This is a genomic window from Methylotuvimicrobium sp. KM1 (assembly GCF_044788715.1).
Classification (GTDB): domain Bacteria; phylum Pseudomonadota; class Gammaproteobacteria; order Methylococcales; family Methylomonadaceae; genus Methylotuvimicrobium.
In genome coordinates, this window is sequence record NZ_CP173170.1 from 1,268,050 (window position 1) to 1,498,735 (window position 230,686).

Here is a 230,686-nt window from a genome sequence, read left to right on the forward strand (position 1 = left end):
ATCCGAACCGAATCGTGGAAATTCAGCCGGCGGATTTACCGAAAGAAACCTGGCCTTATCTCTACCCGAGCCGCTTCTGTCAATCGGACCGGCTAATTAATCTTGCCCTTTCGGAGTTTGGTGGAGAGTTGATGGGTTATTCCAGAGTCACGGCCATCTGTAATTGGATTTTTGATAAAGTTTATTATCAATACGGTGCCAGTAGTTCGCATACTTCCGCATTCGATACCGCTACTGAGCGAATCGGGGTGTGCCGGGATTTCGCGCATTTGGGCATTGCGTTTTGCAGGGCCTTGAATATTCCGGCGCGGTTTGTCTCCAGTTATGCTTATGGGTTGGCGACACCCGATTTTCATGCCTGTTTCGAAGCCTATTTGGATAATCGATGGTATTTATTCGACGCCACCCGTCTGGCGCCGCAGAACGGTATCGTGCGTATCGGCACGGGGCGCGACGCGGCCGATGTTTCGATAGCCACAATCTTCGGAAATGTTTCAATGAACGATATGCGTATTTTTATCGAGCATGTTCCGGATCCGGATTGTCCCGGAATTCCGGAGCCGACGACCGAGGCCATTGCGATTTTATGAGGCTGAATTCTGCCGGGATTTTCAGAATAATCGAGTTGTTTGGTCTTATTGCTCGCCATAAACCCTTTTTATCAGTGTCAGGAACCATTGCGGGCGGAAGATGACGATGAACAGCGCGATTAGACTGACAGTTGGGATAGGTCCGATATCGAGCAGCATGAACACGATCATCGCCGATAAAAGTTGAAGCCGGGCGACGGCTGACGCAAGGTTTTTTTTTCGCCCCGGATTGCCATCGGATGCGCCGGAGCTATCCGGCAAAGTTGGATTTTGCCGCGAATTTCGATAGATATTATCGACAAGGGTCTTAAACCAGCGCGGGCGGAACAAGGCAACGAACGCACCAATCGGTGAGGCGATCGGAAACGGTCCGATGCTTGCGATTACGATCAGAATCAATGCAAAAACGCACTTCAAGCGTATCGTTGTCATTTTCTATGTCCTATTGTCACGATTTTGTTCGATGGCTCGGAAATGGCTAAATCAATTAATATCAGCGTAACTTGGAGTGTTGGTACCGTCAATTTACGATTTAAGTATTGATCCTAAAAAGAGCAGTTGAGAGCCTCAAACTACCGTTCGCCCTGATCCCTTCGGCTACGCTCAGGAGAGCCCCTTCGGCTACGCTCAGGAGAGCCAAGTCGAAGGATGAGCGGGAGTTTGAGGCTTCACCCGGTCGGTGAAAGTGTTGTAGCCCCTTCATGCTTCGGCTTGGCTCAGCACGAACGTTCTACAACACATGTCAATAGCTCTTTTCAGGTTGATCGTTCATTAATTCCACACTTTAAGTATTGTGTAGCGAGGCATTGTGGTGGTTTATGTTCGGATGGTGCCTCAAATAAATTTAATTTAAATCGTTGCAAAAAATAAATGCTTCGATATAATAGCGGGCCTGAACACAAAGACCTTAGGCGCGTAGCTCAGTTGGTTAGAGCACCACCTTGACATGGTGGGGGTCGTTGGTTCGAATCCAATCGCGCCTACCAAATTTCAAAGCACCGTATATCGGTGCTTTTTTGTTAGTGAACCTTGATCAGTCTTAAATTAACATGCCGGTAATCACACTCCCCGATGGATCACAGCGTGAATTCGACCATTCCGTCACAGTTATGGATGTGGCCCGGTCTATCGGTTCCGGATTGGCAAAAGCTACATTGGCCGGTCGTGTTGACGATAAGTTGGTCGATGCCGAAACGGTCATCGAACAAGATGCCCATTTGCAGATTGTAACTGCTAAAGATGAAGAAGGCATCGACGTAATTCGTCATTCGGCTGCGCATTTGCTGGCGCAAGCGGTTAAGCGCTTGTTTCCGGATGCGCAGGTAACGATCGGTCCGGTCGTAGAAAACGGATTTTATTACGACTTTTCCTATAAAAGACCCTTTACACCGGACGATCTTGCAGCGATCGAAAAAATGATGCAGCAAATCGCCGCCGAAGATGTCGCAATCAAGCGCTTTCTGTTGTCGCGCGACGATGCGGTTAAGTTTTTTAAGGATCAAGGCGAAGCTTATAAGGCCGAGATCATCGAGTCGATTCCGGACAATGAAGATTTGTCTTTGTATGCCCAAGGTGAGTTTACCGATTTATGCCGCGGACCTCATGTGCCGAGCACAGGTAAACTAAAGGCCTTCAAATTAATGAAGATTGCAGGCGCTTATTGGCGCGGCGATTCCAACAACGAAATGCTGCAGCGTATTTACGGTACTGCCTGGGGCGATAGCAAAGAGCTGAAGGCCTATCTGCATCGCCTGGAAGAAGCCGAGAAGCGCGATCACCGTAAGTTAGCCAAATCTCTCGATTTGTTTCATGCTCAAGAAGAAGCGCCTGGTATGGTGTTCTGGCACAGCAAGGGCTGGACGCTTTATCAGCAGATCGAACAGTATATCCGCAATAAACTACGTATTAACGGCTACCAGGAAGTCAAAACGCCGCAAGTCGTCGATCGATCGTTGTGGGAAAAGTCCGGGCATTGGGATAAGTTCGGCGATATGATTTTTACGACGCATTCGGAAAATCGCGATTATGCGATCAAGCCGATGAACTGTCCTTGCCATGTGCAAATTTACAATCACGGACTAAAAAGTTACCGCGATTTACCGATTCGCATGGCCGAATTCGGTTCCTGTCATCGTAACGAGCCTTCAGGGACCTTGCATGGCTTGATGCGGGTTAGAAACTTTGTGCAGGACGATGCGCATATTTTCTGTACCGAGGATCAAATTCAACAGGAAGTCTCGATATTTATCGACTTATTATTTGAAGTTTACAAAGATTTCGGCTTCCGCGAAGTCATTATCAAATTATCGACCCGGCCGGAAAATAGGGTAGGTGACGATTCGGTCTGGGATAAGGCTGAGGAAGCGCTGGAAGTCGCATTGAACAACAAAGGTCTGGACTGGCAGTTGCAGCCCGGTGAAGGCGCTTTCTACGGACCGAAAATCGAGTTCTCGTTAAAGGATTGTATCGGCAGGGTCTGGCAATGCGGTACGATACAAGTCGATTTTTCAATGCCTGGTCGACTCGGTGCGAGTTATATTGCCGAAGACGGTTCTAAACAAGTACCTGTGATGTTGCATAGAGCAATACTCGGTTCGCTCGAACGTTTCATCGGTATCCTGATCGAACAGCATGCCGGTACCTTCCCGCTCTGGCTCTCTCCGGTACAGGTTGCTGTACTGAATATTGCCGACAGACAAGCCGAATATGCCGAACAAGTCGTACGTAAGCTGGAGAAACAAGGCTTCAGAACGATAATTGACTTGAGAAATGAGAAGATAGGCTTTAAAATTCGCGAACACTCTATGCAACGGGTGCCGTATCTTCTGATTATTGGTGATAAAGAAATGGACAATCAGTTAGTTACGGTTAGGACGCAAAAGGGTGAAGATTTAGGCAGTCTTTCAATCGATCAATTGACCGAACGGCTAGGTAGCGAGATTGAAGACAAAAAATAATCATTGTTTGGAGGATTAGGGTATCTCAGCGAAAAAAGACGAAGTGCGCATAAATGACACGATCACCTCGAGAAGGGTGAGAGTCGTTGGCGCAGATGGCGAAGCGCTCGGCATTATATCGATCGATGAAGCAAAGCAGCTGGCTTATGATAACGACCTGGATCTGGTGGAGATTTCACCGAATGCGGATCCGCCGGTTTGCAAGGTCATGGATTACGGCAAGTTTCAGTTCGAGCAAAATAAGAAACAGCAGGCCGCCAAGAAAAAGCAAAAACAGATACAGGTTAAGGAAGTCAAGTTTCGTCCGGGCACCGAAGAAGGAGACTATCAGGTTAAATTGAAAAACCTGACTAAGTTCCTCGAAGAAGGCAATAAAACCAAAATTACACTCCGTTTTCGCGGTCGTGAAATGGCTCATAAAGAGTTAGGCATGGATTTATTGAAGCGTATCGAAAAGGATTTGGAAGAGCTGGCCTTAGTTGAACAGTTCCCTAAAATGGAAGGCCGTCAAATGGTTATGGTCATGGGGCCGAAAAAGAAAAAATAAAAGGTCGTCGTTTGATGCGTCCTTGTTGCTAGGAAGGCAGCAGAAAGCGTTGCCTAGAGTAATGCGACACAAATTCTTCAGGGCCTTGCATTTTGCCTTGTCGGGTTTAAATCTCAAGGAAACTTACTATTTTAATCGGAGCAAACAAATGCCAAAAATTAAAACTAATCGCGGTGCGGCAAAGCGTTTCAAAAAAACCGCAGGCGGATTTAAGTGCGGACAATCGCATCGCCGTCATATTTTGACAAAAAAGTCCACTAAAAGAAAAAGACAGTTGCGTAAAGCGGCTCATCTTCACCCGTCCGACGTGCGCATGGCGACACGTATGATGCCTTACAGTTAAAACGACAGGAGAAGAACAGTGGCAAGAGTTAAACGTGGCGTAACAGCCAGAGCAAGACATAAAAAGATTTTAAAGCAAGCGAAAGGATACTACGGCGCACGTAGCCGGGTTTATCGCGTTGCTAAGCAAGCAGTAATCAAGGCAGGCCAATATGCCTACCGTGACCGCAAACAGAAAAAACGTCAATTCCGCGCATTATGGATTGTTCGTATCAACGCCGCTGCGCGTCTGTGCGGAATGTCCTATAGCCGTTTCATCAATGGTTTGAACAAAGCCAATGTTGCGGTCGATCGTAAAGTTTTAGCCGATTTGGCCGTGCGTGACATGGAAGCTTTCGCGGAATTGGCTAAAATTGCGCAAGCTAACTGCAGTAAGCCCTAAAAACAGAAAGACCGGTCGGGTCGGTTCATTCTAGCTTTTCGCTATTTACGAAATGGCTATGACGCAGGGTGCGCATCGCGCACCTTCCTCAATAGCGACCGATCCTCAAGTGTTTTTCTTTAAAGTGCGCGTTTCTTAGTGCGGCCGCTTTAGTAATGAAGCGGCCGTACTTTTTGGATATTTCCCATTCATTTCTAATAGCGAGTTGAGCAGTGTCGGCTACTCTCGAAGATCTCCTGGCGCAAGCTTTACAAGAACTTGCGAATTCTCAAGACCTCAATCAGTTGGATCAGGTGCGCGTTCATTATCTAGGCAAAAAAGGCCTATTTACGCTGCAGATGAAAGAATTGGGCAGGCTCGATCCGCAGCAGCGACGAGAAGCCGGGCAGGTCATCAATCAAGCTAAAAACCAATTTCAAGAAGCGCTTGAAGCGAAGAAGCAAGCGTTAGAAGCAGCAGCGCTGCAGCAACGGTTAGCGAGCGAATCTATCGATGTGACATTGCCGGGACGAGGGCAGCAGGTTGCGGGGTTACACCCGGTTAGCCGAACCTTACGCCGTATCGCCAAGATATTCGCCGGCGTCGGCTTCGATGTCGTCGAAGGTCCCGAAATCGAAGACGATTATCATAACTTCGGGGCATTAAACATTCCGGATCATCATCCGGCGCGAGCAATGCACGATACCTTTTATTTCGATGCTCATACGGTACTCCGCACCCACACTTCACCGGTACAGATTCGTGTCATGGAAACGCAGCGTCCGCCGTTGAAAGTCATCGCGCCGGGGCGGGTCTATCGTTGCGATTCGGATATTACGCATACGCCGATGTTTCATCAGGTCGAAGGCTTTTTGGTCGATAGCGGAGTAAGTTTTGCCGATTTAAAAGGCGTCGTTTATGAATTTCTGAGTGCCTTCTTCGAAAAGGACATTCAAGTCCGCTTCCGGCCATCCTATTTTCCGTTTACCGAGCCCTCCGCCGAAGTCGATATCGAGTGCGTGATGTGCGAAGGAAAAGGCTGCCGCGTTTGCGGACATACCGGTTGGCTCGAAGTGATGGGTTGCGGCATGATTCATCCCGAAGTGTTTAAATCGGTGGGTATTAACGGCGAGCTTTATTCGGGCTTCGCATTCGGTATGGGGGTCGAGCGACTGGCGATGCTGCGTTATGGAATCAACGATTTAAGGTTGTTTTTCGAAAACGATCTGAAATTTTTGCAGCAATTTAGGTAGGTTAAGGTCGGATCATGCAATTAAGTGAAGCTTGGTTAAGGGAACTGGTCAATCCGCCGATTACGACGGCGGAACTGGTCGGACAATTGACAATGGCCGGTCTCGAAGTCGATTCGGTGACGCCTGCGGCGGCTGATTTTGGCGGAGTTGTGGTTGGCGAAGTGATGGCGATGGAGCCGCATCCGGATGCCGATCGATTGCGAGTCTGTCGGGTCGAGGTTGGTGAGGCCGAACCGTTGCAAATCGTTTGCGGGGCTGCAAATGTTCGCGTCGGTTTGAAAATTCCGGCGGCACTGATCGGTGCGGTATTGCCCGGCGATTTCAAAATCAAAAAGTCGAAACTGCGCGGCGTCGAATCGTTCGGTATGCTGTGTTCCGAAAAAGAGCTGGGTTTGGCAAAAGATGCCGAAGGCTTGATGGAATTGTCGGTCGACGCGCCGGTGGGTGCCGATATTCGAGATTACTTGTCGCTAAACGACAATATGATCGAGGTTGATTTGACGCCTAACCGGGCCGACTGCCTGAGCGTCGAAGGTATTGCCCGTGAAGTGGCGGTGTTGAATCGCTTGGATTTTAAACCGGAACATGTGATGCCGGCATCTGCGGTTCATCAGGAGACATTAGCGGTCGCGGTGTCGGCAGCCGAATATTGCCCTCGTTATACCGGTCGATTGATTAAGAATGTGAATCCGGACGCTGAAACCCCGTTATGGATGCAGGAACGTCTGCGAAGATCCGGACTGCGTAGTCTCGGGCCTTTGGTCGATGTCACTAACTATGTGTTGTTGGAGATGGGGCAGCCTTTACATGCCTTCGATGCCGATAAGTTGACCGGAGGAATTCGGGTGCGTTTAGCCGAAACCGGTGAAAAATTGAGCCTATTGAACGATCAAGAAATCGTGCTCGATAACGAAACGCTGGTTATCGCCGATGATAGCCGTGCGTTGGCCTTGGCTGGCGTAATGGGCGGCAGCGAAAGCGCAGTCGGCGATACAACAAACAATATCTTTTTGGAGTGCGCTTTTTTCTCGCCGGATACCATCATGGGCAAAGCGCGCCGATACGGTTTGCATACCGATTCCTCGCATCGCTTCGAACGTGGTGTCGATCCTTATTTACAATCTCGAGCTCTGGAAAGAGCGACGCAACTGATTCTTTCGATTGTAGGCGGCAGCGCCGGTCCTGTTACGGAAGTTAAAGCCGAAGCGGCCTTACCGAAACGCTTGCCTGTTTTATTACGCAAACAACAGATTTTGGACATTCTTTGCGTCGAGCTTGAAGATGAAGTGATTGCCGATATTTTCGAGCGTTTGGGCATGTCGGTTGAAACCTCGGAAGAGGGTTGGCAAGTTACCCCGCCTGGATTTCGTTTCGATATTGCCATCGAGGCTGATTTAATCGAGGAAGTGGCCCGTATTGTCGGCTACAACAATCTGCCGCAAAGTGAATTATTCATGCGTTCGGAATTAAGCAAGGCGCCGGAAGCGATGCTTGAACTCGATAGAGTTAAGGATTTTTTAGTCGATAGAGGTTATCAAGAAGCGATCACCTACAGTTTCGTCGATGAGGCGATACAAAAAATCATAGCACCGGATGATGAGTTCATTCCATTGCAAAATCCGATTTCATCGGAATTGGCCGTGATGAGAACCACGTTGTGGTGCGGATTGCTGCGTGCCGCCTTGCATAATATCAATCGGCAGCATACTCGGGTCCGGTTATTCGAAACCGGCTTGCGTTTCGTGCGCCAGGATGGTGTGATTCATCAGCAAAAAATGCTGGCAGGTCTCGCGATCGGTGATGTGTGTGCCGAACAATGGGGCGATAAAAGTCGTGCAATCGATTTTTTCGATGTTAAGGCCGATCTTGAGGCGCTGTGTGCCTTAACCGGTATAACTATTCTGTTTGAGGCGGCAATTCATCCAGCATTACATCCCGGCCAGTCGGCGCAAATTCGCTCTGCATCAGGGGGGGGTATAGGCTGGATGGGTATGTTACACCCGTCGCTGGAAAAACAATTAGATTTCGATTCGAGAGTTTTCTTGTTCGAATTGGATCAAGATTTACTATTGGACAAGGCCATTCCTTCGTTCAAGCCTTTATCGAAATTCCCTTCGGTACGCCGCGATATGGCCTTGATCGTCGATGAAAAAGTGACGGCCGGTCAAATCATCGATGCGATAAAAAGCTGCAATGAATCGGTTGTTCAAGACATTCTGATTTTCGATGTGTATCGCGGGCCAGGTGTAGAAACCGGCTACAAAAGTATTGCCTTAGGGCTGGTTTTTCAAGATTTTTCACAAACTCTTACCGATTCGCAAATAGATGCTATATTTAGCAGACTGTTAGCGGCTTTAGCCGATAAGACCAATGCAAAACTGAGGGATTAAATTTATGGCATTAACGAAAGCTGATTTTGCCGAGAGGCTGTTTGACGAGCTTGGATTAAACAAGCGCGAAGCGAAAGACATGGTGGATTTGTTTTTCGAAGAAATTAAAGGATCTTTGGAAAACGGAGAGCAGGTCAAATTATCGGGATTCGGCAAATTCGAACTTCGGGACAAAAACAGTCGGCCGGGTAGAAATCCGAAAACAGGTGAAGAGATACCGATTACCGCCCGTCGTGTGGTAACATTTAGGTCCGGTCAAAAACTAAAAGCCCGAGTAGAAGCTTATGCTGGAACCGAGTAATAATAATGAACTGCCGCCGATACCGGCGAAACGCTATTTTACGATAGGTGAAGTCAGCGAATTATGTGCGGTCAAGCCGCACGTGCTAAGGTATTGGGAGCAGGAGTTTTCAGAACTAGCCCCTGTAAAACGGCGGGGTAACCGTCGTTACTATCAACGGCACGATGTATTGATGATTCGTCAGATTCGATCGCTCCTTTATGAGCAAGGCTATACGATAGGCGGCGCGAGGGCGCACTTATCAAGCGACGATGCCAAGGAAGATTCAACTAGGACCAAGCAGTTGATTCATCAAATGATCGGCGAGTTAGAAGATATACTGGAAATTCTTAAATAATTAGCAAGCTTTAATTATTCAATAGATAGGCCGGAATAGTAAAGTTTGTATTCACTTTTTAACGAATATCCAGTATCATTCGTTTCTTTTTATATTGTCGGGGCGTAGCGCAGCTTGGTAGCGCACTTGCATGGGGTGCAAGGGGTCGAAGGTTCAAATCCTTTCGCCCCGACCAATTGAATCAAAGGCTTGTGATTTTCGATTAAATCATAATGCTATCATTTCGAGGTGCCAATTATAGGTGCTTCAATTTTTTATGTTTTGCTCGGATTATCGATCGTCAGTCAATGACGACAGGTCCGGTCCAATTGAGTTCGTCGATCGCTCTTTGAGCCGACTCGATTGTTGGATAGGATGTGTTTAATACATGTCCCGCTTCGCTTCCGATAACGATGAATACCCGAATGAGATTTGAATCGTTATTGATCCTAATAGAGCACACTATCCCCCGTCTAACGAGCCTACGCGCTTCGTTGGCCGTAATTTCAATCATAAAACAATCATTCATATTGATACCTGTGTTGGACAGTCTAGTTTAAGGCTCATTTTGGCACACTTTGGTTTCGTCTGTCTGTTTCCGGCTAATTACAACGATTATTTTTCGCCAAGCACACTTCTCGCTCTTGTTGATTGCCAAATTGGGTATTGCGGGGCTGTCCTATTACCTAGGATTACGCTGATTTGCTATGTAGCGTTTGCATGGCTTGATCGAATTGACCTTGAAGCAATAATGATAAGACTGAAGCGCTTTCGTCTATCGATTGCTCTATAACTTGCAGTTCGTTTTTTGAGGGTGTGTGTAGCACGTAATTGACAACGGCATTTCTATCGCCTGGATGACCTATGCCGAGTCTTAAGCGCCAGTATTCATTGCTGCCTAATTGCGCATTGATATCTTTCAGGCCGTTATGACCGCCGTGACCGCCGCCCTTTTTCAGCTTGCAAGTACCGGGAGGAAGATCAAGTTCGTCATGAATGACTAGGATTGCTTCGGGAGGGATTTTGTAAAATTTAGCCAGCGCGCTAACCGAACGGCCGCTGAGATTCATGAAGGTTGAAGGTTTCAAAAGCCACGCCTCATGACCCGAAGTGTTTAGTTTGCCGGCGTTTCCGAAAAACTTGGCTTCGGCGTTCATTCGAGTATCATTGAGTCGTCCGATATGGTCAATCCACCAAAAACCGGCATTATGTCTTGTATCTTCGTATTGCTTGCCGGGGTTGCCAAGGCCGACAAAAAGTTTGATTCCTGTCATTGAAAAAAATAATTTATGAAAAAAGTGGAAGTACTGTTTTTTTAGTAAGGCGCTATTATACCCTTTGCGAGTTAAATTTTGGCGCCGGGCGAATACGTTCTTGTAGACTCTATGGCATAATTCATGCTGTCCCCTCACCTAACGCTAGGTGAGGGGCCGCACAGCCCGGCGCATCCTCAGGCACTGCCGAAATTTGAGGTGCGAAAGGTATAACTGTTATTTTTGTTAAATCGTATCGGGTTGCGGTTCAGCAGGTTGTTTCGAAGGAAACTTTTTTTCTAATTGGCGGCCGAATTCTTCCAGTTGTTTTTCCAATTGTTTGCTGAACGATTCGATCTCTTTTTCAAGCAAGGGCAGTTGTTTTTCGAATTGGTTTTGGAATTTTTCGCCGAGGTTTTGCAGGCTTTTGAAAAAACCGTCGAATGCGGTTCCTGCCATGTTTTGCTGGGTTCGGCGGTAGTCGATTCGCCATAATTCGTTTTCGATGACCAGCGCCGTTTCAAACGGTCGAGGCCTAAGGCTTGAATCTTCGGAGTTAAGGATCGTTTCGACGGAGGCAATATTGCCGTTGATGATCACTTTGCCGGTTTCGAGCGAGGTGATGTTTGAAAAATCATGAGGGGGTGCAGCAAGCAAAGCAAGGCTGTCATCGGTTACGTAGCTTTCGGCGGTAGCTAAGTCGTTATCGATTAGAGCCGTCCAGAAAGAGCGGGTGACTTGGTCGGGGGTTTTTGCGCTTTCGCAGCCGCTCAATGCGAATACAATAAACAAAAGCCCGGCGTATACCGGGCTTTTGGCGCGCAGTGTGTTTTGATCAATCATCGCCGCCGAAGACGCCAAGCAATTGCAACAAGCTCAAGAACAAGTTGTAAATAGACACATACAACGAGACCGTCGCCAGAATGTAATTGCTTTCGCCGCCGTTAACGATGGCGCTGGTTTGGAACAAAATCATGCCCGACATCAGCAGAATGAACATCGCGGATACTGCCAAGGACAGTGCCGGCATAGAAAATACGACCGCGCCGATTCCGGCCAAAAAGGCAACCAGAATGCCGACCATCAGGAATCCCCCCATGAAGCTGAAATCTTTGCGGGTCGTCAGCGCGTAAGCGGAAAGGCCCAGAAAAATTACGCCGGTGCCGCCTAGTGCCGTCAGAATTAATTCATGACCGTTGCTGAACGCATTGATATACATGCTTAAAATAGGTCCCAAGGTCAGTCCCATGAAACCGGTCAATGCGAATACAAAGACTAGGCCAAGACTGCTGTTACTGAATTTAGTCGTCAGAAACAGCAAACCGAAATAGCCGATCATCGAGACGATCATTCCGGGGTGGGGCAGGTTCAACGTCATTGCCAGACCTGCTGTCAGCGCGCTGAACAATAAGGTCATCGACAACAGCATATAAGTGTTTTTCAGCATTTTATTGGTCGCCAGAATGCTGGCTTCCGGGCGTGAAACTGCGGTATTCAATCTCATGTTTAATGACTCCTATGTCAATTAATAACTTACGGATTATACAGACCTTCCAATATTACAAGAGTTTCATTGTGTTTGTAAGTCATTTGCAGCGAAATGTGTAGTCGGCTCATTATTAAAGCTATGTATTCGGTAATTTTTGAAACCACCCGCCACTACCGGAAGCGCTTATAAATCCAAAGTGAATCGTAGGTGTACGCTGCGCGTACCTACTGTCGGCAAAAGGCAACACATGAAGACACGTTAAACTACTGGTGGTACTGCCGTGGTTCGCATAGCCTAGCTTTATGTTTTGAGATTGGTTTAGTATTAACGGCCAATGGATTAGCCTTTTTAAAATGCTGAATTACAGTAAAATACGTTATTTTCCATTAAACCTTCTATTACATGTCAGAACCTACCGGATTAACGCCTTATGAGTTGATCGGCGGAGAAAAAGCCTTGTTGAGCTTAGTCGACCGATTTTATTTTTTTATGGATACCTTGCCCGAGGCCGAAGGTATTCGAGCGATGCATCAACCGGATTTGTCCGGCGCGCGCGACAAACTATTCAAGTTTTTGTCCGGTTGGTTTGGCGGGCCGGATTTGTTCATTCGCGAATACGGACACCCAAGGCTACGTGCCCGGCATTTTCCGTTTGCGATCGGCGAGTCGGAACGCGATCAATGGATGCTGTGTATGAGCAAAGCCTTAAGCGAACTGCCGATGGATGCTCGGCTCAGAGTCGAATTGAGCGAAGCGCTTCAACAGTTGGCGACTCATATGATTAATGTTGAAGGTTGAAGGTTAAAGGTTAAAGGTTAAAGGTTAAAGGTTAAAGGTTAAAGGTTAAAGGGGAAAGGGGAAAGGGGAAAGGGGAAAGGGGAAAGGGGAAAGGGGAAAGGGGAAAGGGGAAATTAGGGCTTGACAAGTGTTTTAAATGCAGCATCATTTTGCTAACTGCTAACTGCTAACTGCTAACTGCTAACTGCTAACTGCTAACTGCTAACTGCTAACTGCTAACTGCTAACTGCTAACTGCTAACTGCTAACTGCTAACTGCTAACTGCTAACTGCTAACTGCTAACTGCTAACTGCTAACTGCTAACTGCTAACTGCTAACTGCTAACTGCTAACTGCTAACTGCTAACTGCTAACTGCTAACTGCTAACTGCTAACTAACTCGAGACACAACCATTTCCAATTTACCTTTTACTTATCAAATTCGCCGCAGTTCTAGGGCAACCAAAGCGCGGATTACGGTGGCTCCCGGAAAGGTGCAAGTCGTCGCGCCGGCCGGGATTTCCGAGCGAACGTTGCATCGTTTCGTCGAGCAAAAACAGCAGTGGGTTGTTCAAGCGCTGAACCGCTTGGAAGCACGCGTCCAACAGGTGGAAAGTTTGGCGCCGGAATTTTATATAGACGGTGCGGAGATTCCATACCAAGGCGAGCGTTATCGGCTCAACGTCATGCCGACTCGTTTGAAGCGAATCAAACTCGAATTTTCCGATCGTTTCATTGCGCATATACCGGAAACCTTGCCTTCAGGCGATCATAGCGAAGCGATACGGGATGCTTTGATTCGTTGGATGAAGGTCGACGCCAAGCTCAAGACCGAATATTATGTCGAAAAACATGCGCACAAATACTTGTTGTCGCCCCGGTCGATTTCGATCCGCTCGCAAAAAAGCCGCTGGGGTAGTTGCGGCATTCATAACGATATTCATCTCAATTGGCTGTTGATTCTGGCTCCGCCCGAAGTATTCGAATATGTCGTCGTGCATGAATTATGTCATATTAAAGTCAGAAATCATTCGAGCCTGTTTTGGCAGTTGGTCGCTGACCATTTACCCGATTACCGGCAGCGGCGGAATTGGCTCAAAGAGCAGGGTAGCCGGCTGATGATGGGGCTATAAGGATTTCGATAAAAATAACTTTCTGGAGTTATAAGCTTTGTTGAGGGTTCGGTAACTCGCCTGGCAGGACGCCGTGAACCCAGCACCTAAATTATCAAGATAGTTAACCATAGCTAATGGCTTATGGAATTTAGGTGCTGGGTGAATACGTCCTTGTAGGCTTGACGGCGGCGACTGATTGCCAAGGATGGCATGAATGCAGATTTTGCAGGAGCAAAAATCTGCCCTGCCGCCGACACCTGCCAATCGAGTTACCGAGCCCTCTAAAATAGGGAAGTTATTTATGACCAAATCCTAAAGACCGATGACGATCAAAAAAATTTTGTTTTATAGCGCGATTGCCTGCCTTTTGTTCGCCGGACAGTTTTTATACAGCCGGGGGCTGGCGACCGGAAAACCGCCTGAATTGGCGCAAACGACAATTCAGGGCGAGCGTGTTTCCGACCGAATTGCGACCGGCCCCGGCTTGATTTATTTCTGGGCCGAATGGTGCCGAATATGCGCGATGATGCAGGCGCCGGTTAGTGCGGTACTGAACGACTTTCCGGGCGTGACTGTGGCTTTGAGATCGGGTGATGCGGATGAGGTGAAGGAATATCTCCATAAGAAAGCATTAAATTGGCCTGCGATCAACGACGAAGACGGTTTGATTGGCGATCGCTTCGGGATTCGCGGAGTCCCGTCGGTTTTCATTTTAAATCCTGAAGGCGAGATTGTTTTTACGTCGGTCGGCTACAGTACCGAATGGGGCTTGCGTTTTAGGCTTTGGTTGGCTGCTTGGTTTTGAACTTGAAAGATTCCGAGATGAGGTCATCAAGTCGGCCGCTCGCGTCTGTCGCTGTGCTGTTTTTCCTGACCGGCATGGCGGCGTTGATTTACGAGGTGCTTTGGCTGAAAGAACTGGGTTTGTTGTTCGGCAATACCAGTCAAGCCATGGCGACGACATTGGCCGCATTTTTTTTGGGACTAGCCGCCGGCAGTCATTATTGGGGACGGAAAGTTGCTGCTTTCCGGGAGCCGCTAAAACTGTACGCCGGGCTCGAGGCCGCGGTTGCCGTTTGCGCGGCGGGTTACTTCATATTACTCGCGGCCTATGGCCGGCTCTATCCGTGGATATTCGATTGCTGCGGCAATCATGCCGGATTGTTTACCGGCGTCAAATTCGCCTTGTCGCTGACGATATTGTTTCCGCCTGCTTTTTTCATGGGCGGCACGCTGCCGGTGCTGAGTCATTTCGCGGCACCGAATCGTAATGATTTAGGTCGTAACACGGCTTTGCTATATGGCGTCAATACCTTGGGTGCCGTGGCCGGTGCGCTGTTGGCAGGGTTTTGTTTGCCGGTTTGGCTAGGTTTCAAGGCCAGTTACGGATTAGCGATGGCGATTTCGTTGACGGTCGCGGCGGGCGCTTATGTCTTATCGAAACCGCACACTGAGCAAAGTCGAGCGCCGATTGAAACCGGCGGCATCGCTTTTCGTCCGCTCGCCGTCATCGCGTTCATGTCGGGGCTTTCGATGCTGGCCCTGCAAGTATTATGGGGGAGGATGTTCGCGCAGGTATTGCAGAATTCAGTCTACACCTTCGCGTTGATTCTATCGGTATTTCTTATTTGCCTGGCTTTGTCGGGGTTTCTGGCGCGCTGGTTGATTGCCGTTCGTTTTGATGCCGGAAAGCTGTTGTTCGGGTCGCTGATTATCGGCGGCCTTTTGGTTAATCTCGGGCCTTTCGTGTTTTTGGCGTGGACTGACGAACTGCACTATATCGGTTCGGATGTCGGTTGGTATGCTTATTTGCTGCAAATCGCGGCGCCGGCGGCGTTTATCATGGGGCCGCCATTGCTGCTGTTGGGGATGGCTTTGCCGCTGTCGATTCGTTTGGCGCAAAATCACCGACCAAGCGGTGGAACGCTGGTCGGGCAATTGGTCGGGATCAATACCTTGGGCGCGATAGCCGGTTCCATCATCGCCGGTTTCTTGATATTGGAATGGATGGGGCTATGGGCCGGAATTCGATTGATTGCGGTGCTGTATTTTTTGACGGCCACTTATTGGTTTAGTCGGGCTACGGAGACGGCTTCCAACTGTCGACAGCCTAGCTGTTCCCATAGTCAGAAATCATTTGAATCGGACTGGCGTCGGCGGGGAGGGTTGTATTTACCGGCAATCGGCATTTTATTGGCGGTTTCAGTATTCGATACCGGCAAATTGCCCCTGGTCAAAGTCGACCCGGTCAACGAAGAAGAAAGCCTGCTGGAGTTTTGGGAAAGCAGCGCCGGAACAGTCGCGGTGATTCGGCGTGGTGAACATTTGAAAATCAAGGTCAATAATCATTATACGTTGGGTGGAACAGGGTCTTTCGAGCTCGAGCAATTGACCGGCTCGTTGCCGGTTGCCTTGCATCGTGAGCCGCGTTCGGTTTATGTATTGGGCCTCGGTACCGGTATCACGGCGGGCGGCGTATTGAAACATCCGGTTCAGAGACTGACCGTGACCGAGTTGCTGAACGATGTCGTCGAGGCATCGGATAAATATTTCGGCGCTTATACCAACGGCTTGTTTTACGACCCGAGAGTGCGTGTCTTGCATGAAGATGGGCGTAATTATTTACGCGGCGCCCGTGAAAAATTTGATGTGATAATCGGTGATTTGTTCGTACCCTGGGAAGCCGGTACCGGAAGTCTTTATTCGCTCGATCATTTTAAGACAGTCTCCGAACGCTTGAATGAAAACGGTTTGTTCATGCAATGGTTGCCGGCTTATCAATTGTCGCAAGTCGAATTCGATGTAATCGCCAAAACGTTTTTGGAAGTGTTTCCTTATGCGACAGTGTGGCGCGCCGATTTCGGCGCATTAAGGCCGGTTTTGGGTTTGTTGGGGAGCAAGAGTAACCAAGATCTTGCGGCATTATCGGTGGGGCATCATCAAAAACTTCTGCTGCATTTTGCCGGCGATTTGGTTTCGATAAGCAGTCGTTTCGAACAGGCGCGACTGAATACCGACGACAGGCCTATCATTGAATTTTCCGCGCCGGTGAGTCAACGCTCGATTAAAACCGGACGGCAGGAGTGGCTGGTCGGCGCGGAGTTGATTGAATTAATGGAGGCGCTACAATCTAGCGTTTCGGATTATATAGTCGATGTGTCGGAGCCTTCGAAGCAATGGCCGCAAGCCGGTTTCAACTTGCAAAAGGCGCAATGGTTTCGCTATCAGGGTCGGCTTAAAGAGGCCGAGCAAGCCATGGCGAACTATCGGGAATTGCTTGGCGAAGAAGAACAATAGCGAGAAACTCGCTTGTTTTTCTCGTTTCCACTTCGGCTTCGATATCATCTGTTAGTTATCTTAAGCTTCCGGGCTTCGATGATCGCGATCTGGGGATCGCTCCCACAGGGTGTTGTGGGCACTCCAAGCCGCCCTCTGTGGGAGCGACGCCTTCGTCGCGATTTCGAAGCCGGGAGCGTAGGTGACAACAAACGGTATTGAGGTAAAATTAGCTAAACCTCTTAGGATACGCAGTGAGTTCCATAGCCGGGTAGGTCCGGGTTACGCTAGCGCTAACCCGACCTACGCCACTGAATGGTTTCATCCTAATAACATATCAAGGAGTTTTTATGCACGTCACTTTGGTTCATGTTCACGTTAAAGCCGATTATATCGATGATTTTATCGCCGCCACGAAATGCAATCATGAAGCGTCGATTCGCGAAGCCGGCAATCGCCGCTTCGATGTGTTGCAATCGCCCGAAAATCCGGGGCAGTTCGTTTTATACGAAGCCTACGTTTCTGCCGAAGATGCCGCAGCCCATAAACAAACCGCGTATTATTTGGCTTGGCGCGATACGGTCGCCGATTGGATGGCCGAGCCCCGTCAAGGGATTCGTTACGAAGGACTTTTTCCGCAGGGGTAAACGATGCAATTTAAACCATTTTCGATTTCACGCCTGCCGCGCATTAGCTACGGCAGGGGCCGGCTCAGCGAAGTGCCGGCCTTGACGGCTAGTTATGGTGGCAAAGCCTTGTTGGTTACCGGTAAGCAATCTTTTTGCGGTACGGAACGTTGGCCGTCGTTTATCGAGTCCTTGGAAATGCAAGGCGTTCGCTGGTTGCATGTCACCGTTTCGGGCGAACCGTCGCCGGATCTGGTCGATCAAACGGTTAGCCGGTTTGGCGGCGAGGCGATTGCTGTCGTGATCGGCATCGGCGGCGGTAGCGTGCTCGATGCCGCGAAAGCGATAGCGGGGCTTTTGCCGCACGGTAATTCGGTCATGGATCATTTGGAAGGCGTCGGTCGGAATATTCCTTATCGGGGGCCTAGTACGCCGTTCATCGCCGTTCCGACCACGGCCGGTACCGGCAGTGAAGCGACCAAAAATTCGGTGTTGAGCGTACAAGGACCGGAGGGGTTCAAGAAGTCTTTTCGTGACGAATGTTTGATTCCCGAATATGCAGTGATTGATCCCGACTTGCTGGAAAGCTGCCCGCGCGACTTGATCGCGGCCGATGGTATGGACGCCTTCACGCAATTATTGGAATCCTATGTTTCGTTAAAGGCTAATCCGTTCATCGATGCGTTGGCTTGGAGCGGGATGTGCGCTTTCAAGGAGGGCTTTTTTGCCGCTTGGGAAGGCCGGGAACCTGAAGCCGCTGAAGGCCGTGCCGCGATGGCGTATGCTTCCTTGCTTTCCGGTATCACGTTGGCGCAAGTCGGTTTGGGTTCTGTGCATGGCTTGGCTTCGCCGTTGGGCGCCTTTTTCCCGATACCGCATGGCGTGGTTTGCGGAACGATGGTTGCCGCCGCCGCCGAAATCAATATTCAAGCGATTGAAGCGCGAGAACCCGATAATCCGGCGTTGGCTAAATACGCGCAAGTCGGGCGTTTGCTGATCGGGCGTAACGATATCGGCGATTCGGTTGCGCGCGATTTATTGATCGAGTTGCTTGCCGAATGGAGCGAAACCTTGCAATTACCGCGCCTTGGCAATTACGGCATCAGAGAGGCCGATTTTGCAAAAATCGTTGCAAATAGCCGGGGCAGCAGCATGAAAACCAATCCGATCGTGCTGACCGATGCCGAGATAGAAGCGATATTGCAGCGGCGGCTTTAAACTTAACAATCATGAAGGCTTGGTATCGCCCTGCCAAATGAAAGTTCTCTGGTGGCGGAGGGTGCGGTCACTCGCCCGACAGGACGCCGTGAATACGTCCATGTAGGCTCGACGGCGGCTATCCTTGCCGCCGACGCCTGTCGATCGAGCAACCGCACCCTCTCCGGAACCGGTATTTTCTCTGCCGAGCTTCTTATATCGAAAAATTAGATTAAGATTTCAAATCCGCGAACTTTCACAGTAACGATCAAAGGTAGTGGTTTTCGCGACTTATCCCAGGCGCGAACCGGATCGGCTTTTTTTCGATTTCTTGAGTTTTTTTTCAGAGCCGGCTTTTTTAAGGCGTGTCTGGGCTAAGTTAATCAGCGTTTCTTGGGCTCCAACGGTGTCCTGTTCGTTTTTCGGTTGGCGCTGAACATAACTGCCGTCGGGCTGCATCTCCCAAACGCTTCTTTGGTTATTCAATTGTACGTTCAATATTTCTCGTAGCTCGGCTTGTAATTCGGGTTTCTTAACCGGCGTCACGACTTCCACGCGGCTTTCCAGATTGCGTTTCATGCAGTCGGCCGAACCGATGAAATATTCTTCGTCTCCGCCGTTTTGGAAATAAAAAATCCGCGAGTGCTCAAGAAAGCGGCCGACAATGCTGATGACGCGAACCGAATCGGAAATTCCCGGAATGCCGGGTCGCAGCCGGCAGGTATCGCGGACGATCAAATCGATTTTGACGCCGGCTTGAGCGGCCCGGTAAAGCGCGGCCGTGATATCGGCATCTTCTAAGGCGTTCATCTTGAATTGAATCAAGCCGGGCGCTTTTGGCGAATGCTTGGCGATTTCGCGTTCGATTTTTTCGATTAAAGCGGGTTTTAGGTATTTCGGTGAGGTGAGTAGACAATTGTATTGACGCTTCGGAACCAGGCCCGTCGTTAAATAATTGAATAACTCGGTAAGGTCTTGGCCGATGTCTTGGTCGCAGGTCAAAATGCCGAGGTCGGTATAGAGCCTGGCGGTTCCGGCATGATAATTTCCTGTGCCGATATGCGCGTATCGGCGTAGACCGTTGTAGTCCTGGCGAACGACATAAATCACTTTGCTGTGCGTTTTGAGTCCGACCACGCCGTAAGTGACATGAATCCCAGCGCGCTCCATGCGTTGCGCCCATTGGATATTGGCCGATTCATCGAAACGTGCTTTCAATTCCACCGATACGGTAACCTGCTTGCCATTTAATGCGGCGTCGATCAAATATTGGACAATTTTAGTGGCAGCCGAAGTGCGGTATAGCGTCATTTTAATGGCCCGAACATTCGGGTCGCGGCTGGCTTCCTTGACGAAGCGTTCGACCGTTGTAACGAAAGACTCATAGGGGTGTTGCAGCAGTATCGTTTCTTGTTCGCGAATGGCATGGAAAATATTCGGCGCACCGGCTAATTTAGGGTGATCGCAGGGGTGATGCGGGGCGTCGAGCAAGTCCGGGCGGTCGATCGCGGCGATTTGAAATAAATCGGACATCGCCAAGCGCTCGTCGACGATGAAGACATCATGCTCGTTCAGATTAAGTTCGGCTGTCAACATGCCGCGTTGTAACTCACCCATCGTTGAGGCGACTTCGAGTCTAACGACAGAGGCGAATTTGCGTTCGCGCAATTCCGACTCGATCATTTGCAGTAAGTCGTCGGCCTGGTCCTCGTCCTTTTCGGTGATGGCGTTGCGAGTTACACGAAACAAATCCGCAAAAGCGATATTCATGCCCGGAAACAGTAAATCTAAATTGTTCGCGATCAAATCGCCCAGCGCAACATAAACAAAATCGTCGCTGACCTGAATGAAACGCGGAAGTCTGGGGCCGACCGGGACTTTGATCCTGACGAGCGTGACGAGTTCGGGGTCCGTGCAATAGACGCCGGCCAGCAGGTTCAACGCCAGATTCGAAATGAACGGAAACGGATGCGCCGGATCGATCGCCTGAGGCGTCACTAGCGGAAAAATATTCTGAATATAGTAATCGCGCATTTGTTTTTGTTGAGCGCGCGTTAACTCGGAGAAAGGAAGGATACGGATGTCTTGCGACTTGAGATGCCCCATTAATTCGACGAATAGTTGCTGTTTTTTCGCTTCGATTTCGCGTACGACCGCGTAGCATTCGGTGATTTGTTGTTGTGGGCTGCGACCGTCCACGCTTAATTCGGTGATGCCTGCGCCAAGTTGTTGTTTCAGTCCGCCAATGCGCTTCATGAAAAATTCGTCAAGATTGGAGCTGACGATCGCGATAAATTTGACTCTTTCCAGTAGCGGCGTTCGCTCGTCCTCGGCTTCGTGCAAGACGCGTTTATTGAACTCGAGCCAAGTCAATTCGCGGTTTAGGTACCATTCCGGGGAATGGCTATCGAATTCTGGAGCTATCGGGGCAGGTTTCGGTTCGGTAAGGACGGTGGGTTGTTTCATTTTTAACGTTATTGGCAAGTGGTTAAATGGATTCGCAGCATAATCCTTAATTCGGCAATATAACCATGAAGCACATGAAGTTCTTGAGGTTTTTCAAGAGAATGTTCATAAACTTTGCGTAACCTTTCAGGAGATCAAAACTGTTATACAAAAGCATGGCAAGTTATTGAATCAACTTCTTATTCTTCATGGTGAAATGCTTTTTAGGATAATCATTCGATGTTGCGAGCAATGCTGGTTCGGTTGCGTCCTTCCCGTTTGGCTTGATATAACGCGTTATCGGCGATGGCAAGGAGCTCAGTTCCGATTAAACGAGGAAAGTGCGCCGAGTCTGCCAGGCCTATCGAGACCGTGCAATTGAATCGTTGATTTTGATCTTGAAAATGAATATTGGTAAATTGATTGCGGATGTCGTCCAGTAGTCGATAGGCATCGTCTTGATCGCACTCCGGTAGGACAGCTGCGAATTCCTCGCCGCCGTAACGGCCGATGATGTCCGAATGGCGAAGGCGTTGACGTAGCAGCATGGCAAGCGAAGTGATGACATTATCGCCGACCGTGTGACCGTAAGTGTCGTTGACTAATTTAAAATTATCGATATCCAGCATCGCGATCGAGACCGGTTTGCCGTTACGTCGAGCTTGGGCCGTCTCCAAATCGGCTGCTTCCTTGATGCTGGCATGTTTCAATAAACCGGTAAGGCTGTCTTTAGCGATGAGCGAAGTCAAGCGGCGGGCTCTTTCGATACGTGCGCGTGTCGCGGCAATCAATTGCGCATCCGATATCGGTTTCATCAAGAAATCGTCAGCGCCCTGTCCCATAGCCAAAATTTGTATGTCGAGATCGCTTTCGGAGGAAAGAAAGACTATCGGCAAGCCCGACCATTCGTCGTATTGACGAATGACTCCGGCAAGATCGAGACCGGTAAAGTTGGGCATATGCAAATCCAACAAGATTATTTCGGGTCGGAAACTCGCGATTTTGGTCATAACCGCTTCGGGATTCTTCAAGATTTCCGCTTGCATGCCCGCGACAGTCAGGACTAATTGATAGTGGGCGGCCAGATCGTTGTCGTCGTCGATGATCAAAACACGCTGGGGAGGCGCTCTTCTTTTTTCCAGAATTTGCATCATGCGGTTGATCAAAACCGTGATGTCGACCGGTTTGACAAAATACCCCTCGGCGCCGAGCCGAGCCGCGCGAACCCGCGAGTTAAAGTCGTCGGTCGACGAGAGGAACAAAAGCGGACAGTCTAGCGACTTTAAGGTGATTCTATCCTGAAGAAGAATGGGATCCTGAGCGGAAGGGCGGTGTAACCTTACGTTCATGATCAGCAAATCCGGGCGCTCGAATTGCGCGGCGGTTTCCGCATCTCGGATAGAGTTAAACAAATGAACTTCGAAGTTAAAAGACTCTATCTGGCGAGCCAATTCTTGTTCGAATGCCGTATCGTCTTCGATCAGCCAGACCCGCACGGTCTTATCGATAGGCATGTCCGATGTCATCGCAAGCGCGGCGACCGAATGATTTTCAGGCGGCCCAATGACATTTTTAAGCGCGCCAATATCTTTAATAATCGATTGTCGGATTTCATCGTCGATCTCGCCTGAGCGGTCTTCAAGCCATGCTTGGAGGCGGATTTCCAAACCGCGCGCAGCATCTCCGAGAGCAGGCACTCCGAATGTGCCGCATGAACCTGAAAGTTTATGTAGGCGATGATGTAATTCGTTAAGAGCGGCGACATCGAAATCGCGCTCGATCAGATTTTCGGCGATGGCCTTTAAGCTGTTTAATTCGACCGGTAAACGCTTTAAAAACTGAGCGCGTAATCGCGATAGTTGTTCCTGGGCATCAGACGGGTTGGATAGAGGCATTTTGTTCTCGTTTTTCCCAAATTATGCGGATTTGGTCGGCTAGAGTCATCGGGTCGAACGGTTTGGCGATGACATCGATTGCGCCTAACGATCTGTAATCCGCAATTTCGGACGGCTGAATCTTGGCGGTCATGAAGATAATCGGAATTTCCGCGATGATAGGCTGTTCGCGTAAACGATTGAAAGTCGTCGGGCCGTCCATACCGGGCATCATAACATCGAGTAGGATTAAATCCGGCATGAAATCGGCCGCTTCGGCCAAGGCTTCCTCGCCGGAAGAGCAGGTTTTTACCGTGAATCCGCCTACCATTTCCAATGCCAGTTTCGCCACGGTCTGAATGTCGGGTTCGTCTTCTACATAGAGTATGCGTTGAAATGTGCTCATAAAAGAATTTCTTGGATGGTATGGGTTATATATGTATAGCGAAGGCGTTTTGATTTTATACGTTTGTTCAATCGTAAACGGGAATTTTACACTTTTCGTATCGGCAATTCGAAATAGAAACTCGCACCTTCGCCTTCGATAGACTCGAAACCGATTCGACCTCCCATGCGTTCGATCAATTCTTTGGAAATGGCCAGGCCCAATCCGGTGCCGCCTTTTTTTCGTGTGTCCGAAGCATCGGCTTGGGCGAATTTCTGAAAAACACGATCGCGGAAGCCGTCCGGAATACCGGGGCCTCGGTCGGAGACCGTTATTCGTATGGATTCGTTAATTTGTTTTACATTAATTTTTACGTCGCCACCATCGGGAGAAAATTTAACCGCGTTGGACAATAAGTTCGATAATACTTGTTGCAGTCGTTGCACATCCACATGGATATCGCCCTTCGGTCTTTCACCGGTCAGTATCAACGATACTCGACGCCCGATGCCATAGGTTCGATTGGCATCGATTGTTTGTTCGATTAACGGCATCAAGGCTTGCTTTTTCATATTGAATTGGAGCTTGCCGCCTGCGATTTTCTCCATGTCGAGCAAATCGTCGATCAGGATGGCCAAGCGCCGGCTATTATTATAGGCAATGCTTATTATCTCAAACACAGGCTTGGGTAATTCGCCCAGAACACCGCCATTCAGCAAGCCTAAGGCGCCGGATATCGACGTAAGCGGTGTGCGCAGTTCATGACTAACGGTAGCAACGAATTCGTTTTTCATGCGGTCGACTCGCTTGCGCTCGGTAATGTCTCTTACCATGCCGACATACATGGCCTGATCCTGAAGAGTGATTTCGGAAATGGCCAGTTCCATTGGGAATAGCTCGCCGTTTTTTCGAAGGCCCTCGACTTCTCTTCCGATACCGATGATTCGGGCGATGCCTGTCGATTGGTGATTGCGTAAATAACTATCGTGGGCGTCGCGGTGCGGATTCGGCATCAATATTTTGATATTACGGCCGGCAATCTCGGCGGCTTCATAGCCGAAAATTTTCTCTGCGGCAGGATTGAAAGACCCGATTTTACCGGTTCGATCAATCGTGATAATACCGTCCACAATAGTATCGAGAATGGCTTTGGTGTGCCGGCTTTGTTCCTTGAGTGCGGCTTCGGCATGTTTGCGTTCGGCGATGTTTTGAGCAATGCCGAGAAATCCGGTAATGCCGCCCTTATCGCTACGCATAGTTGTGACGACAAGCGATACCGGAATGTGCCGGCCATCTTTGCGGATATAAGTCCACTCGCGATTTTCCGAGCCCTCATGTTCGGGTTTTTCGGTAAAGACTCGAAATCCTTCCACCGGGCGACCGAATTCCTGGCTTAATTCCAGGCCGCGTGCCAAGACTTCTTCAGCCTTATGAAACAGCGCGGGCGTTTTTTTGCCGATGACTTCTGCCGAGGAAAAACCCAGCATGCGTTCGGCTCCCGGATTAAAAGTCGTGATGATGCCTTCTATATCGGTAGCGATAATTGACATTTCCGAGGCTGCATTTAATACGTTAGTCAGCAAATGAGTCACGCGTTTGCGCTCGCTTTCGGCAGCTTTGCTCTCAGTGATATCCACGGCACGTCCGGCATGCCGGATAATTTGTCCGTTACTGTCTTTAACAGGAAAGGACTGTGCGTGTACCCAACGGATATTGCCGTTCGGTTTCGTGATACGGTATTCCAAATCGAACTGGCCGCTGTGCCGGTATTGGTTCATTTTTTGGAAAAAAACCGGTTTGTCGTCTTCAATGATGGATTCGGCGAATGAGTTTGGGTTGTCGTATAAGCTTTGGCAGCTTCTGCCCCATATCTTTTCGTAGACCGGGTTGATGTAAATCAAACGGTCGTTATCCGCATTGCGGAGCCAAAATACTTCTCTGATGTTTTCGGTTATATGGCGTTGTTTTTCTTCGCTTTCACGAAGCGCGGCTTCGGCTTGTTTACGGTCGGTGATGTCGAGAACGAAACCGTCGAGATAATCGATATTGCCGGAAGGGTTGGCAATAGCCGTTCCTTTCTCGTAAGCCCAGCGGATCGTTCCGCCTTTATGAAGGATTCGGTATTCCAATTCCCATCCGGTTCCGGATGCAACGGCCTCATAAACCGACCGCTCCACCGGTTCGGTGTCGTCGGGGTGGATGATGCTGGCGTAACTGCGCACCGAGTTGCCGATAAAGTCGCTGGCCGGGTAGCCGCTCATGCTGTCGACGATGGCGCTCATATAGAGCATTGTCCAATTCTCGTCCAATTTGCAGCGGTAAACGATGCCGGGAATGTTGCTAACCAACGACTGATATTGGTCGCGATTCTTTTTTAAATCGGCCGTTCTGGCTTGAATTTGTTGTTCAAGGTTCGCGAGGATTCCGGATTGCTCGTTAAAACTGTCCGTCAAGCGTTGCGCCATCTGATTCAACGCCTTGCTCAGGTTGTCGTATTCCATGATGGGACTGGCCGGCAGATTCGGTTTGAGACCGTTGCCGATGGCATCGGCCAAACCGAAGCTGGCGGCCTCGAGATTGCGCAGCGAATGCGTCAGCCAGCGGCTTAGTAAGTAGGAAACGATAATGCTCGACAATAGCAGCACCGCTAATGACAAAAACAGCGGTAGGCGGCCTTTTTCGAAATCAAGCACCAAGGATTCGGCATCTTGTTCGATATACACTCGAGCGACATCCGAAGCCCTGGTAACGGGTACGCTGGTTAGGTAACGCCCTCGTTTCCATCGATCCATGGCGGCCAATTCGCCATATGGCAGCCAGATGGACAGACCTTCGTTGAGCTGTCTGGTTTCGCCGGCTTGCTTGTCGATGGCGGTTAATCGACCCTGCTTTATTAATATGCGTCCATCGTGGTCTAACAAGGCCAGGCTCGTTTGCGGCGATAGTTGTGCTCGAGCCAGATCGGTTTGCCGGGTTTTAATCCCGGCGTCAGGCACGGAAGCGATATCGGCGGCGACCCGTTGCGTGATTAGTTCCAACCGTTCGAGCATGAACGCTTCATGGCGATTTCGCTGGGCGTTGCTTTCGACAATAATCGGTATGGCGCCGGCCAAGAGTATCGAGCATAACAAGACATGAAATAACAATTCGAATAACGATGGCTTAAACCGACCGGTTAGCATTGTAGGCCGGAATGCTGTCTGAACGGCGAGTAGAATAATACCGGCAACCAAGGCGTTGAACAGTCCGTTCAACGGTTGTTTAAGCGCAACCAATAGCGTCGATTGCCATTCCATGCCGATAATGCGGTGATAAAACAATAAGATCAACGGCAGGCCTAGAAAAAACCAGAACACGAGATCGGCTAGGATTAAATTACGCAGTCCGCGGCGATAAAGCAATGCCACGGTCAATGCTTCGGCGGTAAAAGTGATCAGAGCGTAGGGTTGATTCCAGAGCGCCAAGGTATAAAGACCTCCGGTCGCGGCAATGACTGTTGCAGCGGTCGGGCCGAGCAAAGCCGCCGCAAGCATTGCCGCGATGGACCCGAAAATGAAATCGACGCCGTAAAAAAGTGGCATATTCAGCCAGTTGCCGATCCAGGCCAGAAGAGCGAAAATCGCAGAAAGCGCAAGGGTGTTACGATTGATCGAAATCATGATGCTATTTTTGATGAATCGTTGGCGATAATCGGTAAGGTAATAAAAAAAGTCGTGGCTTTATCCGGTTCGGATTCGAATCCGATGCTTCCGCCCATGCGTTCGACCAATTCTTTGGTAATCGCCAGTCCGAGCCCTGTCCCACCTTTTTTTCGGGAATCGGAGGCGTCGGCTTGAGCGAATTTTTGGAAGATGTGTTTGCGGAATGTCGCCGGTATACCGGGGCCTCGGTCGCTGACTTCGATTCTAGCCAGATTGCCGGTACTTAGAACGGCGATATCCACGGTTCCGCCTTTCGGTGAAAACTTGGCCGCGTTCGATAACAAATTGGCGAATATTTGTTGAAGGCGCTGGGCATCGACATCGACATGCAAGGCATCATCGCGTTGCGTTATTCTTAGGATAACGCCGAATTGGTCCGCATAGGTTTGATTATCATCGAGAGCTTGTTCGACCAGAGGCATCAGTGTTTGCGGGCGAAGATCGAAATTTAATTTGCCGGCGATCAATTTTTCCATGTCGAGCAAATCGTTAATTAGCAAGGACAAGCGTCGACTGTTTTTGTAAGCAATCGCTACGATTTCATCAACGTTGCCGGGGAGTTCGCCCAAGGCGCCTCCAGCCAGCAATCCGAGCGACCCGGCTATTGCGGTCAATGGCGTGCGCAATTCGTGACTCACGGTCGAGATGAATTCGTTCTTCATTCGATCGTTGCGTTTGCGTTCGGAGATGTCTTCGATAATCGACCAAATCATTTTCCTGCCCGACAAGTCTTCGACGACCATGCCGTTCAGCAAAACCGGATATCGGTCGCCGTTTTTCTTGATGTATTCTTTTTCGAAGGGGCCGTAGCGACCGGTGTTCTTCATGCTTTCCGATTGCTGTTTTTCTTTCGCTTCGTATTCTTGAGGAGTTATTTCAAAATAACTGAGCGACAAAAATTCTTCGCGGCTGTATCCGGTAGGCATCAACAAGGCGTTGTTGACCTCGACGAAACGGCCGGTGGCGTAATCGTTGAGCGCGATACCGACCGGTGAGAGTTCGAACAGACCGCGTAGCCTGGTTTCGCTGTCGTTCAAAGCCTGCATGGCCATCTTTTGCTCGGAAATATCGGCATGCGTGCCGTACATCATCAAAGGCTTGCCGTCGTTCGTCCGGTTAACGACGCGGCCGCGATCATGGACCCATACCCAATGACCTTGTTTATGCCGCATTCGGCATTGCGCGTCATAGAATTTAAGCTCTCCGGCAAAATGGCGTTGCAGTAAGCGCTCGGACTGCTGCAAATCGTCGGGGTGAGTTAATTTAAGCCAGGTTTCGATACTAATCGGCTCGAGCTCGCTCAAGGTATAGCCAACGATTTCGGCCCAGCGTTCGTTGAAGACGGTTTGGCCGGTTTGAACGTTCCATTCCCAGGTGCCGATGTGGGTCCCTTCAATAATCGCCGTTAGCCGGCGTTGGCTGATCAAAATGCGTTCGGCATCGTTTTTTTCGCGGCTGATATCCGACTCGATCGCCATGAAACCTTGTAACGCGCCTTGCGTATCGTAGAGAGGGTTGCATTGAATACGCACCCAATAGGTTTGCCCGGATTTATGATAATTGACGACATCGACAGTGAAGGATTGTCGTTCTATCAACGCTCGATGCATTTCAGCGGCGACCTCTGGGTTGGTTGCTTCTCCCTGGAGTAGATCGCCGGGTTTGCGCCCGAGCATTTCCGCCAACCGATAGCCTGAGAGTCGGGTGAAGCCTTCGTTGATCCATTCCACGCGCCCTTCGGTGTCGGTGATGATGACGCCGTTGGTGGTTTGGCTGGCGACGCGCGATAGGCGCGTCAATTCGGCTTGATCTTGATCATGCAGACGTTTGACGCGCGCGGCCTCGATTAACTGACCCAGCGTCGTCAGCAATGGGTGCAGGAATTTCAGCCATTCGCGGTCGTAACCGCCGGGGCGGTTGGCAATGCCGATCATTGCGACGAGCTTGCGGTCGTAATGAACCGGAATGCCTAGAAAGGCTTTTAACGGAGGATGGCCGGGAGGGAGCCCGCAGCGTCTCGGGTCATGCTCGGGATCGTTGGCGATCAGGGGGTTTCCCGAAGTGATGACGGCGCCGAACAAATTCTTGAGGTTGGAAAACTCCATGCCTTGCGCCGCATTCGCCTCGTAAAATGCGCGCGTTTCGTCGTTCCAAGCGATGTTGGTAATCGCCCGAGTCTTTAAGTAGGGGCTTCCGTCTACGTGATGTAATATCTCGGCAATGAATCCGTATTCGCTGCCGGTGAGATTGAGTATGTCCGACAACAATTCGTCGAAAGCCCGGCTACGATTCGATTCGAGAATAAATTGAGATTGGGCGCGCGAAATGATCTCGGCTATATGTTTTTGGCGTTCGAGAGCCGCTTCCGCCGATTTTATTTCGCTAATGTTACGGCAAATCAGCAAAGATCGAGCGACGAGTCTCACAATTTCTTGAGCGCAAGCGCTAAGGTCGCTCAATACTTTGCGTTGTTCGGGCGTTAGCTGTTTCGGCTCGCGGCTCATGATACAAAAGGTTCCGATAGCCAAGCCGTCTTCGGTCAACAACGGTGCTCCTGCATAGAAGCGGATATTGTTGGAGCCGGTGACTAGTGGATGTGCGTTAAAACGAGAATCGATCCGGGCATCCGGGACTTCGAAGATTTCGTTTTTGAGGAGGGTATGCGCGCAAAACGAGAGTTCGCGTGGCGTTTCGGTGATATCGAGCCCCAGGCAGGACTTGAACCATAGCCGATGTTCGTCGACTAAAACGATCAACGCAATAGGCGCGCCAATGCATTGCCGAGCCAGGCGGGTCAGCCGGTCGAATCGTTCTTCCGGTCCGGTATCGAGAATGCCGAGCGCGTGTAAGGCTTTTACTCGCTCGATCTCGGTGCGAGGCTTTTTCTTTATCAATGCGCTGAGGATTCCGCGAAACGTTCACGGATTTCGAGGATGGCCGGAAACTGTTGTTCGAAAATGTCAACCAGATCAGGGTCGAAATGTATGCCGCGATTTTCCTTGATTAAATTCCATGCCGCCTCGACGGTCCAGGCTTTTTTATAGGGCCGTTCCGAAGTCAAGGCGTCGAACACGTCGGCCAATGCCGCGATGCGTCCGGCTTGCGGAATATTTTCGCCGGATAAACCGTTGGGATAACCGCTGCCGTCCCATTTTTCGTGATGCGTCAATGCGATTTCGCGTGCCATGCGTAGCAAATCCGAATCGTCGCCTTCCAATAATTTCGCGCCGATGACGGCATGCGTTTTCATGACTTCCCATTCCTGCGGTTCGAATTTGCCCGGTTTTAGCAGTATCGAATCGGGAATACCGATTTTGCCGATGTCGTGCATCGGGCTAGCATTTAGAATCAAGTCGCATTGTTCGTCGTTCCAACCGATGGCGCGCGCGAGTAGGGCACAGATATGGCTCATGCGTAAGATATGGCTGCCGGTTTCCTCGTCGCGGTATTCGGAGGCCATACCCAAGCGCTGTACGATTTGCAGGCGTGTTCGGTATAGTTCTTCGGTGCGCGCCCTCACCATGTTTTCCAACACCGTTTTTTGATCATGCAAAAGCCTGTGCGCCAAATGCGCCTGCAGCAAATTATGCACGCGCATCAATAATTCGTTACGGTCGAAAGGTTTGGTGATGAAATCGCGCGCGCCGGCCGTCAATGCGCGAAGTAAAAAATCCTTACCATGCTGTGCGGTCAAAATCACGATCGGCGGTAACAAAGGATCGTTCAATGCCATGAGTCGTTCCATTACCTGGAAGCCGTCCAGATAAGGCATATTGATGTCGAGTAGAATCAAATCGGTTCGCGCTTCGCGGAAGCGATCGACGACTTGGCGCGGGTCGTCGACTAAAATCCGATTTCGGTATCCTTGTTGTCCGAGCAATCTGTCCAATAGCTTGAGATTGGCCGGTTCGTCGTCGACGATCAGAATGCGTTCGTTGCTCAGAGTATCAGGGGGCATGAGGATTTCCGTCGGGGGTGAGTTTAAAACGGTCTATGCATTGAAGAAATTTTAGCACATCGAAAGGTTTCGTCAGATAATCGGCAAAGCCGGTCGTTATGCCGCGTTCGATATCGCGGCGCATGGCATTGGCGGTAACCGCGATCACCGGAATGTATCGGGTGGTGGGGTTGCTCTTTAAACGGCGCAGCGCTTCGAATCCGTCTATATCCGGTAAATTGATATCGAGCAGGATCAAATTCGGATGTTCATGTGCGGCGATGGCTAATCCGTCCATTGCATTGACGGCAGTAAACAATTCCATGTTTTGGCGAGCAGCGAGAATTTTTTGTACCAGCCTCAAATTGGCCGGATTATCTTCGACATAGAGCAGTTTGCATCGGTTAGGGATGTTTTTCGAGGCGGCTATTGCCGACGGTTTAGCGGGAACGGTCGAGGTTTCGGTATCGAGCAAAACGGCCGACGGCAATTCGAACCAAAATCGGCTGCCTTCGCCGGGTGTGCTGTCTACCCCGATCTTGCCATGCATGGATTCAACCAGTTTTTTCGCCAGCGCCAGACCGATTCCGGTACCTTCGATATCCTGATAAGCCGATTCCAGGCGCTCGAAAGGCTTGAACAGACGGGGCAACGATTCCGCGGATATGCCGTAGCCGGTGTCTTTAACACCGATCCGAAGTCTATCGGGGCCGGCGTAGATACAATCGACGGCTATCCATCCGCCGTCGCGGTTGTATTTAACCGCATTGGACAGTAGATTCAGCAACACTTGTTTGAGTCGAGTTGAGTCGGCGAGAACTGAACAATTGTCGATTGATTCAAAGCGGATTGCGATGCCGCGTTGTTCGGCAAGCGGTTTGATCTGTTTGACGCAGGATTGGAGGATCGGGCCGACAGCAATGACATCGAGGTCGAGCTCGATACGACCGCTTTCGATGCGGCTCAGGTCCAAGACTTCGTTGATTAGCGTCAAAAGATGGCTGCCGGCCTGGAGTATTTCGTGGAGGTTGTCGGCCTGGATGTCGGTCAACGCTTGTTCGGTGTCGGCTTCCAATAATTGTCCGAAACCGAGAATGGCGTTGAGCGGCGTGCGCAATTCATGGCTCATGCGCGAGAGAAATTCCGATTTAGCGGCATTGGCGCGCTCGGCTTCTTCGCGGGCTGCGACCAGCATGGTTTCGGAGCGTTTGCGTTCGGAAATGTCGCTGACAAAGGCGAAAAACAGGCGCTCTCCGCCTAGCTCGTTCAATGTGACATTAACTTCCACATCCAGCAAAGTTCCGTCAAAACGGCGGTGGCGGGTGTCGAATCGATCTCTGCCTAGCTCTATTACTTGAGCGATATGAGCCTCGAGTTGTTTCGGGGTTTCCAAAGCTTCGATGTCGGCTATGTGCAAACCGAGCAGTTCGTCTCGGGTGTATCCGAGCATCACGCAATAAGCATCGTTGCAATCGCGGATTTTGCCTTGTAGATCGGCGGTGAAAAAGCCGTCGATCGCGGCGTCGACGATCATCGCATTACGGCGGCTTTGTCGTTCCAGTTCCGCAGTGCGCTCGAGCACGCGTTGTTCGAGCTCGAGGTTGAGCCGTTTCAGTTCCGTTTCGGCGCGTTTACGTTCGGTGAGATCGGTGATCACATTGGCGAAAGCGATGGGGTTGTCGTCGCTATCCTTGATTAAGAAAATGCTGTGGATAGTCGATATCACGCGTCCGTCGACGGCGGTAATGTCAAATTCGCCTGTCCAGAACTCGTTTTGCAATACTTCCGGTAAAATCCGGGATTTCAATTCCATCAATTGATTTTCTTGATAGAAATCGAAAAATGTATAATCGCCGACATCGGCATTTTCCGGAACTGCCAACAGGCGTCTCAGGGCTTGGTTGAAATAATTGACTTTGCCTGTAAGATTCGCCCAGCCGATGCCCTGCGCCGAGGAATCCGCCAATAGCTGCAACATCTCGGCGCGTTGTTGTATCGTCCGGCGTTCGGTTACGTCTTGGCCGGTACAGAGTAACCCCGTAATCGTTCCATTGGCATCGCGCATCATCTCGGAATGCCATTCGATGTCCCGTTCTTCGCCGTTTCGAATAACGATGGGGTTGATGTTGCCTTGTGCCGGTTCTTGATGAACAGAACGGCGGAATATTTGGCGAATTCGATCTCTGTCGCGCTTCGGTAAGAATGATGCGAACCATTCTTTACCGATCACTTCATGAAACCGATAGCCGGTCAATTGTTCGAAATAGCGGTTGACATGCAGAATGAATCCTTGCGGGTCGAGTAGTAGTACGATGACCGGTGCGGTGTTGATCAAGCTGTTAGTAAAATCGCGTTCCTGCAAGAGTTCTTTTTCCGCCTGTTTGCGGCCGCTGATGTCGAGAAACGAGGCCATCATGCACAAAGGCGCGCCGTCTTGGTCGTTTACCATGCTGGCCGATAGCTGTACTTCAACCGTCGAACCGTCGAAGCGTTTGGCGATTAAGTCGCCTTGCCATTGGCCCTTGGCGGACAGATTATCGATGACCGCTTCCGCCTTGTCGTGATCTTTCCAGAACTCGAGCGCCGAGCGGCCTAGGACCGATCGAGTGTCCGGTAAATGCCATAGTTCGGCGAAAGCCGGGTTAACATAGGAAAGCTTGGCGTCCGGTCCCGCGATCGCGATCGGTGTGATCGAGGCGTCGACTGCGGCATTCTTGATATGCAAACCGGCCTCGGCTTGCCGGCGAGCGGTATCGTCGGTGATTCGACCTTCGATAAAAAGTAGCTTACCGTTTCCGCCGAAGACGCCCTTTCCGTATTCGCAGACCCAACGAATGTCTCCGTTTCGAGTCAAAATTCGATAATCGATTTCAAATTCGCGGCGCTCGCTAATAGCGGCCTGAACTTCGTTCCAAACGCGCTCGGTGTCGTCTGCATGAATCAGTTCGTTATAATTTAGGCTTCTCGGCGGTAGAAGGGCCTCTGGAGAATATCCGGTAAGCTGTTCGACGCCGCCGGTCATGAAATCCAGAGTCCAAGCCCGGTCGTTGCGGCAGCGGTAGACGAAGCCGTTGAGCGTATCGAGCACGCGCGACAGCGTATCGTTAGTCAATCGACCGGTCGTACGTATCAACCACGCAAACGAAAGTGCAATCGAAATCGCGCATAGCGCTTTCGGCAATTGCACCGGCAGTCCTGTGGTTTCGGCAAAGTGTTTTGCGGTCGGTAGCCATGGCAGCAAAGACAAACCGTTTGATACGAATAAGGTCAAGAAACCGTAAACGGCGAATGCCGCGGCTCCGGCAAATAACCAACAAATGTTTATTTCGGCTTTGTCGCCGTAAGCAGGATCTTGACGGCTTGCCAATAGCATGAAACTTGCCAAAAATGCTCCCGGAGCACCGGCAAAATAGCGCAGACTAAACTCTATTCCCGAGAATGGGTCGTTTGAATTGACGGCGAAAGCCGCGCTAACGGCCGTTAACATGCCATAGAGCGGTAATGCGGGTAGGCGTATTGCAGTGGATATCGAATTCAATCCGCGCCGTCCGAATTCCAAGAGCGCGCAAAATGAGCCGGTTAAGAGTAAAGCGCTTGCGATAGTTAGCCAGTTCGCATCGTTGTGTATGCGTTCCCCTTCGATGAGCTCCAGAAAGCCGTGCGAAAAACCGAAGCCCGCCAGCCAATTTAAATGCCGGAAAACAAACAAGGGGTTGTTTGGTTTCGGTAATACGGAAACTACCGCGCCCAAGCAAAAAAAAGCCAAACCGTAAATTTGAAAGATCAGGCCAAGATAGGTTTCGCTCCACGCGTTCATGATGAATTCCGGTCCTTTTTAATGCGGTTAAGCAAATCGTCCAATATGCCGTTGAATTGCGCGATGTCCAACGGCTTGGTTAAATAGTCGGCGAACCCGGCCGCTTTGCCCCGTTCGATATCGCGTGGCATCGCATTGGCGGTGATCGCGACGACCGGTGCGGACTTAACGATAGGGTCGTTTTGAAATATGGATAATACCTGAAAGCCGTTCAAATTCGGCATGTTGATGTCGAGCAGAATGAGGTCGGGGCGATGCGCTCGGGCTAATTCGATGCCCAGCTCCGGCGTATGGGCAGTAATCAGACGAATGTGCCGTTGTCTTTCGAGTATTTGAGAGACGAGCCGGATATTGGATGGATTGTCTTCGATATAGAGCACGAGCTGTTGCCTCGAGCGACTCTGGAATGTCGGCGGCTCGATGGCTGCGGATGTTTTAGGCGATTCCAATAAGGCCGGGCTTGAGGCCGCCGGAAGCGTGATCATGAAACGGCTGCCCACGCCGACTTCGCTTTCGACCTCGATCGAACCGCCCATCATTTCAACGATACGACGAGAGATGGTCAGTCCGATGCCGGTACCTTCGATCGCGCTGTATTCGGCGTCGAGACGGTTGAACGGTTGAAAGAGTTCATGCAAACGTTCCTTTGGAATACCGCGTCCGGTATCGGTTATTTGTATTGACATGTATTCGCTGTCTTTAGGCTGGGCCTCTATGGTCACTAAGCCGCCTTCGCGATTATATTTGATCGCATTGGAAATCAAATTGAGTAGCGTTTGTTTGAGCCGTGTTTGATCGGCCTGTACTGAAAAGCCTTCGTGCGTATGGTTGCGGAGGCTTATTTTGCGTTTATCCGCTTGTGTGGATACCAGGCTCATGCATTCCACAATAATCGGTGCGATCCTTACGGGTTCTATGGATAGCGAAATCCGGCCGGACTCGATCTTGGCTAAATCCAATATTTCGTTGATTAAATCGAGCAAGTGCCTGCCGGCCTTGAGAATTTCCTCCACATCCTCTTTTTGTGTATCGCTCAAGGTTTCGTCGTATTGCATCAGTTGGCCGAAACCGAGAATCGCGTTCATCGGTGTGCGCAGTTCATGACTCATGCTGGAAAGGAAGTCGGATTTGGCCTGGCTGGCTCGGTCTGCGGCGACTCGGGCGGTAATTAATTCCTGTTCGGCTCGTTTGCGTTCGGTAATGTCTCGCGTGAGACCGACAAAGAGCAAGTCGTCGGACAATTTGATTTCGCTGACGGCAATTTCGAGTGGAAAAATGCTCCCATCTGCCCTGAGCCCAGCCAATTCAAGTTGTTGATTGAAGATTTTGCTTCGGCCTGTCGCAAGGTAACGCTCTATATAACCGTCATACTTAGATCGATAGGGTTCCGGTATCAGAACTTTAACCTTACGGCCGACGATATCTTGCTCCCGATAACCGAAAGTCGCGCATGCCGCCGGGTTGAAGGAGCGGATAATACCGTTGGCGCCGATCGTGATGACGCCGTCGACAGCCGCGCCGACAATATGCTGAAAGATGCGCAAATACTTTTCGCGCTCGGCCAGTGCGAGTTCTGCACGTTTGCGGTCATCGATGTCTTGTACCACACCGAGCATTTGCGAGGGACTGCCCTGATCGTCGCGCACCACGGCTCCGCGTTCGAGTAGCCAGCGCTCGGTGCCGTCCGGCCAAATAACGCGGTGTTCGATGTTGTAGGGAACGTTGCGTTTCAGACAGGCGTCGACGGCATCGACGACTACTTGCCGGTCGTCGGGGTGTATCGCGTTAAGGAAGTTTTCATAGGAGGTTTCTAAATTGCCGTCCGGGTAGCCGAACAGCGGCGCGATGCGTTCGGACCAATAAAGATCGCCGGATTGGATATTCCATTCCCAGGTGCCGATGTTCGCGAAAATTTGTCCTCGGCGCAGTCTTTCTTTGTGATATTCCACGGCGCGTTCGGCGCGTTTGATTTCGGTGATGTCGTGAAAGCTCCATACCCGACCGCCGATTTTTCCTTCCGAGACGAGCGGTTTCGAGTGACGCTCGACTATTCTGCCGTCCGCAAACTCCAATATATCTTGCGAATCTTGGCCGAATCGATAAATGTCTTTTACAGTCTTGCGGAACTCGAGCGGGTCGGCAAATTGATGCTCAACAGTATCCAGTAGCTGCTGGTCCGGTTGGCCGGGTAAAGCGAGTTCTTCCGGTATGCGCCACAAATCGATAAATTGCCGGTTAGCGAAAAGAATCGAGCCGGTATCATCGACGGCTAGAATGCCGTCCTGGGTGGATTCGAGCGTCGCGCGAAGTTTTTCCTCGCCTTTTTTTAGCGCTTCGTTGCTGAGCACGCGTTCGCTAACATCCTTGATAATACCGATGAAATGCGTCAGATTGCCTTGTTCGTCATGGACCGGCGCAATACGCAACTCGTTCCAAAACATCGATCCGTCTTTGCGGTAATTGCGTAATACGCCTTCGACTTTTTCGCCCTTTGATAAAGCCGAGCGCACAAGATCCAGTCCGGGTTGATTGCGGTCATTGTTGTTGAGAAATCGACAGTTTTTGCCTAATATTTCTTCGCGCGGGTAGCCTGTAATACGCTCGAACGCTTTATTGGTAAAGATGAGAGGGGTGTCGGGTTGGTTGGCATCGGCGATTACGATACCACTGGTGCTTGATTCGACCGCACGTTCCAGTAATTTCAGTTGTTGTAGGGACTTTTTGACATGACTGATATCGGTGCGGATCGAGACATATTGATAAGGTTTTCCATCGCTGCCGAGAAAGGGAGTAATCGTGGATTCGACCCAATAAAGCCCACCGTCCTTGCACCGGTTGCAAATTTCGCCCTGCCAGACCTGGCCGCCGGCGATGGTTTGCCATAAGGCTTGATAAAACTCGGGCGGATGTTCGCCGGATTTGACAATACGATGATCTTGTCCGATCAACTCTTCACGCCGGTAGCCGCTGATTTGGCAAAACCTGTCGTTGACGTAGGTAATATTGCCGGAGCGGTCGGCGATGCTGACGATCGCGTGATGATTGATCGCCAGATGTTCTCGATCGCGTTCGTACAATGTGGTTTCGAGGCGTTGACGCAATGCGCTGTTTTGCCGTGCCCGGCGTGCCCTGGCCGAAACGGCGGCGACCAGATGCCGGGGTTGCACGGGTTTTACTAGAAAATCGTCGCCGCCCAGGCTGAGCGCCAACAATTGTTGGGTCATATCGGTTTCGCCGGATAGAAATAGAATCGGTAAATGCAGATACTCGTCGCGCTCGCGTATGATAGCGGCCAGTTCCGGACCGCTGGCGTCGGGCATGTAAACATCGAGAACCGCAACATCGGGCGAAAAATTGTCCAGAAGGTTCAATATGTCGAGTGGTTGAGTCGAGGTTTTGACTTCCATTCCGGCCGCTTGCAATACGGCTGCGTGGGCATTAAGCATTAGCGGGTCGTCGTCTATTAATAATGCCCGGTAAGACTTGGACGGTAGGCGTCCGGTCAGCGTATCCAATATATCGACGATGCGTTCCGAATTGACCGGTTTTACAAGATAGCGGGAGGCGCCAGCGCGAAATGCGGCGAGGCGTCCCGCGATATCGTCGCGTACCGAGACGATAATTACCGGGATTTCGGATTCTTTGCCAAGATTGAGATTGCTGATGGCTTCCGCGCCTGCAAGGTCCCCGTCGGGGAATATCAGATCCATGATCACGGCGGCCGGTGGCTCAGCGTTTGGTTCCATGAACAGGGTTTGAAATTGCGAGGGTTCGGAGAATATGCGTGTACGAAAACCGTTTTGCTGTAAAACGTTTTGCAAATGTAGCGCTTGGCCTGCATCGTCTTCAATCAAGTCGATCAAAGGCGAGCGGTTGGCGCGTTTCGGTGTTGGCGGAGGAGAAAGAGTGGGGGCGTTGGTTTGCAACCCTAGGCTGGCGAGACGGCTTAACCTGTCGAGCGCTAGGCCGACGGCTTGCCATTCCGTATCGATAGTGGTGTTGCCGGATCGAAGTAAATCCGATAAGCGTAATTCTATATCGCGCGCGGCATCCGAGAGCGACTGCATGCCGAATGTACCGGCCGAGCCGCTTAGTCCATGAATCAGCCGATGTAAGGTTTCGGCTTCTTCGGAGCGCCATGCTGAAGCATCTATCTTCTGAAATTGCGAACGAATAGCGCCGATTCGTTCCGGCAGTCGGTCGATGAATTCAGCTCGCAATTCGTGCAGGGCATCGGAAAATTGGGATTGCATGGCTTGGTTTTAGAAATACTTTTGAAAAACGGCTCAACTTTTAATGGTGTGGAGTGTGTCTGTCGAGTAACCGAAACCTCCTTCACCTTAGATAGCATTTCACCATGAAGATCATGAAGAATAAGAAGGCGAGTTCAATGGTTTATTCTGTATATGTAAATCATTTTTGCTCCCTAAAAGGTTATTCAATATTTTAGGATAAGCGGTTGAAAGACTTTATGATCTTCATGTGCTTCATGATTAAACTGCCGAATTTAGGTTTTTACACTTATACGACATTTAAAAAGGGAAGTTGTTTTGAACCATATCCTAGATTGTCGAAAAAAGCCATTTTGCCTAATCTCAAAATATCTTGGAAATTGTTGGTGATCAAAGGCTATAAAGCGTCTGGTGTAGGGTGCGCATCGCGCACCTGGGTCGGGACCTGTCGTCGGGTTAGGTGCCGTGGAATGGTGCGCGATGCACATTCTATTGGATTTTCGGCTTAAACGGCTATGCCGACTTCCAATCCTTCGAACCAATCCAAAAAGCGTTTAACGTTATCGCCCTTAAAAATGCGCCCGTGTTGCGGCGCCATGATTTCGATATCGAGTTTACGAACGCGCTCGATCCAGTCTCTCTTAGCTTGATTCGATGGCATCCAACGTTGATGGAAGAAGCGCATGTGATCGATGTGGCTATCGAAATTATCGACATAAATCGGCGCGCCGGACGCTTCGAGTGCCGCACCGACATCGCCGGACATCAGGATTTTCGCTTCCGCATCGTAAATATGAAAATTGGCCGATGAGTGCAGGTAATGTGCCGGGATTATTTTCAGCTCGGTAGAATCCAGCTTGATCTTGCCGCCGTTATCGGGAATGCCGACATAGTCGATCGATTCGCAACCGAAGTGGCGGATGAAACCTTCCCAAAGCGATGAGGCATGCAGTTTGGCTTTCGGCAGGGCTTGGTCCCACAAACCCAGCGAGGAAATGATGTCGGGGTCTTGATGCGATGCGAATAGGTCGGTGATTTCCTCGACCGGCGCATGATGCAAGACGGCTGCCAGCATCGGTGCGAACAGTTCGATACCGCCGGGGTCCATTAATAAACAACGGTTCGCCGTTCGCACAATATATTGATTGGTATCGATAATGTTGGCGGGTTTATTGGTATCCCGACCGAACATGATCCAGCGGTGCGCTCCTTCGTATATTTGGGTCATCTTCATGGTTTGCTCGCCTTAATTTTACTTGATTACGTATAAGCTTCAGTCTAATTGAAGTCCGAAGAAGGTTTTGTGTCGCTATCGCGACGCTTATGTGTAGTCGGTTCGCGGACCGACAACCGCGATACTTTTCTTTGCTTGTCCAAAGAAAAGTATCCAAAAGACCAATCCGCCGGGAGCGGATTGGGACGCCAAAGGCGCACGAAGTGCGAGCGCCCGGATGGCGCGAGTCAGCAGACACCCGGAGGCCGCTGTATCCTGCGCGCTGACGATTTTGTCGAGGGTTTTCGGAAGGGCTATCCTTAGCCCTCCGAAAACGAGCGGCATCCCTGCCGCTCCCCTAGCGGGCTGTTCTCGGCAAAATCGTCAGTGCTCGGCGCGGCCTAACGGGACCCAGGCGGGCACCCTTAGCCAAATCAAATAGGCTGAATGTTCTAAGTAATCAGGTAATTTTATGCGGCTATTCGGTAATGTTAATGACATTTAATGCGCTGCGGCAGCGCTGTACGTTATTGTGAATGATTTGCGCGGCGCGATCGACGCTTTCGGCAACCGCCTGTAAGCTAAGTAGGTATTCTCCCGCTTGCGACGCTTCTATTCGGGAATTGGCGGCAATGACGCGCGCGGCTCGGGCCGGATGCATGACTTCTTGTAATTGATCGAGCAATTGCCCGACATGCCGCTTAAATTGTTTTCGGCACTCCAGCATTCGTTGTTCGACAGCTTCGGTCGAAGTTTGCAGTGAGGATTGATACTGTGCGCCTTCCGCCATTTTTGTCGCGGTTTGGAATTTGTCGAATGCGGTCGAAGTCCGATATTCATTGACGGTCAAACGGTAAAGCAATAAGGCGTGTTCGTTGATGGCATTGACCAATGTAATCGTTTCCTTGGCCAATTCGTTGATGAAATCGGTGATTGGCTGAAATCCTCTGGCTTTTTCTCCTGCTCGAAAGGCGATAGCCTTGGCGTTTGCGGCGGCCAGCGAGATTTCTTTCGCAACTTCCATCACTGCGCTCAACTCCGCGGCAATGGATGCAACGGCAACGAATTGGGATTTGGTTTGTTGAACTGTATCGGTCATGGCGCTTGAACTGATTGATGGTGTTGGGAATAAAAAGAAATCGGTTTTGTTTTACGATGGTCGCACACTCGTTGTTTTATACTCATCGTAGATCAAAATTCGGCACCGGGGGCCCGTCAAAGGACGCCGTGAATACATCCATGTAGGCTCTATGCCAGCATCCATGCTGGCAAAGCCTTTGCCGAGCACCCCGGCGCCTCCTTAGTCACTGCCGAAATTTGAAGTGCCAATGGAGGAAGCCTGGGTGTCACCTAACGCTAGGTGAGGGATCGGACACCCAGGCGTCGAATTTTGATCTACGACGGGTATAAATCGAATAATCAAGCACATAAGTTGCCTTGGTTTTTTTTCTTATGATACCAATCATAGACTGCTTTGACTCGATTGCCGCAAGGGTTATATTCGATGGTGCTGCACAATTGCGTGACTAATTGAATACCCCGGCCGAAAAAACTTTGGTTGTTATCGAGATCGGAAAAGATGTTGTCAATATTGAATCCTTCACCGCTATCTTGGACGTCAACGATGAATTGGCCGCCGTTCGATTTAGGAATAGAGTCGATCGCTATTTCTATCGTGCCGGACGTGGCGCTGTTCAACCGTTCCTGGCGAAGCTCGTAGAAATGTAAAAAGTCTTCGGGCGTTTGTTTTTGCAGGGAATCCATTCGGAGCAGTCCATGGTCCAGCGCATTGGTAAATAACTCGCTGACAATAGTGAAGATCATTTCTCGTTGTCCCTGCAATCCCTGCAATCCCTGTAAGTCCGTTAATCCGTCGACAATAGCCGGAATCGGATTCATTAGGCGTAATCCTTCGATATCAAATTGCATCGCGATGGCCCATTGGCAATTGCGAAGCTCGGTAGGCGAATTTGTTGTTTGCCTGAGCCGATGGCGGAGCAGTCTGGCTATTTGATTCTCGATAAATTCGGGATCGAACGACAGGGCGTCAGTCTTTTGGTTATCGTTTTTTAGGCAGCGATCCAGTATCGCTTGCGAGCCGGCCGGTTCAACAATGAAGATTGCTTGCGCGATAGCCGGTGTTAATGTCGAAATAATTGGTTCGTCGGCGCTACTATCGGAGCGATGAGGTAACAATGGGGCGGTGACGATCAGATCGAGGTCTTGCGTGGCAATGAGACTAAGGGCTTCTTTATGCTCGTGTGCAATAGAGACAAGGTATCCTTGATTAACTAAATTTTTTTGTAGGGTTTCGGAAAAAGCTTGGTTCAGGGATGCTATGAGAATTCTTGCAGATACGGAAACCGGAGCAAGTTGATTGTGTGTCATCGAAGAAGCATCCAATTTAATGAGGCGTTATCGGTTTTATACTAACGTAAACAATTTCTGGAAATTAGCAATTTCCAGGATTTTTTTGACTTCCGGTTTGGCATTCAGTAAGCGAATAGCAGATGGAACGTTATTCATTTTATCTCTCAATATCAACAGCATGCCTAATGCTGAGCTATCCATGTATTCGGTATGCCTTAAATCCACATTGATGGTTTTAACGGTATCTCGATCCCATTCGGTTGCTTTTCTAAAGTCTTGATGAACGCTGAAATCGAAGCGCCCTGAAATGCGGACGGTCAATTCTTTTTTTTCCGGATGATGAATGATTTCTAATGCCATTGCTTGTTTCCTATATGACCATCGTTAAAATTGACTGAGTGCTTTCGGTTAAAATAATTCGATGTCGCCTTCATTCATCGAGCCTTGCATAACAGCCTTATGGGTTTTTGTGTGCCATTGTTGCTTCATATCGTTGAGTCGCTTGATGCCGTGATTGAGTTCATTAGCGATATTTTCTTGATCGCTCGACGTCAATATTTCAAAACCGATGCGCATTTCATCAATCAAGGCCTGAAAATGCTGCGTATTGGCTTGCATGTATTCGATTAATTGCCTTGTCATGTCTTCAAATTGAAGGGCTCTGACCGCATGGTTGACATTATTTTCTATCTGTTGGGTTAGCTCTGAAACATCTTTGACTTTCCGATCGATTAAAGTATTGAGTTTGGCAATCTCAGTCATCATTTCATCGATATGGGCTTTTGAATGGATCGTTGTTGTCATGTCTTTCGATGCCATCGACTCGATCATACGCTTGGCTTGACCGATATTGGTTTTCGAATCGCTGACGACGGTTTTGATTTCCTCGCTGAATTTATCCGAGTTTTTAGAGAGTTTACGCACTTCGTCGGCGACTACCGCGAAACCGCGCCCCGCTTCTCCAGCTCTTGCCGCCTCGATCGCCGCATTCAGTGCCAACAGGTTGGTTTGGTCGGCAATACCCTGAACATCGGCCAATAATTTGCCGATGACTTCCATGTGCGATTCGACATCGTTGACGACATTGACCATTTCGATGCTTTGTTTGCTGACCGCAAGAATATGGTTGATAAAATCGGTCAGTACGATATCGGTTTCCTTGGCGAATTGCTTAAAACTCAGGGTGTCCGACTCTTGTTTATCGCTCGATTCGCCCAGGTTATTTATCAGCGATAGCATGGTTTCATTTTGCCGAGAGGCAAGTGTGTGCATGCCGTTGAAGCTGTCGGACATAGTCACGACCGCGTCCGATACGACCGATTTGACTTGTTGCAATTCTTCGTTAAAGGTATTGAGTTCTTGCGCGGCACAGGCTTGCAGATCGTTGATATAACGTTCGAGCAATCGATTAGCCTCGTTGTTATCCGTTTGTCGTGAATTCGATTCATCGGTTTTTGCCGAAGATTTAGCGGCATAGATCGTCCACAACCAGCCTAGTGATAGGATGGGTAGGAATATCCAATACAGAGTCGTTACGGCAAATAGAGCCGGTGAAATTCCCGCGACGATGGCCAATACGATGGGTAAGACGGGTTTTTTCAGCAAATTATCCATTGATTATCTCCTATTGGATTAAAGCCATAATTTGATCCGCGACTTGGTCGAGGGGGAGAACGACATCGGCGGCCCCGATTTTATAAGCTTCGCCGGGCATACCCCAAACGACGCTGCTGGCTTCGTCTTGTACGATGTTGAAAGCACCGGCCTCGTGCATGGCCTTCATGCCGGCCGCGCCATCGACCCCCATACCGGTCAGCATGACGCCGATGGCTTGATCGCCGACTTGTTTCGCAACTGAGTGAAACATTACGTCGACCGAAGGTTTATGTCGGTTGACAGGCTCGGAGTCATCGAGTTGGCAGAAATAAGCCTTGTGATCCCGAGTTATCTTTAAATGCCTATCGCCCGGTGCAATATAGATATGTCCGGACTCAATTTTTAACCCGGTTTGGGCCAGCGAGACCGTCATCGCCGATATCTCGTCGACATGTCTGGCAAACGAGGCGCTAAACGCTGCAGGCAAATGCTGCGAAACGATAATGGGCGGGGTATTTACAGGAAGAAGACCTGCTATCCGTTTGATTGCTTCGGTTCCGCCGGTGGATGCGCCGAGCGCAATGAGCGGTTGTTGTCGAGTGCTTTTACGGTTCCGATTGATAAGTCCGGGTTTTACCGGCATGGAATTGGGCGCATTATCCTGAATTCGTGCACCGGCAGCCATGATGACTTTGCCGATCATTTCTTCGGTGTATTCTTTCAGGGTGTGCGTCAGATCCAGTTTGGGTTTTGCGACAAAATCGACCGCGCCGAGTTTCAATGCTTCAAGTGTGACTTCGGCGCCCTGTTCGGTCAATGTGGAAATCATTACGACCGGCATGGGCCGAAGACGCATCAAGTTGCGCAAAAACGTCAAACCATCCATGCGCGGCATTTCAATATCCAGCGTCAAGACATCGGGGGCGAGTTGCTTGATTTTTTCACGGGCTATGTAAGGATCTGCGGCGGTTCCAACCACTTCGATATTCGGTGAGCTGTTGAATATTTCGGTCAACAGCGCTCTGATCAAAGCCGAGTCGTCGATTATCAATAATCGTATTTTTTTCATGCCCTGTTTCCTAAAACAACTCGATTTCGCCTTCGACAGCGGCATTTTTAATTTGGCTTCGATAATTGTTTTCGCGTAATGCGATCGTATCGTTGTGTAGATTTTTGATTTTTTTCATGCGGACCTTCCCTGTTTTCGGATAAAAGTTCACTTTGCGTGGATAAATATCGCCGAGATCCTGAGCCAATAAGTTCAATGCTTCGGTATCGATATAATCGAGCACGAAACCGATGTTGCGCAATCCGACATCACTCAAGCTCGGGATGATTTTTCCGCCGCCGAAAACTTTGACTTCGAGGTTTTTACGTTTACCGCCGGAGGCTAGTATGGTGTTGATCAGGTGCTCCATTGCGTAGTTGCCATAACGTGTTGCGCTACCGAGCAGCGAATAACCGGCGCTTTTCGCTTGTTCAGTCGAGGTTTCCGGCAACATGAAATGATTCATTCCGCCGATACCGAGGACGCTATCCCGAATACAAGCAGAGATGCAGGAACCGAGAACTGTGGTAATCATTTCATTCTCGTTGGTTACGTAATATTCGCCGGGAAGCAGTTTGGCCGCGATGATGTTGTTTTCACGGTCCCAATAACGATTGATTGATGTGAAACCGGGCAGGGCAGGGGGGGTGATTTCGTTAGACATCGTCATCCGATCTTACGATAAATCGTGTTACCGATTAATTCGAATTGATCGGTAACTTGTTGCAATGATTCCGAATGACCGATAAACAAACAGGAGCCGATAGTTAATAAGTTCGAGTATTTCGCGGCCAATGTTTTTTTGGTTTCACGGTCGAAATAAATAAAAACGTTACGGCAAAAAATAAAGTCGAAAGGCGTTTTAATCGGCCAATCCTGCATCAGATTCAGTTGCTTGAAGGCAATCATTTGCCGCAACTCCGGTTTAACTTTGACTTTGTTAATTTGCGAGCCGGTGCCTTTTTTGAACCAACGTTTCAGACGTTCCTCGGGGATACCGTTGACGCGGTTCAATTCATATACGCCGTTGGCCGCAAAATCCAAAACTTGGGTGTCGATGTCTGTTGCCAAAATCTTCGCGGTCCAGCCGGCAGGCAAATTTTCCAGTAGCGTCATGGCTATCGAATACGCTTCTTCGCCGGTCGAACAACCTGCCGACCAGGCTCTGATTTGTCGAGAGGTTTGATTTTTTTCGATCAATTCCGGGATTACGGTTTTTTTCAAATAGTCGAAATGATGGTTTTCTCTGAAAAATGCGGTCAGATTAGTCGTGATTGAGTTGATGAAGTTCGTGAATTCCTGCGTCGAATCGTCCTCTAGTAGTCGGCAATACTCCTTGAAACTGTTTAGTCTCAGTGCTCTGATGCGCTTGGTAAGGCGTGAATAAAACATGTCGAACTTGTCGTCCGGAACTAAAATGCCGGAATGCTTGTTCGACAAAGCTCTTAAGCGATCGAAGTCCGCACGAGTGTATTCGAACTCTCGAAATTGTTGTAGTGAGGACGGCTCTTGTCGCGGCGGTACGCTCATTTTTAGAATAAACCGGATGCGGGGTGGTCGATTTCGAGCAGTTCGGCCAAGCCGAGTAAGCGAGCGCTATCGATGAATTTTTCCGATGGAAAGTCGAAAACAACGTGTTTTCCCGATTTGACGGCTTCCTGTTTTAACACGGTGAGTAATTGTAATGTTGCAGTATCGACAGTGGTAACCGCCGATGCATCGATTTCCAGTGTGTCACGGGATTCGAAGGCCTTGAGTAAAGACTCGTGTAGTTCGTTGATGTGACGGATATTTAATACGGCGTCCAGTATTATCGGACCTTCGTTTAGTGTTGCTATATCCGCTGCATCGGTCGTGTTTGTGTCATCGTTCATGGCTGGCTTTTCAATGTGGAGGCGTTTTTAAAAATATCGCTCATAGCAAATGGCCGATTTGATCGAGTTCGTCCGGATTCAGGAGTTTATCGGCGTCGAGCAGCATGATCATGCCTTGCTTGGCGACATACATCCCACGCATGTAACGAGTATCGATGTTAGTGCCTAGGTCGGGCGCTTTTTTGATGTCGTCATGACGAATATCCAATACGTCGGACACAGCATCGGCGACGACCCCCATGACCATTTGTCCGGAGGCCGTTGCGACATTAATGACGATGACGACGGTCGTCGGCGAATAGTCCACGGCGGCGATATCGAAGCGTTCGCGCAAGTCGAGAATCGGCACGATGGCGCCGCGAAGGTTTAGTGCGCCTTTGATATAGCCGGGCGTTTTGGGGATTTTGCGTATCGGTTCCCAGCCCCGGATTTCTTGGACTTTGAGTATTTCAACGCCATACATTTCGCCGGCCAGTTCAAAAGTCAAGAACTGTTCGGAGTCGGATGTTTTGTTCTCGTTGATAGGATTGTTCGTCATAATTTTTTGAGCCTTTTTTCCTGGAAAAAGCATTTCTTGTGCGGGACAGGTTATTTACCCCATCCCCAACGTTTCGGATTGTCCTTCAAATATCTCGGCTTGTTTTAGCCACAGTCGAAACGTTTAGGACGGAGTTGCAAACCCCGTACTGCCAAGTGCTATTCAATACGCGTCGCGAAACTCAAATTGATCCGTCCTCGGAGTCTGTTTAAGGTTTAAAACTCTTCCCATTCATCGTCGTCTTGTACCGGTGTATTGAGTGTGGGCGCCGGTTTTGCTTGTTTTGAATGTTGTATCGACTGCGCTGAGGTTGTTGTTTTTCCAGTTGCGGGTTTAGACTTATCCGTAATCGTTTCGAAAGTCTGTTCAGATTTGTTCATGTTGTGCCCCAGCTTGAAAAAACTCAATAAATTTGCCATCTGAGTGGCTTGATCGGTCATCGACATGCTGGCGGCAGATGCCTGTTCGGCTAGTGCGGCATTTTGTTGTGTGATCTCGTCCATTTCGGAAACCGCTTGATTGACTTGCAGGATGCCTTGCGATTGTTCCATGCTGGCGGCGGCAATTTCCGAAACGATATCGCCGACTTTTTTGACACCTTGCACGATCTCTTGTAGTGCGGAGCCGGTTTCATTGACGAACTCGGTGCCGGTTCTTACTTTTTGCACACTATTTTGAATCAGCTCTTTGCTTTCTTTTGCAGCGACGGCACTTCTTTGCGCCAAGTTCCGCACTTCGGTGGCAACGACCGAAAAGCCGCGTCCTTGTTCGCCGGCTCTTGCCGCTTCGACTGAAGCGTTCAAGGCAAGCAGGTTGGTTTGAAAAGCGATTTCATCGATGACGCCGATGATTTCAGCGATTTTATTGCTGCTGTCGTTGATTTCGGCCATAGCCGAGACGGCAGAAGCGACTACGGTTCCGCCTTTTTCCGCGAGTTGCCGGGCATTTCCGGAAACCAGATTGGCTTGTTGCGCATTGTCGGCATTGTTTTTGACGGTGCCGGTTAGTTGTTCCATGCTCGATGCGGTTTCTTCGAGACTGGCCGCCTGGGTTTCTACCCGTTGCGATAGGTTGTTGTTGCCGCTCGCGATCTGTTGAGAGGTGTTGCTGATAAAGTCGGCCGAACTTCTAATTTGTTCGAATATTTCGCTGAGTTTATCAAGCGTTTCGTTGATATCGTTTTTACATTGCGCATAGACGCCTTCATAATCGTTCGTGATGCGTTGCGTCAAATCGCCGGACGACATGCTTTGCATGACGCTTGCGACATCGCTGAAGGCGCGTTCGATGACGTCTGTTAATTCATTGATACCCTCGCTCAAGGTTTCGAAGAAGCCTTCCTTGCCGTCCATGTTGACGCGGCCGCTAAGTTCGCCTGACTTGACCTGTTGTACGATTTCGGCGATTTCATGCTGAATGCTGACTTCGTCGCTACGGTCGATCCATTCGACGACCGTGCCGAGCCGTGTTTCGCCGGCGAATACCGGTGTTGCGATGACCACCATCGTGCGGCCGCCAATCATCAATTCGGCTTTGTAGGTTTGCGTCAATTTTGCCAGCAAGCCGCGTTGATGGGCCGGGTTTTTATGAAAGCTATCGATATTCGTGCCGATCAATGTGTCGGCATTGAAGTCGGGCAAATCTCTTCGGAAGTCGTTTTCATTACGTTTGAATAGGAATTTCGCGGCATGATTCATATAGATAATGTTGCACTCCGCATCGGCCATCATGACATTGCCGGTCACTTGGTCCAGCGCTTGCTTGAGTCTCTCGGTGACGGCTCCGGCTTCGAGTGTCGCGGACAGGTCGGCATTCAGTTTGACTTGCATCGATTGCAGTGCCCGATTGAGGTCTCCGATTTGATCCAAGCGGTCGATATCGACCTTATTACGGAAGTAACCGCTCGCGGCATTATGGCAAAATACGATCGACTGCTCGATTGAGCCAAGCATCAAACGGAAGGTGTGAGTGCCTAATATCAAGCCCAACACGGACGATAGCGAATAGCCGGCAAGAGCGATAATGTTGCCGTCGATCATGGCTTGATAGCCGGCATGAAGTGACGGCAATAACAGCAGCAAAAGGGCGAGGCCGGCTTTTTTAGACAATCCGCCTTGTTTGATCGCGGCCAGCTTAGCCGCAATTCCGGTCGGTCTGATGGTGGCTCGATCTGCGGCGATCTTCTGATAAAGCTCTTCCGCGTGATCGATTTGATCGCGAGAAGGTGCTTGGCGAACCGACAAATAGCCGGCAACCCGTTTATTTTCGAAATACGGCGTGACGTTGGCTTCGACCCAATAATAATCGCCAGTTTTGGTACGGTTTTTGATGAAGCCGATCCACGGCCGTCCGGCTTTGATCGTTTCCCATAAATCTTTGAATGCAGCGGGGGGCATGTCGGGATGACGAACGATATTATGGTTCGAGCCGACGAGTTCGTCACGGCTGAAACCGCTGATTTCGACGAAGGCGTCGTTTGCATAGATGATGCAGCCTTTCAAGTCGGTTTTGGTGACCAGGATCGTGCCCTGCTTCATCATGATTTCACGATCGGTGACAGGCATGTTCATTTTCATTGTAAGCTTTCCCCGTAAACTGTGGCATTCAATCGAAAGCGGTTAATTTTCATCGTTATCCACGCCTTCTAATTTAAGTAATTTGTTGACATCCAGCAGCATCACCATGCGTTCGTTGAACGATGCTAGGCCGTTGATGAATTCGGTGCTGACTTTGGCGCCGAAATCGGGCGCGCTTTGAATTCTGGTTTTTTCAATGTCGATTACGTTTGAAACCGAATCGACGACCACTCCCATTACCCGGGGTTTACCGCCGATGAAGGCTTGCAGGACGACGACGACGGTCAACGGCGTATAGTGGGAGTGGCCTAGGTTGAAACGTTCGCGCAAATCGATGATCGGCACGATTGCGCCGCGCAGATTGACGACGCCTTTTTCATAAGCGGGGACATTCGGAATTCTGGATACCGGTTCCCAACTGCGGATTTCTTGTACCCGCAAAATATCGACGCCATATTCCTCGTCGCCGAGTGTAAAACTCAAATATTGCGCCATATCGGACGGCTTTTTGCTGTCCATCTGTTGTTGGGACTGATCGTCTGTGTTTGCCATTTTGGTATTCGTTCGGTCAATGGTTCGATAAACGGACGAGCCCTGGAATATCCAGGATCAAGGCAACCGAGCCGTCGCCGAGAATGGTTGCGCCCGATATGCCTTCGACTTGTCGGTAATTGGCCTCGAGCGATTTAACGACGACTTGTTGTTGCGTTAAAAGGTCGTCGACGAAAAGGCCGCAACGGATGCCTTGGCCTTCGACGACTACCAGCAAGCCTTCGGTTAATTTGGTCGCTTTCGCATTCGGAACCGAAAAAATTTCATGCATGCGGATAATAGGCAAATACTCCTGGCGTAGCCGGAAGGTTTCGCCTTTGCCTGCCACGCGATTGATCATGCGCTCGGTGACATTGATCGATTCGATAATAGAACCGAGCGGTATGATATAGGTTTCATCGCCGACCGCGACCGATTGGCCGTCCAGGATCGCCAGCGTCAACGGTAAATAGATCGCCATGGTCGAGCCTTTGCCCAACTGCGAAACGATATCGATATTGCCGCCGAGCGATTGAATATTACGTCTAACCACGTCCATGCCTACGCCGCGCCCAGATACGTCGGTTAATTGTTCGGCGGTCGAAAATCCGGGCATGAAGATGAGTTCGTAGGTCTGTTTATCGCTCAACACGGCATCGTCCTGGATCAGTCCCTTTTCCAGTGCTTTGGCCCGCAATTTGTCTTTATCCAGTCCGCGGCCGTCGTCACTGACTTCGATAACGATATTACCTCCTCGATGATAGGCTTCGAGTGTTACGGTGCCGGTTTCTTGTTTTCCTGCCGCAATGCGTTCATCCGGTGTTTCGATGCCGTGGTCGAGGCTATTTCGAACTAAATGTACCAAGGGGTCGCTAATGAGTTCGACAACGGTTTTATCGACTTCGGTATGTTCGCCGATGAGTTGTAGCTCAATTTTTTTGCCCAGTTTTGAGCTCAAATCATGAACCAGGCGAGGAAAGCGGCTGAACACGAAGCTGATCGGCAGCATTCTGATATTCATGACGCTTTCTTGCAGTTCGCGCGTATGCCGTTCGAGTTGTGCGAGGCCGTTTTTGAGTTGATCCAGTTTATTTAGGCTGAAATGTTCGCCGATTAAGCTCAGCATCGATTGGGTAATGACCAATTCGCCGACCATGTTAATCAGTGTGTCGATTTTGGCGGTATCGACACGGATCGAGGCGGAGCTTTTGCCGGCGCTTGGGGTTTTGTCGGCGTTTACTTTTTCGTTTTGACCCGATTCGCTGACAATGGGAGGGTTGGTTGCCGAAGAAGAAGGCGTTGTTTCAATTGCAGCGGATTGAGGTGGTTCGTCGAATGCCGGTGAGGAAGCCTGTGTCGTTTGTTCGATGTTTTGCACGGCAAGGTCGCAATGTTCCTCGACCCAATCGAAAATATCGTCGATTTCCGAGCGAGGGATGTTGCCATGCACGGTTATTTGCCAGGAAAGATGGCATTCCTCGGGGTCGAGTTCGTAAAGCCCGGGTACGCCGTGTAGGTCTACGGTAATATCGATTTCCCCCAGTTCGGCCAATTCACGAAACATTCTGACCGGGTCGTTGCCGGTTTTAAGCAAATCGGCATGAGGGCTAAAGGCAATACGCCATCCTGCATTATCGTTGTTGAGTTCGATAGGTTGCTTAGGTTGTACAGGGGGCGATGCAGTATTGTCGGCACCGTTTAATTCGGTGTCGAGCGCTTTTTTATGCTGCGTGACTTTTTCTTGATCTAAGGTTTTTTCGTCTTGAATCGCGGTTAGCATTTCACGGAGGCAATCGACCGACCCTAGCAACACATTGATAGCCGGTTGAGTAACTTTTCGGCGGCCGTCGCGCATTTCATCAAGCAGTGTTTCCATTGCATGCGTGAAGTCGGCGACTGCGGAAAACCCGAATGTTCCACTTCCGCCCTTGATGGAATGCGCGGCTCTGAAAATCGTATTGATGGTTTCGGCGTCGACATCGCCCATGTCTAGATTCAATAGGCCGGATTCCATGATATCGAGTCCTTCGAAGCTTTCTTCGAAGAAAATCTGGTGGAATTGCGCCATATCAATAGACATTGAGTGGTCCGTATCTGAAGGTTGTTGTTAAAAATGATGTTGATTGAAACGGATGCGACAGTAGCAAAAGAAAACGTCAATAGCTGATATCTATTTGTTACGAATTTCGTCTCGTTAACTATGGCCAACGGTGTGTAGACGATTAGTAATCGAATCGAGGCCGCTTAACCAAGCACTTTTTGGATCGTTTTCAGTAATTGATCCGGATTGAATGGTTTGACGATCCATCCGGTTGCTCCCGCTTCCTTGCCTTGTTGTTTTTTGTCAGTGCCAGATTCGGTCGTTAACATAAGCATAGGCACGAATTTGTAATCGGGCAAGGCTCTCAAGTCTTTGATCAAGGTGATGCCGTCTTTATTCGGCATGTTGACATCGGTTACGACACAGTCGAATTTTTTGCTTTTTGCCTTATTTAACGCATCCACGCCATCGACGGCTTCGACAACGTCGTAGCCGGCCCCTTTTAATGTAAACGAGACCATTTGTCTCATCGATGCGGAATCGTCGACTGCAAGAATACTCGCCATGATGTTCTCCTAAAGTGTAGTAGTCGGATTTGATTGGACTAAGGAAAAATAGTGATCCCTAGTCTTTAAGAATTATACCTTTCGCACTTCAAATTTCGGTAGTGCCTCAGGAAGGCACCGGGGTGCCTGGCAAAAGCTCAACGGCGGCTGTCCCTGCCGCCGACGCCTGTCGATCGAGCAACCGCACCCGCTTCGGTTCGCATACTTTCACAGTAATGGACGAATAATAACTAAAAACGAGTTCGTTTATTTCAATATGATGTCTACAGGGCCTTGTTGGGTGTGAGGTGGGTAAGGCAGCGCTCGAGTTTTATACCTATTATCCATTCCTATTGGATAAAGTTTTTCGGCATTTTAGCGCTTTTTGTTTGGGAAGCGATTGCCATATCATCGATTTTTTGGGTTATTATCAAAAAATGCGATTCCTGTCTCGTTTTTTGCAATGAGATTGATAAGGCGTTTAGGATTTGCTCGTAAATAACCTCCCTATTTTACGGAGGGTTCGGTTGCTCGTTTGGTAGGTGTTGGCGGCAGGGAAAACCGCCGCCAAGCCTACAAGGACGTATTCACGGTGTCCTGCCAAACGAGTTACCGAACCCTCAACAAAGCGCATAGTTCCAGGACGTTATTTATCACGAAATCCTTAGTTATTAAAATAGCTCAATGTCTTCGTTTTCGCCGGCGTTTTTGATGAGCGTATCGGTGTTTTCGTAGATCACGGCTCTATTTCTTCCGTTTTCCTTAGCGTAATACAGTGCTTTGTCGGCGCGATCGAGTAGCGTTGTCGGCATACACATGCTGTCGATATGCGTAATGCCGATGCTGACTGTAATGCGTCCTACCGTCGGAAAGTTATGGTTGGCGACCGTTTCGCGAAATCGGTTAAACGTGTGCTCGGCACCTTCCATATCGGTGAGGTTGAGAATGACGACGAATTCTTCGCCGCCGAAGCGAAATAAAAAATCGTTATAGCGAAAGCATTTTTCCATCAGCTGGCTGAAAATCAAGAGGACTTCGTCGCCGTATAGATGGCCGAAATCATCGTTGACTCGCTTGAAGTGATCGATGTCGAGTAAGGCAATCCAGGAGCTTTTTTGATGGTTTGTATCGGTGACCGGGTATTTCAAATAATGTTCGCAAACTTGCAATAGACGAGTATCGAACGATTGGCGGTTAGGCAACTTAGTCAATACGTCGCGTTCCTTGCTGTCGTGTAATATAACTTGGTTTCTAAATATCGAAAGGAGTTGACGGAATAATTCTATCGTTTGTCGGTCGAAAAGGCCGTCTAAAGCAATCGCGCGATCGGGGCCTTTCGTCTCTTTGAGCGAGAGATAGACTTGGCGATAACGCCCGTTGGCATCGGACATTTTCGGGATGACGCGTGATTCGTTGTCGAGGATGTTGATTAAGTCGTTATGATCGTTGCTTTCGTCACGAGTAAAGTCCAATGGGAAGCGTCTCACCAATTGTTCGCAAGGTGCTACGGCTTCGCCGGTTTTCTTTCGGCTCCGGTTGTAAATCTCATAAGCCGCAGCTTTTTTCACCCCGGGTATTTCAAGCAGAATGTCCAGAAATTGGTGTGTCAGCGCCTGATAATCGGGCTGCTCGGTTAGCGAAGCAGCCCAGGCAAATACTTGTTCTACGGAAAGGTTGATAGTCATCAAGCGCTTATTATGGCATTAAAATATAACTTTTTCGGATTTTAATGTGGCATAAATATCATCGATCGAGTCGGCCTCGCTATCGAATTCAATATCGGCAGCTTCGTAATTCAAACCGATGCATAGGGCGATCAAGCCGGCATTATTAATAAGTTGAGCAAATTCGTCCGGTTCGCTGAACAGCGTTTCGACGACCGTTGCGGCATGACCATTGTCGAATAGCTTCCTTTCCAACAAATAAGCTGTTTCATGTGCCTTATGGCCTTTCAATAAAATGACTGTGGCTTTTTGTCCGAATCGTGCAGCGCGGTCTTCCGGTGAAACCGGTTGCAGATTGAATTCATCGGCATTGTCGGTGATCATGCCTGCGCCGACCGTGACATTGCTTAGTCGGTCGATGACGATGAACGAGCCGGTGCCTTTGCTGCGTTTGTATGGGTCGAAGACGACCGGTGCGTTCAGGTTGACCGTGCATAGGCCGATTTCATTGAGGTTGAGCTCGCTTGCATCGTGATGTTCCAGCGTGTTGACGTCGACTCGGTGATGAATCATCGATATCGATCCCGAAGCGGTTCGCGTCGCGAGCTTGATAATGTATTGTCGGCCCGGTGTCAGAGCTTTTTCGGTCATCCAGACGATCATCGCTTTAAATTTGTCGGCAACGGTCGGTGATGCCGTTTGTTTGCTGATGATCATGTCGCCACGGCTGATGTCTATTTCATCCTCGAGCGTCAAGGTAACGGCCATCGGCGGGAAGACTTGTTCCAGTTCACCGTCGTAAGTCACGATGGATTTAATTTTGCTGGATTTTCCGGAGGGAAGAGCAGTAATACGATCGCCTTTGTGAAAAACGCCTGATGAAACAGTGCCGCAGAAACCGCGGAAATCTAAATTGGGTCGATTGACGTATTGCACCGGAAAACGCGCGTCGCTGAAATTGCGATCGGAGGCAATTTCGATCGTGTTCAAGGTTTCCATCATTGGCTTGCCGGTATACCAAGGCATGCTTTCGCTGGGGTTGACGACATTGTCTCCGTTCAGCGCCGAAATTGGGATGAAGCGAATATCTTGCAGATCCAGGGCTTTGACGAAATTCAGATAATCTTCTTTAATTTGATTGAATTTCTCTTCGCTGAATTCGATCAGGTCCATTTTGTTGATAGCGACGATAATCCGTTTGATGCCGAGTAACGAAACGATGAAACTGTGACGTTTGGTTTGTGTTTGCACGCCATAGCGGGCATCGATCAAAATAATCGCCAAATCGCAGGTCGATGCGCCGGTCGCCATGTTGCGCGTGTATTGCTCATGCCCCGGTGTGTCGGCGATAATGAATTTGCGCGTCGAGGTGGAGAAATAACGGTATGCGACATCGATCGTGATGCCTTGTTCGCGTTCGGCCTGCAAGCCGTCGACCAGCAAAGCTAAATCGATCTGTCCGGCGCCGGTGGTACCGGATTTGACGCTGTCCGCTTTTACTGCGGCCAGCTGATCTTCGTAGATCATTTTTGAGTCGTGCAACAAGCGGCCGATCAGCGTGCTTTTGCCGTCATCGACATTGCCGCAGGTTAAAAAACGCAATAACTCCTTGCGTTCATGTTGGGCCAAATAGGCGTTGATATCGGTGCTGATGAGTTCTGATTGGTGGGACATGGGTTAGGTTCAAGGTTCAAGGTTCAAGGAATAAGGTTTGGGATGCGTGAGTTAAGCTGAGCGGGCTTTGATTAGGCCGGATATCATCATCGATATTTCTTGGGCTTCTTCTAGCCAACTTGATCCAGTTTGTTTGTGGATACAACCGATTTCCATGCCAATATAAATTTGGGTGCGCAATTCGCCTGCTGAGCCTTTTGCATAATAAAAGAACTTTATAGCATCTTTGTTGGTGTTTCGTTCATAACCTTCGGCTATGTTGCAGGGTATGGATAACGCGCTACGGGTTATTTGGTCTTTAAAACCGAGGTCTGTGCATTCTTTGAGGTGCCGATAAACATTAACACACAACCTACACGCGCGTTTCCATACAACTAAATCTTCAAAGCTCATGGGTTTTAAGGGCAGGAGATAAGGTTGAGGATTCTTTCCCTTTCATCTTTCGTCTTTCTCCTTGCCTCTCAGAAATACCCTTCGCGCTTTTTTTGTTCCATCGAGCCGGCCTGGTCGAAGTCTATCAGTCGTCCTTGACGTTCGGAACTGGTCGTCAACAGCATTTCCTGAATGATTTCGGGTAGCGTTGTGGCAGTCGATTCGACCGCACCGGTCAAGGGATAGCAGCCTAAGGTTCTAAACCGAACCATTTTCATTTCGACTTTGTCTTCAGGGCCTATCGGCATGCGGTTGTCATCGACCATGATCAGCATGCCGTCTTTGTTGACGACAGGGCGTTCCTTGGCGAAATAGAGCGGTACGATCGGGATGTTCTCGAGATGAATGTATTGCCAAATATCGAGTTCGGTCCAGTTCGACAACGGAAAGACGCGGATGCTTTCGCCTTTGTCGATTCTGCCGTTATAGATGTTCCAAAGTTCGGGTCTTTGATTTTTCGGATCCCAACTATGGTTTTTATCGCGGAACGAGTAGACGCGTTCCTTGGCGCGGGATTTTTCTTCGTCGCGACGAGCGCCGCCGAATGCCGCGTCAAACTTGTATTTATTGAGTCCTTGTTTGAGCGAATCGGTTTTCATTACTTCGGTGTGCTTCTTGCTGCCGTGTGTAAAAGGTCCGACGCCTTGTTCGACGCCATCCTGATTGATGTGAACCAGTAACTCCAGGCCTAAATCTTTCGCTAATTTGTCGCGAAACTCGATCATTTCCCGGAATTTCCAGGTAGTGTCGATATGCATCAATGGAAAAGGCGGTTTTCCGGGATAAAAGGCTTTTAACGCCAATTGCAGCATGACGGCCGAATCCTTGCCGATCGAATACAGCATGACAGGTCGTTCGAATTCGGCCGCGACTTCACGGATGATGTGAATACTTTCGGCTTCGAGCTGCTTGAGGTGGGTGAGTTTATAGTCAGTCATCAATGATCCGTTATTTATATTCCACGGTTTATCCGTGAAGAGTCAATGTGAAAATAATTTACATTTTAAGTTGAAAGCGGGCAATTTGCCATACTAGTTATGAATTTAGAAAAATGCCGATGGGTTGTTTCTATTCCTTAAGAATCAAAAATTGACTCACCATTTATTTTTTGACGGTTTTTCGGTCAAAAAGTAGTAGTTATTTATTGGCTCTATGATCGATGATTTCATCTACAACCGATGGGTCTGCCAGCGTAGAGGTATCGCCTAAGCTGTCGATTTCGTTCGAGGCGACTTTTCTTAAAATACGCCGCATGATTTTTCCTGAGCGCGTTTTCGGAAGGCCCGGTGCCCACTGAATGATATCGGGGTGGGCGATGGCTCCGATTTCTTTTCTGACCAGATCGACCAATTCCTGCCTGAGAGTTTCGCTCGGTTCGACTCCGGCGTTCAGCGTAACATAAGCATAAATACCCTGGCCCTTGATAGGATGCGGGTAGCCCACCACGGCGGCTTCGGCGACGTCTTCATGCAAGACCAGCGCACTTTCGACTTCTGCGGTTCCCATGCGATGGCCCGAAACATTAATTACGTCATCGACACGGCCGGTGATCCAGTAATAACCGTCCCTGTCGCGGCGAGCGCCGTCCCCGGCAAAATAATAGCCCGGAAAATTTTTAAAATAGGTGTCGATAAAACGGTTGTGATCGCCGTAAATACTTCTGGCCTGGCCCGGCCACGGGCGGCTCAATACCAAAATGCCTTCCGCTTCGCCTTCGAGTACATTACCGGCATTGTCGAGAATTTCCGGTTTAACGCCGAAGAATGGTAGCGTCGCCGAGCCCGGTTTCAATGGAATGGCGCCGGGCAGCGGCGTGATCAAAATGCCCCCGGTTTCGGTTTGCCACCAAGTATCCATGATAGGGCAGCGTTCGTTGCCGACGATGTGATAATACCATTCCCATGCTTCGGGGTTGATCGGTTCCCCGACCGTCCCGAGGATTCTTAAACTGCTGCGGTCGGTGCGATTGACAAAGTCGTTTCCTTGCGCCATCAAGGCGCGAATTGCAGTCGGTGCAGTATAGAAAATATTGACTTGGTGTTTATCGACGATGCGCCAAAATCGGTCGGGCTCGGGGTAGGTCGGAATACCTTCGAACATCAAAGTCGTCGCGCCGTTGCAGAGCGGTCCGTAAATGATGTAAGAATGGCCGGTGACCCAGCCGATATCGGCGGTGCACCAATAAATATCGCCGTCGTGATAATCGAATACATATTTATGCGTCATCGCGGCGAATAATAAATAACCGCCCGTGGTGTGCAGCAGGCCCTTCGGTTTACCGGTAGAACCCGATGTGTAAAGAATGAATAACGGGTCTTCGGCAGATAGGGTTTCGGGCGGGCAGTTGTCCGATGCGTTTTTCATCGCTTCGTGATACCAAATATCGCGTTTCGGTGTCCACGGAATATCATTTCCGGTGTTTTTGATGACGATGACAGTTTTGGCATTCGGACAATGCGATACCGCTTGGTCGACACTGGTTTTGAGCGGTATCTTTTTGCCGCCGCGAAGCCCTTCATCGGCGCAGATAACAGTGTGGCAGTCGGCGTCTTGTATGCGGTCGCGTAAAGATTCGGCGGAAAAACCGCCGAATACGATCGAGTGGACTGCGCCGATTCGGGCACAGGCCAGGGTGACGACAGCGGCTTCAACGATCATCGGCAGGTAAATACAGACCCGGTCGCCTTTTTTGACGCCTTGGCTTTTTAGAACATTGGCGAATTTGCAAACTTCTCGGTGTAATTCGCGGTAGCTGATTTTTTTGTCTTGAGCGGGATCGTCGCTTTCCCAGATAATCGCAGTTTGGTCGCCTCGTGTGGCTAAATGCCGGTCTAAGCAATTGTAGCTGACATTGAGTTCGCCGCCTTCGAACCAGCGGATGTAGCCTTTCGAATAGTTGTAATCCATGACGTTATCCCAAGGCTTGAACCAGTCGAGAAATTGTTCGGCTTGTTCTGCCCAAAAGGATTCCGGTTCATCGATCGATTGTCGATAAAGTGTTTCATAGCGTTCCGGTGTAATGTGAGCTCGGGCTGACAGTTTGGGATCGACAGGATAGGTTTTCACTTCAGTCATGATGAATCCTTATGTTCTTTAGACGTACGAGGCATCGAGGTCGGCGGCTGGGCAGATAGCGGTCATCGTTGATAAATGCCCGGGTTGCCAATGGCTGATGGCCCAGTCCAATATTTCGGATAAAGACGCATCGGCCAGTTCTTGCGGCGGCGCTTGCTTTAGTAATTCCAGTAAACTAAATATAACACGCGACGGATGGTCGGTAGCAACAGGCCGAGCAAACGATTGCTTGCTGAGTTTGATGCCGTTCGAGTCGGTAATTAACGGAACATGCATATAGCTCGGTTGCTTAAAGTCCAGCTTTTGTTGCAGAAAGACCTGTTTGATCGTCGAGTCCAGTAGGTCGACACCGCGAACGATATCGGTAACGCCTTGTAGATGATCGTCGATGACGACCGTGAATTGATAGGAGAAGATCGCATCTTTTCTTCTTAAGATAAAGTCGCCGTGTTGGGTGGCGAGATTTTCGGACTGCGTGCCCTGCAAGCGATCGTTGAATGTCGAATGGATAGCCTCGACCCTAATGCGAACGGCATGAGGCGATTTTTCCGGAAAAGTTCGGTGTCGGCACAATCCGGGATAAATTGCGGAATGTTTTATCTCTGCGAGCGATTTACGGCTGCAGAGGCACGGATAAAGTAATTCTTGGTCTTTTAATAGATCGAGGTAGTAGCGGTAGTGTTCAAGATGGCGGCTTTGGTAATAAACATCGCCGTCCCAGGTTAAACCAAACCTTTCTAATGTCTTGAGTATCGAGTCGGCGGCGCCTGCGACATTGCGTGGCGTATCGATGTCGTCGATTCTAACCAGCCATTGTCCTTCTTGATTTCGAGCATCGAGAAAGCTTGCCAAGGCTGCATAAAGAGAGCCAAGATGAAGAGGGCCGGAAGGCGAGGGCGCGAACCGGCCGATATAGCGGGTGAGAACGGGGGAAGCCGGGGTTATCCCATTTGCTTTTCCCGAATTTCGTCGAGTGTTTTACAGTCGATGCACATCGTTGCGGTGGGGCGGGCCTCCAGTCGGCGTATACCGATTTCAATGCCGCAAGACTCGCAAAAACCGTAATCGCCCGATTCAATATCCTTTAACGCCTGATCGATTTTTCTAATCAGCTTGCGTTCGCGGTCGCGGGTCCTCAATTCCAGGCTAAACTCGGACTCTTGCGTCGCTCTATCGTTAGGATCCGGAAAATTCGCGGCATCGTCTTGCATATGATGCACAGTTCGATCCACTTCCTCCATTAAATTGGCTTTCCATTTATTGAGAATGCTTTCGAAATGACGAAGCTGGGCTTCGTTCATATACTCTTCGTCCGCTTTTTCTTGATAAGGTTTAAAACTGAAAGGTGAGGAATCAGTTTTATTGCTATCGCTCATCCGTTAACTCCCGGGAAGATTCAATTAAAAAACTGCGCATTTTTATCAGAACGGGAAGCGCATAGCAAGAATTATTGATATTATTTGTCGGTTTGTAATAAACCAAGAAAAAATGAATAAACAACCGGCGGATCGAACCGAAACAATTAGCGCTTTTTATGTCATGGCAATTTTAGAGCGCGCCAAGGAATTAGAACGGCAGGGCAGAGATGTCATTCATATGGAGATTGGCGAGCCTGATTTTTTGACGCCGCGAAGCATCACCGATGCATCGATTGCTTATCTTGAGGCGGGGAATGTCAAATACACGCCTGCCGCCGGACTTTCAGAGCTTCGGGCAAGCATTGCAAAATTCTATCGCGATCGCTACGGCGTGACTGTCGATGACGGGCGAATTTTTATTACGCCGGGGGCGTCCGGTGCCTTTTTGCTGGCCTTGGGCGCGAGTCTCAATGCCGGCGAAAAAATATTGATGGCCGATCCTTGTTATCCGTGCAATAGCAATTTCGTTAAGTTTTTGGGAGGCCGGGCGCAAACGATTCCGGTCGACGCGTGCAGCGATTTTCAATTGAATTCGGCGTTGATCGAAAAACATTGGTCGAACGATTGCAAAGGTGCGGTTATTGCCTCGCCGTCGAATCCGACCGGTACCGTGATTGCTCCGGATGTTTTGCGGCAAGCGATCGACACGGTTCATGAGCGTAATGGTGTGTTTTATTCCGATGAAATTTATCACGGTCTGGTTTACGACGGAAACGATGCCGTTAGCGCATTGCAGTACAGCCCCGATGTTTTTGTGATCAACAGTTTTTCGAAATATTTCGGCATGACCGGTTGGCGGGTCGGTTGGTTGATCGTGCCTGAAGCTTATGCCGAAGTTGTCGAAAAGCTTGCACAAAATATTTTTATCGCGACTGCCAGTCATTCGCAATATGCGGCATTGGCGGCTTTTGAAACCGCGACTTTGGAAGAATTGGAAAAGCGCCGATTAGAGTTTCAAAAAAGAAGAGATTTTCTCTACGGGCAGTTGCACGATTTGGGATTTAAACTCCCGGCCAAGCCGGACGGCGCATTTTATATATATGCCGATTGTTCGCCATTTACCGATGATAGTTATCGGTTCGCCTTGGATTTACTCGAAGCCGAAGGCCTTGCGGTGACGCCAGGCAAGGATTTTGGTGTTAACCAAGCGGAACGTTTCATCCGCTTTGCTTATACGACGTCGATTGAAAGAACGGGCGAAGCAATGACGCGTTTGGCGCGTTTTATAAATAAGGTTAAAGGTTAAAGGTTAAAGGGGAAAGGGGAAAGGGGAAAGAGGAAAGAGGAAAGAGGAAAGGGGGGCGCAATTGGAATGGGCGCCAACTTAAGGAAAAAACGCGTCATTCCGCCATGGATTCACTCCGGGCTATCCTGCCCGGAGCCCTTCGGGTAAATGCAAATCCGCTCCATACGGATTTGTGGCGGAATCCAGGGCCAGGGATGGCAATGCATCGCGTCGCGTCCTTTGCAGGACGGGGGTTGCAACCGCTTCCTAATCGTTTCGACCATGGTCGAAGTAAGGATTCGGTTATAAATAACTTCCCTATTTTTAATATAGGGCAGGCAGGTTCGGTAGCTCGATTGACAGGTGTCGGCGGCAGGGCAGATTTTTGCTCATGCAAAATCTGCATTCACGCCATCCTTGGCGATCAGATAGCCGCCGTCAAGCCTACACGGATGTATTCACGGCGTCCTGTCAAGCGAGTTGCCGAACCCGCTACAAAGCTCATAGCTAAAGGAAGTTATTTGTCACGAAATCCTAAGCCGAAATGTTTAGGGCGAAACGAAACGTCAGGGACGGGTTAAATAACCCGTCCCGCAGAAGATTAGGACTCCTTATCTTCATGGTGAAATCCTTTTTCTAGGGTCAAAGTTTTTTAACTTTCTCCAGCACCGCTTGCGCATGCCCTTCGGGGCTGACTCCGTATTCGACATCGGCCAAATTGCCTTGTTTATCGATAATAAACGTCGATCTGAAAATCGCCATGCTCTTGACGCCGTTTTTCTCTCTCTCGCGCCAGACGCCGTAACTTTCGCAGAGTTCGCCGTTGGTGTCGGCCAGTAAATCGACCTTGAGGCCGAATTTGTCGATAAACGCTCGATGGCTCTCGCAGTTATCCTTGCTGACGCCGATGACGACCGTATCGTATTCGGCGAATTCCGATGCCTTTTGAGTAAATTCATTGGCTTCTATCGTACAGCCGGGTGTATCGTCCTTTGGATAAAAATAAAGAACCACGTTCTTTTTGCCGAGATAATCGGACAGACTGACGGGTTGATCGTATTGATTAACCGATTGGAAATCCGGTGCTTTTTGCTGTGCTTCTAACATGCGTTACCCCTTGAATTTAAGTTTGGTGGAATATATTTCGCGTACTGTGTGCAAATCGATTCGCGCGGATTAAGCGCCCAAGTAGGATGCGCAGTGCGCAGCCTACGACTGATGATACTCGATAATCCGGTCGACTTCGCTTTTAGAACCCAAAATCAACGGAACGCGTTGATGGAGGCCTTTCGGTTGAACGTCGAGCATGCGCTCACGTCCGGTTGAACAGGCCCCGCCGGCTTGTTCGACGATAAAGGCGACCGGATTGGCTTCATACATCAAGCGCAATCTACCTGGCTTAGCAGGATCGCGCAAATCATAGGGATATAAAAATACGCCGCCGCGGGTTAAAATCCGGAAAACTTCGGCCACCAAGGATGCCACCCAGCGCATGTTGAAGCTTTTGCCGCGCGGGCCATTTTCGCCCGCCACGCATTCGTCTATATAACGTTTGACCGGCGCTTCCCAAAAGTGTTGGTTCGACATATTGATTGCGAATTCGGAGGTTTCGCTTGGAATGGTCATATTGGGATGCGTCAGAATGAACTCGCCGATGTCCTGGTCCAGCGTAAAGCCGTTGACGCCGTGACCGGTTGTCAAGATCATCATCGTTGACGGACCGTACAAAACGAATCCGGCGCAGACTTGTTCGCTGCCTTTTTGTAAAAAGTCGTCGAGTTGCGGCTCGTCGGTTCCGTTATAGCGCAAAATGGAAAAAATGGTTCCGACAGTCAAGTTGACGTCGATGTTGGAGGAGCCGTCCAGCGGATCGAATAGCGCTAGGTATTTACCACGCGGATAATGATCGGGAATTCGGATGATGTCGTCGACTTCCTCGGAAGCCATACCCGATAGGTGTCCCGTCCAAATAAGCGAATCTACCATGATGTCGTTAGTGATGATGTCCAGTTTTTTCTGTACTTCACCCTGTACGTTTTCCGAATCTGCGCTGCCCAGAACGCCGATTAAGTCTCCTCGATTAACTAGGTGCGATATCTGTTTGCAAGCTTTGACGATGTCGTTCAGTAATAATGTAAACGTTCCTGATACGCCAGGGAATTCGCGTTGTTGCTCGATGATGAATCGGGTTAGGGTAACATTTTTGGTCATGTTCTTTTGGTCTCCATTTGAGTAGGGTTATACCCATCGTAAATCAAAATTCGGCACCGGGGTGCCCGTCAAAGGCCCAGCACCTAAATCCAGCACCTAAATTCCATAGGCCTTTGGCAATAATTCAAAATCATGGCTTATTTAGGTGCTGGATGAATTATCCAAGGCAGTTAACCATAGACAATGCGCTATGGAATTTAGGTGCTGGGTGAATACATCCATGTAGGCTCTATGCCAGCTCCCTGCTGGTAAAGCCTTTACCGAGCACTCCGGCGCCTCCTTAGGCACTACCGAAATTTGAAGTGCGAAAGGTATAAAACCCGTAAGCTACTGTCTGCCGCTTAATGTATTGTAGACTTTGAAAGACAGTATCGATAAAGCCAATAAAAATGTTATTGAATTAGCGAAGATAATAGCCTTGTCTGAAATCGACAACCCATAGATAAGCCAAAGTAAAACGCCGGTCGTAAAGAGGCTATACATGCTTAATGATAGCGATTCGGTATTGCGCGTTTTGAGCGTCAATAGTGCCTGAGGTAAAAAAGACAGGGTAGTGAGTGTCGCGGCAATATAACCGATGACTTCAGTTGTTATTTGCATGAATTTTATAGGATTTGCCGGTTAGCGGGTCGGCGTTAAAAACGTAATTATTCAGCCCCCAAACATTTTAGGACAATAAGCCTGGGAGCGCGGGCGTCCCGCCCTCGCTGAATGCGCCCAGGATGGCCGCATTCTCAGGAAAATGTTCAAGGAGTATGAATAATTACTTAAAAACAGTTTATTATCGACATTATAGGTTTTTCGGTTCAGGTTCGAAACAACTTCTCGCGAAGTATGCTAATCCAAGGCTTCGAGCCAGGCGGTTTGGTATGGATACAAAACCAGTTCGGCGGTATTTTTATGGATTGCGGTGCGTTCGATCAAATCCCGCCACAATCCCGACCCTTCAGGGCGGGGATGATTAGGCAAAGTCATGGTTTGTCGTTGCGGCGTAATATTGCTTACGACCAGGATGCGTTGGCGATGATCCGGGCTAGTACGCCAAAATGAAAACAATGCCGGGCTATTGCTTAGCGTTTCCTGAGCCGAGTCCGGATGAAAGGCGGCTTGCCTTCTTCGAATGCTGAGTAACCGTTTGAATTCATGAAATATAATCGCATTTGGGCTATGAGGGTTATTTAACAAGTCCATCAATTCGCTATATTCCCATTTATGCCGGTTGATCGATCGCGTTTTGCCCGATTGCTCGACGCCATGATAATCATTAGCGGTTGCAATCAGGCTATTGATGTAAATGGCCGGAATCCCCTGCAACGATATCATGATGGTATGCGCGCAAATAAATCGTTGAATCTGCCATTGATCCAGGCCTAAAGAAGTACCTTTAAGGGCGTCGAACAACGCGATATTGATTTCGTAAGGTGCGGGGCGCCCATCCAAACCGGTGCGCGTGCTGACATAGCCGCCGTATTCGTGCATCGCATCGACCAAAACCTTGACTTCCTGCTCAGGCAATATGCCTTCCGCCGGACGTAGGCCAATGCCGTCGTGAGATGCGATAAAATTCAAATAGGTGCAATTTTTTTGCGGACGTGGCATATCCTTAGCCCAACGGGTCAAGTAATGCGAGTTACCTTGGTACAGAGCATGCAATAATAGCGGCGGTAGCGTGAATTGATAGACCATGTGAGCTTCGTCGCTGTTGCCGAAATAGCTTAGGTTTTCACCGTTCGGTACATTGGTTTCGGTGATCAATACCGTGCCGGGTGCAATTAGATCGACAATGTCGCGTATTAACTTGACGATTTCGTGCGTTTCGCGCAAGTTGATACAGCGGGTTTCCAATTTTTTCCATAGAAACGCGACCGCATCCAGACGAATGAATCGGGAGCCTTTTTGGATATACAACAGCAAGATGTCGATGAATTCGAACAACACGTCGGGATTGGCGAAGTTGACGTCGATTTGGTCTTCGCCGAATGTCGCCCAAACATAGCGTAAGCCCTGATGGGTATGAGCAGGCACTAGCACCGGCGTGCTGCGCGGACGCACGACTGAGCTGACATCGGTATTTTCCGGCAATTCGATAAAATAATCGCAGGCCGGTTTTTTATGACTGAGGTAATCGATAAACCAAAGATTTTCGCGGGAAACATGATTGATCACCAAGTCGGTCATCAAGCTAAAGTCTTGTGCAAGACGCTCGATGTCCCGCCAGTCGCCTAATTGAGGATCGACCGTTTTGTAGTCGATCACTGCAAAACCATCGTCGGAACTAAACGGAAAATAAGGCAAAACATGAATGCTATTGATGCAATCTTTTAGATGGAGTAATGAAAATTCGTAGAGCGTCGCTAAAGGTTTTGCGTCGGTTTGCCGGATGTTATCGCCGTAGGTGATCAGAATGACATCCTGCTCGTTCCAATATTCGGGAAGAGGTTGCGCCTTCGGGACCGAAAAATGCTGCATACGGTCGAGTAAACGGTTCATCAAGTCTTTCGTACGTTCTTCGCCGTAAAGAAATATAAGCCGTGATTCCGCGCGTTGCGTGAACCAAAAAGGAAATTCTTGGATAATGGATTGAGATTTCGCCACGCTTTCACCTGTTTCAGTTAACTATCTTTTCCGTCTCTGCGGGACGGGTTTTTTAACCCGTCCCTCCAAATCGAATGTGCGGTTCCGATTTTAATCAAGTTTAAAAAATCATTGTTGCTTAATATTATCTACGTAAGCAGTATTCATGCCTGCGGCCGAACAAATAAAATGGTTAATTATTTGCACTAAAAATGTGCGTTAATAGTTTTCGTGCTCTATTTTAGGGATATGATAAATCTAAAAAAATCAGTTCAGTATTCTAAACGCCATTCGACCTGAGTCTAGTCGAAGGGTCAATGGGTGACGAGTAGAATCCGCTAATGCATGCCTTTATGATGTTAGCCATTTGTTTGAGTATAAAAAAAGGAGTAGCTTTAATTAGGCTATGTTTGCGGCCATAGTTGAAAAATTACTCGTGATTACCGGAAACACTTAGAAATTCAAAGTGAATTGTAGGTACGCTACGCGTACCTAATGTCGGCATGAGGCAATACATGAAGGTACTTTAAGCTATGGACGGTATTGCTGTACCCTTCAGTCTTCAAGTTTCGAGATTGGTGTGGTATTAATAGTTGATACTCAGTTGACTCAAAGTCAGCAGAAACCAAAGGATATAGCTCTAAATAACTTGCTTTTTTCAATATTGAGCGAATTATTGAAAGGAGGGTACGGTTGCTCGATTGACAGGTGTCGGCGGCAGGGCAGATTTTTGCTCCTCGGCAATTGCTCCTGCATTGCCCTAATACACGCCATCCATGGCGTAATGCAAAATCTGCATTCACCCAGCACCTAGATTAACTATGAAGCACATGAAGTGCATAATTTATTTAAATTACGTTATCTACAGACTTCGCATAACCCTTAAGGATTGCAAAAATGTTTTGCAAAGGCATAGCAAGCTATTGAATTAACTTCTTATTCTTCATGATCTTCATGGTGAAATGCTTTTTCTAGGGTTAACAATGCTTCACTTTCAAGAGCGCATTCCGTACAATCAATATTAGCATTTAATTATAGACTGACTCATTGCTTCGGAGACTCGCCATGATTTTTAGACAACTTTTTGAACCCGATACCTTTACCTACAGCTATTTGTTGGGTTGCGAACGTACCCGAAAAGCCATTATTATCGATTCGGTCGAAAGCGAAGCCGATATGTACATGGAATTATTGGGCGATTTGGATTTAACGCTGATCAACACCCTTGAAACACACGTTCATGCCGACCATATTACAGCGGCCGGCTTGTTGAGAGATAGGGTGGGCAGCAAAAGCATCGTGCATCGCGATGCCGGAGCGATGTGCGCAGATTTACTCGTTACCGACGGTGTGGAATTGCAGGTCGGCGATATCGAAATCAAAGTTTTGCATACGCCCGGCCATACTTCAGGTTGTGTCAGTTATGTTATCGGCGACCGAGTATTTACCGGCGATGCTTTGCTTATCAACGGCTGCGGACGCACGGATTTTCAGGAAGGCGATGCTGCTACCCTGTACGACAGTATTACTAAAAAATTGTTTTCGTTGCCGCCCGACACGCTGGTATTTCCCGGTCATGATTACAACGGTAAAACCATTTCGACGATACGCCAGGAGATCGATTCGAATGCCCGGCTCGGCGCAGGCAAAAGCAAGGCCGAGTTCATCACAATTATGCATAATCTGGATTTACCGTACCCTAAGTATATCGATGAAGCGCTACCGGCCAATCAGGCCTGCGGTCAACCGGGCAGGGATGCTTTGATTCGGCAGGGCTAATCATGTATTTGCTGATCGCGCTGGCGACACTGATCGGTATTCTGCTCGGTTTGTTGGGCGGCGGCGGTTCAATTTTGACCGTGCCGGTGCTGGTTTACTTTGCCGGTTTGGAGGCAAAAGAGGCGATCGTCACTTCTTTGGTCGTGGTCGGTTTGACTAGCATCATTGCGGTAATCAATCATGCTCGGCATGGGTTCGTGTGCTGGAAAACCGGATTCACGTTCGGTGCGGCCGGTATGGCCGGCGCATTTTTGGGCGGGCGCAGTTCCGCTTTTATTCCCGATCCGATTTTGTTGGTCCTGTTTGCTGTCGTGATGATTGCTGCTTCGTTTTCAATGTTAAGGGGAAAGCGCGTGGCATCCGAAACTGCCGTAGAGGAGGCCGATGCCACGAAAAACCTTTGCCCGATTCATTTGCCGGTCATGGCGATTTTGTTCGACGGATTTTTGGTTGGGTTCGTGACCGGCTTGGTTGGCGTCGGCGGCGGCTTTTTACTGGTTCCGGCATTGAACTTTTTGGCCGGTCTGCCGATGCACGCCGCGATCGGCACTTCCTTATTCATCATCGTGCTGCAAGCCGGCGCAGCGTTGGCGGGGCATGCCGATCACATGCATCTCGATGTGGAATTAACTGCATTGTTCGCTGGTTTTGCAATACTCGGTAGTCTAATCGGTAGCTTTGCTTCCAGCAAAATCGACGGCCGATATCTAAAACCGGTCTTTGGCTTGTTCGTTTTGGGACTGGGCAGTTTTATTTTGTATCGTGAAACGGATATGGCCTTGATCGAGCAAATCCGTCAGCTAGCCGAAAAACACCAAGATTTTTTATTCGGCGGTCTGGCTATGATAGCTATTATGCTTTTCTACCGGCTTTGGCTTTTTCTGCATTCATTTCGAAGTGAAAAATGATGACAAAATTACTGATTGCCGGATACGGCGATATTGGCGCTAGGCTCGCCTCGATTCTCGATAGTAAGCATTATCAAGTTTTCGGCCTTAAAAGAAATCCACCTTTAAGCGATGCCGGTGGAGCCCGTTTTCTCAAAGCCGACCTGACTCGGCCGGAAGATCTCGAACGGCTCGATTGCGATTTCGATCAGGTACTTTACTTACCAACGCCCGGCGGACGCGATGCTGAAGCCTATCGTGCCGTTTTCGATACGGCATTAAACAATCTGATACAACGATTTAAAGCCGACGGCCGCATGCCGCAATGGTTTTTTGTTTCATCCACCGGCGTTTACGGGCAAACAGCCGGGGAATGGGTGGATGAATCTTCGGATGCCCAGCCGAATACCGTAACCGGGCAAATCATCCGTAAGGCCGAGCAAACGCTCTTGGAGCATGATCCCAGCGCGGTCATCGTGCGGTTTTCCGGTATTTACGGCCCGGGTAGAGAACGCCTTTTACAAATGGCGTCACGGCAAGCCGCCATTCAAGCCGACCCGCCTTATTACACGAACCGAATTCACCAATATGATTGCGCAGCTGTGTTGGCTTTTTTAATGAAAAAGCACGTTGAAGGAGAACGTCTCGACAATCTTTATTTGGCCAGTGACGACAATCCCGCGCCAATGTGGGACGTGATTTCATGGCTCGCTCAACAAATGAACAGCCAACCGCCGATTGCAAAACCTGCCGATAATGTTCCGGATCAAAATAAACGATGTCGGAATAGTCGCTTGAAGACCTTGGGATTCCGGTTTAAATACCCGACTTATCGGGAGGGTTATGGGGAGATGTTTAATTAAGGTTAAAGGGGAAAGAGGAAAGAGGAAAGAGGAAAGGTGGATGGGGTCCTTTGTGGGAGCGATCCCCTGATCGCGATTTCGAAGTCGAGCGTGTTAAGTAGCAATAAATGGTATCGAAGACTCATTGGCTAAGATTTACTGCCATCAAGTTAAGGACTTTTCCGTTCGCCCTGAGCCCTTCGGCTAAGCTCAGGAGAGCCGAAGGGCTCAGGGCAAGAGCTTGCTGAGACCGATACAACCTCAATCAACTCCGACTCGCTCGTTCAATTTTCCTTAGGGCATTGTTTTTTATGTCTGATCTTTATCAAGCACAGCCATGGTTTCTCGGGCAATTTGCAATTCTTCGTCAGTTTTAATGACTAGAATACGGGTTCGACTTTCCGCATGCCCGATTTCGGCGATAGCTCCGGTCACGCCGCTATTGGCCGCTTCATCAATGGCGATGCCCATACGCGACAAGCCTTCGCACGCTAAACGGCGTACTTCGGCCGCGTTTTCGCCGACGCCGCCGGTAAAAACCAGAGCGTCGACTTCGCCGAGTACCGCGTAGTAAGAGCCAATATATTTCTTGATTCGATAGCAATACAGATCGAGAGCCAAGCGGGCTCTTTCATCGCCTGCATTTGTTTGTTCGAGCACGGTTCTTAAGTCGTTGGTGCCGCACAAACCTTTTAATCCGGATTCGCGGTTCAAGGCCCGGTCGATAACGTTCGCCTCGGTATTTTCGGTTTGTTCGACAAATAGCGGTATCGCCGGGTCCAAATCGCCGCTACGCGTGCCCATCACTAAGCCTTCCAATGGTGTAAACCCCATCGACGTGTCGACGGAGCGGCCGTTTGCAATCGCCGTTGCGCTTGCGCCATTGCCCAAATGCAAAGTAATCAGATGGCTGCAATCGAAAGGTTTACCGATAAATTCGGCGGCTCGTCTCGCCACATAATGATGAGAGGTGCCATGAAAACCGAATCGGCGTATGCCGTAATCGCTGTACCATGTTTCCGGAATCGCATAACGATAGGCGTGAGGCGGCATCGTTTGGTGAAATGCCGTATCGAATACCGCCACCTGAGGGACGCCCGGGAAATGAGCCAAGCAACTCTCGATGCCAAGCAAGTTAACCGGATTATGCAGCGGCGCTATTCGGCAGAGCGCGCGTATCGACTCGATCGTATCGTCATCGACGAAGGCAGGACCGGAAAACCGATCGCCGCCATGCACGACGCGGTGGCCTATTGCATCGACCGAGCAATTTCCGCCCAAAATCTCGAAGACTGCCTTAAAGGCTTGGTGATGATCGGCAGCGGCGACCGACTGCTTGATTTCATTTAAACGACCCGAGTCGCCGGCGGTTTTATGAATGATCCGGCTTTCCTGTTCTCCGATGCGTTCCAGCAAGCCGTCTGCCAGTACCTGTTCTTGCGGCAGAGCAATCAATCGATACTTGATTGAGGAACTGCCGCTGTTGATAACGAGAATGTTGCCCTTTGGTATCGTCATATCCTTAAAATGATTTTGGTGAACGCCGTTTTACAAATAAAAATCAAAAATATAGACATTTGCCGTTTCTATTAAAACGGCCATTGCCAACCGGTGATTTCGGGTTTATCGGTGCCGTGTTGATGCGCATAACGAAGATTCTCGATGATTTCGTTTTTCATGAGCTCCTTGAGATGGGCCGCTCTGATTTGCAATTTCGGAACCCGATCGATCACATCGATGACTAAATTGAAGCGATCAACTTCGTTCAGAATCGCAAGCTCCATCGGCGTATTGATATTGCCGCGCTCCTTATAGCCGCGCACATGCAGATTTTCATGGTTCTTGAAGCGATAGGCCAGTTTATGGATCAACCAGGGATAGCCGTGGAAATTAAAAATCACCGGCTTATCGACCGTGAATAGGCTGTCGAATTCGCGATGACTCAAGCCGTGGGGGTGCTCGGTATTCGGTTGTAATTTGAATAAATCGACCACATTGACAAAGCGGACTTTAAGATCGGGCAAGTGTTCGCGCAAAATGGCCGTGGCCGCCAGCGCTTCTAGGGTTGCGACATCGCCGCAGCAAGCCATGACTAAGTCCGGGATTTCACCCTGGTCGTTGCTGGCGCGTTCCCATAGACCGACGCCCTTGGTGCAATGGACAACGGCTTCTTCAATCGTCAAAAACTGAAGATGTTTTTGCTTGTCCGCGACAATGACGTTGATATAGTCGGTCGAGCGCAGGCAATGATCGGCGACCGACAGCAGGGTGTTTGCATCGGGCGGCAAATAAACGCGGGTTACCGACGGGCTTTTGTTCGTAACCAGATCGATGAAGCCGGGGTCTTGATGTGAGAATCCGTTATGATCCTGGCGCCACACGGTCGATGACAACAAGATATTTTGCGAAGACACCTTCGCTCGCCATGGCACATGGTTTTTGCTGGTGTCGAGCCATTTTGCATGTTGGTTGAACATCGAATCGACGACATGGGCGAAGGCTTCGTAAGTATGGAAAAAGCCGTGTCGTCCGGTCAACAAGTAACCTTCGAGCCATCCGACCAGGGTATGTTCGGAGAGCATTTCCATGACGCGCCCGTCCCGGCTCAATTCGCCGCCGTCTTCGTCTTCGGGTAAAAAATCCGCCATCCAAGTCTTTTTAGAAGCGCCATAGACTGCTTGCAAGCGGTTCGATGCGGTTTCGTCCGGGCCGAAAATCCGGAAATTGTTCATGTTGTTTTTGAGAACGTCCCGTAAAAATTCGCCCAGCGGCTTGGTGTTTTCGTGCTCGGTTTGGCCGAGCCGGTTGACTTCGACCGCATAGTCGCGAAAGTCGGGTAATTTGAGCGCCTTGCGCAATAAGCCGCCGTTGGCGTGAAGATTGGCGCTCATTCGGCGCTGGCCTTGTGGAGAAAGTTCTTTGAGTTCTTCCACTAGGCGGCCGTTGTCGTCGAATAGCTCTTCCGGTCGATAGCTTTGTAGCCATTCCTCTAGTAAGCGCAAGCCGGACGAACTGGTGCCTGCGTCGGCAAAAGGCACTTGATGAGATCGCCACGAGCCTTCGGATTGATGGCCGTTGATTGTTTTCGGTCCGGACCAGCCTTTCGGGGACCGTAACACGATCATCGGCCAACGCGGACGCTCTGCGATTCCGCTTTCTCGGGCGGACTTTTGAATGGTTTTGATTTCGGCGATGGCTTCATCCACGACAGAAGCCATTTTTTGATGCATTTCGGCCGGATCACTTCCTTCGACGAAATAGGGCCGATAACCATAACCGATAAACATGGCCTCCAGTTCTTCGTGACTGATACGGGCAAGGATTGTCGGATTGGCGATTTTGTAGCCATTCAGATTGAGGATGGGCAAGACCGCGCCGTCGCGAATCGGATTCAAAAATTTATTCGAATGCCAAGCAGTCGCCAATGGCCCCGTTTCCGCTTCGCCGTCGCCGACCACACAGGCGACGATCAAATCCGGATTGTCGAACGCCGCGCCGTAGGCATGTGCGAGACTGTAGCCCAATTCGCCGCCTTCATGGATCGAGCCGGGCGTTTCCGGCGTGACATGTGAGCCGATCTGGCCCGGAAAGGAAAATTGTTTGAAGAATTTACGCATGCCTTCCGTGTCTTCGCTTTTATCGGGATAGACCTCGGAATAAGTGCCTTCCAAGTAACTTGGCCCTAAAACGCCGGGGGCTCCATGACCGGGACCGGCGATAAAAATCACATCGAGCTCGTCACGTTTGATCAAACGATTGAGATGCGCCCAGGCAAACGACAACGCGGGACTGGCTCCCCAGTGGCCTAATAAACGATGTTTGACGTGTTCGGTCGACAAGGGTTCTTTCAGGAGAGGATTGGCTCGGAGATAAATCATGCCGACCGACAAATAATTGCAGGCGCGCCACCAAGCATCGATTTTTCTTAATTCTTCGGCATCGAGAGGGCCGGAAACAGATAATGATTCATCAGTGCTCATAGAGTTTCTCCTAAGGTTTAGGGTTGTCCGAAAATTTCAGGAAACAGAGATTCAACTCATTTTTCAGGTTCACGGCTACAATATAACGCAGATGTGACCGCAATGTGACCGTTTTGATGTATCGTGCGTCGAATGTTCGCTATGAATCTTCTGTCTGAAGCATCCCGCTCGATGCTTTGTAAAAGTCCGTTTCATGGATTATATGGAATAGTCTACAATGCATCATTTAGATAATTCACAGGAACGCGAAGTCTGCGGTAGCGTTGCTGTCTGATGAGAATTTTAGTTGGCACTATGAAAAAATTAAAATGTGCGGTTATTGGAACCGGTTATCTCGGTAAGTTTCATGCCGAGAAATATGCAGCGCTGCCCGACTGCGAATTGACGGCAGTCGTCGATATCAACGAAACGGCCGCGCGTAATGTCGCTGAAAAACATGGTGCAAGGGCCTTGACCAAATATCAGTCTTTGTTGGGTCAGGTCGATGCGGTCAGTATCGTTGTGCCGACGACCTTGCATCATCGGGTTGCCAAAGATTTTCTCGAGGCTGGTGCGCATGTGTTGGTCGAAAAGCCGATTACCGTGACAGTCGATGAAGCCGATGACTTAATCGCCATTGCCGAGCGCAACAAAGTCATTCTGCAAGTCGGTCATCTGGAACGCTTTAACCCGGCTGTACTAGGTCTTGGGCAGGCGGAGGAAAAACCGCTATTTATCGAATCGCACCGCTTGTCTCCATTCAATCCGCGCGCCAACGATGTTAGCGTCGTACTGGATTTAATGATTCACGACATCGATATTATTTTGGCTTTGGTCGATTCCGAAGTCGAGCGAATCGATGCGAGCGGTACGTCGGTTTTGACTTCCGATATCGATATCGCCAATGCCAGGTTGGTGTTTAAGAGCGGTTGCGTCGCCAATGTTACGGCCAGCCGGATTAGTATGAAAATGGAACGTAAAATGCGTATGTTCAGACCGAGTTCTTATATATCGGTCGATTTCCAAAATCGGGTGCTAACCAAGCACAAAACGGGACCAAAAGAAATGTTCCCAGGAATCCCTGAGATATTGACCGAAGAGTCGGTGTTCGAAAACGGCGATGCGCTGCTTGAAGAAATCAAACATTTCGTCAATTGTATTCGTTCAGGAAGCAATCCGCTGGTACCGGGTGAGGCTGGTAGACGCGCATTGGCGACAGCATTGGAAATTTCCAAGGCGTTGAGTAAATAACAGTAACGTTCATGAAGGCCTATCGTCCCGGCAAATAAAAGTTCTCTGGTGGCAGAGGGTGCGGTCACTCGCCCGACAGGACGCCGTAAATACGTCCATGTAGGCTCGACGGCGGCTCCCTGCCGCCGACACCTGTCGGTCGAGCAACCGCACCCTCCTCGGAACCGACATTGTTTTTTCATATCGAAAAATTAGATAAGGAATGCAAAACTGCGAACTTTCACAGTAAGATGTGCGTACAGAGGCGCGCAGATTTTTGTCCGGTCTATTCGGCCTGAGCGATTCAAGTTAAAAAAAATTATAGTTCTACGAAGAGGCGTTAATCGACATGATCCCTATGGTAAATTTGAAGGCCCAATATGCCGAAATCAAAGATGAAATCGAGCAAGGGCTTGCGCAAACGATTGAAAATTGTTCCTTCATATTGGGGCCGAATGTTCAAGGCTTCGAGAAGGAAGCGGCCGATTATTTGGGGGTCAAGCATGCCATCGGCGTGGCTTCAGGAACCGATGCGCTGCATTTGGCGTTAGCTGCCGAAGGCATCGGCGCCGGCGATGAAGTGATTACGACGGCTTTCACATTCATTGCCACGGCCGAGGCGATTTGCTATGTCGGCGCAAAACCGGTCTTCGTCGATATCGATCCGCGCACCTTCAATATCGACCCGGAAGCGATCGAGCAGGCGATCACGCCGAAAACCAAGGCCGTGATGCCGGTACATTTGTTCGGACAGCCGGCCGATATGGCAAGAATTAAAGAAATTTGCGGCAAGCACAATCTAAAATTGATTGAAGATTGCGCGCAATCGTTCGGCGCTCGCATCGATGGTAAACAAACCGGCAGTATCGGTAATGCGGCCGGTTTTAGCTTTTTTCCGAGCAAAAATCTCGGTGCATTCGGCGACGGAGGCCTGGTCACGACGAATTCGGACGAGACTGCCGCGAAAGTCAAAATGCTGCGCAATCACGGCTCCGATGTGCGCTATTATCACGATGTGATCGGCTATAACAGCCGGCTCGACGACATGCAGGCCGTGATTCTGCGCGTCAAATTGAAACGCATCGAACAATATAATCAAGGCCGCCGCCGCGCCGCGCACTTGTATTCGAAATTGATGGCCGATTTGCCGTTGACCGTGCCTTATGAAGACGGCTTAGGCGAGCATGTCTATCATCAATACACATTATTATGCGATCGGCGCGATGACGTGTTGAAAGCCTTGCAAGATAAGCAAATCGGCTGTGCGATCTATTATCCGGTGCCCTTGCACCGGCAAAATGTCTTCAAAGAAGCCTATGCCGATGTATCTTTGCCTGTGACCGAATCGGTTGCCGCGAGCTGCATGGCGCTGCCGATTTGTCCGAATTTGTCGGATGAAAACATCGAAACCATCGTCGGCGTGATTCGCTCCGTGCTGACGGCTTGATCAATCGCTGAGAGACCTGCTTTTGACAACTTCCCAGCCTTTTAAGGTCATGCTCAGCGCCGGCGAATCCTCCGGCGACCGTCATGCTGCGCATATGTTTCTCGAATTGAAGCGCCTGCATCCCGGCATCGAAGGACTTGGCATGGGCGGTGCGGCGATGCGCGAAGCCGGAATCGATATCCGCTGCGATTCGTCGAATATCGGGGTGATCGGCGTTGTTGAAGTGCTTAAGCATTACCGGGAAATCCGGCAAGCCTTAAAGCAAATGCAACGTTTATTGGTTGACGAACGGCCCGATTTGCTGGTTTGCGTCGATTATAAGGAATTCAATTTCAAATTGGCCAAATTTGCCAAAAGCATCGGCGTTAAAGTGTTGTTTTATGTAAGTCCTCAAGTTTGGGCTTGGCGTCCTGGGCGAGTTAAGCAATACGGTCGAGTGATCGATAGGATGGCGGTGATTTTTCCATTCGAAACAGCCTATTATGAAGCGGAGAACGTGCCGGTAAGTTATGTCGGACATCCGTCGATCGACAAAGTGCATCCTCGCTACACGAAACATGAAGATTTGGAGCGTTTCGGCCTAGACGGCGAGCGCCCCGTCATTGGGTTGATGCCCGGCAGCAGAAAACAAGAAATTGAACGATTGCTGCCGGTGATGCTGGACACCGCGTCGATTGTGCTTTCCCTTGTGCCCAGTGCGCAATTTATTTTGCCGCAAGCCCAAAGTGTCAGCGACGAACTACTTCGGTCATATCTCGATCGTTCCGAGTTGGCAATTAAGGTTATTAAAAACGAAACCTATGATGCGGTTCAATGTTGTACGGCGATTATGACGAGTTCAGGAACCGCTACGCTGGAAATTGCGTTACTACAGGTACCAATGGTCATCGTTTACAAACTATCCGAATTGACTTACTGGCTCGGAAGGTTGTTAGTGAAAACTCCTTTTATCGGTTTGCCCAATATCGTTGCGGGTAAGGCGGTGGTAAAAGAATTGATACAGCACGAAGCTAACGCGAAAAATATTGCCGATGAAATCGTCAAGCTATTGAGCGATCGAGCTTATTACGATGGAGTAAAGTCCGATTTGATTGGAATTAAAAATACGCTAGGCAGCGGAGAAGGGTCGAAAAAAATGGCGATCTTGGCTTTAGAAATGTTGACCGACAAATAAGAAAGACGGTTCGGTTTTAGCTATCGAACAATGATTGGAGTCTGTATTTCCTAGTAAATTACTAGGATTTGCTTATAACGCAGTGCGCGATAAACTATAAGACAAATTTTAGTTTCCATGACTACTGCGTTAAATTCGGTAAAAAGCTAGGAGTAGAGGATATGAGTCATCTGTTCGACAGCATCAAACAAACGGTTTTTGCACGATTAAACCATTATAGCGGTGACATAGATAATGAGTTGCCCGAAGAGTCGTCACAAACCGCCGCGGTAACTTGTCGCGCTGAGTCGAAGGCATTACATCCGGGCAGAAGGCGCTTAAAAGAAAACTATACCAGTCATTGGGATTTGGATTATTTGCCTAGAGAAGAAATGAATCAATTGATTGAAAAGTCAAAAGATAAATCGGATATTAAGCCTGATTGATTCATTGTTGGGCCGGGGCTGTAAAAGGTTGGGGTGCAACCATGAAACCGGCACTGAGATTGAATGAGGAGATGGCGGTCTAAGAAAGGCGTTAGGATGCGGTAAAAAATAACGTCCCTAAATGTTTCTGACGGCTTGTGCACATCCCACAAGTTTATCGTTCCCATGCTCTGCGCTCACCGTTATACACAAGTATCGGTAAACTTGCTAAACAGAGGTCATCGTAGACCTGGAAACGGTGCTGTTTGATAAATCTGCGGATATTGAACATCAGTGGCTTCGAAATCGCGACGAAGGCGTCGCTCCCACAAGGGGGCGGATGCTCTGTGGGAGCGATCCCCTGATCGCGATCTCGAGGTCGAAAGTGTTAAGTAACAATAAATGGTATCGAAGACTCATTAGCTAAGATTGCAAAACGGTAATTTTTGACTTATGTATAACGATGAGTTCTCTGCGTGGGAATGCCGCTTTAGACGCTCCGCGTCGACTGCGGTGGGTCGTTGGATTGAGGAACTGTAGAGAGTGTATTCGTTAGCTCTAACTTGTATTATCGACCTCTGGTGACGCAGAGCGTCCCCGGGATGCATTCCCACGCAGAGCATAGGAACGATGAATAATCGAGAAGTTATTTGTTACGAAACCCTTAGTTGCAAAGTATCGTTCGCGCCTTGAATACGAATAAAAATCGTGGCGTCGGTTGCCTAGCTTATTTCATGCTCGTTCCTAAGTCATTTAAATTGAATGAGGCACATTAGCTATGCCAAATAAAATACGCTATGTCATAATAAGCCCTTTTTAGCGATGGCTGTTATCGCTTAATTGAAAGACGATGACTAGTAATACCGCTCCTTCCAGTGGCAAAGATCGGATAGGTGGTTTTTTTAAATTTATACCCATCGTAGATCAAAATTCGGCACCGGTGGCCCGTCAAAGGACCCAACCCTAAATTAGTAAGACTATTAACCATGACCGATGGGCTATGGAATTTAGGGGCTGGGTGGATACATCCATGTAGGCAAAGCCTTTGCCGGCACCCGATGCCTCCTTAGGCACTGCCGAAATTTGAAGTGCGAAAGGTATAGTATGAATTTTACTTTTGGAAAGAAACAGCGAACGCCTAATAGAAGACATTTAGGCGCAGAGAGTTTTCGAAATAGAAACCAGAAACCAGTTTTAATGAGGGCAATATAAATGGATGAGAACAAGAAAAAAGCGTTGGGTGCGGCGCTGATACAGATCGAAAAACAATTCGGCAAAGGCTCGGTGATGCGCATGGGCGATGTGGCTGCTTCTCGAGATATCCAGGTTGTCTCGACCGGTTCTTTATCCTTGGATATTGCTTTAGGATGCGGAGGTTTGCCGCGTGGAAGGGTGATTGAAATTTACGGCCCGGAGTCGTCAGGTAAAACCACATTGACTTTATCGGTTATCGCGCAAATGCAAAAACTGGGCGGAACCGCCGCGTTCGTCGATGCCGAGCATGCGCTCGATCCCGGTTATGCCGAAAAGATCGGCGTCAACGTCGACGATTTATTGGTTTCTCAACCCGACACCGGTGAGCAGGCGCTCGAAATTACCGATATGCTGGTTCGTTCCGGAGCAGTCGATATCGTCGTCGTCGATTCGGTTGCGGCGCTCACCCCGAAAGCCGAAATCGAAGGGGATATGGGCGATTCGCATATGGGCTTGCAAGCCCGCTTGATGTCTCAGGCGCTCAGAAAGTTGACCGCTAATATCAAGCGTTCGAATACCTTGGTGATTTTCATCAATCAGATTCGTATGAAAATCGGCGTCATGTTCGGCAGTCCGGAAACGACGACAGGCGGCAATGCCTTAAAATTCTATGCTTCGGTGCGCTTGGATATTCGACGTATCGGCTCGGTTAAAAAAGGCGACGAAGTGATCGGCAACGAAACCCGCGTCAAGGTCGTTAAAAACAAAGTAGCGCCCCCTTTCAAACAGGCTGAATTCGAGATTCTTTATGGTGAAGGCGTGTCCTTTTATGGAGAATTAGTAGACTTAGGCGTGTCTTACGGTTTTATACAAAAGGCCGGTTCATGGTATAGCTACAACGATGAAAAAATCGGGCAAGGCAAGGATAATGTTAAACAGTTTTTGAAAGAGCATCCCGAAAAAGCGGCGGATATCGAAGCGAAAATCAGAGCCGAAGCTTTTGCTGCGTTGCGCGTGCCGGCTGAAAAAGCCGATGAAGAGGTTCTTCCGGAAAAATAAAATTGGGCGAATTACTGAGGGGGCTGTCACGCCTCATGCCTTCATAAAGCCAGCTATTATTTTTTGAGTATAAAGGGAGTAGCATGGACGCCGAGCTTAAGTCGATTAAAGATGTATGTTTACGATTGTTGGCGCGTCGCGAACACAGTCGTCTGGAATTGAAAAACAAATTGTTATCGAGAGGATTCGATAACGATCGGATAGAGCGCGTACTTGACAATTTGGTCGAGCAAGATTGGCTGAGCGATAGCCGTTTTGCCGAATGCTACGCGCGTCAACGAATCGAAAAGGGCTTCGGCCCGAATCGTATCGATTATGAGCTTCGGCAATTAGGAGTAGAAAACTTTGATTTGCAAGAAACCGTTACGGAAACAGCGGGTAGTTGGTTAAATGTTTTGCTAGAGGTGTATCGAAAAAAATATCGGCAAGAAGATGCGATAACGTTGTCGGAATGGAGTAAACGAAGCCGGTTTTTATTGCAACGAGGGTTTTCCGGTGGCATGATCGCCGTTTTGCCCGAACACTTGAACATTAAAATTAACCCAGCTTTAACATTTGGAGATGGTAAGGCATTGAAAAATAAATGATAATATTTAATTCTATAGTCCTGGTCACTACACTTGTTAAAGCTGGGTTAAGTAATTCCAAGAACATTTAGTATTCGAAGATGATGAAAAACATGAGCAGTTCGGAATTGCGTTCCGCATTCCTGGATTTTTTTCGCCAACGCGGACATTCCATCCAACCCTCCAGTTCGCTGGTTCCGGGTAACGACCCGACATTGTTGTTTACCAATGCCGGTATGGTGCAATTCAAAGATGTGTTCCTCGGCCGAGAGCATCGCGACTACACGCGTGCCGCGACCAGTCAGCGTTGCGTTCGTGCCGGCGGCAAGCATAACGACTTGGAAAATGTCGGTTATACGGCGAGGCATCATACATTTTTTGAAATGCTCGGAAACTTCAGTTTCGGTGATTATTTCAAACAGGATGCAATACACTTGGCCTGGGATTTTTTGACCAAAGAATTAGGCATTCCGGCTGAAAAATTATGGGTGACGGTTTTCGATGAAGATTCCGAAGCCGAAAAAATCTGGCTGGAAGACGTCGGTGCCGATCCGAAGCGTTTTTCCCGTATCGGCTCCAAAGACAACTTTTGGGCGATGGGCGATATTGGACCTTGCGGCCCATGCAGCGAAATTTTCTATGACCACGGCGAATCGATTCCTGGTGGGCCGCCGGGATCGCCGGACGAGGATGGCGATCGCTTCATCGAAATCTGGAACCTGGTGTTCATGCAATACGATCGTGACAGTGAAGGCAATCTGCATGCATTGCCGAAGCCGTCGGTCGATACCGGCATGGGCCTGGAGCGAATCGCCGCAGTCATGCAGGGCGTGCATAGCAATTACGAAATCGATTTATTTCAAGGCTTGCTGAAAGCGGCCGCAAAACTGGCCGGCATCGAGGACCTGAACAAGAGTTCGTTACGCGTGATCGCCGACCATATACGCTCCTGCGCGTTTTTGATCGTGGATGGTGTCTTGCCGTCTAACGAAGGGCGGGGCTATGTGCTACGACGGATTATCCGAAGAGCTATTCGACACGGTTATCGTTTAGGTATCCGTGAAGTTTTCTTTTATCAATTGGTAGCGCCGCTTGTCGAGCAAATGGGCGAGGCTTACCCCGAATTGAAAAATGCTCAAGAACAAGTCGAGCGTGTACTAAAAAAAGAAGAAGAGCGCTTTGCCGAAACACTCGAGCAAGGGATGAAGATTCTGGAGGCTTGCGTGGCCAAGCTGGAAGGTTCGACGATACCCGGAAATATCGTGTTTCAGTTATACGACACCTACGGATTCCCAGTCGATTTGACCGCCGATTTCGCGCGCGAACATCAGTTGACGATCGATCACGCCGGCTTCGAGACCGAAATGGCCGAACAGCGCAATCGGGCGCGGGCGGCAAGCAGTTTCGGCGCCGATTACAATCAAACCCTAAAACTGGACGGTCAAACCGAATTCACCGGCTATCAATATCTTGAAGACAGCACCAAGATCATCGGCTTGTTTATGGAAGGCGAAGCGGTAGAAAGCTTAAACGAAGGCGATGAAGGCATTGTCGTCTTGGAAAAAACGCCGTTTTATGGCGAGTCCGGCGGACAAGTCGGCGACTGCGGGCGCATTTCGACCGAGCAAGGCGTATTCGAAGTCGTCAATACGCAAAAGCAAGGCGGCGACTTGTTCTTGCATCGCGGCAAGCTGTTGTCGGGAAGTTTGTCGGTGGGTGAAAACTGTACCGCAAGCGTCGATAAGATCAAACGTAAAGCGACCGAGTTGAACCATTCTGCGACACATCTATTGCATGCGGCCTTGCGTGAAGTCTTAGGCGATCATGTTGCGCAGAAAGGCTCCTTAGTGAATGCCGAACGCCTGCGTTTCGACTTTTCTCATTTCGAGCCGGTGACGCCCGAGCAAATCGCCGTGATCGAGCGATTGGTCAACGAACAGATCCGTTTGAACGAGCCGGTATTGGCAGAAGTCATGGCCAAGGAAGAGGCGATGCAAGCCGGGGCAATGGCTTTGTTCGGCGAAAAATACGGCGACGAAGTCAGAGTGCTTAGAATCGGCGGCTTTTCCACCGAACTGTGCGGCGGCACACATGTCGATCGGGCCGGCGATATCGGTTTGTTCAAGATCATCGGTGAAACCGGTGTCGCAGCGGGCGTCAGAAGGATCGAAGCCGTTACCGGCAGTGCCGCATTGGATTGGATCGACAGTCGCGATAAGGCCTTGGCGATCATCGCGGGATGCTTGAAAAGCGCGCCGGAAAAGGCGGCCGATAAGGTCGAGCAATTGCTGGAAAAAAATAAGCAATTGGAAAAAGAATTGGAACGTTTGAAAGCGAAATTAGCCAGTTCTGCCGGCGGCGAACTGAGCAGTCAGGCGGTCGAGATCGAAGGAATAAAGGTCTTGGCAGCTAAAATCGATGATAGCGATCCGAAAGCGCTCCGCGACATGCTTGATCAATTGCGCAATAAGCTTGGCAGTTCCGCAGTTGTGCTTGCGACCGTCAAAGACGATAAAGTCAGCCTTATTGCGGGAGTATCGAAAGATCTGGTTTCTAAAATCAAAGCCGGTGATTTGGTCAATGTAGTAGCTACGCAAGTCGGTGGTAAAGGCGGCGGCCGACCCGATATGGCTCAAGCGGGAGGTAATAACCCGGCGGCATTGCCGGAGGCGCTCAACTCAGTTGCGCAATGGGTTCGGGAACAACTCGGCGCTTATTTTAAAGGTTATTGAATAATGGGATTATTCGTATATAAATTCGGTGGAACATCGGTTGGTTCTGTGGAGCGAATCAAAGCGGTAGCGGAAAAAGTAAAAAAAGTTCATGACCAAGGGGATCAATTGGTTATCGTCGTCTCCGCAATGAGCGGCGAAACGAATCGATTGATTGCTTTGGCGAATGAAATCCAGAAATATCCGAACTCCCGAGAGATGGATGTTTTATTGTCGACCGGCGAGCAGGTGACGACGTCTTTATTGAGCATGGCCTTGCATGAGCTGGGTTGTCCAGCCTGCTCCTATACCGGCGGTCAAGTCAAAATACTAACCGATAGCAGCCATACCAAGGCCAGAATTATCAATATCGACGATAAAAGAATGCGCGAGGATCTGACAGCGGGACGCGTGGTTGTCGTTGCCGGCTTCCAAGGTGTCGATGAGAAGGGAAATATTACCACCTTAGGGCGCGGCGGTTCGGATACGACGGCAGTTGCATTGGCGGCGGCCTTGAAAGCCGATGAGTGTTGTATATTTACCGACGTCGACGGTGTCTATACGACCGATCCGCGGGTCGAGCCGAATGCTAGGCGATTGGAAAAGATTACTTTCGAGGAAATGCTAGAAATGGCAAGCCTGGGCTCGAAGGTCTTGCAAATCCGATCGGTCGAGTTTGCCGGCAAATACAATGTGCCGCTGAGGGTTTTATCATCATTTACAGAGGGCAAAGGTACGTTAATTACCTATGAGGACGATCAAATGGAACAAGCTTTAATTTCAGGAATTGCATTTAATCGGGACGAAGCGAAGCTAACGATTACCGGTGTACCCGATTTGCCTGGTGTCGCCTATAAAATTTTGGGACCGATCGCCGATGCCAATATCGAAGTCGACATGATCATTCAAAATATCGCCGGCGACGAGACGACCGACTTTACCTTCACGGTGCATCGTAACGATTACGAAAAAGCCAAAGAGTTGCTTGATTCGATTTGCGCCGAATTAGGAGCCAAGGCCGTCACCGGAGATGTCAAAATCGTCAAAATATCGATCGTCGGCGTCGGCATGCGTTCGCATGCCGGAATCGCCAGCACGATGTTTAAAGCCTTGGCAGACGAAGGTATTAATATTAGAATGATCTCGACCTCGGAAATTAAGATTTCGGTCGTCGTTGATGAAAAATATCTGGAATTGGCGGTCAGAGCCTTGCACTCGGCCTTCGAGCTGGATAGAGAGCCGGTAGAAAGTTAGTTTTATTTATCAATAAAACCTGGTAGAATATCGCTCTTGGTTGGTTACTGCATGAAAAGCAGTAGAAATTACATACAATATAGGGAGAAGCCATGCTTATCTTGACTCGTCGGGTAGGGGAGACTTTGATGATTGGTGACGAGGTGACCGTCACTGTTCTTGGGGTCAAAGGAAATCAGGTTCGCATCGGTGTAAATGCGCCAAAAGAAGTCTCGGTTCATCGAGAAGAGATTTACGAAAGAATTAAAAAGGAACAATCGGAATCTTCAGACAATAGCGATTCCGAATAGCCTAACGCAGTTTTGGAGAGTTGGCCGAGAGGCTGAAGGCGCTCCCCTGCTAAGGGAGTATGGGCTTTATCTCCCATCGAGGGTTCGAATCCCTCACTCTCCGCCATCGATTTTAAAATCGATTATTTTTTAAAATAAAAAGTTGACAAGAAAGTTAAAAAAAAAGAAAATAGACGGCTCAATAAGGCGCCCGTAGCTCAGCTGGATAGAGTACTCGGCTACGAACCGAGCGGTCGGGAGTTCGAATCTCTCCGGGCGCGCCATTTGAACATACCGAATTAATCCCCTGTAGCTCAGTCGGTAGAGCGGGTGACTGTTAATCACTAGGTCGGCGGTTCGAGCCCGTCCGGGGGAGCCAAATAAATCAAAGGCTTAGTAGAAATACTAAGCCTTTTTTATTGCCAAAAACTTCAATAATGTCGCGTTCAATGTCGCTTTGTGCAGAATAGTTGTAAGTCAGGCAAAATCAAGCCCTGATGAATTTAAGTGGCAGCATGCCGAAACTCTGAAATTAGCAGGTAAGTCCATTTCTCTCAAATTGATCAAGTTGAAATGTGATTGATTAAAGATTCTTTTTTCCGTTTTAGAACTGTTAAAGTTCAAAATTAACTAAAGCGTCAAGATCTTCTTTTTTACATACAGTTGCTCTCGGACTTATCTTCGCAGTCGGAATTTTGCCTTTGGCGACTAGACGCCAAAAGGTTGCGATACTAATGCCCAAATATTCAGCAGCAGTTTTTGGTCGAAAATAAACTAAAGGCGGCTCGTTCATGACGTTTTCTCCTCTTAAATAACAAAGTCAATTTGGATATCAAAAATCATCAAGAGATGTTGGCAAGTATCTTTTGTTATTTATTTGAAGAATGCTAGATAAAACCCTGGCCAGAAAACGAAGGGTTTTTGTTGTACGAGGTAGAAAAACAATTAGGTCCTTTTTTGACCAACTTTTTTATAGCCTCCCGGTGGGGCGGTATCGGTTCGGAAAAAACGAAACGACCTGTTAAGAATAAACTCCGTCTATTTATTTACCGTCATTCAATAGCTTATGACCGACTTAACTTTTACTCCAGCCAATTATCCTGAGATACGTCATCGAGGGATGGGTTTGAACGGCAAGATTTTCAGAAAGCTCACGAAAGACGATATTAAAACCTGCGGCAAGCATCTGGGGATTTGGCATCAAAAGGCCTTGATGGTTCAAAACGAAACCGAAATGGACTTGTTTACCGATTATGCAATTTACGCTTTTCGTCCACACGGCTTCAATATGGCGGAGAAATTCTTGCGCCTATTCAACAAAGAAGCCGACTCATATGAATTGGAATTACTACGCCGTATGAGTCAAGCGCATTATGCGATTTATCAGGTGGAAGAAACGAACGGCACCGATTCCTTAAAAGTTGTGGATGTATTCAGTAAGGTGATTTACCGGCTTGTCGATCATCAATTGGCTAAAACCGTTCGTCAGGGAATGATTCTGGCTGGGCATCTGATCGATTTTGATGGCTTTTCGATACAAACAGGTGGAACCGTTTTACTCAGCAAAGAAATCCTCCAAGCGGAGCAGGTCAAACGGATAATTGACCGGATTGATGATAATGAGTTGAGTCATTTTCTGAGCAAGCCTGCAAACGGCGCCAAGATGGCGAAAGCGATTATCTCTGCGACTATTGGACTTGGCGAAACCACCAATTTCGGGCATGTGCCGGTTTAAACAGTCCAATTCGGCTCGAACATAGTCGCTGGCTTGGCGGTTTGAGTCCGTTTGGACGAGGTCAATACAACATGGTCTTATGTTAACGGGTAGGACCTATTATTGGCTGAATTCCTGAAGGTCTCCCTTTCGGCATAGGGCACAATATCTTATTAAAGTATTCCGTAAGGCGGGACGGGGGCTTAATCAATTGCAGCAACGCCATCATGAATATTTTGGTATTGAGTCGGTTAGCTGTGAATTGGCTAATTCAACTACTACCATCTTACTGAATAATCGTTCAAGATTGTTTGGTAATGGGGTATGCCTATCTAGGAACGCAGTGAACCCGTCCATGGGGGCTAGGCGGTAGCTCTCTGCTGCCGACATTCTTGCTATGCATACTCCACGCCTTCCCATTGCTAGACGTTTTTTCGGTCAAAATGGAGTAATTAGTGCGTTTGACTTTTGCCAATAAGCAACTACGGAAGTTCACGCTTGTTATGCCGATGTTTTTTTCTGTCGTGTAATTTCAGTCCACTATGAACTCGAGAGCCTCTTCTTTTGTAAATGTCATATGTTTACCAAGTGCGGGTTTGACTTCTTTTAAAGACTTGTCTAAAAAAATACTTACCATTTGTTGCTAATGACAGTCATTTGCATAAATATAAAATGTACGTTACTTAGGGCCTGAGAATGAAGTTCGTTGGAAGGAATCTGAAAATCGAAGGCTTTCATCTAAGCTGAGTTGCTTTTTTAGAATGACTGGCTATACTCCAGACAAAGCAATATTTTTTGAGCAGTTATTGCTTTGCAAATCCATGGCCTACTGCTAAGTTGACTCGGTCATTGCCGTTTGTGTGAATGGTTTGTCTGCTGAATAGGCCTGTGTGAGTGTTATCAGTTCCGAACTTTCATTAGGAGCTCACTATCATGACGACAACGCTTAAGGCAGCATTATCATTTTCACTGGCCTTGCCGCATTTCGTTTATTCCGATGAGCTCGATGATTTTCGTTATTTCTATGGCGATGAACAAACGGTAGGCATCGCGACCGGTTACGCCCGGCCCTTGGCCGAATCCCCGTCGGTCGTCACGGTCATCACGGCAGACGACATTAGAAAGAGGGGCGCGGTCTCGATCGAAGAGCTCTTGGAAACCGTGCCGGGATTTCATGTCTCTTCGGCCAACGGTTTTGTCCCGGCCTATGTCGTGCGAGGGATTTTTTCGCCGCTTAGTTCTCATGTTTTAGTGATGCAGGATGGCGTGCCCGTCAACGATCCGGTCAATTCGGGTAAGCTATTCAGTTACACGCATCTGACTAAAAACATCTCAAGAATCGAAATCATCCGAGGCCCGGGATCGGCGCTCTACGGCGCGGATGCCTTTGCCGGCGTCATCAATATCATCACCAAAACCGGTCGGGAAATCGGTGGCGGTGAAATCGGCGCGTTGGCCGGCAGTTTCGATAACTATGGCGGCTGGGCATTGTTGGGTAAGCGGTTCGGTGATTTTGATCTGGCTTTTTCAGCCCAAGGCAGAACCGCCCTGGGTCAACAAGAAACCGTTAAAGCCGATGCGCAAACCCGTATGGATCGGCTGTTCAATACGCAGGCCTCATTGGCGCCGGGGCCGATCAATGTTGCGCGTGATGACCTCGATGTGGGTGCGTCGCTGCGCTATCGGGACACGGTCAAATTGCATCTGCGTTATCAGGATTTCGAATCCGCCAATGGCGTGGGCACGACCTTGGCGTTGGATCCTGACGGTTCAATCCGCTATCAATCCTGGACTTCGGGACTCGATTTAAAACAACGGTTTGGCGATTTCGAACCGCAGTTCAATCTGAACTATTTTTTCTACAAAGCCACCGGTCTCAATCATCATTTTCCTGCCGGAGCCTTCGGCGGAACCTTTTTCGATCCGGTGACCTCGACATATCAATATTTTTCTCATACCGTCGATGCGACCTTCAAGACACTCTATGACGGGTTCAAGAATCACCGAGTCACTGTCGGGGCGGGCTATAAATATGCGGTGGCACACGATCTCACCGAAAACCGCAATTTCTTGATCCTGCCGAATAACCTGATCGTACCTGCCGGGCCGTTGCAAAGCACCGACAGTCTCGGGGTCGAAGCGTTATCCGACGATGCGGACCGACACATCGTATTCGGCTTCGTCCAGGATGAATGGAACATTGCCAATGACTGGACCTTGACCACCGGGCTCAGGCTCGATCATTATTCCGATTTCGGTTTGACGGCCAATCCCCGGGCCAGTCTGGTTTGGCAGGTCGATCCCTCATTATCGGCCAAACTGATGGTTGGGCGCGCCTTCAGGGCGCCGTCTTTCATCGAACTCTATAGCAATGAGGGTCTGCAATTACGGGGTAATCCGAACCTAAAGCCTGAAACCATCGATACCGTGGAGTTGTCGTTCGCCAAAAAATGGAAATACGGCCTCTCGACCGGTATCAATCTCTTCGGGTATTCCAGCGCCGATCTGATTGCCGAGACGAGTAGCGCGCTACGCACCTTCGAAAATTCCGCCGGAGCGGTCGGTTATGGCTTCGAGTGGCTCGGTCAATACCGATACAATGAAAGTCTGACGTTCGATCTCAATTACACCTATCTGCGACTCGAACCGAAGAACAGCGCCCATGACAATTTCATCATCGGAGCACCGCAGCACGATATCTTTGCGCAGATCAACTGGCGATTCTTGAACGATTGGCATGTCAATGTGCGTTCCGATTGGATCATCGGCCGGCAGCGGGCGGCGGGTGATGATCGTGATGCAGTCGGCGATTATGTCCTGGTCGGATTCAATCTGCGCCGCGAGCAGATCATGGACGGCCTGGCGCTCAGCTTCAAGGTCGATAACCTATTCGATGTCAAAGCCCGGCATCCGAGCATCAACAGCCAGGCGGTCCCGTACGATTACCCGATCGCAGGGATCGCCTTTCTCGGGCAAGCGGAGTTAAGCTTTTGAACCGCACAAGCGACCCGCAAAACCGCCTGCGTGAGGCAACGGGACCGAAAGGCTGTCCGGTGACCGGTTCGTTACCGATGCTGGCCTGGAATATCTTGCGGTTTTTTGAACGCGTGACGGCCAACTATGGAGACATCGCTTTATTCACATTAGGCCGAAAGAAGGTCTATCTGATCAGTCACCCGAAAGACTTGGCGACGCTGTTCGCCGGTGAAAGAAAAGGGGGCTACAGTCGGCAATTTTTTCATGAGGCCTACAAGCCGTCGTTCGGCAACGGTATTTTTAACAGTTACGGTGAAACCTGGCAAAAACAGCGCCGGATTCTTCAGCCCTATTTTCAGAAGCGGGCAATCGAAGCCTGGTTTCCGATCCTGCGCGAGGAAACAGAGCTAACGATACAGCGTTTGACAACGCGGCAACAACCGCACATTCATGTGGAACGGGAGATCTTGCCGCTGGTGCAATCGATCATGTGCCGGATACTGTTCGGCAGACCGTTGGACGACGAAGATTCTCAGCGCGCCGTGGAAGCGATCAATACGGTCAGTCGCTACAACGTGACTCGCTCGATATCGGCATTCATTTTGAACGGCGTATTTAACCGCCTGCCCACGCCCGGTAACCGAAAATTTCATCAAGCGCTCGATGACATCGATCGGACCCTGACTAACTTACGGCTCAAGGCCGAGCAAGCCGGCGATGACAGCAGTTTGATCGCCCAATTGGCGCCGCATTTCGATGCGCAGGAACTGCGTGATCATTTGTTCACGTTGTTTTTCGGCGGGCAGGATACCACCGTCAACGCTATCGCCTTTACGCTCTATTATTTGGGCAAGCATCCGATGATACAGCAACGGGCCGCGGCCGAAGTCAAGTCCGTTCTGGGATGCACAGGGCAACTGACCTATCAAGACTTGAAACGGCTTCCTTATACCGACAGCGTCATCAATGAATCGATGCGATTGGCGCCGCCGGCCTATGCCGCCTACCGCGATGTCATCGGCGACCGGCAACTGAGGGATGTCCGCATTCATGATCGGTCACTGCTCGTGTTTTCGCCGTATCTGACCCATCGTCATCCCGACTTTTGGCCGGATCCCGAGCGCTTCGACCCGGAACGCTTCATGAGCGGTTCCGCGCAGGAACGATTCGCCTTTATGCCCTACGGCGGCGGCATGCGTACCTGTCTGGGCTTGAACCTGGCACGCGTGGAAATCCTAACCGTGGTGGCTTTATTGCTGCAGCATTTTCAATGGACCTTGCCGCAAGATTTCCAAGTGAAGTTCGTTCCACACATGACACTGAAGGCCCGCAAGGGTATCACGATCCAATGCGCGAAAAGAACATGAAACTCCTGGTGGCCTCCAGTTTCGGTGATCTCACGGCGCAAGTCGAAAGACAGCTCCGCATTGACGGGATTGCCGCCGATCTGACGCCGGGCCAATCGACCGATGAGCTGGTAGAGGCCTTGTTGGAACATCGTTACGACGGCTTGATAGCCGATTATACGTTCCATGACATCGATATCTGGAAGCTGTCGACCCTGGTTCGTTCCGGCCGATTCGCCGATCCAGCGGTGCCGATCTATCTGATTCAAGAAAGCTGCGAGACTGAAATTCCCCGTATCTTGGCCAATGAATACCGATTCAAGGTCGCTCCTTTGGACCAATTGGCACGGATGCTCATAACCCCGCCGGACCTCGATGCGTTCAAGCCGACCCTGTTGATCATCGAAGACGAACCGGATGCCGCCAATATTGCTTTTCATGCATTGGCGGATGATTATCGGATCGATATGGCGAAAGAGGGACGACAGGGTTTTGATCTGTGGCTACAGCAACGGCATGATCTGATTCTGTTGGATTTGATGTTACCGGGGCTTTCCGGCGACCGCTTGCTGACCGAAATACTGGCGGTCGACGGCGAGCAGTCGGTCATCATCGTGACCGCCTTTTCCGGCCTGGAAAATCACAAGAACCTACTGATCAATGGTGCCAGCGAGTTTCTCGGCAAGCCGTATTCGTTGATCGAACTGCGTCAAATGTGCCGAACGGTCCATCATCGGGCGCGCTTGGTCACAGAAATTCATTACCGGGAAGACCAATTCAAACTGATCGGCCATCAGCTTTGGCTGTTGGATCATTGTCTAGCCAAAAATGATCAAGTCAATAGTCATCGCGTCATACAACGCATGCAAGCGATCATTCCCGCCCTATCGCCGAGCGACGACGAACAATTCAAGCTTTTGCAATCGGTAGCGTCACGGTAAAGATGCTTCCTGGATTGTTGCTTGTAACGTCGATTTCACCCGACAGCAATTCGCAATACAGTTTGGTGATGGCCAGTCCCAGTCCGGTGCCGCCGGCCGGGCGGCTGAGGCTCATGTCCGCCTGCCAGAAAGGTTCGAAGATTTTATCGCGGTCGGCTTCGGCGATACCGCAGCCGGTATCGTTGACCCGGATGTTCAACTGCGCTCGGTGAATCGACCAGGCGATCTCAATGCGTCCTTGTTGGGTGAATTTATTGGCATTGCTCAACAGATTCATCACGATATGCGCTACCTTGTCTTGATCGGTTTCGATCTCAGTCGCCTCGCCGATCATCTGGATGCGATTGCCGCTGTTTTTCGTAAGCGGTTCAATTTTTTCGACGCATCGCAGTACCAGGTTTCGAATATTGAATTTCGCGATGTCGAGTTGGGCTTTACCCGACTCGAGTCGGGCGTAATCGAGGATTTGATTGATCTGATGTTCGAGATTCCGGGCGCAGTCTAAACCCTTGTGCAAAAATCCTTCAGCCTCTTGCCCGTTCGGTCCGTTCAGTGCTTCGAGCGCAAGCTGCGAATAGCCCATGAAAGCGTGCAGCGGCGACTTCATCTCGTGCGACACCGTCGAGATGATCTTGGATTTGTAGCGCGAAGCCGACAATGCGCTTTCCAGCGCCGTTTGTAATTCGGCGGTGCGAGTAGTCACTGTGTCTTCGAGTTCCTCTTCCTGCGCTTCGATCTGATCCAGCATCCGATTCAGACGCTGCTTCAGTTCAACGATCTCCGTGGGACCTTCGAGCGATGTGCGGACGCCGCGACTCCCTTCGCCGGTTTTTTTCATGATGTCGGCTAGTGCCAATAAGGCTCGGGTCCAGACGTCCGAAAAATGTTGAACGGAGACGAATATCAACAGCTCGAATACGATCACACTGGCGATGCTGAGCCAAAGTATCTTGTGGATGACGTTTTCCATTCCTCGTTTCGAAACCGCCAGTTCAACGAAACCGATCAGGGTTTTGTTGGTATTTTCGCTGGGCTCGGGATCGAGAAAATCATGAGTCTCGGGTAAATAATGAATCGGCGCATAAAAGCACCAGGTCCGGGGCAGTTCTAAGACGAAGGGATGATCGATGTGATCGGCGTCGAAGCGGTCTTTAGTCGAAGTGATCGGGCATTCGGTGATTCCTTCGGTCGAAGCCAAGCGCTCGCCGGAGCTCAAATAAATGCCGGTTTTTTCGATCACCGGATCTTTTTTGAAATGATCGACGATTTCGTTTGCCTTGACGGAGGAGGCGAGCGTGACGCTGAATTTCGACGAATGGGCGAAAGTCTCGGTGTATTCCTGCCAATAATGAATAGTGTATTGGCGAGTATAGTTCGAGACAGCCCAGTAAATAGTGAGCAGCATGACCGTCGAAGCCAATGCAATCGCAAGCAGGACCGTGAGACTGAAGCGTTGGCGAAGATTGAGTGAGCGGATCACGTCATTTGACCTGTAATGGGGTGCGGCTCAAGACTTGGGGTGCAAAAGAGAGTCCTAAGTGCTTGGCGACGGTGGGATTCAAGGCGATGTGGATGTGGGTCAGGCTTTCAAAGCCCGGTCCTGGGTGTTGGATCGTGAAATCACCGATTTGCCGGCCCATCCCGATGTTGTCAGGATAAAAAACCATCAACACGCCTTGATTCAAATGAGCCAGGTTGGTGGACAATAGAATAATTTTTTTTTGCCAGGCCAATTGCGCCAATTCGTACAGAATATCCCGGTCCAGCTGGCTGGGGAGAATGATGGCATCGGTTTTCGGATCGGCTTGTTCCAGTAACTGCCATAATTGGCGGGAATTGATCAATGGATCTTCATGAAGCTCAGGTACGATAGCCGGTTGGCCTCGTAGGCTCGCGGGGTAAATCCTGATATGCAATTGCCGAGGTGAGCCAACGACAAATACCCGTCGTAGGGAAGGGAGGATGGTTTTGATTTCTTGGAGCAGTCTACGGCTATCGATGGCAAGAGTGACGCCCGCGAATTCATCGGGTTCGAATAAGGCGCCGGCCACGATCATTTTGTCGCGATGGGGGCTCGAGGCGATTCTGTCGGCAGTCGCTCGACCCAGGACGATGATTCGTTCGGGATTGAATGAATTCAGCACGCTATCGAGCTGCTCCGGTTGCATACGCTGATCGACGGTTAAGGGTGTACTGTCCGGTAGCGTCTGCTCGATGCCTTCGATAATGGCGTCGAAAATCCGTTGAGTCGGTGCTTTGACTTGGGGAAAGATAATGATCGTGCGGGTGGATTCCGCATGGCAAACGGAAGCGATGATCGATAAAATCATCAAGGCGGCAGCGATTACACGCCTATAGATCTCTGGCCTCATGAATCGCTTTGATCCTTTTCAATTCTCTGATGAGAGGCTGATAGTCCGCGACGCGCAAGGTATTCTTGGTCCAATACTTGGGAGAGTCGGCGCCATGGTTCCAAAGCATGACCGCCTTGACGGTTTTGCCGCAGAGCTCGACTTGCATGCGTGCCTGGGGTATGCGCTTGTTTTTATAGCTATCGATGACAGTCAGTAAGGCTTCTACCGGATCGAATGATCCATCGGCGGAGACCTTACCTTCCAGTGTATTCAGTCGCCGAAAAAATTCAAGGGTGTTGGGATCGTTCGCGACCATGATTAGCGCGGCTGCCAATACGCCGGTCAAAAACAATTCCGGTTTTAAATTTAAGCTGTCTAAGGCCGTCAATTCCTCTTTCAAGGCGGCGATCGCCTTTTTGATGTCAATTTCCTGTTTTTCCCGAACCGACCGTTTGTCTTGTTGTGCACGCGGCTTGCCGCGCAACGCGATATTCAACGCTTCCGTGATGAAGCCTTGATTGAGGCGTTCCGAGCTAAAGTTCAGGCCTAATTCCTTATAGGTCGCAATCACCAGCTCATGTGGCGGTAATAACTCTAGCCGTTCGTTGTATAGGCGCTGGCGCAGTTTGTCGAATTCTGCTTGGGAGACGTCGTAGATGTCCGCCGTGACCGTCTCGGGTTTTTGGATTGCGCCCGATTTCCATAGCTGCAAGCGTTGCCTGCCGTTTAATTTACACAGCCGATCGCCCTCTACCCGAATCAAGGCGACCGATTGGAGAAAAGGCGATAGCGGCGCAATGCTTTCGATGATCTCCCAATGCCTCGCAATGGCAGCGTCTGCTTGTGAAAAAAACAGAGGCTCTTCGATCGCCAACCATTGCTCGAACGGAAGGGTGATGCGCTCGACATTAAAAGAAATTGAGTCCTTCGTGTGATTCATTATTGTTTTTTTATAAAATATAAACTATGATCAAAATCACTATTGTCAGTACCAAGGGCGGCGTCGGTAAGACGACACTGACCGCCAATTTAGGCGGCATCCTGGCCGATTCCGGTTATCGCGTGCTGCTGATCGATGCGGACCCTCAGCCGACTTTGTCCAGTTACTATAAGCTAAAATATCGGGCAAATCACGGGCTAACCGAACTGCTGGTTAACTCGTCGATCGATTCGGTGATCAGTCAAACCGATGTCGAACAGCTCGACATCGTACTGTCCGATGATCCGCAAGGGAAGTTGCGCGATTGGATTCGGGATACGGTCGATGGTCGGGTGCGACTCAAATATATCTTGAGTAAATGCGATACTCATTATGATTTCGTGCTGATCGATACGCAAGGCGCTGTCGGCCCTTTACAAGATGCGGCCGTAGCTGCCGCCGATTTCATGCTCTCGCCGATTCCGCCGGAAATTTTATCGGCGCGGGAATTCGTTCGAGGCACCGTTGCGATGATTCGGCGTCTGGAGCCGATGGCTCGATTGGGCGCTCCGATCGGCCCTTTACGCGGCGTCATCTACCGTCAAGACCGAACCATCGATGCGCGCACGATCACCGATGAATTGCGTAAGGCCTCATTTTTGCCCAGCAAAGGAGCGATCACGATTCTCGATACAGTCGTTCCGAATGCGGTCGCCTATAGGGAAGCCGCGACCCATAAAATTCCCGTGCATCGGTTTGAACGAGCGCGCAAAGGCCCAACTGCCAGCGCTTTCGACACGATGCAAGCGTTGGCCCGTGAACTGATACCCAATCTGCCCAACTTGGACGTCAGCGTGGAGGAAGAGTCATGACTTCACGGCCGAAACGTCTTTCGCAAGATGAAGTCCAAGGCTTGCTGCTGGAGGGTCATTTCGGTTCGAACAACTCTGAGGAAGCGCTGCCGGCTTCCGACCCGATCACACCGGTGCAACTGGTATTGGCATTGAACGAAATCAAAGCCTACGATCATAACCCCAGGCGCGAGCGTAATCCCGCCTATGAGGAAATCAAAACATCCATCCGCGAACAGCGCGGGTTAAACAATCCTTTCAATGTGACTCGCCGTCCGGGCGAAACCCGTTACATGGTGCAGTCGGGCGGTAATACCCGTTTGGCTATTCTCAATGAACTGTACCGAGAGACGGGCGATGAAATCTTCAATCGTGTGCATTGCCTGTTTGTCCCCTGGCAATCGGAATCCTCGGTCTTGTGTTCCCATCTCATCGAAAATGAAATACGTGGAGACATGGCTTTGATCGACAAGGCCTATGCGATCAGGGAGTTGCAGATGCAGATGGAAGCGGAAGCCGAAACGACCTTTTCGCGCAGTGAATTTTGTAAACGCGTCAAAGAAAAAGGCTATAGCTTATCGCGGCGGCATCTGATCCGTTTCGATTATGCGCTGGAGTTGGATCAATCGATTCCCGTTGCGTTACGCAGCGGACTCGGCGCCAATCGCATCGACGCAATCAAGAATACCGAAAAGGCATATCGACAATACTGTCAGGACAAGACCGATCACTTTGCACCGTTGTTTGCCGATGTCATGTCGGCTCATGACGGCGAACATTGGGATTTTGATGCGGTACGCCGGGCATTGGATAAAAAGCTGGCAGTTTACATTGACACCACCGCCCAACGCTTGCGGTTGGAGGTCGACGCGCTGTTGTTCAAGCAAACAGCCGCTGATGATGAATACCAGCCTAATTCAATGCAACAGCCAGTCGATACAGATGACGGCAGGCCACCGGATGCAGCAATCGCCAATGTAAATTTGGAGTCCGACGGCAAGTCGCCAACGAATTCCGTCGACAATCAAAAGCAAAAACCGACACACAAACCCGAAACGCCACCGAATCGCGATGGGGATGGCGAGGCAGCCGCCTCTGATGAGGAAAGGCGTGCGGCAGCGGTCGAACGACCCGATGACTTCCTTGATCCTGATCTGAACGAGTCCGACTCGATACTCGACGATGCCGGATTAGAATCGCTGCAGGACCGTTCCTATGCATTGGCCAAGCGCATCGCCAAATCCATCGATAGAGAACACCTGGTCTTGCCGATCGAACAGGGCATGGGGTTCGTCATCGAAAAACCCGACCAGGCGTTTACGTCCCATGACAGTTGGGGGCTCTGGTGGTTATTGCTGGGAATTGCCGAACAGAGCGTCAGTGAAGAGCGCATGCCGTTTTGGGATCATACCGCTTTGTACCGGCTCTCTGCCGTCGATAAAGCGGAACAGTTGCAACAATTGGTTGGACCGGCGCCGAGTCTGGCCATGTATCCGCATGAAGTGCTCCAGAATCCGGAGGTGATCGGAGACCCGGTTTTCAACGATATATTCAGATTGATGGAAACCTGTCGTTTGATCCGTCATCGTTTCTCATCCACACGGCTATGGCCTATCAGGCGTTCAGCATAGCATCGAGGTCACTATGAACTTACAAGCCGAATTAGCTTTGCATACATTGATGTGCGTATCCCGTATGGCGGCGGAAGGAGATTATGAAACGCCCCACCGCTTGGGACTGCGCAACGATCAAATCGAAAAGATCCTGGCGCTCAGTGCGCAGGAAATCCACGAAATGGCGGCGACCACCAAGGCCGCCTACATGCAGATCCGCTTCGATTCCGACGCCTTGGATACTGCAATGATGCTATGCGGACGGCGTATCCGGCAGCGCGAATTGATCCTGCAAATGTTGACGGCGGGCGCTTCCTTGCCGGTGATGCGCGCCTTGTTCGGCTTGACCAGCACCGATACCGCCGGTTACCGGAAATACCTGAACCTGCCCAAGGCCGACGGCCGACCGAGTATTCCCTCGGAAGACGAACAAGCCCGAATCTGGGAGCATTGGCGGGATACCGAACAGGCATCGCTCTCTATCGCCGAGCGTCTGCTGTATGTTCACCAGCAAACCCAAGTCAAAATCAGCGCGATCTGGCCTTTGATCCAGGAATGGTTCGCCGGCCGCATCGAAGGCGCCTATAACGGCTGACCGAATTGACGCTCGATGGCATCCGGCATGATATTCGCCCCCACGGCTTCCATTTCCGAATCGGTCAGGCGGCTTGCGCAGCGGATTGCCGGTGAACTCGAATCGATGAAGCCGGCGACTTCGGAGCAGTCGCCGACCGATTCGCTGCTCTATCTCGGTCATTGGCAAGACGCGATACCAAGGTCCATCTGGGTAGATCCCGACTTGGATGCGATCGATGTCCGGTGTTGGGGCATCATCCGAACCCAAGCGATGGCCGGTTCGGCCGTCATCTTGTCATTGCACCGGTTATTACAAGCGCAATTGGGCTATTCCAAGCCGACCGTATCGAAAGTGCTGTTCGTGCTGCGTTTGACCCGCTGGATTTCGATGTGTTCGGAACTGCGTCACGAGACAGGGCGGTTCAAGGGACATATCTATGCGATCCACGATAGCCCCATTTCCATCACCGATGCGATGTATCTGGATACCGATTACATAACCTTCGTGAAACAACAACGTGAGCATCAACACAAGCAAATCAACCGTATTGCCCGCACGCTCTGGCAAGCGATCCATGATTCGATCGCCAATCAACACAGTTTTCTCGACGACGAACCGGGTTCAACATCGGCCATCGATGATTTTTTTCGTCGAGTCAACGGCCAAGACCGGGTTAATTTGCTTAACTCGGGACACCGGGTCAATTTAATTGACCTGGCTCAAACGCCCCAGGTCAATAATATTAACCTGGATCGAGAAAAAGAAGAAATACTGGAAAATCAATTGGATAAGAGCTCGGTTAAGCAAATTGACCGAGCTCGCCCATATACTACTACAACTACTACAAGTAGTAGTTGTAGTAGTTTTATTATTAAAAAAACTACTACTACAAATTTGCCGGAATCGAAAAATCGAACAGACGATGTGCAAACGAGCGCGCTGATTTTTCCGCCCGACTTCAACTCCAGCGAACGGGAACTGGCTTGTCTGTACCTGAAAGCCATCGATCCGGCGCATCGGCAGAGCTTCCTCGATGAAACCGCCGCGCAGATCGAAGCCAAGCGCCAAAGCAGCAAACCGATCCGAAACCCCGTGGCTTATCTGGCTTGGCTCTGCAACGAACAGGCGAAGGGCAACACCTTGCTGACCAGTCTGAGTATCCGTTATCGGGAAAACCGCGAACGTAAACGCAACGCAGAAGCGCAAGTCAGGCAAAAACAACAAGCGCTGGCACAGATGAGCCAGCCCGAAAAAGAAGCGGTCGCAGACGGTAAGACGACATCCGGACAAACCAGAAACACTAATCCCACGCAACGATTGCGCGACGCATTAAACCGACGGGGAAAACCGAAATGAGGGTGTGCGACCCGCACACCCTTAAACCAAACGAAAATGACCTGTGCGACCCGCACACCCAAAGTCAAACGGAAAGATCCGGGTATGACGTACAGTAGGAGAAAAATCCGAATGTTATCTGCGATCACGCATCCGTAGCGCCGAAAATGAAACGAAGGAATGCCGGCCAACGAGACGAGAATTGATTTTTACCCTGTGCGGGTCGCACACCCAGCACCAAGACCGAACAATCCGGCCATGATTGCAATACGTCGAATCGTATGCAATCGGTCATGTCAGGGCTTGGCGTGTTCGGAGAATGAGATTTTACCCCTGTGCGACCCGCACACCCTGAATCGTTTTTTGGACCTGTGCGGGTCGCACAGGTCTATCACAACAGTATGAGGACTGAATGATGAATGCTTTCTTTGAAACTGAACCGACACAAGCCGAAACGTCCCGTTCACCGCGTTCGATTCTCGAGCAACCGGGCGGGCTTCGCAGTCAAACCCGCATGACGATACAAACCCGGCAAGCCCAAAAGTTAGTCGTCGGGCGAAAGCGCAGTCCGCAGGTCGAGCCGATCATCGGCCTTTTGGATTTCGGCCGCCGCATGAAATTGATCTGGCTGTCTTCGGAAGCCGATGATCCTTTTGCCGATTGGTTTTTAGTGCGAATCGAGCAATCCCTGGAGGAAAGCAAAAAGCTGATCCAGGAAAAGACCGCTTGGTTGAACAAGCGCATGGCCGAACTGCAAGGTTTCGACATCCAGGTAGCTAACTCGCTGGAACCGCTCCATGTGCCGATATTTTTTCAAAACCCTTATGGCTACATGGGCGCATACTTGATTGCCGATTACGACGATTTGTCCCGCAGCGTGTTTACGGCCAGGCATATTGCCTTGATCGACCGCGCTTCGTCCGAGCAATTGCTGCAGGCGACCGGAAAAGCCATTCGACGTACCTTCAACCTGGCCGGTCAATGGAAATTCACCGGCATCACGCGCGAGGACATGCGAGCGCAAAATCCCAATGCCGTGCGCGCGGTCGAAACCTTCGGTGAATGTCCGGAACCGATCGTATCAGGAAAGCTTCGCGCGGCATTGGCTCCGGAAATCAGAGTGAGAACATCGAGCAAACCGGTGGCCGTTCAGGTGAAACAGAGCGATCCTGTCGAATCGATCCCGCTAACAGAGTCGATCGATGACCGGGCGGTCGAGGCTATCGGTATTGGCTCTAAGTCCGAAGAACCGGAATCCGATTCGGTTCCAGGTAGATAACGGCGCTTACAAAAGGTTTTACCTTTTAAGGGTAAGAGGCGAGCCATGTATTCGACAATGGATCTTCCATTCAAGCAAATAATCCCTTCCTTTTTGCCGTTTGCAACGGAAGCCGGAGCTTGGCGCAGAATTCAGCAACTAGAGAATGAAAACGAGCAAATCCGGAATCTGATGCTCGACTGCGCTCAGGCATTCAGGCAAGTGATTGCCGAGCCGCGCGAAATCTACCTGACAGTACAGCAAGTGCGCTCGTTGACGGTGTATATTCGTTGGCGGCGAAAAGGCGTGCGGGGACGGCAGGGTTATCTGCTACTCGATAGCGAAGCCGGCAAAGCGTTTTTACTGCGCCAACCGGAAGCCATTCGGCAATGTTACCGGCGCTTCGATCAATGGGCCTTGGATTTGAATCTGGCCCACTCATTACGGCTGAACGAGATTAGGCGGTTGAAAACATATCTCCAGCATACCGCCCGGCGTAATGAGATAACGGAATAAAACCCTTGAAATGGTAAATACGGTTTCGACTGGTTTTCGCTGAAAAAAATCGCTAAGGTCGCCGGTAGCATAGGCGGCAGCGCTTCGCCGTTAGCACCTTCGCTTGTCTTAAACGTATTTAGGAGATCGACATGATCAATGAGTTTAGCGGTATCGGCAATCTCGGTAAAAATCCCACGTTGGTAACAGTCGATGTGGAGAGTGAATCCAGAAAAGTCGCCAACCTGCGGGTTTATTTTGATCGACCGGTCGGCGAGGATTTCAAGGACAAGGGTGGGTTTTGGTTGAGCGTCGATATCTGGGGGTTTCGTGCGGAGGAAGCGATTCGTGTCTTGAAAAAAGGAGCGCGGGCGTATTTTTCCGGAACGTTGCGGATGGAGAGTTGGACAGACCATGAAACCGGCGAGATTCGCTCGGAAATGCGACTGTCGGCGGATTATTTTTTCATTGATTCGATGTGTGTCGAAAATGTCATTTATCGCGAGAAAAAACAGCAGGTGACGAGCGATGTGGCGGCATAACGGACATCAACATGTCGGTCGTTTACAAGTACAGCTCTTGCTGTTAGCCGCTCTATAGCTTGGAGGCTGCGCTTCGCCAATCGTCCAAGGGAAAAACGAGGGCTGGGGATTGCAGGATTATGTACATAAGATCGATAGCGGTGCCTACAAAAGCGCCTTGTTGGCCTATGTATTCGAGCGTAAAAATCGCGGCTATGGCGTGTTTGATAACAATGTCAGAAGCAGCGTCAAGCGCGGCAATTTTTCGTCAGCCGAGGAGGAAGTGGCTCAGAAAGCCATGAGCAGTGCGAAACAGGGCGTTTCGAGGGTCAGGACCAATAAGCGATACGGCGACATCAAGTTTTTGCCCGGCGAGCGCTATCAGGCGGATGGGAAAGAATGCCGGCGTTTTTCGGTGGTGTGGTTTTTGACCTCAATCGGTGTAACTCAAGAAACCGAGAGAGGCGAAGCGTGCATCAACCCAAGCACAGGGCGTTGGGAATGGGTATGATCGCCAGCCGTATGCTCACATGAATAGACAAACTATTCTCAATCTCGACGGCAAACCGTTCGCCAGCACGGAGACCGCTGAACAAATGCGAGATCTGTTGAATCGGGAGTCCGAGCATTTTCAAAAAGGGAACCGTTATCGGGTCGGTGTGACGTCAGATGAACACAACATTCCTAAATTCGTCGTTGTTAGAGCTAGAACGGCGAAACCCAAGCCAAGCGCTGCACGCGATGAAGTCGAGGATCATGCCGGCGAGCAACCTGGAGCAACAAAAATTTACCATCCGGCCCTGCGCGTCTATTTTTTTTCGTTGCCGTGGTTCATGGCGAGTACGGCGCAGTATCTATTCGCGAAACCGTTGTGGGTATTCATTTTGACGGCAATGGGCGTGACGCGATTGCCTGCGTGGATCGATGCTTCGTTGCTGATCGATGCAACCGCTTGGATCGGTCTACTTTGGCTGGCGTGGATGACGATTGGTGTGTTGTTGTCCTACTACGGCACTACCTTGACCGTCGACGAACGAGGGATAACGTATCAACGCGGGATTCTGGTAAGGGACATGACCCACGTTCGTTTCCATGAAATTCGGCGGGTCGGTTTACGCCAAGGGCTACTGGACCGCTTGCTGAATACCGGCCTATTGGAATTTGCGTCCTCGGGAACCGATGATGTCGACATACGATTTATCGGCATCGCCAACCCTGCGCGGGTCAGGGCGGAGATCGAGGAAAGGATTGAATTGAAAGCATAGGCAGTTTTATGGGCACGATTGAATTTAGCTTGATGACCAAGGAGAAATAAAACGATGACCGCGTTGTATCTCTGCGAAAAACCCAGTCAGGCCAAGGATATCGCACGGGTGTTGGGCGCGAACCAGCGGCGGGACGGCTATTTCGAAGGGCCGCAAACGATCGTGACCTGGTGTTTCGGGCATTTGTTGGAAATGGCGGCTCCCGAGGATTACGATCCGGAACTGAAAACTTGGCGGTTCGAGACCTTGCCGATCATCCCCGGTCAATGGGTCTGGAAAGTGCGCAAGGATGCGAACAAGCAATACCGGGTCATCGTCGGATTATTCAAGCAAGCCGATGAAATCGTCATTTCGACCGACGCCGACCGCGAGGGCGAATCGATCGCGCGGGAAGTCATGGATAGGGGCGGGTGGAAAGGCCCGGTCTCGCGCTTGTGGCTGTCCGCTCTGGACGATCAAAGCATACGGAAGGCCTTGGCCAACCGCCTTCCCGGTGAACGAACGGCAGCCTTGTACGCGGCGGCCGTGTCACGTTCCAAGGCCGATTGGCTGGTGGGCATGTCGTTGTCCCGGCTCTATACGCTATCGGCCCGGCAATCCGGATACGACGGTGGGGTGATGTCGGTCGGTCGAGTGCAGACGCCGACCTTGAAACTGGTGGTGGATCGCGATCGCGCGATCGAAAACTTCAAGCCGCTACCGTATTACGACGTCATGGCGACATTTCAAACCCGTGACCGGAACAGTTTTACCGGTCACTGGCAAGTTCCCGATGACCTGAGCGACGACGAGGGCCGCTGTCTCAATCGTGCGGCGGCCCAGGTTGTGGCAGATCGATGCCGGGGTAAGACGGCAGTGATAAGCAGCGTCGCCACAAAGCGGGTGAAAGAGTCCGCGCCTTTGCCGTATTCGCTGTCGGCTTTACAACAAGAGGCCTCTCACCGTTTTGGCATGGGCGCTCAGCAAGTGCTCGATATCGCCCAGGCATTGTACGAAACCCATAAACTGACGACCTATCCACGGACGGACTGCGATTATCTGCCACAAGCGCAATACGAGTCGGCATCTGCCATTATCGAGGTAATGAAAGGCGACGACGAATTCCGATCGATCGCGGAATGCGCCGACCCCTCGATTCGCTCGAAAGCATGGAACGATAACAAGATCACCGCGCACCACGCCATTAGTCCGACCGGCGTGAAACGCAATAGGGCGCTCAATACGAACGAAAGCCTGTTATTTGGCTTGATTGTCAGGCGTTATCTGGCCCAGTTTTATCCGGATCATGAATACGATCAGACCACGATGGATCTGTCGGTAGGCGAGGACCGTTTCAAGTCGACCGGCAAACGGATCATTAAAGCCGGCTGGAAACTCGCGCTCCTAAGGAACGATCAACAGGACACGAATGACAAAGAAACCGTTTTGCCGAAGCTGAGCAAGGGAGACGAGTTGAGCGTTGCGGATTGCCGGGTCGACGACAAGGAAACCCAGCCGCCGGCGCGTTACACCGAAGGCACCTTGATCCAGGCGATGAAAAACGTCGGCAAGTTCGTCGAACATCCGGTCCTGAAAAAGCGCTTGAAAGAAACCTCCGGCATCGGCACCGAGGCCACCCGCGCATCGATCATCGATCTGCTGTTGAAGCGCGGATTCATCGACAAGCAAAAAAAGAAATATCTGGTTAGCTCGGACAAAGCCCGCAGTCTGATCGACGCCTTGCCGGAACCGGTTAAAGACCCGGCGACGACGGCGGTGTGGGAACAGGCGTTAGAGGATATCGCCCAAGGGAACGGGAATCCGGATCGGTTTGTCGACGACCAGGCCAAAATGGTGACACATTGGGTCGAGAAGGTCCGACAAGGGATGCCGTCGCAATTTAAAGAGTGGGCGGCAAACACACTGGCCTATGAATGTCCCGAGTGCGGTCATCCGTTGGTCAGAAGAAACGGGAAAAAGGGTTTTTTTTGGGGCTGTCGCCAGTACCCGGAATGTAAAGTGGTACTGCCGGACGAACACGGTAAGCCGGGCAAACAGAGGGAAAAGGCGAAGTCGACCGGACAGAGCTGTCCTGAATGCGGGGAAGGGGACTTGGTGCAGCGGACCGTTCGTAACGGGAAAGCGAAAGGGCAAAGTTTTATCGGCTGTAGCCGGTATCCTGAATGCAGTTATACCGAAGGTTAGCGGGTGCGGCCTCGTTCATGCAACCGTTGCGCTAACGATCAGCTGCCATTTTTTTGCAATGCAAGAACAGGAGTGAATGATATGTCATCGATCGAAACGAATAACGGTTGCCCTAATAGCTCGCCGGATCGCTTTTGCTTGAGTATTGTGAGCGATTATATCGCGGCGAATTGGGCGGATTTTTCGGATTACGCGAAACACTACGAGGTTGATCCGGAGGATCTCTATCAAAAGATTTCAGGAGATGCCAATACGCAGAATGAGTGTGTTGACGGTAAGAGGACTTTTGACTACGATCAAAATCAAAGATTGATTGCTACCTGAAACACTTTCTCGACCTCACCGCCTGTCGGTGAGTCCTTTTGCCGCCGCGAGTCTGCGTATCCGGCGGCCGGTTCCTGCGGGGATCGTGCAGACTATTAAGATACTATCCGAACGAAAGCGTTTTAACTAGTTCGGGCCTTTCGTTTTTTACCCGCCGGGGAAACCAGTTCCCCGTGGGGTCGAACTGTGTTTCTCCGGTTTTTTTTTGTCCTTTAATCGGAGAAACATTATGTCTGAATCCACTCAAAACCCAACCCACTACTTCGATCTTCATGTCCAAGGCGTCGGCTACGTCAATCGTATCCGCGAAGTGCCTGTGAAACGGGGTGAAAATTTTTGGGCCTGCGATATCGCGGCACTCCACGGCGCCGAGGACGCGATCGAATACACCCGTTTCGATTGCCGCGTGAGCGGTTCGGAAGCGGCCAAATTGATTAAACGCCTGGACAAAGCGTGCCGAGACAAGAAAAAAATCCTGATCGGCTTCAAGTTGGGCGATCTTTACGCCGAGACTTTCGTCTACGAGAAAGGCGATAAAGCCGGCCAGACCGGCGTCAGCCTGAAAGCCCGGCTGCTCTATATCTCCTGGATCAAAGTGGATGGCGAGAGTGTCTATATTGCTCCGCCGAAACAAGAAGGTTCCCAAGAGGATTCCCACGAAGATTGTCAAGCGGATATCCATGAAGATTCCATGGAAACGGAAGCTTCTACAAGCGCCTAATCTCGCATCATTAACCCATCTTTCACACGAACCACAGACCTCCTTCGGCCTGTGGTTCTTTTTTTGATCGTGAAAAAAGAGGACTTAACGATGTGTGTGACGCAGAAAGCCGAAGTCGTGATAAGAATGTGGGGGCGGGATATCGCAGATTCCGACCGGTATTTCCAGGATGATATCTTGACGCTGATGAAAATCGACACTGATTGGTTGGGCCGGACGGCAAATAAGGACGATATTTTTCTAGGGCCGTTTTGCTACGTCCCTTGGGAGCTGGAGATACCTTTCTGAAATGGAGTGAACCATAATAGGCCGAATACATTTTTTCACCCGTGGCGGCTTCGGTAAAGCCGCGCCCTTAGCGGACTGCGGTTCGCGCTCTTTGACCGGTGCGCCTGCGATTCCCGGTCGACAGTCTGATTCGTCAGGCTGTAGCAGGCTTTACGGAAACAGTCGGGATTAAAACTACGGCCGTCCTTAACACGGACGACGGAACCAGACACTGGGGCGGTGGTTGTTTTACCCCGAATTCCGGCTGTTGTCCGATCAAACTCCAACTGTGAATGGGCGTTGCTCATCTACTCTCGATCGAAACCATCGGTCGGTCATTAACCTGTTGACCTAAAAAGAGCAGTTGGCATGTGTTGTAGACCGTTCGTGCTGAGCCAAGTCGAAGCATGAAGGGTCTACAACACTTTCACCGGCTTGGTGAAGTCTCAAACTTCTCTTTTTAGGGTTGAGGATCAGGGAGGATCTTCGATCCCTAAGTTTTTCACTCTTTTCCACTCTCATGGTTTGGTTTTCGCAGAATGTCTTGAACATAGGGCATTCTGCGAAAGCGCGATAGGCGTTTTTGCGTGACTACACCGGCCGCCATTGTCGGAAAATGATGGAACCCTTTGTGCGGTAGACCGTGCGCAATCGTATGGCTTTGAACACTCTAGGACAAGTCAGGCAAAAATAACAGTCGGTTTTTTTTACGGGGAAACAGGCTTTAGTTTTGTAGCGAGTGTGTTGAAACAATAATGATCAACCGCTGATGGAGTGATTGATCGTATTTAACCGGTTTTCACATTGGTCTATCTCTGAGTCACAAGACTCTCATGATGGGCTATCAGATTACACCAATAGCGTGCGCAGAGGGTCATCTTTGCGCACCTGATTTTTTTCGAACGTCTCTTTATCGAGACCGAGAGGCATTGGAAAAAAATCAGTTTTACGTGGTCACTGCGATCAGTGGCATCCTTTTGCTGCCGCGAGTCTGCCTAACCGGCGGCCGGTTCCTGCGGGAATCGCGCAGACATTTTTTTCAACCCCACCGGGAAACGATTTCCCGATTGGGACGTGGTTTACCCGGTTATTTTTAACATCAATCGGAGAAACCGCAATGAAACATTCAATGCTCGCAGTCCGCATGAATCCGGCTGCCGATCCACAAGCGCCATTGACCGAAGTAGAGGTGGCGTCATGATCAGTTTACCCGCCATTCTGACCATCAAGATCATCAACGGCCGCAACGGCGAATTCCGCGTCGGGTCGCTGCATACCGAGATCGGCGATTTCGCCGTCAAAGATCCGGTATTGGATCAATACGACGAAGGATGTTATGAGGGAGTGTTCGGCATCAGCCGGGTATTTTCATCCTCCTATACAACCACCAGCCGAATCGTGATCGAAACCCGAGCGGTGCTGGAAAGCATCGCGCTGGCCAATGTCAATCAGTTATCAGCGGAGGACTCCGAGCCGATTGAGCAAGACCCGATCGATGAGGATAAACCGCGGCAAGAGAACCATTTAACAGAACCGGCTCAGACTCCGGAGTCGTCCTTGCCGGAAGGCCAGGATGTTGAGTTAGACCAAGGCGATGAAGCGGATGCCGATCCGGACGCCAAGCTGTTCGGGTTGCTCTGGCCGCTTCAGGATTCGGTGAAACTCGATCCGACCGTGGATCGCGGCCAGTTTCGGCGTCAACGCGACCGGTTGAAGGAACTGGGCTACCAGTTCAAACCGGTCGGTCAGGTTTGGCTGCAAGGATAGTTGCCGTTACTGGATAATGTTTTAATCGACTATAGACCCGAACAGGGAGCGCTCTCCCGTTCGGGGACGCGTCCTGCGGGTCGAGGAGAATAGTGATGTTAGTCATAGATGAACTACACGATGTGTTCTGCGATGCCCTGGTCGATGATGATGGATGGTTGGTGTTCGCGTCCTGTTGGGGACGCGATACCGCCATCCAGGAGTTATTGGCCCGGATGACCTTACCGGACAGTATAGGCGGATTAAGCAAACTGACTTTTCTGGACGATGCGATGAATCGTACGGTAGGTATCGGTAATCCGGACCGGCTGGACAAGATGACCGGCAGAATGCCGAAAGCGAATTTGTTCGGCGATATCGTCCATTTATGGTTGTTCGACAAGACGGCGGCAACACCCGATTTCGTCAACCGTCGGGCTTATTTGCTGTTGTTGCCGGACCAGGATGAACACGCGGCCACTTGGTCGCTAATTAAGTCGGTTTGCCCACTGCCGTTACTGGATTATTGGCAGGACGCTGTCGTCAATGTCTGCATACGAAACGGATGGTTAAAGGGCATCAAAGGCTATCGGATCAACGCGGTTAGCATCGATCTACCCGGTGAGGAATTCGGAGCACTACTCGGCGACATGATCCGACAAGGATTGTTGGAACTGGATAGCGATGACAATTGGACGATGGCGACAGCATATCGCCATCCCGATTTTTAACAATAAGCGTTTTTATCAACCCAACCGGGGAAATATTTCCCCGATGGGGCGTGTTTCTCCGGTTATTCATTAATCAATCAGGAGAAACACATGGCTCTCATGTTTCAACGCATTGCCCGGAACTACGTCAAAGACGGGTATTTTCCGACCGACAGCGATACCATTGAACGGGTGTTGTCGTTACTCAAGCCCTGTAAAAGCGGCCGTATGCGGATCATCGATCCCTGCGCCGGCGAAGGGGTGGCGCTCGCCGAATGCGGGCAGCATTTACAATATCCGGAAGCGGACAGAAACGTTGAATCCATCACCGTCGAGTCCTACGGCGTGGAATACCACGTCGATCGCGCTCACCAGGCCAAGCAATTGTTGACGCGTTGCCTGCACGGCGATTTTCAGGACACCCTGATCACGCCGCGAAGTTTCGGTTTAGTGTGGCTGAATCCGCCTTACGGCGATTTGGTCTCCGATAACGGGCAGACGGGGGATAACCAGCGCAGCGGTAAAAAACGCCTGGAAAAGATATTTTTTCAGCAGGCGGCCAGGCTGTTGCAGTATGGCGGCGTGATGGTGTTGATCGTGCCGCATTATGCGCTGGATCACGAGTTCCGGAAATGGCTCGCGGCCGGTTTCGACCGGGTGCAGGTGTATCTGGCTCCGGAGCAACGGTTCAAACAGGCCGTTGTGCTGGGGATTAGGAAGCGGACCACGTCGTCCGGTCCGGTTTACCGGGAGTCCCTCGCCCAATTGGAGGCATTCGCCCAGCTTGACGTAGCGGATAAGCCAATATTGCCGAGCCGTGAGTGGGCTGAAGACGACTGTTACCGGGTACCGCCGTCGACGGGCGATATCCGCTTCAATGCCGCCCGGATCGACGAGGCGCAGTTGCGCGAGGAAATTGAGAAGTATCCTTGCCTGTGGCCGCAGTTTAGCGTGGCCATGACTCGACAGTTGGGTAACGCGCAAAGGCGTCCGCTGATGTCTTTATCCGATTGGCACTTGGCGCTGGCGTTGGCCGCGGGACATGTGTCCGGTATCGTGCAGTCCAACGACGGTCGTAAAACCTACGTCGTGAAAGGCGATACCTTCAAGGACAAAAAACATACGGTCCAGATCGAGGAGCAAGGTAACGGCGAGTTTCGGGAAATCCGGGTCGCATTGGATGTATTCGTCCCGCAAATCAAAGCGATCGACTTTACGCCGGATAGTCCGACCTTCGGTGAAGTGTTGACGATTCAATAAGGTGAAAGCCTGGAACTTCCGAACGATCGGGAGTTCTTTCGTACCGCTTGTGAATCACAGGCGGTTGGAAAGAACGCGAAGGCCTGCGTTGTCGCCGGCCATGAATAAGGTACAAGAGCTTTCATGAGCTTGACGTGATCACTGCGTTTCAGTGATGACCCTTAGCCGCCGCGAGTCTGCATCACCCGGCGGCCGGTTCCTGCGGGAATCGTGCAGACGCTGTAGTCATTATTCATCAACCCAACCGGGGAAACCAATTCCCGGGCGGGATGCGTGTTTCTCCGATTTTTTATTCACTAATCAGGAGAAACACCATGCTGTATATCCAAAAAGCCAATGGCGAATACGCAGTAGCGGGCGAGGACGATGTCATTTACGAAGCCATCACCATCTATAACCGTTATTTTGCCAGGGGCGAAGCATTAGATTCACCCGATAAGGCACGGGATTTGATCAAGTTGAAACTCGCACCTTATGAACACGAGGTGTTTTTGTGCCTGTTTCTAGACAATCAGCACAAGGTGATTGCCTGTGAGGAGATGTTTAGAGGCACGATCGACAGTGCCAGCGTTTATCCGCGTGAAGTCGTCAAGGCGGCATTGCAGCATAACGCGGCAGCCGTGATTTTGGCGCACAATCATCCCTCCGGCATTGCGGAACCGAGCGGTTCGGATAAGGCGATTACCGAAAAGCTGAAGCAGGCCTTGGGTTTGATTGACGTTCGCGTGCTCGACCATTTTATTGCCGGGGAAACGGTGTATTCGTTTGCCGAACAGGGGCTGATTTGACCGGCGACAATTCAAGAGTTGTAGAGTGGTCAATATTTATCGAGTGGTATTTTTTAACATTTAACCCGCCGGGGAATCAACTTCCCGGGTGGGTGTTGTTTCCCCTGGCGTTATTTTGAGGTGAAACAACGATGACAAACATAAACAACGAAATAGCAACTGCCGATGATACGGCAGATCTCGAGGAGTTGGACAACAGAACGATTCCGTTAAACGACTTTCTGGTTGAATTCGGAGAAGGTTTGATGGCATCGGTATCCAGACAATTGCCGCCGGTGTACGATCCAGATCGTCATAATCCGTATTGGGACGAAATCATGGATAGCTTGCAACGCCGACCGTTTGATGCTCAACGGGATCGAGTGCAAGCGGTCTGTCAACTGTTGGTTGAGCAAGGCGAGCCGGCAGCCGTTCTGAACGGTGAAATGGGGTGCGGAAAGACCATGATGGGAATTGCCGCGGCCGCCGTATTGTATTCCGAAGGCTATCGCCGAACCTTGGTGATTGCCCCGCCGCATTTGGTCTACAAATGGCGTCGGGAAATCCTGGAGACCGTTCCGGATGCCAAGGTATGGGTGTTGAATGGGCCGGATACCGTTCGGCAACTATTGAAAATCCGGGCGAATCGCAACGTTTCGCCGTCGACGCCGGAATTTTACGTGATCGGCCGCGTCCGCATGCGAATGGGCTTCGATTGGCGCCCGGCGGCGATGGTCAGACGGGTTCACGAACGGGTCGTCGTGCCGGAAACGGAGACACAAGCCGGGCGAACCTATACGGCCAGCTTTGAATTCGCCGCTTGTCCGGCATGCGGAACCTTTGTGGTCGATGACGAAGGCGAACGGATGAGCGCGGCGCGTTTTAAACGCGGGGACGATAATCGCCATGCTTGCTTGCACTGCGGTTCGCCATTATGGACCTTGAAGCGCAATAATCCGCCCAAGGATTTTCGTGAAATCGTTCATGATGCGCTGTGCCAAATTCCAACGATCGGTCCCAAAACAGCCCATAAGCTGCTGCAAAACTTCGGCACCGACACGTTGTCGGTCATGTTGTCTGATAACGTGTTCGAGTTCATCAACCTGATGGACGAAAACGGCGATCTGGTGTTTTCCGATCGTCAGGCAAGACGGATGGAGCGATCGCTGGCCAAGCAAGAGATCGGCTTCGGCCAAGGCGGATATCAACCTTCAGAGTTCATCAAACGCTATCTGCCCGATGGATTCTTCGATCTGTTGCTGGTCGACGAAGGCCATGAGTACAAAAACTCGGGGTCGGCGCAGGGGCAGGCGATGGGCGTCTTGGCCGAAAAAGCGCGTAAAACCGTGTTGTTGACCGGTACTTTGATGGGCGGCTACGCCGACGACCTGTTTTATCTGCTGTGGCGGATCATGCCGGCGCGGATGATCGAGGACGGGTTTCGCTATAACGGCCGGAACAACCTGGGACCGGCGGCGATGAACTTCATGCGTCAGCACGGGGTACTCAAAGACGTATTCAAGGAAACCAACGACGGCAACCATCGTACCGCCAAAGGCAAGAAAGTGACGGTGCATACCTCTAAAGCGCCGGGATTCGGGCCGAAGGGCGTGTTGCGTTATGTGTTGCCTTATACGGCGTTTTTGAAACTCAAGGACATTGGCGGGAACGTACTACCGGATTATCACGAATCGTTTGTCGAGATCGCGATGAGTCCGGAGCAGAGAGAGGCTTACGATCGCTTGAGCGGTGTCTTGACAACCGAAATGCGCAAGGCGTTGGCCAGGGGAGATAAAACGCTGCTGGGCTTGGTGTTGACGGTGTTGCTGTCATGGCCGGATGCCTGTTTTCGGTTGGAGGAAGTCCGTCATCCGAGAACCCATCAGTTATTGGTAATGATGCCGCCGGTGTTGGGAGATGAACCCAGTCCGAAGGAAGCAGCGTTGATCGAGCTGTGCCGGCAGGAGAAAGCTCAAAACCGGCGGGTGTTGGTATATACCGTTTATACGGGCAAACGCGATACCGCAGCCCGGTTGAAGAAGACGCTGGAAAGCGCCGGCTTCAAAACCGCCGTGTTGCGGTCGAGCGTCAGCACCGACCGGCGCGAAGACTGGATCATGGATCAAGTAGACCGGGGCATCGATGTACTGGTCTGCAATCCGGAACTGGTCAAGACCGGCTTGGATTTGCTGGATTTTCCGACGATCTGCTTTATGCAGTCGGGATATAACGTTTATACCGTCCAACAAGCCGCCCGACGTTCCTGGAGGATCGGTCAGAAACAGCCGGTAAAAGTGCATTACCTCGGGTACGAAAAAACCGCGCAAATCGCCTGTTTGACTCTGATGGCGAAAAAAATCGCGGTCAGTCAGTCCACGTCCGGCGATATGCCGGATACCGGTCTTGATGTACTCAACTCCGACGGCGACAGTGTTGAAGTGGCGTTGGCCAAGCAACTGGTTGCCGCCTGATTATTAACTTGCCCCCGCTACGGGGGCTTTTTCCAAGTTGAATGTTTAACACGAAGGCATCAAACCTGGAAAAAGCGGAATATTTTTACCGTGATCACTGCGTTTCAGTGATAACCCTTAGCCGCCGCGAGTCTGCATCATCCGGCGGTCGGCTTCTGCGGGAATCGAGCAGACGTTTTTATCAACTCAAGCGGGTGGACCTTAGGGTTCCTTCGTCAATGAGTAACAATCAGGTATACTTCAAATTAATAGAATGCAGACCAATGTTTACACCTTGCGAATGAAGGAAACGGCCAAAACAGGCCACCGAAGATGCTGGCGGAATTTTCCAGTCCTAAGTTCGGCGAATGGCAGCTTTTCGGCAAGCAAATCGACTTTATAAATGCGTCACTACGGCCATAACCAGCTAAAGAAAAATCTTTGATCACTGACTGCAAACTGGCGCATTGCTACCGATGAATTGGCTTTGGTTAAAAAAATCCAGATAAAATTTAAGCCATTTGTGAAAATTGCGGCGTTGAATTGACGATCCGGAACATTGCGCTGACCAAGCTGTGCTTCGAACGCCTGACCGAGGGATGCGGTAACAATCAACATGACAACCGCCAATTTCACTTATTGGCGCAGTTTGGATGATATACGGAAGGGTAAAATCCTTGCAGTACACAAACTTATTTTTACAACCCAGTTTTTGGGTAGATATACTGTTAACAGCTTAATAACTTGTTTAGGAATTGAGAAGAAATGGAAGCGCTATTTGTTCATGGTATGGGGAGGTCGTCAATTTCAGGTTGGCCACTTTTATTTCAGTTAAGGCGTGCTGGTTTACAAACTAGAAGCTTCAGTTATCTAGTAAGCATGGATCCATTTACTGCTATTCAGGCGCGTCTTGAAAAGCAAATCGCTGAAATTGCTTCCAGTGGCAACTACATTCTCATTGGTCATTCACTGGGCGGAGTTTTAATCCGGGCAGCATTAGGTTCTTTGCAGAATGACGTTCCTCCACCTGAGCATGTATTTTTGCTTGGCTCCCCTATAAATCCCTCTCGCTTGGCGCAACAATTTAGTCCTAATATATTATTTCGCACGCTTACCCGCGACTGTGGAAATCTTCTCGCATCGGCAGAGCGCATGTCAGTAGTTGGCCCAACAAATCAGCCAACAACAAGCATCGTTGGGGTAAGAGGCATATCCTGGAAGCGCGGCCCATTTAAGGGTGAAGAAAATGATGGTGTTGTATCTCTTTCCGAGGTCGGTGCAGAATGGCTTACGGACGAAGTAAGGCTGCCCATTGTTCATGGCCTGCTTCCAGCCAGCAATCAAGTAGCCCGAATTATTTTGGAGCGTCTCAATGCCTAACGAATAAGGTAAGATTTTGTGAGCAAGGCAAACCAAAATCTGAACCGTTTGTTGGAACAAGTCGCTCAAGCACGTTTCACGCTTTGCGTGTCACTGGACGCCCGCTGCTTCGCAGCGTATCACCGGTTACGGTCGCCGCTTAGCTCTACGTTGAATGGCAGCTGATTGAATCCCTGCCGACATTGATCGCAAGGCTTCGAGTGTCAACTAGGGGTCACTCGGCGACCGTCCGCTCTTCAGATTAATCGCCGGAAAGCTGTTATTGAATTCCGACACCTGAAAGCGGTCGTTCGTCACTGAGTCCAACCGACCCGTTGCAGGCTTTCAATAGAAATTTTTGAATGACGGCAATTAGCAGTATAGCGGCCAGTTGCTGAATTGCTTGGTTAAGTCAGTTGATTGAAGTTATCCAGACCTGTTTATCGTGAAAATTATGTGTGTTATCCCGCCTAGTAAATCAAATTCTACGTCTTTTTTACTATACTTTAGTTTGCAACCAAGACAGTTCAAATATAAATATGCAGACCTAGATAATAGTTTATTAGACAATACGTATAATTCCAGATTCATTATCAAAAACCGCAAGCAAGATTAGCCACATGAATTTCTTCGAATTTCTCAAAAATCGAATTGACCTCGTACCTAAAGAGGAAGAGCTTCTATATGAGTATGTAGCGCACGAGATTGAACAAAATACTTTAAGCCGTGGGCTCTGGATGAAAGCCTTATCGGAATCCGATTTCGATGAGGGGCGTGCACGCTCGATTTACGTTAAAGCAAGAGTTGCCTCACTTCGACAAGAGCTGCAAGAACTTCGCCCTCAGTTGAAAATAATGCAAGAAATGGAGGATCGTCTGAGCAAATTAATAAATGAAGGTTGTACTCAAGAAGCAATTGATTATTTAGGAAATCCCATTCGTGTGAGTGCACACATGAGCAAATATAAAACCACACTCATGCAGGTTCAACACGCCATTAGCATTGGAAAAATCAAAGGCTTCCTAATTGATGGTAGCTTGTGGGTTCAAGACAGAAAAATTTAACAACACTCAAATATATGTACTCCTCTAATTTAATGAAATGTCCACAATAGAGTTTGATAACTGGTTTGCGGCCTATTTAGGGCTAGAGTCGTCTCAGGTACAGCGCCTTTTGCGAGATGGCATGGCGACACGCTTTCTGATCGCTTGGGCCTTGTTTGAATCGAAGTGTTTCAATGGATTTGTGAAGAGTAAACGGATTCCGAACTTTGCAAAGGAAGTCGTTCAAGAAAAGAGTTTCTCCCGTCACGATTTCGAGGCGGCTGGACAGCATTTCCATGATCGATACCAAGATTGCGACCGCCTGCGTCATCTGCTACACGACCAAGAAGTCAACGGTCTGACTGATATTCTAAGCAGGCAGTTTGAAGAACTCGTCGACGACGAACTGGTCTTTATGCTCATAGTAGTCGTCTATCGCTTCCGGAATAATATTTTTCACGGAAATAAGGGCGTAGATACTTGGCTTCAGTACAAAACGCAAATAGAGATGTGCACCAGCATCATGCAGCGATTGATTACGTGCCGAGAGGAAGCGCACAACAATGGCATACAGGCGACCGCCTACAATGGCACCTGATACCTAGCGTTGAATGACAGCTTTCTGTATTGCAGCCGTCATTTTGTTGAAATTCGTGATCGTCTCTTTTTGGCCGTAGTGACTCATTGATAATGTCAAATTGTTTGCCGAAAACCGGACAGTCCAATTGGTTAAATGTAGTCGAATCTATTGAAATTGGATAGTGACCCCGACGGACGGGTTTGGCCGATTACGACAATTCACCACTCTCAAAAGCCGACATTCACTACTGGTGGATTCGTATCGGAATCGATGGCCTGGGTGGTATCGGAACCAGTTGCTGGAATATGCAAAATAGGTTTATTCAGTGTGACAAAATTTTCTGAGGGTCCGGCCTACAAATCCAAATTAGAGAAGATTTTTCATGGTTGGATTCGATTTTGATCTTCGTTGTTGTCGTTACGGCCGACTATGATAGGCGAAAGCCATTTATAACGAAACTGGCGTTCTCCTGTCTTTGGACCCCGCCAAAAGCCGTGCCAATGCGCCCGGCGCAAATGCGGTTTGACAACGCGGCCGAACGGTTCCGTTTCGTTCACATGCCGCAACTGGGTGCCGGTCTTTTCTCCGATCGACCAGATTTTCGGCTTGTCGGGCGGGAATAACCGCCAACCGCCTTTGACCTTTTTCGGTCGCGGATAATGCGGTTTCTCCTCGGGTACCTTCGGGTCGACAATTTCCGGCTCTTCGCTGCACAGGTACAGAACAAGGCTCACTAACGGATTGATCGATTTGGCGGTATTTTCAACCGAAACGCCAATTTCAGAGGATTCAGGCATCACAATGTTTGCTTGTTTGCCCTGCCGTTTCGCTTCACTAAACCACCGGTCAACCGCTTCGGTAATCGTCCATGGCCCGATATGCAGAATATGCGGTTGTAGTTCGGATTCGGTATCGAGCAGAAAACGCAGCTCGTTTCGGTGCGTGTTCGTGTCCTGTTCCAGATGCACCCAGAAACCGTAGAGGCGTGTTTCAAACCACCGATAATCTTCCGGCATTTCAATATAGACGCACCATTCAGGCAGGCGCAGCAAGACATCGCTTGGGATCTCGCCTTTAACCGTCGTGTCGGCCAATGCGGCAAACGTGTCTGGATCGAATCGGTAAACGCCTTGGCTGTATCGCCAGGAACCCAGCGCGGCAAGGTTCGCCACGTCGGCAACGAGATTCAACGGCAAGCGACCAGTTTGATGTTGCGCGCTGATAATTGAGTACCAAGCGGCCATCGGCATAAAGCACCAGTTCGGCCAATCGGGTAAATCCTTGCCTCGGTCTTGCCGGAAAATCTCGACCTGCTTCCAGGCATCGGGATAATGTTTAGCAATGGCGTTCAAGTGCTCAAGGGGGCGTAGCATAAAAGGCCTCAAAGGCTTGTCAAACAAGCTATCTAAGCATAAAACAAACTAATTTGTCGCGTCCTTGCGGCGATTGATCAATCGATAAAAGTTCGTCGTTCGTTCGTTTATTTTGATTTATTTTCCGTTCCTTACGGCCCCCCTTTTTTGTTGAGTAAATTACTCGGCCTTTCTTCGGCATTTAACTCCGGCAGCTTTGGGCCGATTTTGATCGGCGTTAACACGTAGCCGATCTGCTTTGGTTCGTCGCTGAAAGAACAGGATTCCTGAAGTCATTTACCCACGTTTTGGAGCGCGACGTCAAACAAGATGCCGATCCGAAACTGATCCTGGCGTGTATCGTTGCCATGGGAACTCGCCGACAAATTTATGGCATCTCCGAAGTTCTTTTCGGCATGTCATTGCCGTTATTCTAAATTAACGCTAACGGTGAGTGGTAATATTTTGCCTCCGATGCCTAACGCACTGCCTCCCGTGGTTAACGTACTATTTTTTCCGAATTCTGTGGTTACCCCAAGTACGAAGGAAAATTTTTCCCGTTTCTTCGTTTTACATCCTGGCCGGTCAATGCTTGTAGCCACTCTTATATAGCAAATAAAGCTGAGCAGTAAATCTTTTTAATCCATAGGAGAGTTATGCATCCATTTATAAAAATGAACAAATGACTCCTTAAATCCTTGGCTGGTAAAAATAATCATCTACAGTGTTTTTCAACGGGAACAAATGAGTCCCTAAGACAATTTGAGGGTAATATGATAGCTTTGTCAAAAATCACAAAAGAAGACGCTAAAAAAGCCGCGATGAAGTTTTTGGGCATTTTGGCAATGTGGACCGATTGTTTCTTTGATGAAAAAGCCGGCGCCAGATTGCTGAAAATAGATGAAGAAAGCTATGAGGGCGGCGATATTCACTATGACGGCACGACGGAAGCACTCGAATCGTATATTAAAAAGAGTGACCTAGAAAATTCAGTTTTTGTAATACGAATTCAAGAAATTTTTAATTTTGCACAGGCAGGTGTGTGGGATGGTGTTGATACCATCAATGGGAATAATAATTTAGAAGCTTGGATATCTGATGCATTAGTAGAGTTAGGTACATTTCAAAATGTATTTGGTTCACGACCTAGATTATCGTTTAAGGATGACGGGGTAACGATGCTAGGTGGCAATGACGATCCCATTTTAGAAACATTATTTACGATTACCGAAGCTGCACGCGCAAGATGGAATCTCCTAGAGCGCCTTGATTTAACATTAGACGAAATCGCCTTGCTAGCTGGGGTAGGAATTAAAACTGTTAGAAATGCCGTTAGCTCAAAGGGGCATGACCGCTTGATTACGGACGGCCGCCAAGATGACAAGACGGTTGTCGAGGCTGACGAAGCCTATCGCTGGCTATTGACCAAAAAAGGTTTTACTGGACCATTCTTATATGAAGAAGAACCGCCTTACAACACATGTGAGACGTTAGGCCAATTTAGGCATCATTGCTATGTCCTAAGGACGTTAGCAAAACTCGAGATTACTGACTTGGCAAGGCAACTGAGTTGGAATGAATCACTCACCCAGGCATACACCGACTTGGAAAATTTAGACGTAACCGAGAAGTTAAGCATTTTGACGCCCAATATATTGTTGGAGCTGGGCAAGTTTTATAAATCCGAGAATCTCAATACTTTTGTAATAGAAGGCAGCCGGATTTTGGCTTCGGCAGTCGCCGAGTACCAATCCAAACAATTGTTCAACTGATTGAGGAGGTGTTCGCCATGATTTTAACCAAACACGCAGAAACGAGAATTCAACAACGCTGTATCCCGAAGCTCGTATTAGACCTGTTGCTTCAGCATGGAGCGATCGAACACCAACACGGCGGCTGAACAACGAATCACATAAGCGCGTTCCACCTGATGCAGTTCCGCTAACCAGCGATAAGACGGATAGTTGCGGTCCAGCGTCAGTAAATCCAATGGCTTGGTATGCGCCAAATGGGCAATGGCTAAATCCACTTCGTAAGCATCCGCGCGAGCCAGTTCCGCGGTCAGGGCCACTCGGTTGAGTACGTCATATAGCACTGACGCCACCGCATAGGGATGCTCGCCTTGAAGTTCGCTCTCTTTGCCGTTGGAATAAGCAATTGTACCAAAGGTATCGCGGACTTCTTGGTTATCCGGTAGGCGGATTTTCGACCCGTCCACGGCTAAAATCCGATACCCCCAAAAACGCTTATAGTCCGTATCGGCATAGAGCGTGTCAACCACGGCTTTTTGGTTTAATTCAATAAATGCCGTGTGCTTTAATTTATACCGCGCTTGCGAGTAAGCGCTCGCGGTGACCGGGTCTTGATTCAATTGATTCATGGCTTCATTGACAACCAGTTGGAGTGATTTAACGCTGTTCCGTAAAACCAAGACTAACACCAAGCCAAACGATAAGACGCGCTGGCGGGTAAAATCTTTTGCGCCTTGCCGATGACGCCCCTTGAATGTCTCGTCATCAATTAAATTGCAACTGACGCTTGCCGCTCGTTTCCCTTTAAAAAAATCATAGTTAAATTATGTAATTGTCGTTTATATCAGATTTTTTGTCTTAACTTAATGGCAGTGACTTCCAGAATTTTTGAAGTCCACATACACCGATAATCAGGTTGCGCAACTTTTTAAAACTCCAAGCTTCAAGACTTTGATACTCGTGGCCTTAAACGTTTTTGTCACTCCAATGAGTGACATTTTTTCGGAGTCCATTAAGTTGCGCAACCAAGCTTGCAACTTTCACTAAACAAGACATAAAAAGGCTGCCCCCATTTGGCACCCGGAGTCAGGCAATATCATTTATACTGTTAGCTAAACCCCATCGTTAGAAATGATTCCTCGTAAATGAACAGCAAAGAAAAAAAACAACTCAGCGAAACGGACATCTGCGATTTATTCATCACCCCTGCTATTAAAGATGCCGGTTGGGACCCATACAGACAGATTCGCCGCGAAGTCACTTTGACGCCCGGGCCTATCGTCGTCAGGGGTAATATCTCTTCCCGCAACAAGAAAAAGAAAAAATTCGCCGATTACGTATTGTCCTGGGAGCCCGGCATCCCGGTGGCGATTGTCGAAGCCAAGGACAACAATCATACGATCAGTCATGGCATGCAGCAGGCCTTGGGCTATGCCGAAATCCTCGACTTACCCAACGCCTTCAGCTCCAATGGCGATGCCTTTGCCATGCACAATAAAACGGCTTGTGAAGGCGAAGACATCGAAAGCGAAATCGCCTTAGAACACTTTCCGGAACCCAATACACTTTGGCAACGCTACAAGACTTATCGAGGCATCGCCGACGAAAACCAGGAGTTGATCGTTCAGCCTTATTACACCGATGTTTCCGGTAAGGAGCCGCGTTACTATCAAATTGAAGCGATCAACCACACTATAGAAGCCGTCGCCAAGGGCCATAAACGCATTCTATTGGTCATGGCGACCGGCACCGGTAAGACCTACACCACCTTCCAAATCATCTGGCGCCTGTGGAAAGCCAAGGAGGTCAGGCGCGTGCTGTTTCTGGTCGATCGCAATATCCTGGCCGATCAAACGCTGGTCAACGACTTCAAACCCTTCGGTTCGGTCATGTCGAAGATCAAGAACCGCAAGATCGACCCGTCCTATGAAATCCATCTAGCACTCTATCAGGCGATCACAGGCCCGGACGAAGCGGACAAAATCTTCAAGAACGTCTCGCCCGACTTTTTCGACCTGATCGTCATCGACGAATGTCATCGCGGCAGCGCGGCGGACGATTCTGCTTGGCGCGAAATTCTGGAATATTTTTCCAACGCCATCCAACTGGGTTTGACCGCCACGCCCAAAGAAACCAAATACGTGTCCAGCATCAGCTATTTCGGCGAGCCGGTTTACACCTACAGCCTGAAACAAGGCATCGAAGACGGATTTCTCGCGCCCTATAAAGTCGTGCGTATCGATATCGACAAAGACCTGTATGGTTGGACGCCGCCGCCAGGCATGAAGGACGATTTGGGTAACGACATCGAACAGCGCACTTACAACCAGATCGACATGGACCGTATCCTGATTTTGAATCAGCGCACCAAGCTGGTCGCCGAGCGGGTCATGAAATATCTCAACGCCACCGACCCGTTCGCCAAGACCATTATCTTTTGCGAAGACATCGACCATGCCGAACGCATGCGCAAAGCCATCGTCAATGCGGCCGGTAAACTGGCCAAGGACAATCCCAAATACGTCATGCGCATCACCGGCGACAGCGTGGAAGGCAAGGCAGAACTGGATAACTTCATCGATTCCGAAAAAGTCTTTCCGGTCATCGCCACCACGTCGGAATTGCTGACCACCGGGGTCGACGCCAAAACCTGCAAGCTGATTGTGCTGGATAAAACCATCAGTTCGATGACCACGTTCAAGCAAATTATCGGCCGCGGCACCCGTATCGAAGAAGAGTACAACAAATACTTCTTCACCATCATGGACTTCAAGAAAGCCACCGAGCTGTTCAAAGACCCGGACTTCGACGGCGAACCGGTGGTGATTTACGAACCGGGCGAAGGTGACGACCCGGTGCCGCCCGATCCCGATGGGCCGGATGATCCAGGAGATGATGACATTGAAGAAAAAACGGGTGTTTACAAAGTGACCGTCAGCGGTGTGCCGGCCAAAATCGTCGCCGAGCGTATCGAATACTTAGGCCCCGACGGAACCTTGATCACCGAATCCTACAAAGACTTCACCCGCAAGCAAATCCAAACCGAATTCGCCTCGCTGGACGAATTCCTAAAACGCTGGAACGACAGCAACAAAAAACAAGTCATCGTCGACCTGTTGGAAGAGCACGGCATCCTGTTCGACAACCTGGCCGAGGAAGTCGGCAAGGACTACGGCATATTTGACCTGATTTGCCATATTGCCTATGATCAGCCGCCCTTGACCCGCAAGGAACGGGCGCTGAACGTCAAGAAACGCAATTACTTCACTAAGTACGGTGAGCAGGCTCGGGCGGTGCTCGACGCCTTGCTGGAAACCTATGCCGACGAAGACATCGGCAGCCTGGAAAACAGCAAGATATTGAAGCTCAAACCCTTCAGCGACCTGGGTACGCCGGTCGAAATCATCAATCAGTTTTTCGGCGGCAAAAGCCAATACCAGTCCGCCATACAAGAACTCGAACAGGAACTCTTTAAACAGGAACAAAGTGCATGAGTAATGTTTCCGGCATCATCAAATCCATTCAAGACATCATGCGTAAGGATGTCGGCGTCGATGGTGATGCGCAACGTATCAGCCAACTGGTCTGGCTGTTTTTTCTAAAAATCTTCGACGACCGTGAAGAAGAACTGGAATTGATAGAGGACGACTATCAATCGCCGCTGCCGGAGCACATCCGTTGGCGAGCCTGGGCCAAAGACCCGGAAGGCATGACCGGCGATGAACTGTCCGATTTCGTCAACCTGGAACTGTTTCCGACCCTGAAGGAAAAATTGCCGATGCAGGGCGAAACTGCCCAGCGTGCTCAGGTCGTGCACGACGTGTTCGAAGACGCCTACAACTACATGAAATCCGGCACGCTGCTGCGCCAGGTGATCAACAAAATCTGCGAAATCAATTTCAACAACACCGAGGACAAACACACCTTCGGCGGCATCTACGAACAAATCCTCAAAGACTTGCAAAGCGCCGGCAACGCGGGCGAATTCTACACGCCGCGCGCCGTGACCCGCTTCATCGTCAACCGCGTCGATCCCAAGCTGAAAGAAACCGTGCTAGACCCGGCCTGCGGCACCGGCGGCTTTCTCAGTTGCACGATCGAACATAAACGCAACCAATATGTGAACTCACCGGACGACGAAGAAACCCTGCAAGCCTCGATTCGCGGCGTCGAGAAAAAAGCCATGCCGCACATGCTGTGCGTCACCAACATGATCCTGCACGGCATCGACACGCCGACGGCGATTCGCCACGACAACACCCTGAGCCGTCCCTACAAGGACTACGGCAACAAGGACCGGGTCAACGTCATCGTCACCAACCCGCCGTTCGGCGGCATGGAAGAGGACGGCATTGAAAACAACTTTCCGGCCAACCTGCGCACCCGCGAAACCGCCGACTTGTTCATGGCCTTAATCATCAAGCTGCTGAAAGACCAAGGCCGCGCCGCCGTGGTATTACCGGACGGCTTCTTGTTCGGCGAAGGCATGAAAACCCGCTTGAAACAACAATTGCTGGAAGAATGCAATCTGCACACCCTGGTGCGCCTGCCCAACGGCGTGTTCAATCCTTACACCGGCATCAAGACCAACCTGTTGTTCTTCACCAAAGGTCAGCCGACCGAACACGTCTGGTTCTACGAACATCCCTACCCCGAAGGCGTCAAGAACTACAACAAGACCAAACCGATGCGTTTCGAGGAATTCCAGCCGGAAATCGACTGGTGGGGCGACGAGGCCGGCGGTTTCGCCAGCCGAGAGCAAACCGAACAGGCCTGGCGCGTTTCTATCGATGAGATCAAACAGCGCAACTACAACCTGGATATCAAGAACCCGCATATCGGCGAACAAGTCAGCCACGATCCGCAGGAATTGCTGCAGCAATACGCCCAGCAGCAACAGGCCATGGCCGACATCCGTTCCCAAATTAAAGATATTCTGAAACTGGCGTTGAAACCGGGGGCTCTGGGCTAAAAGCGCATGAAATTGTTTATCATCGTCATTCCGGCATGGACTGCCGTAATCCAGTTTACAGGGAAGTAACTCGGAAACACTAATGACCAAACAACCCTGCGTTTATATGCTGTCGAGTCGAAGAAACGGAACGCTCTATATTGGCGTGACTTCGAATTTAATCCAGCGGGTATATCAACATCGAACCGGCATGATAGAAGGCTTTACCAAGCGTTACGGGGTTCATAATTTGGTCTGGTATGAAAGTCACGAAATGATGGAAAGTGCAATTCAAAGAGAGAAACAACTCAAAAAATGGGCAAGAACAGCAAAAATTCGTTTGATAGAGCAACAAAATCCTGAGTGGCGAGATTTATGGCAAGATTTAATGTAATCATCTGGATCGTCATTCCGGCAGGGACTGCCCGAATCCATAAGCCAGGGATGGCAAACATGGAATACATCCCTGTAACCTGGATGTCGGCAATCCCTGCCGACATGACGGTTTAACTTAATCGTATTGGAGGAACAAATGGAATGCACAAAGAAATCGCTCGAATATGTGATAACCAATGAAACTAAATAATGGATAAGTTAATTTCCACTAATATAGATGTCTGGACTGCTGCGCTGGAAAACAAATCAGCCGCCGGCAGAGGAACGAACAACAAACAAACGGCTTACGGCATTAAAAAACTGCGCGAGCTGATATTGGAACTAGCGGTGCGCGGCAAGCTGGTGCCGCAAGATCCGAATGATGAACCGGCCACTGTATTGTTGGAGAAAATCGCCGAGGAAAAGGCGCGCTTGGTTAAGGAAGGGAAGATTAAAAAGCAGAAGGCTTTGCCGGAGATTGGTGAGGAGAAAAGCACAAATGATATTCCTGATGGCTGGGCCTGTGAGCGACTTGGTAATGTTTTGAATGTAATAAATGGTCGAGCCTATAAGAAACATGAAATGCTTCAAGAAGGAACGCCTCTATTAAGAGTAGGTAATTTATTTACTTCAAATGAATGGTATTACTCAAACCTAGAACTCGAACCTGACAAATATATAGATAATGGTGATCTAATTTATGCTTGGTCAGCATCATTTGGCCCTTTTATTTGGGACGGGGGGAAAGTTATATTCCATTATCATATTTGGAAGCTTGATTTATTTGATGATCTTAGTCTTTATAAAAAATATTTATATCTGTATCTTTTAGCTATCACCGAAGAAATAAAAGCCTCAGGTAGTGGTATTGCAATGATACACATGACAAAAGAAAGAATGGAAAAACTAGTTGTCATGGTTCCACCCCTAGCTGAACAACACCGTATCGTCGCTAAAGTCGATGAACTGATGGCGCTGTGCGACCAACTGGAACAGCAGCAAACCGACAGCATCGCCGCGCATCAAACGCTGGTCGAAACCCTGCTGAAAACGCTGACCGACAGCGAAAATGCCGAACAACTGGCGCAAAATTGGGCCGTCCTGTCCGAACACTTCGACACCCTGTTCACTACCGAACACAGCATAGCCCAACTCAAACAAACGATCCTGCAACTCGCCGTCATGGGCAAACTCGTCCCCCAAGACCCCAATGACGAACCGGTTAGCGTGTTGTTGGAGAAAATTGCCGAGGAAAAGGAGTGCTTGGTTAAGGAAGGCAAGATCAAAAAGCAGAAAGAGTTGCCGGAGATTAGTGAGGAGGAAAAAGCGTTTGAATTACCAGAAGGTTGGGATTGGATTAAATTTGGTTACCTTGCTGAATTTATTAATGGTGACCGGGGTAAAAACTACCCTAATCGCAGTGAATATGTAGAAGCTGGAATGCCTTGGGTTAATACTGGTCACATTGAGACAAATGGTCATTTGTCTAAAACTGAAATGAATTTTATTTCTCAGGAAAAGTATGATTCTTTAAAAAGTGGCAAGATTAAAAAAGGAGACTTAGTTTACTGTTTACGTGGTGCCACTTTTGGTAAAACTGCTTTCGTTGAGCCGTATAATAAAGGCGCGATAGCATCTTCATTGATGATTATCAGGCCTTATATTGAAGAATTAAACAAGTACATTTATAAATATTTAGTTAGTCCATTAGGAAGGGAGCAAATATTTCGATTTGATAACGGATCAGCACAGCCAAATTTATCAGCTAATAGTGTCATGTTGTATGCCTTTCCACTACCACCGTTGGCCGAACAACACCGCATAGTCGCCAAAGTCGATGATCTAATGGCACTCTGCGATCAGCTACAAGCCCAAATCAACAAAGCACAGACCACTCAAATCCACTTGGCCGACGCCATCGTCGAACAAGCGATAGCCTAACATGATTAAGCATGGATAAGCGGAAAAGAATCAGGAGGGAGCGCCATGTTTGGTTTATCTGACGTAAACGCAGCGTTATCGATTTGGGACCGGATCAAAAAAGGGGCTGCCGATGAACAAGCGATAAAGGCTCCCGACACGGTCGCCAGCCGCTTTGTTCGTCTGTTTGAAAAACACGGTATTCATCGAAACCAGATCCCGCGCTTTTTTGATCATGGTTTGACCCTGGATTCCATTTCCAGCGATGAAAAACTAATCGCGCAATTAAGCCCTGAAATTTTGCAAGCGGCGGCGGAACTGTTCGCCATTCGCCTGGAATGGCTGGAAGGCGCCGACGATCAGCTTTACTCCACGCAAAGTTTTTACCAATCCCCGGAAGGTTATGGCGAGTTCTTAAAAGGATTGAAATCCAAGGGCGATCACCGGCTATTGGTCAAGCTGGTGTTAACCGATTACGGTTATCGTGATCATGATGCGCTGTTAGTGATCGAGGAAGAAATCGCTAGCCTGGGTGATGAGTCCATCGTCCGCTATTACCTTTGTGGCGGTTGGTCGCATCAATATTACAAATGCAGAGCAGACCTCGCCGCTTGCATTGCCATGACCTTAAACCAAGGGGTTTATATTCGAGGTAGTTGGAAACAAGGCCCGATTGACGCCTTTTGCGAAGGCAAGGGTTTCATCTCCGACCTTTATTCGTTGCCTTATGCCTGCCGGCGCGATTGGTTGTTGCGTAAACGCTATACCAAAGCCGACTGGCATCCGGATCACTGGATCTATGATCCGGAAAATTACCTGGATGGCGTCGATGAAGGCGACTTCGGCAAAAAAAGCGCGCTAGAAATCTGGCTGCATTATTTCGATAAAGGCTTACTGGAAACCGGCTATCACCGCAAACATGCCGCCGAAGATTTCAAGGCTTATTTACAGAACAATTTTAAATAATAACTATAAAAGGACTGACGATTATGGACTTTTGTCTTGATTCGCTTGAACAAATTAGAAATAGACTGCTGGACCTGACCGCTAGAAACCGTTTGTTGAATTTCAGCCATGGGCGCGGTGGCTACATTAGGATCGTCGATGAATTGCCGGATCAGTTATGTAATTTGTTGCTGACTGAAGAGGAATTGGAATTTCTGCCTATCCCCGAGCCGACCCGGGAGCAGCTAATCGAAGCGGGCTATGTGAAGATTGATGCAGAAACCGAGCAAGAGGTTCGCGTTAAGAAAGACCCGACAGCGATTGAATGGGCTAAGTGGTTAAACATCAAGACGGATTACGAGTTGCCCGAACCGCTTGAAAATGATGAGCCGGACAAGCATCAAGACAAAGCCATCCAAACTTTGTTGTTCCCTTATGAAATGGAAACCCAGCTTAGATCGGTTAGGAACAAGGCGGAAACTGCGATAGAGGAAACAGGGGCCAATATTCTGTATTTGGCTTTTGGTTTTTTGGAATGGTTCGAAAGCCATGACAGTGATAAGGCGAGGCTGGCGCCGTTATTTTTGCTGCCGGTTACGCTGAATCGCGGCAAGTTGAACAAAGAGGCCGGCACCTACGTTTACACCCTCAACTACACCGGCGAAGATATTTTGCCTAACCTGTCTCTACGGGAAAAGTTGAAGATCGATTATGGTTTGGCTTTGCCCGAGGTGGATGAGACGGTTTCGCCGGAGGGGTATTTCGCGCAAGTCGAGCATCTTATCGATGTCAATCAGCCCCGTTGGAAGGTAAGGCGTTACTGCACCTTGGCGTTGTTGAATTTCGGCAAATTGTTGATGTATCTGGATCTGGATCCGGCGCGTTGGCCCGAAGACGAGGGGAATATTGTCAATCATCCTATCGTGCAAAAGTTCTTTGCGTCGAGTGCCGGTGGAGAACAGGCGAGTTCGCATTTCTCGGCAGAGTATGAGATTGATTCGGTGAGCGAAATTCATGAGCAATATCCGTTGATCGATGATGCCGACAGTTCCCAACATAGCGCCTTGATCGATGCGATCAATGGTAAAAACATGGTCATCGAAGGACCGCCAGGCACCGGTAAATCGCAAACCATTACCAACTTGATTGCAGCGGCATTGGCCCAGGACAAAAAAGTATTGTTTGTCGCTGAAAAATTAGCCGCGTTACAAGTGGTTAAACACCGTCTGGATAGGGCTGGATTGGGCGATTTTTGTTTGGAGCTCCATAGCCATAACACACAGAAAAGCCACGTTCTGCAAAATATCGGGGCGCGCCTGGCTAATCAAGATTTTTATCGTTCTCCGGCTGACATCGATGCGGATATTGCGCGCTATGAGAAATTAAAGCAACAGCTCAATGACTACGTCATTTTGATCAATCGGCCTTGGAAAAATACCGGGCAAACCATTCACGAGATTTTTACGCGGGCGACCCGTTATCGGGAAATATTGCCGGAGCTCGATACCATTGCGTTACATCCCAGTCACTTTACTGGGGAAATGTTGAATTCCGAAGTGCAAAAACAGTGTTCGGACCAGATCGAAATACACCATCAAGCTTATCGCGAAGTGTCCAACCAGTTTCAAGACGGTGTCGATTTGCAGTCTCATCCCTGGGCAGGCGTGAATAACACTGAGTTGCAAATGTTCGATTCCAGCCAAGTGTGTGATTTATTGGCCGGCTGGAATGGGGCGTTACAGGCATTACACCAAGCGTTGTCTACGATCTGTGCAGCCGTTGATATGAAACTGGATGAGGTTGATGGCTTCGATCAGATAGATCAGTTGGCGAAGGATTTCGCCTTATTCAGCGAACCTTTCGAGCAGGCTTTGTATGGCATTCTGCCGAATCTGCAGGGCGATAATATTCAGCTATTCCAGAATTACATCGCGCTGTTTAAGACAATTCAGCAGTTGTACGCCTCTCTTCGGCCTCATGTTCAGGCCTCATTATTGGAAGATTTAGGTCAATTGGACAGCCTGACCGAGGCGCAAAAACGTCTCTCGATGTTGGGCGTGGACGAGTTGAATTCCTTAGCGGATTTGGCGAAATGCATTCATAGAATCGGTAGGCTGCAAGAGAAACTAAGCGGTATTGATAGTGCTGCGAAAGAGGTCGGCCAACATTTTGGCGAGTCGTTTCATCGGCATATTACCAATAGTGAACAAGGCATTCAGGAATTCCAGGAATTGCTCAAGTTGACGTGTCAGTTGCCCGTGACGCTATGGAAAAAACGTGATGAATGTTTTGATGACGAGGAGTTGGATGAAGTTATTCCGGTATTAACTAATTATCTCGATGTATTGGTGCCGATTCACGAGCAAATCAATGAATCGGTGTCGTTGGATAAACTGCCGTCGGCGGTTGAATTGAAAGAACTGCAGGAGGACTTCAATAACGGCGGATTTTTTAAATGGTTTAAACCCAGTTGGCGTAAAGCCAAGAAAGGCTTAAAGCGGCTAGCCGCCAAGCCGAAAGTTAAGTTTAAAAAAATTCAGAGCCATTTGGATGCGATCGTTTTATACGCGGAAACCAACGAGCAAATGGAGGCGGATAAGCGATTCGGACAATTGTTGGGAGACCATTTCGCCGGGCTGAACACCCCCATCAACGAGATTCAAGCGCTACGATCATGGTATCGGGCTATCAGGCAAACTTATGGCGTGGGTTTTGGGCCCAAGGTGGCTTTGGGTCAAGCGATATTGGATCTTCCGCAACCTATCGGTAAAGGCGTTCATTCTTTTGTAGAACAGGGATTAAGTGACCAAATCAAGGATAGCTTGGAAGAGGTTGCATTTTTGCAGAAGACCTTTGCGAATTTTTCAGCACTCAAAAAAAATGATAAGTCCCTGTTGGATCAAGAGTCGGCCTTATATGAGCTACGTGATGCTTTGGCTGAATGCCTCGAACCGTGCCAGAAATTGTTTAAAAAGGAGGATATTCATATCAATGAAATGTCCGAGTTGGTTGCCAATCTGCATGCGTTGAGAGAGTCCATAGAAAAATGGCATGACAGTGATGTCAATCAGACTTTGTTTAACGGTCTACTCGATTTAAGTGTTGGACCCGATCAAGATAATCGAACGGAACTGGCAAAAGCCGAAGCGACCCTCGATCTTGCCAAGACTGTTGCAGAGGTAAAAGTTCCACTATTGAAGCAGGCTCTATACAACGGTGCGTCGGCGGAGCTTTTCGACAAATTTGCAGAATTTGAATCGCTCATTAAGCAAAAACAGACTGAAATCCCCGAGCGCAATCAGCCGTTTGTCGAGCGAACAAAGTTGGACTATCAACAGTGGATCCCTACTGAGCAAAATAGGCTGATTTTGTTGCTGGCTAGAAATGACAAGGCTTTATCCAATAAGGAGTGGTTGGTTAACTGGTTGGATTTCGTTCGGAGTCGTGAACGAGTTAAAGAGATTGGGTTTTCGGGGTTAATCGATGCCCTGGAAAGCAGGCAAATACAGTTGCCAGACTTAATGGCGGCTTATTATCTGGCCGTTTATGATTTGATCGCCCGGCAAGTTATCGAAGAACGACCTGAATTGGGACAATTTTCAGGTGTTCAGCATAAAACAATCCAACAGCAATTTTGCAAATATGACGAAAAGCTTAAAGCTTTACAACAGCAAAAAATTGCCTGGAAAACGGCTAAAAGGAAAGTGCCAGCAGGTAATTCGGGCGGAAAGGTCAGCAACTATACTGAACTTGCCTTATTACAGCATGAGTGCAATAAAAAGAAACGCCATGTTCCGATTCGCCAGTTAGTGAAACGGTCAGGTCAGGCCTTATTGTCGCTTAAACCTTGCTTCATGATGGGGCCGATGTCTGCGGCTCAATATTTGTCTCCTGGCGAAATCAATTTCGATTTAATCATCATGGATGAGGCGTCGCAAATGAAACCTGAGGATGCTTTAGGTGTTATTGCACGGGGCAAACAATTGGTTGTGGTGGGTGACCCGAAACAGTTACCGCCTACCAGTTTCTTTGATAAGGCGGTTAATGACGATGACGAAGATAGCACGGCAATTGAGGAATCGGAAAGTATTCTGGATGCCGCATTACCGATGTTTACTGCCAGACGGTTACGTTGGCATTACCGTTCGCAGCATGAAAGCCTGATCGCCTTCTCAAATCATTCGTTTTATAACAGCGACTTAGTAGTATTCCCGTCGCCGCATAGCGAGTCTTCAGATTATGGCATCAAATATACCCGCGTGCCCCGAGGCAAATTTGTGGCTCAATGTAATCTTGAAGAAGCCGAGGTGATTGCTGAAGCGGTGGCTAAACATTTTTTAGCGCGTCCGTATGAATCGCTGGGGGTTGTGGCGATGAATGCCAAACAGCGTGAGCAGATCGAGCGGGCGATCGAAGATTTGAGTAAGCAGCGGCCAGAGTTTCAAGAGGCATTGGAACTTAACAGGGACAGCGATGAGCCCCTTTTTGTTAAAAACCTCGAGAACGTTCAGGGTGATGAGAGAGACGTTATCTACATCTCCTTCACTTATGGTCCTCAGTCAGTCGGCGCTAAGGTCATGCAGCGGTTTGGACCGATTAATTCTAATGTCGGATGGCGTCGCTTAAACGTGCTGTTTACCCGATCCAAAAAGCGCATGCATATTTTCACCTCAATGGGGAGTGAAGATATTTTAGTGTCTGAAAGATCGAGTCGTGGAGTCAAGGCGCTGAAAGACTTTTTGGCATTTGCAGAAACGGGTTATATCCATCAACCTCAACACACGGGAAAGGCTCCTGACAGCGATTTTGAGATTGCGGTTGCCAATAGCTTGCGCGATGCCGGATTTGAAACCGTTCCTCAAGTCGGCGTGGCTGGTTTCTTTATTGATTTGGCGGTCATCGATCCTGGTAAGCCGGGCAGGTTTTTAATGGGAATTGAATGCGATGGCGCCAGTTATCATTCGGCAAAATCTGCCAGAGATCGCGATCGCTTACGCCAATCGGTATTAGAGCGTCTTGGCTGGCGAATTCACAGAATCTGGTCAACCGATTGGTTCAAAAATCCTCAAGCGGAGTTGCAGCCATTAATACGCGAACTTAATCAGTTGAAATCTGAAGTGACTGAGGAGGTAGAGAAACCTTCGGAACAGGAGGATTTGCAGGAAATTATTGTTGAGCATGAGGCCGAAGAAAAAACTGTAGAGGCCTATGTCACTGAACAGGCTGATCTAAAGACTAAGTTAGAGCATTTCGATCAAAACGTGATTAGAAAAGAGCAGCCCGAAACTCCGGCAAATAAACGCTTGTTACGCCCTGCCATGCTTGAGACTCTATTAGAGTTCAAGCCGCAAACAGTATGGGAGTTCAAAGAAATGATTCCTCCATTTTTGCGTCAAGGTACGGCGAGCAATGAGGGGGGATATCTTGAACAGGTATTGGAGATTATTCGTTCTTACGACTGCTAAATCCCAACATAATTTGAAGGAAAAAAGGAGTATCAATAGTGAATTCTTTGATGGAAGGAACAGGCTCAAAAGTCTGCTGGTTTGTTGGCGCCAGTTATGGCGGTACAAATGATCAAACCGATCGCTTTGTTGATAAGGGTGTTTGGGAAAATGGTTATGGCAACAAGTACCTTGATCTGGTGCAAAGCATCAAGCCGGGGGAACGAATCGCTATAAAATCGACTTATACCCGCAAGCATAATTTGCCGTTTGATAATCGTGGCCATGTGGCGTCTGTGATGGCCATTAAGGCGATAGGGATTGTCACCAAGAATCATGGCGATGGCAGAATTGTTGAGGTTGATTGGACAAAATTAGAGGAACCACGGGAATGGTATTTTTATACCTATAGGAGCACTATTTGGCAAGTATTGCCTGGGGATTGGTGTGCCGATGGTTTGATTAGTTTCACTTTTGAAGGACAGCCGCAAGATATCGACCGGTTTAGGAATGGTCCGTATTGGCGGGAACGGTTCGGCGATGCTTCCAAAGATACGCCCAGGTTTTTGTGGGCTAAGTTCTATATGGAAGTGGCCGATAAGCTAATGGATTATCGAGACCGTAGAGCGGAATTGGTGAAGGCGTTACGGGATATTGCTGGTCGAATGGAAGGACTGACAAATTTACATGATCGTTATAAAAATGGAAATATCGCTTCTTTACAAGATATTTGCCCATTTACTACGATGGGTATATTCAATAGAGGTATAACCGAAGCCAACCGTAAAATCATTGCCGGCGAATTGGCAAAATTTCTAAAAGTAGTAGAGCCTGTACCAGATAGTTTCGAAGGTATTCCAATCCTCAATAATCTGAAATCCTGGTTCTTTGGTTTTGAAAAAAATCGGGAACCGGATGACATTGATTCGCTATGGAGAATTTTTGCAGAGGCTTTAAGGTTCACCGATTCAGAACAAGGTGGTGATGAGTCAGCATTTATCAAAGCTTACGATAATGTGACCGATAGATATGGTATTGGCTCAAATATTACCATGGGGCTTTATTGGATTCGGCCTTGGAACTTCCCAACTCTCGATAGTCGTTCAAAAAGCTATATCGAAAAGAATCTGGGCATAAAAATCGGTTTAAATGGACCAAAAGGAAATTGTAATGCACAAGACTATTTATCGTTATTGAATAAATTGGAAGCCCATTTTCAAGAGCCCAATTATCCTGTTCATTCGTTCCCTGAATTATCGTTGGCCGCTTGGTCTTATCAGGACCATGATGAAACGAGTCAACAAGACAACAGTGTAATGAATGTGGGGCCGAGCGAAGATTCAGACGAATGTTCTGAGGATGATTTCCCAAAAAACCTGGAGGTCAAGCCTTATAGCCTTGATGATATTTTGGCGGATGGCTGTTTCGTTGAGCGATCACGATTAGAGCAAATTCTGGAGCGTCTTCGGGTTAAAAAGAACCTGATTCTGCAAGGACCGCCCGGAACCGGGAAGACTTGGTTGGCAAAACGACTGGCCTTTGCATTAATGGGGCAGCAAAGTGTTAAAAGCCGAATCCGGGTCGTTCAGTTTCACCCCAATTTGTCTTATGAAGATTTTGTCCGAGGTTGGCGGCCTTCCGGCGACGGCAAATTATCATTGGTAGATGGGCCCTTCATGGAAATGATTGAATCGGCAGCTAAATCTCCACAAGTCAAACACGTTATTGTGATCGAGGAAATCAATCGCGGCAATCCAGCACAAATATTCGGTGAGATGCTTACCTTGTTGGAAGTGGATAAGCGCACACCGACCGAAGGGCTGGAACTATGCTATCGCAGAGAGGTGGATGAGCGCGTGTATGTTCCCGATAATTTATATGTCATCGGCACGATGAATATTGCCGACCGTTCGCTTGCCTTGGTCGATTTAGCATTGAGAAGGCGTTTTGCATTCGTGGATTTGCAGCCAACCCTCGGCCAACCTTGGCGCGAATGGGTGCATCGGGAATTTACGATAGCTTTAGAAGTTTTGGACGAAATTGAACGGCGTATAGGGGCTTTAAACAATGACATTGCCGGCGACGCCAGTTTGGGCAAGCAATTTCAAGTGGGGCACAGTTATGTAACGCCACCGACTGGTGCGAGAATCAATGATGCTCAGGAATGGTTTAAACAGGTGGTACTGACTGAAATTGGGCCTTTGCTGGAGGAATATTGGTTCGATGCGATCGAAAAGGCGGATAATGCCAAGCAGCGTTTGTTGGACGGTTTTTAACAGTGGTTGCCGTGTCTTCACAAGCCATCCAGAGTCATGAATATTCTGGTGGCTATATCGGCAGGATTCCGGTCAGAAACTTGTGGTTACTGATGTTTTACGCCTCTGACTTGTTTAAGCATCAAGGCGCCGGAAAAATTGCCTTGGAGGATGCGCCCGATGATATTCCGGATTTAGTCGCTGAAATTTTGATTCGGATCGTTGAAAAACGATTGATGCACAACTTGAGTTTTGGTTATCGTACCAAGCAAGCGGATCTGAGCCGGGTTAGGGGGCGTATTGATCATTTCAGGACAGAGCGGCAACAGTTACTTTTACGTGGAAGGGTGGCTTGCCAGTTTGAAGAATTGACTGTTAACACGCCGCGCAACCGTTATGTTCGTGCAGCATTAAACGTTCTGTCAGGGCTAGTGAATCGTCCAGTCCTTATGCATAAGTGCCGGGCATTGGCGGGCAATTTATTCCAGATGGGCGTAACCGGTGAAAAGCCGAGCCGCGCGCAGGTTTCCATCGACAGGTTTGGACGGCATGATAGCGATGATCAGCAAATGGTCGCAGCAGCTCATTTGGCATTCGAACTGGCGTTGCCGACTGAGCAGAGTGGGACAAGCCATTTGACGCAACCCGAAAAGGAAATTACCTGGTTAAGGCGTTTGTTTGAAAAAGCCGTAGCCGGATTTTATGACGTGGTGTTATCAGCGGATGGCTGGCGTGTGAGTGCCGGAAAGAAGATCAGCTGGCAAATTACGGAAAAGACTGAGGGTATTGACCGAATCTTGCCTTCGATGGTGACCGATATTCAACTTGAGCATCAAAGCACCTCTCAACGGGTCATTATTGATACTAAGTTTAATGCCATTGTTACTTCCGGTTGGTACAGAGAAGAAACACTGCGTAGTGGTTATCTTTACCAGATATATACCTATCTGAGATCCCAAGAGCAAAGCTGTGACCCATTATCACTGAGTGCCTCAGGAATGTTGTTACACCCGTCGATTGAAAAACTGGTCGATGAATCAGTCGTTATCCAAGGACACCAGATCCGTTTCGCGACGGTGGATTTAAGCAAGTCGACTAACGAAATTCGGGAGCGATTGTTGCAGATTGTGAGGCGGGATGACCAATTCTTGGTTCTGGCCGGATAGGCGGGTATCGACCCTTTTCTGACTTTGGCGCCATCGACTTTAATGGTCGCGGTAAAATGTATACCCGTCGTTCAAGGTTATTTGCAATGCTTGATTGGGAGAGTAGCGACAGCCCTTAGCTTCTTGGGTTATTCGCTCGTTTCTCCGACAACGCAAACATTTTACTCATCCTACGAACTATGGCGAACGATGCAAATCTCTTTGGTTTAGCGTAAAATTCGGCGCCTGCTAAGAATTGAACAGTTTTGTTCCTGAGTGTGCCAGTTTCGACTGGCCACTCGTCTAACGAGTGCAACTAATTTTGAAGAGCTTGCCTCTTAAACACTACGGTGTTTTGCCCCTAGTGCTAGGGGTGGTTACTATTACTACTTATAGACACTCAGGAACACCCTGATAAGGAAATTTATGGCGTTTAAAGATAATGTTTGGTGGACAAGAAAAGCACGGATTCAAGCAGAGAGAAGGCTTTTATCTAATGCCTTTCAATCTCAGCTCTTAATGCTGTGGTATTCGTTCTGCGGTGTGGCAGCCTCTATTTATTATCTTAAGATCGACAATTCAGTCCTTAATAATGATTTGCCCGGCATCATCTGGGTAGTCTATTCAGTTTTAATACTTTGCATGTCTGGTTTTATTACTGGTCTTTCCTTTAAAGAGCGTGCCGGACTAATCAAAGAATGCTATGAAGCCCTAAATACCTTTTATCAGAAAGCAAAAACAGACAATGCCGATATCGGTTCTATATCAAAAGAATATGAGCAAATTTTGGGGCTTTGCGAAAACCATACCGATTACGACTATTACCTCGCCTTATGTATTGAGTATGTAACTTGTACCACTCCTAAAGACCCAAAAACTAAATTAAAAGAAGGCCTAGATAGAAGGCCAACCTGGTATCACTGGATCAGTATCAGTTATTGGATATTTAAAAATTATTTATTGCTAACACTCTTGTATTTATTGCCAATTATCTTGTTTGTTGGCTTGGAGAGGTTAGTGTGAGTGTACGGAAGCAGTTCGCTAAGTATTTTTCGGAAGATAACCTAAAACAAATATTCACCGACCATATTGTATATTCCGGAGCAACAGGGATAGACAATTTAAATCAATATGCTTTTCGTAAGCAATTAAATGATCAAGTAGAAATTATTTCAAAAAAGATACTGGCTGGCACATATCAGTTTACTAAATACAAATTAAAACTTGTCAGTAAAGGTCGAGGAAAAAAGCCAAGGGAAATTGCTATACCGACAGTTAGAGACCGCATCGCCATGAGAGCAATGTGTGAATTTCTTTCCGAAAGATTTAATTCAGGCTTATCCTTAGAGTTGCCGCAAAATGTCATCAAGCGAATAAAAACTGATGTCGTATCTGGAAAATATTCTGGCTATATTAAGCTAGATGTTTCGGACTTCTATCCGTCAATCAAGCATAAGGAACTTGAATCTCGCTTGCGCAAGCGTATCAAAGATCTAGGAATTATGAATGTTATCCTGGCTGCAATAACGTCGCCCACAGTTATCGTATCCAAAGCATCTGATAAACCTTCCGCAATTGGTGTGCCGCAAGGATTAGCTATATCAAACATTTTAGCTGCTATATATTTGCTTAATATAGACAGGCATATGAATTCTTATCCGGGTATCGCATATTCTCGCTATGTCGATGATGTTCTGATTTTGTGCGACTCTAAGCAGGCAGAAAAAATCGCTAAGGATGTTATTTCGAGATTTAGACGAATTGGATTAAGGGTGCACGACCCCATTAAAGCTCCCGAAAAATCGAGCATTGGCGACGTCAAAGACCGGTTTGATTATTTGGGTTATCACTTCAGTGACGGGAGCGTATCGGCCAGAATAGCAACAGTTGAAAAGCTTAAAGAATCAATCGCAGCAATATTTACAAGCCACAAACATTCAAAACTAAAAAATGAAAAATTTCTGGAGTGGCGCCTAAATCTAAGAATTACCGGCTGTGTGTTCGAAAATAAAAGCAAAGGCTGGCTGTTCTTCTTTTCAGAAATAAATGATGAATCGCTATTGCATTCTTTAGATAATTACGTTCGTAAGTTTATAAAACGGTTTAATGTCGGAATAAAACCGAAACGATTTTCACGGGCTTTTAAAGAGCTAAGTTACCGCAGATACGAGACTAACTACATACCTAATTTCGATAACTATACTCTTGATCAGAAAAAAGACGTGTTGGTTGAATATTTCGATTTTAAACTCGGTTCGATAACGGATGAGGAAATAGAGTTCCACTTTCACAAGAGAATTGGGAAACAGGTTAAAGACCTGCTTGAAGATATCCAAAATTTTGGATATTAAAAAACTAATTGTTGCGTCGGATATGGAGGGGTGCGAACCATATCAGCCCATAGCGTGCGGTGAGATAACGAACCGCACGAAACGAGTCGGGCCGCTTTCACGAACGGTGAGGTTCGCAAGCTCACCTGCACCCTACGCCGGCTTTAGGCTAGAAATTTGCCATTGGCTCTTTTGTTTCTTCTGGCGGCTTTTGGCCGAAACCAGTTGCACAGATAATTTTATGATTTGATGTTACTCGATTTTGAAATTGTCTGGTCAGGTTTGAACTAACGCACATGAGCAATCAACATATAAAGTCAGAGAAAGATTAGTTCGAAGATTCAAAAACCGGCCGGATCAGTCGTATTGGATGCCGATCCGTGAAGCTTCGTTTGCTCAGAATGCGGTGCAATACCGGATCAATATTAATGTCAATGAAACTTACCCGACCCGGAATTTTTCTTGGTTGGATGAGCTTTATCTCATCAACATGCAATGAATTGATTGAGAAGGCCGTTATGTCGGTCACTGTATGTCCACTTCCCAATTGGTACAACGAGTCAAGAAATTATTGACTTTGTAACAAAATATGTTAGATATTTGAGGTATTGAAATTTCCGGAAGCTGAGCTTCCAAGAGCTTTACGTGGCCACTACGATCAGTGGCACCCTTAGCCGCCGCGAGTCTGCATCATCCGGCGGCCGGTTCCTGTGGGAATCGTGCAGACGCTTTATCAGCCCAACCGGGGGAATACTTTCCCGGTGGGATTCGTGTTTCTTCGGTTTTTTATTCATCAACCAGGAGAAACACCATGTCAACCTTAAGTTCACGTTTCAGTGCCGGATCGCATGTGATCCGGGCCGATTATCCGTTAACGGACGACGCATTGCGATTGTCCGTGCCTTCGATCTTTGCCGATACCGCGCATGGCTCGCGTTCGGACCGCTATGCCTACATTCCTACGATCCAAGTCTTGGAAGCATTGAGAAAGGAAGGCTTTCAACCGTTCATGGCCTGCCAGGCGCGAGTGCGCGACGATTCCCGCGAAGGTTTTGCCAAACACATGATGCGCTTGCGTCATGCCAGTCAAATCGAAGGGCAGGGCGAGACCAATGAAATCATCCTGCTCAATTCGCACGACGGATCATCATCGTATCAAATGCTCGCCGGCTGTTACCGGTTTGTCTGCCAAAACGGTATGGTTTGCGGCGATACCTTTCAGGACGTTCGCGTTCAACATCGCGGCAATGTCGTCGGTAACGTCATCGAAGGCGCTTACGAGGTGCTGAACAACTTCGAGCGGGTTTCCGAATCCAGAGAGGAGATGGCTGCGATCGAATTGACGCCCGACGAGCAACGCGCATTCGCCAAGGCTTCGTTGCCATTGCGCTTCCAGGAAGGAGCGGATAAACCGGAGCCGGATCAGGTATTGAAACGCCGGCGTAATGCCGACTTCAATGACGATCTTTGGACAACGTTTAACGTGATTCAGGAAAATCTGATCAGAGGCGGTATTCCGGTCAGGCGAACGAATGCCGAGGGGCAACGGAAAGTGGTCAACACTCGCCGCATTAACGGAATCGATGGCAATGTTCAACTGAACAAAGCGTTATGGACATTGGCCGAGGAAATGAAGGCCATTAAAACGAATCGGGCGGCCGCCTGATTGAGTTTGTTATCTTTCAACCCAACCGGGGAAACCAATTCCCCGGCGGAATTCGTGTTTCCCCAATCTTTTATTACCGGAGAAACACGATGACCCATCAAATTCGAACCAAGCAGAACGCATCCCTTCCTTTTTTGGTATGGGATACCTGCGATATCGCAATACAACAAGCAAAAATCTTGCTCGAACACGGCGAGGCCGATGATGAAGACGACGCTTTTCGTAAGGCCTGTGAAGATCAGGATTTACTGGACTTCGAGTGGGAGTCGTTGACCGACTGCCTGAGCGAAACCTTGCAAGCAATCAATCCGGACGGCTATTGGCACGCCGAAGTCGAAAAGTTCGGTTGGCGAAAGCTGAACGGTTATGCGGACTTCCAGGCCGGCAACGGCAAAACGTTTTTGGAGAACATTCTGCCGCAAACCGATTGCACGTTTAAGGTCTTTCTGGAGCAGGATACGATCCGAATCCAGAACGCTCATCACGATTCGCCGACCGGCAACGAATGGTACACCGTTCGCCCGGCCAAAGCGCGTGGCGACGAGTTCCAAGAAGAATTTGCTGAAATAGCGTAACGACGTCTTTTAACAACCCAACCGTTTAATAACCCAACTGGGGAAACTGATTCCCTGGTGGGATGCGTGTTTCTCCTGTTTTTTATATTCATCTACTGGAGCAATACCATGACACAAAAACAAGAAGTCGCGATGAAAGTGAATCCACAAAAATGGGTCGAGTGCTTGAAGTACAGTTTCACCAACAAGACGACCGTCCTGAGTGAGCTGATGCAGAACGCCAGGCGGGCCGGAGCATCGTCTGTGAGATTCAATTACACGATCGATTCCGCCACGGAGTCCAACACGCTGGTGGTTTCGGACGACGGCTGCGGCATCGAGTCTATGGAAACACTGCTCTCTGTCGCGGAGTCCGGATGGAATGCGGACCTTGTTAACCAGGAACATCCGTTCGGGATCGGATTCTTATCCGCTTTGTTCGCCTTTCGCCATATCTTGGTGAAAAGCAATGGCAAAGAGCTCTCAGCGAATACGCAGGATGTTCTGTCATTCAAGAAGATACCGGTGACCCCCTGCGAATGGAAAGGCACCACCGATATCGTGTTGGTCGGTATGGAACTCGATGAACATACTATTCTCAACACCTTGAGGAGCTTGGCCAGGGGCTTTCCGATTCCGGTCTATTTCAACGGAGAATGCCTGGAGCGGCCGGCGGCCGAAGATTCCGATTATTTGGTTTTTATCGATACGGAAATCGGCAAGGTGTATTTACACGGATTGGATAAACCGATCCTCAGAAATTCCAGCTACGAGGTTTATCTTCAGGGCTTGCCGATATACCGCACACCCAGCTTTTACTCAGATCGACATCATGTCATTCATCTGAATTCATCGTGTTTCGACGCCAGATTGCCGGATCGTGACAAGTTGATCGACGAGGAGGGCGCGATAGAGCGGATCACGGAGGTGTTGAGGCAAGCAATCGAAATGCGCTTGCGCTCGATGAAGATGACGCTGGCAGCCGAAGAATTCGCAATGTTTTATCAAATAATGCGCGACTGGCGGTTACTGCATTTACTCAACGACGTTCCGGTCGTGCCTTGGCAAGTGTTAAAAGAAATCGTGAGTTATCCGGTGTGTAGCTGTCAGTTTGGTGATTTTTTGGAATATCCGCGCAAACCGGTAACGCGTGATGACATCGAAGCGCGCGGGATTGTGATGATCGATGACGTGATCGAGCAAGATGGCGCAGGGCGTTATCTGTTCGCATGGAAAAAAGGGTATCTTGTCTATGACAAGCGATACCTCGATAGCGGTCATTGGCTACACGATTTGATTGACGATCTTCAAACCCAAGAACTGCGGATCGAGCCGGTCAATGTGACCGATCGATATGTTTTCGATGGCGATTGGACTTTGATCAATGTACGGTTTTGCGATTCCTACCGAATTCACCTGGGCGACGAAACGATTGAAATTCACGATGACGCCGTTTACCTGGGGAGCGATAACGATTGCGAAGCGATCATACCGAAGCAGGACGCCTCTGGGTTCGTGTTGAAACAGGTGGGACGATACGAAAACGAATATGACGACTTTCAAAAGGCTTTGCACGAAGCCGATGTCGAAGCGTTATCGCGGTTTTGTATCGCTAACACGACGACCGATCCGACGGATGCGGTGGCCTCGTTATTGCCGGATTTTTCCCGCTGTCCGACATTGTACGGAAAGTCGTTTCGGATCTGTCTCGACCCAACAGGTAAAGTAGCCAATGTGGAAGTCGCTTAACCGATAGTATTCCACTCGCCCGGCCGGGAAACATCATCCCGGTTGGGGCTTGTTTCCCCGGCGCTTTGTCATAACATCAATGATCGCGTCGACAATGACAACCTAAACCCGTTCAGACAAGCGAAACTTGATCACGACAACCAGTAACTGCTTCTGATATTTCCCCCTACTCAGGGGCTTTTTCGAGTGCCGGTCTGGCCGGTATTGGAAAAAGCATCTGACTTGGTGATGCTGACGACTTTTACCGGGGTCGCTGCGTTTCAGTGACAGCCTTTAGCCGCCGCGAGTCTGCCACGCCGGCGGCCGGTTCCTGCGGGAATCGCGCAGACGTTTTATCAACCCAACCGGGGAAATACTTTCCCGGTGGGATTCGTGTTTCTCCGGTTTTTTAATGCAACTGGAGAAAACCATGAATGCCCTAAACACACAGACCGCAAACAACACACGTCTTGACGCCAGCGAACTTGCGTCGTCGCTGGCTCATTTTACCGGCACTGAGCAATGGTACCGCCATCCATTCATCAAGCGGATGATTTACACCGAAGGCGTCCAATTTTTCGCTGAAAACGGCGGAGAGCACGGTGCTTACTGGTTTCTGGATAAAATGGCGCTGGAAGCGTGTTCGGAACTGGATAAACGCAAGGCGTATTTTGGATCGGTGGTGATGAAAGTCGCTGATGACGGAACAGCCGTTATCACGGTTACGGACGGCAACGACGGCCTGATTGCGACCTATACACTCGATTACACCGACATGCAGGTTGGAGACTGGCGGTTTTACTTGATCGAGGATGGCGATCATCGCGTGATGCTGTTACCCAGCGAATATTAGCCGATAGACAAATGACAAACCTGATCGCCCATCAAATCGATGACGAACCATACTGTAGCATTTGTCAGTTTGGATGAAATCAAGAATAAGTCAGGAAGTCTGGCCAGGGAAGGCGAAATCACCGGAATCATTATCGGTATTCTATGTAACTCTTTGCGAGAGGAGCTTCGCCGAGCCAAACAGATCGAAGTCGTAAGTTCATTTTAATTAATTGGAGGGAACACTGAATCTTTTAGATGCGGTGTTTCTCCAATTTTCTACCACCAAATGTTTTGGGGTAATGGGGTTTAGGGTGGAATTGACTGGCAACGGCCACAACCGGCCGCTGATCATGTCGGCGAAATTGTTCGTCTCTAAGTTCAACGAATGGCAGCTTTCTGGCAATCAAATCGACATTAACACCGCGCTACTAAGGCCAAGAGCGGACTATCCATTTACCGCAAAAAAAGGAGGAGCGGCCCGATAATCTGAGTTATTAATTTGTAGCATATCAAGATTGTGCGTCAAGTAGGCCAAATACTCGCTCACATGGCCCCGTTCTTACTTGAAAGCATCAATTTGATTATTTGCTAAGAATGCAGCTCTAGAATATGTTTAGACACACCTTATCATCAGATGATATGATTGACTATGCACAAAGAGTCAGGAATAGATACGCTTTTGGAGCTTGATCAACAGATTCTTGATCAGGGAAATGGCTATTGGATCAAAATTGAGGCTAGGCGAGTGACGTCAACCAAGGAAATTCCGCATGGTATAAGGTACTCGCTGACCTTACATGAACCCTATGGCAAGCGGATACTTGGCTATGACAATGCTCATGCCGTGAAGCCGCCGAAAAAATTCAAATTCGCTGGACAGCGTTTACCCTATGATCACAAGCACCGGCATATTAGCGACCAAGGCGTGCCTTATGAATTTCAAAATGCCTATCAACTTTTAATGGACTTCTTCGCAGAGGTTGACCGTGTATTGGAGGAACTTAGAAAACTATGAGTAAAGTTATGATTGGTATTCTGTCACAGGAAAAAATGCGGGAACGGGTTCTGGCTATTGCCAAAGGTGAATACAAGCCAAAACCTTCGGAGCCCAAAATTTGGTTCACCTCAATGCGTTCTTTGGCTGAGGTTTTGAGCGATGACAATCGGGCGCTGCTGAAAATCATTCAGGAAACCCATCCGGAGTCAATTTCATCTCTGGCGGTAATTACCGGAAGAAAACCGAGTAATCTGTCTCGTACCCTGAAAACCATGTCGAATTATGGGTTAGTGGAAATGCGACGCGAGAAAAATCAAGTCCGGCCAATTGCTGTGGCTACTGAGTTTCAGATTTTTGTTTGAGATAATACCGATTATCCTAATGAGATCTGGCGAGATGAAATTCTCAGTGTACTTTTCAATCAAGAAGTATGCACCCACGATTTCCTTTTCCAGTGGATGTCGGATCCAGTTGACAAATCAGTCATTCGAAATGAGAGTCGGCCGACAGGTTTGAGTCGGTTGGATTCAGCGACGAGCGGCCGCTTTCAGGAATCGGAATTCAATGACAGGTTTATGGCGATCAATATGTAGAGTGGACGGTCGCCAGCCGACCCGTTGCGGCCAATCGTCCCGTTGAATTGAATGACTAGAATATAGCCTTAACCAGCCACCGGTTACTGCCTCATTTTGGATGACAAACTGAAAATAAAGGCACAAAGAACAGAAAAAGATTGAAGGAAGAGGCTATTTCTAGAAGAAATTCTTCCTCTCCCTTCTATTCCGGAGCAGAAGCTGATAGTCGGATATAATAGAAAACTCGAAAAAAACCTTGTTTTGCCGATTCGTGCAGCATAACTTGTGGATTTAATTGTGGCGAAATTTCAGAAAAATAGGTTTTTCGAGGTTCTCAATAATGAATTTAATAAACTGGCGGATTTGGTGAGCACCTTATCAAGCTATTGTGATGAATCCACTTCAGAACTGGCAGACTATTTCTTGGACATGGGAACGGCCGGTTGAATATGAGCAATTAAAAAGGTTAAAACATAGATGCCCATGCCTGCTCCACAACTTTCCTTCGATACTGGCACCCCGCCCGTAATCGCCCAAGGTTTGTCCTATGACGATGGGCAAGTGAGTGAAATTTTGACAGGTCCAGTGAAGGACATTTTGCTGGATACAGTGGGCAATGATGAACTACAAGAACTCTTGGGTAGCGTTGTAAGCACTGAGTTTGAGCAAGAAGGACTCCGTGGACTGCTTACCGATGATACCGTCCCTGATAATTGGCGCGTGGGCGAAGCCATTGCCGAAGCATTTGTGGCAGATAAAGGGAGCTGTGTTTTTCCGTGGCCGACAGGGCGAGACCTTAAAAACCCAAACGCCAGCCCAGCCGGTTGCGACTTAACTGGTTTTCAGCCAGTAGAAGATGAAGAGCTTCCCTATCGCTTTGCCTTTGGTGAGGTAAAGACTTCTGAGCATAATCAATCACCACCAAGTGTCATGACCAGCTTGGGTGGCCAGCTCCAAGGATTACGAGATAATCGCCAGGTGAAAAGTGCTCTCTGCCGTTATTTGGGGCATCATGCTGCCCGAGCAGACTGGGAACTTATGTACAAGAGCGCTGCAAAGCGCTACCTGCGCTCTGATACTACCGATGTCGCAGTCTATGGTGTTTTGGTGCGTGATATTGCACCAAATTCATTGGATATTTCAGGTCGTGCCAGGGCACTGGCTGCCAACTGTCCGGCGCAGACCGATATTGAAATTTACGCACTATATCTTCCGCTCAATGCAATAAGTACGCTGTCAGATTGCGCCCAAGCAGCCATGCAGGAGGCGTCATGACGCTTTCGCAAGAGCATTTAAAGCAAGTTGATCAGCATTGGGCCGTACAGTCCATTGGTTATGATTTTCGAGTTCAGGCCATGGAAATGGCCGAGCTGCGTCTGGTTGATGTGGCGCTTGGTAATTTGCTTGAGCATGCGCAGGCTGACTTTGACAGTGATCTGTTAGACCGGGTGGCAACGGCTTATGAGTTGGCTGCCATTGAAGGTATTGGTGCGTTACTGCACCCAGTGGCAAATCAAGAAAATAAAAACCTCAGAGAATTGGCACAAGCTGGTGCATACAGAGCATTTGGATTCTTCCGTGTATTACCAATCCCACGCGATAATGAAGCGAGACTATTTCATGTGTTGCATGTTGCCGGTTTGGCTTATTGCGGCGACCGTTGGACTGACTTGCGTCGCTGGTTTGAAGAGCGACCTAGCGCCTTGGAAGTTCCGACCGTAGCCGGTGTGTCATGGGATAAGCGGCTGCTGTATCGCATTTTTGATTGCTGGCTTCGTTTATTACGCAAGAACCGTTGGGATGACCTCGATCAGATTTCTGAGATTGTGCTCGGTCTTCGCAATGATCAGGCAAACCATGAAAAAGCCTTGCTCCAACAAACTCAGGGCTCGGAAGCTCACAGTATCGCAATGCGATTAGTGGCTCTCTATCATTGGACGAAAGCAACCGAGATGCTCGCTGTTTATATGCTTCAGGGTGAGCCAGTAGCAATAGACGCGCAGCTGGACCAGCACTTCGAAGCGGCCCAAAAAGCAGCTCAAGCCTCTAAAGACCCTCAGCTAGAGATGATTTTACGCTGGCTGCATGTTACCAGTCGCAAAATGGTGGCTGGTTCTCTGTGGTGGGTAGCTCACACGGTGAATTCGCGTGTGACACGATTTGTTTCCCATGTAACCAAGCATAAAAGCTTGTTTGAATTACTGCCGCCACAAAGGGCTGCACTTCAAGAACAAGGGCTATTGGACCAGGCAAGCAGAGCAGTGATTGTCGACCTGCCTACTTCTGGTGGGAAAACGGCTCTTGCTCAATTTCGCATGCTTCAAGCGCTTAATCAGTTTGATCAGGATGATGGATGGGTTGTCTATGTAGCGCCAACCCGGGCGCTTGTTTCTCAAATCACTCGGCGTCTTCGTGAAGACTTTGGTCCGCTTGGAATTCAGGTAGAGCCTTTAACCGGAGCAATAGAGGTTGATGCTTTTGAGGAGGCGCTGTTAGGGGAAGCACGTGCATTCCAAGTGTTGGTTGCGACACCTGAAAAGCTCCAGTTGGTCATGCGTAACAAAAAGGTAGCGCGACCATTGGCTTTGGTCGTGATGGATGAGGCGCACAACATTGAAGATGAATCCCGAGGGCTGAGAATTGAGCTGCTTTTAGCCACAATTAAACAAGAGTCTCCTAGGGCCAATTTCTTATTGCTGATGCCTTTCGTGCCTAACGCTAATGACCTTGCTCAGTGGTTGGCCGCTGATCGTGGACGAACTATCAGTTTGGGAACCTCAGCCTGGCAGCCTAATGAGCGGATTGTTGGCCTTTTCGATATTCACAAAGGTGAAAAACGGGGCGATTGGCATTTAAGCTTTGAGACTCTGACGACGACACAACGAACGATTCACCTTAAAGGGGTGCATAGCGTTGATGGAAACCGCCCATTGCAGAACTTGACCTACTCGAAAGCGAATAGTTTGGCGACACAAGCGGTTGCAATGGCAAAGGTTTTCTCAAAACGTGGTACGAGTATCGCGGTTGCTCAAACAATTCCTGATGCCTGGGGTATTGCGCGCAAGGTTGCGGCAGAACTCGAACCTTATGCGGATATACCGGATGATATCAAGCTTGTACAACGTTTTCTGGCAGCAGAGATAAGCAAAGATTTCGAATTGATAGAGATGCTCTCGAAAGGCGTGGTTGTTCATCATGCTGGCTTGCCCGCTGAAGCGCTTTCTTTGATTGAGTGGCTGACCGAGGCTGGTCATGTCCGCATCATGTGTGCTACTACGACAATTGCGCAGGGTTTGAATTTCCCTGTTTCTTCGGTGTTTTTAGCCACAAGAAAATACCCCTATGGGCAAGAGATGTCACACCGAGCGTTTTGGAATCTGGCCGGCCGTGCCGGACGCATTGACCATGACAGTGTTGGCGTTGTTGGCATTGCCGCTGGTGCCAAGCCCAATGAAATTCGGCAGTACGTCAGTGATGCTACAGCATCTCTTGTGTCACGGCTTGAAGGAATGCTGGATGAGCTTCAGGCTGCGGGTAATCTGGCAAACTTGTCGATGGTCATTCAGGAAGAGCAGTGGGCAGACTTTCGAAGTTATATCGCCCACTTGTGGAATGAGAAGCGCAATCTCGATGCGGTAATTGGAGAAGCTGAACAGTTGCTGCGAAATACCTATGGGTTTGGCTCTCTTCGAGCAAAAGCTGATCAGGCTTCACAAGAAAAGGCAGATGCGCTGCTGGAGGCTACCAAGGGGTACGTGCGGAGACTCGCGGAGCATCCAGAAAATGCATCCCTCGCAGACGTAACTGGATTTTCGCCCGAGGGTGTCCGATCTACATTGTTAGATTTGAATAACCTTGAGAACAAACTAACCCTTGCAGATTGGGAGCCATCAAGCTTGTTTGGTGATAAAGCTCAATCAGTCTTGCCAAGTTTAATGGGAATCATGATGCGAGTCCCTCAGTTGCAAAAGGGTTTAAGCGAGATCAGTAAGGGTGAAGGCGTAAGTCATCGCAAATTAGCGGACATTACCCAAGCGTGGGTGACAGGTAGCTCGATCGAATCTATCGCTAAGACCTATTTCGAGGGCGACACCCTTACCGAGCAGATCTCGAAAGCATGCAGGGCTGTGTATAGGGATCTTGCGAATAACGGTGCCTGGGGGCTTTCGGCGCTCAGCAAAATGCCAACCTCGGGACTCGATTTTGAGAATATGACGGACGAAGAAAAACGCAAATTAAACAATCTTCCAGCCATGCTGTATCACGGTGTTAGAACAGAAGAAGCTGTCTTAATGCGCATGAACAGCGTACCCAGAAGTATTGCTGAACGAGTTGGCGAGGATTTCAAGGCACAAGCGGATGGCACTGACATGGCAATGTCGCCTCGTAAAGCAGGTGAGTATCTAAAATCTCTCAAAAACGAAGACTGGGCACGTTTGAAGCCTGAGAATTCAGTGCTGTCTGGCGAGGACTACCTCAAAGTCTGGAAACGACTTGCTGGTGAACCTTAGGTTCAGTGGGTCGTCTCGCAATAGAGCGTTGAATGGCTGCTCAAGGACTTATACTCGCCATAAATCTGATTTCATGAATGTCGTTTAATGGCCGATTGGGTGAGGTCGCCAACGACTGCTTTGTAGTCCTCCAGTTTCCAAATCTGGCTTTGGCCGACTGGCCGCTTTAGAGAAGCGCGAGTGGCAAAAATGGGGCGGACTGTCACATTCATTGAAGTGAAAGAATTAAATTATCGAACGGCTGGTATGGAGAAGCTAAATTTCAATGTTTTTATATCGAGGTGATATTCTGCTTATAGTTATAGCGCCTCAGCGCAAAATTCCGCAGGATTAACAATGCGTGTTCTACCAATGCTGCCGCATTGCAACAAACCTGAACGGTGATCCCCTGTCACTAGATAATCGGCATCACCAGTAATAGCTATAGCAAGCAAAAATAGCGTCGTCAGGATCCTCGACTTCAATTTCGATAATGAGTCGCTCTAGGACGATGGCACATTGTAAGCGTCCAACGCCACCATCTAAAAATCCCTCGCAGCCACTGTTATCCTCAGGATTTTTCCACGAGGAGAGCACATGGCATTATCGGACAAACAGAAACATCACATCGAAGCCTGGCAAGCCAGCGGATTGACGAAATCAGCGTATTGCCGTCAGACGGGTTTGAACGTCAAAACCTTTGGCCGCTGGTGCCGATTGGCTCGGCAAGCGGTTGACGCCGATGCGCCGACATTGATACCGGTCCGGCTGCAACCGGAGCCGGCGGTCTCGGGTTCGTTGTCGTTACGTTGGCCGCAAGGCCACGTTTTAGAGCTGCCGGTCAGTGTATCGCCGCATTGGCTCGGGGAGTTGCTGCAATGTCTGGTTTGATTGAGAGTCCGGCGCAAATCTGGCTGGCGGTCGAGCCGGTCGATATGAGGCGGGGCATCGATGGCTTGTCGGCGATTGTCCAACAGCGCTTAGGACATGCGCCATGCGCCGGGGCAGCGTTTATTTTTCGCAATCGCGCCGGTAATCGTTTGAAAGTGTTGCTGTGGGACGGCAATGGCGTTTGGTTGTGTCAACGCCGTCTGCATCGAGGCTCGTTTACCTGGCCCAAGGCCTCCGAAACCGTATTTGCCCTGAGTCAGGCGCAGTGGCAATGGTTGATTGCCGGGGTCGATTGGCAGCGCTTATCGGCGTCATCGTCAGCCGATTGGCAAGTCTAAAAGGCCTGAAAAAAACACGTAAAAATTCGTAGAAACCCAGTTGAATCAAGTGCTTCAGAGGGCTTGATAGGGTATAATAAGCCCCATGAATCCACTGGCCGAACTCGATCAATTGAACCTGGAGCCCGCCGCGAAAAACCATGTCGCGGCGTTGCTGCAGGCGCTTCTTGATCAAGCTGCTCAGGACGCCAAAACCATTGAGGCTAAAGAAGCTGACTCCAGGCTAAAGACCTCAAAATCGGCGCCCTGACCTACGAATTGGCCTACTACAAGCGTATCCGCTTCAGCACCAAGAGCGAAGCGCTGGCACCACTGCAACGCGACGTGTTCGAGGAAACTCTCGATGCCGACATTGCCGCTATCGAAGCCGAGGTCGAGCAGCTTCAAGACGGCCCGGCGTGTGATACTGTGGTTCGCCCCAAACGTCCGCGCGCCGGCCGCCAGCCCTTACCGGATCATTTGCCCCGCATCGAGCACCGTCACGACCCCGAATCCTGCACTTGCGGTCAGTGCGGCAAGGACTTGGTCAAGATCGGCGAAGACGTCACCGAACAACTGGACGTCGAGCCGGCTAAATTCTTTGTCCATCGTCATATCCGCCCGCAATATGCCTGCCGAGCCTGTGAAACCGTCACGGCGGCGCCGATTCCTCCAGCCGTGATCGACGGCGGTATGGCGGCAGTCGGCTTGCTGACCTGGGTGCTGATCGGCAAATTCCTCGATCACTTGCCGTTGTACCGATTGGAACAGATCGCCGCCCGTAGCGGTGTGATCTTGTCCCGCTCGACACTGGCCGATTGGGTCGGACGCCTCGGCGTCGCCCTGGAGCCCTTGGCCGATCGTTTAACCTGGCACTTATTGCATCGCGATAGCTTGCATGCCGACGAAACCCCGGTTTCGCAACTGGATCCCGGCAACGGCAAAACCAAGAAAGCCTATTTATGGGCTTATCGCAGCAACGATTTGCAACCCGGCCCCAAGATCCTCGTCTTCGACTACCAAGCCGGCCGGAGTGGCCGGCATGCGCAGCAATTTCTACAAGGCTGGCACGGTCACCTGCTGGTCGATGACTACAGTGGCTACAAAGCCCTGTTTGCGACGGCGCGTGCGCATCCCGAATCATCTTGCCTACTCGAACCGTGTGTCGAATTGGCGTGCTGGGCGCATGTGCGCCGAAAATTCTTCGATCTGTATCAGGCCAATCAGAGCCCGATCGCGCAGGAGGCGTTAAATCGTATCGCGGTCTTATATGTGGTAGAAGCCGACGCGCGGGAACTGACATCCCGAGAGCGCCAAACCCTTCGGGCCGAAAAAAGCCTGCCGGCACTCACGGACTTACACGACTGGCTGCACCAAACCCGGTTGCGCACCGCACCGAATACCGCGACCGCCAAAGCCATCGATCACGCGTTAAAACGCTGGCCAGCCCTGACACGATATGCCGAAACTGGCGATTTACCCATAGACAACAACCCGGTAGAAAACGCCATCCGGCCCATTGCCCTGGGCAAAAAAAACTGGCTGTTCGCCGGATCCGAGCGTGCCGGTCAACGGGCCGCCGTCATCCAAACCCTGCTCGGCACTGCCAAACTCAATGGCCTCGATCCCGCCGCTTGGTTAAATGAAACCCTGGAAAAACTCCCTACCTGGCCCAATAGCCGGATCGACGAGCTGTTGCCTTTCGACCATCTGGATTAAATCATGCTCAGTTGAGTACGAATAGGTGGCTCGGCTGGACGCTTACGAAAGTTTTTTAGATGGTGGCGTTGGACGCTTACGGCACATTGAAGGTTATTAACCATAGTACCTACTCTAGTGGGTTGAAGGATTTCCTTAAATTTTGGGTATCTGCTTGCTCGGCGTATCTCCTCTAGCTGTTCACGCGAGGTTCCAACATCAAAGCGAGCTGATCGCCATGCCCGATAAATCTTATCTGGAAAACCGTGATGGGAAATTAAAGCACTAAATAACTTACTGGTCATATAAGTCGTTGTTTCTTATCGTAGTGTTCCCAGAATCCTGGGCTTGTTCAACGCGATGTCCGGCGTTAGCCTGGGCTGGGTTCCGCATTTCACCTCCGTCATCAACTGGACTCTGCGTCTAGGTCTTGTGCGGCTCAAGCAAGTCAAAGCCATCAGCGAGTCTTGGTTGGCCATCATCGATCACTCCATCGACATTGGCACCAAAAAAGCATTGGTGGTGCTCCGGGTGCCTATTGCCGCCTTATCGCGAAGAGGTTCGGCCATTCAACTGGCCGACTGTGAATGTATCGGCTTGAGCATTAGCACACAGGTGACCGGTGAAACTATCGCGCAGGATTTGGCGGGTATTTTTAAGCAGGTAGGCATCCCTAAAGCCATTATCAAAGACGGTGACTACACCCTGCAAAAAGGCGTCCGGCTCTGGTCTGAGAAACACGCCGTTGATGTTCCCGTGATCGCCGACATTGGCCATTCGCTGGCGACCGCGCTGAAAAAACAATATGAAAACACCAAGGCCTACAAGCGTTTCATTCAATTGACGACCCAAGGCGCTAACCGTTTGCGGCAGACCGAATGGGCTTTTCTGATTCCGCCCAAACTCCGCAGCAAAGTACGCTTCCAAAACATTGGCCACTTAGGCCAATGGGCCGATAAAATGCTGGCGGTATTCGCCGTGCCGCGCCCCAAAAGGCAGTCTGTTGGACAAACTGCGTCAGGCGATGCCGGGTTTCCTGCGACTCAAGCCGTTCGTCCAGCGCTTTGCCCGCACCGCCCATGTCAGCGCGCAGGTCATGGAAATCCTTAAAAAGAAAGGGCTGGACCGCAACCAGTACGAACAATGCTGGCAACTTGCCGCTACCTTACCCTCTAATAGCCGGCTCAGAAAGCACCTGCAACAGGGGTTGCAACAGCACTTGTCGATCCAGCAACAACTAACCGACCAGCCGCTTTTGGTCAGTAGCGACATTATCGAATCGCTGTTCGGCAATTTTAAGCATATTATTGAACGCAGCCCGCAAGCCGACATGAATCGAACCACCTTGTTAATTCCGACGCTGTGTGGAACCTTGGATCCATCGGCTGTGGCAACAGCCCTCAGCCTTGCACGCCATGTGGATTTACACACTTGGGAGCAAGACAATATTCCCTAGACCCTACGCAAGAAACGCCAAGCTTTTTTTAACACCGCAGAAAGCCAAAAAGCGGGAAAATAGTTAGCTCGATTATGATCGAAATTTTCGACAGCCTAGCCCGTGGCTGCCTTGCTGGTCGATCTGGATATCGCCAAAACCCATAGCGCCCCTATGTCTCGGATGACAACCCGTATTCCGAGGCCCAATTCAAAACACTGAAGTATCGGCCTGATTTCCCTGACCGCTTCGGATGCATTGAGGATGCCCGCAGCCATGGCCAACGGTTTTTCCAGTGGTACAACCAGTCTCATTGCCACTCGGGCATCGGTTACATGACCCCGGCTACCGTCCATTTCGGCCTAGCCGATACGGTATACCAAGAGCGCGCCAAAACTCTGGAGGCTGCTTTCCTCGCCAATCCAAAGCGATTCAAAGGAAATTGCCCGCTGCCACCCAGCTTGCCCAGAGCCGTTTGGATCAATCCTACTCACGTTCAGGAGAACCTCAACCCAGAAATACACAACAATTAGACACTAAATAAATCAACTTGGTGTCTCAAAGTCATTGACACATTCCGCTTTAGTTTCTTTCATTCGTCTGAGTTGTAAGGATGGCGAATTTATAGTGCGGATAGCTAGAAAGGTCAATATACGACAAGCCTAGATGTTAATGCATTACTGCTTTCCTGTTAAGATATGCGGTATGTTTAGCTCTCTTTGATAAGGCAACAAACTAACATGGATAACCCAAAGGCACGGTTGGAAGATTTACTAAAATATACCTATCATCTTGGAGACCTTGCCAAGAAGCCCACTTTTAAAATCGAGGACTACAAACAGTTTCATATTTTTGAACATCAGTTAAAGGGGAAAATAGGTGTTCAACATAACGTCTTTATGCAAGACGGAACCTCGATTTGGTTACGCATTGAACGCCTTAAAAGAATTACCCCACCGGTTATTCCTGAAAACCTGAGCGAATGGGTTGAGATTGCTAATAATCCTGACACCTTTCCAGTAGTCAAAGAAACCATCATAAAAACATTGTCTGAACTTGAGGCCATTGCATGCGTTACTCAAGGATCTGTTGATAAGAATGATGTCAGTGATGCACTTAAAAATAGCGATCCTAATCTAAATCTGAAAGATGTAATCTTCAGGTTAGAGAATACCCCTAAAATAAAACAAGGCATTGACCAATACCTGAATGAAGAGTGGCTTATCTGGTCGGAAGAAGAAAAGCCGAGGCGTGAAACCATAAAAATTTACGATAGTTTGTTTTCCATTCAACAAACTATTGAATCTCAAGGTGATGAACAACCTGTCGAAATGGTTTGGGGGATTGGTATAGTGCGTTGGGTGTGCGAAGGACATTCCTTAGATATTCCTCTGATCGAAAAAACGGTTGAAATTGAAGTTAACGATCAAGATGGCTCCATTTATATTTATCCAAGAGCTGTTGAACCAAGCTTATCGGCAGGGCCATTTTTTGCCCTGGAAAATTCTGGAGTTGACGCTTTATTAAGATTTTCCCAGCACCATTTTGCAAGTTTGTCCGATGATGTAGAATTTTCGCCCTATATTCATGAAATCTTTGAACCTATCCTACGAAAAGCATCCACACAACTAAGTGAAAGCGGCATTTATTGGCCGGATGTTAATCCAAATAAAGAAAATAGAGAGCCTAATAAAGCGTCAGAAACGCTTGAAATTACTGATAGCTGGGTCATTTTTGTCAGACCTAGAAGTTTAAATGCTTTTTTGCAGGATATTGAGCGGTTCAAAACCAATTTAGAGTCGATAGAGGACGAAGAATATTTGCCATCGCCAACACTTAGGCTGGTCTCTGAGTTATCCAACGAGAAAAAAGTGATTAGCAATAATGGCCTATTATCAGGTGGCGACACGGATTCTGGCGCATCATTATTGAATGAGCGATTGCTATTTCCAAAACCTTTTAATGATGCGCAAGTTGAAATCATCAAAAGGCTTGATAAAAGCGATGGTGTTGTTGTGCAAGGCCCACCAGGTACCGGTAAAACACATACGATTGCCAATATTATTTGCCATTACCTGGCCACAGGGCGAAGCGTACTGGTTACATCAAAAGGAGAACCTGCGTTATCGGTTCTTCAGGATCAGATACCGGAAGAACTGAGAAATTTGACGATTAGTCTTTTGACAAACGAAAGAGACGGCATGAAACAGCTTGAGAAAGCCGTAGAAATGCTGGCGGCATTGGTGAGTCAAACCAATGTCAGGGATCTGAATAAAGAAGTTGAATCGCTTGAATCGCGTGTGGTACAGCTTGAAAAAGAAATCACCAAAATTGACAATGAATTTAAAGAACACGGATTAAAGCAGCTAACACCCATTGATCCTAGTCTAGCGTGGAAAGATGAAGCCGTAACAACCCTAGAGTTAGCCCAATATGTCATGAATGAGAATGGTTGTCATGACTGGCTAATCGACGAATTAGGCCCAGAAAGCACGTTCATTCCGCAGTTTTCTGATGTGCATATTACTGATCTTAGAGCGGCACGCAGAAATGTAGGTGGCGATATAAAATACGTTGGCAAAGTATTGCCAAACGAACAAGATCTTCCAGACTCCGCTCATTTAGCTTCGATACATAATGATCTCTCTGAAGCCGCTAAAATTACAGAAGAGACCAAAACTGAACACCTTCCCCCATTAGCCGTTTCTATCCCTAACTCTGTTGATAAGGCTAAAAATCTTTTAGAGCCATTAACGCACTTATTAAGTAGTGTGGAAGAAGTTAACCAACAGGACTGGCTGCAAAGAATATATCGACATTGGATCGACAATTCATCAGACACGATTATTCAACATTTTGAAGACTTGATGAAAGAGATGGCTTTATTAAGCAGTCAGCGTCAAGTCTTTGTTCAAACACTTGTTCAAGTCGAAGATCCATCCAGTGCTGTCGATGACATTAATGAGGCTCTAATCAATTTAATCAAGGGCAATAAACCATTTGGTGTCTTTTCTTTTGGCCATAAAGAGGCCAAGAAAATTATTGAGCAAATAAAGGTCAATGATGAAAAGCCAAAAAATAGTGATGAATGGAAAATCGTTAGAAATTATCTTGCTTTCCAGGCTAATGCTAAAAAATTTATTGTTAAATGGAATCATTTAGGCCATGAGTTAAATTTGCCAGTCTTGGAGTCCTCATATGGAAAGTCATACAAGGAATTCCAGGATATTTATAGTTTGGTTAACAATTCATATAAATCAACTAAGCTACTCAAAAATATCATTATCGTTGAGGCGAAAGAATTATTTCCTCATGGCGTTGCTTTCGAAAAACTTTCAAATGATACAGATGAGATCAAGAAACTCATTCGAGCTATCACGATGCACACCAGTCGAATTTTATTAGGCGCACAACGATTAAAGTTAGAGGATTTAACCAAAAAACTATCTGAGTCTGACGGACAAATCTCCGAAGACATGAAAGCGTTCTTGACGCATTCCATAGGAAACCAAAAACTATCGTCAGATGCCGTTATTTCGGAATGGCAACGATTATTAGCTGAGTTAACCCGCATAAAAAAATTATCGCCAAACTTTAATACGATTATCGAAGTCACTCAAAAAATCCATGATTCCGGTGCGCCTCATTGGGCGAATCAACTAAAAACTAATGAAGCTGATCTTGTGGAAGATGATCTACCCCCCTGTGATTGGTATGATTCATGGCAATGGAAACGCAGAGAAAAATATCTGCTGAACATCGATGGCCGCGAAAAACTAAAAGAATTATCCGAAAAACGAGAACGTTTGGATGTTGATCTTAAAAGGGCTTTTTCCGAGTTGATCAAACACAAAACCAGTATCGGTCTTCATCGAAACATGACAGAACGCGTACAAAGCGCACTAATGCGTTTTGTTTCAGCGATTTCGCACATTGGCAAAGGCACCGGAAAAAGAGCGCCACGGCACAGAAAAGACGCATACAGAGCAATGCAGGATTGTTTTTCTGGTGTACCTTGTTGGATTATCCCAACTTGGCGGGTTAGTGAGAGCTTACCTTCAGAATTTGGCTCATTTGATTTAGTTATTATTGACGAGGCATCGCAATCGGACATTACTGCGTTACCCGCAATTATGAGAGCTAAAAAGCTATTGGTGGTAGGTGACGATAAGCAAGTAAGTCCAACCGCTGCATTTGTTGCGGAAGAAAAGATTTTGCAGTTAAAGCATAACTTTCTAAGGCAACAACCTTTCTCAGAATTATTGCTGCCTGGTGTATCTATCTATGACCTAGCATGTTCGGTTTTTCCAAGTCAAAGGATCATGCTCACAGAGCATTTCCGTTGCGTGGAGTCGATCATTCGGTTCAGCATGCAATTTTACAACGAGCCACTTTTGCCATTGAGAATACCTAAAGCGTCAGAAAAAATAACCCCACCATTGGTCGATGTCTATGTTAAGGCTGGTATGCGTGATGAACGGAAAAGCATTAATGAATTAGAGGCAAAAGCCATTGTCGATGAAATAAAAACGATTATAGACAGCAGAAAATTTGAAGGTCGTTCAATAGGTGTTATTTCGCTGGTCGGCGCTCAGCAAGCCAAATACATTCAAGGTGAACTCCTTTTCGAATTGGGCGAGGAAGTTTATCAGCAATATCACATCGCATGTGGTGATGCGTCCACCTTTCAGGGTAAAGAGCGGGATATTATGTTTTTGTCCATGGTGGTTGGCCCAGGACAAGGTGTGGCCATGACAAAGCGCGAATACGAACAACGTTTCAACGTAGCCTTGTCTCGCGCCAGAGATCGGATGTATTTGTACCGCAGCATTGAAGAATCTGATTTAAAAAACGAGTCAGACTTAAAAATGAAAGTGATACAGCACTTTAAAACTCCCATGCCTCAACGCGATACACAAGTTAAGCACTTAATCGACCTGTGTGATTCCGAATTTGAGAGGAACGTCTTTAGCAAACTTAAAGATCACGGCTATAACGTGACACCACAAGTGAAAGTGGGCGCGTTTTCGATTGATATGGTGGTTGAAGGCTATAACGATAGGCGATTAGCTATTGAGTTGGATGGGGATAAATATCATCCACCTGAAAAATGGATGGATGACTGGAGCAGACAACGTACCTTAGAGCGTGTTGGATGGAAATTCTGGCGTTGCTGGGGGTCAAGCTACACGATTGATCCGGATGGCTGTTTCAATGATTTAGTGAATACTTTGAATAGTATGCAGATATTTCCTTGTGATGGCTCTAATTTGAATAATATTTACACGGAAAGTCGAATCATCTAAATACCGTCAAGGGAATCAAAGCCTTGTATCTCGCATGAATCGACGCCGTTTCTCAATGCTTTGCGATTTTTCGGCTAGAAAAACCGCAAGATGCTACGGATTCCAGTGATTACTCAACCTTCACTCGCTAGCGCATCGTTTCCAAGGTTTTGCTGCGTGTAAATGGAGTCATGCATTGAAAATGAATTTATAGACCATATTAAAATTATTTTATATAAATCAGTGTTTATATTTTTATAAAGCATGGTAACTATTCAGACCCCCACTACAAAAATCATCCAATCAGTCACTAAAAAACTGTATTTTTAAGCCACCAAGACGTATTCTTTGCGCCATGCAACTGAGCGATCATGACCAAAACCAACTGGATGAAGACAAGCTTCTTGACTTGCCGGAAGAGGCCTTGCGTCGCCTTTCGATTCGCTTGCTCAACGATCTCAAGGAAGCACGCGAGCGCTTGAAGCAAAACTCGCGCAATAGCTCCCGGCCACCCAGTAGTGAAGCACCGTGGGATAAGGCGAACGATACCGCCAGTGATACTGATGCGATAGACGCTGGCGAAGACACGCCGGACCAGGAGGCAGAGAATACATCTTCCGCGCCACCCGCTAAAAAATCCAAACAAGATTCTCAAGCCGACTCGTCTCAAGCTTCGGGTGATGTGCGTAAACCCGTTAAGCAGCCTGGTGCGCAAGGCTTCGGTAGACAGCACAAGTCCTGCCGGTGACCGACTATCAAGACCATCGTCCCGAGCTTTGCGCGTGTTGCGGTACTGTGTTCACGGCAAGTCAGCAAAAAGCGTATACCGCTTTTTATACCGTTGACCTCACCTGGGCTGACGCGAACGATCCGGGCTTGAGATTAATCACGACGCGGCATACCTATTATGAAGCGACGTGTCACTGCGGCCATGTGACGCGAGACGAACCGTATCGTCACGTGCCCCACGGCAGTTTGCCGAACGTCGTGTGCAGCGAATGGCGCCTGGTCGGCCCGGGTTTGGCTGCCTTGATTGTGTGTCTGGCCTATCGCATGCGGCTATCCCGAGAACGCATCCGCGAATTCTTGCAGGATTGGTAAAGTGGAAAGCCTGCGTGAAGCAACGCATAAAAAGACGCGTGAGCTGGCCGGTGAAATGCTCAATGATTGGGATGCGATCTTTCAGGTCGTTGCATCCTATCATTTGCCGTTGACCAACAACGAAGCCGAGCGGGCACTGCGGCACTGGGTGATTTTGAGACGCATCAGCTATGGCACTCGCACCGAACAAGGCTCGCGGGTATTCGCCATTTTAATCAGCGTGATCGAAACCTGCCGTAAAAGACAACAATCCCCTTGGCTTTATTTGGCTCTCGTCATTGATCATCAGTGGACCGGGCGGCCGATTCCAAAATTGCCTCCAGTAGCCTGGGGGACTGAATAGTTACATCAAGCTTGTCAAAAAACGACATGACCTGTCAGCGACAGTCAGTATGCTTACTGGCACTTCTGGGAAATAAAAAACAGAAGTGATTAAGGAAATATATATGACATGTAAAGTATGGAGGCGATTTGTAGAAAAGGTTGATCAAGGTTTTTCAAATATCTGATTAATCACTGAAAACCTAGAAAACCGATTCCTCTATCAAATTAACTTGGAGAAAAAAATGAGCTGGTGGGTATGGGTAATCATTATTTTGTTCGTTATTGGTGCAATATCAAATAGCGTTGGGGAACAAAACAATCAAAAGATGAAGAATGACATGCGAAAAAAACAAAAGGAAGCTGAAAACTATATCATGAATAGCGGGGATTCCGAGGCTATCAAGATGCTTATGTTGGCTCGAGCCAACCCTGCAAATTATAGTCAAATATTAGCAGGAGGAATGAACAAGGGAAATCCGACACTAAAAACAGCTTTAGGCGTTATGACTGGATTAGTCGTTGGAAATATCATCATAGATTCTATTAGTACGTCAGCCATTCAAAACGCATTGCAAAACATCGAGCCGAATTTAAATACCGTAGCTGATTTTGATGTCAGTGATGCTGGGGATTTTGATGGTTTTTTTGATGACATTGATTTTTAATATCGATCAACTTCATTGGGTTAACTTGCAATAGACAAATATTCTTTTATCAATTGCTTTTCTTTCAAGGAATGTCCACATAAGTAAGGGGTCCTAGCAATCCTATAACTCAATTGTGGACATTATTTAACTCATCATGAAATATCGAATGTATAGTCAACTCTCGAATCTTTATAGTTAACAGACAAATAATCGACAAACATAGCGTGGGTAGATAGAATTTTTCTGAATGTTATCTCTTGCTGAACATAGGAATAGTGAGTATGTCAAAAAATATCCATGACACACTCGTTTATCGACTCGCGCAAATACTGGTCAAGTTGAATCAAGGAGAAAGACTCGATCCTAAAGCGTTGGCCGATGAATTTGCCGTCAACATGCGCACGATTCAACGGGATTTGAATGAGCGTTTTGCTTACCTGCCAATCGAAAAAACCGATGGCAAGTACCATCTCAATCCGACCTATTTAGGGAAATTGAATACCAAAGACATTGACCGTTTTGCCAGTTTAGCGGGCATTAGCGGCTTGTTTCCCTCTTTGGCCGACGATTTTTTAAGGGATATTTTCGATAGCCGGCTTCAATCGGCCTTGTTGGTCAAAGGACACCATTACGAAAATCTTGCCGGTAAAGAAGAGCTCTTCCGTGAATTGGAGCGCGCTATCGTCGCACGTCGCCAAGTTTCATTCGAATATGAGAAACAGGAAGGTCTCAAGTTTTTTAGCTCGGTCTCGCCTTATAAATTAGTCAATCACAAAGGCATTTGGTATTTGGCGGCGTACGATAGCGACAAGCTGAAGTCGTTTTCACTCACCAAAATCAAGCATCTGACCACGCTGACAGAACACTTTGTCTGGGATGAGGCGCTCGACAACCAAATTGCCGAGGAAGATGGAATTTGGCTAACTGAACAAAAACAAGAGATCGTCATTCAGGTCCGCGCTGAAGTAGCAGACTATTTCAAACGTCGCCGTCTGATTGCCCATCAAGTCATCGAAAAAGAACTGTCCGATGGTGGCTTGATTATCTCGACAAAAGTGGGCCATATCAATCAGGTCTTGCCGATCGTTCGGTATTGGATTCCCCACTTACGCATTATTAGCCCCGACGGATTGCAAGCCGAGCTGGAAAAGGGCTTGGCGAATTATTTGGGAATGACGGATTAAAAGCATTTGAATACGAGGTTTATATGACAAAGGCCAACCTAACCGATTCATTAGAAAACCTGAGCGATCTGTTGCAAAACAGTAAAGCATCCGGTTTTTATGCATCATTGGAACTCGGTGATAACGAAAATGACCTGGCTAAACTGAAACAGCGCATCGAGTCGCCGCGTTTTGAAATTGCCGTCATAGGTGAATTTTCAACCGGAAAATCGACGTTCATCAATGCCCTATTGGAAGAAGAATTGCTTCCGGCCGCCTACCGACCGACAACCCATCAACTGATGCGGATCGAACACGATCCAAACTTGCGAACACTTCAAGTCGAGATTGAAACCACCGAATCTGAGGTTCTTGACCTGAGCCAGCAACAAATAAAAAAATTGGCGGCCGAAACGAATGAAACACTACTGATAAAAACTGCATTGCCTTTTCCTGCCAATCGTTTCGTCATTTACGATACGCCCGGAGTCAATGACTCGGCCGCATTGAGCGAGTCAATCATATTCGATTTATTGGGCAAAGTGGATGTCATTGTTTTCATGTTGCGTGCGGACAGCGCCTTGAAAGAAACCGAACGGCTCTTTCTGGAAAAATTGGTGTTGAAAAAAGATCTCGATAAATTCTTTTTTCTGATCAATTTTGCCGATATACCTGGACCGCATGAAATTGAAGAAGTGCGGAACTACGTTGTCACCCAGTTAGGACATTCATTAGAGTGGCCAATCAAAGAACTTGAGCAACGGATTTTTATTTATTCCGCTAAAACTGTTTTACAGCAACGTTTGCGTCATACGACTTCTAACCTATCTGGCTCCATTGATTTTGATGTCATACACAATCGCGTATTTGAAGCCATTCATGAATTCTCGCTCGAAAGGTTTGATAATTTGGTTGCCGATTTAGCCAATCAAGCAATCGCTGAAATCGTCAAATCGATTGACGGTAAACTATCGGCTGCCATTGAACACGCGGAGGGGAAAGATCAGGATTACGCTGAAGCTTTGTTGAAAATCAATGCGGAAATCAATGAATTCAAACTTGAAATTCATGCGAAAGAACTGGCTTTTCGCAATGAAATGCGTCAAAAGAAACATGCACTGATTGCGCAAATCGAAGCGGCATTCACGGAAATCAAAGACGAAATCCACGCGTTACTGATGGCAGAGGCGGTGTCGCAGGTGGGGGATGCGCTATGGGTCCAAAAACATCTGAGGAAGAAGATAGAGGATAGGCTCAATCCGTTGTTGGAACAGAACCTGCTGGACATGATCGGTACTTGCGAAGACTTTGATAAACAAATCTTGCCTTCCCTGAATAAGACGATTGACAAAATAGAAGGTATTCGCAAGACTTTTGATTTCGCCCCTATTTTGGCGGCTACGGGTTTGGCTACAGGAGGTTATGCGGTTATGAGTGCTCTTTTCCCCTGGGTCATAGGCGCAGCAGGAACTGCCTTGATTGGAGGCACCGTGCTAAGCCTGATTCCCGGTGCCGGCATTGCAATAGGTGGGGCCCTGGCGGCTGGCGCGACCGGTATGCTGAATCTGATGACAGGTGGTTCCGATTTGGCGATGCGTGCTTATCGGCAAATGCGCGACAAAATTCGGGGATGGGTCGACGACACTGACAAGCAACGCTATTGGGACGAATTGAACATCAAAATCGTCGATATCGAATATGCATTGATCCAACATATCGATCAGGCTTTGGATACTGATAAAATCGGTGACACCCTCATCGAACAGCATTTTCCTCTAAAGCAGGAAATCATTGCCAAACAAAAACAGCAAATCAATCAGGATCGTCAAGCGTTGGCCGAGCACATCGTCGAAATGAAACAATTGCGCCAAGACCTAATCGACATCATACGCCCCAAATCCCTTGAAAAAGGTTAAAAACAATGACCGATTTTGTATCCTTTCTTGAACGAAAACAACAATTATTGACGAATGCCTCACGTTTGAAAGAACTGGTTCAAACGCATCTAAAGGATCAAGACACCAGCATTTTGGAAAATTTCAAACGCGAAGTGCTCGAAGGTTTGTCGTTCAAAATTTTATGTATCGGCGATTTCAGCTCCGGCAAAAGCACATTTATCAACCGTTTTTTGTTGCAAGAAAATATTCTGCCGGCCTTTGCGAAACCCACCACCACCCGCCCGACCATAATTCGCTTTGGTGAACGACTCAAAGCTCAACTATATTTCCAGAACGAGGAGCAAGAGACGATCACGGAGAATGTAGCCGGTCGGTTGATGGAATCGGTCGCTGCCGGCGGATCGGATGTTGAAAAGGTCAGTCATGTCATTCTGGAGTCGCCATCGACGTTACTCGAAAAAGGTATTGAGCTTGTCGATGCACCGGGACTCAACGACCCCGATGCAGAGCGCATGAAAATCACCTTCGACTATTTGCACCAAGCCGATGCGATTTTGTTCTTTTTAAACGCCCAGCAACCCTGGACCCGTTATCAAAAGTCATTCTTTGAAAAAGATTTGTTGCGTCGTAAAGATATCGACAAGTTATTCATGCTAGCCAACTATTGGGATCAAATCGAGCATCAGGAGCGCGAAGAATTGCTCGAATACATCAAGGAACAATTACAAACTTCGTTGATGACATCCTCGGTCGATCAAAGTCGCACGATCGACTGGCCCATTTTGCCGGTTTCGGCGAAAACAGGCGAAAACGGCGAAGAGGTCACCACCCTGATCTGGAATTACTTAGCAGAGCGCAAATCATACGATGTCCTAGCCGAGCGTATCAAACGATTTAACGGCTATGTCAAAGACTATCTCCAGCGCATCGAAGAACAAATGCATCTGGCCCGAGAAGACCGGCAAACCCAAGAAAAAAGACGTGCGCTTTTGCAGCGGGAAATTGAAGGCTATAAAAAACAACGTGATGACTTCATCCAGCATCTCAAAAAAGCCTTGAGACCCGAATTCGAAGAATATCAGCGCACGGTAGAGGACTTGTTTGTTCAAGCGATGCGCAAACTGCGTTCGATGATGACGCAGCTTTTGCAAGAGGATCTCGGTAGCAGTGATATGAATATCCGACTGAGTTGCCGGCTGAGTCAGTTACAAGAGGATCTGGGGTACGATATGAACGTGAAAGAGCGCCGTTTTCAGGAGCGGCTCAAAGACCGAATTGAAGAACAAAAAGGCTTGCTCGATATGTCTTTCAACTACGACCTTCAAGCACCAAATTATTTTCTGATACCGCAAAAAGTGTCTTCCTATGGTTGGACAACGGCCAGCGTCGCTTCGGGTTCGGTCGGTGCATTAAGCTTTCTGGTTGGCGCCGGAGCGATTTGGCAGACCTTGGCGACACCAGTCGCTACGCCTTCCGCATTGGCGGCGATCACAACCTGGGCCATGGGATCAGCGCCTGTTGCGGCATCTAGCGCGATGACCCTAGGATTGCCCGGTATTGCCGTTGGAATTATTGGCGTTGGCACGGCTTTCTATTTTCGGCGTAGATCGGAGCGACACCTCAAAGAACAACTGCAGGAGATAACCGAAAAAACCGAGCAAACGCTGACAAGCATCAAGCGACAAGTCATCGATCACATGGTGCAGAATCGGACTCAGAATATCGACCGACTCTGCGAGCATGTTGATCATGAGATTATTCAAAGGTACCAACAAAAACTCACCGAAATGAACAGTGTGCTCAATATGAATAATCAAGGCTGTCATTTGCAGGGGATTTATGAGCAGATCGACGAATTAAGGCTCAGAGTCAATTAAAGGCAGGATCCATGACAATAGCAGTTCTCTGATTCAAAAATCAAAATCTAAGCGCCTGTAGATAAAATCAGCAAGCAAAGAAGATGAACAAAACCATTAATGGATTCATAAAAGCTATGCAGCAAAGAAGAGAGGATAAGGAGAAAACAATGGAAAATATTGAAGAATTAAAAGAAGAGCTCGCGATTGCATTATCAAGTGTGGAGCTCGATGAAGGCACAAAAGTGGCTGTACTAAAATCGATCATTTTGAAAGTGAACGATGCGATCAGTCATTCGTCGCTTAAGGAAAAATTGGGGATCATGTATGACTACGAAAAACAATATTTAGCGTTGCTCAAAGAGTACAAAGAAGAAATCAAGTTTGTTGTTAATCTTCAGGAAGAGCTAAGAAAAGAAAGAACCAAATTTTTTTCCGAATCACTGAAGGAAGTTGCTGAAGCGCTAAAAGAAGCTCAAGTCGATAACGACGTAGCCAGTCTCTGGATCAAAGAACTGGTCAAAAGTTACACGAGCAGTCTTGATATATCCAGCAACCTGATGGATGAAAATGTCACTGGTATTTTTGCGGAACTGAAAAAAATGGAAAAATCTGAATTAAACAAATTGGTTGAAAGTGAACAAAAAAATTCGACAACGCCATGAAATTATCAACACCTTGGTCTTATTGAAAGCGGCAAGATCTCAACTGATTGATGATTTTTTAAAGCGAGATTCATACATATACAACCCATCTATCAACGAGAAAAACAATCTTTCGGTCTTAAAAACGTATGTCGACTCCTATTTTAAAATGAATAAAAGCCAGGTTCTCAAAGATAACCTAATGGTTGTAAATACACGTAAAATCCGTTCGAAATTAAGTGGCCAATACCCGTCGATAGAGCAAATATTGGATCGGATCGACCATGTGATCAGTCAACCGTTGACGGTAGTGGTGATGGGTGAATTCAGCGCCGGTAAGTCCAGTTTTTTGAATCGTCTATTACATATCGATACGCTACCGGTATCGGTGTTGCCGAAAACGGCGACAGTGACACGGCTGGTTTATGGCACGGAACCGAGCACCGAAATCGAATACGATCATGACGGAAAAAGGAGTGTCGTTGTCAAACCGGGTCATCAAGCTTTTGCCGAATTACAACGTGCCAGTAAAGTCTCTGAAGCGCATTATTCCGCAGAATTTGAGCACATTCGGGAAATTCGCGTGGCGGTTAATCATCCAGTGTTGAATAAACTGCAATTGATAGATACGCCTGGTTTCAATCATGACGAGGTGATGGATCAAAAAAGCTTGAGCATTTTAAGTCAGACCGATGTCGTGATTTGGCTGGCAGATTACAACCAGTTGGCCAAACAAACCGAATTCGAAAAGCTTAAACTAATACAAGAAAATATTCCTAATCTTTATCTGGTCATTAACAAGGGTGACGTTCATATCGGTGACAGTGCCTCATATCAAAGTGCGTTGGCCGACATAAAGAAAAGTCTGTCCGACAATCAGTTCATCGATTTCTTTGAAAAAACCGATTTATTTCTGATCTCCAGCCGTTCGACCGATGCGTTTTGGGATGGTATTTTTCATCAGTTTCTAGCCCGTTTTAGCGAATCGGTTTTAAACGCGGATCTTCGGATATCGTTGTCGCTGCTCAATTTTCACTATCAACAGCTCCATGACGCGCTGAAGAGTGTAAAAGAACGCTATCAGGCAATAGATGCGCGTCTGACACAATACAAAAAAAAACATGCACTTGAGGTGGTTTTTGAACAGTGCAACGAACAACTTTATATATTTCTCCAAGAGCTAGTTACACAGTTAATGGCATATCTAAGGGATTATAATAAAAATAAAGTTCAATCAGATTTATATGTCTTAAATACTTTTGTTGCGGATTATTCAAAGAGTAGTATATATCAATGTTTTTGTGAGCTAAGAAAAGAATATTCATTCTTCATAGACAAACTAGAGCAACAATATCAACAAGAGCTTACAGAGTGGTTAAAAATTTTAGGCGGTTTAATACCAAATTATTATTCAGAATTGTGCGATCGAATCGAAAGATTAAGCTCATATTTGGCGCTCGAAACAGCGCAAAACTCAACGAGTCCCGATCATCTATTGCCGGCAGTCGGGCAGACTGTTGAGGTAATGGGGCATATTGCTTGGCAATATGACTATACAAAGAGTTTGAGCAGTCAATGGAAGGTCAATTATTTGAGAGTTGATGAAAATGCACTTGAAATAAGCTATTCACCTAAAAAAATGAGCCTAGCTGAATATATTGAAAACAATATTAGAGAATCCCTTGAGAAAGATTATCAAGCCGATCTATCTCGTATGCTTTTCAATCCGGTCTTGTACTCGATAATCGAAGAAACAGAGAAAATATGCTATCAAGCAAAAACCTGTTTTGTCACCTTGGAACAAATAATGAAAGAATAACTCATGAAAAAACCATTGATGCTATCCAAAGAAGAGCAAATTTATTTCATGCGATCATTATATTCAGTTTTTATGATTGATTACAAATTGCATGAAGTTGAGCAAGGCGCTTTGGGAATACTTGAGACTCAGTTTGATATATCAAAAGATCTTTATAGCTATCCTATTTTTAAAAATACAGAAGAAATAGCAAATGAAATTAATAAAATCAAAGACTTTCAGGTAAGACGCTGCTTTATGCATATGATACACGAGGTCTATCATGAAATAATAAAAGGATTTTTCAGCGGACCAAACACAGAAGAAGCTAAGCTTTTCAGGAAATTATATGATGATTTAAAAATCAGAATAAATCTTGAATAAGTTTAAAATTAAAATAGTGCCTAGCAATAAACTGGAAAGTTAAATGAGTAATATCATACTTCGAGAGCAAGGTGACTCTGTTGTCATTCCTCAAAAAGGAATGGAGTTGTCTGAATATAATCCAGGTGAAACTAAGATACGAGCCATTTTGAAATGGAATAAAGCCGTTGATTTAGAGTAACTATTCATCCCCTCGGAAATTATAGTGGGTAGGCTGGTGGTTATCCTCCAGCCTACCCACTATAGGGGATGTGAATAATTACAACAAAAGGTGTCCGGCTGCTTTCGGGCCGAAGAATATGCCAATGCCTATTGCCGAATATCCAGTTATCTGCAAACCATGGCCAATCTGGGCTATAATCCGCTTATCGCGATTCAAATGGCTCTTGCTGGGAATGTTCCGAATATAGGGTGTGAGTAGTTACGAAAAAAGAAACCACTCAGTGGCGTGATAAAGTTTCTAAATTGGCGTTAGCTTTTCTTGAGAAAAGTTTCGACTTTTCGCTGCCCGAAATTGATACGGTTTATGAGTCAAAAAAAGATAGAGCAGTAAAATTTCTTTTTAAGCTTAAAGACAATCATAAGGTTGAAACCGTCCTAATCCCATTTAACAATAAATATTCAATTTGCCTTTCATCACAGGTTGGCTGCGCAATGAATTGTTCGTTTTGTTTTAACCGGAGAACAAGGGCTGAAAAGGAATTTGACCACAAATGAAATTGTTGGCCAGTTCCTGCAGGCTTGGCGTTGGTTGGCGACAAATTAGAAGTAGTTTATCGATGACTGCTAAGGGTTCTACTTATAGCCATTCGGAAATATGGGTTGAGTGGTTCTTGTGAGTCGACGAGCGACTTTACTCCGAGTCTTAAAACATCCACCTCCCAAAACCCAAGCCATCGTGGCCATTCCCGCCGGAAAGCCCAACCTCATCATCGTATCCCCGAACTTACCCAACATAGCCACGTAATTCGATAGAAGCTGACAACCGAAGGCTGGCCGGATTTCTAAACACTACGACGGGCTTTTGGAAATTAGTGAATGAATGCTGGCTAATGAAAATTTAGCGTACTATTTTCAAAATTCCGAGACACCCAGAAACGAAGGTCAAATCAACCCGGGCGCTACTGCTTATTTTACACAAACATCCTTACGGCCTGCATATACACATTCATTCAATAATATCGGCCAACGATAATGGGAAAGGGCAGAAAAGGCAAAAGACGGAAAGGGAAGAAGTACGGGAAATAGTTTCAAAAGGAATGGAAAAAGGACAAAGGGAAGAAGGGAAGGGGGCCCTAATGGAAAGGGCCTATCCGGAAAGGGTAAAACCCTATGAAATCGTAAAAAGGGTTTTTTATTGTTGAAATCCCAGCAAACCCGCAGACTTCTGTGTAACAAAACCCAGCTATCACAGAGTCGACATGATGAAAACTTCCATAAAAATCCTGTTCCAGTGCTTCGCACTATCGCTGGTCGCCGGCTGTGCCGCGCAAGGCGGCAAAGCACCGAACAATGAACTTAAAACGGCCACGCCGGCTGAGCAGCCCGCGCCGGAAATCAACGAACCCCGTTATTCACTAATCAGCGCAAAATTCAAACCTGCCGCAGTCGTCCAGACCGGTCGATACTCGTTTGTTCCAGCAATTCCAACGCTCCCGCAACGGGAACCCTTGCAAGTCATCGTCACTGTCACTATTCCGAACGACCTGCAAACTGTCGGGGATACCGTTCATTATCTACTGAGGCGAAGCGGCTATAGCGTGGAAAATTCGCCAACACTGAATCCGCACGCCGTTCGAATGTTCCTGAACCCGTTGCCCGACGTGCAACGGAGTCTTGGACCCATGACCTTGCATGATGCTCTGACGGTCTTGGTCACGCCGGAGCTTGTCCCCGTCATCGATCCCATCAGACGGCGGATTAATTACATAGGAACCGCAGAACCGGACAATCGCAATGCCAGCACACCTATTGCCGCTAACGGAGAATAATCATGCCGGAGAACAACGAAACCCTAAACAACGACGAAACCATAGCCTTGCAACCGATTCCGGCCTGGATGAAATACGGTGGAGCGGGGCTGCTCGCCGTTGTCGTCATCATCGTACTATATACAACGGCCGGCGATGATGAGCCGGCAACCCATCTGGTGGATTTGGAAAGCGAAAGTCGATCTTCTTTTCCTCCACTCCCTGAAAATATCGATGCACAGCCGATAGGCGTAGCAAAAGAACTGGAACAAACACCTGAAATCGAGACGGAAAAGTTGGCCGAAGCCCGTAACGCCGTTCCAGAACTCAGCCTGCCATTGGCTTCGGATACGAGCGAAACCTTAAAAAAACTGGAACAGCTACAAATCGATCTAAGCGAATTTGAGACAGCCAACGACAGCCGGCAAAACCAACAAGACGCGCTCATCAAGGAATTGCAAGACCGCCTGATCGCTCAACAACTACAAATCGATCAAGTATTAGATCGTCTCAAACCTAAAAAACCCATCCAACAACCTGTAAAGCAATTCAAACCCAAATCCAAACCCAAACCCAAACCTCGTCCTGTCATGGCTCCTTTTTCCTTGGTCAGCGTCGATCAATGGGGGAGCGAGTTCTATGCGGTGTTTCGTTATCAAGGACAGTTGGTAGAACTGACGATAGGGCAAGCGATCGACCAATGGATTGTTGAAGACATGAATAGGGCAATAGGGACCGTAACCATCAAAAATCAATCCGGAGAGCGTAAGGTGCTCTCCCTACAGTCCTAAGTCAAGGGGGATGCTGTTATGGCGAATCAATCGGTTGTTGGTGTTGTGATTTCAATAGTCGCGCTGATGACGCTGCCGATCATTCCGTCCGTCGCGGAGCAAACGACCGAGTATCGAGATACCCAAATCAAACCGGTCGAAACGGATGAGGTGCAACGCAAACAATGGTCGTTATCGGCACAAGAATGGAGCCGCTATCAAACACTGATGAAAGGCATACGCGGCAGCATCAGTCCGGCCAATATCTCGCCGATCGAAGTCCTCGGAACCCACGCCAGAAACGATCAGGAGCGGAAAAAATACGCTGAAGTGTGGGCGCAAATGCGCTTCGAGGATGCGGAACGCATTCTAGCGTTTCAAGCGGCCTACAATGAGGCGTTCAGAAAACTGTACGGCGATGTTCAGCTGATCGACATGAATAAAATTCGTCCACCCAAGAGCACGCCAACAATAGCATCGATAACAGCGGACAGCCGCCTGTTGGTTTTTCTCAAAATCGATAACTGTTATGAATGCAAACAATTGGTTCGGCGAGTGCTGGACACTCGTTCGCTGAGCAAAAATCAAATCGATATGTATTTCGTCGACACCAAGCCCGGCCGGGATGATGAAAAGATCAAAAAATGGGTAATCGACCTGGGTATTGACCCATCACGGCTGAAAAGCGGCAAGATCACATTCAATCATGATCGTGGCAACCTGGTAAAAATCACTAAAAAATTCGATCAAGCAATGCCTGTAGCCTTCAAAATGGATGCTAACTCACTAACAACAATAAAACTATAAGCCAACAATGCCGCAACAAAAAACACAGTCCATCGATACCGCCAGTAGTAACCGATTCAGAATTCGCGAACATAAACGCCTGACGATACCGGAATCGATACGTGAAGAAATTCGTTTGGGAAATGCCATGAAGGATTATCGACCCATAAGCCCACTTGAATTCGCCCCATATGAAAATGCCGAAGGTTACGAATTCTCCTGGGGGCATATTCTGGAACGGCGCGCGGGACAATATCTGGTGTGGGATTTTTGTTTCAATCAGCTCTTGGGTCAATACCTCAGCACCGGACGCCGACTAAACGATTTGCAGCGGACTGTCTTTTTTGAATTAGAGCGAATAGTCGATTGCACAACGCGCGATATCGTCCAGGTTCTCAGCATGCGCGACGGATGGAAAATCATGCAGTGCTCAACACTCGGCGTGTTTACCTTGGTCATTCACTTTACCGAAGAAAGCGAAGCCCGGGAATGGGTGGTCGATAATTTATTGAACAGCGTCATTCCTGAAATCATCGGTCAATTATCTGCGAGCAAGCCGGATCACAAGTGACAAACGATGATTACAAAATCATGGTTAGTCGTTCTGGGTATGGGTCTGTCATTCGCGGTTAATCCGCTACATGCGGAGCCCATACCGTCGAGTTACCAACAGATTGCGCAAGAGTACGACATACCGCCTGGCGTGCTATACAGCGTAGCGCTGCAAGAAAGCCGAATGCGATTGCGCAGCCGGCAGATCCGTCCCTGGCCCTGGACGTTGAACGTTGCGGGCGTCCCGAGAAGATACCCAACCCGCATCGCGGCCTATAAAGGACTGACCTTTTATTTGGAGCGCGGTATCCGGTCGATCGATGTCGGACTGATGCAGGTCAATTGGCGCTATCACCAAGACAAGCTAGGTACTCCGTGGCAGGCGCTCGATCCACACCACAATGTCCGTACCGGGGCAAAAATACTGGCGTCGGAATACCGTGAAACCCAAGACTGGTTCGAGGCGATCGGGCGTTATCACTCGCCAGGTCCCAGTGTCCGGCACAAACGCAGAGCAAAAAAATACGCAAACTCAGTCGTAGGTTTTTCAAATAACTTAAGCAAGTGAGGACGATCCAATGACCAAAAAGATAGTGTCCGTCATTGTTATGTTCGGCATGTGTGTGCACATTGGAAAGGCAGAAACTATCGATCCGGAATTAAACGTGCTGTTCAAGCAACAGCTGGATACCCGAGAAGAAGTGCAGATCCAACAGAGCATGCCGGTCGAATTAGACGCCAGTAAACCCGGTTTAGAACAGGCGGTCTTGTGGACGATCATCGGGCCGACCTATTGGCGGAACCAGTTAAGCATTGTGTCAAAACAACAGAATCAATGGCAGAATCTGGCGACGATACCGGTTACCGGCATGGTGGACGGATTGGGTCCCGCGCAACCGAATGGAACGATCTCGGTCGAAACGAAAGTCCAGGGTCCGAGCGATCCTTTATGCTGTCCAACGCAGAGCCAAGTGCTTTACTTTCGTTATCGGGCGGGGCAGTTACAAGAAGTCCCACCCGGCTCAGAGTAAAGCGTTATGAAGCAAGCCAGGCAACTGATCATGGGCTTGTTCATTTCAGGGGCGGTGTGGGCGGCTTCCGAATACAACGATTACTTGGCGGCGCTCAGTGCCAGAGAATCCAGCAGCAATCCCACCAGCGTCAATCAATACGGTTATTTAGGCAGTTATCAGATGGGGGAGAGCGCCTTGATCGATGCCGGTTATTATCTCAAAGATCACACGCCGAATACCAATGACTGGACCGGGACCTGGACCGGGAAGAACGGAATTCACAGCAAAGCCGACTTTTTAGCGAACGCGGCAGTACAAACCCAAGCGATCAAAGACTACAACATCAAGCAGTGGGGCTATATCAGCAATGTAGACTTGGATCACTATGTAGGCCAAACGATAGCCGGTATCGTCATGACCGAATCGGGTTTATTGGCCGGCGCTCACCTGGTCGGGGTCGGAGGGCTTAAAACGTTTTTACAATCCAACGGCGCACAAATCCCCAGTGATGCCAATAACACCGCCATTACCCATTACATTTCGGAGTTTAACGGTTATAACCTGGCACCGATTACCGGCACTGTCACCGCCGGAGGCAGTGCCGGTCCCGTTAGTACGGGGGGTAATGAAATCAATGGCGTTCAATCGCCAGTCCCCACTGTCTGGCAACCGTCGATAAATCCTTCGGCTGCATTCACAAACAGCGCCGGCGGCGTCAGCTATCAAGAACTTAAAACTGCGATACAGTCGATTATCGCAATCCTACTGTTTTTATGGATCGCCTTTGTAAGCTGGAGCCAATTCAAAATGTGGGGCGAAAACAGTATCTCGATCATGGCGATGAAATCCAATATCATTCGAGCCACTACGGTAATGATGCTGTTGTTGTTTATTTTTATGCTGTGAGACGTATTGAAATCAACGATCCTCAATCCATCCGCTTCTGGCTTTGGTAGAATTCCGCAGATGCTATTATCGTAAGCGGACACTCAAAAGTTCGAATTCCGTTGGACTTTGGACTGGTAATTTCGGCCAATTGGAGACATTCAAGTATATCGGCGAATGGCGGTTGCTAATTACATTTGTCAATAACGGAAAGACAGGGGCAGCCAGCGACAAGCAGTCTATCGATATTGCTGAAGCACCGATTAACGCCCCCAGTTGCCGGTTTTTACCAGCAGGAGTCCGTGCAAAATAGCGGCTCGCTTGTGCATATGCTTGTTGCATTCACAATGCTCTACCCAATAATTGGTTGGCCACATGAGTTGCATGATTATCTGTCATACTTGAAACCATATCTGTTATGCGAAGGTAGCACTCATGATAACTCATACCCTTGGTAAACTTATTTACTCCCATTAAGTCCATAACTCGCTGCGACTTAAAAGAAACCTGTTCTTTTTTAACCTCATTTGCTGCCTCAACAAAAGCAGTCAATATTCTGTCCAAGGTTTCATATGAACCTAGCTCTAGCTCAATTTTTCTCCTGTTCAAGAATATATTTTCCCTAGTTACTTTCTTTGCATTATTGATTCCTTCTGCTTCAATTCCGTCAATTCTAGAAATAAGGTCTCCTTTAAAGTTTCCAGAAATTATTTCGTCATAGTTTGACTTGAAAATTTCTGTTACTTTTTTAATTAGGTTGTCGATTGCTGTTGATCGTAGGCGCCAGACTCTAAAATCATCACTACTTTCCCCGCAGTATTCCTCTTTGTTACCGGCCAAATTATTTAATATAGTAGAAACATCATCAAATCTTAGTATGTTTAGCTCCAAAGCATCTTCGATATCCAATATCTTGTAACAGATATCATCAGCTGCTTCCATCAAGTATGAGAGCGGATGACGTCGGAACTGATGGCTGTTTGACGATTCTAGCCCTAACTCACTCATTAGATCTTGAGCAATTGTCTTTTCTGATTGGAAGAAGTTAAATTTTCCTTTGCTTTTGGCTAGCTCATGACCAGAAAACCACGGATATTTAATAAGAGTTCCTAGTGTTGCATATGTGAGCTTCAAGCCACCATCTTGATAATTGTTTTCTATAGATGCTACGACTCGGAATCCCTGCGCATTGCCTTCAAATATTTCAAAGTCATTTCTTTCGCTGTCTAACTCTAGTGCCAACTTCCATCCGTTTTCTTTAAACCAGTGTCGAATTGCATATTCGCCAGCATGACCAAATGGTGGATTTCCGATGTCATGTGCTAAACAAGCTGCCTGTACAATGGCGCCTATTTCTTGTGCAGAAATATCTTTAGGCAAATGATTGTTACCTTCGAGAAAAACTCCGACATTATGACCAAGACTCCTACCAACGCTACCTACTTCTATTGAATGTGTCAGGCGAGTATGAATATGATCGTGATTCGATAGCGGATGAACTTGTGTTTTACGTCCCAACCTTCGAAACGCAGATGAGAATACTATTCGATCGTAATCCTTATGAAACTCACTTCGAACATCTAAAGTTTTGGATTCTTCAGGCTTGTTAAGTCTTTTTTTTGATAGGAGTTTTTCCCATTCCATTTTCATTTGAATTATTCCTTAAGAAAAAGTAAAAAGTTATTATCTAGGCTGCATAACTTCTATAGTTGTAGCGATCATTTATATCAATCTCCGCTTGAAATCCTATAATCCGCTTGAAATCCTATAAATGGGATAACTACACTTTTGACTGATAACCGACTATCAATACCATAAACTATGAGATTGCTAATGACAAGTGGTTAAGGTTTTTTTAAATGTTTGATCTTCATAAACTTGCGGCCATTCGAAAAATTTATCGACAGTCTGCTTGGGGTCGGTTGGACTCAGTGACGAACGGCCGCTTTCAGGTATCGGAATTCAATGACAGCTTTCCGGCGATGAATCTGAAGAGCGGACGGTCGCCGAACGACCCCTTCCCGCCGGTCGCGTTTCTCTAAACCGGCCAGTCAGCAAAATCCAGAGTGTGCGGGTTGGAGGTCTATAAAGCGGCCTTTGGCGACCTTACCCAACCGGCCAAAAGCCGACCACTAAGCTACGACTATGACTGTCAGCAATTGCGTGGGTAGCAGTCTGCCTGTTACGCCGTCTAAACCCAACGGCAGCAATTGAATTCAACCAAATAAAGGGATACGGAAAAAGCGTATGCCAAGACTAGGTCTGTCAGATTTAGGCCTAATAATTTGATCTGGACTCGTCAGGAAATATTGAAACAACCTAGAATGGGGTTGTTTCTGATTCTGAGTTACTTACTGGCAAAGTACTTTCTTGCCTTACTACATTTAACGATTTAAATTATTCCGAACGGTTTGAAAGGTGTCTTGACCAGAAACCAATTCCAAAGCTGCTCGAACGCGATTACCTGCATCAACGGAAGCCTCTGCATATGTGCATCGATATCGCTGTTGTAAAACTTTGGCAGTTTCACGAACTACCGCCTCCTCGCCATGTTCATGGATGGACATTTGAAAATGATAAAGATCTTGGGCTGCATTGAGACCATTCTTGGTCGCGACAGCAGTAACAAACGTATCTGACGCAATTTTTGAAATAATATCGGGAAATGATAAAACTGATTGCATGGTAGACTCCTTTAGTTAATTGCTACGTCTAAATTTCTGATTTTTGGTTAAATGTGTTATTTCTATATTCTATTGTTCAACCATTTCATTACTGACTCTTTTGTTGCCTCGGAAACCGGGCGATTTCGATCCAAATATAGTTGATCGAATATAGGTTTATTTTCGTTTTTACTTAACATCAGGCCAAGTGTTGCTCTTTCCGGTGCCAATACCTTATACACATAATATTCACCCCGTTGAATTCTTGATTCATAGCTTCGAACGCAATGGTGTTGGGCTCTACCTTCCAAAGCAAGCATTCGAGACCCTGTAATTGGAACAATAGCATTATTGCCTAAAATAGGTGCTTGAGGAAAGTTATTATCGGGTAATTCTTCAATGGTTTGTTTATTTATCCGATCCGCCAACCTATCGTGTAATTGCTTAAGACTGGCATAAGTTTTAATTTGCTTTTTTAAGGCTTTATTGACCTCTTGGGTAACTCCCAGCCTAGCAGCCATTCTTTGCACATCTTCTATACGCGAATGAAATCCAATAGGCCAATTATCTGGATGACAATTTTTCAAGAAAGACGTATCGATAAGCCATGGGGCGGCTAAAACATTATATATAAGACGAAAATCTATTATTTCATGATGAATTAATTTCTCATAGCCATTCAATCTGAGTACTCTGTATATAAGCTGATATGCAGTTATATCAAATGTATCGAATGAAATTTTATTAAGTACATTAACAGCGGCTTCGGTTCCAGGTAGTCCACAAGCGACTAAAATATCCCTTCGTTTTATCGATGCCAGTTTTAATACATCCTGCTCAGACCACTTTTTTATACGAGCCGTATAAATTAAAATCCACAACAAATTTTTAGAGCTAAAATATAAGTCATATGCTGCTTTATAATGACTAATTAGATTCAAAATAATAAATTCAACTCCAGAGTATGGATTGATGCTATTTATCACAAAATTAGGTATCTCCATAACCCAGTTTTTATACTCTGGATTAGATAACACATAACTCAGATGAATAGCAGAATCGGTAAGAGGTCGCCTACTCTCTATTTCTTTGTTATCGACTATTAATAACCAATCAATACCATGATTCCAAGACGAAATTAATAAATAATTTTTACAGCCTTCTATAATTGAAAAATCAATTTTTATAATTGAAGAATCGGTTTTTAAAAATTTTTTCATTTATTATTGATTTCTATTGCTAAATTTTCCAAGGCCGTTTAGTTTAAAATGCCAGACGCCGTTTCATAAAGTTTGTGCAAAATCTGTTCTCGCAGCTCGATTTCATACAATTCAACATATCGTTCAATAATACGCAGATCTATATCCTCATCGCCTAGACGATCCTTGAAATATTCGACCATTCCTGGACAGAATGACAGAACAAAGCTTTCCATTTCTTTATAATCTGACACAAGTTTCGATTCTCCCATGACGCTTTCAGAAATCCGATAGATTCCAGGAGTGTCCTCTTCGGGTTCTATGGATAACCAAAAATAATCAAAGCTTAAATGACTATCGACCAAACCTGAGATGTTTATAGCAATATCCCCGTCTTGTTCGCCTAAATCGTCAACTTCTCCGGTCTGGAGATTGACGTTGTATTGCATCCAATAAGTTTGATAAGCGCTCATCGGAACTCCAGGAATATACGTGTCGCCTAACACGGCTCTGTGTCTTTCGATCTCGACTGTTACGCAGTTCTTATCTTCATTCTCCGTAATACGATACCTGTCCATTAGCTTCTTAGGTGTCACATCGACAGGCCAGCCTATTTTGTTAAAATGATTTTCCAGGATATCTAATGCCAATATTTCGGCGGCTTCGGTATGTTGCGGGTTTTGGTCGTTTAATTTTGTGTTCAACATTGACTTTGTTCCTGGTTTTTATTTTGCACGGTAGCGCTTCTGGAAGCTGAAGCGACCAGCTTTTGTTGTGCACGCTCCAAATTTCATGTCTTGTCACCGTTCAAAATCCTATGAGACTTTGGTGTTGTTTGTTTAAACGTACCGCCATACGTCGTGCCTCAAGAAGGCTTCCGTTGGTGATTAGCGATATTTCAAAGCCTAACTGTTTTGCATCTGAGATCTCGGAATCCAGCCTGTCCCTGAGTAAGGTTGGCTCTCCGCCGGCAATGCTCAGTCGGACATTTTTCCAGCGTAATGATTGAGCCAACGGGTTCGACGGGATTGTGGGGGCGAAAAATTCCTTAACGTTCTTTAGCATGCGATGTGTGCTTTCTTGGCTGCGTTGAAGCTCCCTGCTTGTTTGAAGGTGGTGGGATGTCCATTTGGCATAGCAATACTTGTAACGATAATTACACGCCTCAGTGCCGTGACAGTCGATCACAAGGTCCGTAACTGACGGACGCGCGCCTGTACCGTTATATGGTCCTATGAACGGGCTGGTTCCCTGGGTATATGCCGCGTGCGGTTTCATGGTCCTTACTCCTCGGGTTTAATATTCAATAATTGCAGCAAGTCCTGAGCGTACTGGCGGGCGTCGGGCAGAAACCGGCGAACCCATTTCTGCTTATCATCGTTACTTAGCAGTGCTGGATCATCCCTTAGCAGAGCGACTGCTTCGCCAATGACGGAGGACGATGGGATGGCAAGGATGAGGCGACGCTGGGCCTTCCTGTTATAGTCACGATTTTTAATTAGTCGCCTCGCCTCCTGCGGCGCCCATTTCCATAGATATTCCGCAGCCTGAGCGCCCAGCTGTTCATTTTCGAGGAACATCTTCGCATTCCCGGCCATCTCCGAGCCGTAAGGTTGGAAAAAATTCAAGAATGAGATGAAATGCCAGTCTGTCGGAAAGTTCGTCGCCAACGATTCCAGCAGTTGGCGTTTGATGGATGTCGATAGCTCGTCTGGATGTTTTATCAGGAATATACGGTCTTCCTCATCTAGTCCGGTAAGTACGGTCACTTCATTCTCATCCATTGTCTTCATCACCCAGTTCAGCAGAGCAGAATAACTTTGATTTTTGCTGTCGCGAGTGAATAATCTGGAGCCAAAGAGTGGATCGGTCCAGACTACCTCACTTTTTTTCAGCCGATTCTTAACCAGCGAAGGCCACCATGCCTTTGCGGTGCGTAAATTTACGGATGGATTGTCAGACTTGACCTGATTCAGCAAGGCTTGCTCGGTAACTGGAGAGTCAAGTAGGCCGGCCCACCATTCCCACTTAGCAAGCCATTTGCCTTTGGCTGCGCTCGCCAGCAGTCCAGCGTTGAACAACGATGGCATCTTTTCATAGGTCGGCGGCGTTCCGTGGCGGGCGAGCCAGCGCGTGACCACCGATAGGAAGTCCCGCATAGGTATCGTCATGTCTTGGCTGAAGAAATTAGTGGCAATAAAGTCGAGCCAATCAGGCACAGTTTGCGGCAGATCTTTATACCAACCGGGAAAATACCAGTTTGGCGGCAAGTTCGTGCCTGGTGAGGGCGCCAGACTCCAGGCCCAGCAGACGCATATCCATTCAAGTACCTGCGCCATATTTTCCAGTGGACGCGAAGATGGATAAAGCTTTCCATCTTCCAAGGTCATATGCTTGAAGACGTAATTAGCCAGTCTGGGCAGCTCGTCGCCGATGTCTTCTTCTCGGATGATTCGGCGGCCGATGGCCACGAACAAAGCTTCGCCGGCTCCGATAGTCTCGGCCGAAACGGGGGTTTCGATCAGTGGTGCGGCGAGTTGTTCCAGTTGGCCGATACTTATTGCGTCCAGCGCGGCATCCACCAAGGGGCGGCGTTGATTGTCGAAACACGCCGGCGCCCAAGTGGTAAGATCGCCCTTGTTCAATGCTGCCTTCAGCTGTTCACACATTAACAAGCGGATCAGGGTGGGACGTTGGAAATCATATTTCTTCCCCATGTCCCGCACGATCAGTTGCTGACCCTGCAGAGTTTCGAATTTGCACAAATCGTCAATGATTTTTTTCCAGTCGTTTTCGTCCAGTTCGCCTTCCCATGCAAAATTCCAATGTTTCCATCGCTGTTCGATCAGTTGCGGGATCAAGTCGAAGCTGGACTTGTCGAGATTGAACAGTTGGAGCAATAGCTCGTCGACGTCGTCCTTGCCGCCTTCTAACTCTTTAATCAGTGCAATTTCACCCTTCTCGTGCATGGCTTGGCACAGCGCTAACGCATCATCAACACTATCTATCAATTTTCCGGTGGGATCTAATTTTTGCAGCAATTTTTGAGTGCCTCCGCTGCTGAAGGTGGTTTCTTTGATACCAAGCTCCTTTAAGCGTTGCTCCAGCCATTGCAACAATTTGGCATGCCAGTCTGGTCGTAAGGTCCATCTCCAGCTGTTGACGTTCCCCTTGAGCTGCTCGAGCCGATAGCGGTGCCTGTCCCTCTCGGCCTGCTTGGTCTTCTCTAACTCCTCATCCTTGGCCTGCTCGGTTTCCTCCAGGTTCGGCAGCAACAGCGGCGACGGCGAGATAACCAGTATTGGTGCGGCCTGGCGAGCGCTAATCAACTTCTCCAGATCGCTCACTTCGGGTTTCTCGCGTATTGCCAAAATCAACGGTTTTTGATTGCGCACAAGCTCGATGTCTTTTTCGATGGCCTCGCTCAAGGATTTGCGGGACGCAAACTGATGCCCCCCCCTTACTTCCTGCTTGCGTGTCAACAACTGATACTCCGTTTCGTCTCGCACATACAGCCATTCGACTTTTTTAATGGGATAAGGGCTGCCGCCTTGCGGAGACAACCAAGCATCAAGCGTTGGATTGTTGGCGTAGCGGTCGTTATTTTGTGATACGTCCTCTAGCAGCAGTTCGGGCTTGGCGACTTCCCAGTAGTCTTCGCGCATCAAATCCAATGGCGGAAAATCAGGAAACGCCGACAAGGCGAAAATATGCCGGCCGGTTTTTTGATGCAGGCCAAGCTCGTCTCGATCTATTTCCAGCAATTCGATTAGGCAGTTAGTTTCCTCTTTCCGTGTGAGCCACCAGGTGGGATCGCCGCTATTTAGTTCGCCGATCTTGCGGCCCAGCGAGCGCGTCTTAATGCCATTGTTCTCGAATACCTCCGGCCACTTCTTTTGCAACTCGGAGGCGACCTTGTTGAAGGAAGGGTAAAGTTTGAACCCCGGCGATGATCTGATGGGATTGCGCATGATAGCTCCGTCATGGATGGAATGAAGCCATTTTATAATTTTTGAGATCAATGTCAAATGAGATTCATTATGAGATTATCTCGACTAATCTCAATAATCTCATTTAAGTTGCATAACTTTGATGCGTGGTTATACTGCGAAACGGGAAACATTGAGCCTGTTTCCAACCTTTATCAACCTGGCTCAACAGGAGATCAATAAAAGTGGCAAAAAAATTTTTTAAAGATATTGGCGAAGTTGCAAAAGCGTTAGGTGATGGCGGTCCATTTAACCCTGACAAAGAATACGAAATAGTTGGTGCACTAGTGGATGACTTGGTTGATCTGGGCCAGACTGACAAGGTGTATGCGTTTCATGATGATCACATGGGCTTGAAGGATGATTTATCCGATGATTTTTTGAGATCACCTCTTGATGATTTAGATGCCGATAAATACGAATCTGAAATAGAGATGGTAATTGATCAGGCAAACATTATTCTTCCTCTATCCAATAAAGAATTATCAGAAGAGGATATTGAAGAGATAAGAGAAGACAAGATATCCAGAGGTGAAGACCCTGATGATATTGATATTTAACTATTGATAACAAATTAACTCGGACCGCAAATTTCGCTACGCTTCATTTGCGTCCGGTTATTTGCGACGTTTGGCGCGAGGTCACGTAGTGTTTGACATTCATTTATCGTGACAAAAAGGAGATTATTATCATGACAAAAGAAAAGAGCCAAGAAGATATGACTGATGAGGAGCAATTCCAAGAAGAGAAGGATAATCTCGAAGATGAATATTATAAAACTCAAAATGAGATGGATAGCCCCACTGATGAAGACGATTAAACAAAACGTTTAATCCTTAGGGGGTGGTTACGCTCAACTGCGCTCCATCCCCATTGAGATTGAATATGCAGAGAGTGAGCGGCTTGAGCCCCCCCCCCCTAAAGAGGAAAATAACTACCGACCCCACTTAACTTCACGTTGAACGACTGCTTATTGAGCCCCTGCCGACATTGACTGCGAAGCATTGAATGTAGCTTTTGGGTCGTAACCAGATGTTCAGCCGATTTAAAATGAATTATTTCTTTGTGTCCGCTTTAGAATAGTCATCCAAGGATAACATCTTAACTCATGGCTCGATCCAGATTCAGACGGTGTCATTAGGCTGATTTTAAAAAAATAGTACACCGCACAGAGTGCAGTCAAGCCAACAAAAACCCTTCCAAATTGGATTAAGGGTTTTTTATTGTCGATTTCATCCCGGTTAACAACAATGACGACTCCAGCAAAAGGAGTCCGTTATGCGTTGCGTCACTGTCTGTTTCATCCTCATCGCGCTATTCAGCACGGCAGCCAACAGCGAGCCGGTGGTTCTATTCGACGCCGGCAATACGCAGCCAATGCCGGACCGTGTGCAAATCAGCCCACCGAACTATCAACAATCCCTACGATTACCGGATATTCCCCAAAACGTCGATCCGCTGCCGGTCCTCAGCCAGGCGCTGACGCCGGGGCCCGTCCAATCGCGCGTTATCGATCGGCCCGGACTCGATCGCCCGGTGTTCATCGTCGGCTATGACGAGCTGTCGCTCAAGTGGCTTCGGCATAACCTGGAACCGCTAAAACGGCATCGCGCGACCGGCATCGTCGTCAATGTGGAGAATCAGGATCAACTTCGTCAATTAAGGCAAGCCGCCGAAGGACTGGAAGTCAACCCGGTGCCGGGCGATAAGATCGCCCGAAAATTGGAACTGACGCATTACCCCGTGTTGATTTCAAAAAACCGTATCGAGCAATGAACAAGCATTATCCCGTAGAAGCGCTGCTGCGTCCTCCGATCGAACTGTGGTCCGCCTTTTGCGCGTTCGGTATCGCGCTGATCTCCGCCTTGGCGCCTTGGGCGATCATGATGACGCCGGCGGTCGGTTATCTGTCGGCCTTACTGTTGACAGGGTTTGGAATCTACCGGTTGTTCGACGCGCTGACTGTTCTGCGTTATCAACGGAACATGCGCCGGATGCCGGAATATGTCGTCGAGCCGAAGCATATTCCGGTCAGCCGCCGCCGACTGTTTCTGGGCAAGGGCTTCCTGTGGCGGCAACAACATACGCAACGATTGCGCGACACCCTGAATCCGAAAGTCCGGCATTACGTCGAGCCGTCCACGTTGTATCGCTGGGCCCGACGCAGGGAGTCGCAATGGGAACATACCTTCCTGCTCAATAGAGTCGCCAAACTGTTGCGCAGCCAATCCCGTTGGAACCCGGTCAGACCCTTGCCGCCGGTCGGCGGCAAACCGCACATTCACGCCGTCGAAATGCGGGAGCAGGATGTCACGATGGATCTACGCGAACGGGTCGGCCATACCTTGGTGCTCGGCACCACCCGCGTCGGTAAAACGCGATTGGCGGAAATCCTGATTACGCAGGATATCGCCCGGGGCGATACCGTGATCGTGTTCGATCCGAAGGGCGACGCCGATCTGATGAAACGAGTGGTCGCAGAAGCCAAACGGGCCGGTCGTAGCGACGAGACCTACCTCTTCCATTTAGGCTATCCCGATATCTCGTGCCGTTACAATGCGATCGGCAACTTTTCCCGAATCACCGAAGTCGCCACGCGACTGACTAATGCTTTGCCCAGCGAAGGCAATTCCGCCGCCTTCCGGGAATTCGCCTGGCGTTTCACGAACATGATCGCGGTGGCCCTGGTCAAAATGGGCCGGCGTCCGGATTATCGGCAAATCACGCGTTACATCACCCATATCGAACCCCTGCTGATCGAATACTACCGGCAATGGCTGCCGGATGTCGCACCGGTCGAGTGGGTCCAGGAAGTCCAGCGCATGGCGGAAGCTATTAATGAACGGGATCTGCCGTTCGCGTTGAAAGGCAGGTCGCACGAGGCGATTGCTTTAGTTCGTTATGCCAAGGAGAACGGATTGTACGATCCGGTGGCCGACGGCCTGCGCTCCGCCTTCGAGTACGACAAAACCTATTTCGACAAGATCGTGGCCTCGCTACTGCCGCTGATGGAAAAATTGATCTCCGGCAAAACCGCGTCATTGATCTCACCGGATTACACAGACATGGAGGACGATCGCCCGATCATCGATTGGCGGCAGATCATCCGCCGCAAGGGCGTGGTCTATATCGGATTGGATGCGCTGTCCGACACGGCGGTCGCTTCGGCGGTCGGCAATTCCATGTTTGCCGACCTGGTATCGGTGTCGGGGGAAATTTACAAACACGGCACCGACCGTGGCATGCCGGAAACGGAACAAGCGCCAGACATGCCGACCATTTCGCTGCATGCCGATGAATTCAACGAACTGATCGGCGACGAGTTCATTCCGCTGCTGAACAAAGCCGGCGGGTCCGGGTTTCAGGTGACGGCTTATACGCAAACCTGGTCCGACGTGGAAGCGCGAATCGGCAGCAAGGCCAAAGCCGGGCAGGTCGCCGGTAACTTCAATACGCTGATCATGCTGAGAGTCAAGGAATTGGCTACGGCGGAAATGCTGACCAGTCAAGTCGATAGCTGTAACGTGACCACCGTGACCGAAGTATCCGGCGTCAACGACACCGCCGACCCGACTTCCAAGGTCGATTTCACCTCGACCAACCAAGACCGCATATCGGTGACCGAAGTCCCGTTGATCACGCCGGCCAACGTGATGGCCTTGCCGAAAGGCCAGGCGTTCGCGCTGCTCGAAGGCGGCAATTTATGGAAAATCCGCATGCCGCTGCCCTCCAAAAGCGAGGACGACATGATGCCGAAGAACCTGCGCGAAGTGGCCGCCGAAATGCAGCGCCGTTATTTGACCAGCGACCACTGGTGGGCCGGCTGACATGGCGGAACAGACCAAACGACGGCCGGCGTCGGCACAGCAAACCGCAGAGCAAGGCATTATTGCGACGACACTGATTCGCGTACTCCAGATCGTGATGTACCTGATTCTGACGCTGGTCTTTTCGATTGTGGTCGAGTGGGTGGGCATGGCGACCGGTTTGTGGGACGAGCCGGGCGTGGACCACAGCGAACGCATGCTGCAACAGGAATTGCAGTATTTGAACCGCGATTTCCAGCGAAGCGCGATCGTCGAGAGTCCGGTGCGCTATGCCGAGCGTTTTTCCAAACATTTTTACGATCTGACCTTCAAAAAAACGGGCATTCAATCCGCCGTGATTTGGCTGGCTACGCCTACCCAAACCCATTCCCGCAATTTTAGAAAAAGTCTGCATCGACTGTTTCAGATGGCCGAAGCGTATGTTCTGGCCGCCATGACCGTGACGCAGATATTCGGGGTACGTCTGGCGGTATTGACCTTGGCGATGCCGGCATTCGTCTTGTTGGGCGCGACGGGATTGGTCGATGGACTGGTGCAACGCGACATTCGCCGCTGGAGTGGCGGGAGAGAATCGTCGTTCGTCTATCACTGGGCCAAAAAAGCGCTCTATCCGTCGTTGATTTTGCCCTGGATCGTGTATCTCGCGATTCCTGTGAGCGTGCATCCCAATCTGGTCGTTCTGCCGTTCGCCGTGTTGTTCGCGGCATCGCTCCTGGTGATGTCGTCGACGTTTAAAAAATATTTGTAACTTTCCCGAGAAGTCTCGCCATGTTACCCAAAAGACCCCGGCAGTACGCCAATGAAATAGTGATGATGAACAGTCGGGAAGAACGATTGGTCGCCCTGGAAAAGGTGCCGGAGGAACTTCGATCCTGGGTACGCGAATTAGCAGAGGATGCGTATAAAAAAAAGAAACGCCATCCAATCGGCCATAAAAACCCATCGGGATTTTAGTTAGGGTTTTCTGTGGCTTTTTTGCATTTGGATGTAAACAATAACCGTCAAGCAATCACTACTCCGATCGAATCGCGAAGAGATCCACATGACCCGAAAAATAACCAGTATCGCATGTATTGTTCAGCTTTTGCTTCTGCTGGCTTGTCCTGTTCCGGCCTTAGCCGACAGCGACGCCGAGCGTACCGCGTTAGCCAAAATCAAGCATGAAATTGAATCCTTGAAGCCGTTGATCGCCGAAGCGAAAGCCCAGGCAGACAGTGACGCCAGAGTGCAATTTCAATATGACTGGTTGGCATTAGACCTCGACCGCATGGTTTTGGGGATTCAAGAGCATTTATCGGCCCCATCGACGCAGCCGCGCAGTTTTCCGCCCTTGAAAGGCGACTACCGGCACTGACATGACGAATCAGCAAACAGCCGCCTTCACGCAGGCGACCGGCAATATCGCCAATCCCGGACAACTGTTGTTCGGGATCGCGGTGATATTCGCGGTGATTTATTTGCTCTGGTTGGTCTTGATCACGAAATCGCACTATCACGCCTGGCAAACCAGGAAAGGAGACTTTTATGACATGACAGCTTCCGTGCTCAGAGCCATCGTTGTGGTCTTGCTCGTGGGCACTTTCATCCGTTGACGCAACATAAAGTTACCTAATTTCGTTGTTCTCACTCTCTTACATAACGGAGACATCAAACATGAAGACACTACTCAACACCATAGGGCAATCCACCCATCAACTCACCGCTTTCGTCGCTCTGTCATTGGCGATTTCAAGTGACCACGCGCAAGCGGCCTTGCCGGCGCCGGTTGCTCCCAGTAACGCCCCGGCGGCGGGCAATTGGCTAGAATTGATCAAGGGCTATGCCAAGGACGCCGGGCTCGTCATCGGACTGATTATCGCGGTCGTGGCGTTTTTATGGATCGGTTGGATTACGATCGCCAAATTCAACGAGGCCAGAGCGGGACGGGCCGAATGGGGCGAAGTCGGGTTAACCGCCGTCGTCGCGGCGGGGGTGATGATTTTTATCAGCTACTTGCTGACCGAAGCGTCGAACGTCATTTAATCGATGGATGAGCAAGATGTCAGCACGGAAACACTGGCTGACCGGCTCAACCAGGAGCCGGTCATCTTCCGTGGCAGCACCAACTCGGAGCTGGGCATGATTTTGTGCTGCGCCATCGTGTTCTGGTTGCCTGCCGGACTCCTGCTCGCCGCGCTGTTCGGAGCCGCAGTGATGGGGCTGGGAATCGCCGCGTTAGGCGTGCTGGCGACCATCTATTTCGGATCGACGTGGTTTCAACGGATCAAACGCGGCCGTCCCGACTTTTATTACCAGCATTTTCTGATACTCAAGCTAAACAAACTGGGCCTGCGCTCATCCTCGTTGGTTGCCAGGCAAGGGGCGTGGGACTTGGGAGTCACGCTTCCGCGTTCGTTTCACTCTCATCGATAAGGTGTCGTCATGCGCTATCGGGACGAAAACAGTACGCTCCAATCGCACATCCATTCATTGCGAATCGTGATCGGTTTTCAACTTTTACTGATCGTGGGCCTGTGGTACGGCTGGCACCAGTCGAGGCACGACATTCGCTTGCACATACCTCCGGACCTGCGTTCCGGCGCGTTGTTGAAGCTCGATGAAGTCCCGCCGCCGAACGTCTATGCCTTCGCCCATTATATCTTTCAGCAACTCAACCACTGGGAGGAAAACGGCGAAACCGATTACGGCAAGCAAGTATTCCGCATGGCGGCGTATCTGACCCCGGATTTTCGGCAATTTCTAACCCATGATTTGGAACTGCGCGGCAAGCGGGGCGAATTGAGCGGCCGGGTTCGAGGGATTCAACTCATCCCCGGTCACGGCTATGAAGAGCGCCGGGTCGACGTGCTCGATCGCAATACTTGGTTGGTCTGGCTCGATTTTCGGATCGAGGAAACGGTGCGCGGCATGGACGTAAAAAGCCTGGATATCCGCTATCCGATTCGCGTTGTGCGCTACGATGTCGATCCGGAAATCAACCCGTGGGGCTTGGCTCTGGACGGCTTCGGCGGCGAAGGGCCGCAGCGGCTGAACAACGAAGATAAATCAGGGGGACCGTCATGAATCCAAGAGGCGAAAAAAGCAACATGATGGACAAAGGTCACAACACAGGGAGGCCGGTATTTCTACTCTACGCTCTATATACTCAAATGAAGGTCAACTTTATGAAGGTGTGGGGTGTGGCTAGCGATAATGTCAGCAGCAGGGAACGCTGCCGTCAAGCTCCCATGGATGGGTCCAACCAGCACCTAAATTCCATAGCCCATTGGTTATGTTCAACTTTCTGGAATAATTTAGGTGCAGGGTTCACGGCGGTCCTCGATAGACACGTCTCATGCCTTTTATTCTTATACGGTTTTTCGATCAAAAGGGAGTGCTTGTTTTTGGTAGTGATTCTCCATGGCCTACTTCCGTCCGTGGCCGGATCGTCGGAAATCGAGCGATTGTTTTGGGACAAGCTGCCGATCAGTATCACCTTGCCGGTCGGCCAGGAGCGCCTGGTTACGTTTCCCGGCGACGTGCGCGTGGGCATGCCGTCCGGACTGTCCGGCAAGGTGCGAACGCAAAGCCACAACGGCACCGTGTATTGGTTGGCGAACGAATCGTTCGAGGCGCAACGTATCGAAATTCATGAAATCGACGGTAGCGGCATTTATTTAGTCGACCTCAGCGCAAGCCAGGAGCTGAGTCTGCCGGTAAATCCGATCGAAGTGCTGAACAGGCAAGCGCAGAGCGTCGAGAAAACCGACAGCGATAGGAAACACCGCAATCCCCGTCAACCTCGCAAAGCACCGGGACTGGTCACCTTAACCCGCTTTGCGGCCCAACAGTTATATGCGCCGTTCAGGATGCTGAAAGCCTCGCCGAGTATTCATCGGGTCGTGGTGACTCGGCGCGCGCTGCACAATCTGATCCGGGGCGAGCCGATCGAAGCGGTGCCGGTGGCGAGCTGGCAGGGCGGCGCGCTTTACGTCACCGCCGTGCAACTGCGCAATACCGCGAATGCGCCGGTGGAGCTCGATCCACGGCGCATTCGCGGACGCTGGAAAGCGGCGACGTTTCAACACGTCCGGCTGCATCCCTCCGGTTCCGAGGCCGATACGACGGCCGTCTATCTGGTCTCCGATCGTCCCTTTCATGAAATGATACGGGGGATTATGTAGATGCCATCGAACAAATTATTGCCGATTATCGCAGGCTTGGTGTGTGTGATGCTGGTCTTTGTCGCCGTCAAATCGATCGATAGCGGCGGCGAGAACATTCAACTCGACCAGGTGCCGGTCGCCGGCACGCCCGACGCGGATTCGCCGGCGGATACGATTCGTACACTGACGGCGCAAGTCGCCTCGATCAAGAACGAATCCGAAAAGCTGCACATGCAAAACCAGGAACTGTTGCGGCAGCGCCAGGAGATTGAAAGCAAAGTCAGGGCGGAGGTGCTCGACGAAATGCGAAAAATGAAGGGTCAGGAGGATTCCACCGCATTCGGCCAACTGACTGAAAAACTCGATTTTTTCAAAAACCGGCTGGACGAATTGAGCGAAGCGCAAAACGGCGCATCACAACAAGCATCGGGCAGCGATATCCCGATCGGATTCGGCATCGGTGCCGGCGACGGAATTACCCTGCCCAAACCTACGGAAATCGTTTGGATCGAACCGCTAGGCACGAACAAAGACCGCCAGGGGAATTTGGTGTATCCCGCGTTATCGAAAAGCGGTAACGACCCGGCCGATGACACCGGCGGATTGCTTGGAACAAGCAGCGCGACCGAGAATTATCTAAAAGCCAAATTGGACGAAGCCGAACCGGACGAGCCGGTCTATACGGTGCCGCGCAACGCTACACTCATCGGCTCGACCGGCATGACCGCGCTGATCGGCCGGATTCCGTTCAAGGGCGTGGTCGAAGACCCGTTTCCGTTCAAGGTCATCGTCGGCCGCGACAACCTGGCCGCCAACGGCATCGAGGTGCCGGGGCTTGACGGCATGGTATTCAGCGGCAAGGCGACCGGTGATTGGTCGCTCTCTTGTGTTCGGGGGGAAATTATCTCGGTGACTTATGTGTTTGCCGACGGCACCATCCGGGAGCTTTCCGTCGATACGACCAAGAACTTACAGGCCTCGCAACAAGGTCAACAACAAGGCGGTCAACCACAGAAAATGGGCTGGATATCCGACCGGCGCGGCATTCCCTGCGTGACCGGTACCAGAATCAGTAATGCGCCGGACTATTTAGCCGGGCGTATTCTGGCCTCCGCCGCCGAAGCGGCCGCCGGCGCATTCAGCCAGAGCCAAACCACGAATGCCGTCTCGCTCGGGCAAGGCGTGGCCACCTCGGTGATCACCGGCGATGCCGGCCAGTTTGCGGCCGGTCAGGCCTTGGCCGGTGGCGCAAACGAAGTGAGCCAATACTTGCGCGAACGCGCGGCGCAATCGTTCGATGCGGTTTACGTGGATACCGGCGCCGAGTTGGCCGTCCACGTCGATATCGAACTACCGATCAATTATGAACCGGACGGGAGAAAAACCCATTATGCCTTCAATCAAAATACCGACGACGAATTACTGGATTAACGCGCTGTGTACCTTGAGTCTGATCTTGATGACGGCGGGCTGCGCAACCGGCGACAAAGAATCGATCTTGCCCCAGGACGGACCGACCATGAAAGAGGTTTACCGCGAACATTTTTCCGGTACCGAGCACGGTCGGGACGAACTCGACGCGACGCGCGGCGAATTGATTGAACGGGAAGCGGCGCGGCGTGAGCCGGAGACTTCGGAGCTGTTCAATTATACACGGGACGCCGAGTCGGAGATTCGGCAAGTCTTTCCGAGGCTGCACAATAAGACCTTGATCCTGTATGTGTTTCCGCATTTGAGCGGCGGCGAACGTCATCCCGTGCCCGGTTATTCGACGGCGTTCCCTTTCTACGAGAAACCCGAATACGCCTTGCCGGGCGAGCGCGAGGAGGGCTATTGATGGCGATTTTTTCCTTTAAAACTCAACCGTCCGCTAAAACTCAACCGAAGGATGATGTCACCCGGTTTCGACGCCGGGCCACCGACAGAGCGCCGACCGAAACACGGATGCGGCAGATTTATGAGCGGCCGGCTTCGTTTACCAATTTGTTGCCGTGGTTGGAATATTGTCCGCAGACGCGCTGCTTTTTACTCGATGACGGTTACAGCGTCGCGGCGTTGTTCGAGATCGGCAGCATCGGTACCGAAGGCCGAACGGCGAAATACATCGTCGAACTGCGCGACAAACTGCAAACCGTATTGACCTCGATCGCCGAGGAACTTGACTCGCCCTGGATCTTTCAATTGTTCCTGCAAGACGAGCCCAGTCTGCTCGGCGTCGTCGACGAGGTTGAACGTTATCTCGATCCTCGCGCGCAACAAAGCGCGTTGAGCCAAAGCTACTTGACGATATTGCACGATCATTTGCAGACCATTTCGCAAACCGGCGGCGCATTCAACGACAAAATGGTCACGGGCGGACCGTGGCGTGGTCAACGCCGGCGCATCCGGGCGACGCTCTACCGCCGGCGCAAGCCGGCCAAGCATGCCGGCACGCGCGACTATTACCAACTGCCGCCCGAGGACGAATTGAACGATGCGTCCGCCAAGCTGACTACCGCCATGACGACGGCCGGCATTCGCCTGACTCGGCTGGGCGGCAAGGACTTGTATGAATGGATGTTCCGCTGGTTCAATCCGAAACCGGCGGTCGAGGAGGGCGATAGCGAAGCCGTGCTGCGGAATGTCGCGCAGTACCCCGGCGATGAGGAAATGCCGTTCGGTTACGCATTCGCCGAAACCCTGATGCTGGGCATGCCGCATTCGGACGCGGATCGAGGCATTTGGTGGTTCGACGGGATGCCGCACAAAACCGTCACCGTGCAAGGACTTCGGAAGATTCCGGATATCGGCTTGTTTGGAGCCGAACGCAGTAGCGGCGATCACATTTACGCGATGTTCGACCGCATGCCGGAGGACACCGTCGTGGCGATGACCCTCGTCGTCGCGGCGCAGGACCTCGTGCGCAACCATCTTGGCCAGGTCCAGCACGGCTCGGTGGGCGATTATCCGGAAGCGAAACTGGCGGCGCAAGACGCCGAGAAAGCGGTGATGGAGATCGCCAAAGGCAACAAACTGTTTCCGGTCCAGTTGGCGCTGTATGTGCGCGGCGATAACGAGCCCGATTTACACCGCAAAATCAACAAGGTCAATTCCTTGCTGTTGTCGAACGGATTGCAACCCATCATGGAGCGTGACGATTTGATTCCGCTGGACAGTTATCTCCGCAACCTGCCGATGGGCTATCAGTACGACCACGACAAGCGCGAAGCGCGGCGCTCCCGCTTGGTGTTTTCCAAACACTGCGCCAATCTCATGCCGGTTTACGGCCGCTCCACCGGTTCCGGCCATCCCGGACTGTTGTTTTTCAACCGCGGCGCCGAACCCTTGATGTTGGACCCATTGAATCCTCAGGACCGCAAGAAGAACGCCCACGCCCTGATCCTCGGGCCGACCGGCGCCGGAAAATCCGCAACGCTGGTGTACATGATCCTGCAAATGATGGCGGTCTACCGCCCCCGCATCTTCATCATCGAGGCCGGCAATTCGTTCGGATTGCTGGGCCAGTATTTGGCAAGCCAGGGCGTCACGACCAATCGTGTGTCGATGCTGCCGGGTGCGGATGTCAGCTTGCCGCCGTTCAGCGAAGCCCTGAAATTGTTGGACCAGAAACGCCTGGATCTGGATTTCGAGCTGCAAGAGGATAACGACCTTGATGACGATCCGGACAACGATTTCGATAACGAGGACATCGAGGACGACAACCGGGATTTACTGGGCGAAATGGAGATTGCCGCCCGCATCATGATCACCGGCGGCGACGTACGCGAGGACAATCGCATGACCCGCGCGGACCGGTTGTTGATTCGCCGGGCGATTCACGAGTCAGCGAAGAACGTCAAGGCAGCCGGGCGCGACCAGGTGTTGACTCAGGATGTCGTGCATGCGCTGCGCAACCTGGAGGGTTTGGCAGACCGCCGCCGGGAACGGGTCCAAGACATGGCCGATGGCATGGAGTTGTTCTGTTCCGGGTTGGCCGGTCATTTTTTCAATCGGCCCGGCGTGCGCTGGCCGGATGTGGATTTTACCTGGGTCGACATGGGCATCCTGGCCCGAGAAGGCTACGAAGATCAATTGACCGTCGCCTACATCGGCTTGATGAACCATATTCACGATCTGGTGGAACGGCATCAGAACGATGCCAGGCCCACGATCGTGATCACCGACGAGGGGCATATCATCACCACCAATCCGCTGTTGGCTCCGTATGTCATCAAGATCGTCAAGATGTGGCGGAAATTGGGGGCCTGGTTTTGGATTGCGACACAAAATCTCGAAGATTTCCCGGATGCCAGCAAGAAGATGCTCAATATGCTGGAGTGGTGGTTTTGCCTGGTCATGCCGAAAGAGGAGGTCGAGCAAATCGCCCGGTTTCGCGACTTGCGCGACGAGGAGAAAAACATGCTGCTGGCGGCCAGAAAATCACCGAAGCAGTTTACCGAAGGCGTGGTGTTGACCGATGAACAAGCGATGCTGTTCCGCATCGTGCCGCCGCCGTTGGCGCTGGCGTTGGCGATGACCGAAAAAGACGAGAAGGCGAACCGGGCCCGCATCATGAAGCAGACCGGTTGCAGCGAGATCGAGGCGGTCGAACAGGTGGCAAAAGAGATCAGCTTCAGGCGCCGGGAGGAAATCGATGACCAGCATTAAATCCATGATCATCGTCCCTGGTTTGACGGTGAGCGTCATGACGGCAGTCATGCCGTTACCTGTGCGGGCCGATGAACAAGGACTCGTTATCGAAGCGATCCACAGCGACGCATTCTCGTTGACCGGCGTCGACGCTTTGGCCGGGCAGGGCATCGAGGTGAAAATCTACAATCTCGACGATGCTGAACGCTTGACGGCCAATCTGGCAATCGGGTTGCCGCCCGATCAAGAGCAGGCCAAAGCCGCATTGGAGCGGCGCTTCAAAGAGCAAGGCATGGAGGCCGTCCAAAAACACTTCATGCAGGCATTTCAAGGACGAATCGTAGGGGTGCAATACGGGATCAGCCGCTATCCCGCCATCGTATTCGACCACGGCCGGGCCGTAGTGTACGGCGTGACCGACCTGAATCGCGCGGTGGCGATCTACCGCGAATGGCGGAGGAACAATCCATGAAAGCTACGATGCGTAGACTGTTGTGGGTTGTTTTTCTCTGCGCGAACTTGGTCGCCGCGCAAACGTCGGCCCAGCAATACGAATGCATTCAACTTCGGGTCGTCGGTGCGTGTATCTGGATCGTTTGCACGATGTTCGGCTGCGATATCGACGTGACGCTCAAGGTTGGGCATTTCAATCCGGATGTACTGATCAAAGTCACGAACCCGGATGGCGTCGACCGGGTGGAAGACCCCAAACGCATCGATACGCATAACCGCAATCATCAGAATCTGATTTTTCAAAGCGCCTGGTCAGCCGGCCATCCGCTGACCGGACAAATCTATTGTCCATCGAACACGACGGCGGCGGAACCCTATTTTTGGTCGAAACTGGATGTGCCCGCCTGGCGCTGGGGCGGCCTTGACTCATTTACCTTGGGTGCATGGGTTCCTGGCGTGCATGAAATCGGCAATTGGCCTTTGAACGTATGGGGGCATTTGTATCCACGCGGCGGTTGGACGACCCAGCATTCGCAGCCGAAATCCGCTGCCGTCGTGGCGCAACGGGTCGGCGATATCATTACACGCGACGGGGAGTCGCATGTGTACGACAGCATTCGCGGGCAGGCCGTATTCGTCGAGGATCAAAAACTGACCTGGTCGCCGGGCGCACTGAAGGAAAACACCAACGAGGAAGGGTGGTTCCAGATGATGAAACCGAAATTGGAGCAATGTATCGTGTTCGGCGAAAACGACACCGTCAGTCTCCGAGGTTGGGGCGGTGGGCGTGTTGCGGATAATGGCGAATATTACTTTGCCTTGTGGCGGCCTTACACCTGTTGTGAAATCGACGACGGAGCGTTGGTCGTCATTGATTTCATGCCGTTTCCGACTCCGGTCATTACCCATTAAACACGCGATGACCTGTTTAAAACGCGATTACATGGAGGGCGTTATGAACCTACGATTGTTTGCCATTATCGGCTTGCTGCTGTTGCTGAGCGCTAACACTTGCCTGGCGATCCCCTTGTCGAACGGTGACAACAGCGAATTTTATTACAAAATCGGCGGTGCTCGATCGATATCGGTGCCGCCCAATATCAATGTGCAAACCCATGCGCTCAATGGTTCGTTAGAGTACGGCCTCGGTTACAGTTGCGGCAATTTCGACCCCATGCTGGGACTGACCAATTTGATGAACGATCTGCAAAATACCGGCAATAATCTCGTCAACGGCGCGATCGGCGCAGTGCAAGCGGCGATCGGCGGGCTTCCGGCATTGATCATGCAACGCATCGATCCAGGATTGTACGATTTGTTTCAGAATGCCTTGATTCGCGTGGAAGCGATCTTATCGTTGGCGAATAAATCGTGCGAGCAATATGAACAGGAAATCAAGCAAGGACTCAATCCGTATGCCGAATGGACCGACTTGTCGAAGATCGTCGACTGGAAAGTGCAAATGGGCTCGAACGGCTACGGCGGTTCCAATGTCGACGTGGTGCAAGCCAAAGAGAATGTCGAGCGCAGTAATGGCGACAACGGCGTGCCCTGGATTGGCGGTAAAAAAGCCGGCGGCAAGAACATGGATGCCATCAAGGCGACCTCTGATGTGGTGAAAGCGGGCTACAACATCACCCTGAACAGGTCGGCGGACGACAATTCAGCCCCGAATAGCCCCAACAACGCCAAGCCGCAGCGCCTGATCGAAGTCTTCGCACAGCCGAAAGACGCGTCGGAATGGGCGGTTGATGTGTTGGGGGACGCGCATATCTACACGCATGACAACCGGCCCGTCGAAACGGTGCCGGGACACGGGTTACTGCCGAAAATCGCCGGCGAAATGACGGATGCCATGCAAAAATTGATTGATCTGGTCACCGGCAACGCGCAAACCACCCTCGGAAATCTAGGCGACGTATCGAGCAACGCCGTTCTGATTAACCAGGATGTGATCAACGCGATCCAGTCGCTCAAGCCGGGCGAGCAATCGATTGCGGTCAGCAAGCTGGCCTCCGAGGTGGCGATGGCCAAAGTCGTCGAAAAGGCATTGATTATCCGGCGCATGCTGATCACCGCCAGCCGCGAACCGAATGTCGCCAACTCGCCAGCCCCGGCGCAAATCGAGCAATCCATATCGCGCCTGGACAGAGAAATCAACGACATCATGTACGAGCGCCGGATTCATAACGAGTTGGCGTCGCAAACGCCGGCCGCGATTTTAGGATTGCAAGCGGAGCACGACAATCGCTCTCAATCGACTAATCCCGCAGCAGGCTCCGAGGACTCACTCATAGAGGATGGAGCGATAAACCCATGACGCATCAACAACCAACGAACGGGCAACCTTCTGAAAAGGGTCAATGGGCTAGGAATCGCGGCCGGCAAGTTTTTACCGGGTCGTTATGGTTAACCGCGGTTCTTTCACTCGCCATTGCCATCGGGCTGATGGTCGCCAGTCATTATTATCCGATCGAAACGATTAAGCGGGCGGTCGAGTCTGCCGAATGGCCCTTGGCGGTTTGGCGGATCGGCTTGTTTTGGATGATTATCATCGGCTGGCCTCGCTGGTCGGTGATCTATGCTGCCTGGGCCGGCTTGAGCGGCGAACAATTGGCGCTCATGTTGAGTTACCGGTGGCGTATGGCGTTGTGGCTGTTGGTTATGGAAGCGGTGCTATTGCACGGCGTCGTCGCGCAATTTATCGACAATCTTTCTAGGTGATAGGCACAGTCATGGGCGTTTCTTCGTATCTTGAAATCTATCTCACGCAATTCGGTTGGACGATGTACAACGTATTCTGGGATATTCTCATCGATACCGGTCTGGCGTATCTGCCGTTCATCGGGATGTTTTTGCGCAATATCGTCGAGCCGATTACCAGCCAGGAAGCCAAGGATGCGTCGTCTGTGTCATTACGCCGCATCGAAACCGATGCCGTTAAAATGTTCGCGGTGTTGGTGATCGCTATCCAACCTTACATGACCGTCAGTTACAACAACTTGAGTTATACCCAGGCGTGCAGTCCGGGCGGCAACGCGGTGGTTGGCGGCAACACCGGAAAAACCTACGACACAACGTTTACGGCGGCGACGCTTGGCGGTAATAACGCCCTGGTTCCAATCTGGTGGTACGCTGTTCTGGCAGTGACCGGCGGCATCAACGATGCGGCGATCCTGGCAATCCCGTGTACCCATAATATCCGCCTGATGTCGTTCAGCATCGATAATGCGCGTGTCAAAGACCCGCAACTGCGCCGTCAGGTCCAACTGTTTTATAAGGATTGTTACCGGCATGCGATGGCGATGTTTTTAGACCATAACCCGCCTTATCCCAATAACTTGCCGCAGGAAGATTTGAACTGGTTGGGTTCGCAGTTTTTTTTGAACGGGACTTACCAGACCGCCCGGGCCAGCGCCACGGTCCCCGGCTTTACTTACGACCCGAACCGGGACCGGGAATACGATCCGGATGTGTATATCCCCGTCGACGGTAAACCGACCTGCGCGCAATGGTGGACCGGAAACGGCCACATCAATGGCATCGGGCTGCGCGAAGCCTTGGCCGACCAGATCGATGCCGGAGCCTTGGCGACGTTCAAACAATATGTCGCGAATAAAACGGGCAAGGCTCAAGACGAGGTTGAAAACATCGCGATCCAGACATTGATCAGCCGGGAGGAAACGGCTTTCAATGGACTCGGGAATCTGAATAGCTATAACGAAGCGAGCTTTGCCAACGCCGCCAGCTCGGCGGGCGCTACGCTGGGCTCCTTCATGGAAGCCGTGTCGTTTTATCCGGCGCTATACGCAATGAAAGCGGCGGCCCCGATCATCCAGGCCGTTGTTCTTATGCTGATTTATGCCTTGATGCCGTTTTACTTTTGGTTTTCGTCCTACCAGCCCGGCAAGATCATTTTCATGTCGATCATCGTTTTTTCGGTCAAGTTCTGGACCGTGCTATGGGCGATTGCCAATTGGCTGGACAACAACTTGATCGAGGCAATCAAACCGTCCTGGTACAACTTGCAATTGATGACGAACAACCTGCTCGTCGAAATGATCATCGATTTTGTGATCGGCGGGCTGTTTGTTGTGATGCCGTTGTTTTGGTCGGGGTTGTTGACTTGGGCGGGGTTTAGAGTTGGGAGCGAAATTAACAAAGCCAGCGGCGAACTTAGAGGCTCACCAGAAGATGCTGGTAAAAAAGGCGGAAATGCAGCTAAGAGCACAATTACAAAAAGGTAAATTTTAGTCATCCCAGCAGTCGTAAAGTCCGCCTGGATCATATCCATTGTCCCATTTACCTGTTGCATAGTTATATTCCCGTGAAAAATAGTGAGAGGAATCTTCTTTTTCAGTGTTTATGAATAAACCTAACCGCCCAGCGATAAACAGTAGCCAAGCATAACCCACAAAGGTCAACAGATCGATGATCCAGGGCAGGAAAGCAATAACGACGGTAATAACGGCCAGGCTAAGCCAGAAGGCTTTTTGGCGAGCCAGACTCAGACCTTTATCCAGGACGAAACGAGCGCCGCCGACGGCCAGGTGCTTGACCTGGACCGAATGGGCAATACCGTTGATCAAGCCGGCCGGAACCAGTAGTAATGCCGCCAGAACGAAAGACAGGCAGCCGGCGAACCCGATGGCAGAAACCCATTGGAAACCCGGAACATCGGGCGCAAAGGCCAACAACGCGACCAGCGGCAGCGTGCCGATGCCGCCGGCAACGGTCAGCCATTTGCCGGCAGAGACCATGAGGGAAACGACTTTTCCGGACAAAACGGCAGCCTTGTCGGCGGGTAGGGCAGCCAACACTCTATTCGCGCGGTAAAATACTGCCAACGTGCAAAATGAGGCGACCAAGACGGTCGCTACCAAAAACGCTTCCATATTTCCCTCCATACCGATTCGTTAGGATTTCGGAATTAATTTATGTACCCTGATAAAGTTCCGGAGCGATTGAGTTATCCACAAAATCTGTGGAAAAGTCTGTGTGCAAGCATTCTTTCTTTCGATCATATCAATGGCTAGATAAAGGTGTCTACTTTTTAATCGATTTGACCTCTATCAGAAGTACCGCTACTACCATACGGCGGTTCATCGAAACTCCTAAAATCGATGATCAATAGTTCTGTTTCGCATCAAAAACCAAATTCCACAGCCATGTCGTTAATCGTTCTGAACTCATCAGAATTCTTTGATGCCAGTATCAAATTCATTTGATGAACGGCAGAACCCGATTGAAGGTAGATATCAAACATAACCCTTAACGCGAATTCCAGAGGCAGTTGCTACCCACCTTTTAGTACCGCAGTAGCCAAGAACCGGCTTAGCATTACCCCGAATATTCCGCGCCATTTCTTTAGTAAAACCTCCGCGTTGACATCCAAAACATCATCAAGTAGCCATTTCAATGGAATTTTTTCATCCCGAACGTAGTTTTCACCCGTCGTTTTCAGTGTATTCGATGTTTATTATCTACCTCAAGAATTGTCATTCCATAAAAATAAAAATATTTCCGTGTTGCTGCTGATGCAACACATCCATGAGGAAAATATTCCGCTTAATCGTCTTCAATTTAATTAAACCGACATAAGTCGTTTAAGTACGCATTTAATGGTGAGTTGCCGTGTTTATCCAGCTCGGCGCTCATCGGCAACCAATCACCCCGAATAAACAAAACGCCGCTGTAGCTGAAAGAGTGGTAAGTACGACTGCACAAGAATTCGATCGGTATGGATTTGAAGATCGCCAGTGTGTTGTCGAGACAACCGGGTAACGCCAATCGATACGCGCGGCTTATACATGTTATCAGCTTCTATGAGTACGGAGGGTATGTGTTAAACGATCGACCTGATTTTGATAGTTCCGTTATCGATGCCCCATTACTCGACGGGGCAATATCCTTGGCAGATATATTACAACGCCGCGCTGTATGCCATCCGCACCGAACCGCGTATACATTCCTGGATTTCGGCGCCCCAACTCCTCGTTCACTGACCTACGGCGAACTCAATCAAGAAGCTAGGCAATTGGCTTTTCAATTACATCGAATGGAACTGCGAGGCGAGCGAGCGGTATTGCTCTATCCACCCGGGCTGGACTATATCGTAGCGTTTTATGCTTGTCTGTATTCCGGCACCATTGCCGTCCCAGCCTATCCGCCCAGCAACAATCGGCATATGCCCAGGTTGCAGGCCATCATTGACGACAGCAAGGCGAAAATCATTCTGACTACCGGTCAAGTGGCGAATAGCATTCGCCAATTTGCCGGCGCCACGGAAAATTTGTTAGATAGGCGCTGGGTTCAAACCGATACCCTCGAAACTCACGATACCGGCTTATGGCAAGCTCCGGTATTGCAAGAAAAGGATCTAGCCTTTCTGCAATATACCTCGGGCTCGACCGGAAACGCCAAGGGCGTCATGATCAGCCACGGCAACTTGATGGCCAATCAGCAATTGATCCAACGCCGATTCGGCCACGACGAACGGTCGACGGTAGTCGGTTGGCTGCCGCTTTATCACGACATGGGGCTGATCGGCAATGTCATGCAGCCTCTGTATTGCGGAGCCGGCGCCGTTTTGATGTCTCCGATGGCATTTTTGGAAAAACCGTTACGCTGGCTTCAGGCGATTAGCGATTACCGGGCGCACACCAGCGGCGGTCCTAATTTTGCTTACGATTTATGCGCTCGAAAAATAAGCCGCGATGAACTGGAGGCTATTGACCTCGGTAGTTGGCAATTGGCATTCAACGGTGCAGAGCCGGTCAATCCTAAAACATTGGAGCGATTCAGCCGGACCTTTGCAGACTGCGGATTTCAAAGCCGCGCGTTCTATCCCTGTTACGGTCTGGCAGAAGCCACGTTATTGGCAACGGGAGGTACGAAACAATCTCCGCTGACAATAGCTGCGTTCGATCGAGCCGCCTTGGAAGACCGGACTGCTCGACCGGTTGCAGACAATCATCCGAATGCCAAACAATTGGTCGGTTGCGGAGCTGCCGATAGCCATGCCGGACAAGACTTACGTATTGTCGATCCCGATAACAATGAAATCTATGCGGATGGCAGAATCGGAGAGATTTGGCTTAGCGGCCCGAGTATCGCGCAAGGTTATTGGAAAAATTCGGAAACCAGCCAAAGGACCTTTGTGAACGATGCCGGCGGCAAACGCTGGTTACGTACCGGTGATTTAGGCTTTATCAGCGATGGAGAATTATTCGTTTCAGGTCGGCTGAAAGATCTAATCATCGTCCGCGGTCGTAATTATTACCCGCACGACCTGGAATATGCCGTCGAATCGGCTACCGATGCACTGAATCCGGCATCCACGGTAGCGTTTGCCATTGAAGAAGGCGATGGCGAAAAATTGGTCGTCTTGGCCGAATTAAAGCGCAATCGAGTCAGACAAGGCGATTACCGCAATGAATTCTCCGCTATTCGCGCCCGCTTGACCGAAGAATGCGGAATCCAGGCCGAACGTATCGTATTACTTAAACCGGGTGCCGTTTTAAAAACCAGTAGCGGCAAACTGCGTCGTAATGCGTGCAAGGATTTGTATTTACAACACGGTTTTGAATGCATCGCCGTCGACGCGCTGCAAGTTTCCGACGACACAACACCGCCGCCGGTGAAAGTGGATAAAGGCACTAACGAACGGCGGTTATTACGTCAGGCTTTGTTGTCGATGAACCGCACCCATGCCACTGATCTGTTGGCGGTACACCTTGCCCTCAAAGCGGCCGAGTTATCCGGCGTGGCCCAAGACACTATCGAACCGAGTCATACTCTGGCCGGCCTGGGCTTGGACTCGCTAAAAGCCGTGGAAATGAAATATTTCATCGACGAATTATTGGCGGTGGATATGCCGATTACCGGCTTACTCGGCAACACCACCCTGTTTGACAGTGCACTTACAGCATTGAGTTTGGCCAAGACTGTCGACCAAGAGACACCGTCTCTTATCAATAAAGACGGCCAGAGCTCGAATACCGCCATGTCTTACAACCAACAGGCGTTGTGGACACGGGCAAGAATAGAAAGCGGCGGAGAACCACTGTATCACATGCCGATCGCATTGCAAATACGGGGGGAATTGGATTACACAGCGCTGGATCGCGCGCTGGCCGAATTGTATCGGCGTCATTCGCAATTATGCAGAGGCTTTGATCTAGGCGCCGATAATTGTCCTATCAGCTTGCCGCTGGAACGATTGGAACCGTCGCCGGTACGCACTGTTTGTAGCGATTATGTTCAGCGAATGAAGGCGCTAGACGTTTTTATCAACAAACCGTTCGATCTGCAACACGGGCCGCTGCTGCGATGCGGAATTTTCAGTTGCAGCGATGACGATCATATCCTGGCTTTTTGCGCCCATCACCTGATCGTCGATTTTCGGTCGTTGCAAATACTGCTAACCGAATTGCAGACCTTTTATGCGGCATACCTAAACGGCATGCCCGCCAAGCTACCGCCGCCGAAAGCCGACTATGCCGAATTCGTCGCCTGGCAACGGAACTATCTGCATAGCGAAGCCGCCGAACAAGACCTGGATTATTGGCGCCAGCAACTGGCAGGCGAATTGCCCAGGCTGGAGTTGCCAGGTTATTTCGTCACCGAACCGACGCAAGCAAGTTCTGCCGGCATGGAAAGACTGTCGATAGCAGCTGACACGCTCATTCGGCTGAAAAACTTAGCGGCTGAGCAACACGTTACCTTGTATACGTTGTTATTGACCGTATTCAAAACACTGCTGTATAGATACAGCTCTCAAAACGATCTCATTGTAGGGACGCCAACGCTTGGCCGCCCATTAAGTCGTTTTGCCGATCTGGTGGGCTACTTAGTAAATCCCGTTGCGTTGCGGAGCAAGCCGGGTGGCGGCTTAAGGTTCCGCGAATACCTAAGCGCCGTCAATACCGTGGTACTCGGCGCATTGGAGCATCAGCACTATCCGCAAACACGCATCATTGAAAATTTACGAATCGAGCAGGGCCAAGGCTCGCTCGAACTCTACCGCACTTTCTTCGCATTGCAAGACGGTTCCGACCCAATGGCTGCCGCATTGGCAATCGGAAATGCCGGCATCAGTCTGCAATGGGCCGGCTTCGAAGCCGAAACTTGTAAATTGCCCAATACCGCCGAGGAATTCGCTTTAGCCATGTTAGCCGCTGAAACCGCAGAAGGGCTTTCAGTCACATTCCGGTATCGCTGTGATGCATTGCAGCGCATGACCGTAGTCCGGTTACTGGGGCATTTTCAATGCTTATTGCATGGCGTATTGGCCGATCCGGACTGCCTTTTAAGCGAACTGCCGTTGCTAACCGTACCGGAACGCAGGCAGCAGATGGTATGGAATTCCACGGCATTCATTCATCCTGATATTCCTACTTTACAGCGCTTGTTCGAAACCCAAACCGAGAAGACTCCGGACGCCATTGCGCTAATCTTCGAAGAGCAAAGCCTGACTTATGCCGCGCTGAATACGAAAGCCAACCAACTGGCGCATTATCTGATCGAACGAGGCGTAGGCCCGGACGTACTGGTCGGCATCTGCCTGGAACGCTCGCTGCACATGGTGATCGGCTTACTGGGCATCTTGAAGGCAGGAGGGGCTTATGTACCGCTCGATCCCAACTATCCGGCCGAGCGGCGGGCGTTGATATTGGCCGATGCCGGCGTCAAGCTATTGCTAACCCGCGAAGCGCTGGACGCCGAACTTGCGGAGAATGCGGAAGACCAACAAACCGTAGGGTACGCATCGCGTACCTTGTCCACGCCAAACCCCGATTCCAGCACCAAGGTACGCGATACGTACCCTGCGGACTTGATGACGGCGCGAGGCAGAGTCGTCTACCTAGACCGTGATGGGCCGGCCATTGCCGCGTATCCGGCAACGACCCCGACGATGAGCATGCATCCCTTGCATCTGGCCTATCTGATCTATACCTCCGGCTCGACCGGTCGCCCGAAAGGTGTGGCAGTCTGTCACGGCAACGCGGTTCATTCGACCCTGGCTCGCTTCCAAGCTTACCCCGATCCGATCGAGGCTTATCTGCTGCTGTCATCATTCGCCTTCGACAGCTCGGTGGCCGGCATTTTCTGGACCTTGAGCCAAGGCGGCTGCCTGTGCTTGCCCCGCGACGACGCTGGCAAGGATCCAGCCGAGCTGGCGACCTTGATCGAACGCCACGGCATCTCGCATCTGTTGGCTCTTCCCTCGTTGTACCGCCTGCTGTTGGAGCAACCGGTCTCGCCTTTGTCCAGCCTGAAAGCCGTCATCGTCGCCGGCGAAGCCTGCACCACCGATGTAGTCCGGTGCCATTTCGAGGTCTTACCCGCCGTCAAACTCTACAACGAATACGGGCCAACCGAGGGCACGGTCTGGAGCAGCGTCTACCCCGCCGGTTTGGATGACCTGGATAAACCGTTATCGATCGGCCGGCCAATCGCCAATGTCCGTCTTTATATTCTGGATCGACACCTTAATCCATCGCCAATCGGCGTGGCCGGTGAATTGTATATCGGCGGTGCCGGCGTAGTGCGCGGTTACCTGCAACGGGCCGAGTTGACCGCAGACCGGTTTATCCCCGATCCTTTCCATGCCGACGGCGGCCGTTTGTACAAAACCGGCGACTTGGCACGCTATCGGCCCGACGGCGCTATTGAATTTTTGGGACGCCTCGATCACCAAGTCAAAATTCGAGGCTTCAGAATCGAGCTGGGTGAAATCGAAACACGGCTGCTGGCCCATAATAAGGTCAAGGAAGCCGTGGTCCTGGCGCGGGAAGACCAACCGGGCGATAAGAAACTGGTGGCTTATCTGGTGCTCTGTGAATCCGCCGTCGATCAACACGACGAGGCGGTCAACCAACTGAAAGACCACCTGAAACAGGCTTTACCAGACTACATGGTGCCCGGCGCCTTCGTGGTACTGGATGCCATGCCGCTGTCCGCCAACGGTAAGTTGGACAGGCAGCGCCTGCCGGCGCCGGATTGGGGTGAGCAATACAGCAATCAATACGTGGCTCCGCGCAACGAAGCTGAGCAAACCCTGGTCGAAATCTGGCAACAACTGTTGGCTATCGATCGCATCGGCCGGCACGACAACTTTTTCGAACTGGGCGGCGATTCCATCCTCAGCATCCAGGTCGTCAGCCGCGCCCGCCAAGCGGGTATCGTCATCAGCCCCAAGCAACTGTTCGAACGCCCAACGATTGCCGAACTGGCGCTTGTCGCCGAAACGGTCAGCCGTGCCGTTGCCGAACAAGGTCCGGTCACGGGCCATGTCACGTTGACGCCGATCCAGCATTGGTTCTTCGAACAAGGCTTAAACAACCCGCACCACTGGAATCAAGCTTTGATGCTCAACGTCAAATCCGAGCTGACTCCGGCGGCGTTCGCGGCTGCGGTACGTAAATTATTAGTTCAACACGACGCCTTGCGGATGCGCTTTGGCGAAGACGATGGTCTATGGCGGCAAACCAATCTTGCAGAAGAGACGCACACGGTTTTCGAGTATATCGACCTATCAGCCGTTATAGGCGAACAACAACTCGAACGTTTACTGACGGAAGCCACGGCACGTCAAGCAGCGCTTAATTTAAGCCAAGGGCCTCTGTTACGTACCGCGTGGTTCGACTTGGGAAAGGGAGATCATCGTATTCTCATGACCATCCACCATTTGGTGGTGGATGGTGTCTCTTGGCGCATCTTGCTTGAGGATCTGGAAACGCTGTGCCGACCAGACCCAACCGGTCAAAACCGGCCGCTGCCGGCTAAGACCACGTCGTTTAAATACTGGTCCGAACGCTTGAGTCAGCTTACCCGGAACGGCGCGCTAAACATGAATCCGGACTATTGGCTCGCGACTCAGCGGGCTCAAGCAGCAACCTTAACGGTCGATTACCCGCACGGCGCTAACCAAGCCGGCCTGGAAGACGAAATTACCGTGACGCTAAACGCCGAGCAAACTCAGCGCTTGCTGCAAGAGGTACCGGCGGCTTACCGCACCCAAATCGACGATCTGTTGTTGACTGCATTGGCGCTGACCTTGCGCGACTGGCTGACGGACAACGCTTTAGCGCATTCGGCCACAACCGAAACCCTGCTGCTGATCGACCGCGAAAGCCACGGCCGCGAGCACTTGGCCGACGATCTGAATATCACCCGCACCGTCGGCTGGTTCAGCAATGTCTATCCATTGCTGTTGGCGTTACCTGAAGGCGATGATTTGGCGCAGGCCTTAAAAACTGTAAAAGAACAAATCCGCGCGGTACCGGAGCACGGCATCGGCTACGGCCTGCTGCGCTACCTGTCGGCCGACGCCCGAATCCGCCAAGCCCTGGCCGACCAACCGCCGGCCCGGATACTATTCAACTATCTGGGTCAGCTGGACACCGCACAGGGCCAAGAGCCGCTTTTCATTCCCAGCACCGAAACCACCGGTCTTAGTCGTGATCCGACGGGAAAACGTAGTCACGAACTGGAGGTGGTCGGCAGCATTCTGAACAGCTGCCTGCAACTCAGCTGGCGCTACAGCCGCGAACGCTATCGCCGCGACACCCTGGAAACGCTGGCCAATCGCTACCTAAAACACCTGCAAGCCTTGATCGGCCATTGCAGCCAAACCGGCACCGGTGGTTACACCCCCTCCGATTTCCCTTTGGCCACTTTAAGCCAAGCCCAGATCGATGCCTTGAACCTGCCGCCGCGGCAAGTCGACGATATCTATCCGCCGGCGTCGCTACAACAGGGGTTGATATTCCATAGCCTGTACGAACCGGACGCTAATGTCTACCGCATCCAGCTGGCCTGCCGTTTGACCGGCCGCTTGGATACCGCCGTTTTCCAGCAAGCTTGGCGGCAGCTGCTGGAACGCCACGCCATTCTGCGTACCCGCTTCCTGACCCAAGGCCTGGAACAGCCGCTGCAACTCGTCGACAAAAGAGCCCGGCTCCCGATCATTGAGCACGACTGGCGCAACCTGCCGGAAGCCGAACGAAATCCGCGTTGGCAGCAACTGCAACAATCCGATCAAGCCCAGGGCTTCGATTTCGATAAAGCACCACTGATGCGTTTACATCTGGCATGCGCCAAAGACGACCTACATTACCTCCTGTGGAGTTACCACCACGTCTTGCTGGACGGCTGGAGCATGCCGTTGCTGATAAGGGAAGTCTTTAGCACTTATCACGCGTTGCAGCGCAATGAGCGCCCCAACTTACCTACTGTCAACCCCTACCGCGACTACATTGCCTGGCTGCAACGCCAAGACATGGCTGCTGCAGAATGCTACTGGCGGCAGGCGCTGGCCGGCTTCGAAGCCGCGACGATACTGGGCGCCGACCGCGCGCCGGGTGACACGAGCATTGTGGCCGCAAGCCAAAAACACAGCCTGCAGCTGACGAAAGAAGAAAGCATCGGCCTGCAACAGTTTGCCAAACGCCGGCACCTTACCCTCAACACGCTGGCGCAAGCCGCCTGGGGCCTGATGCTGAGTCACTACAGCGGCAACACTGACGTCGTTTTCGGCATCACCGTCTCCGGCCGGCCGGCTGAGCTGCCCGGCATCGAAAACCAAATCGGCCTGTTTATCAACACCCTGCCGATGCGGGTCCGGCTTAACCCGCAAACCCACATCGGCGACTGGCTACAAAACCTGTTCGAACAAAACCGGGAATTGCGCCGCTACGAATATGCCCCGCTGGCGCAAATCCAAGCCTGGTCGGACATAAGCCGCGGCCAAACCTTGTTCGACAGTCTGCTGGTCTTCGAAAACTACCCGATAGATCAAGCGTTGCTGGACATTGGCGGCCCGCTCAAGATCGACGAAGTGACAGCCATTGATCCGACCAACTACCCGCTGACGCTAACCGTATTCCCCGGCGAGCGGCTACAGCTGGAGATAAACCACGACAGCCACCGTTTCGCCCCGGATACGGTAGTCAAGATGTTGGCCCACCTGCGGCAACTGCTGACCTGCTTTAGCGAGCAGCCGCAAACCAAACTGGCTAACCTACCGACTCTCACAGCGGATCAGCAACGGCAAATCCTAGTCGACTGGAACGCGACCGGAGTTGATTACCCGCAAGACCGTTGCATCCACCAACTGTTCGAAGCGCAAGTCGAGAAAACGCCGGACGCCATCGCGCTGACGTTCGAGAGTCAAAGCCTAACCTACGCCGAACTGAACGCCAACGCCAACCAGCTGGCGCATTATCTGATCGAACGCGGCGTGGGTCCGGACGTGTTGGTCGGCATTTGTCTTGAGCGGTCGTTGGAGATGGTGGTCGGCTTGCTGGGCATCTTGAAGGCCGGCGGGGCTTATGTGCCGCTCGATCCGGGGCATCCTAAGGAACGCTTGGCATTCATGCTGAATGACGTTGCGCCGTCGGTAGTATTGAGCCAAGCTAAATACAGCAATCTCAACTTCAACACTGCACAAGTTTTGAACCTGGACAGCGACTGGACGAAAGTCGAGAACTACCCGACACGCAATCCCTGTCCGGCTCTTCAACTGTCTAACCTCGCCTACTGTATCTACACTTCCGGCTCCACAGGCCACCCCAAGGGCGCTGGCGTGCCGCATCAGGGTATTCTGAACCGTTTGCAGTGGATGCAGACCGAGTATAGCTTGGACGCCAGCGATACCGTGCTGCAGAAAACACCGTACAGCTTCGACGTCTCGATCTGGGAATTCTTCTGGCCGCTGCTGGCCGGCGCCCGCTTGGTGGTCGCCGCGCCCGAACTGCACAAAGACAGCCATGGCCTGATCGAATTGATCCGCCGAGAAAGGATTACCACGCTCCACTTCGTGCCCTCAATGCTACAGTTCTTCGTCGAAACGCCGGACGTCGAACAGTGCCTGAGCTTGAAACAAGTCATCTGCAGCGGCGAAGCCTTACCGGCCGACCTGGTTCAACGCTTCCAACAAAAACTGCCGGCCGAACTGCACAACCTCTATGGTCCGACCGAAGCCTCGGTGGACGTCAGCTACTGGGGCTGCCAGGCGGATTGTCATGAATACGCTATCCCGATCGGCCGACCGATCGCCAACATTCGCCTCTACATTCTGGACCGAAATCTTAACCCGGTACCGGTCGGTACCCCAGGCGAATTGCACATCGCCGGCATCGGCCTAGGCCGCGGCTACCTGAACCGTCCAGGGCTAACCGCCGAAAAATTCATCCCAGATCCGTTCGGCCCGATCGGTAGCCGGCTATACAAAACCGGCGATCTGGTACGTTATCGTCCGGATAGCAACATCGACTATTTGGGCCGTGACGACTTTCAGATCAAGATTCGCGGCTTTCGAATCGAATTGGGCGAGATTGAAAGCCGGCTTAGCGCTTATGCCGGTGTGCGGGAAGCCGTTGTTATCGCCCGCGAAGAAGGGCATGGCGATAAGCGGCTGGTGGCGTATTTGACTCAAGACGGCGGCAGCGAACTGTCGATTGCCGGGCTACGCGCCGAATTGGCCAAGACCTTGCCCGATTACATGCGGCCTAACGCCTTTGTCGTTTTGCCTGTGTTACCGCTGAGCGCCAATGGCAAAGTGGATCGCGCCGCATTGCCAAAGCCGGACGTGGATGCGGTGGTCGCACATCGCTACGAAGCGCCGCAAGGCCCGATAGAAAACGCGTTGGCCTGCATCTGGCGGGAACTGCTGGAATTGGAACGCATCGGTCGCAACGACCATTTCTTCGAATTGGGCGGCCATTCGCTGATGGCGCTAACGCTGATCGAGCGCCTGCGCCGCGAAGGTTGGACATTGGAGCCGAGGGCGGTCTTCGCCTATCCGACGCTGTCCGCGCTGGCGGCAGCGATAGCCGATAGCCAGAACAATAGCCCGGCTTTTGAAATACCACCCAATTTGATACCCGAGCATTTCGGGCAGTCGTTAAACACGCCACATTTTGAGGAGTTTCGGTTATGAGTTTGCAGGAAGTTTTTGCAGCGATGCAGGAAAAAAATATCGTCGTCAGCGAACTGGACGGAGAATTGGTCATCCGCTCACCGCAAGGCGCGATGGATCAGGCGTTGATGTCCAAACTGAAAACCCATAAGCAGGATTTGCTGGCCGCTCTCAAGGATGGTTGGGTAACGGCAAAACCAGAGGGGGCGAAAATAACCCCGGACATGCTGCCGCTGGTCAGCCTGACCCAGAACGAGATAGACCTGATCGTCGATGGCGTCGCGGAGGGCGCAGCCGGTATTCAGGATATTTACCCGTTGGCGCCGTTGCAGGAAGGCATACTGTTTCATCATTTGCTGGAAACCCAGGGCGATCCGTACATCACTCGCTCGATCATCGTATTCGATAACCGCGCGCGTCTGGATGCCTTCTTAGGCGCATTGCAGACAGTAATCGACAGGCACGACATCTTGCGCAGTTCGGTACGCTGGAACGGTTTGCCGCAGCCGGTTCAGGTAGTGCATCGCCGCGCAGTTTTGCCGGTTGAGGAACTGGAGCCGGTCGAGCAAGACAAGATACACCAGTGTTTGCTGGAACGCACCGAGCCTCGGCAGCTCAGGATGGATTTGCAGAAAGCGCCGTTGCTGGCAGGCTTTGCGATCAAGAATAGCCAATCGGAGCAATATTGGTTTGCAATGTTGAATCATCATTTAGTGAATGATCACCATACGTTGCGGCTTATTTTATCGGAAATCCGGCAGTTGCTTAACGGCCTAACCGACCAACTGCCTCCCATACAGCCGTTTCGAAATTTCATCGCTCAAATGCAGACCGATTCCCCAGCGGATCATGAGGATTATTTCCGCAGGCAACTCGGCGACATCGACGAACCGACCGCGCCGTTCGGTTTGCTTAATGTACAAGGTGACGGCAGACAAGTCGTCGAAGCTGTTTTGCCGTTGGAGCCGGAATTGGCGCAACGCATCCGCAACAGTGCGCGACAACACAGCGTGACGCCGGCCGCCTTATTTCACTTGGCATGGTCGTTAGTGATAAGTCAGAGCTGCGGTCGCAACGACGTGGTGTTCGGCACCGTGCTATTCGGTCGCTTGCAAGGTGGTATTACAGGGGCTGATAGGGCGGTGGGCATGTTCATCAACACCTTGCCGATACGGGTTTCGTTGGGCGGACGGACGGTGCAGGAAATAATCGATATCACGCACCACAACTTGAACGAATTGCTGATGCATGAACAAGCTTCGCTTGCGCTAGCTCAACGGTGCAGCGCCGTGCCCGCCTCAATGCCGCTGTTTACCGCGTTGCTAAATTACCGGCACTCGAACATGATTACCGCAACGGATCAATCCGCGTTGCTGGAATGGGACGGCATGCGCGTGATCAGCAGCGAGGAACGCAGCAATTATCCGTTGACGTTGTCGGTCGATGATTTGGGCCGAGATTTCAGCTTGACCGTACAATGCATTAGCGAGATCGATCCGGCACGGATTGCGGAGTATCTGCGTACCGCCATGAGAGGCTTGGTGACGGCACTGGAACAAAATCCGCGGCAGTTGGCAAACGCTATCGACATTATGCCTGAAGCCGAACGCAGGCAAATATTGTTCGATTTTAACGCCACCGCCGTCGCTTACGCTGATAGACAAAGTTTGCATGCATTATTCGAAGCGCAAGCTAAAAAAACGCCGGATGCGGATGCGATTGCATTTGCTGGACAAACCTTAAGCTATGCCGAGCTGAACGCCAGAGCCAACCACGTGGCCCATTATCTGCGTTCCAAGGGCATCGGACCGGATGTGCCGGTCGGCCTTTGCGTCGAACGCTCGCTGGAGATGGCGGTCGGCATGTTGGGCATATTGAAGGCCGGCGGCGCTTATGTACCGCTTGACCCTCTCTACCCGGAAGAGCGCATTGCCTATATGTTGCACGATGCGCAAATAGCCGTGCTGCTGACCCAACAGCGACTGTGGCATCGCGCGGCGGAGACCATTTATCTGGACAGCGATTGGTCCGATATTACGCGGTGTCCGGCGGACAATCCGGTGCTGTGCAGCCACCCGCTCGATTTGGCCTACATTATCTACACTTCGGGTTCGACCGGGCAACCCAAAGGCGTGACAATCTCGCACCGCAACGCCGTACATTCGACCAACGCACGGTTGGCAAGCTATCGGGAACCAGTAACTGCTTATCTGCTGTTATCTTCATTTGCTTTCGACAGTTCCGTGGCCGGATTATTCTGGACACTGGGGCAAGGAGGATGTCTGTGTTTGCCGACGGATGCCGCCACCAAGGATCCGGCAGCATTGGCTGAAATCATCGTCAATCGCCGGGTATCGCATCTGCTGGCGCTGCCGTCCTTCTATGCCTTACTATTGAACCAAGCAGGAGCCCAGCTAAAAACCCTAAAGACGGCCATTGTCGCCGGAGAAGCATGTCCAACCGAAGTCGTTAAACAGCACTACGCGATATTGCCAGATGTGCGGCTATACAACGAATACGGTCCAACCGAAGCTACGGTCTGGAGCAGCGTTTACCCGGCAAGCCCAAATGATCTGGACAGACCATTATCGATAGGCCGGCCGATTGACAACGTTCGGCTTTATATCCTTGATCGTATCGGCAGCCCCGTACCTACCGGAGTGCGGGGCGAACTGCATATCGGCGGCGCGGGCGTGGGGCGCGGCTATTGGCGGCGTCCCGACTTGACGGCGGACAAGTTCATCCCGGACCCTTTCCAAGCTGACGGCGGCAGGCTGTATAAAACCGGCGACTTGGCGCGTTACCGGCCGAACGGCAACGTAGAGTTTTTAGGCCGCGTCGATGATCAGGTGAAAATTCGCGGCTTCCGAATCGAGTTGGGCGAAATCGAGGCTAGATTGATCGAAGCGCCTGAAATAAACGAGGCGGTGGTCATTGCCCGTGAAGACCAACCCGGCAACAAACGGTTGGTAGCCTATCTGGTAGCTACTACTGAACATGCTGTCAACATCGATCAGTGCAAAGCCCGACTCAAGGAAGTACTGCCGGACTACATGATCCCCACGGCCTTTGTGATGCTGGACAGCATGCCGCTCAGTGCCAACGGCAAACTAGATCGCAAGCGTTTGCCGCAACCGGATATGAGTAGGATACCAACGCAACACTATCAGAAACCGCAAAACCCAGTTGAAAGGATTCTGGCCGATATTTGGTGCGATTTGCTGGCAATCAAGCACGTCGGGCGGCACGACAACTTTTTCGAACTGGGCGGCGATTCGATACTGAGCATTCAGGTCGTCAGCCGCGCACGACAGACCGGTGTCGTGATCACACCGAAACAGCTGTTTCAGAATCAAACCTTAAGCGCTTTGGCAGTGGCCGCCGAACAGATTCAGCAGCTAACGACCGAACAAGGGCTAGTGTCCGGTAATGTGCCATTGACGCCGATTCAGCACTGGTTTTTCGAACAAAATCTGAGCAATCCCCATCACTGGAATCAGGCTTTATTGTTGACGATCAAACCCGGTTTGGCGCCGGGCGTTTTTGAGACAGCCCTCAAACAACTGCTGAACCATCATGATGCGCTCAGAATGCGCTTTGGCTACGGGGACAACGGATGGCTACAAACTAATTTAGCAAAGGAGAGGCAGCCCATCTTCGAACGTATCGATTTATCCGGCGTCCCGGTGGAGCGGCAAACCGAACGGTTACAGGCGGAAGCATCAATCAAACAAGCAACGCTGCATTTAACAGAGGGTCCGTTGCTGCGCGCGGCCTGGTTCGACTTTGGCGGCGAGCGAGACAGCCGGGTATTGATCGCGATTCACCATCTGGTAGTCGACGGCGTCTCCTGGCGGATCTTGCTGGAAGACCTGAACAGCGCCTGTAGGCAACTCATGGCGGGGCAAACCGTATCCCTGCCTGCCAAGACCACATCGTTTAAACAATGGGCTGAGCGGATGCGGCAACTGGCGAACACAGACGACTCCACGCCAGATGCTTCGTATTGGCTGAACCCGAGCCGCAACAGTGTGCCGGTACTGCCGATAGACAACGAGAGCGGTGGCAACCATATCGGCCTTGAGGATGAAATCGTCGTATCTCTGAGCGCCGCGGAAACCCGGACTTTGTTGCAAGAGGTGCCGCTTGCCTATCGAACTCGGATAGACGAGGTACTACTAACAGCGCTAGCCTTAACCCTGCGCGATTGGACGCAATCGACAACGCTGTTAATTGACATGGAAGGTCACGGCCGGGAAGACCTCGCCATCGATCTGGACGTATCGCGTACCGTCGGCTGGTTTTCCAGCGTCTATCCAGTGCTGCTGACGCTGACGGATGATTGTTCTCCGAGCGGGGCATTAAAAGCTGTTAAAGAACAACTGCGCGCAGTGCCTGTCAAAGGTATTGCTTACGGCTGGCTGCGTTATCTCTCTTCCGATGAAGCGCTGAAAATACAATTGGCGGCCCTGCCTCAGGCCCAGATTATCTTCAACTATCTGGGCCAATTCGACACCGCCGTGAGCGCTGGAGAACCGTGCGAACCAAACCTTCAATCGGCGGGTGTCAGCCACGACCCAGCCGACAAGCGAGCTCATGAACTGGACATAATCGGCAGCATCAGCGACGGCTGTCTACGGTTGAGTTGGCGCTATAGTCGAGAACGCTATCGCCATACCACACTGGAAACATTGACCGGGCACTACCTGCGACAGCTGAAAAATTTGATTGCCCACTGCGCACAAGCGGATGTCGGTGGCTACACCCCGTCCGACTTTCCATTGGCAACCCTGTCGCAAACCGAACTGGACTCGATGGCCTTAAAGCCCCGACAGATTGAGGATATTTACCCACTGGCACCATTGCAGCACGGCCTGATATTCCACAGCCTGTATGCGCCTGAATCCAGTGTTTACTGCATCCAATTGGCTTGCCGATTGCGCGGCAAACTAAACCTCGCCTTGTTCCTGCAGGCTTGGCGGCAACTGTTGGAACGTCACCCGGTGCTGCGCACCTGGTTTTACTTCAAAGACCGGGAACAACCGTTGCAAATCACCGACAAGCAAGCCCAGTTGCCGATCAGCGAACACGACTGGCGCGGCATACCGACGGATCAACAACAGCAGCGTTGGCAACAGTTCCTAGCCGAGGATCACGCCAAGGGTTTTGACTTTAGCCGCTCGCCCTTAATGCGTCTGGCCTTAGTGCGACGCTCCAGCGACACACATTACTTTCTATGGAGCTACCATCATGTATTACTGGACGGCTGGAGCGCACCCTTGCTGATCAACGACGTATTTACCGCCTATCAGGCCTTGCAACGAGGCGACACGCCACGCCTGCCGACGGTGAAGCCCTATCGAGATTACATCGTTTGGCTGCAACAACAGGATATGGTCGCAGCTGAAAACTACTGGCGGATAGCGTTGGCCGGATTTACCGAACCACTCGCACTCGGCTCTGACCAAGCACTAAGCTACTTGGGTGAAACCTCGGACAGCGGCAAACAAACCCTACTGCTGTCAGAAGCCGAGACCCTAGCTCTGCAACGCTTCGTCAAACGGCGGCAATTGACCTTGAACACCTTAACACAGGCCGCCTGGGGGCTGCTGCTCAGCCGTTACGGCGACAGCGGCGACGTCGTATTCGGCGTCACCGTTTCAGGGCGTCCGGCGGAATTGGCCAATGTTGAAGACATGGTCGGCCTGTTCATCAACAGCTTGCCGATGCGCTTGCAGTTGCGACCGGAATCCCGTGTGAGCGATTGGCTGCAAGCCTTGTTTGAACAAAACCAGGACATGCGCCGCTACGAATATGCCTCGTTGGCGAAGATTCAAAGCTGGTCGGAGCTTCCCCGAGGCCAAAATTTGTTCGATACCCTGTTGGTGTTCGAAAATTACCCTATCGACAAAGCCTTGACGGAGGTCGGCGGCCCAATACGAATCGATGAGGTCGGCGGAGTCGATCCCAACAACTATCCGCTCATGCTGTCCATCTTCCCCGGCAGTCGGTTGAAGCTGGAGATCAGTCACGACATGGCTCGTTTTGCTGCCAAAACCGTCGTAGCGATGCTGGCGCATCTGCGGCAACTGCTGACCGCGTTTGCCGAACAGCCCGAGTCGCGTCTATGCGAACTGCCGACGCTGACGCCGGACGAGCGGCAACAAATCCTACATGACTGGAATGCCACCAACGTTGATTATCCCAAGGATCGTTGTATCCATCAGTTGTTTGAAGCGCAGGTGAAAAAAACGCCGGACGCGGTTGCGTTAGGTTTTGAAAAACAGGTCTTGAGCTATGCTGAACTGAACGCCAAAGCCAATCAGTTGGCCCATTATCTGCAATCCAACGGCGTCGGGCCGGATGTGTTGGTAGGCATTTGCGTCGAACGTTCGTTGGAGATGGTGATCGGCCTGTTGGCGATATTGAAGGCCGGCGGCGCTTATGTGCCGCTCGATCCCGATTATCCGCAAGACCGGCTGGAATTCATGCTGCACGATGTCAGCGCGCCAATTGTGTTGACCCAAGAAGCTTGCCGGAGAAAACTCGAAGCTTCCACGGCGACTGTTTTGTGTCTGGATAGCGAATGGTGCATTGTGGCAAAATTTTGCGATGCCAATCCCGATATTCCGCTGATGCCGGAAAATCTGGTCTACTGCATCTATACCTCCGGTTCAACCGGCCAACCAAAAGGAGCCGGTGTTCCGCATCAAGGCATACTGAACAGGTTGCAATGGATGCAGCAGCAATACGGACTTGATCAAGCCGATAGGATATTACAAAAGACTCCGTACAGTTTCGACGTGTCGGTCTGGGAGTTTTTCTGGCCGTTGATGACCGGTGCCCGCTTAGTGATCGCCAAGCCAGAGCTGCATAAAGACAGTTCCGCCCTAGTCGATATGATCCGTAGTGAACGCATCACCACTGTCCATTTCGTGCCTTCGATGCTGCAAGTCTTTATCGAGACGCCGGGTGTGGAAAACTGCACATCACTATCTCGTGTGATCTGTAGCGGCGAAGCCCTACCGGCCGATTTGGTCGCGCGCTTTCAGCAAAAACTGCCCGTTGCGCTGCACAACCTTTATGGCCCTACCGAAGCCTCGGTCGACGTAAGCCATTGGTCCTGCGCACCCGGCCACATCGAAATGGCGATACCGATAGGCCTGCCGATCGCTAACATAAGTCTCTATATTCTCGATCGATACTTGAATCCAGTGCCGGTCGGTACGCCAGGAGAACTGCACATTACCGGCATCGGTCTAGGCCGCGGCTACTTGAATCGTCCTGATTTGACGGCGGATAAGTTCATTCCCAATCCATTTGGGCCAGCTGGCGAGCGGTTGTACAAAACAGGTGATCTTGTGCGCTACCGCTTCGATGGCAACATCGACTATTTGGGCCGCATCGACCACCAAGTCAAAATTCGGGGTTTCCGCATAGAATTGGGCGAAATCGAAGCGCAATTGCTGGCGTATCCAAGCATTAAGGAAGCCGTGGTGCTGGCACGGGAAGATCAACCCAATGACAAGCGCTTGGTGGCCTATCTGGTGGAAAGCGAAACCGGCACGACACAAATCGACAGTTTGAAGGCCCGGCTAAAAGACGTTCTGCCGGATTATATGGTGCCAAGCGCTTTCGTATTGCTTGACGAGATGCCGCTCAGCGCGAATGGCAAATTGGACAGGAAACGATTGATGCCTCCCGGTGTTAGCGAACAGGGTTGTAAACAGTACATCGCCCCAGACTCCCAGACCGAAACAATTCTGTCCGAAATCTGGCAAGAAATCTTGGGCCTGGAACAAGTCGGCATCGAAGACAATTTTTTTGAGTTGGGCGGACATTCCTTGTTGGCGACGCAACTGTACTTTCTTGTGCAAAAACGGTTAGCGGCTACGGTTGCGTTCAACGTATTTTTGACTGAACCGACGATTGCTGCCCAAGCTCGTTTGATCGATGGGGAAATCGGGCAAACAATAGATTTCGACGCCGAAGCCGTGCTGGATCCCGCTATCGTGCCGCTAGCGACAAAAGTTATCGATGTCGCCGCCGCGCGAACGATATTTTTGACAGGTGCTACCGGTTTTCTGGGCGTATTTTTATTAGCCGATCTGCTGAAGCATAGCCAAGCGGACATTTATTGTCTGGTCAGGGCGCGCGACGAACGGCAGGCCATGGTTCGCCTGCAACAGCAAGTCGGACTGTATGAATTGACCGAACGCGTCGATTTTAGCCGAGTTATTACCGTGTGCGGTAACTTGGCCGAGCCGAATTTTGGACTGTCGGAGAGCCGCTACCGGGAAATTGCCGAGCGTAGCGAAGTGATTTACCACAACGGTGCGCTGGTGAATTTTGTTCAGCCTTACCAGACATTGAAAGCCGCCAATGTTACGGGAACCGAAGAAGTATTGCGTTTAGCCTGTCGCGGCAGACCCAAGGCCATTCATTATGTGTCGACATTCTCGGTGTTTAGCGAAGCTCCGCGCCACGTAACAGGCCATAAGGAAACTGACGAACCTGAACAGCATGGGAATTTGCCGAACGGTTACGCAGAAAGCAAATGGGTCGCTGAAAAACTGGTGGTTGCGGCCAGGGAACGAGGCTTTCAAGTCAGCATTTACAGGCCGGCAATTGTCGCCGGCTACAGCCGTAGCGGGGCATGGAATACCGGTGACTTTTGGTGCCGCCTGATTAAAGGCTGTTTACAAATGGGTTACGCGCCGCGTGAACGTATTCGCATCGACATGGCGCCGGTCGATTATATGAGCCGGGCGATAGTTGCGTTATCCCAACAAACCGATGCCGTAGGTAGTATTTTTCACTTGAATCACCCCGAGCCGCCTTATTCCGATGATTGGCTGGATTTCTATACAAGCCTGGGCTACCGATTGCAGCGCATTCCCTATCGCGATTGGTTGGAAAAAGTGTTGGAGTTTGGTCGTTCTAACCCTAACGGCTTTGCGTTAGCGTCGCTATTGCCGATGTTTGCCGAGCAATTCCATGATAAAGATGCGCAATTGCCAGTGGATGGGCTGCCTTTATATGACAGCCGAGTAACTCATAAGGCGTTGTCAGCATTGAACGTGGAGTGTGAGTTGTTGGATCGGAACATTATGGCTCGTTATCAAGACTACTTTATCAGAAAAGGTTTTGTGGTTGGCCCTGATGACGAAGCGTTGAACAGCCTAAGAATTATTTGATCGTGCTGCGGAGAATTACGGAGCAAATCGTCTTCTAAATGTAAATACTGGAATGTGTTCATTTTTATATGAATTCAAGATCGATAAAACAGGTAGAACCATGAGAAAAAAAAAGAATACTGCAAGGGCTGTCATAAAAGACGGTTTTGCTTTGGGCGGTGCAATCAAAAAATGTTTGGTAGGGTGTGTTTTTATGGGGACATTAGTTCAGGTTATACCTGCACAATCGGCCGATAAAGCCCGGAAAATACATTTTAATATTCAGGCTAACGATTTGGCCTCGGCATTGTTTGCCTATTCCGAAGCGACAGGTATTCAAATGAGTTACCCTCAAAGGATGGTATCCGGTATTAAGTCGTCGCCGGTTTTAGGCGACTACACTCCGGATCAGGCATTACAGAAGTTATTGGCGGGTTCCAATTATACTTATCAATACGCAGACAACGATACGGTAAGGCTAATCGAGGCACCGAAAGAGTTAAATACCGGCGAGATCACATTAAAACCTATGACTGTCGTTGGCACTGCTTCGGGAGAAAGTCCCAGCCTGACCACGCCTTCAATGGCAGATTCCAAAGCCAAGCTAAATCGTGTTCCAGGTGGAACAACGGTAATTGATGGTAAACGAATAAAAGAGGGCGCGGTGTTGTCGGTGAATGACGTATTTACCAACGCGCCGGGTGTCTATGTAGGTAATTCCACCACAGGATCGACAGGTGGATCGCGCATCTCCATTCGCGGCTCCGACGCCAATTCGATTATTTCCCCTATTCGCGGACTGAAAATACTCCGTAACGGCATGCCTTTTACCAGTGCAAATGGTGCTTTCGATACTGAAACGTTCAACTTGTATGCCATTGACCACGTCGAGGTGTACCGGGGAGCCAATGCGCTTGAATATGGTGGCAGCAATCTCGGAGGAGCAATCAATCTGATAACCCCCACCGGCTACACAGCCGAAGGCATGCGAGTTGGTATGAAATGGGGTACTTATGATTACGTCAATCCAACGTTTAGCGTTGGCAAAGTGTTCGACAACGGTTTCGATGTTTACGGATCGTTCTCCTATCTAAGCACCGACACCACCCGTGATAACAATAAACAGGAACAGTTCTATGGCCACGGTAATGTTGGTTACCGTTGGAACGAAAATCACGAAACTCGTTTGTATTTCGACATTCAAAAACACAATTTCACTGGGTTGGATCCCTTAACAAAACAGCAAGTTAAGGACAATCCGCAACAAAACACTCAGAGTTTGTTTGGACCTAACTGGGCATTTCCAAATGACTTTCCGTTGTATCGGGTGGATTTGAAGCATTCAATACAGATGGACAATGGCGACTCCTTCGAAGTGGGCGCTTATTACGGGTATAAAAAATTTAACTTTCAATGGATTCGCGCCACCCCGGAAGATATTTGGCAAGACACAGGATTCAACTGGCGGCACGAAATCAATGGCGATCTATTGGGCTTGAAAAACCGGGTGGTTTGGGGCGGGCTGATGCAGTGGATGTTCATCGATGATAAAAACTTTACTACGGTTAATCGCCAGCGTGGTCAGTTGTTAAATGCGGAGCGTGACGAATGGCTCAACGTGGAAGGCTATTTGGAAGATCAACTTAGCCTGACCGATACGTTCACATTGGTCGCTGGCCTCCAGCTGAATTATCGTAAAGTCGATTATGAACGCTATGAAGGTTTCGTGGCCAGCGCGGCCAGACCCAGCAATCAAGCCGATCAAGACTTTTTCGTCCCTAATCCCAAATTGGGATTCACTTGGCAAGCCACCGAGGAAGCCCAGCTTTACGGCAACTTGAGCCGCAGCTCGGAACCACCTCCATTGGCAGACTTGGCCAATGTGTTTTTAAAGCCTTCCAGAGACATCCAAACCGCTAGTACGGTGGAAATCGGCACACGAGGACAAACTGATAGACTTAAATGGGATTTGGCGTTTTATCACGCTTGGGTTAATAACGAGTATTTGATCGTTAGCAGTCCAACTGATCGTAGCGCCTTTACCGCGACAAATGCGGATAGCACTACTTTACACACGGGTGTTGAGCTCGGATTGGAGTCTAACTTATCTTTAAACCTTGTTACAACCGGCGATGAACTGCGTCTTAGCGGCAACTATACCTGGAATAACTTTCGTTTTGATAACGATCAGAATCTAGGTGATAACCAAATCCCCGGAATACCAGAGCATAACGCTAGATTAGAAGCGCTTTATAAACACCCCAGCGGTTTTTATATCGGACCGAATGCACAAATTGTCAGCTCCAATTGGGTGGATTTTTCCAATACTTTGGCTGCTAAACCTTATGCATTACTGGGTGCTCGTGCCGGTTGGGACGACGGCAAACATTGGAATCTGTTTATTGATGCGCGTAATTTGACTAACGAACATTATGCTGCTTCGGTTTGGGTAAGAGGTAATGCTGGTGGTGTTGATGTGCCAGCATTCAATCCGGGTGGCACTCGTTCAGTGATTGGTGGTGTTGAATATCGTTTTTAGCAGGAATGGCGGGTTGGGTAACGGCTACAGCCTGACCCAACTTGCGGTGCTTTTAGTCTGATTTGCATAATCATTCCCACAACTTCTGGATTTTGATGGGGGAAGAAGCCCCTAAATTCTCACAATGACTTCGACAACAATACTTAGCGAAATCCGCTTGGCTCGGCTAAAGCGCCGTCGAAAACTCTGGTTAAGCATTCATCTTTGGCTCGGTTTGCTTTTCGGTACATTTATTGCCGTGATCGGCTTAACCGGCAGCATCCTGGCGTTTTATCCCGAAATCGACGAATGGCTGGCACCGGAATTATTGACGGTTAAACCACCGTTCGCGGATGCCACTTATAAACCATTGGTTGATATTATTGCCGCCAGTGTCCCTGAGATGCCTGGAGAAGCTAAACAAGCGCATATGCACTATCCGCAGAATGCCGAAGCCGCGTGCAGGATTCGTTATGCCGTTCCGATTGCCCATGGCGCCACCGAATTTTGGGAGGTATCGGTCGATCCGTACACTGCTGAGGTGATAGGTAAACGTTTACGTTGGTCTAGTCATCAACTCTTTCCAACAACGTTTATCGATTTTATTTTTATCCTGCATTATTCGCTGCTTCTGGGTGAATACGGTGAGCTGGCAGTTAGCGTCATTAGCGCATTGACGATTATTTCGGTATTGACCGGACTGATCGTCTGGTGGCCTTTAACCGGTAAATGGCGTCAAGCTTTGACCATTAAGCGCAAGGCCAGCGCCGAACGTTTAACTTTCGACCTGCATAAAACCAGTGGTATTTATTCGACCGCAGTATTGTTGCCGGTGTTGTTTTCCGGCATCTACATTACTGAGCCGAAATACGTGGTGCCAGTGGTTGAATTATTTTCGCCAGCGACTTATCGCTATTGGTTTCATTCCAATCCAAACACCAACTTAGCATCTTTGGGGATGGCCGATGCTGCAGAAATCGCTGAACACGTGTATCCAAGCGGACGTTTGCAAGTTATTTACGGTGCGACGAAACCTGATTCGACCTTTACCGTTTGTAAGGACGGTGTTAAACAAGCTGGCAGTCTCTTGCATCGCCGTTGCATAGTCATAGACCGCTACAGCGGCGAAATTCTGGATATTGATGATCCGACTATTGGATCGGCTGGCGAGGTGCTAAGTCATTGGCAATGGCCGTTGCACTCCGGTCAAGCATTCGGAATGACTGGACGTATATTGGTATGCATGTCAGGGTTACTTTGTCCATTGTTGTTTGTAACGGGAGTTGTGCGTTGGAGGCATAAGTGTAGAGCAAGTCATAAAACCGTTCAAAAGGCATTGAAAAACAAAATAGTTCAACAAGGTTAATTGAATGTGTTGGTTTGGTTATTTTTATGTATAAAATTTATAGGTTGCTTAAATAAATGAATGATGATTATTTTTACTGTAAAAGAACGATGTTGTCTCGGGCTTATTTGTTGGCAACCGAATATACTAATATACATAACGGATTTGTTTCTGAAGATAAACTCCCCTCTAAAATTGAATATTTTTCAAAGTGGATTGAATATCAATTTCTTCCACATTATTTTGGCTATGTCCCCGCGTGGCGCAGATTTGCGCGGAAATTTTCTGGTAAGCGAATTTTGCCGGATTTCTGTGTCGTTGGGCCTATAAAAAGCGGCACCAGCGATTTAGCCATCAGCGTCATGTTGCATCCTAATGTTATGCATCCATTAGCTAAAGAGATATTGTCTTCTGATATTGAAAAATGGCGCATGAATTACCCAACAGAACGGCAGAAAAAGGTTTTTGCTTCTCGAAATAAAGTAGCATTAACTCCGCTTCTGGCACCATATCTTCATTGGATGGAGTTAATCTATAACCTTTCCAAGGAGACACCTGAAACTAAAGTCGTTCTAACTTTAAGAGATCCTGTTAAAAGATTTTATTCACAGTGGAAGTGGGAAATATTCCTGACTGGAAAAACACGCTCGAATAACTTGCCTTTTTTAAATTCATTTCCAGCTTATGTAGACAAGGCACTATCCGTTTTTCCAGATTCCCCGATGTTTACTGTTTGCGGTTTTGATCCATTGCAAACAAGTATTTATTGGAAAGCTGTTGGCTATTGGATTGAATGTTTTGGTGAGAATAATGTATTAGTACTAGATGTACAAGATTATTTCTCGGATAGAAATAATTTTTTAAATAAAATATGTGATTTCGTTGGGTTGCCGCCTTTCGAAATCCCTAAGTTTAAAGATAAGGTAAATGAGAATCCAATTATATTGCCACCACCTGATGAAGAAAGCATTGCCAAGTTACGCGTTTTTTTCGAACCATATAATCAAAAGCTTTGGCATTTATTAGGTGAAGAGTTTGATTGGGGAAGATAGATAACTTTGTAAAACAGAAGGCGTATTCGATTATTTTTTAAAAACCACATGATACCCTTTTAATACTTCTTGTTAAACCTTTAATTGTGAGCAACATATGTGTTGCTAGTTTTCTGAAAATTATACTAAATATGCTGCGTTGGTGTACGGTTGAACAATAGGAGATTACACAATGTATTCGATTGAAAAATTGCCGTTACAGGTGGAGAGGGTACATAAACCATCGTTTGAAGAATTTAATAAGTTATATGCGAAAGCAGGTAAGCCCGTATTGATAACGGGGGTTGTTTCCCAATGGAAAGCTTACTCACGTTGGAATCCACAATATTTTAAGTCGCTTGCTGGTGAGAGGGGAGTTCCTGTAAAGCGGATGAAAAACGGAAATTATCGTGAAGCATCTAGCGAATTGATGACGTTATCGGAATACTTGGCTCTGGCAAACAGTAATCCAGTAGATAAAGATCGGGTCTATCTGAGCGAACAACCAGTAAAAAAAATTCTTCCGGAATTGGTTTCGGACTATTCTGTCCCCCCATACATCGATTCGAAGGAGCCAATGGCTGCTTGTTATATTGGGAGTCATGTATATTCCCAAATTCACTTTCATCCTTATGGAAAAGCTTTGCTTTGTGTTGTTTCGGGTCGTAAAAGAGTTAAACTTTTTGCACCCGATCAAACTCAATTTTTATATCAGAAATATAACTTCAGTAAGATTACTGAAGAACCTGTCGATTTAAAAAAGTATCCTTTGTATGCGAATGCAAACTACTATGAATGTGAAGTCAACGCGGGAGAAATGCTCTTTTTTCCAATTTATTGGTGGCATGGCGTTGACACGCAGGAATTCACATCTGCTGTAGTTTTTTTCTGGAATGATTCACGTCGCTTGAGATGGTCGCCCCCACCGGGCATACCTTGGCATACACCTTTACTATTTGAAGTTGCTTCTTGGTATTTTAAAGGGAAGTCAATTCTGCGGAAATTAGCGAGTTATCAAGATAGAATTTGAACAGTCCTTGATTTTTAGACTTAATTTTGATGCTCGGTACTGTATTTTAGTCCGCAGGCTGGTAATGTGTTGTATACATTCGTATGTACGATTTTTCCATTATTCAGACCCTGTCTGTTGTATATGCGGCCTCAATCTCAAATCACATATCTGAAAGCCATTCTTTATCACTAGCGTAGTGTAGTTGAATGCGTCAATGCACGATTGAATGAGGCTCTTCCGGATTTCCCGTGGTAGTTCGTCAAATTAGCCATAAAGACATTATGGCTGGATGCTAAGAATATATTTTAACTTCTTTATCAATTACTTAAGCTTCCTCGATTATTCTAACTTGGTGTCGATGCGCTATTACCACGGCAAGTACGGAAGAGCCTTGAATGATACGTTTGGTGGACGAGTGGTGCGAGTATCTGGACATGCCATAGGAGAGCTTGCTCTCATCAAGATTTATGTATAGAAACCCAAAGTACCCGGAAAAAAATCCAATACCTGACGATTTTGTATGGATATCGATTTATGGTTTGAAGCGTTAGCCATTACCGATGAAGAATATCGGTATTATTGGTCAATACTGGACAAAAATGAGCAAAATAAGGCTTTGCGTTTTGTGCGAACAAGGGATGGCCGGGGTTATGTGGCAAGTCACGGGAAGCTCCGGTTGATTTTGGCTGAGTATCTGGGTATGCCCCCTGGCAAAATCCCGTTTACATCACAAGCGTACGGCAAACCTTTTGTTGCCTTCGGCAATACCTATGGCATTAGATTCAATTTGGCCCATTCCGGCGATTACATGGCGGTTGGTGTCGGTAATGCTTATGACATCGGCATCGATATTGAAGTATGGTCGGATAGGGTCGATTACCATGGGATTATGGCGTTATGTTTTTCTGAGGAAGAGACTCGCTTTTGGTCTGATTTACCAAAGGAGCGGCAGAAAGAATTTTTTTACAAACTTTGGACGAGGAAAGAAAGCTTCATAAAAGCTGTCGGCCTTGGTTTTTCGTTAGATGTTTCTCAAGTGGAAACCGCAGTGCAAGGGCCGAGCCGTTTCTTGTCGTTACCGAGCGGATGCGGCTCGCCGAAAGGATGGTGTCTGATCGATTTGGAATTAGCTAATGGCTTGAGTGGCGCGGTGGCTATTTCGGGCGCGAATATGCCGAAGATTGTTTACAAGCAGCTTGGGTAGGGGTCTGGTTGTAGGTTGCGGTAGTTCCTTGTGGGCTGGATCTCGGCAATCCCTAACGAGATGACGTTGTTAATAAATAGGGTCGGATCCTGAGATATCCCCAAAAAATAGCTATATAAAATAGGGGGGGGTATCCACTTCACTCTCGTAGATACAAGATGTAGTATGTCTAAATGAGCGAAAAATCCCATCCTGTGGGCGGCGTAGATTACCCACGAACAATGCAAGAATTTGATGAATGGTTTCCGAACGAGGTGGCCTGCATTGAATACCTCTGGCAATTGCGTTGGCCTGAAGGGTTTCAGTGCCCTAACTGCGGGAAGAATAAAGCGTGCTTATCCGGTTGTCACACACATTTACTAGATATAGTGGGCCGTGATTCGCCGGCATAAAGCTCGGCGTAGGTGGGTGCGGTGACGTCGCCTGCGATTCTAAGCAGGGAACGGAAAGCATTGAATGGGTAGTGGCGGCGATTGAAACGGAAGGTGAACTCATTGAGATACGTCTGCAAGTGTTGCGGGCTGACGCCGTGATGGATACCGCGCAGCCAGGTTTTGAGGTTGGAAAATACGAGATGAATGATTGGCATGAACTCTTCGGTAACCTGCGGATCACCGCGTTCCGCGATGGGCATGTGGTCATAGCCGCGCTTGGTGAGCCCAGCGTAGCTGCTCCAGTCATCAGTGATGATTCTGGTGCCCGGTG

184 protein-coding genes, 5 tRNA genes and 3 pseudogenes (2 of these 192 running past the window's edge) are annotated in these 230,686 nt (G+C 49.4%); 135 read left to right on the forward strand and 57 right to left on the reverse strand.

Annotated features, from left to right (window positions below; genetic code table 11):
* Positions 1-590, forward strand: the 3' portion of a protein-coding gene (locus ACINK7_RS05440) for a transglutaminase family protein (protein ID WP_404360289.1). It extends 253 nt beyond the left edge of the window; 590 of the gene's 843 nt are visible here — the last part of the coding sequence; its start codon lies off the left edge, out of view; it ends in the stop codon at positions 588-590.
* Between the two features lie 45 nt (positions 591-635).
* On the opposite strand, the gene ACINK7_RS05445 is transcribed toward ACINK7_RS05440, so the two are convergent.
* Positions 636-1,022: a hypothetical protein gene (locus tag ACINK7_RS05445; RefSeq protein WP_404360290.1), complete on the reverse strand. Its 387-nt coding sequence runs from the start codon at positions 1,020-1,022 to the stop codon at positions 636-638.
* Between the two features lie 477 nt (positions 1,023-1,499).
* Between ACINK7_RS05445 and ACINK7_RS05450 the strand changes: the two genes are divergently transcribed.
* The 10 genes from ACINK7_RS05450 (at position 1,500) to ACINK7_RS05495 (ending at position 9,253) form a co-directional block, all read left to right on the forward strand.
* A tRNA-Val gene (locus tag ACINK7_RS05450) sits at positions 1,500-1,576 on the forward strand.
* A 63-nt stretch (positions 1,577-1,639) separates the two neighbouring features.
* Positions 1,640-3,547 (forward strand): threonine--tRNA ligase, encoded by a 1,908-nt coding sequence (gene thrS, locus ACINK7_RS05455; protein WP_404360291.1) that lies wholly within the window; start codon positions 1,640-1,642, stop codon positions 3,545-3,547.
* Positions 3,548-3,569: 22 nt separating this feature from the next.
* On the forward strand, positions 3,570-4,094 hold the full coding sequence (gene infC / locus ACINK7_RS05460) for a translation initiation factor IF-3 (RefSeq protein WP_084685302.1): 525 nt from the start codon (positions 3,570-3,572) through the stop codon (positions 4,092-4,094).
* Positions 4,095-4,242: 148 nt separating this feature from the next.
* Complete coding sequence (gene rpmI, locus ACINK7_RS05465; RefSeq protein WP_083877669.1) at positions 4,243-4,437, forward strand: 50S ribosomal protein L35; 195 nt, start codon at positions 4,243-4,245, stop codon at positions 4,435-4,437.
* An 18-nt stretch (positions 4,438-4,455) separates the two neighbouring features.
* Positions 4,456-4,818 carry a 50S ribosomal protein L20 gene (gene rplT / locus ACINK7_RS05470; RefSeq protein ID WP_017840104.1) on the forward strand — a complete coding sequence of 121 codons (363 nt, stop codon included), beginning with the start codon at positions 4,456-4,458 and terminating at the stop codon, positions 4,816-4,818.
* 212 nt (positions 4,819-5,030) lie between these two features.
* Positions 5,031-6,050, forward strand: coding sequence for a phenylalanine--tRNA ligase subunit alpha (pheS, locus tag ACINK7_RS05475; protein WP_404360292.1), 1,020 nt, complete (start codon positions 5,031-5,033; stop codon positions 6,048-6,050).
* A 14-nt stretch (positions 6,051-6,064) separates the two neighbouring features.
* The gene (gene pheT / locus ACINK7_RS05480; protein ID WP_404360293.1) at positions 6,065-8,440 is read left to right on the forward strand and encodes a phenylalanine--tRNA ligase subunit beta; all 2,376 of its coding nucleotides are present in this window, start codon (positions 6,065-6,067) and stop codon (positions 8,438-8,440) included.
* Positions 8,441-8,444: 4 nt separating this feature from the next.
* Entirely contained in the window at positions 8,445-8,741 is a 297-nt protein-coding gene (ihfA, locus tag ACINK7_RS05485; protein WP_014147396.1) for an integration host factor subunit alpha, read from the forward strand.
* Complete coding sequence (locus ACINK7_RS05490; protein ID WP_014147397.1) at positions 8,725-9,078, forward strand: MerR family transcriptional regulator; 354 nt, start codon at positions 8,725-8,727, stop codon at positions 9,076-9,078. The genes ihfA and ACINK7_RS05490 overlap by 17 nt, the downstream gene beginning before the upstream one ends.
* Positions 9,079-9,176: 98 nt before the next feature.
* A tRNA-Pro gene (locus ACINK7_RS05495) sits at positions 9,177-9,253 on the forward strand.
* 105 nt (positions 9,254-9,358) lie between these two features.
* On the opposite strand, the gene ACINK7_RS05500 is transcribed toward ACINK7_RS05495, so the two are convergent.
* The 4 genes from ACINK7_RS05500 to ACINK7_RS05515 all read right to left on the reverse strand — a co-directional run bounded on the left by ACINK7_RS05500 (position 9,359) and on the right by ACINK7_RS05515 (position 11,814).
* A complete protein-coding gene (locus ACINK7_RS05500) occupies positions 9,359-9,586 on the reverse strand; it encodes a hypothetical protein (RefSeq protein ID WP_404360294.1) in 228 nt (75 codons plus the stop codon).
* A 163-nt stretch (positions 9,587-9,749) separates the two neighbouring features.
* Positions 9,750-10,331 carry an aminoacyl-tRNA hydrolase gene (gene pth / locus ACINK7_RS05505; protein ID WP_404360295.1) on the reverse strand — a complete coding sequence of 194 codons (582 nt, stop codon included), beginning with the start codon at positions 10,329-10,331 and terminating at the stop codon, positions 9,750-9,752.
* Positions 10,332-10,556: 225 nt separating this feature from the next.
* Positions 10,557-11,153 (reverse strand): hypothetical protein, encoded by a 597-nt coding sequence (locus ACINK7_RS05510; RefSeq protein WP_404360296.1) that lies wholly within the window; start codon positions 11,151-11,153, stop codon positions 10,557-10,559.
* Positions 11,146-11,814 carry a Bax inhibitor-1/YccA family protein gene (locus ACINK7_RS05515; RefSeq protein ID WP_017840098.1) on the reverse strand — a complete coding sequence of 223 codons (669 nt, stop codon included), beginning with the start codon at positions 11,812-11,814 and terminating at the stop codon, positions 11,146-11,148. The genes ACINK7_RS05510 and ACINK7_RS05515 overlap by 8 nt, the downstream gene beginning before the upstream one ends.
* Before the next feature lie 387 nt (positions 11,815-12,201).
* Between ACINK7_RS05515 and ACINK7_RS05520 the strand changes: the two genes are divergently transcribed.
* From ACINK7_RS05520 to ACINK7_RS05545, 6 genes are all read left to right on the forward strand, one after another.
* On the forward strand, positions 12,202-12,597 hold the full coding sequence (locus tag ACINK7_RS05520) for a group II truncated hemoglobin (RefSeq protein WP_404360298.1): 396 nt from the start codon (positions 12,202-12,204) through the stop codon (positions 12,595-12,597).
* A gap of 418 nt (positions 12,598-13,015) precedes the next feature.
* A complete protein-coding gene (locus ACINK7_RS05525) occupies positions 13,016-13,708 on the forward strand; it encodes a M48 family metallopeptidase (RefSeq protein ID WP_404361414.1) in 693 nt (230 codons plus the stop codon).
* A 304-nt stretch (positions 13,709-14,012) separates the two neighbouring features.
* Positions 14,013-14,495: a protein disulfide oxidoreductase gene (locus tag ACINK7_RS05530; protein WP_404360300.1), complete on the forward strand. Its 483-nt coding sequence runs from the start codon at positions 14,013-14,015 to the stop codon at positions 14,493-14,495.
* 17 nt (positions 14,496-14,512) lie between these two features.
* Entirely contained in the window at positions 14,513-16,987 is a 2,475-nt protein-coding gene (locus ACINK7_RS05535) for a fused MFS/spermidine synthase (protein ID WP_404360302.1), read from the forward strand.
* A gap of 329 nt (positions 16,988-17,316) precedes the next feature.
* Positions 17,317-17,613: an antibiotic biosynthesis monooxygenase gene (locus ACINK7_RS05540; RefSeq protein WP_404360304.1), complete on the forward strand. Its 297-nt coding sequence runs from the start codon at positions 17,317-17,319 to the stop codon at positions 17,611-17,613.
* Between the two features lie 3 nt (positions 17,614-17,616).
* Positions 17,617-18,810 carry an iron-containing alcohol dehydrogenase gene (locus tag ACINK7_RS05545; protein ID WP_404360306.1) on the forward strand — a complete coding sequence of 398 codons (1,194 nt, stop codon included), beginning with the start codon at positions 17,617-17,619 and terminating at the stop codon, positions 18,808-18,810.
* 270 nt (positions 18,811-19,080) lie between these two features.
* Here the strand turns inward: ACINK7_RS05545 and ppk1 are convergent, their stop codons facing one another.
* The 30 genes from ppk1 to dksA form a co-directional block, all read right to left on the reverse strand.
* A complete protein-coding gene (gene ppk1 / locus ACINK7_RS05550; RefSeq protein ID WP_404360308.1) occupies positions 19,081-21,255 on the reverse strand; it encodes a polyphosphate kinase 1 in 2,175 nt (724 codons plus the stop codon).
* A 212-nt stretch (positions 21,256-21,467) separates the two neighbouring features.
* Entirely contained in the window at positions 21,468-23,129 is a 1,662-nt protein-coding gene (locus tag ACINK7_RS05555; RefSeq protein ID WP_404360310.1) for a diguanylate cyclase, read from the reverse strand.
* The gene (locus ACINK7_RS05560; protein WP_404360312.1) at positions 23,107-23,514 is read right to left on the reverse strand and encodes a response regulator; all 408 of its coding nucleotides are present in this window, start codon (positions 23,512-23,514) and stop codon (positions 23,107-23,109) included. The genes ACINK7_RS05555 and ACINK7_RS05560 overlap by 23 nt, the downstream gene beginning before the upstream one ends.
* Positions 23,515-23,600: 86 nt before the next feature.
* Positions 23,601-27,152: a PAS domain S-box protein gene (locus ACINK7_RS05565; protein WP_404360314.1), complete on the reverse strand. Its 3,552-nt coding sequence runs from the start codon at positions 27,150-27,152 to the stop codon at positions 23,601-23,603.
* On the reverse strand, positions 27,149-30,088 hold the full coding sequence (locus ACINK7_RS05570) for a PAS domain S-box protein (RefSeq protein ID WP_404360316.1): 2,940 nt from the start codon (positions 30,086-30,088) through the stop codon (positions 27,149-27,151). Before ACINK7_RS05570 ends, ACINK7_RS05565 begins: the two co-directional genes overlap by 4 nt.
* Entirely contained in the window at positions 30,085-31,152 is a 1,068-nt protein-coding gene (locus ACINK7_RS05575) for an HD-GYP domain-containing protein (protein ID WP_404360318.1), read from the reverse strand. The genes ACINK7_RS05570 and ACINK7_RS05575 overlap by 4 nt, the downstream gene beginning before the upstream one ends.
* The gene (locus ACINK7_RS05580) at positions 31,142-34,948 is read right to left on the reverse strand and encodes a PAS domain S-box protein (protein ID WP_404360320.1); all 3,807 of its coding nucleotides are present in this window, start codon (positions 34,946-34,948) and stop codon (positions 31,142-31,144) included. Before ACINK7_RS05580 ends, ACINK7_RS05575 begins: the two co-directional genes overlap by 11 nt.
* Entirely contained in the window at positions 34,945-39,201 is a 4,257-nt protein-coding gene (locus ACINK7_RS05585) for a PAS domain S-box protein (RefSeq protein WP_404360322.1), read from the reverse strand. The genes ACINK7_RS05580 and ACINK7_RS05585 overlap by 4 nt, the downstream gene beginning before the upstream one ends.
* Before the next feature lie 484 nt (positions 39,202-39,685).
* Positions 39,686-40,414: an MBL fold metallo-hydrolase gene (locus ACINK7_RS05590; protein ID WP_404360324.1), complete on the reverse strand. Its 729-nt coding sequence runs from the start codon at positions 40,412-40,414 to the stop codon at positions 39,686-39,688.
* An 87-nt stretch (positions 40,415-40,501) separates the two neighbouring features.
* On the reverse strand, positions 40,502-40,738 hold the full coding sequence (locus tag ACINK7_RS05595) for a hypothetical protein (protein ID WP_404360326.1): 237 nt from the start codon (positions 40,736-40,738) through the stop codon (positions 40,502-40,504).
* A 133-nt stretch (positions 40,739-40,871) separates the two neighbouring features.
* On the reverse strand, positions 40,872-41,492 hold the full coding sequence (locus ACINK7_RS05600; protein ID WP_404360328.1) for a chemotaxis protein: 621 nt from the start codon (positions 41,490-41,492) through the stop codon (positions 40,872-40,874).
* 320 nt (positions 41,493-41,812) lie between these two features.
* Complete coding sequence (locus ACINK7_RS05605) at positions 41,813-42,781, reverse strand: hypothetical protein (RefSeq protein WP_404360330.1); 969 nt, start codon at positions 42,779-42,781, stop codon at positions 41,813-41,815.
* A gap of 36 nt (positions 42,782-42,817) precedes the next feature.
* Complete coding sequence (locus ACINK7_RS05610) at positions 42,818-43,123, reverse strand: STAS domain-containing protein (protein WP_404360331.1); 306 nt, start codon at positions 43,121-43,123, stop codon at positions 42,818-42,820.
* 48 nt (positions 43,124-43,171) lie between these two features.
* Positions 43,172-44,377 (reverse strand): methyl-accepting chemotaxis protein, encoded by a 1,206-nt coding sequence (locus tag ACINK7_RS05615; RefSeq protein ID WP_404360332.1) that lies wholly within the window; start codon positions 44,375-44,377, stop codon positions 43,172-43,174.
* Positions 44,378-44,387: 10 nt separating this feature from the next.
* Entirely contained in the window at positions 44,388-45,428 is a 1,041-nt protein-coding gene (locus ACINK7_RS05620; RefSeq protein ID WP_404360333.1) for a chemotaxis response regulator protein-glutamate methylesterase, read from the reverse strand.
* 10 nt (positions 45,429-45,438) lie between these two features.
* On the reverse strand, positions 45,439-46,077 hold the full coding sequence (cheD, locus tag ACINK7_RS05625; protein WP_404360334.1) for a chemoreceptor glutamine deamidase CheD: 639 nt from the start codon (positions 46,075-46,077) through the stop codon (positions 45,439-45,441).
* Positions 46,074-46,937: a CheR family methyltransferase gene (locus ACINK7_RS05630; RefSeq protein ID WP_404360335.1), complete on the reverse strand. Its 864-nt coding sequence runs from the start codon at positions 46,935-46,937 to the stop codon at positions 46,074-46,076. The genes cheD and ACINK7_RS05630 overlap by 4 nt, the downstream gene beginning before the upstream one ends.
* Before the next feature lie 2 nt (positions 46,938-46,939).
* Positions 46,940-47,281 (reverse strand): lipid asymmetry maintenance protein MlaB, encoded by a 342-nt coding sequence (locus ACINK7_RS05635; RefSeq protein WP_404360336.1) that lies wholly within the window; start codon positions 47,279-47,281, stop codon positions 46,940-46,942.
* Between the two features lie 40 nt (positions 47,282-47,321).
* A complete protein-coding gene (locus tag ACINK7_RS05640; RefSeq protein WP_404360337.1) occupies positions 47,322-47,819 on the reverse strand; it encodes a chemotaxis protein CheW in 498 nt (165 codons plus the stop codon).
* 215 nt (positions 47,820-48,034) lie between these two features.
* Positions 48,035-50,395 carry a methyl-accepting chemotaxis protein gene (locus ACINK7_RS05645; protein WP_404360338.1) on the reverse strand — a complete coding sequence of 787 codons (2,361 nt, stop codon included), beginning with the start codon at positions 50,393-50,395 and terminating at the stop codon, positions 48,035-48,037.
* A gap of 42 nt (positions 50,396-50,437) precedes the next feature.
* Positions 50,438-50,947 carry a chemotaxis protein CheW gene (locus tag ACINK7_RS05650; RefSeq protein WP_404360339.1) on the reverse strand — a complete coding sequence of 170 codons (510 nt, stop codon included), beginning with the start codon at positions 50,945-50,947 and terminating at the stop codon, positions 50,438-50,440.
* Between the two features lie 16 nt (positions 50,948-50,963).
* Positions 50,964-53,006 carry a chemotaxis protein CheA gene (locus ACINK7_RS05655; protein WP_404360340.1) on the reverse strand — a complete coding sequence of 681 codons (2,043 nt, stop codon included), beginning with the start codon at positions 53,004-53,006 and terminating at the stop codon, positions 50,964-50,966.
* A 164-nt stretch (positions 53,007-53,170) separates the two neighbouring features.
* Positions 53,171-53,533 carry a response regulator gene (locus ACINK7_RS05660; RefSeq protein ID WP_014149299.1) on the reverse strand — a complete coding sequence of 121 codons (363 nt, stop codon included), beginning with the start codon at positions 53,531-53,533 and terminating at the stop codon, positions 53,171-53,173.
* Positions 53,534-54,183: 650 nt separating this feature from the next.
* Positions 54,184-55,197, reverse strand: coding sequence for a GGDEF domain-containing protein (locus tag ACINK7_RS05665; protein WP_404360341.1), 1,014 nt, complete (start codon positions 55,195-55,197; stop codon positions 54,184-54,186).
* An 18-nt stretch (positions 55,198-55,215) separates the two neighbouring features.
* Positions 55,216-56,850, reverse strand: coding sequence for a sulfate adenylyltransferase subunit CysN (gene cysN, locus ACINK7_RS05670; protein ID WP_404360342.1), 1,635 nt, complete (start codon positions 56,848-56,850; stop codon positions 55,216-55,218).
* Positions 56,851-56,901: 51 nt separating this feature from the next.
* On the reverse strand, positions 56,902-57,243 hold the full coding sequence (locus ACINK7_RS05675; protein ID WP_046061177.1) for a four helix bundle protein: 342 nt from the start codon (positions 57,241-57,243) through the stop codon (positions 56,902-56,904).
* 68 nt (positions 57,244-57,311) lie between these two features.
* Positions 57,312-58,220 (reverse strand): sulfate adenylyltransferase subunit CysD, encoded by a 909-nt coding sequence (gene cysD / locus ACINK7_RS05680; protein WP_404360343.1) that lies wholly within the window; start codon positions 58,218-58,220, stop codon positions 57,312-57,314.
* A gap of 199 nt (positions 58,221-58,419) precedes the next feature.
* A complete protein-coding gene (gene acs, locus ACINK7_RS05685; RefSeq protein ID WP_404360344.1) occupies positions 58,420-60,357 on the reverse strand; it encodes an acetate--CoA ligase in 1,938 nt (645 codons plus the stop codon).
* An 18-nt stretch (positions 60,358-60,375) separates the two neighbouring features.
* A complete protein-coding gene (gene gluQRS / locus ACINK7_RS05690; protein ID WP_404361415.1) occupies positions 60,376-61,302 on the reverse strand; it encodes a tRNA glutamyl-Q(34) synthetase GluQRS in 927 nt (308 codons plus the stop codon).
* Positions 61,299-61,733, reverse strand: a complete 435-nt coding sequence (dksA, locus tag ACINK7_RS05695; protein WP_404360345.1) for an RNA polymerase-binding protein DksA — start codon at positions 61,731-61,733, stop codon at positions 61,299-61,301. Before dksA ends, gluQRS begins: the two co-directional genes overlap by 4 nt.
* Before the next feature lie 112 nt (positions 61,734-61,845).
* On the opposite strand from dksA, the gene ACINK7_RS05700 reads away from it, so the two are divergent.
* Positions 61,846-63,021 (forward strand): aminotransferase class I/II-fold pyridoxal phosphate-dependent enzyme, encoded by a 1,176-nt coding sequence (locus ACINK7_RS05700; protein WP_404360346.1) that lies wholly within the window; start codon positions 61,846-61,848, stop codon positions 63,019-63,021.
* A gap of 621 nt (positions 63,022-63,642) precedes the next feature.
* Here ACINK7_RS05700 and ACINK7_RS05705 read toward each other — a convergent pair.
* From ACINK7_RS05705 to ACINK7_RS05720, 4 genes are all read right to left on the reverse strand, one after another.
* The gene (locus tag ACINK7_RS05705; protein WP_404360347.1) at positions 63,643-64,107 is read right to left on the reverse strand and encodes a peroxiredoxin; all 465 of its coding nucleotides are present in this window, start codon (positions 64,105-64,107) and stop codon (positions 63,643-63,645) included.
* 102 nt (positions 64,108-64,209) lie between these two features.
* Positions 64,210-65,211: a class 1 fructose-bisphosphatase gene (locus ACINK7_RS05710; protein WP_404360348.1), complete on the reverse strand. Its 1,002-nt coding sequence runs from the start codon at positions 65,209-65,211 to the stop codon at positions 64,210-64,212.
* 327 nt (positions 65,212-65,538) lie between these two features.
* Positions 65,539-65,811 carry a SemiSWEET transporter gene (locus ACINK7_RS05715; protein WP_404360349.1) on the reverse strand — a complete coding sequence of 91 codons (273 nt, stop codon included), beginning with the start codon at positions 65,809-65,811 and terminating at the stop codon, positions 65,539-65,541.
* Between the two features lie 237 nt (positions 65,812-66,048).
* The gene (locus ACINK7_RS05720; RefSeq protein WP_404360350.1) at positions 66,049-67,806 is read right to left on the reverse strand and encodes a sugar phosphorylase; all 1,758 of its coding nucleotides are present in this window, start codon (positions 67,804-67,806) and stop codon (positions 66,049-66,051) included.
* A gap of 1,044 nt (positions 67,807-68,850) precedes the next feature.
* Here ACINK7_RS05720 and ACINK7_RS05725 point away from each other — a divergent pair.
* Genes ACINK7_RS05725 through ACINK7_RS05735 form a run of 3 tightly spaced genes read left to right on the forward strand, consistent with a single transcriptional unit; the run spans position 68,851 to position 71,314 of the window.
* Positions 68,851-69,564 (forward strand): MBL fold metallo-hydrolase, encoded by a 714-nt coding sequence (locus ACINK7_RS05725; protein WP_404360351.1) that lies wholly within the window; start codon positions 68,851-68,853, stop codon positions 69,562-69,564.
* Positions 69,565-69,566: 2 nt separating this feature from the next.
* The gene (locus ACINK7_RS05730; protein ID WP_404360352.1) at positions 69,567-70,472 is read left to right on the forward strand and encodes a sulfite exporter TauE/SafE family protein; all 906 of its coding nucleotides are present in this window, start codon (positions 69,567-69,569) and stop codon (positions 70,470-70,472) included.
* Entirely contained in the window at positions 70,469-71,314 is an 846-nt protein-coding gene (locus ACINK7_RS05735) for a sugar nucleotide-binding protein (RefSeq protein ID WP_404360353.1), read from the forward strand. Before ACINK7_RS05730 ends, ACINK7_RS05735 begins: the two co-directional genes overlap by 4 nt.
* A gap of 288 nt (positions 71,315-71,602) precedes the next feature.
* On the opposite strand, the gene ACINK7_RS05740 is transcribed toward ACINK7_RS05735, so the two are convergent.
* Together ACINK7_RS05740 and ACINK7_RS05745 are read right to left on the reverse strand one after the other, a co-directional pair.
* Complete coding sequence (locus ACINK7_RS05740) at positions 71,603-72,811, reverse strand: acetate/propionate family kinase (RefSeq protein ID WP_404360354.1); 1,209 nt, start codon at positions 72,809-72,811, stop codon at positions 71,603-71,605.
* Positions 72,812-72,882: 71 nt separating this feature from the next.
* Positions 72,883-75,273: a phosphoketolase gene (locus ACINK7_RS05745; protein ID WP_404360355.1), complete on the reverse strand. Its 2,391-nt coding sequence runs from the start codon at positions 75,271-75,273 to the stop codon at positions 72,883-72,885.
* Positions 75,274-75,567: 294 nt separating this feature from the next.
* Here ACINK7_RS05745 and ACINK7_RS05750 point away from each other — a divergent pair, with 294 nt between their 5' ends.
* From ACINK7_RS05750 to ACINK7_RS05805, 12 genes are all read left to right on the forward strand, one after another.
* The gene (locus ACINK7_RS05750) at positions 75,568-76,503 is read left to right on the forward strand and encodes a Gfo/Idh/MocA family oxidoreductase (RefSeq protein WP_404360356.1); all 936 of its coding nucleotides are present in this window, start codon (positions 75,568-75,570) and stop codon (positions 76,501-76,503) included.
* A 328-nt stretch (positions 76,504-76,831) separates the two neighbouring features.
* Entirely contained in the window at positions 76,832-77,929 is a 1,098-nt protein-coding gene (locus ACINK7_RS05755; protein WP_404360357.1) for a DegT/DnrJ/EryC1/StrS family aminotransferase, read from the forward strand.
* Positions 77,930-77,951: 22 nt separating this feature from the next.
* Positions 77,952-79,103 carry a lipid-A-disaccharide synthase gene (gene lpxB, locus ACINK7_RS05760; RefSeq protein ID WP_404360358.1) on the forward strand — a complete coding sequence of 384 codons (1,152 nt, stop codon included), beginning with the start codon at positions 77,952-77,954 and terminating at the stop codon, positions 79,101-79,103.
* Positions 79,104-79,264: 161 nt separating this feature from the next.
* Positions 79,265-79,528 (forward strand): hypothetical protein, encoded by a 264-nt coding sequence (locus tag ACINK7_RS05765; protein ID WP_404360359.1) that lies wholly within the window; start codon positions 79,265-79,267, stop codon positions 79,526-79,528.
* A 1,191-nt stretch (positions 79,529-80,719) separates the two neighbouring features.
* A complete protein-coding gene (gene recA, locus ACINK7_RS05770; protein WP_404360361.1) occupies positions 80,720-81,760 on the forward strand; it encodes a recombinase RecA in 1,041 nt (346 codons plus the stop codon).
* Between the two features lie 83 nt (positions 81,761-81,843).
* Positions 81,844-82,347 carry a regulatory protein RecX gene (locus ACINK7_RS05775; RefSeq protein WP_404360362.1) on the forward strand — a complete coding sequence of 168 codons (504 nt, stop codon included), beginning with the start codon at positions 81,844-81,846 and terminating at the stop codon, positions 82,345-82,347.
* Between the two features lie 92 nt (positions 82,348-82,439).
* On the forward strand, positions 82,440-85,058 hold the full coding sequence (gene alaS / locus ACINK7_RS05780) for an alanine--tRNA ligase (RefSeq protein ID WP_404360363.1): 2,619 nt from the start codon (positions 82,440-82,442) through the stop codon (positions 85,056-85,058).
* A 3-nt stretch (positions 85,059-85,061) separates the two neighbouring features.
* Positions 85,062-86,291 carry an aspartate kinase gene (locus ACINK7_RS05785; protein ID WP_404360364.1) on the forward strand — a complete coding sequence of 410 codons (1,230 nt, stop codon included), beginning with the start codon at positions 85,062-85,064 and terminating at the stop codon, positions 86,289-86,291.
* A 92-nt stretch (positions 86,292-86,383) separates the two neighbouring features.
* A complete protein-coding gene (gene csrA, locus ACINK7_RS05790) occupies positions 86,384-86,581 on the forward strand; it encodes a carbon storage regulator CsrA (protein ID WP_404360365.1) in 198 nt (65 codons plus the stop codon).
* Between the two features lie 14 nt (positions 86,582-86,595).
* A tRNA-Ser gene (locus tag ACINK7_RS05795) sits at positions 86,596-86,687 on the forward strand.
* A gap of 80 nt (positions 86,688-86,767) precedes the next feature.
* Positions 86,768-86,844: transfer RNA gene (locus ACINK7_RS05800), tRNA-Arg, on the forward strand.
* Positions 86,845-86,863: 19 nt separating this feature from the next.
* Positions 86,864-86,939: transfer RNA gene (locus ACINK7_RS05805), tRNA-Asn, on the forward strand.
* A 234-nt stretch (positions 86,940-87,173) separates the two neighbouring features.
* Here the strand turns inward: ACINK7_RS05805 and ACINK7_RS05810 are convergent.
* Entirely contained in the window at positions 87,174-87,353 is a 180-nt protein-coding gene (locus tag ACINK7_RS05810; protein ID WP_404360366.1) for a helix-turn-helix transcriptional regulator, read from the reverse strand.
* A 273-nt stretch (positions 87,354-87,626) separates the two neighbouring features.
* Here ACINK7_RS05810 and ACINK7_RS05815 point away from each other — a divergent pair, with 273 nt between their 5' ends.
* The 4 genes from ACINK7_RS05815 to ACINK7_RS05830 all read left to right on the forward strand — a co-directional run bounded on the left by ACINK7_RS05815 (position 87,627) and on the right by ACINK7_RS05830 (position 93,537).
* A complete protein-coding gene (locus ACINK7_RS05815; RefSeq protein ID WP_404360367.1) occupies positions 87,627-88,295 on the forward strand; it encodes a hypothetical protein in 669 nt (222 codons plus the stop codon).
* 912 nt (positions 88,296-89,207) lie between these two features.
* The gene (locus ACINK7_RS05820; RefSeq protein WP_404360368.1) at positions 89,208-91,268 is read left to right on the forward strand and encodes a TonB-dependent receptor plug domain-containing protein; all 2,061 of its coding nucleotides are present in this window, start codon (positions 89,208-89,210) and stop codon (positions 91,266-91,268) included.
* Positions 91,265-92,617, forward strand: a complete 1,353-nt coding sequence (locus ACINK7_RS05825; protein ID WP_404357270.1) for a cytochrome P450 — start codon at positions 91,265-91,267, stop codon at positions 92,615-92,617. Before ACINK7_RS05820 ends, ACINK7_RS05825 begins: the two co-directional genes overlap by 4 nt.
* Positions 92,614-93,537 carry a response regulator gene (locus ACINK7_RS05830; protein ID WP_404357268.1) on the forward strand — a complete coding sequence of 308 codons (924 nt, stop codon included), beginning with the start codon at positions 92,614-92,616 and terminating at the stop codon, positions 93,535-93,537. The genes ACINK7_RS05825 and ACINK7_RS05830 overlap by 4 nt, the downstream gene beginning before the upstream one ends.
* On the opposite strand, the gene ACINK7_RS05835 is transcribed toward ACINK7_RS05830, so the two are convergent.
* From ACINK7_RS05835 to ACINK7_RS05845, 3 genes are read right to left on the reverse strand one after another with little or no spacing between them, the layout of a single operon-like run.
* Complete coding sequence (locus ACINK7_RS05835; protein WP_404357266.1) at positions 93,506-95,017, reverse strand: ATP-binding protein; 1,512 nt, start codon at positions 95,015-95,017, stop codon at positions 93,506-93,508. The two genes, ACINK7_RS05830 and ACINK7_RS05835, sit on opposite strands and share 32 nt — an antisense overlap.
* 1 nt (position 95,018) lies before the next feature.
* A complete protein-coding gene (locus tag ACINK7_RS05840) occupies positions 95,019-95,909 on the reverse strand; it encodes a hypothetical protein (protein WP_404357265.1) in 891 nt (296 codons plus the stop codon).
* Entirely contained in the window at positions 95,890-96,831 is a 942-nt protein-coding gene (locus ACINK7_RS05845; RefSeq protein ID WP_404357263.1) for a hypothetical protein, read from the reverse strand. Before ACINK7_RS05845 ends, ACINK7_RS05840 begins: the two co-directional genes overlap by 20 nt.
* A gap of 26 nt (positions 96,832-96,857) precedes the next feature.
* Between ACINK7_RS05845 and ACINK7_RS05850 the strand changes: the two genes are divergently transcribed.
* Genes ACINK7_RS05850 through ACINK7_RS05865 form a run of 4 tightly spaced genes read left to right on the forward strand, consistent with a single transcriptional unit; the run spans position 96,858 to position 101,207 of the window.
* On the forward strand, positions 96,858-97,682 hold the full coding sequence (locus ACINK7_RS05850; RefSeq protein ID WP_404357261.1) for a ParA family protein: 825 nt from the start codon (positions 96,858-96,860) through the stop codon (positions 97,680-97,682).
* Positions 97,679-99,292 (forward strand): ParB family protein, encoded by a 1,614-nt coding sequence (locus ACINK7_RS05855; RefSeq protein WP_404357259.1) that lies wholly within the window; start codon positions 97,679-97,681, stop codon positions 99,290-99,292. Before ACINK7_RS05850 ends, ACINK7_RS05855 begins: the two co-directional genes overlap by 4 nt.
* Before the next feature lie 13 nt (positions 99,293-99,305).
* Complete coding sequence (locus ACINK7_RS05860; RefSeq protein ID WP_404357257.1) at positions 99,306-99,869, forward strand: DUF2857 domain-containing protein; 564 nt, start codon at positions 99,306-99,308, stop codon at positions 99,867-99,869.
* Positions 99,870-99,896: 27 nt separating this feature from the next.
* Complete coding sequence (locus ACINK7_RS05865; protein WP_404360369.1) at positions 99,897-101,207, forward strand: STY4528 family pathogenicity island replication protein; 1,311 nt, start codon at positions 99,897-99,899, stop codon at positions 101,205-101,207.
* A 124-nt stretch (positions 101,208-101,331) separates the two neighbouring features.
* Here the strand turns inward: ACINK7_RS05865 and ACINK7_RS05870 are convergent, their stop codons facing one another.
* Positions 101,332-101,481: a hypothetical protein gene (locus ACINK7_RS05870; protein ID WP_404360370.1), complete on the reverse strand. Its 150-nt coding sequence runs from the start codon at positions 101,479-101,481 to the stop codon at positions 101,332-101,334.
* A gap of 117 nt (positions 101,482-101,598) precedes the next feature.
* On the opposite strand from ACINK7_RS05870, the gene ACINK7_RS05875 reads away from it, so the two are divergent.
* The 14 genes from ACINK7_RS05875 to ACINK7_RS05940 all read left to right on the forward strand — a co-directional run bounded on the left by ACINK7_RS05875 (position 101,599) and on the right by ACINK7_RS05940 (position 115,175).
* On the forward strand, positions 101,599-102,465 hold the full coding sequence (locus ACINK7_RS05875) for a PFL_4669 family integrating conjugative element protein (protein ID WP_404360371.1): 867 nt from the start codon (positions 101,599-101,601) through the stop codon (positions 102,463-102,465).
* A 45-nt stretch (positions 102,466-102,510) separates the two neighbouring features.
* Entirely contained in the window at positions 102,511-102,960 is a 450-nt protein-coding gene (locus ACINK7_RS05880; RefSeq protein WP_404360373.1) for a hypothetical protein, read from the forward strand.
* A gap of 131 nt (positions 102,961-103,091) precedes the next feature.
* Positions 103,092-103,481 (forward strand): single-stranded DNA-binding protein, encoded by a 390-nt coding sequence (locus ACINK7_RS05885; protein ID WP_404360374.1) that lies wholly within the window; start codon positions 103,092-103,094, stop codon positions 103,479-103,481.
* Between the two features lie 109 nt (positions 103,482-103,590).
* Positions 103,591-103,971, forward strand: a complete 381-nt coding sequence (locus tag ACINK7_RS05890; protein ID WP_404360375.1) for a hypothetical protein — start codon at positions 103,591-103,593, stop codon at positions 103,969-103,971.
* 19 nt (positions 103,972-103,990) lie between these two features.
* Positions 103,991-104,725 (forward strand): PH domain-containing protein, encoded by a 735-nt coding sequence (locus tag ACINK7_RS05895; RefSeq protein WP_404360376.1) that lies wholly within the window; start codon positions 103,991-103,993, stop codon positions 104,723-104,725.
* Between the two features lie 54 nt (positions 104,726-104,779).
* On the forward strand, positions 104,780-106,909 hold the full coding sequence (locus ACINK7_RS05900) for a DNA topoisomerase 3 (RefSeq protein ID WP_404360377.1): 2,130 nt from the start codon (positions 104,780-104,782) through the stop codon (positions 106,907-106,909).
* Positions 106,910-106,990: 81 nt separating this feature from the next.
* Positions 106,991-107,233 (forward strand): hypothetical protein, encoded by a 243-nt coding sequence (locus ACINK7_RS05905; RefSeq protein ID WP_404360378.1) that lies wholly within the window; start codon positions 106,991-106,993, stop codon positions 107,231-107,233.
* A gap of 229 nt (positions 107,234-107,462) precedes the next feature.
* Positions 107,463-107,954, forward strand: a complete 492-nt coding sequence (locus ACINK7_RS05910) for an STY4534 family ICE replication protein (protein ID WP_404360379.1) — start codon at positions 107,463-107,465, stop codon at positions 107,952-107,954.
* 63 nt (positions 107,955-108,017) lie between these two features.
* Positions 108,018-108,242, forward strand: a complete 225-nt coding sequence (locus ACINK7_RS05915; RefSeq protein WP_404360381.1) for a hypothetical protein — start codon at positions 108,018-108,020, stop codon at positions 108,240-108,242.
* A gap of 1,176 nt (positions 108,243-109,418) precedes the next feature.
* Positions 109,419-109,988 (forward strand): DUF3275 family protein, encoded by a 570-nt coding sequence (locus ACINK7_RS05920; protein WP_404360382.1) that lies wholly within the window; start codon positions 109,419-109,421, stop codon positions 109,986-109,988.
* A gap of 95 nt (positions 109,989-110,083) precedes the next feature.
* Entirely contained in the window at positions 110,084-110,698 is a 615-nt protein-coding gene (locus ACINK7_RS05925) for a hypothetical protein (protein WP_404360383.1), read from the forward strand.
* A gap of 90 nt (positions 110,699-110,788) precedes the next feature.
* Entirely contained in the window at positions 110,789-111,937 is a 1,149-nt protein-coding gene (locus tag ACINK7_RS05930; protein WP_404360385.1) for a DUF6094 domain-containing protein, read from the forward strand.
* A 314-nt stretch (positions 111,938-112,251) separates the two neighbouring features.
* The gene (gene radC / locus ACINK7_RS05935; protein ID WP_404360386.1) at positions 112,252-112,725 is read left to right on the forward strand and encodes a DNA repair protein RadC; all 474 of its coding nucleotides are present in this window, start codon (positions 112,252-112,254) and stop codon (positions 112,723-112,725) included.
* Between the two features lie 131 nt (positions 112,726-112,856).
* Positions 112,857-115,175, forward strand: a complete 2,319-nt coding sequence (locus ACINK7_RS05940) for an SNF2-related protein (RefSeq protein ID WP_404360387.1) — start codon at positions 112,857-112,859, stop codon at positions 115,173-115,175.
* A 390-nt stretch (positions 115,176-115,565) separates the two neighbouring features.
* Here the strand turns inward: ACINK7_RS05940 and ACINK7_RS05945 are convergent, their stop codons facing one another.
* Complete coding sequence (locus tag ACINK7_RS05945; protein ID WP_404360388.1) at positions 115,566-115,790, reverse strand: hypothetical protein; 225 nt, start codon at positions 115,788-115,790, stop codon at positions 115,566-115,568.
* 129 nt (positions 115,791-115,919) lie between these two features.
* On the opposite strand from ACINK7_RS05945, the gene ACINK7_RS05950 reads away from it, so the two are divergent.
* The 4 genes from ACINK7_RS05950 to ACINK7_RS05965 all read left to right on the forward strand — a co-directional run bounded on the left by ACINK7_RS05950 (position 115,920) and on the right by ACINK7_RS05965 (position 118,154).
* On the forward strand, positions 115,920-116,534 hold the full coding sequence (locus ACINK7_RS05950) for an esterase/lipase family protein (RefSeq protein WP_404360389.1): 615 nt from the start codon (positions 115,920-115,922) through the stop codon (positions 116,532-116,534).
* A gap of 18 nt (positions 116,535-116,552) precedes the next feature.
* On the forward strand, positions 116,553-116,699 hold the full coding sequence (locus ACINK7_RS05955) for a hypothetical protein (RefSeq protein ID WP_404360390.1): 147 nt from the start codon (positions 116,553-116,555) through the stop codon (positions 116,697-116,699).
* 434 nt (positions 116,700-117,133) lie between these two features.
* A complete protein-coding gene (locus tag ACINK7_RS05960) occupies positions 117,134-117,577 on the forward strand; it encodes a hypothetical protein (RefSeq protein ID WP_404360391.1) in 444 nt (147 codons plus the stop codon).
* A 121-nt stretch (positions 117,578-117,698) separates the two neighbouring features.
* On the forward strand, positions 117,699-118,154 hold the full coding sequence (locus tag ACINK7_RS05965) for a hypothetical protein (protein WP_404360392.1): 456 nt from the start codon (positions 117,699-117,701) through the stop codon (positions 118,152-118,154).
* Positions 118,155-118,516: 362 nt separating this feature from the next.
* Here ACINK7_RS05965 and ACINK7_RS05970 read toward each other — a convergent pair whose 3' ends face one another.
* The gene (locus ACINK7_RS05970; RefSeq protein WP_404360393.1) at positions 118,517-119,509 is read right to left on the reverse strand and encodes an AcrVA2 family anti-CRISPR protein; all 993 of its coding nucleotides are present in this window, start codon (positions 119,507-119,509) and stop codon (positions 118,517-118,519) included.
* 233 nt (positions 119,510-119,742) lie between these two features.
* Between ACINK7_RS05970 and ACINK7_RS05975 the strand changes: the two genes are divergently transcribed.
* Positions 119,743-119,925, forward strand: a complete 183-nt coding sequence (locus ACINK7_RS05975; RefSeq protein WP_404361416.1) for a Tn3 family transposase — start codon at positions 119,743-119,745, stop codon at positions 119,923-119,925.
* Between the two features lie 261 nt (positions 119,926-120,186).
* Entirely contained in the window at positions 120,187-121,260 is a 1,074-nt protein-coding gene (locus ACINK7_RS05980) for a hypothetical protein (RefSeq protein ID WP_404360394.1), read from the forward strand.
* A 77-nt stretch (positions 121,261-121,337) separates the two neighbouring features.
* Here ACINK7_RS05980 and ACINK7_RS05985 read toward each other — a convergent pair whose 3' ends face one another.
* Positions 121,338-121,868: a transposase gene (locus ACINK7_RS05985; protein WP_404360395.1), complete on the reverse strand. Its 531-nt coding sequence runs from the start codon at positions 121,866-121,868 to the stop codon at positions 121,338-121,340.
* 516 nt (positions 121,869-122,384) lie between these two features.
* Between ACINK7_RS05985 and hsdR the strand changes: the two genes are divergently transcribed.
* The 45 genes and pseudogenes from hsdR to ACINK7_RS06210 all read left to right on the forward strand — a co-directional run bounded on the left by hsdR (position 122,385) and on the right by ACINK7_RS06210 (position 176,886).
* Positions 122,385-124,733 carry an EcoAI/FtnUII family type I restriction enzme subunit R gene (gene hsdR / locus ACINK7_RS05990; protein WP_404360396.1) on the forward strand — a complete coding sequence of 783 codons (2,349 nt, stop codon included), beginning with the start codon at positions 122,385-122,387 and terminating at the stop codon, positions 124,731-124,733.
* Positions 124,730-126,211: an N-6 DNA methylase gene (locus tag ACINK7_RS05995; RefSeq protein ID WP_404360397.1), complete on the forward strand. Its 1,482-nt coding sequence runs from the start codon at positions 124,730-124,732 to the stop codon at positions 126,209-126,211. Before hsdR ends, ACINK7_RS05995 begins: the two co-directional genes overlap by 4 nt.
* An 82-nt stretch (positions 126,212-126,293) precedes the next feature.
* Positions 126,294-126,584: a GIY-YIG nuclease family protein gene (locus tag ACINK7_RS06000; protein WP_404360398.1), complete on the forward strand. Its 291-nt coding sequence runs from the start codon at positions 126,294-126,296 to the stop codon at positions 126,582-126,584.
* On the forward strand, positions 126,566-126,700 hold the full coding sequence (locus tag ACINK7_RS06005; protein ID WP_404360399.1) for a hypothetical protein: 135 nt from the start codon (positions 126,566-126,568) through the stop codon (positions 126,698-126,700). The genes ACINK7_RS06000 and ACINK7_RS06005 overlap by 19 nt, the downstream gene beginning before the upstream one ends.
* Before the next feature lie 75 nt (positions 126,701-126,775).
* Positions 126,776-128,506, forward strand: a complete 1,731-nt coding sequence (locus tag ACINK7_RS06010) for a restriction endonuclease subunit S (protein WP_404360400.1) — start codon at positions 126,776-126,778, stop codon at positions 128,504-128,506.
* Positions 128,507-128,551: 45 nt separating this feature from the next.
* Positions 128,552-129,451, forward strand: a complete 900-nt coding sequence (locus ACINK7_RS06015) for a hypothetical protein (protein WP_404360401.1) — start codon at positions 128,552-128,554, stop codon at positions 129,449-129,451.
* Between the two features lie 23 nt (positions 129,452-129,474).
* The gene (gene hhe, locus ACINK7_RS06020; protein ID WP_404360403.1) at positions 129,475-134,895 is read left to right on the forward strand and encodes a DUF4011 domain-containing anti-phage protein Hhe; all 5,421 of its coding nucleotides are present in this window, start codon (positions 129,475-129,477) and stop codon (positions 134,893-134,895) included.
* A 38-nt stretch (positions 134,896-134,933) separates the two neighbouring features.
* Positions 134,934-137,150 carry an McrB family protein gene (locus ACINK7_RS06025; RefSeq protein WP_404360404.1) on the forward strand — a complete coding sequence of 739 codons (2,217 nt, stop codon included), beginning with the start codon at positions 134,934-134,936 and terminating at the stop codon, positions 137,148-137,150.
* An 11-nt stretch (positions 137,151-137,161) separates the two neighbouring features.
* Complete coding sequence (mcrC, locus tag ACINK7_RS06030; RefSeq protein ID WP_404360405.1) at positions 137,162-138,295, forward strand: 5-methylcytosine-specific restriction endonuclease system specificity protein McrC; 1,134 nt, start codon at positions 137,162-137,164, stop codon at positions 138,293-138,295.
* A 405-nt stretch (positions 138,296-138,700) separates the two neighbouring features.
* Positions 138,701-139,297 carry an SLATT domain-containing protein gene (locus ACINK7_RS06035; protein WP_404360406.1) on the forward strand — a complete coding sequence of 199 codons (597 nt, stop codon included), beginning with the start codon at positions 138,701-138,703 and terminating at the stop codon, positions 139,295-139,297.
* Positions 139,294-140,625 carry a reverse transcriptase domain-containing protein gene (locus ACINK7_RS06040; RefSeq protein ID WP_404360407.1) on the forward strand — a complete coding sequence of 444 codons (1,332 nt, stop codon included), beginning with the start codon at positions 139,294-139,296 and terminating at the stop codon, positions 140,623-140,625. Before ACINK7_RS06035 ends, ACINK7_RS06040 begins: the two co-directional genes overlap by 4 nt.
* A 790-nt stretch (positions 140,626-141,415) precedes the next feature.
* Complete coding sequence (locus ACINK7_RS06045) at positions 141,416-142,270, forward strand: DUF932 domain-containing protein (protein WP_404360408.1); 855 nt, start codon at positions 141,416-141,418, stop codon at positions 142,268-142,270.
* 89 nt (positions 142,271-142,359) lie between these two features.
* Complete coding sequence (locus tag ACINK7_RS06050; protein ID WP_404360409.1) at positions 142,360-142,845, forward strand: hypothetical protein; 486 nt, start codon at positions 142,360-142,362, stop codon at positions 142,843-142,845.
* 108 nt (positions 142,846-142,953) lie between these two features.
* Positions 142,954-144,573, forward strand: a complete 1,620-nt coding sequence (locus ACINK7_RS06055) for a hypothetical protein (RefSeq protein ID WP_404360410.1) — start codon at positions 142,954-142,956, stop codon at positions 144,571-144,573.
* A gap of 409 nt (positions 144,574-144,982) precedes the next feature.
* Positions 144,983-145,405 (forward strand): DUF6876 family protein, encoded by a 423-nt coding sequence (locus tag ACINK7_RS06060; protein ID WP_404360411.1) that lies wholly within the window; start codon positions 144,983-144,985, stop codon positions 145,403-145,405.
* Positions 145,406-145,444: 39 nt separating this feature from the next.
* The gene (locus ACINK7_RS06065) at positions 145,445-145,612 is read left to right on the forward strand and encodes a hypothetical protein (protein WP_404360412.1); all 168 of its coding nucleotides are present in this window, start codon (positions 145,445-145,447) and stop codon (positions 145,610-145,612) included.
* 423 nt (positions 145,613-146,035) lie between these two features.
* Positions 146,036-146,401, forward strand: coding sequence for a DUF6516 family protein (locus ACINK7_RS06070; protein ID WP_404360413.1), 366 nt, complete (start codon positions 146,036-146,038; stop codon positions 146,399-146,401).
* On the forward strand, positions 146,398-146,745 hold the full coding sequence (locus tag ACINK7_RS06075) for a transcriptional regulator (protein WP_125219363.1): 348 nt from the start codon (positions 146,398-146,400) through the stop codon (positions 146,743-146,745). Before ACINK7_RS06070 ends, ACINK7_RS06075 begins: the two co-directional genes overlap by 4 nt.
* A gap of 774 nt (positions 146,746-147,519) precedes the next feature.
* Positions 147,520-148,233 (forward strand): hypothetical protein, encoded by a 714-nt coding sequence (locus ACINK7_RS06080; RefSeq protein WP_404360414.1) that lies wholly within the window; start codon positions 147,520-147,522, stop codon positions 148,231-148,233.
* On the forward strand, positions 148,230-151,469 hold the full coding sequence (locus tag ACINK7_RS06085) for a DEAD/DEAH box helicase (RefSeq protein ID WP_404360415.1): 3,240 nt from the start codon (positions 148,230-148,232) through the stop codon (positions 151,467-151,469). The genes ACINK7_RS06080 and ACINK7_RS06085 overlap by 4 nt, the downstream gene beginning before the upstream one ends.
* A 576-nt stretch (positions 151,470-152,045) precedes the next feature.
* The gene (gene tnpA / locus ACINK7_RS06090) at positions 152,046-152,339 is read left to right on the forward strand and encodes an IS66 family insertion sequence element accessory protein TnpA (RefSeq protein WP_404355498.1); all 294 of its coding nucleotides are present in this window, start codon (positions 152,046-152,048) and stop codon (positions 152,337-152,339) included.
* Positions 152,327-152,677, forward strand: coding sequence for an IS66 family insertion sequence element accessory protein TnpB (gene tnpB, locus ACINK7_RS06095; RefSeq protein ID WP_404355496.1), 351 nt, complete (start codon positions 152,327-152,329; stop codon positions 152,675-152,677). Before tnpA ends, tnpB begins: the two co-directional genes overlap by 13 nt.
* Before the next feature lie 85 nt (positions 152,678-152,762).
* Positions 152,763-154,375: pseudogene (gene tnpC, locus ACINK7_RS06100) on the forward strand (IS66 family transposase).
* 339 nt (positions 154,376-154,714) lie between these two features.
* Positions 154,715-155,464 carry a hypothetical protein gene (locus ACINK7_RS06105; RefSeq protein ID WP_404360416.1) on the forward strand — a complete coding sequence of 250 codons (750 nt, stop codon included), beginning with the start codon at positions 154,715-154,717 and terminating at the stop codon, positions 155,462-155,464.
* Entirely contained in the window at positions 155,451-155,810 is a 360-nt protein-coding gene (locus ACINK7_RS06110) for a hypothetical protein (protein ID WP_404360417.1), read from the forward strand. Before ACINK7_RS06105 ends, ACINK7_RS06110 begins: the two co-directional genes overlap by 14 nt.
* 99 nt (positions 155,811-155,909) lie before the next feature.
* Positions 155,910-156,322, forward strand: a pseudogene (locus ACINK7_RS06115) (integrase core domain-containing protein); the annotation flags it as partial.
* Positions 156,323-156,529: 207 nt separating this feature from the next.
* Positions 156,530-161,095: an AAA domain-containing protein gene (locus ACINK7_RS06120; protein ID WP_404360418.1), complete on the forward strand. Its 4,566-nt coding sequence runs from the start codon at positions 156,530-156,532 to the stop codon at positions 161,093-161,095.
* A 334-nt stretch (positions 161,096-161,429) separates the two neighbouring features.
* A complete protein-coding gene (locus ACINK7_RS06125) occupies positions 161,430-161,822 on the forward strand; it encodes a DUF6444 domain-containing protein (protein WP_404360419.1) in 393 nt (130 codons plus the stop codon).
* Complete coding sequence (locus ACINK7_RS06130) at positions 161,819-162,175, forward strand: hypothetical protein (protein ID WP_404360420.1); 357 nt, start codon at positions 161,819-161,821, stop codon at positions 162,173-162,175. The genes ACINK7_RS06125 and ACINK7_RS06130 overlap by 4 nt, the downstream gene beginning before the upstream one ends.
* 1 nt (position 162,176) lies before the next feature.
* Positions 162,177-162,518, forward strand: a complete 342-nt coding sequence (locus tag ACINK7_RS06135; protein ID WP_404360421.1) for a transposase — start codon at positions 162,177-162,179, stop codon at positions 162,516-162,518.
* Between the two features lie 223 nt (positions 162,519-162,741).
* A complete protein-coding gene (locus tag ACINK7_RS06140; RefSeq protein WP_404360423.1) occupies positions 162,742-163,164 on the forward strand; it encodes a hypothetical protein in 423 nt (140 codons plus the stop codon).
* Positions 163,165-163,427: 263 nt separating this feature from the next.
* Positions 163,428-164,330 carry a helix-turn-helix transcriptional regulator gene (locus tag ACINK7_RS06145; RefSeq protein ID WP_404360424.1) on the forward strand — a complete coding sequence of 301 codons (903 nt, stop codon included), beginning with the start codon at positions 163,428-163,430 and terminating at the stop codon, positions 164,328-164,330.
* 23 nt (positions 164,331-164,353) lie between these two features.
* The gene (locus ACINK7_RS06150) at positions 164,354-166,225 is read left to right on the forward strand and encodes a dynamin family protein (protein WP_404360425.1); all 1,872 of its coding nucleotides are present in this window, start codon (positions 164,354-164,356) and stop codon (positions 166,223-166,225) included.
* A 5-nt stretch (positions 166,226-166,230) separates the two neighbouring features.
* Positions 166,231-168,084, forward strand: coding sequence for a dynamin family protein (locus tag ACINK7_RS06155; protein WP_404360426.1), 1,854 nt, complete (start codon positions 166,231-166,233; stop codon positions 168,082-168,084).
* An 83-nt stretch (positions 168,085-168,167) separates the two neighbouring features.
* Positions 168,168-168,728 carry a hypothetical protein gene (locus ACINK7_RS06160; protein WP_404360427.1) on the forward strand — a complete coding sequence of 187 codons (561 nt, stop codon included), beginning with the start codon at positions 168,168-168,170 and terminating at the stop codon, positions 168,726-168,728.
* A complete protein-coding gene (locus tag ACINK7_RS06165; RefSeq protein ID WP_404360428.1) occupies positions 168,700-170,526 on the forward strand; it encodes a dynamin family protein in 1,827 nt (608 codons plus the stop codon). Before ACINK7_RS06160 ends, ACINK7_RS06165 begins: the two co-directional genes overlap by 29 nt.
* 3 nt (positions 170,527-170,529) lie before the next feature.
* Positions 170,530-170,889, forward strand: coding sequence for a hypothetical protein (locus tag ACINK7_RS06170; protein ID WP_404360429.1), 360 nt, complete (start codon positions 170,530-170,532; stop codon positions 170,887-170,889).
* A 43-nt stretch (positions 170,890-170,932) separates the two neighbouring features.
* A complete protein-coding gene (locus ACINK7_RS06175; RefSeq protein ID WP_404360430.1) occupies positions 170,933-171,070 on the forward strand; it encodes a hypothetical protein in 138 nt (45 codons plus the stop codon).
* Between the two features lie 1,240 nt (positions 171,071-172,310).
* On the forward strand, positions 172,311-172,880 hold the full coding sequence (locus ACINK7_RS06180; RefSeq protein ID WP_404360431.1) for a hypothetical protein: 570 nt from the start codon (positions 172,311-172,313) through the stop codon (positions 172,878-172,880).
* 2 nt (positions 172,881-172,882) lie between these two features.
* Positions 172,883-173,650, forward strand: coding sequence for a hypothetical protein (locus ACINK7_RS06185; RefSeq protein ID WP_404360432.1), 768 nt, complete (start codon positions 172,883-172,885; stop codon positions 173,648-173,650).
* An 18-nt stretch (positions 173,651-173,668) separates the two neighbouring features.
* Positions 173,669-174,436 (forward strand): TIGR03759 family integrating conjugative element protein, encoded by a 768-nt coding sequence (locus ACINK7_RS06190; protein WP_404360433.1) that lies wholly within the window; start codon positions 173,669-173,671, stop codon positions 174,434-174,436.
* Between the two features lie 7 nt (positions 174,437-174,443).
* Positions 174,444-174,986: a hypothetical protein gene (locus ACINK7_RS06195; RefSeq protein ID WP_404360434.1), complete on the forward strand. Its 543-nt coding sequence runs from the start codon at positions 174,444-174,446 to the stop codon at positions 174,984-174,986.
* A gap of 6 nt (positions 174,987-174,992) precedes the next feature.
* Positions 174,993-175,535 carry a transglycosylase SLT domain-containing protein gene (locus tag ACINK7_RS06200; RefSeq protein ID WP_404360436.1) on the forward strand — a complete coding sequence of 181 codons (543 nt, stop codon included), beginning with the start codon at positions 174,993-174,995 and terminating at the stop codon, positions 175,533-175,535.
* Between the two features lie 10 nt (positions 175,536-175,545).
* A complete protein-coding gene (locus ACINK7_RS06205; protein ID WP_404360437.1) occupies positions 175,546-175,998 on the forward strand; it encodes a hypothetical protein in 453 nt (150 codons plus the stop codon).
* A gap of 6 nt (positions 175,999-176,004) precedes the next feature.
* Complete coding sequence (locus tag ACINK7_RS06210) at positions 176,005-176,886, forward strand: TIGR03758 family integrating conjugative element protein (protein WP_404360438.1); 882 nt, start codon at positions 176,005-176,007, stop codon at positions 176,884-176,886.
* 321 nt (positions 176,887-177,207) lie between these two features.
* Here the strand turns inward: ACINK7_RS06210 and ACINK7_RS06215 are convergent, their stop codons facing one another.
* Positions 177,208-178,515 carry a deoxyguanosinetriphosphate triphosphohydrolase gene (locus tag ACINK7_RS06215; RefSeq protein ID WP_404360439.1) on the reverse strand — a complete coding sequence of 436 codons (1,308 nt, stop codon included), beginning with the start codon at positions 178,513-178,515 and terminating at the stop codon, positions 177,208-177,210.
* Between the two features lie 209 nt (positions 178,516-178,724).
* On the opposite strand from ACINK7_RS06215, the gene ACINK7_RS06220 reads away from it, so the two are divergent.
* Positions 178,725-178,907, forward strand: a complete 183-nt coding sequence (locus ACINK7_RS06220; protein WP_404360440.1) for a hypothetical protein — start codon at positions 178,725-178,727, stop codon at positions 178,905-178,907.
* A 342-nt stretch (positions 178,908-179,249) separates the two neighbouring features.
* On the opposite strand, the gene ACINK7_RS06225 is transcribed toward ACINK7_RS06220, so the two are convergent.
* The 5 genes from ACINK7_RS06225 to ACINK7_RS06245 form a co-directional block, all read right to left on the reverse strand.
* Positions 179,250-179,549 (reverse strand): hypothetical protein, encoded by a 300-nt coding sequence (locus ACINK7_RS06225; protein WP_404360441.1) that lies wholly within the window; start codon positions 179,547-179,549, stop codon positions 179,250-179,252.
* Between the two features lie 62 nt (positions 179,550-179,611).
* The gene (locus ACINK7_RS06230) at positions 179,612-180,748 is read right to left on the reverse strand and encodes a PcfJ domain-containing protein (protein WP_404360442.1); all 1,137 of its coding nucleotides are present in this window, start codon (positions 180,746-180,748) and stop codon (positions 179,612-179,614) included.
* A gap of 38 nt (positions 180,749-180,786) precedes the next feature.
* The gene (locus ACINK7_RS06235; RefSeq protein WP_404360444.1) at positions 180,787-181,434 is read right to left on the reverse strand and encodes a hypothetical protein; all 648 of its coding nucleotides are present in this window, start codon (positions 181,432-181,434) and stop codon (positions 180,787-180,789) included.
* 100 nt (positions 181,435-181,534) lie between these two features.
* Positions 181,535-182,005 (reverse strand): hypothetical protein, encoded by a 471-nt coding sequence (locus ACINK7_RS06240; protein WP_404360445.1) that lies wholly within the window; start codon positions 182,003-182,005, stop codon positions 181,535-181,537.
* 5 nt (positions 182,006-182,010) lie between these two features.
* Complete coding sequence (locus tag ACINK7_RS06245) at positions 182,011-184,698, reverse strand: hypothetical protein (protein WP_404360446.1); 2,688 nt, start codon at positions 184,696-184,698, stop codon at positions 182,011-182,013.
* Between the two features lie 203 nt (positions 184,699-184,901).
* Between ACINK7_RS06245 and ACINK7_RS06250 the strand changes: the two genes are divergently transcribed.
* The 20 genes from ACINK7_RS06250 (at position 184,902) to ACINK7_RS06345 (ending at position 202,017) form a co-directional block, all read left to right on the forward strand.
* Positions 184,902-185,276 (forward strand): hypothetical protein, encoded by a 375-nt coding sequence (locus tag ACINK7_RS06250; RefSeq protein ID WP_404360447.1) that lies wholly within the window; start codon positions 184,902-184,904, stop codon positions 185,274-185,276.
* A gap of 131 nt (positions 185,277-185,407) precedes the next feature.
* A complete protein-coding gene (locus tag ACINK7_RS06255; RefSeq protein ID WP_404360448.1) occupies positions 185,408-185,536 on the forward strand; it encodes a hypothetical protein in 129 nt (42 codons plus the stop codon).
* Positions 185,537-185,994: 458 nt separating this feature from the next.
* Entirely contained in the window at positions 185,995-186,492 is a 498-nt protein-coding gene (locus ACINK7_RS06260) for a PFL_4695 family integrating conjugative element protein (protein WP_404360449.1), read from the forward strand.
* Positions 186,489-188,543 carry a type IV conjugative transfer system coupling protein TraD gene (gene traD / locus ACINK7_RS06265; RefSeq protein ID WP_404360450.1) on the forward strand — a complete coding sequence of 685 codons (2,055 nt, stop codon included), beginning with the start codon at positions 186,489-186,491 and terminating at the stop codon, positions 188,541-188,543. Before ACINK7_RS06260 ends, traD begins: the two co-directional genes overlap by 4 nt.
* 1 nt (position 188,544) lies before the next feature.
* Positions 188,545-189,291 carry a TIGR03747 family integrating conjugative element membrane protein gene (locus tag ACINK7_RS06270; protein WP_404360451.1) on the forward strand — a complete coding sequence of 249 codons (747 nt, stop codon included), beginning with the start codon at positions 188,545-188,547 and terminating at the stop codon, positions 189,289-189,291.
* 20 nt (positions 189,292-189,311) lie between these two features.
* Positions 189,312-189,497: a hypothetical protein gene (locus tag ACINK7_RS06275; protein WP_404360452.1), complete on the forward strand. Its 186-nt coding sequence runs from the start codon at positions 189,312-189,314 to the stop codon at positions 189,495-189,497.
* Between the two features lie 88 nt (positions 189,498-189,585).
* Complete coding sequence (locus ACINK7_RS06280) at positions 189,586-189,897, forward strand: RAQPRD family integrative conjugative element protein (protein WP_404360454.1); 312 nt, start codon at positions 189,586-189,588, stop codon at positions 189,895-189,897.
* A 1-nt stretch (position 189,898) separates the two neighbouring features.
* Positions 189,899-190,135 (forward strand): TIGR03758 family integrating conjugative element protein, encoded by a 237-nt coding sequence (locus ACINK7_RS06285; protein WP_404360455.1) that lies wholly within the window; start codon positions 189,899-189,901, stop codon positions 190,133-190,135.
* A 61-nt stretch (positions 190,136-190,196) separates the two neighbouring features.
* Positions 190,197-190,565: a TIGR03745 family integrating conjugative element membrane protein gene (locus tag ACINK7_RS06290; RefSeq protein ID WP_404360456.1), complete on the forward strand. Its 369-nt coding sequence runs from the start codon at positions 190,197-190,199 to the stop codon at positions 190,563-190,565.
* A gap of 3 nt (positions 190,566-190,568) precedes the next feature.
* On the forward strand, positions 190,569-190,955 hold the full coding sequence (locus ACINK7_RS06295; protein ID WP_404360457.1) for a TIGR03750 family conjugal transfer protein: 387 nt from the start codon (positions 190,569-190,571) through the stop codon (positions 190,953-190,955).
* 9 nt (positions 190,956-190,964) lie between these two features.
* Positions 190,965-191,606 carry a PFL_4703 family integrating conjugative element protein gene (locus ACINK7_RS06300; protein WP_404360458.1) on the forward strand — a complete coding sequence of 214 codons (642 nt, stop codon included), beginning with the start codon at positions 190,965-190,967 and terminating at the stop codon, positions 191,604-191,606.
* A gap of 326 nt (positions 191,607-191,932) precedes the next feature.
* The gene (locus ACINK7_RS06305; RefSeq protein WP_404361417.1) at positions 191,933-192,706 is read left to right on the forward strand and encodes a TIGR03749 family integrating conjugative element protein; all 774 of its coding nucleotides are present in this window, start codon (positions 191,933-191,935) and stop codon (positions 192,704-192,706) included.
* Entirely contained in the window at positions 192,707-194,119 is a 1,413-nt protein-coding gene (locus tag ACINK7_RS06310) for a TIGR03752 family integrating conjugative element protein (RefSeq protein ID WP_404360459.1), read from the forward strand.
* A complete protein-coding gene (locus ACINK7_RS06315; protein ID WP_404360460.1) occupies positions 194,079-194,525 on the forward strand; it encodes a TIGR03751 family conjugal transfer lipoprotein in 447 nt (148 codons plus the stop codon). Before ACINK7_RS06310 ends, ACINK7_RS06315 begins: the two co-directional genes overlap by 41 nt.
* Positions 194,525-197,335, forward strand: coding sequence for a conjugative transfer ATPase (locus ACINK7_RS06320; protein ID WP_404360461.1), 2,811 nt, complete (start codon positions 194,525-194,527; stop codon positions 197,333-197,335). The genes ACINK7_RS06315 and ACINK7_RS06320 overlap by 1 nt, the downstream gene beginning before the upstream one ends.
* Positions 197,322-197,789, forward strand: coding sequence for a TIGR03757 family integrating conjugative element protein (locus tag ACINK7_RS06325; protein ID WP_404360463.1), 468 nt, complete (start codon positions 197,322-197,324; stop codon positions 197,787-197,789). Before ACINK7_RS06320 ends, ACINK7_RS06325 begins: the two co-directional genes overlap by 14 nt.
* Positions 197,786-198,682: a TraU family protein gene (locus ACINK7_RS06330; protein ID WP_404360464.1), complete on the forward strand. Its 897-nt coding sequence runs from the start codon at positions 197,786-197,788 to the stop codon at positions 198,680-198,682. The genes ACINK7_RS06325 and ACINK7_RS06330 overlap by 4 nt, the downstream gene beginning before the upstream one ends.
* Before the next feature lie 43 nt (positions 198,683-198,725).
* Positions 198,726-200,090, forward strand: a complete 1,365-nt coding sequence (locus ACINK7_RS06335; RefSeq protein ID WP_404360465.1) for an integrating conjugative element protein — start codon at positions 198,726-198,728, stop codon at positions 200,088-200,090.
* Positions 200,087-200,494 carry a hypothetical protein gene (locus ACINK7_RS06340; protein ID WP_404360466.1) on the forward strand — a complete coding sequence of 136 codons (408 nt, stop codon included), beginning with the start codon at positions 200,087-200,089 and terminating at the stop codon, positions 200,492-200,494. The genes ACINK7_RS06335 and ACINK7_RS06340 overlap by 4 nt, the downstream gene beginning before the upstream one ends.
* Before the next feature lie 11 nt (positions 200,495-200,505).
* Positions 200,506-202,017 (forward strand): conjugal transfer protein TraG N-terminal domain-containing protein, encoded by a 1,512-nt coding sequence (locus ACINK7_RS06345; RefSeq protein WP_404360467.1) that lies wholly within the window; start codon positions 200,506-200,508, stop codon positions 202,015-202,017.
* Between the two features lie 3 nt (positions 202,018-202,020).
* Here the strand turns inward: ACINK7_RS06345 and ACINK7_RS06350 are convergent, their stop codons facing one another.
* Complete coding sequence (locus tag ACINK7_RS06350) at positions 202,021-202,665, reverse strand: hypothetical protein (protein ID WP_404360468.1); 645 nt, start codon at positions 202,663-202,665, stop codon at positions 202,021-202,023.
* 947 nt (positions 202,666-203,612) lie between these two features.
* Between ACINK7_RS06350 and ACINK7_RS06355 the strand changes: the two genes are divergently transcribed.
* The 8 genes from ACINK7_RS06355 to ACINK7_RS06390 all read left to right on the forward strand — a co-directional run bounded on the left by ACINK7_RS06355 (position 203,613) and on the right by ACINK7_RS06390 (position 230,373).
* Entirely contained in the window at positions 203,613-213,716 is a 10,104-nt protein-coding gene (locus tag ACINK7_RS06355) for an amino acid adenylation domain-containing protein (protein WP_404360469.1), read from the forward strand.
* Positions 213,713-222,892 carry an amino acid adenylation domain-containing protein gene (locus ACINK7_RS06360; protein ID WP_404360470.1) on the forward strand — a complete coding sequence of 3,060 codons (9,180 nt, stop codon included), beginning with the start codon at positions 213,713-213,715 and terminating at the stop codon, positions 222,890-222,892. The genes ACINK7_RS06355 and ACINK7_RS06360 overlap by 4 nt, the downstream gene beginning before the upstream one ends.
* 286 nt (positions 222,893-223,178) lie before the next feature.
* Positions 223,179-225,410 (forward strand): TonB-dependent receptor domain-containing protein, encoded by a 2,232-nt coding sequence (locus ACINK7_RS06365; RefSeq protein WP_404360471.1) that lies wholly within the window; start codon positions 223,179-223,181, stop codon positions 225,408-225,410.
* A 124-nt stretch (positions 225,411-225,534) separates the two neighbouring features.
* Positions 225,535-226,755: a PepSY-associated TM helix domain-containing protein gene (locus tag ACINK7_RS06370; RefSeq protein WP_404360473.1), complete on the forward strand. Its 1,221-nt coding sequence runs from the start codon at positions 225,535-225,537 to the stop codon at positions 226,753-226,755.
* 56 nt (positions 226,756-226,811) lie between these two features.
* On the forward strand, positions 226,812-227,786 hold the full coding sequence (locus tag ACINK7_RS06375) for a sulfotransferase domain-containing protein (protein WP_404360474.1): 975 nt from the start codon (positions 226,812-226,814) through the stop codon (positions 227,784-227,786).
* Between the two features lie 172 nt (positions 227,787-227,958).
* Positions 227,959-228,795 (forward strand): cupin-like domain-containing protein, encoded by an 837-nt coding sequence (locus ACINK7_RS06380; RefSeq protein WP_404360475.1) that lies wholly within the window; start codon positions 227,959-227,961, stop codon positions 228,793-228,795.
* 502 nt (positions 228,796-229,297) lie between these two features.
* Positions 229,298-229,981 carry a 4'-phosphopantetheinyl transferase family protein gene (locus ACINK7_RS06385; RefSeq protein ID WP_404360477.1) on the forward strand — a complete coding sequence of 228 codons (684 nt, stop codon included), beginning with the start codon at positions 229,298-229,300 and terminating at the stop codon, positions 229,979-229,981.
* A 221-nt stretch (positions 229,982-230,202) separates the two neighbouring features.
* Positions 230,203-230,373: a transposase gene (locus tag ACINK7_RS06390; RefSeq protein ID WP_404361418.1), complete on the forward strand. Its 171-nt coding sequence runs from the start codon at positions 230,203-230,205 to the stop codon at positions 230,371-230,373.
* Here ACINK7_RS06390 and ACINK7_RS06395 read toward each other — a convergent pair.
* A pseudogene (locus tag ACINK7_RS06395) lies at positions 230,328-230,686 on the reverse strand (IS1595 family transposase); it runs 666 nt beyond the window's last position. The gene ACINK7_RS06390 and the pseudogene ACINK7_RS06395 sit on opposite strands and share 46 nt — an antisense overlap.

Bases quoted from the DNA above. Each gene is read 5' to 3' on its own strand.
- ACINK7_RS06180 (WP_404360431.1), top strand. From the start codon at position 172,311: ATGATGAAAACTTCCATAAAAATCCTGTTCCAGTGCTTCGCACTATCG.
- ACINK7_RS05490 (WP_014147397.1), top strand. From the start codon at position 8,725: ATGCTGGAACCGAGTAATAATAATGAACTGCCGCCGATACCGGCGAAA.
- ACINK7_RS05745 (WP_404360355.1), bottom strand. From the start codon at position 75,273: ATGAGCACTGATGAATCATTATCTGTTTCCGGCCCTCTCGATGCCGAA.
- ppk1 (WP_404360308.1), bottom strand. From the start codon at position 21,255: ATGAAACAACCCACCGTCCTTACCGAACCGAAACCTGCCCCGATAGCT.
- ACINK7_RS06195 (WP_404360434.1), top strand. From the start codon at position 174,444: ATGCCGCAACAAAAAACACAGTCCATCGATACCGCCAGTAGTAACCGA.
- ACINK7_RS05985 (WP_404360395.1), bottom strand. From the start codon at position 121,868: ATGAATCAATTGAATCAAGACCCGGTCACCGCGAGCGCTTACTCGCAA.
- ACINK7_RS06005 (WP_404360399.1), top strand. From the start codon at position 126,566: ATGGCAAGATTTAATGTAATCATCTGGATCGTCATTCCGGCAGGGACT.
- thrS (WP_404360291.1), top strand. From the start codon at position 1,640: ATGCCGGTAATCACACTCCCCGATGGATCACAGCGTGAATTCGACCAT.
- ACINK7_RS06335 (WP_404360465.1), top strand. From the start codon at position 198,726: ATGAACCTACGATTGTTTGCCATTATCGGCTTGCTGCTGTTGCTGAGC.
- ACINK7_RS05565 (WP_404360314.1), bottom strand. From the start codon at position 27,152: ATGATTTCGATCAATCGTAACACCCTTGCGCTTTCTGCGATTTTCGCT.
- ACINK7_RS06070 (WP_404360413.1), top strand. From the start codon at position 146,036: ATGCACAAAGAGTCAGGAATAGATACGCTTTTGGAGCTTGATCAACAG.
- ACINK7_RS05940 (WP_404360387.1), top strand. From the start codon at position 112,857: ATGACAAACATAAACAACGAAATAGCAACTGCCGATGATACGGCAGAT.
- ACINK7_RS06245 (WP_404360446.1), bottom strand. From the start codon at position 184,698: ATGCGCAATCCCATCAGATCATCGCCGGGGTTCAAACTTTACCCTTCC.
- ACINK7_RS06015 (WP_404360401.1), top strand. From the start codon at position 128,552: ATGTTTGGTTTATCTGACGTAAACGCAGCGTTATCGATTTGGGACCGG.
- ACINK7_RS06260 (WP_404360449.1), top strand. From the start codon at position 185,995: ATGCGTTGCGTCACTGTCTGTTTCATCCTCATCGCGCTATTCAGCACG.
- ACINK7_RS05710 (WP_404360348.1), bottom strand. From the start codon at position 65,211: ATGACCAAAAATGTTACCCTAACCCGATTCATCATCGAGCAACAACGC.
- ACINK7_RS05530 (WP_404360300.1), top strand. From the start codon at position 14,013: ATGACGATCAAAAAAATTTTGTTTTATAGCGCGATTGCCTGCCTTTTG.
- ACINK7_RS05605 (WP_404360330.1), bottom strand. From the start codon at position 42,781: ATGACACACAATCAACTTGCTCCGGTTTCCGTATCTGCAAGAATTCTC.
- ACINK7_RS05865 (WP_404360369.1), top strand. From the start codon at position 99,897: ATGATATTCGCCCCCACGGCTTCCATTTCCGAATCGGTCAGGCGGCTT.
- ACINK7_RS05535 (WP_404360302.1), top strand. From the start codon at position 14,513: ATGAGGTCATCAAGTCGGCCGCTCGCGTCTGTCGCTGTGCTGTTTTTC.
- ACINK7_RS05820 (WP_404360368.1), top strand. From the start codon at position 89,208: ATGACGACAACGCTTAAGGCAGCATTATCATTTTCACTGGCCTTGCCG.
- ACINK7_RS05515 (WP_017840098.1), bottom strand. From the start codon at position 11,814: ATGAGATTGAATACCGCAGTTTCACGCCCGGAAGCCAGCATTCTGGCG.
- ACINK7_RS06155 (WP_404360426.1), top strand. From the start codon at position 166,231: ATGACCGATTTTGTATCCTTTCTTGAACGAAAACAACAATTATTGACG.
- ACINK7_RS05750 (WP_404360356.1), top strand. From the start codon at position 75,568: ATGAAAAAATTAAAATGTGCGGTTATTGGAACCGGTTATCTCGGTAAG.
- ACINK7_RS05600 (WP_404360328.1), bottom strand. From the start codon at position 41,492: ATGACCGATACAGTTCAACAAACCAAATCCCAATTCGTTGCCGTTGCA.
- csrA (WP_404360365.1), top strand. From the start codon at position 86,384: ATGCTTATCTTGACTCGTCGGGTAGGGGAGACTTTGATGATTGGTGAC.
- ACINK7_RS05735 (WP_404360353.1), top strand. From the start codon at position 70,469: ATGATGACAAAATTACTGATTGCCGGATACGGCGATATTGGCGCTAGG.
- ACINK7_RS06045 (WP_404360408.1), top strand. From the start codon at position 141,416: ATGTCAACCTTAAGTTCACGTTTCAGTGCCGGATCGCATGTGATCCGG.
- ACINK7_RS06360 (WP_404360470.1), top strand. From the start codon at position 213,713: ATGAGTTTGCAGGAAGTTTTTGCAGCGATGCAGGAAAAAAATATCGTC.
- ACINK7_RS05635 (WP_404360336.1), bottom strand. From the start codon at position 47,281: ATGAACGATGACACAAACACGACCGATGCAGCGGATATAGCAACACTA.
- ACINK7_RS06345 (WP_404360467.1), top strand. From the start codon at position 200,506: ATGGGCGTTTCTTCGTATCTTGAAATCTATCTCACGCAATTCGGTTGG.
- ihfA (WP_014147396.1), top strand. From the start codon at position 8,445: ATGGCATTAACGAAAGCTGATTTTGCCGAGAGGCTGTTTGACGAGCTT.
- ACINK7_RS05520 (WP_404360298.1), top strand. From the start codon at position 12,202: ATGTCAGAACCTACCGGATTAACGCCTTATGAGTTGATCGGCGGAGAA.
- ACINK7_RS05855 (WP_404357259.1), top strand. From the start codon at position 97,679: ATGACTTCACGGCCGAAACGTCTTTCGCAAGATGAAGTCCAAGGCTTG.
- ACINK7_RS05930 (WP_404360385.1), top strand. From the start codon at position 110,789: ATGGCTCTCATGTTTCAACGCATTGCCCGGAACTACGTCAAAGACGGG.
- hsdR (WP_404360396.1), top strand. From the start codon at position 122,385: ATGAACAGCAAAGAAAAAAAACAACTCAGCGAAACGGACATCTGCGAT.
- recA (WP_404360361.1), top strand. From the start codon at position 80,720: ATGGATGAGAACAAGAAAAAAGCGTTGGGTGCGGCGCTGATACAGATC.
- ACINK7_RS06275 (WP_404360452.1), top strand. From the start codon at position 189,312: ATGTTACCCAAAAGACCCCGGCAGTACGCCAATGAAATAGTGATGATG.
- ACINK7_RS05705 (WP_404360347.1), bottom strand. From the start codon at position 64,107: ATGTTAGAAGCACAGCAAAAAGCACCGGATTTCCAATCGGTTAATCAA.
- ACINK7_RS06320 (WP_404360461.1), top strand. From the start codon at position 194,525: ATGGCGATTTTTTCCTTTAAAACTCAACCGTCCGCTAAAACTCAACCG.
- ACINK7_RS05910 (WP_404360379.1), top strand. From the start codon at position 107,463: ATGTCTGAATCCACTCAAAACCCAACCCACTACTTCGATCTTCATGTC.
- ACINK7_RS05630 (WP_404360335.1), bottom strand. From the start codon at position 46,937: ATGAGCGTACCGCCGCGACAAGAGCCGTCCTCACTACAACAATTTCGA.
- traD (WP_404360450.1), top strand. From the start codon at position 186,489: ATGAACAAGCATTATCCCGTAGAAGCGCTGCTGCGTCCTCCGATCGAA.
- ACINK7_RS06370 (WP_404360473.1), top strand. From the start codon at position 225,535: ATGACTTCGACAACAATACTTAGCGAAATCCGCTTGGCTCGGCTAAAG.
- ACINK7_RS05715 (WP_404360349.1), bottom strand. From the start codon at position 65,811: ATGCAAATAACAACTGAAGTCATCGGTTATATTGCCGCGACACTCACT.
- ACINK7_RS06310 (WP_404360459.1), top strand. From the start codon at position 192,707: ATGCCATCGAACAAATTATTGCCGATTATCGCAGGCTTGGTGTGTGTG.
- ACINK7_RS05585 (WP_404360322.1), bottom strand. From the start codon at position 39,201: ATGCAATCCCAATTTTCCGATGCCCTGCACGAATTGCGAGCTGAATTC.
- ACINK7_RS05725 (WP_404360351.1), top strand. From the start codon at position 68,851: ATGATTTTTAGACAACTTTTTGAACCCGATACCTTTACCTACAGCTAT.
- ACINK7_RS05740 (WP_404360354.1), bottom strand. From the start codon at position 72,811: ATGACGATACCAAAGGGCAACATTCTCGTTATCAACAGCGGCAGTTCC.
- ACINK7_RS05765 (WP_404360359.1), top strand. From the start codon at position 79,265: ATGAGTCATCTGTTCGACAGCATCAAACAAACGGTTTTTGCACGATTA.
- ACINK7_RS05775 (WP_404360362.1), top strand. From the start codon at position 81,844: ATGGACGCCGAGCTTAAGTCGATTAAAGATGTATGTTTACGATTGTTG.
- ACINK7_RS06175 (WP_404360430.1), top strand. From the start codon at position 170,933: ATGAGTAATATCATACTTCGAGAGCAAGGTGACTCTGTTGTCATTCCT.
- ACINK7_RS06035 (WP_404360406.1), top strand. From the start codon at position 138,701: ATGGCGTTTAAAGATAATGTTTGGTGGACAAGAAAAGCACGGATTCAA.
- ACINK7_RS06300 (WP_404360458.1), top strand. From the start codon at position 190,965: ATGCGCTATCGGGACGAAAACAGTACGCTCCAATCGCACATCCATTCA.
- ACINK7_RS05920 (WP_404360382.1), top strand. From the start codon at position 109,419: ATGATCAGTTTACCCGCCATTCTGACCATCAAGATCATCAACGGCCGC.
- ACINK7_RS06065 (WP_404360412.1), top strand. From the start codon at position 145,445: ATGACGAACCATACTGTAGCATTTGTCAGTTTGGATGAAATCAAGAAT.
- acs (WP_404360344.1), bottom strand. From the start codon at position 60,357: ATGACTGAAGTGAAAACCTATCCTGTCGATCCCAAACTGTCAGCCCGA.
- ACINK7_RS06375 (WP_404360474.1), top strand. From the start codon at position 226,812: ATGAATGATGATTATTTTTACTGTAAAAGAACGATGTTGTCTCGGGCT.
- ACINK7_RS06185 (WP_404360432.1), top strand. From the start codon at position 172,883: ATGCCGGAGAACAACGAAACCCTAAACAACGACGAAACCATAGCCTTG.
- rpmI (WP_083877669.1), top strand. From the start codon at position 4,243: ATGCCAAAAATTAAAACTAATCGCGGTGCGGCAAAGCGTTTCAAAAAA.
- ACINK7_RS05590 (WP_404360324.1), bottom strand. From the start codon at position 40,414: ATGAAGATGACCCAAATATACGAAGGAGCGCACCGCTGGATCATGTTC.
- ACINK7_RS06230 (WP_404360442.1), bottom strand. From the start codon at position 180,748: ATGAAAAAATTTTTAAAAACCGATTCTTCAATTATAAAAATTGATTTT.
- ACINK7_RS06075 (WP_125219363.1), top strand. From the start codon at position 146,398: ATGAGTAAAGTTATGATTGGTATTCTGTCACAGGAAAAAATGCGGGAA.
- ACINK7_RS05655 (WP_404360340.1), bottom strand. From the start codon at position 53,006: ATGTCTATTGATATGGCGCAATTCCACCAGATTTTCTTCGAAGAAAGC.
- ACINK7_RS06280 (WP_404360454.1), top strand. From the start codon at position 189,586: ATGACCCGAAAAATAACCAGTATCGCATGTATTGTTCAGCTTTTGCTT.
- ACINK7_RS05850 (WP_404357261.1), top strand. From the start codon at position 96,858: ATGATCAAAATCACTATTGTCAGTACCAAGGGCGGCGTCGGTAAGACG.
- ACINK7_RS06110 (WP_404360417.1), top strand. From the start codon at position 155,451: ATGGAAATCCTTAAAAAGAAAGGGCTGGACCGCAACCAGTACGAACAA.
- ACINK7_RS06050 (WP_404360409.1), top strand. From the start codon at position 142,360: ATGACCCATCAAATTCGAACCAAGCAGAACGCATCCCTTCCTTTTTTG.
- ACINK7_RS05545 (WP_404360306.1), top strand. From the start codon at position 17,617: ATGCAATTTAAACCATTTTCGATTTCACGCCTGCCGCGCATTAGCTAC.
- ACINK7_RS05650 (WP_404360339.1), bottom strand. From the start codon at position 50,947: ATGGCAAACACAGACGATCAGTCCCAACAACAGATGGACAGCAAAAAG.
- pth (WP_404360295.1), bottom strand. From the start codon at position 10,331: ATGACAGGAATCAAACTTTTTGTCGGCCTTGGCAACCCCGGCAAGCAA.
- ACINK7_RS06340 (WP_404360466.1), top strand. From the start codon at position 200,087: ATGACGCATCAACAACCAACGAACGGGCAACCTTCTGAAAAGGGTCAA.
- ACINK7_RS05870 (WP_404360370.1), bottom strand. From the start codon at position 101,481: ATGACCGATTGCATACGATTCGACGTATTGCAATCATGGCCGGATTGT.
- ACINK7_RS05575 (WP_404360318.1), bottom strand. From the start codon at position 31,152: ATGCCCCCTGATACTCTGAGCAACGAACGCATTCTGATCGTCGACGAC.
- ACINK7_RS05660 (WP_014149299.1), bottom strand. From the start codon at position 53,533: ATGGCGAGTATTCTTGCAGTCGACGATTCCGCATCGATGAGACAAATG.
- ACINK7_RS05905 (WP_404360378.1), top strand. From the start codon at position 106,991: ATGTCATCGATCGAAACGAATAACGGTTGCCCTAATAGCTCGCCGGAT.
- ACINK7_RS06125 (WP_404360419.1), top strand. From the start codon at position 161,430: ATGCAACTGAGCGATCATGACCAAAACCAACTGGATGAAGACAAGCTT.
- ACINK7_RS06240 (WP_404360445.1), bottom strand. From the start codon at position 182,005: ATGAAACCGCACGCGGCATATACCCAGGGAACCAGCCCGTTCATAGGA.
- cheD (WP_404360334.1), bottom strand. From the start codon at position 46,077: ATGACGATGTCTAACGAAATCACCCCCCCTGCCCTGCCCGGTTTCACA.
- ACINK7_RS05560 (WP_404360312.1), bottom strand. From the start codon at position 23,514: ATGAGCACATTTCAACGCATACTCTATGTAGAAGACGAACCCGACATT.
- ACINK7_RS06055 (WP_404360410.1), top strand. From the start codon at position 142,954: ATGACACAAAAACAAGAAGTCGCGATGAAAGTGAATCCACAAAAATGG.
- ACINK7_RS05960 (WP_404360391.1), top strand. From the start codon at position 117,134: ATGAATTTCTTCGAATTTCTCAAAAATCGAATTGACCTCGTACCTAAA.
- ACINK7_RS06215 (WP_404360439.1), bottom strand. From the start codon at position 178,515: ATGAAAATGGAATGGGAAAAACTCCTATCAAAAAAAAGACTTAACAAG.
- ACINK7_RS06205 (WP_404360437.1), top strand. From the start codon at position 175,546: ATGACCAAAAAGATAGTGTCCGTCATTGTTATGTTCGGCATGTGTGTG.
- radC (WP_404360386.1), top strand. From the start codon at position 112,252: ATGCTGTATATCCAAAAAGCCAATGGCGAATACGCAGTAGCGGGCGAG.
- ACINK7_RS06010 (WP_404360400.1), top strand. From the start codon at position 126,776: ATGGATAAGTTAATTTCCACTAATATAGATGTCTGGACTGCTGCGCTG.
- ACINK7_RS05620 (WP_404360333.1), bottom strand. From the start codon at position 45,428: ATGAAAAAAATACGATTATTGATAATCGACGACTCGGCTTTGATCAGA.
- ACINK7_RS05510 (WP_404360296.1), bottom strand. From the start codon at position 11,153: ATGATTGATCAAAACACACTGCGCGCCAAAAGCCCGGTATACGCCGGG.
- ACINK7_RS05845 (WP_404357263.1), bottom strand. From the start codon at position 96,831: ATGAATCACACGAAGGACTCAATTTCTTTTAATGTCGAGCGCATCACC.
- ACINK7_RS06220 (WP_404360440.1), top strand. From the start codon at position 178,725: ATGTTTGATCTTCATAAACTTGCGGCCATTCGAAAAATTTATCGACAG.
- ACINK7_RS06285 (WP_404360455.1), top strand. From the start codon at position 189,899: ATGACGAATCAGCAAACAGCCGCCTTCACGCAGGCGACCGGCAATATC.
- ACINK7_RS05500 (WP_404360294.1), bottom strand. From the start codon at position 9,586: ATGAATGATTGTTTTATGATTGAAATTACGGCCAACGAAGCGCGTAGG.
- hhe (WP_404360403.1), top strand. From the start codon at position 129,475: ATGGACTTTTGTCTTGATTCGCTTGAACAAATTAGAAATAGACTGCTG.
- ACINK7_RS06315 (WP_404360460.1), top strand. From the start codon at position 194,079: ATGCCTTCAATCAAAATACCGACGACGAATTACTGGATTAACGCGCTG.
- ACINK7_RS05445 (WP_404360290.1), bottom strand. From the start codon at position 1,022: ATGACAACGATACGCTTGAAGTGCGTTTTTGCATTGATTCTGATCGTA.
- ACINK7_RS05755 (WP_404360357.1), top strand. From the start codon at position 76,832: ATGATCCCTATGGTAAATTTGAAGGCCCAATATGCCGAAATCAAAGAT.
- ACINK7_RS05640 (WP_404360337.1), bottom strand. From the start codon at position 47,819: ATGACGAACAATCCTATCAACGAGAACAAAACATCCGACTCCGAACAG.
- ACINK7_RS06235 (WP_404360444.1), bottom strand. From the start codon at position 181,434: ATGTTGAACACAAAATTAAACGACCAAAACCCGCAACATACCGAAGCC.
- ACINK7_RS06325 (WP_404360463.1), top strand. From the start codon at position 197,322: ATGACCAGCATTAAATCCATGATCATCGTCCCTGGTTTGACGGTGAGC.
- ACINK7_RS05965 (WP_404360392.1), top strand. From the start codon at position 117,699: ATGGCGACACGCTTTCTGATCGCTTGGGCCTTGTTTGAATCGAAGTGT.
- ACINK7_RS05615 (WP_404360332.1), bottom strand. From the start codon at position 44,377: ATGGATAATTTGCTGAAAAAACCCGTCTTACCCATCGTATTGGCCATC.
- ACINK7_RS05880 (WP_404360373.1), top strand. From the start codon at position 102,511: ATGTATTCGACAATGGATCTTCCATTCAAGCAAATAATCCCTTCCTTT.
- ACINK7_RS05830 (WP_404357268.1), top strand. From the start codon at position 92,614: ATGAAACTCCTGGTGGCCTCCAGTTTCGGTGATCTCACGGCGCAAGTC.
- ACINK7_RS06060 (WP_404360411.1), top strand. From the start codon at position 144,983: ATGAATGCCCTAAACACACAGACCGCAAACAACACACGTCTTGACGCC.
- ACINK7_RS05900 (WP_404360377.1), top strand. From the start codon at position 104,780: ATGACCGCGTTGTATCTCTGCGAAAAACCCAGTCAGGCCAAGGATATC.
- ACINK7_RS06200 (WP_404360436.1), top strand. From the start codon at position 174,993: ATGATTACAAAATCATGGTTAGTCGTTCTGGGTATGGGTCTGTCATTC.
- ACINK7_RS05950 (WP_404360389.1), top strand. From the start codon at position 115,920: ATGGAAGCGCTATTTGTTCATGGTATGGGGAGGTCGTCAATTTCAGGT.
- ACINK7_RS06290 (WP_404360456.1), top strand. From the start codon at position 190,197: ATGAAGACACTACTCAACACCATAGGGCAATCCACCCATCAACTCACC.
- ACINK7_RS05595 (WP_404360326.1), bottom strand. From the start codon at position 40,738: ATGCCGCTCGTTTTCGGAGGGCTAAGGATAGCCCTTCCGAAAACCCTC.
- dksA (WP_404360345.1), bottom strand. From the start codon at position 61,733: ATGAGCGATAGCAATAAAACTGATTCCTCACCTTTCAGTTTTAAACCT.
- ACINK7_RS05645 (WP_404360338.1), bottom strand. From the start codon at position 50,395: ATGAAAATGAACATGCCTGTCACCGATCGTGAAATCATGATGAAGCAG.
- ACINK7_RS06085 (WP_404360415.1), top strand. From the start codon at position 148,230: ATGACGCTTTCGCAAGAGCATTTAAAGCAAGTTGATCAGCATTGGGCC.
- ACINK7_RS06210 (WP_404360438.1), top strand. From the start codon at position 176,005: ATGAAGCAAGCCAGGCAACTGATCATGGGCTTGTTCATTTCAGGGGCG.
- ACINK7_RS06225 (WP_404360441.1), bottom strand. From the start codon at position 179,549: ATGCAATCAGTTTTATCATTTCCCGATATTATTTCAAAAATTGCGTCA.
- ACINK7_RS06385 (WP_404360477.1), top strand. From the start codon at position 229,298: ATGGATATCGATTTATGGTTTGAAGCGTTAGCCATTACCGATGAAGAA.
- alaS (WP_404360363.1), top strand. From the start codon at position 82,440: ATGAGCAGTTCGGAATTGCGTTCCGCATTCCTGGATTTTTTTCGCCAA.
- ACINK7_RS06000 (WP_404360398.1), top strand. From the start codon at position 126,294: ATGACCAAACAACCCTGCGTTTATATGCTGTCGAGTCGAAGAAACGGA.
- ACINK7_RS06330 (WP_404360464.1), top strand. From the start codon at position 197,786: ATGAAAGCTACGATGCGTAGACTGTTGTGGGTTGTTTTTCTCTGCGCG.
- tnpB (WP_404355496.1), top strand. From the start codon at position 152,327: ATGTCTGGTTTGATTGAGAGTCCGGCGCAAATCTGGCTGGCGGTCGAG.
- ACINK7_RS06350 (WP_404360468.1), bottom strand. From the start codon at position 202,665: ATGGAAGCGTTTTTGGTAGCGACCGTCTTGGTCGCCTCATTTTGCACG.
- ACINK7_RS05580 (WP_404360320.1), bottom strand. From the start codon at position 34,948: ATGAACGCGTGGAGCGAAACCTATCTTGGCCTGATCTTTCAAATTTAC.
- ACINK7_RS05970 (WP_404360393.1), bottom strand. From the start codon at position 119,509: ATGCTACGCCCCCTTGAGCACTTGAACGCCATTGCTAAACATTATCCC.
- ACINK7_RS06120 (WP_404360418.1), top strand. From the start codon at position 156,530: ATGGATAACCCAAAGGCACGGTTGGAAGATTTACTAAAATATACCTAT.
- ACINK7_RS05875 (WP_404360371.1), top strand. From the start codon at position 101,599: ATGATGAATGCTTTCTTTGAAACTGAACCGACACAAGCCGAAACGTCC.
- ACINK7_RS05810 (WP_404360366.1), bottom strand. From the start codon at position 87,353: ATGAACGAGCCGCCTTTAGTTTATTTTCGACCAAAAACTGCTGCTGAA.
- ACINK7_RS06140 (WP_404360423.1), top strand. From the start codon at position 162,742: ATGAGCTGGTGGGTATGGGTAATCATTATTTTGTTCGTTATTGGTGCA.
- ACINK7_RS05540 (WP_404360304.1), top strand. From the start codon at position 17,317: ATGCACGTCACTTTGGTTCATGTTCACGTTAAAGCCGATTATATCGAT.
- ACINK7_RS05860 (WP_404357257.1), top strand. From the start codon at position 99,306: ATGAACTTACAAGCCGAATTAGCTTTGCATACATTGATGTGCGTATCC.
- ACINK7_RS06160 (WP_404360427.1), top strand. From the start codon at position 168,168: ATGAACAAAACCATTAATGGATTCATAAAAGCTATGCAGCAAAGAAGA.
- ACINK7_RS05610 (WP_404360331.1), bottom strand. From the start codon at position 43,123: ATGGCATTAGAAATCATTCATCATCCGGAAAAAAAAGAATTGACCGTC.
- ACINK7_RS05840 (WP_404357265.1), bottom strand. From the start codon at position 95,909: ATGAGGCCAGAGATCTATAGGCGTGTAATCGCTGCCGCCTTGATGATT.
- ACINK7_RS06270 (WP_404360451.1), top strand. From the start codon at position 188,545: ATGGCGGAACAGACCAAACGACGGCCGGCGTCGGCACAGCAAACCGCA.
- ACINK7_RS05785 (WP_404360364.1), top strand. From the start codon at position 85,062: ATGGGATTATTCGTATATAAATTCGGTGGAACATCGGTTGGTTCTGTG.
- tnpA (WP_404355498.1), top strand. From the start codon at position 152,046: ATGGCATTATCGGACAAACAGAAACATCACATCGAAGCCTGGCAAGCC.
- ACINK7_RS06390 (WP_404361418.1), top strand. From the start codon at position 230,203: ATGCAAGAATTTGATGAATGGTTTCCGAACGAGGTGGCCTGCATTGAA.
- ACINK7_RS06380 (WP_404360475.1), top strand. From the start codon at position 227,959: ATGTATTCGATTGAAAAATTGCCGTTACAGGTGGAGAGGGTACATAAA.
- cysN (WP_404360342.1), bottom strand. From the start codon at position 56,850: ATGTCCCACCAATCAGAACTCATCAGCACCGATATCAACGCCTATTTG.
- ACINK7_RS05555 (WP_404360310.1), bottom strand. From the start codon at position 23,129: ATGCCTCTATCCAACCCGTCTGATGCCCAGGAACAACTATCGCGATTA.
- ACINK7_RS05885 (WP_404360374.1), top strand. From the start codon at position 103,092: ATGATCAATGAGTTTAGCGGTATCGGCAATCTCGGTAAAAATCCCACG.
- ACINK7_RS05730 (WP_404360352.1), top strand. From the start codon at position 69,567: ATGTATTTGCTGATCGCGCTGGCGACACTGATCGGTATTCTGCTCGGT.
- ACINK7_RS06150 (WP_404360425.1), top strand. From the start codon at position 164,354: ATGACAAAGGCCAACCTAACCGATTCATTAGAAAACCTGAGCGATCTG.
- ACINK7_RS06105 (WP_404360416.1), top strand. From the start codon at position 154,715: ATGTCCGGCGTTAGCCTGGGCTGGGTTCCGCATTTCACCTCCGTCATC.
- ACINK7_RS05925 (WP_404360383.1), top strand. From the start codon at position 110,084: ATGTTAGTCATAGATGAACTACACGATGTGTTCTGCGATGCCCTGGTC.
- cysD (WP_404360343.1), bottom strand. From the start codon at position 58,220: ATGACTGACTATAAACTCACCCACCTCAAGCAGCTCGAAGCCGAAAGT.
- pheT (WP_404360293.1), top strand. From the start codon at position 6,065: ATGCAATTAAGTGAAGCTTGGTTAAGGGAACTGGTCAATCCGCCGATT.
- ACINK7_RS05895 (WP_404360376.1), top strand. From the start codon at position 103,991: ATGAATAGACAAACTATTCTCAATCTCGACGGCAAACCGTTCGCCAGC.
- ACINK7_RS05665 (WP_404360341.1), bottom strand. From the start codon at position 55,197: ATGACTATCAACCTTTCCGTAGAACAAGTATTTGCCTGGGCTGCTTCG.
- ACINK7_RS06170 (WP_404360429.1), top strand. From the start codon at position 170,530: ATGAAAAAACCATTGATGCTATCCAAAGAAGAGCAAATTTATTTCATG.
- ACINK7_RS05675 (WP_046061177.1), bottom strand. From the start codon at position 57,243: ATGAGCTTTGAAGATTTAGTTGTATGGAAACGCGCGTGTAGGTTGTGT.
- ACINK7_RS06145 (WP_404360424.1), top strand. From the start codon at position 163,428: ATGTCAAAAAATATCCATGACACACTCGTTTATCGACTCGCGCAAATA.
- ACINK7_RS05815 (WP_404360367.1), top strand. From the start codon at position 87,627: ATGACCGACTTAACTTTTACTCCAGCCAATTATCCTGAGATACGTCAT.
- ACINK7_RS05995 (WP_404360397.1), top strand. From the start codon at position 124,730: ATGAGTAATGTTTCCGGCATCATCAAATCCATTCAAGACATCATGCGT.
- ACINK7_RS06190 (WP_404360433.1), top strand. From the start codon at position 173,669: ATGGCGAATCAATCGGTTGTTGGTGTTGTGATTTCAATAGTCGCGCTG.
- ACINK7_RS05700 (WP_404360346.1), top strand. From the start codon at position 61,846: ATGAATAAACAACCGGCGGATCGAACCGAAACAATTAGCGCTTTTTAT.
- ACINK7_RS06295 (WP_404360457.1), top strand. From the start codon at position 190,569: ATGGATGAGCAAGATGTCAGCACGGAAACACTGGCTGACCGGCTCAAC.
- ACINK7_RS06255 (WP_404360448.1), top strand. From the start codon at position 185,408: ATGACAAAAGAAAAGAGCCAAGAAGATATGACTGATGAGGAGCAATTC.